Origin of the sequence: Actinomadura citrea (genome assembly GCF_013409045.1) — a bacterium.
Classification (GTDB): domain Bacteria; phylum Actinomycetota; class Actinomycetes; order Streptosporangiales; family Streptosporangiaceae; genus Spirillospora; species Spirillospora citrea.
The window spans coordinates 3,087,055-3,313,320 of sequence record NZ_JACCBT010000001.1 but is presented as its reverse complement, the minus strand read 5'-3'; the positions used below and the strand labels follow the sequence as shown (position 1 = coordinate 3,313,320).

Genomic DNA, 226,266 nt, shown 5'->3' with positions numbered 1-226,266 from the left:
CCGTTAGCGTCGGGCCCATGAACACCGAGGTCTGCGCACGGTTCGGCATCGAGTTCCCGCTGTTCGCCTTCAGCCACTGCCGCGACGTCGTCGCCGCCGTCACCAACGCCGGCGGGTTCGGCGTCCTCGGCGCCGTCGCGTACACGCCGGACCGGCTCGAAGAGGAGCTGCGCTGGATCGACGACCACGTGGGCGGCCGCCCCTACGGCGTCGACGTGCTCGTCCCCGGCAAGATCGACAAGGCGGCGGAGGGCGGCGGCGGCCTGGACGCCCTGCTCGCCGCCGTCCCCGAGGAGCACTGGAACTTCCTCGTCGGCCTGTTCGCCAAGTACGACGTCCCACTGCCCGACTTCGAGAAGGCCAGGCGGTCCAACGCGCGCGGCGGCGCGCAGGTCACCAAGGAGGGCGCGACCGAGCTGATCGACGTGTCGCTCGCCCACCCCATCGGCCTCATCGCCAGCGCCCTCGGCACCCCGCCGCCGCTGATGGTGGAGAAGGCCAAGGCCGCCGGGATCCCCGTCGCCGCACTGGTCGGGACGTCCGAGCACGCCCGCCGCCAGGTCTCCGCCGGCGTCGACCTGGTCGTCGCGCAGGGCGGGGAGGCGGGCGGGCACACCGGCGAGATCTCCACGATGGTGCTCGTCCCCGAGGTGGTCGACACGGTCGCCCCGGTGCCCGTCCTCGCCGCGGGCGGGATCGCCACCGGACGCCAGATGGCCGCGGCCCTGGCGCTCGGCGCGTCCGGCGTGTGGTGCGGCTCGGTGTGGCTGACCACCGAGGAGGCCGAGACGTCCCCGCCGGTGAAGGAGAAGCTGCTCGCCGCCACGTCCCGCGACACGATCCGGTCGCGGTCGCGGACCGGCAAGCCCGCCCGGCAGCTGCGCTCCGCATGGACGCAGGAATGGGAGGGCCCGGACAGCCCCGGCCCGCTCGGCATGCCGCTCCAGATGATCGTGGCGGAGGGGGCCATGCGGCAGATCACCAAGGTGGCCGAGTCCGGCAACCCGGGCGCCCTCGCCCTCGCGAACTACTTCGTCGGCCAGTGCGTCGGCCTGATGAACACCGTCAAGCCCGCCCGCCAGGTCGTCTACGACATGGTCGAGGACTTCGCCAACGCCGTGGACCGCCTCAACGCCGTCACCACCACGGACTGAACGACCGAAACCGGACATCGTTCCGGCAGGTGACACGGCGCTCACGGCGTGACGCCGCCGCGGCCCCGGCTTACGCTTCCCCGGGACAGGCATGATCCGCCCCCGCCGTCAGGGAAGGCCGCCGTGGGCAACCCCCGACCCGCCGACTCCGGGCGCGGGCTCTTCGCGCTCTTCGACTGGATGACCGGACGCCTGCCCTGGCGGCTGGACTCGCGCCCCTACCCGGTCACCGTCCTGGAGCCGGCCGGCGACCAGGACGACCCGGACGAGCACCTGGAGGAGCTGAAACGCCTCGCGGGCGAGATGGGGCTGTCGGCGATCGGCCCGGATCTCGCGGGCACCGGGGGCGAGGCCGCAGCGATCGCGCTCGTCGACACCATGTCCCAGCCCCTGACCTGGCGGCACACCCGGTCCCAGTTCGGCCTGCTGCGCTTCCCCCGCTCCGACCTCGTCCGGACGATCCAGGCAGCCGCCGCCGAACCGGGGCCGGACGGCTCCCTCGCCCCGCCCCCGTACCGCCGCTCCCCTGTCGCGACCGTCGACCGCTGGAACGAGCGTGCCGGTCTGTTCCGCTGGCAGGGCGCCCCGCTGCGCGCCCCCGCCTGGTGGCCCGGCATCGGCGCGTCCATCGTCGCCCTCATCGCGGTGCTCGCCGGCGGCATCGCCGAGCAGACGCCGAGCCGTATCCTCGCCACCGCCGCCGCCGTCCTCGCCGTCGTGCTGGTCACCGCCGCCGCGCTGTCCACGAGGCGGATCTGGCTGCCCGTCCTGTCGCGCACCGGCTTCGGCGGCCGCTACCGCTGGTTCGCCCGCACGTCGTTCTTCGCCGTCCTGGACGAGAGCGGCGACGACCTCGGCTTCGAGGGCCGCCTGCACCGGGTGTCCGAGCGGCTCACCAAGCCCGACGCGGCCCGGTTCCTCCTGCAGATCAAGACGTTCGCGCTGCTGGAGGACATCCGCGACCAGTACCGGCGGCTCGCGCCCAGCCTGCGCGGCTTCAAGCGCCCCGCGCCGCCCGTGGTGTTCCTGTCGCGTCCCGGGCGCCGCAACGGCGGCCTCGCCGTGCTGTCGGCGATCAGCGACATCCGGGCGCGCCGCAGCGAGTTCCACCCGCTGCTGGTCATCGCGTCCATCGATGCCGCCACCCGGGACGAGCTTGGCGGCCCGGCGCCCGCCGGCGGCGATGCCATGGACCGGTACGAGCACTGGCGGTCCTCGCTCGGCACCGCGCAGGGGCCGAGCGAGTCCGTCCGGCTGCCCTACCTGCTGCGCATCCCGGTCTCCGGCGACCCCGCCGGCCAGCGCCCCGCCGACGACTTCGCCGTCCGGCGCCGCCCCCGCTGGACGTGGCTGTGGTCGTGGCGCGCCCTCATCGCCGCCGTCCTGGTGTGCGTGTTCGCGGTGACCTACGCGCAGTTGGACCTGCGCTCCACCTACTGCAGCGTCGGGTTGCCCATGAGCTGGAACGGCGACACCAGGCTGCACACCAACACCGACGGCAGCCGCGAATGCGTCGGCGTGTCCACCCACGGCGTCCGGTTCGAGCGCGGCGCCGACAGCATCGGCATGGACGGCGACCGGCATCCCCCGTCCGCCGGCAACGCCGGGCCGCGGCTCACCCTCGCCGATCTCCAGCGCCGCATCGAGCAGGGGAACGAGGCCGTCGCGGCCTCGGGCGACCCCTACGTGACGCTCGTCTACGTGGGGATCTTCACCGCGAGCCCCGGCCAGAGCGAGGTCACCGTCAGCAGCGTCCACGAACTCGCCGGCGCCTACCTCGCGCAGCGGCGCAACAACGGGTCCGGCGGCCCCGGCGAGGTCGGCAACCCCCTCAAGATCCGCCTGTTACCCGCGAACACGGGACAGAACATGGCGTTCTCCGACGAGACCGCCGACCGGATCCTGGATCTCGCCCGCCGCGACCCGACCCTCGCCGGCGTCATCGGCTTCGGCCGCAACACCGAGCCGTCCAGGTCCGCGATCGAGCGGCTCAACGACGCCGGCCTGCCCGTCGTCGACACCGTCAACTCCTCCGACGAACTGCCCCGGCTGAAGCACTACCACAGCCTGGCCGCCACCGACTACGACGAGGCCGCCGCGACCCGCGCCGCCGTCCGCGCGGAGCTCGGCAACCGCCCGATCAGCCGCGCGATGATCGTCTACCGCGCCCCGGGCCCGTCCCGGGACGCCTACAGCCGCGAGATCGCCGACGACATCACCCGGGTCCTGCACCCGCGCAGGACCGACCGCGTGGAGTACACCGGCATCCAGGACGTCGCCCGCGCGGTGAAGGCCGCCTGCAAGGCCGCCTCGTACCGCCTCGTCTACTTCGCCGGACGCTCCGAGGACCTGCGCGGCCTGCGCGACGGGCTCATCCAGGGCGGCTGCACCCGCCACCGCCTCGTCCTGCTCGCGGGCGACGACGTGACCAAGTCCCGCTTCGGCACCGGCCCCCACGACGTCCCGCTGCCGGAGAACACCGTCGTCTACCACACCGCGTTCGTCCACCTGCCGTTCCTGATCGCCGGCGACCGCGACCAGACCAACGGCTTCTTCCTGCTGGCCCGCAACGTCCTGCACATCGGCGCCCCGCGCGTCCGCCCGGACGAGCCGTTGCTCGTGAACGGCCAGATGGCCCTTGCCTACGACGCCGCCCTCGCCCTCGGGGAGGCGGCCCAGAACGCCTACGACGCCCTCTCTCCCGTCCGGGACCCGGCGGGCGTGGTGGCCGGGAGCCGCACCGTCACCTCCGGTTCGGTGCTGCAGGAACTGCCCCACCTTTCCGGTCTGGAGGGCGCAACGGGAACCATCGCCTTCGAGGGCGAGGGCCACGAGCGGGGCGGCCCCGGCACCCGCGGCATCACCATGATCAGGGTGACGATGAGGGACGGCGAGCCGGTCTCCACGCCGATCTGCGGCCGCCTCAACGGCATGAGGCGCGTTCCGCGGCTGGATCCGTGCCCGCGCTGACGCCGGTTCGCGTCCCGGCTACGGCACGAGGGGGCTGCGGCGTTCGAGGAGGACGACGTCGCGCCACCGGCCGTGGAGGCGGCCGAGGCGTTCACGGACGCCCACGACGCGGAACCCGGCCTTGGCGTGCAGCCGCAGGCTGGAGGTGTTCTCGGGGAAGATGCCCGACTGGATGGTCCAGATGCCGTCGGCCTCGGTCGAGGCGATGAAGGCGGCCAGCAGCGCGGACCCGACACCCCGGCCCCGGGCACGAGGGCAGACGTACACGCTGTGCTCAACCACGCCGCTGTAGCAGCAGCGGTCCGACACGGGCCCGGCGGCGATCCAGCCGAGCACGTCGCCAGGCGGGGCCCCGGCCGCGTCGACGGCCACGTACCGGTGGCGGTCCAGCTTGGCGGCGTCGAACTTCTCCCAGGTGGGGGCGCCGGTCTCGAAGCTGGCCTGGCCCGTGTCCAGGCCTTCCTGGTAGATCGCCAGCACCCGCCCGGCGTCGTCCGGGCGCATGGCCCTGACGGCGATGCCGGAGGGCGCCTCTGGAGCGATCACGGCCGTCCCTCCGGGGCACCGGCGGGCAGGGCGGGGACGGGCCGGCCCATGACGACGTCGGCGGCGGACGGGAAGCAGCCGACGCAGGCGTCGTTGACGCGGTAGTAGGAGGCGGTGCCCCGCCGTTCGGCCAGCACGAACCGGACCCCGGCCAGCACCCTCAGGTGGGCCGACACGGTCGACTGGCCGACCTCCACCGCCTTCACGATCTCGCCGACGCTCAGGGGGCGATCCCTGCGAGCCAGCAGCGAGACGATCTGGATCCGGGTGGGATCGGCCAGGGCCCTGAACCAGGAGGCGTACTCGGCGGCGGTGGGCCGGTCCAGCGGCCCGCTCTCGACGTCCATCGTTCATCGACGATAGACGATGGAGCAGTAAAGATCCAGACGGGCCGTCCAGAGGACGGCCGGCGCCGCCGCGATGTCAGGCCCATCGGCCACACTTCTCTCCCATGAGCCTGCCAGAGAATTTGGACGAGTCGGCGCGGACCGTCATCGACGGGAACCGGTACATGACCCTGGGGACGAGCGAGGCCGATCACCGGCCTCGCGTCTCGCCGGTGTACTTCACGCACGCCGGCTACCGCACCTTCTACTGGGTGTCCTCCCCGGACGCGCGGCACTCGGGCAACATCGCCGCGCGCCCGGAGGTCGCCATCGTCATCTACGACTCGACCGTGGAGATCGGGCAGGGCCGCGCCGTCTACATCGACGCCGTGGCCTCCGTCGTGCCGGACGAGGATCTGCCGCGGCGCTGCGCCGAGGCGTTCCCCCAGGCCGATCCGGGCGCCGTGGCCTTCCGGCCGGACGAGCTCAGCGGCGACGCCGCGCTGCGCCTCTACCACGCGGACGCGACCGGATACGAGGTGCATCTTCCGGGCCGGGACCCGCGCAACGCCTCCGGCATCGACACCCGGCGCCGCGTGAACCCGGTGCCGCCGTCCTGACCAGACCGCCGACCCGGAAGGCCGTACTGCGTGTCACCCCTGACGGGTGCCGCGCGCCGCGGTGACGGCCACGGTGGCGTAGGACATGGTGAAGGCGCCCCCCAGGGCGTCGATGGCCTCGCCGACGCCTTCCAGCACCTGCGCCCGCTGGGCATCCGGGAGCCCGGTGAGCGTGCCGTGGGTGGGCATCTGGTCCAGCCATTCGTCGCGGGTGTAGGCGCGCTCCCAGTCGAAGCGCCACTGCTCCGGCTCACCGAAGGCGCCCGTGTCCTGGATCCCGTCGGCGGCCTTGGCGAACATCACCTGGTAGCCGTCCATGGCCGGCTTGTCCACGCGGATGGTGAACGGCGAGTCGGGCACGACCCGCCGGTAGACGGCGGCGAAGGCGTCCGCCACGGTGGGCGGGAGCTGGAACACGTGCCAGAACGCCGCCAGCCGGCCGCCGGGCCGCAGCACCCGCGCCGCCTTGGCCGCTCCGGCGACCGGGTCCACCCAGTGCCAGGCCGTCCCGGCGATCACGGCGTCGAAGACCCGGCCCGCGGGGTCCCAGGACTCGAACGTCGCCTCCTCGACCTCCAGCCCGCCGCGCCGCGCGAAGGCGGCCATCCGGGCGTCGGGCTCGACGCCGAGCACCCTGCAGCCGGCGGCCTGGAACTGGCGGGCCTCGATGCCGGTGCCGCAGCCGACGTCGAGGACGTCCGGTCCGGGGCCGGCGGCGACGATGCGCTTCACGAGGGCGTCGGGATAGCGGGGCCGGGCGCGGTCGTACCGCTCGGCGTCGGAGCCGAAGGACTCCGCCACCTCGCGGGCGCGATGCGGTTCGGGGGAAGGGTCTTTCGCTACAATGGGCATGCGCCCACTATGAATGGGCGCTTGCCCACTCGTCAAGGAGGATCCGCCGTGCCGACAGGTGTCGCCATGCGCGACGTGCGCGGCCGGCTGTTCGACGCCGCCGAGCGCGTCCTGCTGCGGGACGGGCCGAGCGCGCTGACCAGCCGGGCGGTCACCGAGGAGGCCGGCTGCGCCAAGGGCGTCCTGCACCGGCACTTCGCCGACTTCGACGCCTTCCTCGCCGAGTTCGTCCTGGACCGCGTGGACCGGATGGACGCCGAGGCCGCCGCCCTGCGCGACGCCGCCGGGACCGGCACCGTCGTCGGCAACCTCGCAGCGGCCCTGAGCGCCGTCTTCGCGTCGGTCGCCGTCGCGGTCGTCCCCCTCATCACCTTCAGGGACGAGCTGCGCGCCCGGCTGCGGCGGACCTGGCCGGCCGGCGTGCCGGTGCTGACCGAGGCCGTGGAGATGATCGCCTCCTACCTCGCCGCCGAGCGCGACCTCGGCCGCCTCGCGGCGGATGCCGAGGTCGACCTGCTCGCCCCCACCCTGGTCGGCGCCGGCCATCTGCTGTTCGCCGACCGTGCCGCCGCGCCCCCGGACGACGAGGCCGTGCGCAGGACGGTGACCGGGGTCGTCGCGGCCGTGCTGCGCTGAGCCCCTACGGCCGTTCGATGACGAGCCGGTCGTCCCGGACGGTCACCGGCGTGCCGAAGGCGGCACAGGCCTTGGCGAAACGGTCGATGATCCAGGCGCGGTCGGCGCCCCCGGCCAGGCGGGTGCGGCAGAAGTCCAGCCGGATCGGCACCGCCTCGATCCGGGACGGCCCGGCGGCGTCCAGCGTCACCAGGAACAGCAGACCGAGGTCGTTGCGCAGCAGGGCGTCGACCGCGTAGTCGTCGATGAAGTCGCCCATGTCGAAGACCACCGGCCGCGCCACGGCGTGGAAGACGTGCGCGGAGCTCCCGGCGACGAGCGTCGCGCCGGCGTCCACCAGCCTCCCCGCCGCGCGCCGCACGTAGGGCAGCGGCGCCGGGATCATGTTCGGGCCCCAGTGCGGCATGACCAGGACGGCGTCGTGCCCGCCGCGGAGCCGCCGGACCTCCTCCAGCAGGAAGTCGGGGACGCCGTCCTCCAGGTCGGCATGGGCGACGCCCGGACGGCTCGTCCCCGCGGCGAAGTCGGCCGGATGGTCGGTGGCGCCGAGGACCGCGACCCGCACTCCCCCGGCCTCCAGGACGGCGGGCTCCCACGCCCGCCCAAGGTCCTCGCCGGCACCGACGGTCCGGACGCCCGCCCGCCGGAGGGCGTCCAGCGTGTCCGCCAGCGCGTCCGGTCCGTAGTCCAGGGCGTGGTTGTTGGCGAGCGTCACGCAGTCCACGCCGAGGTCGGCGAGGGTTTCGGCCGCGGCCGGCGGCGCACGGAAGTGGAAGGGCTTGCCGGGCGCGTCCCACCGCCGCCCGCGCTCCGACACGCAGCACTCCAGGTTCACCAGGGCGAGGTCGGCCTCGTGGAAGACCTCGCGCACCCCCTCGGAGAACAGGCCGTACGGGCCGGATGCGGCGATCTCCTCCGCCACGCCGCGTCCCAGCATCGTGTCTCCGGCGAGCGCGATCGTGATGGCCATCGCAGAACCCCTGGGACAGTCGTGCCCTGTTCGGGGACGGCTCTCACCGGTCACGGCGAGATCAGGTGGCACGGTCAGGAGAGCGCGCGGCCCGGACCCTTCTTGATCTGGTCGATGAAGAGCCGGGCGAGCGCCTGCTGCCCGGCGACCGTCGGGTGGTAGCTGCGCGGCTCCGCTTCGAGCGCCGCGAGGTTCAGCGTCAGGCCGTTCATGTAGGCGTCGCGGCTGCCCACCCCGTGACCGGCGAACGCGCTGTAGGCGTCCACGAACTCGACGCTGCCGTGCCGGTGCCCGGCCAGCTTGCGCGCGTCGGCCTCCAGCACCGACTGCCGGATCACCCCGCCCAGCTCGTAGGCCCGCGCGTTCAGCCAGCGCTGGTCCGGCACCGTGATGTTGTCCCCGTCCACACCGGTGACCTCGGAGAACGCCTTGGGGTAGGACATCACGATCACCCGCGCGTACGGCGCCCGCGCGGTGATCTTGGCCAGCAGGGCGGGCAGGCTCTGCCGGAGCTCGGCCATCCGCCGGGCGATCTCCTCGCCCTGCGCGGAGCAGCCCCGGCCCCACGGAAGCTTGACCACGCAGCCGGCGAGCACCCGCGAGAACCCGACGTCGTTGCCGCCGATGCTGATGGTGATCAGGCTCGTGTCCTGCCCGATGCGGCCGATCTGCGGGGGTTCGCCGCCCCGTCCGTCCAGCACGTCGTCGGTGGTCGCGCCGGAGCACGCCCAGAACGCGGTGCCCTTCGCGAAGCGGAACGCCTGCGAGACCTCGTGGTAGTACGCCTTGGACGTCCGATGGCACCGGTCGAGCGGGTTCTGGTCGCCCACGGTCGCCTCCGCCCCGACGCCCGCCGAGTACGAGTCGCCCAGCGCGACATAGGCGCCCCGCGTCGCCACCTCGACCGGGGCGATCGTCCGGGCGGCCGCGGCGACCGGGTCCGCGCGCCGCCCGGGATCCGGGGTGCGGCACCCGCTCCCGAACACCTCGCACCGCGCCGCCGGCATCGCCACCAGCGGGACGACCGCCAGGGCCAGCAGCAGCGCCAGGAGCGCGAGCGCGGCGCCCCGCTCGCCGAGACGGTCCCGTACCCATGCGACCGGGCTGATCATCGTTCTCCTTCGTGCACGCGCCGGACGTCCATGGGCCAGACGTCCGCCGAGCGCCCCGGGTTCCCGCCTTTACATTGTAGATCTTTAACGGGGGTGCCCGAGCGGCGCCCACATGACGAGGCGCGGCCCCAGTTCGTGCAGGCCGGCCTCGATCTCGGCGTCCCAGTAGGACCTGATCCCCGGCCCCCACCGCTCCGGCGGCAGATCCGCGAATCCGTGCCGCGCGTACCAGGGGCCGTTCCACGGGACGTCCCGGAACGTCAGGAGGCTGACGCCGGGCGATCCGGCCGCGGCGGCCCGCGCCTTGACCTCCTCCAGCAGCAGGACGCCGATCCCCCGCCCCGCCAGGTCGCCGCGCACCGAGATCTGCTCCAGGTGCGCGGCCCCGTCGACCTCCTCGACGGCGGCGAACCCGACCGGCGGATCACCGGCCACCACGATCTCGGCACCCTTGCCGATCATCTGCTCGACCACGGTCGGACCGGGCGGGAACACGATCCCGATCTCGCCGAACATCGCTTCGCCCGAGTTCTCGATCTCCGCCAGCCCCGGCAGGTCCTCGCCCCGCGCCGTCCGGACCTCATGCTCCATGCCGCGATCGTAGGCGCTCCCCCGCGGCTCCTTCCTCCCATTAACCGGCCCCCCTTCAGGCGTGGAAGCCCAGGTGCCGGTCCGTCGGCGGCTCGCCGTAGGAGTCGGCGGGCGGGCTCGCCCGAATCCCGCGCCGCCGCCACGCCGAGGACGGCGACGGCGGGCCTCCGGGCCGGTGATTCCGCCGCCGACCTGTGAGGCTGCCCTCTGCCGGCGGGATGACCGTTCCCTCCCGGAGGGGAGCCGGATCACGCGCGGGAGGGAGGTCCCCCGTCGGGCGCAGGCCCTTCACTGGCCGTGCAGGCAGCCGCACGATCGAAAGGGCGAGCATGATGAAGAACACCATGGCGGTGGTCCGCCGGATTCACGGGCGTACCGTCGAGGACGCCCCGCGGTGGGCGGTCGTCTCCGCCTACGCCGCGAGCCTGGTGGTCCTGCCGTCCTGCCTCTGGCGGATCGCGCTCGGCCTCGGCGCTCCGATCGGCCCGCTCCGGGGGGACCTGAGCGACGCGCGCGGCGACCTGCCCGCCTGGGTCCCGATGTGGGGGTACACGATCTTCCTCAGCGTCCTGAGCGAGGCACTGGCCTTCCTCGCCGTCGGCCTGGTGGCCCGGTGGGGCGAGGTGGTCCCGCGCTGGATCCCCGGCCTCGCCGGGCGCAGGGTGCCGGTCCCGGCCGCCGCCGTCCCGGCGGGCGCGGGCGCCGCCGTCCTCACCATCGGGACGATCACGAGCCTGCCCGGCTTCAACGAGTTCAACGAGCCGGACGGGACCGCGGTGGCGCTCGAAGGCTGGAGGCTCGCCCTCTTCGTCGTGTCCTACGGTCCCCTCGTCTTCTGGGGCCCGCTCCTGGCCACCGCGACCGTCGCCTACTGCCTCCGGCGGAAGGGACGCCCGTCCCTGGCCACGGCCTGAGCGCACCGTAAATGGGCTGCGTCCGGGAGGCGGCCGTGGGCATGCTGGGGCATGGCGTGGAAGCTGACCGACGATGTCCAGGAGTTCCTAGCGCGCGCGGAAGGCTTCCTGCGCGCCGATCCCGTCGCGAACACCGTGCCGCTCACCGTGACCAAGGCCATCCGAACGCAGGGCCCCGGCCTCTACCCGAAGGCGCTCTTCGGCTGGTGGACGGCGGGCGGCGGCGTCGCGGGCACCTGCGTGTGGACGGGGGCGTATCCGGTCATGCTCAGCGCGATGCCGGGGCCCGCGGCGCCTGGACTGGCCGGGGCGTTGGCCGAGCGCGAGGCAAGGGTCCCGGGTGTCAACGGAACGCCGGAGGTCGCCGAGGGCTTCGCGGAGGCGTGGACCGGCCGGACCGGGAGCCCGGCCCGCGTCGCGCGGCGCGAGCGGCTCCACCGTCTGGCGGGGCTCGACATGCCGGACCCGCCGCCGGACGGCGCCGCGCGGGTCGCGGACGCCGTGGACCGGGATCTGGTGCACGAGTGGTATGCGGCGTTCCGCCGGGACGCCGGCGGCCACGGTGACCCGAACCCGGCGGTGGTCGACGGCCGGCTCGCGGAGGGCGGCATCGTCCTGTGGGAGACGGGCGGCCGCCCGGTGGCCATGGCGGGACGGACGCCGGCGGTGGCGGGAACGGTGCGGGTGGCGCCCGTGTACACCCCGGCCGAGCACCGCCGCCGCGGCTACGGGGCCGCGGTGACCGCCGCCGTCACCCGCGCAGCCCAGCACGCCGGCGCCGAGGACGTCGTCCTGTTCACCGACCTCGCCAACCCGACCAGCAACGGCGTCTACCACCGCCTCGGCTACCGCCCCGTCGAAGACCGACTGGTCCTCGCCTTCACCTGACCCGCCGCACGTCCAGGAAGCGCGGCCGCACACGTGCACGCAGGCACCTCCGGTCTTCCACACCGCGCCGGCCGCACCGTGTCTGGGGGTCGTTCGGGAGAGAGCGTCGCCGCCTGGGGGGCGGGGTTACTTGACGCCGGCCTCCTTCATGTCGCGGAGTTCGCGCTTGAGTTCCTTGATCTCGTCGCGGAGGCGGGCGGCGAGTTCGAACTGCAGGTCGGTGGCGGCCTGGTGCATCTGGTCGGTCATCTGCTCGATGAGGCCCTCCAGCTCCTCGCGGGGGCGCTCGCCGACCAGGTCGGCGGCGTGCCGCCCGACCTCCCGGGTGCGGGAGGCGAGGCCGGGGACGGGCGCCTTGCCGCGGCTCTGCTGGCGGCCCCCGCCGCCGATCAGGGTCTCGGTGTCGGCGTCCTCGCGGGCGAGGGAGTCGAGGATGTCGGCGATGCGCTTGCGCAGCGCCCGCGGCTCGATGCCGCGCTCCTCGTTGTAGGCGCGCTGCTTGGCGCGGCGCCGGCTGGTCTCGTCGATCGCCCGCTCCATGGACGGGGTGACGGTGTCGGCGTACATGTGGACCTGGCCCGACACGTTGCGGGCCGCGCGGCCGATCGTCTGGATGAGGGACGTCTCGGAGCGCAGGAAGCCCTCCTTGTCGGCGTCCAGGATCGCCACGAGGGAGACCTCGGGCAGGTCGAGGCCCTCGCGGAGCAGGTTGATGCCGACGAGGACGTCGAAATCGCCGGCGCGCAGCTCGCGCAGCAGCTCGATGCGGCGCAGGGTGTCGACCTCGCTGTGCAGGTAGCGGACCTGGATGCCGAGTTCGAGGAGGTAGTCGGTGAGGTCCTCGGACATCTTCTTGGTGAGGGTGGTGACGAGGACGCGCTCGTCGCGCTCGGTGCGCTCGCGGATCTCGTGGATGAGGTCGTCGATCTGGCCCTTGGTCGGCTTGACGACGATCTCCGGGTCGATCAGGCCGGTGGGGCGGATGACCTGCTCGACGACGTCGCCCTTGACGCGGTTCATCTCGTAGGGGCCGGGCGTCGCCGACAGGTAGACGGTCTGGCCGATCCGTTCGAGGAACTCCTCCCACTTCAGCGGGCGGTTGTCCATGGCGGACGGCAGCCGGAACCCGTGCTCGACCAGCATCCGCTTGCGGGACGCGTCGCCCTCGTACATGGCGCCGATCTGCGGGACCGTCTGGTGGGACTCGTCGACGACGAGGAGGAAGTCCTCGGGGAAGTAGTCCAGGAGGGTGTTGGGGGCGGTGCCGGGGCCGCGGCCGTCGATGTGCCGGGAGTAGTTCTCGATGCCGGAGCAGGTGCCGACCTGCCGCATCATCTCGATGTCGTAGGTGGTGCGCATGCGCAGGCGCTGCGCCTCCAGCATCTTGCCCTGCCGGTCCATCACGGCGAGGGTCTCCTCCAGCTCGGCCTCGATCTGGCCGATGGCCCGCTCCATGCGCTCGGGGCCGGCGACGTAGTGGGAGGCGGGGAAGACGTACAGCTCCTCGTCCTCGGTGATCAGCTCGCCGGTGAGCGGGTGCAGGGTGGCGAGCTTCTCGATCTCGTCGCCGAACATCTCGATCCGGACGGCGAGCTCCTCGTACTGCGGGATGATCTCGACGGTGTCGCCGCGGACGCGGAAGGTGCCGCGGGTGAAGGCGAGGTCGTTGCGGGTGTACTGCATGCCGACGAGCTGCCGGAGCAGATCGTCGCGGTCGATCTCCTGGCCGACGTGCAGCCGGACCATCCGGTCGACGTACTCCTGCGGGGTGCCGAGGCCGTAGATGCAGGACACGGACGCGACGACGACGGTGTCGCGGCGGGTGAGCAGCGAGTTGGTCGCCGAGTGCCGCAGCCGGTCGACCTCGTCGTTGATCGAGGAGTCCTTCTCGATGTAGGTGTCGGTCTGCGGGATGTACGCCTCGGGCTGGTAGTAGTCGTAGTACGACACGAAGTACTCGACGGCGTTGTTCGGCAGCATCTCGCGCAGCTCGTTGGCGAACTGGGCGGCGAGGGTCTTGTTCGGCTGCATGACGAGGACGGGCCGCTGCAGCTTCTCCACCAGCCATGCGATCGTGGCGGTCTTGCCGGTGCCGGTCGCGCCGAGCAGCACGGCGTCCTTCTCGCCGGCCGAGACACGGGCGGCGAGCTCGGCGATCGCCTGCGGCTGGTCGCCCGACGGCGTCATCTCGGTGACGACCTCGAACGGCGCCACGCGGCGCCGCAGGTCCGTGACTGGGCGCATCGACACTCCCCTGGATCCGGCGTTCTCCCTGCTCCCCCAACTGTATGCAGGGGCTCCGACATTCCGCGGCCGTGCGGGCGGCTGGCCGGGGGCTCAGGAGGCGGGCAGCGGGAGCCGGGCCCGGACGGCGTAGCCCCCGCCCCGGGGGCCCGCGTCGAAGCTGCCGCCGAGGGCGGTGACGCGCTCGCGCAGCCCGACCAGGCCGTTCCCGCCGGAGGGCAGCCGGTGCTCGGGCGCGGCGGTGGGCGGTTCGTTGGCGATCTCCACTTCGACCGCCTCCGGGAGGAGGCCGAGCTCCACGCGGGTGTCGGCGGCGCCGGCGTGCTTGTGGACGTTGGTGAGGGCCTCCTGCACGAGCCGGTAGACCGTCCGGCCGACGGCGGCGGGCATGGGGCGCTCCTCGCCGCGGATCGTCAGGTCGACGCGCAGGCCCGCGGCACCGGACTGGCCGACCAGCTCGCGGAGGTGGGCCAGCGTCACCACCTGCTGCGGGAGGGCCTCCTCCCCCTGCCGGAGCACCCCGACGACATGGCGGAGCTCCTCCAGCGCCTGCCGCCCCATGTCGCCGATGACCGAGGCGGTCTCGGCGGCCCGCGCCGGGTCTCGGACGGCGATCGCCTTCAGCGCGCCGGCGTGGACGACCATCACGCTGACGCGGTTGGCGACGACGTCGTGCATCTCCCGCGCGATGCGGGTGCGTTCCTCCCCCCGCGCGCGCTCCGCGAGCAGATGCTGCTCGCGTTCGAGTCTCGCCGCGCGTTCCTGGAGCGAGGCCAGGAGCTGCTTGCGCGCGCCCATGTAGAGGCCCAGCAGGACGGGGACCCCGACGAACGCGATCCCGAAGATCGACTGCGCGAGGAAGGACTCCGTCGCCGCGGTCGGGGCCGGGAAGACCAGGCTGGCGACGTAGCCGGTGACCGCGATGATCACCACCGTGCGGCGGGACGCCGTGTAGGCGGCGAGCGAGTACAGGACGATGAGGGTGCTGAACGCTCCGGCGCCCGTGACGGTGCCGAACACCACCGCGAACACGGTCAGCCCCACCGGGTGGGAGCGCCGCACGATCAGGGCCAGGCCGAGCACGACGCTGCAGGCGGACACGACGGGGGGCGGCAGCCAGAACTTCTGGTCCGCGAACCACAGGAACACGCCGTCGCCCACCGCGAAGGACAGGGCGATCGCGATGTCGAAGGCACGGGAACGCCGGGTGGGCCATGCCCCCGACCACCATCCCCGTACTCGCATGGCGATGAGCCTATAGCGACCGGAAGGCCGCCTGTCGCACACGTGAGCGAACCCCCTACCTGCAGGGCTTTTCCCGCGAATGGGCGCTGTGGTTACGATGACCGCGCCGGTCGTGCCGTTCGAGGGGGACGACCCTCAGCGCCCCCGAGCGCCCCGGCGCCGACTAGGACGGGGAAACCGCACCATGGCCCGATTCGCCGACTGGTTCGGGAAGAACGCCGACGCTGTGATCGCGCTGATTCTGGCGATCGTCGTGGCGGTGCTCGGCCTCGGGGTGAACCTGCCGAACGAGACCGAAATCACCAACAGCGGGATCCTCGCGGTGATCGGCCTGCTGGCGACGTCGGTGCTGCGCGACCGCGGACGGCGCATCCCGGTCGAGGCCGAGGTCCGCGACACGCTGCGCGCCTCGTCGGCCACGCTCAGTGAACTCGACGCCAAGCTGACCCACATCGAGGAGTTCGAAGGCGTCCTGGCCGACACCAAGCGCGCGCTGGACGAGACCACGGTCGTGCGGGTGATCAGCGGGGCGCAGGTGGCGCAGGTCCTGGCGGAGGCCCGCCGCGACACCGACCGGTGGTTCTTCAAGGGCGGGACGGGCACCTACATCCGCGCGCGCACGCTGCCCGAGTGCGTGGCGGCCGCGCGCCGGGAGCGGCGGACGCTGCTGTTCCGCCTGGAGATCCTCGACCCCACGAACGTGGAGGTGTGCGAGGCGTACGCGCGTCACCGCCGCTCGGTGTCGGAGGGCCCGGACGCCACGGGCGAGCCCTGGACGCTGGATCGCACCCGCAAGGAGGCGTACGCCACGATCCTGGCGGCGTGCTGGCACAAGCAGCGGTTCGCGATGCTCGACATCGACATCGGCCTCGCGCAGACGATGACGACGCTGCGCTACGACCTCGCCTCCTCGCGTGTGGTGGTCACCCGCGACGACCCGCGCGGCGAGGCCCTGGTCGTCGACAGCGCCAAGTTCTACTACAGCTGGGTGAGCGCGGAGCTGCAGACCAGCCTCGACCAGGCGCGGCGGGTCCCGGTCGAGCAGGCCAGGCTGGCGCCCCTGGACGACGAGCCGACCGTGGAGGAAGCGCGCAAGCTCTTCGAGGTCATCGGAATCGACCTCGCGCAGGGCTGTACCGACCGCGATGTCATCGAGATCATACGAAAGGCCCTGCGGGCCAAGGACCCCTACGAGTGACCCGGACGTGACGGAGCGTGCGCGGGAGACGGGCCGGGGAGCGAAGGTGTCGGCGAACAGTGAGGCCGCCGGAGTGAGGTACGAGGAGATCCGCGAGGAGATCCACGCCGGTACCGCGGCGCGGACGCTGCCGGCGTGGGCGGGGCGGATCCTCGGCGGCGTCCTGGAGGACGCCGCGGCGGGCCGCCCCTCCGTTCCCGCGGTGCGGCACCCGCTGGGCTTCCTGTGCCTTCCCCTGGAGCGCAGCGGTGACCTCGGGGTGTGCCTGCACATCTGGACGCCGGAGGTGCGCCCGGCGCCGTCCACCACATCGCCGGTCCACTGCCACAGCTGGGAACTTCTCAGCTTCGTCCTGTACGGGACGGTCCGGAACGTGCGGATGGACGTCAGCGAGGCTTCCGGCACCGGGACGCAGCAGGTCTTCGAGGTCGTGAGCCAGGGCGACCTGGACGAGCTGAGGGCGACGGGGCGCGCCGTCCACTGCTCCCCCGCCGGGTCCAGCACGCACCGGACCGGGGAGTCGTACACCCTGCCCGCCGGTGTCTTCCACAGCACGCTGATCGAGGACGGCCGGGACGCCGCCACGGTCGCCCTGGGCCGGCAGACGCCGGGCGGGGGCGACCTGTCGCTCGGCCCTCTGGACGTCGCCAGCCACAAGGTGCGCCGCTCGCGTTCCGACCACGCCGACACTCTGCGGGCCCTGCGGCGCTCGGCCCGCAGGATCGCCGCCGCCCACTGCTCACCGCGCCGGTAGCCGGACGCCGGATCCCACTGGAGAGGCCCGATGAGACCCACCACCCCGTCAGCGGCCCTTCCGGTCGATCTTTCCGAGGCCCGCCGCGTGGCGGTGGAGGCGGCGGAGGCGGCGGGCGCGCTGCTCAGCGCCCGCGTGGACGGCCCCCTCGGGGTGCGGCCGAAGGGCGCGGGCGGGGACGTGGTGACGGAGCTGGACACCGCCGCCGAGGACCTGATCGTCGGGCGGCTGCGGGCCGCGTACCCGGGGCACCGGATCATCGCCGAGGAGTCCGGGATCCTCGACGGCGCGCCCGGCGAGGACATGGTCTGGCTCGTCGACCCGCTGGACGGCACCAACAACGTGGCGATCGGCATGCCGGTGTACGCGGTCGGGCTGGCGTTGTGCGCGCGCGCCGAGCCGGTCCTGGGCGTCGTGCACGACCCGGTGAGCGGCCGGACGTGGTCGGCGGTGCGCGGGCGGGGCGCCCTGGGCCCGGACGGGAGGCCCCTGACGCTGGCCGACCGTCCCCGGCCGGGACGGGAGAGGAACCCGCTCCTGGCCTGGACGCAGGGCCACCAGGTCGGTGCGGGCGATCCGGTGGCGTTCGCCATGCGCTCGGCCCTGGAGCTGCGGTGCGCGCGCATGCTGCAACTGTGGGCGCCGCTGGTGGCGTGGACGATGCTGGCGCGCGGCGACATCGACGGCATCGTCGGCTACCTGCCCGAGATCGTGGACCTGCCCGCCGGGATGCTGGTGGCCGCCGAGGCGGGCGCGCAGCTGCGCCGCCTGGACGGCGCCCCGTACGAGCTGGGCATCGACCGACCGCCGTCCGAGCTGGGCTTCGTCGCGGCGCGTCCCGAACTGCTCGACCGGCTCCTGGAGACCACGGCGAAGATCGATCCGAGGGACGGGTGCGCCCCCGTCGCCCGGTGAGCCCTTCCCCGGCGGGGAGGGGGCTCAGCCGGTCAGCAGGAGGGCCCCTACGGCGGCGGCCGAGCCCGTCACGGCCAGGACCGTCCCCGCCAGGACGAACGTGCGCATCGGCACGCGCACGTCCCAGCGCCGGCACCATTCGAACCACAGCAGCGTCGCCAGCGACCCCCAGGGCGTGATGACGGGCCCCACGTTCGTCCCGACGAGCAGGGAGAGCAACTGGTCCTTGTTCGAGGCGGGCACGGCCGATTCCCCGGCGACGTAGGCGGGGAGATTGTTGAGGACGTTCGACAGCCCCGCCCCCGAGAACGCGGCCCGCACCGCCCCGGCCGTACCACCGTCGTCGCCGATCAGGGCGCGCATGGCGTCGTCCAGCCCGAATCGTTCCAGAGTGGGGACGACGAGGAACAGCCCGGTGACGAACACCATGAGCTGCCAGGGGATGAGCGCGGGGCGCAGCAGCGTCCGGTCGCGCACGGCGAAGGCGACCACGGCCACGACGGCGGCGGCGGTCGCGGCGAGGCCCAGCTGGATCCCGGTGTGCACGCCCGCGAGGATCGCCCCGATGAACAGCAGGCAGGCGGCGCCCGTGGCGGAGAACAGCACCCGGTCCTTGACGGGCACCGGGGCGGGCGGGTCGTAGGTCTCCTCGCCGCGCATCCGACGCCGCCAGTAGAAGACCCACAGCAGCACCATGGTCACGGCCAGGACCGCCAGTTGCGGCGCCCACATGCGCGCAGCGAACGCGCGGGTCTCCAGCGCCACGCGGTCGGCGGCGAGCAGGTTGGTCAGGTTGGACACCGGCAGCAGCAGGCTCGCGGTGTTGGCCAGCCACACCGTCGTCATGGCCAGCGGGAGAGTCGCGATCCGCGCGCGCGCCGCCAGAGCCAGCATGACCGGAGTCAGCAGCACCGCGGTCGTGTCCAAGTTGAGGAAGACTGTGGTGAGCGACGCGAACGCCACGCACAGCAGGAACAGCGCGACGTAGTTGCCGCGGCCGGCCTTGGCCATCCGCTGCGCGATCGCGTCGAAGACCCCCGCCTCCTTGGTCAGCTCCGCCAGGACGATGACGCTGAACAGGAAGAGCAGCAGGGGTGCGATCCGCCCGACGCTGGAGCGGGCCGTGTCGGCGGGCAGCAGGCCGGTGGCGACGAACACCAGGCCGAGCACCAGAACGGCGATGCGGATCCAGTCGAGAACGCCCAAGGAGCCGGCGGCACGGCGCAGGGCCTCGGTCGGAGGGGGCGGCACGCGCGTCATGATTCCATAGGCGCCCCGCCGCGCTTCCACGGGCTGCGCCGCCATGCCGCCAGGGGCTGCGCCTCGTGCCGCCACAGGCGGCCGGGGCGCTGCGTTCGGGCCGTGCTCCGCGCGATACTGGCGCCATGACACCCCCCGGCCACCCCCAGGAGCGCCCGACCGACTTCTTCATCAGCTACTCGCCGGCCGACGAACGGTGGGCGTCCTGGATCGCCTGGCAACTGGAGGCCGCCGGGCACCGCACGATGATGCAGGCGTGGGACTTCGTGCCCGGGACCAACTTCATCGACTACATGGACCGGGGCCTGTCGGAGGCCAAGGTCGTGGTGGCGGTGCTGTCGCGCAACTACCTGCGCTCGCGGTACGGGCGGCTGGAGTGGATGGCGGCGCTGCGGGCCGACCCGGACGACCCGGCGCGCAAGCTGGTCACGGTCCGCATCGAGGACTGCCCGATCGACGGCCTGCTCTCCACGATCACCTACGTGGACCTGGTGGGGGTGGACGACCCGGACGAGGCGCGCCGGCTGCTGATGCGGCGCATCCAGGAGGCCCTCGCCGGCCACGCGCGTCCCCTCAGCGGCCCTGGCTTCCCCGGAGCGGGGCAGAACCGCCCCGGGCCGCTTCCCGGTGGCCGGGAACCGCTGATGGGCCGCCTGGAGGAGACTGACGGGCCCGAGGGAGGGGGTAGGCGGCCCGAACCGACGGGAGAGCGGCCCGCCCGGCGGGCGCCCGTCGCCGCGCCGGCGTTCCCGGCGGCGGACGCCGGGCAGGAGCCGCGCGAGCACCTGACCGTCCTGCACGTCTCCGGCCCCCGGTTCGGCCGGACGCTGGCCGAGCCCGGCGAGCCGACGACCGCCACCGAGCTGCAGGACCGGATCTGGAGCGATGTGACACGGCTGGCCGACTCCGGCGTGCCGCGGCCCGACCTGCTCGTCGTCACCGGCAACATCACCCACTCGGGCAGCCGCAAGGAGTTCGCCGAGGCGCTGTCGTTCCTGACGAGCCTGCGCGCGCTGCTGGGCCTGGAGGCGCAGCGCGTCGTGGTGGTGCCCGGCACCCACGACGTCACCCGCGCGGCCTGCCAGGCGTACTTCTCCAGCTGCGAGGCCGACGACATCGAGCCCCAGCCGCCGTACTGGCCGAAATGGCGCCACTACGCGGGCCTGTTCAAGGAGTTCTACCAGGGCATCGACGCGCTCATCTTCGACAGCGCCCAGCCGTGGACGCTGTTCCCCGTCCCCGACCTGAAGATCGTGGTGGCCGGGCTCAACTCGACGCTGCCGCAGACCCACCGCGAGGAGGACCGCCACGGGCGCGTCGGCCAGGCGCAGGCCGCATGGTTCAACCAGCGGCTGCGGCACTTCGAGGACGAGGGCTGGCTGCGCCTCGGCGCGATCGAGCACACGCCCATCGCGGGCGAGCCCGGCGCGCTGCGCGACCCCGAGACGGTGGAGACGCTGCTCGCCGCCCACGTCAACCTGTTCTTCCAGGGGACGGAGTCGGAGTACGGCGCCGTCCCGCTGCTGGCGGGCGACGTCCCGTCCGTCCCGGCGCTCGGCCCCGGCCGGCACCAGCTCGTCGTCGTGCGCGGGGACGGGCTGGAGCGCTGGATCCCCGAGGACGCCGCGAGGCGCGGCCCGGAACGCCTCGAACGGTCCTGGACCGCCGTGGGCGGAACGTTCCCACCTCCGCTCGCGCAGACCCCTCCGGCCCCTCCCGCCCCGGAACTCGGCCCCGGCGGCGACGGCACCGCCGACCCCGTCCCCGATCCCACGGGACGCCTGCTCGACCGCCTGACGGAGGCGTGCGAGACGCGGTTCGAGCGCGCCACCATCCGGCGCGTCGTCCCGCCCGCGCGCGAGGACGGCCGCTCCGACCCGCCGCACCTGCTGCTCACCCACCTGGAGGACGGCTTCGTCCGCCAGTACCGCATCGGCGCCCACGTGGGGCGGGTGACCGAGGCGGACGTGGACGCGTTCGTCCGGCACGTGCACGCCGACGGCACCGACCACGGCTCGGAACTGGTGTACCTGGGGCCGGCCCCGGCGCGGTCCGTGCGCGACGACGCGCTGCGCCGCGGCATCCGGGTGCGCAGCCTCACCGAGTTCCAGGGGCTCGTCGACCTGTCGGAGTACGTGGCGGCCCAGTCGGGGCGGCTGTCCGCCGGCGGGGTCTACCCGCCGTCCCTGTACGTCCCGCAGCGCTACCGGGAGCTCGACCGGTTCCTCCCCGACGGCGAGCGCCGGTCGGGCGCGGACGTCCACGACGACGTGGTCGGCGAGATGCTGCGGCTGCTGGCCGCCGACCACGGGCGGTTCCTGCTGCTGCTCGGCGACTTCGGCCGCGGCAAGACCTTCGCCCTGCGGGAGCTGGCGCGCCGCATCCCGGAGGAGCTGCCGCACGTCGTCCCGATCCTCATCGAGCTGCGGGCGCTCGACAAGGCGCACTCGGTGGACGGCCTGGTCGCCGCGCACCTGGCCAATCACGGTGAGGAGCTCATCGACCTCAAGGCGTTCCACTACATGCTCCGCCAGGGCCGCATCGTCCTGCTCTTCGACGGGTTCGACGAGCTGGTGACGCGCATGACCTACGACCGGGCCGCCGACCACCTCGACACCCTGCTCCAGGCCGCCCAGGACAAGGCGAAGATCGTGGTGGCGAGCCGGACGCAGCACTTCAAGTCGCAGGCGCAGGTGCTGACCGCCCTCGGCGAGAAGGTCGGCGTGCTGCCGCACCGCCGCGTCCTCGCCCTGGAGGAGTTCACGCCCCCGCAGGTCCGCTCGTACCTGGTGAACCGGTACGGCGACGAGGGCGCGGCCGAGGACCGGTTGAGCCTGCTGGCGGGGATCGAGGAGCTGCTGGCGCTGACGTCCAACCCGCGGATGCTGTCGTTCATCGCCGACCTCTCCGAGGAGCGGCTGCGCGCGGTCGCGCAGGCGCGCCGCGCCGTCAGCCCCGCCGACCTCTACCAGGAGATCCTGTCGTCCTGGCTCGCGTACGAGGCCGAGCGGGTCGGCGGCGCGGGCGGCCCGTCCGGCCTGGAGGCCGACGACATGTGGCAGGCCGTGGGCACGCTCGCGCTGCGGCTGTGGGAGGGCAACGAGCAGTTCCTGCGGCTCGCCGAGCTGGCCGACGTCGCCGACGCCCTCACCGGGCTCGCCGGTGGGCGGATGTCGCCGCACCAGGTGACCCACGCCGTCGGCGCCGGGAGCCTGCTCGTGCGCACGCCCGAGGGGCTGTTCGGCTTCATCCACACGTCCGTCATGGAGTGGCTCGTCGCCCGGCACATCGCGGACGAGTTCGCCAAGGGCGAGGCACCGGCCGCCCTCGGCCGCCGTGCCCTGACCCAGCTCGCCGTCGACTTCCTCTGCGACCTCGCCGACACGCGCGCCTGCCAGGAGTGGACGGCCCGGGTGCTCGCCGACCCCGAGGCCGACGACATCGCCCGCGCCAACGCGATCCGCATCACGACGCGGCTGCGCACCCCCGCGCACACCGACCTGCGCGGCGCCCGCCTGCAGGGCGAGGACCTGTCCTACCGCGACCTCCAGGAGGTCGACCTCACCGGCGCCGACCTCAGCGACGCGCAGCTCGTGGGCGCGAACCTCTCCCGCGCCGTCCTGCGGGACGCCTCGCTCGCCGGGGCGCGCCTGGACGAGGCCACCCTGACCGGCGCCGACCTGCGCGGCGCCGACCTGTCCCGGGCCCGTCTGGCCCGCGCCGACCTGCGCGACGTCGCCGTGGAGGGCAGCCGCTGGACCCGCGCCGCCCTCGTGGACGCCGTGCTCCCGGGCCGCGTCGCGGCCGCCCCCGAACTGCGCGAGGCGGCCATCGCGCCGGGCCGCCCCATCGACATCCAGGTCGCGCCGGCCGCGGTGGGCGTCCCCTACGGCTTCCACTTCCAGACCAGCCGCCTCCCCCAGCCGCTCGCCTACAGCCCCGGGGGCTCCGTCCTGGCCGTCGGCAGCGAGGACGGCGGCGTCCTCATCTGCGACGCCGTCACGGGCACGCCGCTGCGCAGCCTCCAGGGCCACACCGACCGCGCCTACGCGGTCGCCTTCGACGGCGCCGGAAGCCTACTGGCGAGCGGGTCCGCCGACGGTTCCGTCCGGCTGTGGGACCTCGCCACCGGCCACACCACGCACACCTTCGCCGTCCACCCCGCCGGCGTGTGGCCCCTGGTGGTCGGGGGACGCTCCCCCGCGGGCAACGACCTCGTCGCCGCGGGCGCCGCCGACGGCACCGTCCGCGTGTGGGACACCCTGTCCGGCCTGCTCCTGCACGAGCTGCCCGGGCACACCGCCCCCGTCTACACCGCCGTGTTCGACCCCGCCGGGTCGCTCATGGTCACCGGCGACGCGGGCGGCACCCTGCGCGTCTGGGACCTCGCCACCGGCGCGCTGCGCCGCGAGCTGGCCGGCCACCACGGCGCGGTGTTCCGCGCCGTGTTCCACCCGGACGGCTCCCTGCTCGCCGCCGGGGACGAGGCGGGCGTCGTCCGGCTCTGGGACATCCGCACCGGCGAGATCCGCCAGGAGCTCCTCGGCCACACCGGCCGCGTCTACGCCATCGCGTTCCACCCGGACGGGGACCTCCTCGTCACCGGCGACACCGACGGGACCGTCCGCATCTGGGAGGAGGGCCGGCAGCGCAGCGTCCTCACCGGCCACGGCGGCGGCATCTACCAGGCCACCTTCAGCCCGGACGGCGGACGGCTCGCCACCGCCGACAGCGCCGGGTCCGTCCGCCTGTGGGACCCGCGCACCGGCCGTCAGCGCCTCGAACTGGCCGGGCACCGCGGCGCCGTGTGGCCGTTCGCGTTCCGCCCGGACGGCGCCCAGCTCGCCACCAGCAGCAACGACGGCACGGCCCGGATGTGGGACGCCGAGACCGGGCAGTGCCGCGTCGTGCTGCGCGGCCACGGCCGCCGCGTCACCGGCGTGGCGTTCAGCCCCGACGGCGGCATGCTGGCCGCCAGCGGCAACGACGGCCTCGTCCGGCTCTGGGACCCGCGCTCCGGCCGGATGATCCGCGAGCTGCGCGGCGTCGCCGACAACCTCACCTCCGCCGCGTTCAACACCCGCGACTCCCAGCTCGCCACCGCCACCAACGACGGCGGCGTCCACCTGTGGCAGGCCGGGACGGGCACGTTCGAACGCGAACTGAACGTCGAGACCGACCACGTCTGGGCGCAGGCGTTCGCGCCGTCCGGGGACGTCCTCGCCACCGCCAACGACGACGACTCCGTCCGGCTCTGGTACTGGACGACCGGCCGCGAGACCGTCAACCTGGCCGACCACCGCGGCCGCGTCCGCTCCATCGACTTCCAGCCCGGCGGCGCCCTGGTCGCGACCGGCTGCGACGACGGCGTCGTCCGGCTCTGGAGCCCCCGCACGGGCGAACTCGCCGCCGCGCTGCGCGGACACGGCGACCGCGTGTACCAGGTGTCGTTCTCACCGTCCGGGGAGACGCTCGCCAGCGCCAGCAACGACGGGACCGTCCGCCTCTGGGACCCGTCCACGGGCGATCTCCTGCACACCCTCACCGAGCACACCGGGCGCCTGTGGACCACCGCGTTCCACCCGTCCGGGGCGATGCTCGCCAGCGCGGGCGACGACATGGTCGTGCGCCTCTGGAACCCGTCCAACGGGCGGCTGCTGCACGCCCTCACCGGCCACACCCGCCGCGTCTGGTCCGCCGCGTTCAGCCCGGACGGCTCCCTGCTCGCCACCGCGGGCGACGACGGCGCCATCATCCTGTGGGACGTCACCGACCGCGCCGCCCCCGCGCGCCGCGCCACCCTCCTCGGCCTGGCCGAGGGCTGGGCCGCCCTGGCCCCTGACGGCCGCTACAAGTGGGAGGGCGACGCCACCGCCGAGTTCTGGTACGCCGTGGGCATGTGCCGCTTCGAACCGGGCGAGCTCGACGCCTACCTCCCCGAGGTCCACCGGCTCCCCCTCGACGCCCCGTTCTAGGACGCGGTGCGGCGGGTCAGGAAGTCCCAGAGGGCGTCGACCTGGGCTTTCAGGTCGGCGAGGGTGCCGGAGTTGTCGATGACGCGGGTGGCGACGGCGCGGCGGTCGGCGCGGGACGCCTGGTTGGCCATGCGGGCGCGGGCGTCCTCCTCGGTCATGCCGCGGCGGGCGACCAGGCGGTCCAGCTGCGTCTCCTCGGGGGCGTCCACGACGACGACCTCGTCGTACATGCCGGCCAGGCCGTTCTCCGCCAGGAGGGGGACGTCGTAGACGACGACCGCGTCCGCGGGGGCGGCGTCCATCAGCTCCTGCATCCGCTCCCCCACCAGCGGGTGGACGATCGCGTTCAGGGCGGCGAGCCGGTCGGGGTCGGCGAACACGATGCGGCCGACCTTCTCCCGGTCGAGGGCACCGGACGGCAACAGGACGTCCTCGCCGAACTCCGCCACCACGGCGGCGAGGCCCGGGGTGCCCGGCTCGACCACCTCGCGGGCGATCCCGTCGGCGTCGATGACGACCGCGCCGTGCTCGCGCAGCCGCTTCGCCACCTCGCTCTTGCCCGAACCGATCCCGCCGGTGAGTCCCACTTTCAGCACGGGACACACCCTAGCGGCGCGGCGGCTGGGCGGTTCCCGCGGGGACGAGGGTCTTGCGCATGTGCACGAGGGTGAGGTGCGCGGCGACGCGCTCCCGGTGCGTCTCGGAGTAGCCGAGCCCCCGGTACAGGCGCAGGTTCGCCTCGCTCAGGTGGCCGGTGAACAGCACGCACGCGTCGGCGCGCCCGGCGATCTCGCCCTCCAGCTCCGTCAGCAGGCGCCGCCCGATGCCGCGGCGCTGCAGGTCGGGGACGACGACGAGCCGCCCGACCAGGCACGTGCGGTCGCTGAACTGGGCCCGCACGGCGCCGACGAGGCGGCCGCCCATGACCGCCTTCAGCGCCACGGCGTCGCCCGCCAGCACCTTGCGCAGCTGCTCGGCCGACTCCACCAGCGGGGGGATGAACGGGTCGCCGTACAGCTGCGCCTCCGAGACGTAGGCGGCCCGCTGGACGGTCATCATCTCCCCCGCGTCCCCGGGGGCCGCCCGCTCGATCGCGACCGTCTCGGCGCTCATGGGCGGTCTCCTCGCGGGGGGCCGGCCCCCCGCACCCCCCGGCTCGCTTCGCTCATCTCATGACCCTAGCGGCGGGCGCCGCCGGCGTCCGCTCACCGCCCGATCCGGACGGTCACCGCGACGGGGTAGTGGTCGGAGGCGTCGGACTCGGGCACGTCGTAGTCGGTGACGAGGACCCCGTCCGATCCGAAGACCCAGTCGGTGCTGGTGCCGTCGGACCTGGTCGGGTACTGCTCGCCGCCGATCGCGGTGTTGCGCAGGTCGGTGCCGTCGGTCATCGCGATCAGCTCCGGGCTGCCCGGACCCGCGTTGAAGTCGCCGCCGATGATCGTGCGGGGCGCGCCGCCCCAGGCCCGCAGCAGCGCCGCGATCTCCCGGGCCCGCTCGCCGCCCCGGTCGCCGCCGCCCTCCAGGTGCGTCGACCACACGTCCATCGTGGTCTGGCCGACGGCGAGCCGCGCCCACACGTAGCCGCGGATCTGCGACCAGTCGCCCTTCGGCATCCGGCCCGTCCCGGAGCTGCGCACCGGCAGCGACGTCAGGATCGCGTTGCCGAACTGGCCGTCGGCGGCCGGGCCCCAGATCAGCTTCATGCCGAGGCGCCGCGACAGCCACACGGCGACGTCGGTGGTGCCGGACAGCAGCGACCCGCGCCCGGCCTCCTGCAGCAGGACGACCTGCGCGCGCTGCCCTTCGATGACGCGGGCGACGCCCTCGGGGTCGAGGCGCCCGGACTGGTTGACCGCGTCGTGGATGTTGTAGCTGAGCACCCGCACCTGGCCCCCGGCGGGCGCGGCCGGGGCCTCGCCGTCCGGCGCGGCCACGGTGAACACGAGGGTGCCGCCCAGCAGCACCAGCGCGGCGGCGCCCGCGGTGAGGGCCCGCAGCGGGACGCGCGCGGGCAGCGGGCCGCCGCGCGCCGCGGCGATCGCCGCGAGCGCGCCGAGCAGGATGCCGGCGAGCCCGGGCAGCAGGTTGTTGGGGACCGGCAGCGGCGAGACGGCGCTGACCTGGTACGGGATGAGGATCGCGGCGACGAGCAGGCCGCCGAGCGCGGCGCCGGCGTCCACCCGCCAGACGGGCCCGCCGGTCCCGGCCCGGCGCAGCGGCGCGCGGCACGCCACCGCCAGCAGCCACGCCGACAGCACCTGCCCGACGATCACGACGGGGACGACCTCGATGCCGGAGAGCGCGTACGTCCCGGCGACGGCGCCCGCGCCGACGCCGAGGAGCGTCCCGCCGAGCACGCACACGCCGCCCGGCACGGCCCGCACGGCGAGGCCGGAGGCGAGGAACGCCAGCGCGAGGCCCTGCCCGATGACGATCGCGACGTGCGCGCCGGTCAGCGACTGCCAACCCGACGAGGCGACGAACGCGGGGCTGGCGAGGACGAGGATCTGCAGAGCGAGGAACGGCCCGAACGCCGCGGCGCCGAGCGCGTCCCGCCAGGACACGCCTGGCGCGGAGACGGGGCCGGACGCCAGCTCGCGGTAGAGCGCGGCGGCGCCGACGCCGACGAACGCCAGGCAGGCCAGCCAGGGGCCGAAGCCGTCGCGCCACACCGGGTCCCAGGTGGCGAAGCACATCCGCACGGCGCCGTCGATGGACAGGCCCGCGACGGTGGCGGTGGCGAACCCGACCCCCGACAGGCCGCGGGCGCCCTCGTACAGCGCCGCGACGGCGATCATGCCGATGGCGGTGCCGGCGAACGCGAGCCAGGTGCGCGGGTCGAGCGCCTGCGCGAGGAGCCGGACGGCGAAAAGCCCGCCGACACCGGCGAGCAGCAGCCCGCGCGGGCCGGCGAAGCGCCGGATCAGGGGGGCGGCGAACCCTGCGAGGTAGACCACGAGCACCGCGCCTGCGGCGGACGCGGTCCCGGCCTCGTCGGCGAAGTGGTCGAGCTGCGGCAGCGAGAACCGCAGCGTCTGCGCGAGCACCGCGACGGTGACGGCGATCAGCGCGAGTCTGGCGGGGCCCTGCGGGACGATCGGGGGGCCGGCCGCGGCCGGGCCGCCGGTCCTGGTGCCTACGTCTGTGCTGGCCAATTGAACGACTGCTCCCGGGGGACGAGCGGACCTTCGGGACGTGCGGATGCTGCGGAGCGCCGCGGACCGGCGCGTGCCTTCACGGTCATGGTGGCGCAACCGCAGCACGGCCGGAGGCCGATCTCGAAAGATCGTTCTCCGGCCGTGTTCAGGGTCTCACCGGCCGCCGCGCGGGCCGCCGTGGCGGCCGCGCGCGGACGGCGCGTCAGCTGGGCGTCACTGCCCGCCGGAGAGCTTCTCCCGCAGCGCGGCGAGCGCCTCGTCGGTGGCCAGGGCGCCACCGCCGGACTCGCTCTCGCCGCCGCCGGAGTAGGAGGTCTCAGCACTGGCCGCGGGCTCGGCGCTGGCCTCCGCCTCGGCCTTGCGGGCCTCCTCGATCTGCTTGCGGTGGGCGTCGAAGCGCGTGCGGGCCTCGGCGTACTGCCGCTCCCAGGTCTCGCGCTGCTCGTCGAAGCCCTCCAGCCACTCGCCGGTGTCGGCGTCGAAGCCCTCGGGGTACTTGTAGTTCCCCTGGTCGTCGTACTCGGCCGGCATGCCGTACAGGGTCGGGTCGAAGTCCTCTTCCTCGATCCCCGCGGCGCCCTCGTTGGCCTGCTTGAGCGACAGGCTGATCCGGCGCCGGTCGAGGTCGATGTCGATGATCTTCACGAAGATCTCGTCGCCGACCTGGACGACCTGCTCGGGGATCTCCACGTGCCGCTCGGCCAGCTCGGAGATGTGCACCAGGCCCTCGATGCCCTCCTCGACGCGGACGAACGCGCCGAACGGGACCAGCTTGGTGACGCGGCCCGGGACGACCTGCCCGATCTGGTGGGTGCGGGCGAACTGCTGCCACGGGTCTTCCTGGGTCGCCTTGAGCGACAGGGAGACGCGCTCGCGCTCCATGTCGACGTCCAGGACCTCGACCGTGACCTCCTGGCCGACCTCGACCACCTCGGACGGGTGGTCGATGTGCTTCCAGGACAGCTCGGAGACGTGCACCAGACCGTCGACGCCGCCGAGGTCGACGAACGCGCCGAAGTTGACGATGGAGGACACGACGCCCTTGCGGACCTGGCCCTTCTGCAGGGTGTTGAGGAAGGTCTGGCGGACCTCGCTCTGCGTCTGCTCCAGCCAGGCGCGGCGGGACAGCACCACGTTGTTGCGGTTCTTGTCCAGCTCGATGATCTTGGCCTCGAGCTCGCGCCCGACGTAGGGCTGCAGGTCGCGGACCCGGCGCATCTCGACCAGCGAGGCGGGCAGGAAGCCGCGCAGCCCGATGTCGAGGATGAGACCGCCCTTGACGACCTCGATGACCGTGCCGGTGACGATGCCGTCCTCGTCCTTGATCTTCTCGATCGTGCCCCAGGCGCGCTCGTACTGGGCGCGCTTCTTGGACAGGATCAGCCGGCCCTCCTTGTCCTCCTTCTGGAGGACGAGGGCCTCGACGTGGTCTCCGGTGGAGACGACCTCGTTCGGGTCCACGTCGTGCTTGATGGACAGCTCGCGCGAGGGAATGACGCCCTCGGTCTTGTAGCCGATGTCGAGGAGGACCTCGTCACGATCGACCTTGACGACAGTGCCTTCGACAATGTCGCCGTCGTTGAAGTACTTGATGGTCTCATCGATCGCCGCGAGGAAGGCTTCCTCGGACCCGATGTCGTTGACCGCTACCTGCGGGGTGGTCGAGGTGGCCTCGGTGCTGCTCGTCATGTGTCGGCTGGCTCCGGTACGGACATGGAAGTCGTGATGGGCTTGTGCGCGGAGGGCCGTTATCCGCCCTGCCGAGAACCGGAAGGGAACGCGACCAAGAAACGTCGCGTCAGTGAACCGAACCGATGTCGCCGACCTGACCGAGCGCGAGCCTGCTCCGTCCGAAGCGCGCGCAGGCCCACAGCGCAGCGATCAGGATATGGGACCGAACCCCCGTGGTCAATCCACCGGTGACGTCGGCGATCAGTACATCCGCGCAAAGCCCCGGTACTGCTTGGCGATCCGGTCTTCGGCCGCCTTGGGAAACGTCACGGTGTTCGGGTCTCCGTCAGAGGTGTACCGCTCATCGGGGTTCTTGTCCAGGTACTCCAGCCACGCCGTGGAGCAGTACTTGGTGCAGTCGTTCTCCTTGATCTTGCCCTCGGAGCGCACCCGGTCGATGCTCCACCGGTCGAAGTCGGCGTCGAACGGTGAGATCGACGGGCGCCACCCGGCCAGGAAGATCCCCTGGAAGGCGTACCGGCCGTCCTGCTTCTCGGCCCACGCCTTCTTCTTCGGGACGGCCCCGAACGGGTACGCGAACGTCGTCGTGTGCGTCCCGGTGAGCCGGACGATCCGGTCCTCCATGTCGCCGATCTCCTTGTGCACGCCCTTCTCGGACATGCCGGACAGGCTCGGGTGGGACACGGTGTGGTTGCCGAGCTCGAACCCGTGCTGCCGGAGCCACCCCAACCCGGCGGCGGCCCGCGTGTCGTCCATCCCGAACAGCTCCTTGTTCAGGTAGAACGTCGCGACCGGCCGGAACCCCGGGTTCTCCCGCGCGACCTGCTCGATGACCGCCACGGCCGTGTCGGGCGCCGGGTTGCCCTGCGGGTCCAGCCCGAAGTGCCCCGGCGTGCTGTCGTCGAACGTCAGCACCACGGGATGCCGGCCGGCCGGCACGTCGATCCGCCCGCTGACGAACTCGGCCGCCGTGATCGGGTGGTAGCCGTCCTTGGCGAGCCCGGTCAGCTCGTCGTACAGCTCCTTGCTCGACCGGTCCAGCGACAGCTCCGGCTTCTTCATGATCCGGTGGTACATCAGCACCGGGATCTGCCCCAGCTCGTTCGCCTTGACCGCGACCGCCCCGGCCGCCGCCGCGGGAATGGGCGTGGACACCGTCACCGAAGGCGTCGCGCTCGCCGAAGCCCCGGGCGATGGCGCGATCCCCGCCTTGGCCGCCCGCGCGGTGGGCGTCGCCTCGGACGCGGCTCCAGCCCGCTCCGCCACATTCTCCCTGCGATGTTCCTTCCGCCCCCCGGGAAGCGTCAGCCCCAGGACCACGGCGCAGACGACCACAACTCCAGCGATCTTGTGAAGGAGAGGCACGGCACCCCCGCCGGTCGACCCGAACAGGACCAGGAGGACAGCGTACGACCCCCCGGACATCTACGGACACCAACCGGCGTACCCGAATGATCCCCACGCTCCACCCGCACCCCGCCCCACAACAGACCAAGTCCGGAAACCCCCGGTAAAACCCGCCCACCCCCGAAAAACAACGGCTCACCGCAAACCCCTGACTCGCCCACCCACAAAGGGCGTGTGAACGGAGCGGTCATCGTTAAAGGAACAGAACAACCCAAAGGTTGCAAATAAGGCGAAATCGCTGCGCTTCGCGAGAACCGGTCAGTGAAGGAAGGCCCGGCCTCCATCAGAGCTCGGTCCGCCGGACTCGCCGGGCGTCACACGACGGCGCCAGTCCCCCGCGATCCCCCAACGGCGTGACGCGCAGGAGGGCCGAGTCGAGCCGCGCACAGGTGTGCGGGCAGATCGGCCGCACCGCTCGGCGGGGCGCCGTCGCCACGGATCGAGGGCAAAGCGGCCGGTCGCATCACGTTAGGTTAGGCTTCCCTCATTTGATGGCCGATATCGGAGGAAAAGCGTGCTGACCGGGCTCGGCGGGCGCACATGAGCGCGGTCACGAGGAAGCCGTCCGCGGCCCGTCCCGGGGCCGGGGTCGCGGCGGCGCGCAGGCGGCGCGTCGCGGGGCTGGGCGTGCTCGTCGCGGTGCTCGCGGCCGCGGGCGCGGCGTCGCTGGCCGTCGGAGCGCGGGCGCTGAGCCCCGGCGAGGTCTGGGACGGGCTGTTCGCGGCGCCGGGCTCCGATCAGCGGCTCACCCAGATCAGGCTCATCGTGCAGACGGTGCGGGTGCCCCGGACGGTGCTCGCGATCGTGGCGGGCACCGCCCTGGGGGTCGGCGGGGCACTGATCCAGGGGTGCACGCGCAACCCGATCGCCGACACGGGCCTGCTGGGGGTGAACTCCGGCGCCTCGTTCGCCGTGGTGTCGGCGATCTCCCTCTTCGGGTTCACCAGCCCGCTCCAGTACGTCTGGTTCGCGTTCCTGGGCGCGGCGACGGCCGGGGCCGTGGTGTTCGGGCTGGCGAGCATCGGGCGGGGGGCCGGCAACCCGCTGACGCTGGCGCTGGCCGGGCAGGGGGTCACCGTGTTCCTGGCGGCGATGACCACGGCGGTCGCGCTGTCGGGCCGGCAGTCGCTGAACGCGCTGCGGTTCTGGAACGCGGGGTCGGTGGCCGGTGTGGGATTCCGCGTCATCTGGCCGGTGGCCGCGTTCGTCGTGGTCGGGCTCGTCCTGGCGCTGACCGTTCTGCCCGCCGTCAACCTCCTGAGCCTGGGTGACGACGTCGCCCGGGCGGTGGGGGTGAACATCGCGCGGAGCCGGACGGTCGGCATCGTCGCCGTCACCCTGCTGGCGGGCGCGGCGACCGCCGCGTGCGGCCCCATCGCGTTCCTCGGGCTCATGGTGGCCCATGTGGCGCGTCACCTGACCGGTCCGGACTACCGCTGGCTCGTTCCGTACGCGGGGCTGCTCGGCGCCGTCGTCCTCCTGGTCTGCGACATCGCGGGCCGCCTGGTCGCGCGGCCGGGCGAGTTGGACGCGGGCATCGTCGTCGCGCTCCTCGGCGCCCCGTTCTTCGCGGCCCTGGTGTGGCGCGGAAGGCTCAGGACCTCATGAGCGCGACGGACCTCAAGCGGCCGGTGGCGCCGGGCGTGCGGCTCGGCCGGGTGTCGTTCGTCTGGCGGCCCTGGCCCGTCCTGGTCACGCTGCTGCTGGCGGCGGCGACCTTCCTGGTGTTCTGCCTGTCCATCGGCGCCGGCGACTTCCCGATCGGCCTGCCCCGGGTGGTCGCCACGCTTCTCGGCCGCGGCGAGCGCTTCGACACATTCGTGATCATGGACCTGCGGCTGCCGCGCGCCCTGGCCGGGCTCGTCGTGGGGGTCGCGCTCGGGGTCTCGGGTGCGATCACCCAGTCCATCGCGCGCAACCCGCTGGCCAGCCCGGACGTCCTGGGGATCACCCAGGGCGCCGCCGCGGTCGCGGTGCTGCTGCTGACGGTGTCGGGCGGGGCCACCGCGGCGGTCACCGGATCCGTCGGGCTTCCCGCGGCGGCGCTCGCGGGCGGTCTCGGCACCGGTCTGCTGGTGTATCTCCTGGCGTGGCGCCGCGGGATCGACGGCTTCCGGCTCGTCCTCATCGGCGTCTCGGTGAGCGCGTTGATGCAGGCGGTCACGACCTGGCTGCTGGTCACGGCCGACATCACCGACGTGGCCCGCGCCCAGGTGTGGCTGGTCGGCTCGCTGGACGGCCGGTCGTGGAACCAGGCCTGGGCCGCGCTGGGCTGCACGCTCGTCCTCCTGGCCGTCGTGGCGGGCGCCGCGTTCCAGTTCAGGCCGATGCACTTCGGCGACGAGGTCGCCGCCGGCCTGGGCGTCAGGTACTCGGCGGTGCGGGCGGTCATGCTGCTGTGCGCGGTGCTGCTGGCGGGCGTGGCGGTGAGCGCGGCGGGCCCGGTCCCGTTCGTCGCGCTGGTGGCGCCGCAGGTGGCGATGCGGCTGGCGAGGTGCCCGACGCCGCCGCTGGCGGCCTCCGGCCTGGTGGGGGCGTCGCTGCTGACCGGCGCGGACCTGGTGGCGCGCACCGCGCTGCCGGCGGCTCTGCCGGTCGGCGTGGTGACCGCCGCGATCGGCGGCCCCTTCCTCGTCTATCTGCTGGTGCGGGCGAACCTGAGGAAGGCGGCATGATGGCGCGGCGCAGAAAAGGCGAACCGGATCTCGCGGCCGCCGGGCGGGCCGGATCCGGCGACGGCGCGGCGCGGCTCGCCGCCAGGGGCGTCGCCGTCGGCTACGGCGGGCGGACGGTCATCGACGGACTCGACGTGCAGATCCCGTCCGGGGTCATCACCACGATCATCGGGCCCAACGGCTGCGGGAAGTCGACCCTGCTGCGGACCCTGTCGCGCCTGCTCAGACCGGCCAGAGGCGCGGTCGTGCTGGACGGCGCCGACATCGCCGGGCTCCGGACGAGGGACGTGGCGAAGAAGCTCGGCCTGCTGCCGCAGGCGCCGGTCGCGCCGGAGGGACTGACGGTCGCCGACCTCGTCGCCAGGGGCCGCCATCCGCACCAGAGCTGGCTGCGGCAGTGGTCCTCGGACGACGCCGACGTCGTGGAGCGCGCGCTCGCCATGACCGAGGTGTCGGATCTGGCGGATCGTCCGGTCGACACGCTCTCCGGCGGGCAGCGCCAGCGTGTCTGGATCTCGATGATCCTGGCGCAGGGCACCGACCTCCTGCTGCTGGACGAGCCGACCACGTATCTGGACCTGGCCTACGCGATCGATGTCCTGGACCTCGTGGACGACCTGCACGAGTCGGGGCGCACCGTGGTCATGGTGCTCCACGATCTCAACCTGGCCGCGCGCTACAGCGACAACCTCGTCGTGATGCGGGCGGGGTCGATCCTGGCGCAGGGGCACCCGAGGGACGTGATCACCGCCGAGCTGCTGGGCGAGGCGTTCGGGCTGCGCGCCGAGGTGATCGACGACCCGGTGGGAGACCGGCCGCTCATCGTTCCGATCGGCCGCGCCCACGCCCGGGCGGGACGCGGCGGCCCATCGGAACGTTCCATGAGTTAGGTTAGCCTTCCCTTACCTACTACGTTACGACCGACCCCCAACACCAGGTCGTAGCGGACAGCGCACAAGCGAGGATCCTGCATGACCCCCCATCGAACGACACTCACGACATCCTGGCGGCGGTTGGCGGCGGCACTGTCCGCCGCGATCCTCGGCGCCGGCCTCCTCGCGGGATGCGGTTCCGGCTCGGCCGACGAGCCGGGCGGCGGCGCCCGTGCCGCCGCGGGCGGCGTGTTCCCGGTCACCGTGGAGCACGCGTTCGGCTCCACCACGATCAGCAAGGCCCCCGAGCGGGTCGTCTCCGTCGGCTACACCGACGACCAGACCATCCTGGACCTCGGCGTCAGGCCGGTCGGCATGGTCGACCAGTACCCGAACCCGCCGGGCCGGACTCCCGACATCAACACCCAGTGGCCCTGGGTGAAGGACAAGTGGGGCGACGCCCGGCCCGAGGTCGTCATGACCAACGGCGACTCCGGACCGAACTTCGAGAAGATCGCCGCCCTGCGGCCGGACCTGATCATCGCGGTCTACTCCGAGATCGACAAGGCCGCCTACGACAAGCTCTCCAAGATCGCCCCGACGGTGGGCCGGACCAAGGCCGAGAAGGAGCCGTTCAGCGCGCCGTGGCAGGACAACGCGGTGCAGATCGCCAAGGCCCTGGGCAAGGAGGCCGAGGGCAGGAAGAAGGTCGCCGACGTCCAGGCCAGGCTCGCCGCCGCCCGCAAGGCGCACCCGGAGTTCGGGAGCCAGACCGCCGTCGTGCTGTCCTGGTACAAGAACTCGGTCGCGCCCTTCACCACCACCGACGTTCGCGGACAGCTGGTGTCGGGCATCGGCTTCAAGGGCGCCACGGAGATCGACAAGATCGCGGGCGGCAAGTTCTTCACCGTGCTGTCCCCCGAGCGCATCGACCTCGTCGACGTGGACCGCGTCTTCGTCATCAACGACAGGGCCGACCAGGAGGCGCTGAAGAAGTTCGAGCTGTTCGCCAACCTCTCCGCCGTCAAGGGCGGGAAGGTGTCGTACCTGCTGGACAGCGAGGGGCCGGCGGTCGGCGCCGCCATCTCCCAGAGCACCCTGCCGTCCCTGCCGTACGCGATCGACGCGATCGTCGAGTCGGCCGGTTAGGTGCTGAGCGCCCCCGGCACGCGCCTCGCCCCGGCCGCCCTGCACACGGCGACCGGGCGCGAGGCCGCCCGATGGGTCGCGGCGCGCTGCCGCGAGACGCCGTGGACGACGTCCGCCGCCGTCCTCACCACCGTGGCCGGCGCGGCGCTCCAGGTGCTGCCCGTGCTGCTGCTCGGACGGGTGGTCGACGGCGTCGCCGACGGCGGACCGGAATCGATCCTGATCAAGATCGGGCTGCTCATGGCGGCCGGCGCGCCGCTCGCCGCGGCGGCCTCCGCGGCGTCGACGCACCTGGTCGGCCGGCTCGGCGCGGACCTGCTCGCGCGGCTGCGGGAGGGCGCCGTCCGGGCGGTGCTCGCCATGCCCAGCACGCGGATCGAGCAGGCCGGCCGGGGCGATGTGCTCTCCAGGGTCGGCGACGACGTCGCCGTCCTGTCGAAGGGCATCCGCACGGCCGTCCCCACGGTCTTCTCGGCCGGGGTGCTGGTCGCCATCGCCACCGCGGGAATGTTCGGCCTCGACTGGCGGCTCGGCCTGGCGGGCCTCGGCGCGCTGCCCGCGTACGCGCTGGCCCTGCGCTGGTACCTGCCGAGGTCGGCCCCGCTCTACGCGAAGCAGCGGACCGCCCAGGCCGACCGGGCGCAGGAGCTGATCAGCGGCCTGGACGGGATCGGCACGGTCCGGGCGTACCGCCTTGAGGACGCCTTCCAGGCGAAGGTCACCCGCGAGTCGTGGCGGGTGCGCGAGATCGGCATCGAGGTGTTCCGCCTCTTCGGCCGGTTCGTCGGCAGAGAGAACCGCGCCGAGTTCATCGGGCTGGTCCTGATCATCGCGGTGGGGTACGCCCTGTTGGAGGCCGGCGCCGCCAGCCTGGGCGAGGTGTCGGCCGCCCCGCTGCTGTTCCACCGCCTGTTCAACCCACTGGGCGCCATCTTGTTCACTTTCGACGAGGCCCAGAAGTCGGGTGCGAGCCTGACCCGGCTGGTCGGGGTGCTGGGGGAGGCCGCGGACGACCGGCTGGTGGGCGCCGCCGCCGCGCCGGCGGACACCGAGGCGTACCCGGTGACGGTCGAGGGGCTGACGTTCGCCTATCCCGGAGCCGACGAGCCCGTCCTCCGCGACGTCGACCTGACGATCCCGGCGGGCGGGTCGCTCGCGCTGGTGGGCGCGACCGGCGCGGGCAAGTCGACCCTGGCCGCGCTCATCGCGGGCATCGGCACCCCGCAGGCCGGATCGGTGCGCATCGGACCGACCGACCTCGCCGGACTGGACGAGGCCGGAGCGCGCGCGCTGGTGAGCATCCTGACGCAGGAGACGCACGTCTTCTCCGGCCCGCTCTCCGCCGACCTGCGGCTGGCCGCGCCGGAGGCGACCGACGCCGAACTGAGGGACGCGCTCCGCACGGTCGGCGCGGACGGATGGGTCGACGCGCTGCCCGCCGGGCTGGACACCCTGGTCGGCGAGGGCGGTGAGCGCCTCGACGCCACCCGGGTCACCCAGATCGCCCTGGCCCGCCTGGTGCTGACCCGGTCCCCGGTCGTGGTGCTGGACGAGTCGACCGCGGAGGCGGGCAGCCAGGGCGCCTCCGAGCTGGAGCGGGCCGTCCTCGCCGCGTGCCGGGACCGCACGACGCTGCTCGTGGCGCACCGGCTGACCCAGGCGAGGATGGCCGACCGGATCGCCGTGCTGGACGGCGGCCGCGTCGTGGAGCAGGGCGCGCACGAAGAACTGGTGGCCCTCGGCGGCAGGTACGCGCGGCTGTGGCGGGCCTGGCGGACGGGAGGCTGAGCCCACGATGACCACCCCGGACGGCCCGGGGCCCCGCACGGGAGCCGGCATCCTCCGGTCCGCGCTGCGCCGCAACGCCCGCGCCATGGCCTGGGGCACCGTCCTCATGGGCATGTACCAGGCGGGCGAGACCGCCTTCCCCATCGCGCTCGGCCTGATCGTCGAGCACGCGCTCCGGGACCGGAGCCTCGGTGCCCTCGGCCTGTCGTTCGCCGCTCTCGCCGCGATCATCACGACCGTGTCGTTCTCGTGGCGGTTCGGGATGCGCGTCCTGCAGAGGGCCAACACGACCGAGGCGCACCGCTGGCGGGTGCGGGTCGCGGCCTGCGGGCTCCAGCCGGTGGCCAGGGACGCCGACCTCAAGTCCGGCGAGGTACTGACGATCGCCACCGAGGACGCCGACCAGACCGCCGACATCATCGAGGTGGTGCCGCTGCTGGTCAGCTCGCTGGTCGCGGTGCTGATCGCGGCGGTCGCGCTCGGGACGGCCAGCGTGGGCCTCGGCCTGCTGGTGATCGCGGGTACCGTCGGGATCCTGTCGGTCCTGAGCGTGATGTCCAGGCGCATCGGCACCCGCACCGGCGAGCAGCAGGCCCGGGTGGCGCGGGCGGGCGCGAAGGTCGCCGACCTGATCACCGGCCTGCGCCCGCTGCACGGCTTCGGCGGCAACCACGCGGCGCTGCGGTCCTACCGCGGGGTCAGCGGGGAGGCGAGGGACCAGGCGATCGCCGTCGCCAGGGCGAACGGCGCGTACGCGGGCACGGCGGTGGCCCTCAACATGGTCCTCGCCACGGCCGTGACCCTGCTGGCCGGTCGGCTCGCGTTCCGGGACCAGATCACCACCGGGGAACTCGTCATGGCCGTCGGCCTGGCGCAGTTCATCATGGAGCCGCTCAAGCTCTTCTCGGAGATGCCGAAGTACGTCATGGTCGCTCGCGCGTCCGCCGAGCGGATGGCCCTGGTGCTGGCCGCGCCGCCGGTGGCGACCCCGGGCTCGGATCGTCCCGCCGCCGACGGCGGCCTCGAGGTCGACTGCGTCCAGTACGGGTCCCTGCGGAAGCTGAAGTTCCACGTGCCCCCCGGCCGGTTCGTCGCCGTCGCCGCCTACGGGCAGCGCTCGGTCACCGACCTGGTGTCGGTCCTGGCCGGCGACGTCCCGCCGAGCGCGTTCGAGGGCGCGGTGCGGGTCGGCGGGCGGGAGGCGGCGCACCTGGCGGTCGACGCGCTTCGCGAGCACCTGCTGGTGAACCCGTCCCACGCGGAGATCTTCGCGGGCACCCTCCGCACGAACATCGACCCGTCGGGCACCGCCCGGATGGTCTCCGAGGCCGTCGAGGCCTCCCTGCTGACCGACGTCGTCGCCCTCCACCGCGAAGGGCTCGACCGCCCCGTCCGCGACCGCGGCGCGGACCTCTCCGGCGGGCAGCGCCAGCGCCTGTCCCTTGCCCGGGCCCTGGCCGCCGATGCTCCCGTCCTCGTCCTGCACGACCCCACGACCGCCGTGGACGCGGTCACCGAACAGCTCGTCGCACGCAACATCGCCAGGCTGCGCCGGGGCCGCACCACTCTCGTGATCACCAGCAGCCCCGCCCTCCTGGACGCCGCCGACCAGGTCCTGGTCCTGGACGAGGGCGTCATCACCACGGAGGGCACGCACCGCGACCTCCTGGCCACCGACCAGGACTACCGCCAAGCACTGGCCCGCTGAAGCACCCCCGGACCCCGCCCCCCGCCACGACAGACCCCGCCCCCAAGGCGGCCAGCCCCTTCACTGCCAAGCGCTCAACCGCCCCCAGCACTCGCGACAGCGTCCAAAGCAGATGCGACCGAGCAAGAACCCGTCCACGCAGCAAAGCCGCAAGGCAAGCCCACCCACCAACCAGCACTCACCACCACCACAACCTCACAGGCCGCGATCGCGCGGAATGCCAGATTCGAGCGAAGCAAGAATCCGCCCACGCAGCGAGCCGCCAGGCAAGCCCCCCACACCAACCAGCACCCACTACCGCAACAACCTCAGCCCCCACCGCACCCCGCGACAACCTCAACAGCCGCGATCGCGTCCGAAGGCAGATTCAAGCGAAGCTTGAATCTGATCGCGCAGCGAGCCGCAAGGCGAGCCGGAGCGATGCCAGCGATCGCCCGCTTTTATCGACGATGGAGGGCCGCCAAGGCCCGAAGGAGGAGAAAAAAGCAAAAAACTAGTGAGCAGCGTCCTGCCAGGTGCGGCCGGTGCCCATGGAGACGCCCAGGGGGGCGCGGAGTTCGTAGGCGTCGGCCATCTGGGTGCTGACGAGGGCTTTCAGGTCGTCGAGTTCGCCGGGGGCGACTTCGAAGACGAGTTCGTCGTGGACCTGGAGGAGCATCCGGGAGGTGAGGCCGGCGTCGCGGAGGGCGCGGTCGACGTTGAGGCTGGCGACCTTGATGATGTCGGCGGCCGAGCCCTGGATGGGGGCGTTGAGGGCCATCCGTTCGGCCATCTCGCGGCGCTGGCGGTTGTCGGAGTTGAGGTCGGGCAGGTAGCGGCGGCGGCCGAGGATGGTCTCGGTGTAGCCCTCCTGGCGGGCCTTGGCGACGATGTCGCGCAGGTAGTCGCGGACGCCGCCGAACTGCTCGAAGTACTCCTCCATGAGGCCGCGCGCCTCGTCGGGGGAGATCCGCAGCTGCTGGGAGAGGCCGTAGGCGGACAGGCCGTAGGCGAGGCCGTAGTTCATGGCCTTGATGCGGGCGCGCAGCTCGGAGTCGATCTGCTCGGGCGGCAGGCCGAAGACGCGGGAGGCGGTGATGGTGTGGAAGTCGGCGCCGGAGCCGAAGGCCTCCAGCAGGGCGTCGTCCTCCGACAGGTGCGCCATGATGCGCAGCTCGATCTGGGAGTAGTCGGCGGTGAGGAGGGACTCGTAGCCGTCGCCGACGACGAAGGCCTCGCGGATCTGGCGGCCTTCGGCGGTGCGGATCGGGATGTTCTGCAGGTTGGGGTCGGTGGAGGAGAGCCGGCCGGTGGCGGCGATCATCTGGTTGAAGGTGGTGTGGATGCGGCCGGCGTCGTCGGCCATGGGGATGAGGGAGTCGACGATGCTCTTGAGCTTGGCGACCTCCCGCCACCGCAGGATGTGCTCCAGGACGGGTGGCCGTCCTTCTCCAGGAGGGTCGTGAGGGCCTCGGAGTCGGTGGTGTAGCCGGTCTTGGTGCGCTTGGTCTTGGGCAGGTTCAGCTCGTCGAACAGGACCTGCTGGACCTGCTTGGGCGAGCCGAGGTTGAACTCGCGGCCGACGGCGGCGTGGGCCAGCTGCTCCTGTTCCTTGACCTGGCCGCCCAGGGACGCCGACAGGCCCGCCAGGTGGTCGGCGTCGACGGCGATGCCCGCGCGTTCCATGGCGGCCAGGACGCCGACCAGCGGCAGCTCGACCTCGTGCAGGAGGCGGGTGGCGCCGCGCTTTTCGAGGTCCTTGTCGAGGACGTTGGCGAGTTCGGTGACGGCGCGCGCGCGGACGGCGAGGGCTTCGGCGGCCTCTTCCTCCCCGGAGCCGTCCAGGGTCAGCTGGCCGGAGTCCTCGGTTTCGCTGCGCAGCTCGCGGTGCAGGTAGCGCAGGGCGAGGTCGGCGAGGTCGAACGTGCGCTGGCCGGGGAGCGCGAGGTAGGCGGCGAGCGCGGTGTCGCTGGTGACGCCCTCCAGCCGCATGCCGCGCGCGGCGAGCGCCAGCATCGGGCCCTTGGCCTCGTGGATCGCCTTGGGGCGGGCGGGGTCGGCGAGGTAGGCGGCGAGGGCGCGCTCGTCGTCCTCGATCAGCTCGACCGGGTCGAGGTGGACGGCGGGGCCCTTCGTGGACGCCAGCGCCAGCGCGGTGATCTCGCCGGTGCCGCGGCCCCAGGTGCCGGTGACGGCGACGCCGATCCGCTCGGCGGTGTTGGCGTCGAGCCAGGCGCCGAGCGCGCCGGGTTCGAGCGCCTCCACCTCGACGTCGAAGCCCTCCTCGGCCTCGGGCTCGGCCGCCGAGATCGAGGAGTAGAGCCGTTCGCGCAGGACCCGGAACTGCAGCGAGTCGAACAGGGTGTGGATCTCGTCGCGGTCCCACTGGCCCATCGCCAGCTGCGGCGGCGCCAGCTCCAGGCCGACCTCGCAGTCGAGCTTGTTGATCTGGTGGTTGCGCAGCACGCCGGACAGGTGCTCGCGCAGGTTGTCGCCGGCCTTGCCCTTGATCTCGCCGACCCGGTTCACGAGGGTGTCGAGGTCGCCGTACTTGGTGAGCCACTTGGCGGCGGTCTTCGGGCCGACGCCGGGCACGCCGGGCAGGTTGTCGCTGCTCTCCCCCACGAGGGCGGCGAGCTCGCGGTAGCGCTCGGGCGGGACGCCGTACTTGGCCTCGACGGCGGCCGGGTCCATCCGGGCCAGCTCCGACACGCCGCGGATGGGGTAAAGGATCGTCACCGAGTCGTCGACCAGCTGGAACGCGTCGCGGTCGCCGGTGACGATGAGGGTCTGCATCCCGGCGCGGGTGGCCTGGACGGACAGCGTGGCGATGATGTCGTCCGCCTCGAACCCGGCGACCGACAGCCGCGGGATGCGCAGCGCGTCCAGCACCTCGAAGATCAGGCTGACCTGGCTGCGGAACTCGTCGGGCGTCTTCTGCCGGCCCGCCTTGTACTCCACGTACTGCTCGTGCCGGAACGTCGGCTCGGAGCGGTCGAACGCCACCGCGATGTGGGACGGCTGCTCGTCGCGCAGGACGTTGATGAGCATCGAGGTGAAGCCGTACACGGCGTTGGTCGGCTGCCCGTCGGTCGTGGAGAAGTTCTCCACGGGCAACGCGAAGAACGCCCGGTAGGCCAGGGAATGGCCGTCGAGCAGAAGAAGCCGGTCGCGCTTGTCAGGGGTCGTTGGTGAGGTCGCCACACCAGGACTCTAGTCTGCGCGTACGACAGTTTTGTGGAGGCGTAAGTGACTGACACCGACGGCGCGACCCCGGAGGACCTGGGCGCGAAGATCCTCGCGGGGGAGGAGTTCGGCGCGCACGGCGACCTGGCGAAGAACATGGGCGTCGAGTACCTGGAGGCCTCGGCCGAGCGCGTGGTGGGGCGCATGCCGGTCAAGGGCAACACCCAGCCGTACGGGCTGCTGCACGGCGGCGCCTCCTGCGTCCTGGCCGAGTCCCTGGGCTCGGTCGGCTCGGCGCTGCACGCGGGCCCGGACCGCATCGCCGTCGGGATCGAGATCAACGCCACCCACCACCGGTCCGCGACCGAGGGGTACGTCACGGGCGTGGCGACCCGCGCGCACGGGGGCCGCACCCTCGCCACCTACGACATCGTCATCACCGACGACCAGGACCGGAGGGTCTGCACCGCGCGTCTCACCTGCATGCTGCGCGACGCCCCGCCCGGCCGCTGACACGGCGTGATCCGCACTTTCTTTGCGATGCGCGGCCCCGGGTCTGTAGCGTGGATCGGAACGGCCCGGGGTCACCGAGTAGACAACGTACGCGCCCGGGGAAGGTTCGTACGGCCCCAAAGGTGACCCCGGGTCAACGCATGTCCGGGACGGTCATGCCCCCCGTCCGACACCGGCGTAGGTTCATCACCGGTTGCGGTTGCGTTGCGAAACGATCCCGCCCGTTCACCCGCCCCGGGCGCCGGACGTACCTTCCGAGGCATGCGCCACGCTGACCCGCGCACCCGCGGCCCGCGCCCACGGCACCGTGCGAGCACCGCTCTCGCGGGCGCCGCGCTCGCCCTCGCCGCGGCCCTCCCGCTCGCGGGATGCTCCGGCTCCGGCCACACCGCCTCGCTCCCCGACTACAAGATCCCGGCCGAGAAGGCGCGGGAGGGCGAGGCCGTCCCCGAGGGCAGGACCGGCAAGAGCGCCGACATGCGATTCACCGTCGTCGGCTTCCGCGAGGCCATGACCGACGTCATGGGCACCCACGCCTCCATGAACGCCAAGGGCGCCTTCACCCGCGTGCGCGTCCTCGCCGTCAACACCGGGCGCGACATCCAGGTCTTCGACACCTGGCGGCAGCGGCTCGTCACCACCGACGGCGCGACCCACTCCCCCGACGTCAACGCCACCATGATCAAACGGCAGCCGGAGCGGCTCTCCGTCGGGGCGTCCATGCGCGTCGAGTTCGACCTGTGGTTCGACGTCCCCCGCGGCGCCAGGACCAGGGCCGTCCGGCTGTACGGCTCACCGCCGGTCGGCGCCACGACCGACCCCGCCCCGGCCGAGATCAAGCTCCCCTGACCCCGGAACGCGCAAGGCCCGCCCGGCCCGGACGAACCGGGCCGAGCGGGCCTGACACGCTCGACGCGCCGCTACTTCGCGGTCTCCTCGCCGGAGCCGTCCGCGGACCCCTCGTCCTCCGGACCGGCCTCCCCGGCCTCCGGACCGGGCCCCCGGGCCGCCGGAGCGGCGCCGTCGCCCAGCTCGCCGCCCAGATAGGCGGCCCGGACCTCCGGGTCGTCCAGCAGCTCCGCCGCCGGCGCCGACTTGACCACCCGGCCGGTCTCCAGCACGTACGCCCGGTGCGCGATCTGCAGCGCCTGCTGCGCGTTCTGCTCCACCAGCAGCACCGTCGTGCCGCGCCGGTTGATCTCCTGGATGATCGAGAAGATCTGCTGGACGAGCATGGGCGCCAGACCCATCGACGGCTCGTCCAGCAGCAGCACCTTCGGCTTGGCCATGAGCGCGCGACCGATCGCGAGCATCTGCTGCTCGCCGCCGGACATCGTGCCGCCCATCTGCTTGCGGCGCTCGGCCAGCCGCGGGAACAGGTCGAACGCCTCGGCAAGCTCCTTGGCGGGGTCGTCCTTGCGGGCGTAGGCGCCCATCAGCAGGTTCTCCTCCACCGTCATGCCGGGGAAGATCCCCCGGCCCTCCGGCGCCTGCCCGATGCCGACCAGCACCCGCTTGTGCCCGGGCATCTTGCTGATGTCCTGGCCGTCGAACCGGATCGCGCCCGACGACAGCCCGCGCAGCCCCGAGACGGTCTTCAGGGTCGTCGTCTTCCCGGCGCCGTTCGCGCCGATCAGCGTGACGATCTCCCCCTGGTCGACCTCCGCGGTGATGCCCTTCAGCGCCGCGATCTTCCCGTAGTGGACGTGGATGTCACTGATCTCAAGAAGCATCGGCCGGAGCCCCCAGATACGCCTCGATGACCCGCGGGTCGTTCTGCACCTCGGCCGGCAGGCCGTCCGCGATCTTCTGACCGAAGTCCAGCACCGCGACCCGGTCGCTGATGCCCATGACCAGGCTCATGTCGTGCTCGATCAGCAGCACCGTCACGCCGGTGTCCCGGATGTCGCGGATCAGCTGCTGCAACGCCACCTTCTCGGCCGGGTTCATGCCCGCCGCGGGCTCGTCCAGCAGCAGCAGCTTCGGCTCGGTCGCCAGCGCCCGGGCGATCTCCAGCCGCCGCTGGTCCCCGTACGGCAGGTTCTTCGCCGCCTCCTCGCCGCGGTGCGGGATCCCCACCAGCTCCAGCAGCTCCCGCGCCCGCTCGCGCCCACGGCGCTCCTCGCGGTGATGCCACGGCAGCCCGAGCGCCGCCCCGACGAACCCCGTCCGGTGGTGCGCGTCCGCGCCCACCATGACGTTCTCCATCGCCGTCATGTTGTGGAACAGCCGCACGTTCTGGAACGTGCGCGCCACACCCAGCTTCGTCACGGCGTAGCGCTTCTTGCCGTCGATGCGCTTCCCGCGGAACACCACCTGCCCCTCGGTCGGCCGGTAGACGCCGGTGGTCACGTTGAACACCGTCGTCTTCCCCGCCCCGTTCGGGCCGATCAGCGCGAAGATCTCACCCTCGCGGATCGTGATGTCGACCTTGTTGAGCGCGACCACGCCGCCGAACCGCATGACGACGTCCCGCAACTCAAGGACGGGCGACGCGCCCTTCGCCTCGCTCACTTGCCCTCCTCCACGGCGGCCGCGCCGGGCTGGCCCGGACCGGCCACCTCGGCGCCCATGCTGCCCATGCCGCCGGTGCCCTCGGCCAGCTCCGCCTTCCGCTGCCGCGACGGCCACAGGCCCTCCGGACGGAAGATCATCATCATGACGAGCGCGGCACCGAAGATCAGCATCCGGTAGTCGTGCAGGAACCGGAACCGCTCGGGCAGCCACGCCAGCACCGCCGCGCCCAGCATCACGCCCGGAAGGTTGCCCGAACCGCCCAGCACCACCCCGGCCAGGATCAGCGCCGAGACCAGGAACTCGAAGTTCTGCGGGTTGATCGAGGTGATCTGCCCGGCGAACACCACGCCGCCGCTGCCGCCGATCGCCGCGCCGATCGCGAACGCCGCCAGCTTGAACTTGAACGTCGGCACGCCCATCAGCTCCGCCGCGTCCTCGTCCTCCCGGATCGACGCCCACGCACGGCCCACCCGCGACCGCTCCAGCCGCTTCACGAAGATGATCGCGACGATGATGAACAGCACCAGCAGGTAGTAGTACGGCCGCGCGTCCAGCAGCCCGTACTTCAGCGGCTGCACGCCCAGGATCTCGAACTCCGACAGCGACGGCGGGTGCGGGATCCCCTGCACGCCGCGCGGGCCGTTCACGTACGAGGCGTTGTTCGCCGTCCGCTTGACGATCTCACCGAAACCGAGCGTCACGATCGCCAGGTAGTCGCCGCGCAGCCGCAGTGTCGGCGCGCCGAGGATCACCCCCGCGAGCGCCGAGAACCCGATCGCCAGGCCCAGCGACTCCCAGAAGTTCCACCCGTAGCGCGTCGCGAAGATGGCCATCGTGTAGCCGCCGACCGCGTAGAACGCCACATATCCGAGGTCCAGGAGGCCGGCCATGCCGACCACCACGTTCAACCCGATCGCCAGCAGCACGTAGATCGCGATCTGGCTGCTCAGCATGGACGGCCAGTCGCTGCCGCTCGGCGCCATGAACGAGCCGATCGCCTCGCTCGGCAGCACCAGCGCGCCGACCACCAGCAGCAGGTACACCGCCCACCGCACCGCACCGGGGGCCGACGCCCACCAGTCGCGCAGCGGGTCCAGGGAGAACCGGTCGCGCGCCGAGCGGAGGCCGCCCGCGCCGCCGTTGCCGTTTGCGTTCTTCGTGAGGTTCATGCGCGCGCCTGCTGGAGGGACTCACCGAGAATGCCGGTGGGACGGAACATCAGGACCAAGATCAGCACGGAGAACGCGACCACGTCGCGCCACTGGGAACCGAAGAAGCTCGAACCGTACATCTCCAGCAACCCGAGGGTGAACCCGCCCACCAGGGCGCCCCGGATGTTGCCGATGCCGCCGAGCACCGCCGCCGTGAACGCCTTGATGCCGAGCAGGAAGCCGACGAAGTAGTTCGTGCTCTCGAAGCGCAGGAAGTACAGCGCCGCGGCCACGCCCGCCATCACCCCGCCGACCAGGAACGTCACCTGCACGACCCGGTCGATGTTCACGCCCATCAGCACGGCCGTCTCCGGATCCTGCGCCGTCGAGCGGATGCCGCGGCCGAGCTTCGTGCGGTTCACGAACTGGTCCAGCGCGACCATCATGAGCACCGCGCCCAGGAAAACGATCAACTGGTCGTTGCGGATGAGGATCGGCCCGACGTCCACGACGTCCGACAGCTTCTTGAAGTGCTCGTTGACGTCGAGCTTGCCGCCCTCCTTCGACGTCCCGAACACCCGGTGGATGATCACCGTGCCCATCAGCTGCTGGATGAAGATCGACGCGCCGATCGCCGAGATCAGCGCCGCCAGTCTCGACGCCCCCCGTTTGCGCAGCGGCCGATAGGCCGCCACCTCCAACAGCATCGCGCCGCCGCCCGCGACCGCGCCGCCGACGACGGCCATGAGCGCCACCACGCCGATCAGCGCGACGCCGCCCACCGCGGACACGTTCAGGGACCGCACCGTCCACAGCGCCGCGAACGTGCCGACCATGAAGATGTCGGCGTGCGCAAAGTTGATCAGCCGGAGCACGCCGTAGACCATCGTGTAGCCCAGCGCCAGCAGCGCGTAGATCGCGCCCAGCGCCAGCCCGTCGACGGTCGACGGCCAGAATTGATTGATGAAGTCGTCGAGCACCTTCGGTCGCCTTCGTCAAAAGGAGCGGGAGCGCTGTAGCGCTCCCGCTCCCGCGCCATCAGGGTCCCCCGGGACGGGGGCGGTCGGTCCGGGGCGTGGTACGCCTACGAGACCTTCGCTTCGTTGCTGTTGCCGAGCAGCGGCAGCTTGTTGTCCTTCACCTCGTAGATGAAGATGTCCTTGGCCGCCAGCTCACCGTTGTCGGCGAACTTGATCTGCTTCCCGACGCCCTGGATGTCCTCGGTCTTCAGGAAGGTGTTGATGTCCTCCGGCTCGGTCTTGCCGGCCTTGACCGCCTCGATGAACGCCGTCGCGGCGTCGAAGCCCTCGGTCGAGTAGATGGCGACCTCGGAGTTGAACTTGGCCTTGTAGTCGTCCGCGAACTTCTTGGCCTTCGGGTTCGTCTTGCCCTCGGCGTCGATCAGGCAGCCGCAGCTCAGCAGCGCGCCCTGCGCGTTCTCCTGGCCCGCGCCCTCGATCAGACCGGTCGCCAGCGAGCCGTCGCCGGACATCATCTTGCCCTTGTAGCCGGCCTCGCGCAGCTGCTTGAACAGCCGCCCCGCCACGGCGTAGTAGCCACCGAAGTAGACCGCGTCCGGCTTGAACTGGTTGATCTTGTTGACGGTGGAGGAGTAGTCCGTCGCCTTGTCGTCGACCGCGTCGGTCTGGGTCTGCACGCCCTTGGAGCCGGCGGCCTTGCCGATGGCGTCGGCGAGGCCCTTGCCGTAGTCCTGGTTGTCCGAAACCGTGAAGAGCTTCTTCGCCTTCACCGAGTTCACCAGGAAGTTCGCGGCGCCGTCGCTCTGCACGGCGTCGTCGGCCACCACCCGGTGCCAGAACTTCCAGCCCTTCTCGCCGAGCGTGATGTTGGTCGCCGACGGCGACACGCTCGGGACCTTGGCCTCTTCGAGGATCGGGGCGACGCTCTGCGACTCACCGGAGAACGCCGGGCCGATGAGACCGGCGATCTTGTCGTTCTTGATCGCGCCCTGCGCCAGCGTCGTCGCCTGCTCCGGCTTGCCCTGGCTGTCGTAGGTCTTGAACTTGATCTTGACCTTCGGGTTCGTGGCGTTGTACTGCTCGATGGCCAGCTGCGCGCCCTGCTTGGGCGGGATCACCAGGCCCGAGTTCTCACCGGTCAGGTCACCCATGAACCCGATCGTGACCTCGTTGCCACTGCCGGAGTCGCTATCGCCGTCACCGCACGCCACGGCGCTGAGCGCGAGCGCCGCGCTCACCGCAACCGCGCCGGTGATCCTCATCATGTTGCGCCGCAAGGTGCCCAACCTTTCCATCCGGATCCGGGAGGGGATCGGGTACGAGTGAAGCCCCGACGCCGACGCCCTCGGAGGGAGGAAACCGGTCACTCGGGGACCAGGTATGTCGTACACCGTCGACCCACCCCAGAACAGGACCCCCGGATCGAAGGGTTACTCGTTCGTTACGCCCCTGTGCCCATCCGATACCGGGCGTTGCCTGGGACGATTACGAAACGTGACGTCGACGGCCCGGTCCGGTACCTGCGCTTTGGACCTTGACAACCAGGGGTTCGACCACGCTGAGGAGTCAGCCCGCGGCGGGCTCGTCCCCGCCTCCGGAGGCGCCCGCCACGACCGCCTCGGCGACGGCCCGCATCGTGAGCCGCCGGTCCATCGAGGTCTTCTGGATCCACCGGAAGGCCTCGGCCTCGGACCACCCGTGGGCCTGCTGCAGCAGCCCCTTGGCCCGGTCGACCACCTTGCGCGTCTCCAGCCGCTCCTGCAGCCCCGCGACCTCGGCCTCCAGCGCGCGCATCTCGGTGTACCGGCTCACCGCCATCTCGATCGCCGGCGCGAGGTCGGTCTTGGAGAACGGCTTGACGAGATAGGCCATCGCGCCCGCGTCGGTCGCCCGCTGGACGAGTTCGCGCTGCGAGAACGCGGTGAGGATCACCACCGGCGCGATCCGCTCCGCGGAGATCCGCTCGGCCGCCGAGATGCCGTCCAGGACCGGCATCTTCACGTCGAGGATCACGAGGTCGGGCTTCAGCTCCCCGGCCAGCCGGACGGCCGTCTCACCGTCCCCGGCCTCCCCGACCACCTCGTAGCCGTCCTCCTGAAGCATCTCCTTCAGGTCCAGCCTGATCAGGGCCTCGTCTTCCGCGATCACAACTCGCCGAGCGCTCTCCACGCCCACGACCCTACCGAAACCCGCTACCCTGGTCCCCGTCGCCCCACACGGGGCGGCAAACCGGGCAAAAAAGGGACATGTCCGGATAAAAGCCGGGATGGTGGAACGGAAGACACGAATCCCTCAAAAGGATTTGTCCGAAAGGGCGTGCGGGTTCGAATCCCGCTCCCGGCACTTCTCGCCAGACGCTTACCTTCCCCTTCTGCCCTCCACGCCGCGGATCCCATAGCGAGGCAGGGCCTCTCTCGCAGGCGGCGCAACATTGTGCGCATGAATGACATCACCGCGCACCAGAGAAGATTCCGCTCCGTTTCCCCACACAGCTTCGGGAACAGCGACAGTGCCGTCGAGGCATGTCGCGAAGAGTGATCTCGCCAGGACTGTCAGTGGCGGGCGCGAGACTGCCGGCATGTACGATCCACGACAGCGCCCACTGGCGCTACGCCTGCTGGCGGCGGGGTTCACGATCGCTGAAGTCAACCGCCAGACCGGCATCCCCACATCCACATTGGGCAACTGGAAGAAGCATCCCGAAAAGGCCGCGAATCACACTCCCCCGTTATGTCCGCGTTGCCACGATCAGGCGATCGATCCCGCAGCCTACTCTTACCTCTTCGGGCTTTACCTCGGCGATGGCCACCCCGCCCGGCAGCGCAACGGCGTCCACCGCCTGGAGATCGCCTGTTCCGACACCTGGCCTGGCCTGATCGATGCCGCCGCCGAGGCGGTGGGCGCGGTCCTGACGTCCCGGGTCGGGCGCCGCCAGAAGCCCGGCTGCACGATGGTGGGGTCGTACTCCACTCACTGGCCCTGCCTGTTCCCCCAACACGGGCCGGGGATGAAGCACACCCGAAAGATCGAGTTGGCGGGCTGGCAGCGGGAGATCGTCGACGAGCGCACCGAGGAGTTCGTCCGCGGGCTGATCCACTCGGATGGGTGCCGGGTCACGAACCGCGTGCGCAAGCGCCTCGGAGGCGGGGACCGCTGGTACGAGTACCCCCGCTACAACTTCGCGAACGTGTCGCTGGACATCCAGGGGTTGTTCACCGATGCGCTGGATCGGCTCGGGATCGCGTGGAGGCAGATGAACGAGAAGAACATCTCGGTCGCGAAGAGGGAGGCGGTGGCGCGGCTGGACGAGTTCGTCGGACCGAAGTACTGAGGGGCGGGGTTCCCGGAGCGTCGCGGAAATGAGACCGGGCGGTGATGAGTGCGCTGCGCGCAGGGTCCGCGGGTCCGGTCGTGAAGGGTGCGGCGGGGAGGAGGCCGGGCACCGCGCGGGGTGCGGGTCGCGCGGTGCCCGGCAGGGGTGATGGTCAGTGGGGAACGGCGATGGCGTCGCCGAGGCTGTGCACGCGTAGGGCGTTCGTCGAGCCGGCGGTGCCGGGGGGCGAGCCGGCGACGACGACGACCTTGTCGCCCTTCTGGAACCGGCCGAGTTCGAGGAGGGCCTGCTCGACCTGGCGGACCATGGTGTCGGTGTGGTCGACCTGGGGGACGATGAAGGTCTCGACGCCCCAGACGTGGGCGAGCCTGCCGCGGACGGCGGGCACGGAGGTGAAGGCGAGCAGCGGGATCGGCGAGCGGTAGCGGGACAGGCGCCGGGCGGTCTCGCCGGACATGGTGAAGGCGGCGAGGGCCTCGGCGCCGACGATCGCGCCGACCTCGGCGGCGGCGCGGGCGATGGCGCCGCCGATGGTCTCGGGCATCCGCTCCAGGGTGTGGGTGGCCTGGAGGGCGGCCTGCTCGGCGGTCTGCACGATGCGGCTCATCGTGAGGACGGACTCGATGGGGTACTGGCCGACGCTGGTCTCGCCGGAGAGCATGACGGCGTCGGCGCCCTCGAAGACGGCGTTGGCGACGTCGGAGGTCTCGGCGCGGGTGGGGCGGGGCGCGGAGATCATGGATTCGAGCATCTGGGTGGCGACGATGACCGGGCGGGCCTTCTCGCGGCAGAGCTCGATGGCGCGCTTCTGGACGATCGGCACCTGTTCGAGGGGCATCTCGACGCCGAGGTCGCCGCGGGCCACCATGATGCCGTCGAAGGCGGCGACGATCTCGGGGAGCCGCTCGACGGCCTGCGGCTTCTCGATCTTGCCGATGAGGGGGACGCGGACGCCCTCCTCTTCCATGATCTGGTAGCAGATGTCGGCGTCGGCGGGGGTGCGGACAAAGGACAGCGCGACGAGGTCGACGCCGAGGCGCAGGGCCCAGCGCAGGTCCTGCTCGTCCTTCTCGGTGAGGGCGGGGACGCTGACCGGGACGCCGGGCAGGTTGAGGCCCTTGTTGTCGGACACCATGCCGCCGACGGTGACGGTGGTGTGGACGCGGGGGCCCTCGACCGAGGTGACCTTGAGGGCGACGCGGCCGTCGTCGATGAGGACGGTGTCGCCGGGGCTGACGTCGCCCGGCAGCCCCTGGTAGGTGGTGGACACCTCGCGGCGGGTGCCGGGGACGTCGTCGGTGGTGATGGTGAAGTCGTCGCCGAGGGTGAGCCGTACGGGGCCGTCGGGGAAGCGCCCGATGCGGATCTTGGGGCCCTGCAGGTCCGCCAGGATGCCGACGCCGCGTCCGGTGGCGTCGGCGGCGGCGCGGATCCGGTGGTAGACCTCCTCGTGGACGGCATGCTCGCCGTGGCTCATGTTGAGCCGGGCGACGTCGACGCCGGCTTCGACGAGGGCGTGGATCTGCTCGCTGCTGGAGCAGGCCGGACCGATGGTGCTGACGATCTTCGCTCGACGGGTCACGTCACAACCGTACTTAGTTACTTGCCGGTACGGATATTCGTGCAGGATATGGTCGCCCGGGGTTCACCGAGTGGTCTAGGTCAGAGGTCTAGACCACATGTGGCCGCGTCACCGCTTGAACACCTCCACGGCGGCCTGGCAGAACGCCTTGAGGTCGTCGGGCTTGCGGCTGCTGACCAGCACGTTGGGGCCGTTCTCGCAGATCTGGACCTCCTCGTCCACCCAGGTGGCCCCCGCGTTGCGCAGGTCGGTCCGCAGGCTCGGCCAGGACGTCACGGTGCGCCCCCGGACGACGCCGGCCTCGATGAGGGTCCACGGGCCGTGGCAGATGACGGCGACGGGCTTGCCCGCGTCGAAGAACGACCGGGCGAACGCGACGGCGTCGGGGTCGGTGCGCAGGAAGTCGGGGTTGGCGACGCCGCCGGGCAGGACGAGGGCGTCGAACTCGGTGTGGTCGGAGACGTCGACGGTGGTGTCGACGGGGAAGGTGTCGGCCTTGTCCAGGTGGTCGAACGCCTGGAGCCTGCCGGACTGCGTGGAGACCAGGCGCGGGGTGGCGCCGGCCTGCTCCACGGCCTTCCACGGCTCGGTCAGCTCGACCTGCTCGGTGCCCTCGGGTGCGCACAGGAAGGCGATGGTCCTGCCCTGAAGATCGTTGTTCGACATCGGTTGCCTCCGTTGGTCGGTGTTCTCTGGCCCCTGCCCGCGAACACGGGTGGTATGCAGGAAGGGTGAACCCCACGGGCTACCGCGAGTACCGGACGCCGGGGCTGGCCTGCTCGTGGACGGCGGCGCTGGCGCCGGACGCCGAGCCGTTCGTCCAGCGCGTGCTCCCGGACGCCTGCGTGGACCTCATCTGGGCGGCCGGCGGGCTTCTGGTGGCGGGGCCGGACACGGGTCCGATGCCGGCGGTCATGCGGCCCGGCGAGGAGATCGCGGCGGTGCGGTTCGCGCCGGGGACGGCGCCGCCGGTGCTGGGCGTCCCGGCGGACGCTCTGCGGGACGGGCGGGTGCCGTTGCGGGAGCTGTGGGGCGCGGAGGCCGACCGGCTGGCGGAGGTCGTGGCGGCGGCGGACGACCGCCGCGCGGCGCTGGTGGCGGCCGTGCGGGTGCGGATGGGCCCGGCGGATCCGCTCGTCGGGTCGGTGGTCGGGGGTCTGGCGGAGGGTTCGGTCCGTGATGTGGCGGACGGGCTCGGGATCGGTGAGCGGCAGTTGCGGCGGCGGTCGCTGGCGGTGTTCGGGTACGGGCCGAAGACGCTGCAGCGGGTGCTGCGGTTCCAGCGGGCGCTGGGCCTGGCGCGGGCGGGCGGGCCGCTGGCGGAGGTCGCGTTCGCGGCGGGTTACGCCGACCAGGCCCATTTCGCGCACGAGGTGCGGGACCTGGCCGGCGAGCCCGTGCGGAACCTGCTGTGACCGTCTCCGGACCGGTCAGGGCTTGAGGCGTCCGTAGGCGCGCAGGGTCGTGAGGCGTTCGACGGTGACGTGGCCGCGCCATTCGGGGCCGGTGACGGGTGTCCAGATGGGGAAGGCGACGTCCCAGCCGCCGTCGCCGCCCTGCTCGTCGATGAGGGCGTCGAGGCGGGCGTCGATGTCGCCGGCGTCGAAGAGCCGGCGCCCGTACCCGCCGGGCGCGGGCGCGAAGTCGAGCGGTCCCTGGTGGTCGCTGGCGGCGTGGGCGGCGAGGACGTCGCGGACGCGGGTGAAGGCCGCCTCGGCGCGGTCGCGGTCGGGGACGTGGTCGAGGAAGGTCAGGACGGCGAGGACGTCGTAGCCGCCGGGTTCGGCTCCGGGGGCCTCCAGGTAGCGCCAGCAGAAGTCGGTGGCGGGTCCGAGCCAGGGGTGGTGCGCGCCGGCCCTGTGGAGCATGCCGGCGAGGGTGGCGGTGGGGTTGATGGCGCCGGGCGGGTCGTCGGGTGTCTGCCACCAGGGGGCGTGCGGGGCGTCGCGGACGGTCGGCAGGACGAAGGGCACTCCCCCGCCGTCGACGGTGATGGAGGCCAGGTAGCCCGCGATGCGCGTGACGGCGGGGTCGGCGTCGGCGCCCGCCTCGTGCAGGAGCTGCAGGGCGTGCTGGGCGGGGACGGGTTGGCTGTCCTCGCCGCGCAGGTCCGGTTCGAGGGCGTGGCCGTATCCGCCGTCGGGGTTCTCGTAGGGCCTGAGGGCGGCGAGGACGGCCGCGGCGGGGCCGCCGCGGAAGTGGAGGGCGAAGCGGTGCCGGTCGATGAGGCGGCCGTTGAGGCGCATGAACTCCGCGGCGCGCGCGAGGCCGGTTCGGTGCAGGACCTTCATGCCTCTGACGCTAGGGCGGGCGGTGGCCGGGCGTCTTGTCGGAAACGGACGCGGGTCGCGGGAGGGGGCGCGGTGGGCCCGGCCACCCCAGCGGTGGGTGGCCGGGCCCCTGGGGTCCCGCGTCGCGGGGTGCGGGTGCGTGCTGCCCCCCGGTGGTGGCCGCGTGCGCGGCGGGAGCCGCTGACGCGCCGACCGCCGCGGGGCGAGCCCAGGCGGGACCGTAGCCGACCAGCACGAAGACCACAAGTTGCCCTCTTTCTCATGCTTCCCGACATTCCCGGTTGCACCGTGTCTGTGATCTCCTTGCGTCATGAGCGATCCGCTTGACGAACGTGACATCGCCGGTGCCCCGCTCGCCGTGGTGGCGCGGGCGGCGGAGCCGTACCTGGCGAGCCTGCCGGACCGTCCCGTCCACGACCGGTCGCAGGACCCGCTGCTGGACGAGCTGGACGGGCCGCTTCCGGACACGGGGGACGGCGCGGTGGCCGCGGTCGAGCGGCTGGTGCGGATCGGCACCCGGGCGGCGACGCACTCGTCCGGGCCGCGGTTCTTCCACTTCGTGGTGGGCGGGTCGACGCCCGCGGCCATGGCGGGCGACTGGGCGACGTCGCTGCTCGACCAGGCGGCCGGGCTGTGGCTGACGTCGCCGCTGGCGGCGCGGGCGGAGACGGTGGTCCTGCGCTGGCTCAAGGAGCTGTTCGGGCTGCCCGCGGCGTTCGGCGGCGTGCTGACGCCGAGCGCCACGCTCGCGCACGTGGCGGGCCTGGCGGCCGCGCGGCACTGGTGGGCGGCCGGGCACGGCGTGGACGTCGCGTCGCGGGGCCTGGCGGGGCTGCCGGCGATGCCGGTGTTCACCAGCGGCCTCGTGCACGTCAGCACCCGCAAGGCGCTGCAGATCCTCGGCTGCGGCCGGGACACCCTGCGGACGTTCGCCCGCGACGACGCGGGACGGGTCGATCTGAAGGCGATGGACGCCGCGCTCGCCGGGGCGGGCGGGCCCGCGGTGATCGTGGCGAACCTCGGCGAGGTGAACACGGGCGACAGCGACCCGATCGCCGAGATGGCGGATCTCGCGGAGCGGCACGGGGCCTGGCTGCACGTGGACGGCGCGTTCGGGCTGTTCGCGGCCCTCAGCCCCCGGACGGCCCATCTCGCGCAGGGCGTCGAGCGGGCGGACTCGGTGACGGCGGACGGCCACAAGTGGCTGAACGTGCCGTACGAGAGCGGGTTCTCCTTCGTGCGCGATCCGGCGTCGCTGAGCAGCGCCTTCGGGGCGTGGGGCGCGGCGTACCTGCCGGACGCCGACGAGGAGCGGGTCAACTACAACATGCTCGGCCCGGAGTCGTCCCGCCGGGCGCGGGCGCTGCCGATCTGGGCGACGCTGCGGGCGTACGGGCGGGACGGGTACCGGGAGATGGTGGAGCGGCACCTCGACGTGGCCGCCCATCTGGGCGGGCTCGTCGAGGCGGCGCCCGACCTGGAGCTGCTCGCTCCGGTGCGGCTCTGCATCGCGTGCTTCCGGTACCGCCCGGACGGCGTCCCGGAGGAGGACCTGAACGAGCTGAACGCGCGCCTGGGCGAGGCGCTGCTCGCGGACGGCCGCGTCTACGCGGGCACCAGCACCTACCGGGGCATGACAGTGTTCCGTCCAGCGCCGCTCAACTGGCGGACGACGACCTCCGACGTGGAGCTGCTGGTGGACGTGCTCCGTGAGCTGGGCGCCCGCCTCGCCCGCTGATCCGCTCCGCCGGTCCGCTCAGTCGTTCCAGGGCAGGGTCTCGTCGAGCTCGTCGAAGGGCTGAGTGAGGCTGTACCAGCAGCCGGAGTCGTCCCGGAAGATCGCCTCGATCCCGTACGGGCGCTTCTCGGGCGGGTGGACGAACTCGACGCCCCGGGCCGACAGCCGCTCGTACTCGGCCTGGCAGTCGTCGGTGTTGAAGGCGCCCGCGCCGAGGACGCCCTTGGCGATGAGCGCCCTCATCTGGGCGGCGGAGTCGGGGTCCATGGTGGGCGGGCCGGGGATCATGAGGGCGAGGCTCAGCTCGGGCTGGTTCTTCGCCCCGACGGTGACCCAGCGCATCCCGCCCTCGCCGAGGGTCATGTCGTCGCGGACCTCCAGGCCGAGCTTCTCGGTGAAGAACCGCTTGGCCGAGTCCTGGTCGAGCACCCAGACGGTGGCCAGCCCGAGATTGGTGATCATGCCGGTGTCTCCTTGGTGAACAGGGATGATGCGTTCACGCTAGGGCGTGGCGGGCCGCCCGGCCTTCTCGGTTATTGCTGCTCGCGGAAGCCGCCCGCCCAGAACAGCACGAAGCATCCGGGGATGGCGGAGGCGTTCCCGGCGCGGGCGCGCCTGCGGAACTCGGTGGGCGTCGTCCCGGTCCGCTGCTTGAAGCGGGTGCAGAATGTGCCGAGGCTGGTGAAGCCGACCTGCATGCAGATCTCGGTGACGGTCAGGTCGGCGGTGCGCAGCAGGTCCTGCGCGCGCTCGATGCGGCGGCGGGTGAGGTAGGCGCCGGGCGTCTCGCCGTAGACCTCGCGGAACAGCCGGACGAAGTGGTAGCGCGAGTACCCGGCGCGGGCGGCGACGGCGGAGACGTCCAGCGGTTCGGCCCACTCGCGGTCCATGGCGTCGCGGGCGAGCCTCATCCGGCGCAGGACGCCGGTGTCCAGGGTGGGCGGCGCACCCACCCGAACGTTTCCCATGCTCCGATGCTGGCACACCGCACCGACAGGAACGCGCGCGAAGGCGAGGCCCTGGAGGAGATCCTCCAGGGCCTCGCCGCTCGCTGTACGGGTCAGGCCATCGGGCGCGCCGTCGGCGGGATCGGGTACGGCAGGTCGGTCCGGCCGCCGAGGTGGGCGTCGACGCCGTGCGCGGCGGCGCGGCCCTCGGCGATGGCCCAGACGATCAGGGACTGGCCGCGGCCCATGTCGCCCGCGGCGAACACGCCGTCCACGGACGTCCGGTAGTCGCGGTCGCGGACCACGTTGCCGCGCTGGTCCAGCTCGACGCCGAGCTGTTCCAGCAGCCCCTCGCGCTGCGGGCCGAGGAAGCCCATGGCGAGCGTGACCAGCTCGGCGGGGATCTCCCGCTCGGTGCCCTCGACGGGCGCGAACCCGGCCTGCGGGCCGCCGACCTCCACCAGCCTCAGCGCGCGGACGTTGCCGTCCGCGTCGCCCAGGAACTCGGTGGTGGACACGGCGTACACGCGGTCGCCGCCCATGTCGGCGAGCTCCTCGTGGGCGCTCTCCACCTTGAACAGCATCGGGTACGTCGGCCACGGCTGGCCGTCGGGGCGCGCCTCCGGCGGCCGCGGCATGATCTCCAGCTGGGTGACCGACGCGGCGCCCTGCCGGATCGCGGTGCCGATGCAGTCGGCGCCGGTGTCGCCGCCGCCGATGACGACGACGTGCTTGCCCTCCGCCGAGATGGGCGACGTGTCGTAGTCGCCCTCCTGCACCTTGTTCGAGGGCGGCAGGTACTCCATCGCCTGGTAGACGCCCTTGAGCTCGCGTCCCGGGACGGGCAGGTCGCGCCACGCGGTGGCGCCGCCCGCCAGGACGACGGCGTCGTTGGACGCGCGCAGTTCGTCCGCGGTGACGTCGACGCCCACGTTCACCGAGGTCCGGAAGGCGGTGCCCTCGGCGCGCATCTGGGCGAGGCGCCGGTCGAGGTGCCGCTTCTCCATCTTGAACTCGGGGATGCCGTAGCGCAGCAGGCCGCCGATCCGGTCGGCGCGCTCGTACACCGTGACGTCGTGGCCGGCGCGGGTGAGCTGCTGCGCGGCGGCGAGGCCCGCGGGCCCCGAGCCGACCACCGCGACCCTCCTGCCGGTCTGGACGGCCGGCGGCTGCGGGCGCACCCAGCCCTCCGCGAACGCCCGGTCGATGATCTCGACCTCGACCCGCTTGATCGCCACCGGGTCCTGGTTGATGCCGAGGACGCAGGCGCTCTCGCACGGGGCCGGGCACAGCCTCCCGGTGAACTCCGGGAAGTTGTTGGTGGCGTGCAGCCGCTCCACGGCCTCCTGCCAGTCCTTGCGGTACACGAGGTCGTTCCACTCGGGGATGAGGTTGCCGAGCGGGCAGCCCTGGTGGCAGAACGGGATGCCGCAGTCCATGCAGCGGCTCGCCTGCTTCTCCAGCCTGTCCTTGCCGAAGTCCTCGTAGACCTCCGACCAGCTCCTGATCCGCACGTCGACCGGGCGGCGCTTCGGGAGCTCCCGCCGGACGGTGAGGAAACCCTTCGGGTCAGCCATGTTGGAAGTCCCCCTCTCTCAGCTCTGCGCCGCGGCCATGACGGCCTCGTCGACGTCGCGCCCCTCGGCCTCGGCCTTGGCCATCGCGTCCAGGACCCGCCGGTAGTCGCGCGGCATGATCTTGGTGAAGCGGGCGGCGGCACCGTCCCAGTCCTCCAGCAGCCGCCGGGCCACCACCGAGCCGGTCTCGGCCAGGTGCCGCTCCGTCAGCGCCCGGACGGTGTCCACGTCCGCGGCGTCCAGCGGCTCCAGGTCGACCATCTCGCCGTTGACCCGCTCGGGCACCAGGTCCAGGACGTAGGCGATGCCGCCGGACATGCCGGCCGCGAGGTTGCGGCCCGTCCGGCCGAGGATCACCGCGCGGCCCCCGGTCATGTACTCGCAGGCGTGGTCTCCGACGCCCTCGACCACGGCGGTGGCGCCGGAGTTGCGGACGCAGAACCGCTCGCCGACGACCCCGCGGGCGAACAGCTCGCCGGACGTGGCTCCGTACAGGATCACGTTGCCGCCGATGATCTGCTCCTCGGCGGCGAACGCGGCGTCCGCGGGGGGACGCAGCATGACGCGCCCGCCGGACAGGCCCTTGCCGACATAGTCGTTGGCGTCGCCGACCAGCCGCAGCGTGACGCCGCGCGGCACGAACGCGCCGAAGGAGTTGCCCGCCGAGCCGGTGAAGGTGACGTCGATGGTGTCGTCGGGCAGCCCGCCGCCGCCCCACTTCTTGGTCACCTCATGGCCGAGCATGGTCCCGACCGTCCGGTTGACGTTGCGGATCGGCAGCTCGAGCCGCACCTGGTCGCCGAACGAGATCGCACCCTCGGCGAGCTGGATCAGCGTGTTGTCCAGCGCCTTCTCCAGCCCGTGGTCCTGCTCGATCATCCGGTGCAGGGCCGCGCCCTCCGCCCGCGCCGGGACGTGCAGGATCGGGGCCAGGTCCAGTCCGGCGGCCTTCCAGTGCTCGACCGCCTCCCGGGTGTCGATCATCTCGACGTGGCCGATCGCCTCGGCCACGGAGCGGAACCCGAGGGCCGCCAGGTACTCGCGGACCTCCTCGGCCACGAACTCGAAGAAGTTCACCACGAACTCGGGCTTGCCGGAGAACCGCTGCCGCAGCACCGGGTTCTGGGTGGCGACGCCGACCGGGCAGGTGTCCAGGTGGCAGACCCGCATCATGATGCAGCCCGACACCACCAGCGGCGCGGTCGCGAAGCCGTACTCCTCGGCGCCGAGCAGCGCCGCGACGACGACGTCCCGTCCGGTCTTCATCTGCCCGTCGGTCTGCACGACGATGCGGTCGCGCAGCCCGTTCAGCAGCAGCGTCTGCTGGGTCTCGGCGAGGCCGAGCTCCCACGGCGCGCCGGCGTGCTTCAGCGACGTCAGCGGGGACGCGCCCGTGCCGCCGTCGTGCCCGGAGATGAGCACCACGTCGGCGTGCGCCTTGGACACCCCGGCCGCGACCGTGCCGACCCCGACCTCGGCGACGAGCTTGACGTGCACGCGCGCCGCCGGGTTGGCGTTCTTCAGGTCGTGGATGAGCTGCGCCAGGTCCTCGATCGAGTAGATGTCGTGGTGCGGCGGCGGCGAGATGAGGCCGACGCCGGGGGTGGAGTGCCGCGTCTTGGCGATCCACGGGTAGACCTTGTGGCCGGGCAGCTGGCCGCCCTCGCCGGGCTTGGCGCCCTGCGCCATCTTGATCTGGATGTCGTCGGCGTTGGTGAGGTACTCCGAGGTCACGCCGAACCGGCCGGAGGCCACCTGCTTGATCGCGCTGCGCCGCAGGTCGCCGTTCTCGTCCGGGGTGAAGCGCGCCGGGTCCTCGCCGCCCTCGCCGGTGTTGGACTTGCCGCCGAGGCGGTTCATCGCGATCGCGAGGGTCTCGTGCGCCTCCGCCGAGATGGAGCCGTAGGACATCGCGCCGGTGGAGAACCGCTTGACGATCTCCGATACCGGTTCGACCTCCTCGATCGGCACCGGCTCCCGGTCGCCCTCACGGAGCCGGAACAGCCCGCGGAGCGTCATCAGCTCCTCGGCCTGCGAGTCGACCTTGGAGGTGTACTCCTTGAAGATCTCGTAGCGGCGGGTGCGGGTGGCGTGCTGCAGCTTGAACACCGTGTCCGGGTTGAACAGGTGCGGCTCGCCCTCGCGGCGCCACTGGTACTCGCCGCCGACCTCCAGGGTCCGGTGCGCCAGGTCGTTGCCGCCCGGCGGGTAGGCGCGGGCGTGCCGCTCGGCGACCTCGCGGGCCAGCACGTCGAAGCCGACGCCGCCGAGCCGGGAGGTGGTGCCGGTGAAGCACCGCGCCACCACGTCCGCGCCGAGCCCGATCGCCTCGAAGATCTGCGCGCCGGTGTAGGACGCGACCGTGGACACGCCCATCTTCGACATGACCTTCAGGACGCCCTTGCCGTAGGCCTTCACCAGGTTCCGGGCGGCCTTGGCCGGGTCCGGCCCTTCGATCACTCCGCCGCGCACGAGGTCCTCGACGGTCTCGATCGCCAGGTACGGGTTGATCGCGGACGCGCCGTACCCGATGAGCAGCGCCATGTGGTGGCACTCGCGGGCCTCGCCCGTCTCGATCACCAGGCCGACCTGGGTGCGGGTCTTCTCCCGGATCAGGTGGTGGTGCACGGCGCCGGTCAGCAGCAGCGACGGGATCGCGGCGCGGGCGGAGTCGGCGCCGCGGTCCGACAGCACGATGATCCGCGCGCCGGCCTCGATGGCCCGGCTGACCTCGGAGTTGATCTCCTCCAGGCGGGCCTGCAGGGCCTCTCCCCCGCCGGCGACGTCGTACAGGCCGTGTACGACGTACGCGGCCAGGTGCGGCAGCGACCCCTCGTCGTCGATGTGCATGATCTTGGACAGCTCGTCGTTGTCCAGGATCGGGGTCGGCAGCACCAGGCGCCGGCACGAGTCCGGGCCGGGCTCCAGCAGGTTGCCCTCCGGGCCGAGCGTGGACTGCAGCGAGGTGACGAGCTCCTCGCGGATCGCGTCCAGCGGCGGGTTCGTGACCTGCGCGAACAGCTGCTTGAAGTAGTCGAACAGCAGCCGCGGCCGCTCGGAGAGCACCGCGATCGGGGTGTCGGTGCCCATCGACCCGATCGGCTCCGCGCCCGTCCGCGCCATCGGCGTCAGGATGATCCGCTGCTCTTCGAGGGTGTAGCCGAACGTCTGCTGCCGCCGGACGAGCGTCTCGTGGGTCGGGATCTCCCGCTCGCGCTGCGGCAGCTCCTCGAACCGGACCAGGCCCTCGTGCAGCCACCGCCCGTACGGGTGCTCGGCGGCCAGCTCGGCCTTGACCTCGTCGTCCTCGACGATCCGCCCGGCGGCGGTGTCGACAAGGAAGATCTTGCCGGGCTGCAGGCGGCCCTTGCGGACGACCTTGGCGGCGGGGATGTCGAGCACGCCGGCCTCGCTGGCCAGCACGACCAGGCCGTCGTCGGTCACCCAGTACCGGCCCGGGCGCAGTCCGTTGCGGTCCAGGACCGCTCCGACGACGGTGCCGTCGGTGAAGCTGACGCTGGCGGGGCCGTCCCACGCCTCCATCAGCGTGGAGTGGAACTCGTAGAACGCCCGGCGGTCGGCGTCCATCTCGGTGTGGTTCTCCCACGCCTCCGGGATCATCATCAGCACCGCGTGCGGCAGCGACCGGCCGCCGAGGTGCAGCAGCTCCAGGCACTCGTCGAAGGACGCGGTGTCGGACGCCTCGATGTCGATCACCGGGAAGATCCGGGAGAGGTCGCCGGGGAGGAGGTCGGACTTCAGCAGCGCCTCGCGGGCCCGCATCCAGTTCCGGTTGCCCTTCACGGTGTTGATCTCGCCGTTGTGGGCGATGAACCGGTACGGGTGCGCCAGTTCCCAGGCCGGGAAGGTGTTGGTCGAGAACCGCGAGTGGACCAGCGCGATCGCGCTGGTGAAGCGGCGGTCCGACAGGTCGGGGAAGAACGGCTCCAGCTGCGGGGTCGTCAGCATTCCCTTGTAGACGATCGTGCGGCTGGACAGGCTCGGGAAGTAGACCCGCACGTCCTGCTCGGCGCGCTCGCGCATGCAGAACACGGCGCGGTCCAGCTCCAGGCCGGTCCTGCCCTCGTGCGGGCCGCCGGCCGCGGGGGCGACGAACATCTGCGCGAAGTGCGGCATGACCCGGCGGGCGGCCGGGCCGGTGAAGTCGGGGTCGTGCGGGAGTTCGCGCCAGCCGAGGACCGTCAGGCCCTCCTCCACGCACAGCGTCTCGACGTGGGCGACCGCGGCGGCGCGCTCGTCGCCGTCCGCGGGAAGGAACGCGATGCCGGCCGCGTAGCCGCCGGCCTCGGGGAGCGGGAAGTCGCAGACCTCGCGGAAGAACGCGTCCGGGACCTGGACGAGGATGCCGACCCCGTCGCCGTCGTCCGGCTCCGCGCCGACGGCCCCACGGTGGTCGAGGTTCTTCAGGACGTCCAGTGCCTTCTGGACGATGTCGTGGCTCTTGCGTCCGTGCAGGTCGGCGACCATGCCGACGCCGCAGGCGTCATGCTCGTTGGCCGGGTCGTACAGGCCCTGCGGCTGGGGGCGGCCAGGTGCACGGCCATCAGGTGTGAGGGCAGCAGCAGCCATCAACCCTCCCGTCGTCGTGTCACTGCTTGATGTCAGTGCGGCACGGGACGACGTTGGCCCTGCTGCGGTGAGATGACATTACATCACTGCCGGGATCATGCCCGACTGCACCAGATCGCGAAACTTCTTCGGGGCGATCGGACGTGCGCCATCTCGGATTGGTTTAGACCAGGTTACCGGCTGGACCGGAACGCGGAACGCCCTGACCTCGGTGAGGATCATCACCGGTACGCGATGTTTACGGCGCCGCGCCGAAGACCTACCGAAAAGTGCCTTTCTCCAGACCCGGGGCGGACCTCGGCCGGACCGGGCCCGAGCGGACCGGATGCGGCCGGACGGAACTCAGCCGGTCCCGCGCGCCGCGCGGCCGAGCACCGCCGGGGCCTTGCCGCCCTCGATCAGCAGCGACAGCAGGTTCTCGTCCTTCTCGTCGCCCCTGCCGTCCAGGCGCTGCGTCCACGACACCACCGCGAAGTGCCCCATCGCGAGGCCCCGCGCCATGCCGAAGCCCCGCCCGAAACGGTCCAGCGGGGCGGGCGCCTCCAGGGGCCGGACGAAGCCCGCGCCGATCGTGGTCTCCAGCCTGGCGACGAACCGGTCGGCGTCCGCCGACCCGGCGAGGTTGAACACGGCCACGGCCAGCGCGTACCCGTGCTCGGTGTCGGAGTAGATCCCGCGCGCCGCCTGCGTGCAGCCGCCCTTCCCGAGCTCCTCGCCGACCGATCCGCCCCACACGGCGGCGGCGCAGTCGCCGTCCAGCCGCTTGGCGCGCAGCTTCACCGAGACCTTCCCCTCCGGAAGGGGCAGCTTCGCCGCCGAGGAAGGGAACACCTCGCCCGCCGTGAGGGGCTGGGGGTCCGCACTGCGGGCCGCGATCCCGGCGTAGGCGGCGCTGGACGGCGAACTGGAGTAGGAGGTCGGCGACGGGCCCGTCCCGGCGGGACGCCCGATCTTCGCGTCGGTGACGGCCCCGGGCTTCGGGGCGGGGTCGCCGCCGCTCAGGGCGACGGCGCCGACGCCGAGCAGCACCAGCACGCCCAGGACGGCCGCCGCGCCGAAGTACAGCTTCGGGCCCGGCCCGCCCGCGCGCCGGTCCGCGGCCGGCCGGCGTTCCGGCGCAGGGGGACGTCCCGAGGGCCTGCCCGCGCTCTTCGCCTTCCCACTCTTCGCCTTCCCGCGCTTGGCCTTGCCGCGCCTCTCCGTCCGCCCGGAACGGGCCTGGCCGCCCGCGGGGTCCTCGGGCGGGAGGGCGGCGCGGACGTCCTCGGGCGCGAACGCGTCGTCCTGGACGGCGTCCTCGTACGGGACGTCGTCGTAGGGCGTCCGCGGAGGCGGCGGGGCGGGGCGCTCCCGGCGCGACGCGGCGCGGCGGGGCGGCGGGGTCCGGCGCGGGCCGCCCGACCGGGACTGCGGCGTGCGGCGCGCGGCGGGCTGCCGACGGCCCGGACGGCTCACCGGAGGCCGCCCCGAGCCGCCGCGGCGGTGCTCATCGGGGTCCACGACCGCGCAGACTACTCGCCGCCGGCGGGCGACGCGCCCGCGCCAGGCCGGCTCACTGCCCGGCCTTCCCGCCGGAGACCAGGTCGAGGCGCCCGTACAGGAAGTCGGCCGCGTTCTCGATGACCAGGCTCACATCGATCATCTCGTTGAGCGAGGCGGGCTGCGCGCCGCCGGCCCGCGCCACCCAGGTGACCACGGCGTAGTGGCCGTAGGTCTTGGTGTAGGCGGCGGTGAACCCGGGCCCGAAGGCGGGGGTGTCCTTCGGCTGCAGTGGGGACACCCAGCCGGCGCCGGTCGCCGGCTCCAGGTCGCGGAGGATCTGCTTGACGCCCTCCTCGCTCGCAAGGTTGATCACGGCGAACTGGCCGACGTGCTTCTTGTCGGCGCTGACGTAGGCCGCGCGGGCGATCTGGCTGCACTGGTACTTGGCGAGGTCGCCCTGCAGCCGGCCGCCCCAGGTGGCGGCCTTGCAGTCGGTGCCCAGCTTGGACTCGGCCAGCGTGAACGTGTACTTGCCCGACTTCAGCGTCTTGGTGGAGAACGCCTCGCCCTCGGTGATCGGGCGGGCGTCCTTCGAGCGGGACGCGAGCTTGGCGAAGCCCTCGCCGAGGTAGTCCGGCGCGTAGGCGGTCGGCACCGCCCGCTGCTGCGGCTTCGCCTCGTCGCCCCCGCCGGTCAGCAGGACCACCGCGACCACCGCGACGATCACCGCGACCAGCGCGGCGGCCGCGCCCAGCAGCAGCTTCGGACTGGGGAGCTTGCGGCCGGACTTGTCCTCCGGCCAGAAGTCCCGCCGGCGGCCCTCTGCGGCCTCGGCGGAACCGGTGTCAGAAGCCTCGATCACAGCCCCGGAGCTTAGCGGTCCGGGTCCCCCTCGCGCGCCCAAAAGGGTGTTTCGCCCAGATTCCTTGGAGCTACAGCCCGTTACTGCCGATCAGCGCGCCGAACCCGTAGGTGATCAACGCCGCGGCGGCGCCGAACAGCAGCTGCCGCGACCCGCCGAACCACCACGCGCGAGCCGTGATCCTCGACACCACCGCCCCGGCGCAGAAGAGCCCGAGCGCCGCGATGCCCGCCGCGGGCCACAGGCTGGTCGCGCCCAGCAGGTACGGCAGCACCGGCAGCAGCGCGCCGACCGCGAACGACAGAAACGACGAGCCCGCCGCCAGGACGGGCGAGGGCAGGTCGCCGGGCGTCACCCCGAGCTCCTCCCGGGTGTGGACCTCCAGGGCCTCGTCGGGGTCGCGGGACAGCTGCCGCGCGACCTCGGCGGCCGTCTCGGGGTCGACGCCGCGCGCCTCGAAGACCTCGGCCAGCTCCCGCTGCTCGGCCACCGGGTGGCGGGCCAGCTCCAGCCGCTCCACCTCGATCTCCGCCTCCGCCAGCTCCGACTGGGAGGCGACCGAGATGTACTCCCCCGCCGCCATCGAGAACGCGCCCGCCGCCAGGCCCGCGAGGCCCGCCAGCAGCACGACCTTCTGGGTCGCCTGGCCGCCCGCGACCCCGGCGATCAGGGCGAAGTTGGAGACCAGCCCGTCCATCGCACCGAACACCGCGGGCCTCAGCCAGCCGCCGGTGACGTCCCGGTGCTGGTGGTGCTGCTCCGGCCGCACGCCTTGCTTTTCCCCTGTGTCGGACACCGTTCCCGATTCCTACTTCCCGTCCTTGACGGGCTCCCCCTTCTCCGCCCGGTCGTGGGCGGCGGCACCGTCAGCCTCATTCTTCCCGGCCTCCTCCGCCGCCTCCGCGGCGGGGGCCTCGGGCTCGGCCTCGGGCTCGGCCTCGGGCTCGGGTTCGGGCTCGGGTTCGGTCGCGCTCTCCGGCTCGGTCGCGCTCTCCGGCTCGACCGGCTCGTCGGCCTCGTCGGCCTTCGCGTCCGGCGCCGGAGCCTCCGCCGCGGTCTCGGCCACAGGCTCGGGCTCCTCGGCGGCGTTCGCCTCCGGCTCTCCGGACTCCGCGGCAGGCTCCCCGGTCTCCGGGGCCTGTGCCTCGGTCACCTCGTCCTCCGCCGCCTGGTCCTCGGCCGCCTCGTCCTCCGCCGCTTCGTCCCGCGCCGCCTCGACCTGCGTCGCGGGCTCCGCGGCCGGTTCCTCGTCCGCATGCTCCGCAGCGGCTTCGGCGGTGGTGTCGTCCGGCGCCCCGGTCTTCGCCGCGGGTTCCTCCGTGACGGGGACGCCGTCGGACGGGCCGGCGGCGGTGGCCGGGGTTCCGACGTTCTCCGGGCCGGTGCGGCCGCGGGCCAGGTACAGGTAGGCGACCGCGCCGACGAAGACGATGATGGACGTCCAGTCGTTGAGCCTCAGGCCGAGGACGTGGTGGGCGTCGTCGATGCGCAGCGCCTCGACCCAGCCGCGCCCGACCGTGTAGGCGGCGACATAAAGAGCGAACGCGCGGCCGTGCGTGAGCTTGTAGCGGCGGTCGGCCCAGATCACCAGGATCGCGACGCCGACGCACCAAAGCGACTCGTACAGGAACGTCGGGTGGTAGGTGGCGACGTCGGCGTACTTGGGGTCGAGGCCGGGCCCGCCGTCCAGCATCGGCCGGTGGTTCTCATCGATCTTCAGTGCCCAGAAGGTGTCCAGCGGGCGGCCGTACAGCTCCTGGTTCCAGTAGTTGCCCCAGCGGCCGATCGCCTGCGCGAGCGCGATGCCGGGGGCCACCGCGTCGCCGAGCGCCAGCACCGAGATCCCGCGCCGCCGGCAGCCGATGATCGCGCCGACCGCGCCGAGCGCGACGGCGCCCCAGATGCCGAGGCCGCCCTTCCAGATCTCCAGCGCCCGGACCGGGTCGCCGTCCTCCCCGAAGTAGCGCTGGTAGTCGGTGACCACGTGGTAGAGCCGCCCGCCGACCAGGCCGAACGGCACCGCCCACACGGCCACGTCGATGATCACGCCCGGGGTGCCGCCCTTGGCGGCCCAGCGGCGCTCGCCCAGCCAGACCGCGGCGACGATGCCAAGGATGATCATGATGGCGTAGGCGCGCAGCGGCACGGGGCCGAGGTGCCAGACGCCCTGCGAGGGACTCGGTATGTAGGCGACCGGGTGCATGACCGTTGACGTTACCGTCTCCGGGGCACAGCGCGCGCCTCCTCTAGGACCGCGACGAGATCGTCATCTTCGCCGCCCCCGCGCCGGCGCCGCCCGCCGTGCCGCTGGACTGCGTGCTCCCCGGGACGGGCGCGCCGCCGCCCGCGTCCGCGACGGCCTTCCTGAGGTCGTTCGGCGAGGCCAGCGCGTCGTTGCCGACCTTCTTGCCGTTCAGCGCGAGGTACGGGGTCGCGTCGACGCCCGCCCGGCCGGCCAGGGCGCTCGCCTGGTTCACCGTCTTGATCTTCTGGTCGCCGCGGACGCAGGCGGCGAAGGACGGGTCGCCGACCCCCAGCTGCCCGCCCCACGCGACGAGGTCCCGGGTGGAGAAGCCGGTGTCGCCCTCGGGCGGCTGCTCGGCATAGAGCTTGTCGTGGTAGGCGACCCAGTGGTCGGCGGGCATGCAGGCGGCCGCGTTCGCGGCCCGCCGGGAGTTGGACATCAGCGGGTCCTGCTGGAAGAGCTGGAACGGCCGGTAGACGACCTTGACCTTGCCCTGCGCGGCGAGCTCCTTCATCGTCGCGCCGACCCGGTCCTCCATCGCCTTGCAGGCGGGGCACTGGAAGTCCTCCCACACGTCCAGGACCGGCGCGGCGACTCCCGGCTGCGCCATGGCCACCGACCCGTCCTGCTGGTGGGCGGCGGGCGCCAGCGCCCCCTTGTAGGAGTTCCGCAGCGGCCCCCCGCCGTCGCGGGAGAGCGCGACGACGACCACCACGACCGCAACCGCCGCCACGGCGAGGGCGCCGACGACGACGAGCAGCGCCCGCCGGCGCCGCAACCGGGCCGCGGCCCGCGCCCGATCGCCTGCGAGCCGCTCGCGTGCGGACGGTTCCCTGCCCTGCTCGCTCATCGATCCCCCGATCGCCACGCTGCGTGTTGGTGAGCGTCTACGAGAGTAGCGGGCGCGGACCTGCCGGGCAGTGGAAAGCGCCACGCCGCGCCGTCCCGGCAGGGGGCGGCGCGGCGTGGCGCTTCGTCGTTCAGGCGTCCCGGACGCGGCCGGTCACTTGCTGGCGGCGGCCGCCGAGTCGATCGCGGCCCGCAGGCCGGCGGGGTTCATGAACTGCGACTGGTCGAGCTGCTTGCCGTTCAGGAAGACGCTCGGCGTGCCCTGGACGCCGCGGTCCTGCAGGGCGTACTTGGTCATCGCGTCGACCGTGGACTTCTTCTGCTCGTCCCGCACGCACTTCTCGAAGTTCGCGTCGGTGACGCCGACGTCCTTGCCCCACTTGACGAGGTCGTCGGGCGAGAAGCCCTCCTCGCCCTCGGGGGGCTGGAACTTGAAGAGCGCGTCGTGGTAGGAGACCCACTGGGCGGCGGGGACGCACAGCGCCGCCTCGGCCGAGCGCAGCGAGTTGATCCGGACGGGGTCCTTCTGCTGTCCGAACAGGTGGAACGGCCGGTAGACGACCTTGACCTTGCCCTGCTGGGCGAGCTGCTCGACGGTCTTGCCGGTGGCCGCCTCGAACTGCTTGCAGATCGGGCACTGGAAGTCCTCGAAGATCTCCAGCTCCGGCTTGCTCACCCCGGCCTGCGCCATCAGGACGGAGCCGTCGGCCTGCCGGCTGACGGGGGCGAGCGCGCCCTTGTGCACCTCGGCCCGGCCGTTCTTGTTCTTCTGGTCGATGACGAGGACGGTCGCGACCACGATCACCGCCACAGCCACCACCGACCCGAGGACGATGGCGAGCAGCCGCCGCTGCTTCTCCCGCGCCGCCTGCCGCTTGCGCTCGGCGGCCAGGCGCTCCCTCGCGGACCGCTCTCGTGCGGCCTTGCTCATTGGTTCTCCTCAGCGTGCGGACCCGCGCCGGCACCGTGCGGCGCGCTACGGCGAGACTAGTCGACCTGGCCGATTCGCCGGAATTCGTCGGCCAGAACAAGGAGGAACAGCAGGACGGTGACGGCGTGGACGCCGGTGCACCACAGGCAGATCTTGTGCAGGAGCGCCAGCTCCACGGTGACCAGGTACACCACGAACAGCACGCCCACCGCGACGGACGCGACCCGTCCCCAGCGCAGCGGCGGCCAGGTCGACCGCAGCGCCCACGGCGTCATCAGCGCGGCGAACGCCACGAAGAACGCGAGGCCGTACAGGGGCATCGGGATGCCCGCCAGGGTGGAGTACTCGCTGGTGGTGACGGCGTGGCAGTCCACCGTCCTGGACGCCGAGCACACCAGGGCGCCCTCGTCGTAGTGCGAGATCGTGAGGTACACGGAGATGCCGAACCCGGCGAGGGTCAGCACCCACGCCGTGATCTGGAGCCACGCGGGGGGCAGCGGCTGCCCCGCGGCCCCGGCCCGGCTCTTCACCGTCATCTCTTGCGTCATCGTGATCCTCCCGGGACCGCCTGTGCCGGCGACCACACCCTATTGGCTGTGGGCGGCCCCACAAGCCTTCAACTCGGGCGAGGGCGCGGTGAGTTCCCGCGACCTGCCGCGACGTCCGCGCGCGGCCGGGTTTCGCCGGTCCCGCGCGGACGCCCGGGGCTGTCCGGAATGATCAGCGGCCGTGCCGGACGCCGGCGGCGAGCTCCTCGGTGAGCGCCCGCACCCCGGCGAGGCCGGAGGCCAGGTCGGGGGCGTCCAGCAGGCGGCGGATGAACGCCGACCCGACGATCACGCCGTCGGCGAACCCGGCGACCTCGGCGGCCTGGGCGCCGGTGCCGACGCCGAGGCCGAGGCCGACCGGCAGGGCCGCGCCGGCCTTGTCCAGGACGGCGCGGGTCCGCTCGACCAGGCGCGTGGCGCCGGTGTCGAGGGCGGAGCGGGCGCCGGTGACGCCCATCAGCGAGGCCGCGTAGACGAACCCGCGGCACGCCCGGGTGATCGTCTCGATGCGCTCGTCGGTGGAGCTGAGCGCGACGAGGAAGACCCGGTCGAGGCCGTGGGCGTCGGAGGCCTCCAGCCACGGCCCGCCCTCCTCGGGCGTGAGGTCGGGCGTGATCAGGCCGGATCCGCCGGCGGAGGCGAGGTCGCGGGCGAACCGGTCGACGCCGTAGTGGTCGACGGGGTTCCAGTACGTCATGACGAGGACGGGGACGCCGGTGCCGGCGACGGCCTCGACCGTGCGGAACACGTCGGCGACGCGGACGCCGCCGACGAGCGCCCGGTGGACGGCGTCCTGGATGGTGGGGCCGTCCATCATCGGGTCGGTGTAGGGCAGGCCGATCTCGATGACGTCGCAGCCCGCGTCCACCATCGTCCTGGCCGCCTCCACGGCGCCCTCGTAGCTGGGGAACCCGGCGGGCAGGTACCCGACGAGAGCGGCGCGCCCGTCGGCCTTGGCCTTGTCGTAGGCGGTCTGGACGCTCACGCGTTCTCTCCCTCGGGCATCAGGCCGAAGAAGGTGGCGGCCGTGTGCATGTCCTTGTCGCCCCGTCCGGACAGGCAGACGACGATCGTGGCGTCCGGGCCGAGTTCCTTGCCGACCTTGAGCGCGCCGGCGAGCGCGTGCGCGGACTCGATCGCCGGGATGATGCCCTCGGTGCGGCACAGGAGCGCGAACGCCTCCATCGCCTCGGCGTCGGTGATCTCGCGGTACTCGGCGCGGCCGGTGTCGTGCAGCCACGAGTGCTCGGGGCCGACGCCGGGATAGTCGAGCCCGGCGGAGATCGAGTGGGTTTCGAGGGTCTGGCCGTCGTCGTCCTGCAGCAGGTAGGTCCGCATGCCGTGGATGACGCCGAGGGAGCCGCCGACGAGGGTCGCGGCGTGCCTGCCGGTGGCGACGCCGTCGCCGCCCGCCTCGAACCCGATCAGCCGGACGGACTCGTCGCCGACGAAGGCGTGGAAGGTGCCGATCGCGTTGGAGCCGCCGCCGACGCAGGCGACCACCGCGTCCGGGAGGGCGCCGGTCATCTCCACGCACTGCCGCCTGGCCTCGACGCCGATGACGCGCTGGAAGTCGCGGACCATCAGCGGGAACGGGTGCGGGCCCATCACGGAGCCGATGCAGTAGTGGGTGTCGTCGACGCTGGCGACCCAGTCGCGGAACGCCTCGTTGCAGGCGTCCTTCAGGGTGCGGCTGCCGGTCCGCACGGGGATCACCTCGGCGCCGAGCATCCGCATCCGGGCGACGTTGAGGGCCTGCCGCTCGGTGTCGACCTCGCCCATGTAGACGGTGCAGGTCAGGCCGAGCAGGGCCGCGGCGGTGGCGGTGGCGACGCCGTGCTGGCCGGCGCCGGTCTCGGCGATCACGCGGGTCTTGCCCATCCGCCGGGTGAGGAGTGCCTGGCCGAGCACATTGTTGATCTTGTGGGAGCCGGTGTGGTTGAGGTCCTCGCGCTTGAGCAGCACCCGGGCCCCCGCGTGCTCGGAGAAGCGCGCGGCCTCCGTCAGCAGGCTGGGACGGCCCGCGTAGTTGGCGAGGAGGTCCTCCAGCTCGGCGGTGAAGGCGGGGTCGTTCTTGGCGGTCTCGAACTCGCGGGCGAGCTCGTCCAGGGCCGCCATCAGGGCTTCGGGGGCGAACCGCCCGCCGAATCGGCCGAAGTGGCCCGTGGCGTCGGGCACGGCTCCAGCACCGCGCGCGGCGGTGTCCATGGTCATGAGAAAACGCGTCCTGTCGTGGAGAAGCTGATCCGGTCACTGGGGTCCTGGACTAGCCCCGCCATCGCTCCCGGAGCGGTTCGACCTGCATGCCCGTAACCCTATCCACTCGTCGCGGGAGTATCTCAGCCGCTCTGCCGCAGCGCCGGGTGGGCGCCGGCGGCGACGAGGTCGGCGACCGCGGCGCGCGGGTCCTTGCCGATCACGAGGCTCTCCCCGACCAGCACCGCGTCGGCGCCGCTGGAGGCGTAGGCGAGCAGGTCGTGCGGGCCCCGCACGCCGGACTCGGCGACCTTCACGACGTCCTTGGGGATGAGGGGCGCGACCCGGGCGAACACGCCGCGGTCGACCTGCAGCGTGCGCAGGTCGCGGGCGTTCACGCCGATGACCTTGGCGCCCGCGTCGACCGCGCGGGCGGCCTCCTCCTCGGTGTGCACCTCGACGAGCGGGAGGAGCCCGATCGACCCGGCGCGCTCGACCAGCGAGACCAGCGCGTCCTGCTCCAGCGCGGCGACGATCAGCAGCGCCATGTCGGCGCCCGCGGCCCGCGCCTCCCACAGCTGGTAGGAGGTGACGATGAAGTCCTTGCGCAGGAGGGCGACGTCGACGTTGGCGCGGACCTCGGCGAGGTCGGCCAGGCTGCCGCCGAACCGGCGCCGCTCGGTCAGCACGCTGATCACCTTGGCGCCGCCGGCCTCGTAGTCGCGGGCGAGCGCGGCGGGGTCGGCGATCGCGGCGAGCGCGCCCTTGGACGGGCTGCTGCGCTTGACCTCGGCGATGACCGAGACGCCCTGCCCGCGCAGCGCGCGGAGCGCGTCCCGGGGGGCCGGGGCCTTCGCCGCCCGCTCCTTGAGGGCGTCGAGCGGGACCTCGCGCTGCCTGTCGGCGAGATCGGCCCGGACGCCCTCGATGATCTCGTCCAAAACGCTCAAGGTCGCAGGCCCCCTATTTCAGGTCGTTCCGTGCACCGATCGTAGCCGCCCCCTCCGACGCGTCCCGCACCCGGGAGGGCCGTCCGGGCTCCAAGCCGGCCGGGCCGCGCGTGTCAGGGCGCGAGCACGTGCGCGAACGGCAGGTTGCGCGCGACCCAGTAGACGAAGAGAAGGCCGACGAACGAATACGCGACGGCCGGCTTGAACAGGGCCGACCCCATGGGCAGGCCCTGCGCGGTCCGGACCGTCCACCGCGCGTACAGGTACCCGAAGACCGGCAGCAGGACGAAGAGCAGCGGATTGAGGCCGAACGCGGTGCCCACCTGCCCGTGCGCCAGCGCGTAGACGAGCCGCGTCATCCCGCACCCGGGGCAGTAGAAACCGGTCAGCGCCAGGAAGGGGCACCCCGGGTAGTGCCCCGGCTCGTTGGGATCCGCCCGGAACGCGATCACCAGGACCCCGCCGACGACCCCGGCCAGCACCGCCGCGTGCGGCACGAACGCCCGCGAGCGCGCCCGATCGGCGACGGATACGCGAGTCACGCCGTCCACCCTAGGCGTCCAGGACGTAGCCGACGCCGCGCACCGTCCTGATGGGGCTGCCCTCGCCGAGTTTGGCCCGCAACTGGGCGACGTGGACGTCGACGGTGCGGCTCCCGGCGCCTGCTCCCGGCCCCCACGCGGCGTCGAGCAGCTGCTCGCGGGTGAAGACGCGGCCGGGGTTGGCCATCAGGAATTCGAGGAGGTCGAACTCGGTGACGGTGAGGGCGACGCGGCGGTCGCCGACGACGGCCGCCCGGTCGCGGGGCTGGAGGGCGATGCGGCCGGCGCGCAGCGGGCCGGGCGCCTGGGCGGGGCCGCCGTCGCGCAGGGCCTCGGCGACGGCGGCGACGAGGACGCGGGGCCCGAAGGGCCGCTCCACGCGGTGGTCGCCGAGGGCATGCGCGATCGCCTGGTCGAGGGGGCCGGTGACGGCGACGACGGGGGCGGGCCGGACGGCGTCGGCGACGCGCCGGTACAGGTCGACGGGCAGCGCGGAGGTGGACAGGTCCAGGACGACGACGTCGGGGCGCCGGCGCCGGGCGGCGGGCGCCCGCGCGGGGTCGGCCTCGATCTCGACGTCGAAGCCCTCCCTGGCGAGGTAGCGGCGCTCCAGCTCGGCGACGGCGGGGTCGTGCTCGATCACGAGCACGACCCCGCCACCGTCGCCGCTCACGACCGCTCGTGCGCGGTCGGGTCCTCGCCTCGGTCGAGCGACTTCCACAGCGCGGACGGGTCGTCCTCCGCCGCCTTGCGCGGGGCACTGCGCTCGTAGCGGGCCGACATGCCAGGCCAACGCGCCCCCCGCGCGGCGGTAAGGATCCCGCCCACAGCAAGGACGACCCCACCGGTGACCGAGACCAGCCACCAAAGGTTCACATCCAGCACGGGATGCGCGCCGAGCCTCAGCAAGGCGCTCTTGTCCCCGGCGGCCGCCAGCACACTGGACCGCTGAACAGCCGCGGTCGACGCATAGGCGATCCCGACGCCGAACAGCGCGATGAGGACGCCGACACCCGAACGCACCCGCCCACGGGTCGCCAGCAGCGCGGCAAGCCCGGCCAGCCCGGCCCACCCAAGCGCACCGGCCGCACCCCCGAGGTCGCCGCCGGTCAGCTGCTGGGTGAACGGCGTGATGGCGTCCTGCGCCCGAACGGTGGCCCAGGTACGTCCAGCCGCAAGCAGCGCAAGCCCCGCCCCCGCGGCACACAGCACCGCCGTCAACCCACGTTCACGCCCAGGCGTCACGAGACGGCCCGCGCAGCGATCAAAGGGGCCAATTCAGACGTTCCCACGGACATGCGCCCGAGTTTATTGCAGCACCCCCAACCCCCACCCCCGCCCCACCCCGCAAGCCCCAGGGCCGAAGGCCCAAAGGACGACCCCAGCCGCACAGACGCGCACCACCTCAACCGGCGGAGCAACCACGCAACAACCCGAAGGCCGACGACCGCACCAAGAGAGGTTCGAGCCTGCGAGAACCGAACCGCGAAGCGAGCCGCAAGGCGAGACGAAGCGAACCAGCACCCCCACCACACACAAGCCCCAGGGCCGAAGGCCCAAAGGGCGACCCCAGCCGCACAGGCACGCACCACCTCAACCGGCGGAGCAACCACGCAACAAGCTGAGGACCGGCGATCGCGTCCAAAGGCAGGTTCGAGCGAAGCAAGAACCTGATCGCGAAGCGAGCCGCAAGGCGAGACGAAGCGATGCCAGCGATCGCCCGCGTTCATCGACGATGGAGGGCCGCCAGGCCCGAAGAAGGAGAAGAACGCAATTAAACAGAGCCCGCCTCCCCCTGGCGGTGGGGGGCGGGCTCTGCCACGTACGGCTGGCGGGCGTTACAGGGGGACGACCTGGTCGGCCTGCGGGCCCCGGTTACCCTGCGTCACCTCGAACTGAACACGCTGGTTCTCGTCCAGGCTGCGGTAGCCGGAACTCTGGATGGCCGAGTAGTGCACGAAGACGTCCGGCCCGCCGCCGTCCACGGCGATGAAGCCGAAGCCCTTCTCGGCGTTGAACCACTTCACGGTGCCCTGCTGGGGCATGTCTTTCTCCTTGCGGCAAAACCTGGGCCCACACCTCGCGGGCCCGTGCGGTCGCTGCGGAACGCCCTCGCCCCCGGTACGGTCCCGGAAAAGCCAAAACGCCCGCTGCCATCAGTTCGCGGGCGCCTGAACGATCGAGAACCACGACTGCAACCGACCGCCCCACCGTATCACCGGTTCCGCGTAAAGCGGAGGAGCCGCAAGACTTGCGTTTCTCCTCTCGGCGAACCGTGCCGTTACCTGCCCGTTAAAGACTCCAACCCGTCTCGGTCAGGGTCTTGACAGCGTCCGTGGCACCGGTGAGGCGGACCTTCGCGACGTCCCGGCGGCCCAGTGCCCACAGGACGAGTTCGCCTACCGGGCCGTGCACGCGCACGGCTCCTCGACCGCCGCCGGACACCCGGGCGGCGCGGCCGTCGGGCCGGACGAAGGTGACCTCGACCTGAACTTTTCTTAGGACAAAGCGGGCAATTTTTATCCTTCGCCAGAGTAGTTCCTCTAGTTCCGGCGAGATGTCGCGGGGCTCCCAGTCGGGACGTGCCCGCCGGACGTCCTCGTGGTGAACAAAGAACTCGACGGCGTTCGCGTTTTTGTCGACTCCGGGAAGGGCGTAGGGGGAGAACTTCGGCGGACCCTGCGCAAACCGTTCCACCAGCCGTTCGAACGGAACGGCGCGGGCCGTCCGCCGCCGCACCCGCTCGGTGTAGAAGGCCAGCGGGGGCAGCAGGATCCCAGGGGCGGCGTCGGGGCGCCCCTCGCGGACGACCAGATGGGCGGCCAGGTCGCGGGCGTCCCAGCCCGCGCACTCGGTGGTCGCCTCCGGTCCGGCCTCCGCGAGGGCCGCGGCGAGCAGCAGCCGTTCGCGGCGGACCGGGCCGGGGTCCGCCGGGCCGGGGTCCGCCGGGCCGGAACCAGCCTGCTTCGGGGCGGACGGCGGGGGGCCGTCGTCGGGCGTGCTCATCGACCGATCGTAGGCCGCGGCGGGGCGGCCGGGAATAAGCGCTCCGGCCGGATGGTAGGCAATATCCAGCCCCACAAACCCCCAGCCGCGGTCGCAAGGGGGCATTTTCGGGGCGCCGCCGTGATCGAGGAGTCGCCGTGCCACCTGCGTCCAGACGCGTCAGCCCGCCTGTCCTGAGGGAGGGCATGGGCGTCCTGTGGGTGGCGGTGAAGGCCGAGCCGCGGGTGTTCGCGCTGTCGGTGCTGGCGAGCGCCCTGTACGCGGCGATGACCGTGGGGACCGCGCAGGTGCTGGGCTGGGCGACCGGCCACGTGGTGCTGCCGGCGTTCGAGTCCGGGCACACGACCGCCGGGGCGCTGGCGGGGGCAGCCGCCCTGATCATGGCGGTGGCGCTGCTGAAGGCGCTCGGCGTCGCGGGACGCCGGTTCTACGCGGGCCTCATGCAGTACCGGCTCCAGGCGTCCTACCGCCGCGCGGTGACCAGGCAGTACCTGCGGCTCCCGCTGGCGTGGCACCACCGGCACCCGACCGGGCAGCTGCTGTCGAACGCCAACGCCGACGTCGAGGCGGTGTGGGCGCCGATCGCGCCGCTGCCGATGGCGGTCGGCGTCGTGTTCATGCTGCTGATCGCGGCGGTGTCGATCCTGGTCACCGACGTGGTCGTGGCCGGGGTCGGGTTCCTGGTGTTCCCCGCCGTCGCCCTCATCAACGTGGTGTACCAGCGGCGGCTGTCGCCGGTGGCGACCCGCGCGCAGCAGCTGCGCGCGGAGGTCAGCGAGGTCGCGCACGAGAGCTTCGAGGGCGGCCTCGTGGTCAAGACCCTCGGCAGGGAGGCGGCGGAGACGGAGCGGTTCGCCGAGCGGGCGCGGGATCTGCGGGACGCCAACATCGCGGTCGGCCGCATCCGCGGGCTGTTCGACCCGGTGCTGGAGGCGCTGCCGAACCTCGGGGTGCTGGCCGTCCTGCTGATCGGGTCGATCCGGCTGGATTCGGGCGCGATGTCGCCGGGCGACCTGGTGAACGTCGCCTACCTGTTCACGCTGCTGTCGTGGCCGATCCGGGCGCTGGGCTGGGTGCTGGGCGAGGTGCCGCGCAGCGTCGTCGGGTGGAAGCGGGTCCGCGGCGTCCTGGACGCGACGGGGTCGCTGCCGTTCGGGGACGGCTCGCTGGACGGTTCCGGCGGCGCGGCGGCCGAGCTCCAGGTCCGGGAGGTCAGGTTCGCCTACGAGGCGGCGGGCGGCGGCGAGGGCGCGCGGCGCCGCGTCCTGCACGACGTCTCCTTCGCGGCGGCGCCCGGCCGGACGATCGCGGTCGTCGGTCCGACCGGTTCGGGCAAGTCCACGCTCACCTCGCTGCTCGTCCGGCTGGTCGACCCGGCCGACGGGTCCGTCCTGCTGGACGGCGTCGACCTGCGGGACGTGGAGCGCGGCGGGGTCGCGGCGACGGCGGCCCTGGTCCCGCAGCAGACGTTCCTGTTCGACGACACCGTGCGCGGCAACGTGACGCTCGGCCTCGACGTGCCGGACGAGCGGGTCTGGGAGGCGCTGCGGCTCGCCCAGGCCGAGGGGTTCGTCGCGGCCCTCGCCGACGGGCTCGACACGCGGGTGGGCGAGCGCGGGGCGACGCTGTCGGGCGGCCAGCGCCAGCGGCTCGCGCTGGCGCGGGCGCTGGTGCGGCGGCCCCGGCTGCTCGTCCTGGACGACGCGACGTCCAGCGTCGACCCGCAGGTCGAGGCGCGCATCCTGCAGAGCCTGCGGGAGTCGCAGGCGGAGCAGGCCGGCGGCGCGACCGTCGTGGTCGTCGCCTACCGCAAGGCCACGATCGCGCTCGCCGACGAGGTCGTCTACATGGAGCACGGCCGCGTCATCGCGCGCGGCACCCACGCCGGGCTGCTGGACGGCTCGGAGGGCTACCGCAACCTCGTCAACGCCTACGAGCGGGCCGAGGCGGAGCAGGAAGCGGTCGAGGGCGGCGAGGAGGCCATGGCATGACGACGGTGACCGACACGGCGGGCTCGAAGCAGAGAAGCGCGCCGGGACTGAGCGACACCGCGGCGGAGGGCGCGATCAGCACGCTGCGGCGCGGGCTGCGGCTGACCCCGGAGTTCCGGGCCGGCCTGGCCGGGACGCTGGCGCTCGCGCTGGTGTCGACGGCCGGGCGCGTGGTGGTGCCCGTCGCCGTCCAGCAGACGATCGACAAGGGCCTCGGCCGCCCGGACGGCCCCGACCTGGCCTTCATCCGGACGGCGGTGCTGCTGTGCGCGGGGGCCGTCCTGGTGACGGCCGTGTGCGCGTACCTGATGAACGTGCGGCTGTACAGGACGTCCGAGGGCGGCCTGGCGTCGCTGCGGGTGCGGGCGTTCCGGCATGTCCACGACCTGTCGATGCTCACCCAGAGCGGGGAGCGGCGGGGCGCGCTGGTGTCGCGGGTGACCGGCGACGTCGACCAGATCAGCCAGTTCATGCAGTCGGGCGGGCTGATGTTCATCGTGTCGATCGGGCAGCTGGTCGTGGCGAGCGTGCTGATGGTCGTCTACTCGTGGCCGCTGGCGCTTCTGGTGTGGGTGGCGTTCGTGCCGCTGGCGTTCGCGCTGCGCCGCTTCCAGCGGATCCTGTCGAGGGCGTACATGCGGGTGCGGGAGCGGATGGGCGACCTGCTGGCGGCGGTCAGCGAGTCGGTCGTGGGCGCCCCGGTGATCCGCGCCTACGCCTCGGAGGAGCGCACCGGCCGGCGGGTGGACGAGACGGTGGAGTCCTACCGGTCGGCGCAGACGCGGGCGCAGGCGATGGTCGCGCTCACGTTCCCGGTCAGCGAGCTGGTGGCGGCGCTCGCCACCGGCGCCGTCGTCATCGCCGGGACGCTGCTCGGCGTCGCCGGGGAGTTGTCGGCCGGACGGCTCGTGGCGTTCCTTTTCCTGGTCACGCTGTTCGTCAGCCCGATGCAGACCGCCACGGAGGTCCTGAACGAAGCGCAGAACGCGATCGCGGGGTGGCGCCGGGTGCTCGGCGTGCTGGACACCGTCCCCGACGTCGCCGACCCGGGCGAGGCCGGCGAGACGCTGCCGCGCGGCCCCATCGAGGTGCGGTTCGAGTCGGTGGGGTTCGCCTACCCGGGCGGCCCGCCCGTCCTGCACGAGGTGAGCGCCGGCATCGCGCCGCGCAGCCGCATCGCGATCGTCGGGCAGACCGGGTCGGGCAAGACGACGTTCGCCAAGCTCCTCACCCGGCTCATGGACCCGGTGTCGGGCCGCGTCCTCGTGGACGGCGTGCCGCTGGACCGCGTCCGGTTCTCGTCGCTGCGCGAGCGGATCGTCATGGTGCCGCAGGACGGATTCCTGTTCGACGCCTCGCTCGCCGACAACATCCGGTACGGGCGCCCGGACGCCTCCGACGAGGACCTCGTCCTCGCGCTGACCGAGCTGGGCCTCGCCGACTGGCTGGACGGCCTCCCCGAGGGCCTCGCCACCCCGGTCGGGCAGCGGGGCGAGTCGCTGTCGGCGGGCGAGCGGCAGCTCGTCGCGCTGGCCCGCGCCTACATCGCCGACCCGGACCTGCTCGTCCTGGACGAGGCGACCTCCGCCGTGGATCCCGCCACCGAGGTGCGGATCCAGCGGGCGCTGGACGGCGTGACGCGGGGCCGCACGGCGATCTCGATCGCGCACCGGCTGTCCACGGCCGAGGCGGCGGACGAGGTGATCGTCTTCGACGCGGGGCGGATCGTGCAGCGCGGCTCGCACGCCGAGCTCGTCGCCGAGCCGGGCGTGTACGCCGATCTGCACGCCTCCTGGGTGGCCCAGCGGAGCCTGTGACGGGTTCCACAGGGCTACTTCCTGGGTAAACGCAAGCTAAAGCACTTGCCCGATATCTGGTCCAGTGCGCATTCTGCTGGGGTGAGCAACGAGGTCGTGTTGGAATCGGCGAGCACGCTGCACGGTCAACTGCAGCGTGGACTCGGGAGGGCCGCGCGCCGCGCGGCGGACAAGCCCGGCGCGGGCGAGTACGTGTACGCCTGCGTCCGGAGGGATCCGCGCTGGGATCGGCAGTGCGAGTCGCGGCGGCTGTACTACGCCCGGTTGATGGTGGATCTGGAGCTGTCGGTCGGGCCGGTGGCGGAGCATCTGTTCGACCCGTCCGACCACACCGACCCCGACGAGTGGCGGGTGGACCTGGCGCTGGGCGTGCTGGCCGAGCTGGTGCGGCTGAGCCGGCGGGAGGCCGCCGGGCCGCTGCGCCGGTACGCCGAGGAGGGCGCGCAGTGGTTCGACGCGGTCGCCGAGCTCATCGATCTTGAGGACCCCTCGCTCGCGGTCGGACTGGACACCCTGGTCGCCGCGCGGTGCGACGACGCGGACCTCGCGCTGCTGGTCCCGGGCCGGTACAACCCGGTGATCGAGGCGTGGGCGGCGCGGCAGCCGCGGGTGGCCGAGGCGCTGGCGAGGCAGCGGGAGGCGGGCCGGGCGGCGCGCCGCGCGATGGTTCCCACTCCCGGGAAGGACGCGCAGAGCGAGGCCGAGTTGCTCGATCTGGCGCGGCGGCGCGGCGAGGGCTCCATAGCGGCGATATTCGAGCTGGGCCGCCGCCGGACGCTCGCCCTGCTGGACCTCGCGGAGGAGCTGCTGCCCCAGCGGCCGAGCAGGTTCGGCGGCGCGGTGTGCCGGGCGTTGCGGGAGTACGGGCCGGAGACGCTGCCGCGGGCGCGGATGTGGGCGGCGCAGCGCGGCGGCTGCGCGGACATGGGGCTGCGCATCCTCGCCCGCTACGGCACCCGCCAGGACATCCCCCTGCTGATGGACGAGCTGAACGCCGCCGTCGCCCGGCGCGACTGGGCCGACGCCGCGAGCCCGATCGAAGGGCTGGGACGGCTGCGCGCTGGCGAGGCCGTCCCGCTGTTGAAGACCGCTTGGACCGAATCCACCTATGCCTATCTGAGACCCCGCATCCTGACCGCGTTGACGAGAACCGCCCCGCACACCGCCGAGTCCTTCACCGTCGAAGGGCTGTGGGACTGCGAGGAGGGCGTGCGGGCCGAGGCCGCCCGGACCGCGCCGCTGACCGGCGAGACGTCGCTGCGGCTGCAGCGGCTCCACCACGACGACGCCGAGGAACCCGGCGTCCGCGCCGCCGCGGGCGCCCGCCTGATGCCCTGAGCCTCCGGTGACCTGAGCCTGGATGAACCCCTGCGGGGCGGGGCGCGTATTCCTTCCTCGAATCGCGCGTCTCACCCCGGAGAGGAAGAGCGATGGGTTCCCGACACCATCTCGGCTTGTTGAAGACGGTGCCGCTGTGCGCCGCCGCGCTGGCGATGCCGCTGGCGGCCGGCTGTTCCGCCGCGTCGGACGCGTCCGACGGCAAGGCCGCCAAGCCGGCGAGCCTGGCCGAGCTGGCGCAGCAGACGGACTGCTCCCTGACCGGGAAGCGCAAGGTCAAGGATCTGGAGCAGGGGAACTGCAAGACCGCGCGGGGACGCTACGTCCTGCTGAGCTTCACCTCCGACAACGGCATGAACGCCTGGCTGGAGGAGGCCAAGCCCTGGGGCGGGACGTATCTGGTCGGGGCGCGCTGGGTGGCGGTCAGCCAGCAGCAGACCCTGGAGTCGCTGCGCGGGGATCTCGGCGGCAAGATCGTCCAGGGGGACGGCCACGGTTCGGGGCACGGTTCGGGGCACGGCTGAGCGGCGGTCAGGCCCGGCCGGCCGGGCTCCCCTCGCTCGTGCCCTCCTCGCCCCGCACGAGCAGGACGCTCCAGCGTTCCAGGGCGGGGCCGACGCGGGCCAGCACGCGCCGTCCCGCCAGCCCGCGGCGGACGATGCCCGGGTGCCACAGCGGGTGCCGCGGGCCGTCGACGACGACGCGGACGGCCGCGACCGGAAGCGGTCCGGCGCGCTCGGCGACGAGCGCCGACTCCATGTCCGCCAGCCGAGCGCCCTGCGCCGCCAGCAGGGCGCGCTCCGCGCCCCGGACGACGCGGTCGGTGGTGACCAGGGGGCCGACCTGCACGCTCAGACCGTCTTGGATCATCTCCTCGGCGAGCAGGCGCGGCGCGGCGCACGGCACCGCCTTCCCGCCCGGGCCGGCGGCGCGGATCTCGTCGGCGACGAGGACGTCGCCGGGCCGCAGCCGCTCGTCGAGCGCGCCGCCGAACCCGGCGACGACGAGGGCGGCGCAGGCGGCCGGGAGCCGGTCGGCGCGCCGCGCCCGGTAGCCGACGACCACGACCGGCGTCCGGGTGAGGCCGCGCCGGATCGCGCGCGCCTCCATGCCGAGCGCGGCGCACACCACCGGGCCGAGCATCGGCGCGTCCACGGCATCGTCCCAGCTCACCCCGCCAGCTGCGTCCGCCCCTTCGGTGAAGTTCACCCGTCCAGCGAAACACGAGGTCATCCCGAGATCCAGCGCCATCACCGCGCAGTGCCGGATTCGCGTCCTGCGGATCCGCCTCGCGGAGGGCGCGGGAGGCCGCCGCGCCCGCCTAGACTCGCCGACATGACCTCGACCTCCTTTCCCCTTCGGCGGAAGCTGGCCGTCCTCCCGTTCGTCCTGCTGCCCCTCGGCGCCGCGGCCGCGTGCGGCGGCGAGAACAGCAAGACCTCCTGCAGCGTCAACTCGTGCACGGTGACCTTCGACCGCGGCGTCGACGCGAGCGCGTCCATCCTCGGCGTGAAGGCCGAGCTGGTGAAGGTGCAGGGCGAGATGGTCACCCTCAAGATCGGCGGGCAGACGGTGACGGTGCCGGTCGGGGACGGGCAGCAGGCCGAGGGCTTCGACGTCTCGGTGCAGTCCGTCACCAAGGACCAGGTGGTGGTGAAGATCTCCAACAGCGGCTGACCCGGTCTAGTATTCGCTCATGCGTTCGATGAACAGGGCGGAGCGCCGGGCCCGTCTCGCGCTCCGCCACCGGCTCTCCGCCCCGGCCAGGACCGACGACGTCCTCGACATCGCCCGGTCCGTGCTGGTGCTGCACGCCACGGATCCGGCCACCGTCTTCCTGTCGGTCGCGGCGCGCAGCGTCCACGCCGTCCCGGCGGCGGTGGAGAAGGCCCTGTACGGCGACCGCACGCTGCTGCGGATGCTCGCGATGCGCCGGACGATGTTCGTCGCGCCGACCGATCTGGTCCCGGTGCTGCAGGCGTCCACGGCGAACGGGCTGGCGGCCAGGCAGCGCGCCACCTACGCGCGGATGATCGGGCGCGGCAGCGACATCGCCGACGCTCCGGCCCTGTTCACCAGGGCCGAGGAGGCCGCCCACGCGGCGCTGCTGGCGCGCGGTGAGGCGACGGGGGCCCAGCTCAGCGCGGACGTGCCCCTGCTGCGGACGCAGGTCGATCCGGCACCCGGCAAGTCCTACTCGCGGCCCACGAACATCACCACCTGGGTCCTGGTCACGCTCGGCTGCGAGGGCCGCATCGTGCGGGGGCGGCCGAACGGGTCGTGGACGAGCAGCCAGTACATGTGGTCGCCCGTCGAGACGTGGCTGCCCGGCGGCATCGAGGACCTCCCGGCCGCCGAGGCCCGCGCCGACCTCGTCCGCCGCTGGCTGCGCGCGTTCGGGCCCGCGCCGGCCGCGGACCTGAAGTGGTGGACGGGCTGGACCGCCGGCGACGTCAAGAAGGCCCTCGCCCTGCTGGACGTCACCGAGGTCGACCTCGACGGCGCCACCGGCATCGTCCTGTCCGACGACCTGGAACCCGCGCCCGCTCCGGAGCCGTGGGCGGCGCTGCTGCCCGCGCTCGACCCGACCCCGATGGGCTGGCAGGAGCGCGGCTGGTTCCTCGGCGCCCACCGCCCGCGGCTGTTCGACCGCAACGGCAACATCGGGCCGTCGGTCTGGTGGGACGGCCGCATCGTCGGCGGATGGGCGCAGCGCAGAGACGGCGAGATCGCCGTCCGCCTCCTGGAGGACGTCGGCGCCGACGCCGAGTCCGCCGTCGAGCGGGAGGCGGCGCGCATGGCGGAGTGGTTCGGCGACGTCCGCGCGATCCCCCGGTTCCGCACCCCGCTGGAGCGCGAACTGACGGCATGAGCCGGAGCCCCGCTTCCCACTGGCCCGGCCAGGGTCAGGTGGTCAGAAGTAGGGGCCCGCGGTCGTCGCGGCCCGGCGCTTGGCCCCGCCGCGCCTGAGGATGGTCACGACGAAGGCGACGGCGGCGAGACCGCCGAGGCCGAGCGCGGTCAGCAGGGCGAGGCCGAGGTAGCCGTGGGCGGTGTCGTCCGGCGTCACGAGGATCGGCCCGTCGGCGCCCCGGCACGTCAGCCGGGCGTCGCCCGACACCGGCGCCGTGAACGTGGCGGTGTAGCGGTAGGACGTGTGGTCGGAGGCGCTCCAGGAGTTCTTCCGCGTGAGCTGGACGGGCCCGGACCGCTCCCCCGCCTCGACCCGGCACGCGTACGGGGACGGGCCGCCCTCCCGGACGTAGACGAAGTAGCCGTAGCCCTCCGAGAGCCGAAGGCTGACCCCGGTCGCCGGGTCGCCCACGGCCGCCGGGCCTTCAGCGGCCTCCGAGTCGTCCCAGAGGAGCGCCAGCACCGTGAAGAAACCGATGACGGCGACCAGGACCAGGACGATCGGCAGTGCGTACCATCCGGCGCTCGGACTGATGCGCTGCCGCCGCGGCGTCCAGCCCGGTTCCGGCTGGCCCTGTCCTACAGGCGGCGGTCCCATCGGCGGGTTGGACCCGGGCCACATATCTTCTCCCCCTGCGGAACGCCTGTGCAGGACGACACGATCCCAGAGAACCGTCCACCCCGCCAGGCGGCCTTGTGTAAGGGGCCGCTGACCGACGGGTTGGGGCACGTCTGTAACGTCCCCCTGGACAGAGGAGGCGCATGTGGCGGCACTGCCCGGCCTGACCCCCGGCACGCTCCCGCCCGAGGCCGCCGCGCTGCGGGCCCGGGTGCGGGAGTTCCTGGCCGAGACGCCCTTCACGGCCCGCTGCGACAGCTGGCTCACCGGCGCCGACCCCGCCTTCAGCCGCCTGCTGGGCGAGCGCGGCTGGCTGGGCATGACGCTCCCCGAGCGCTACGGCGGGCACGGGCGCTCACCGCTGGAGCGGTTCGTGGTGATCGAGGAACTGCTGGCCGCCGGCGCCCCGGTGGGCGCGCACTGGATCGCCGACCGGCAGACCGGCCCGTCCATCCTGGCCCACGGCACCGAGGAGCAGAAGAAGCGGTTCCTGCCGGCGATCGCGCGCGGCGAGTGCTTCTTCGCGATCGGGATGAGCGAGCCCGACTCCGGCTCCGACCTGGCATCGGTCCGGACCCGCGCCGAGCGCGACGGCGGCGGGTGGCGGCTGCGCGGCGCCAAGGTGTGGACGAGCGGCGCCCACCTCGCGCACGCGATCCTCGTCCTGGCCCGGAGCGCCCCCCGCTCGCAGGACCGGCACGCGGGCCTCGGCCAGTTCATCGTGCCCCTGCCGGACGACCGCGTGACGATCAGGCCGATCCGGGGGCTGTCCGGCGAGCACCACTTCAACGAGGTCGTGCTCGACGGCGTCTTCGTGCCGGACGCGCTCGTCCTCGGCCGCGCCGGGGACGGGTGGCGGCAGGTCACAGCCGAGCTGGCCCACGAGCGCAGCGGCCCCGAACGGCTGCTCAGCACGTTCATGCTCATCCGGCTCCTGCACGGCCGCGCCGCAGGTCCCGCGGCGCGGCGGGCGCTCGGCGGGCTGACCGCGCGCCTGTGGGCGCTGCGGCAGGCGTCGCTGGGCGTCGCGGGCGCCCTCGCCCGGGGCGAGACCCCCGACCTGGCCGCGGCCCTCGTCAAGGACCTCGGGACGCGGTTCGAGCGCGAGGTCATCGAGGCGGTGCGCGAGCACGCGGGCGTGGAGCCCGACCCCGGCTCCCCCGACCCGCTGGCGCGCGCGCTGGCGGAGTCGGTCGTCCAGGCGCCCGGGTTCACGCTGCGGGGCGGCACCAACGAGATCCTGCGCGGCATCGTCGCCCGCGGCCTGGGAGTGCGCTGATGGGGCTTCTGGAAGAGACCGCGAACGAGATCCTCGCCGGCGGCGACCCGTGGCGGGCGCTGGAGGAGTCCGGTCTGACGCTGGCCGGAGTGCCGGAGGAGGCGGGCGGGAGCGGCGGTGACCCCGCCGACGCCGCCGCCGTCCTGCGCGCGGCCGGGTATCACGCCGCGGGCGTGCCCCTGGCCGAGACCCTGCTGGCCGGGCGGCTGCTCGCCGATGCCGGGCAGCGGGCGGCCCCCGGCGCTCTCACCGTCATGTCCGGCGAGGTCGAGGCGGTGAGAGGCCGCGGCGGCCTCGTCCTGAGCGGGACGTTCCGCCGGGTCCCCTGGGCACGTTCGGCACAGTCGCTGGTCGTCCTCGGCGACGGCGTCGTCGCCGCCGTCGATCCGGCGCGGGCGCAGATCACCGAGGGCGCGAACGTCGCGGGCGAGCCGCGCGACGACGTCGTCCTGTCCGGCGTCCCGGCGGAGGAGGCGGCGCCGTGCGCGGTGGACGCGGCCGAACTGCGGCGGCGCGGCGCGCTGGCGCGGGCCGTCCAGCTGACGGGGGCGATGGCCCGGGCGCTGGACCTGTCCGTCCGGTACGCGGGCGAGCGGGAGCAGTTCGGGCGGCCGATCGGGCGGTTCCAGGCCGTGCAGCAGATGCTGGCGGAGCTGGCCGGGGAGGCGACGGTCGCGGACGTCGCGGTCCGCGCCGCCGTCCGCGCACCGGCAGACCCGTTCGCGGTGGCCGCCGCCAAGGCGAACGCGTCGCGGGCCGCGGGCGCGGTCGCCGCGATCGCCCACCAGGTGCACGGCGCGCTCGGCGTCACCGAGGAGCACCCCCTGCGCCGGGTCACCCTGCGGCTCTGGTCGTGGCGGGAGGAGTACGGAAACGAGACCGCCTGGGCCGACGATCTCGGCGCCGCGCTCGCCGCCGCGCCCGACCCGTGGACCCTCGTCACCGGTACCTGAACGCCCGGCCCGCGGAACGGGTCGGTAACCTCGCTAGGAGTAGCGGACCGCGTTCGGAGACAGCATGGCGCCTTGGGACCGACTGCCCGTCCCGCCGATCAGGCTGCCCCGGCTTCGGGGCCTCGTCCCCTACACCGTCGAGCGGGGCCTGCGGGTGACCATGCCGGACGGCGTCACACTCCTCGCCGACCGGTACGTCCCGGTGGGGGTCGAGCGGCCCCCCACCATCCTCGTCAGGACCCCCTACGGGCGGCGCGGGCCCGCCGCCCTCGCCAACGGCCTGCTGTTCGTCCCGTTCGGTTTCCAGCTCGTCGTGCAGAGCGCACGCGGGACCTCCGGGTCCGGCGGCGACTTCGATCCGCTCGGCAGCGAGCGCGCCGACGGGCTCGTCACCGTCGAGTGGCTGAAGCGCCAGCCCTGGTTCCACGGCACGTTCGCCACGTTCGGGCCGAGCTACCTCGGGTACGCGGCCTGGGCGATCGCCGCCGAGGCCGGGCCCGAGCTGAGGGCGATGTCCCTGCAGATCACCGCGTCCACGTTCCGGGACGCCGCCTACGTGGGCGGGTCGTTCGCGCTGGAGTCCACGCTCACCTGGACCGGTCTCACGCACCGGCAGCAGCGGCGGCTCGGCATGCTGACCGCGCCGCTGACGTCGCGGCGCCGCGCCCTGCGCGCCGCCCGCTCCGGCCGCCCGCTGTCCGAGCTGGACGTGCTCGCCGGCGGCGAGCCCATGCGCTTCTACCAGGACCTGCTCGCGGGCCACGGGACCGCGAACGGCTACTGGGACACCCGCGACTTCAGCGCCACCGTGGGCGAGGTCGCCGCGCCCGCCACCCTGCTCGGCGGTTGGTACGACGTGTTCCTGCCCTGGATGGTCAGGGACTACCTGGCGCTGCGCGCCGCCGGGCACGCCCCGTACCTGACGATCGGCCCCTGGTGGCACACCGACGCGCGCCACGGCCTGCCGGCGATCCGCGAGTCGCTCGCCTGGTTCCGCGCCCACCTGCAGGGCGACCCGTCCGGGCTGCGCCGCGACCCCGTCCGCGTCTACGTCACCGGGGCCCGCGAGTGGCGGCACTACCGCGACTGGCCGCCGCCGGGCACGCGGCGGGCGCGCTGGCACCTGCACGCCGGCGGCGGCCTCGGCGAGGACGGCCCCCGCGAGGCCCCGCCGAGCACCTACCGCTTCGACCCCGCCCGCCCGACGCCCGCGCTCGGCGGCCCCACCCTGCTCGGCAGTTCCCGCCCCGTCGACAACCGCCCCCTGGAGCGGCGCCCGGACGTGCTGGTCTTCACCTCACCGCCGCTCACCGCCGACCTGGACGTCATCGGCCCGGTCGGCGCCGACCTGTTCGTCCGCTCCGACCGCGAGCACACCGACTTCGTGGTCCGGCTGTGCGACGTCTCCCCGGACGGGACGTCCCGCAACGTCTGCGAGGGCGGCCTGCGCCTGCCCGCCGCCGCGGCCGGCCCCGTCGGGACCGGCGGCGTGCGGCGCCTGGCCGTCGACCTGTGGCCCGCGGGCCACCGGTTCGAGCGCGGCCACCGCGTCCGCGTCCACGTCACGAGCGGCGCCCATCCGAAGGTCGCCGTCAACCCCGGCACCGGCGAGCCCCTGGCCACCACCGCGACGGCGATGGTCACCGCCCGCCAGGAGGTCCTCCACGACCCCGACCACCCCTCCGCGATCATCCTTCCCCTGGCCGAACGCCCTCCCGAGGCCACGACCCCGCCCCGCGGCGAAGACGCCCCCTAACCGCGCCGGAGCCCTTCGCCGTCGGCGTGGCCGAAGGGCGCGGCGAGACGCCCCCGGCCTCGGCGGAATAAGCGGACGGCGGTCCGGTTATAGTGGGGCGTACGCGGCGCCCGGCCGCGAAGGGACGTCACCGACGCTGATCGGAAGGCAACACACGATGGATGCGAGCGATATCGGGATCGTGTTCGGCAGCCTGACCCCGCCGGAGCAGCTGACCGCCGGCGCCGCGCTGGCGGAGCGGCTCGGTTTCGGCGAGCTGTGGTTCTCCGAGGACTGCTTCTTCACCGGCGGCGTGTCCGGCATGACCCAGCTGCTGGCCGCCACGCGGACGGTCCCCGTCGGGCTCGGCCTGGCCAGCGTGATGACCCGGCACCCCGCGATCCTGGCCATGGAGCTGGCCGGGCTGGCTCGGATGTACCCGGGCCGCGGCCGGGCCGCCGTGGGACTCGGCAACACCCACTGGCTCGGGCAGATGGGCCTGCTGCCCGACCGCCCGCTGACGGCGGTCACCGAGACCTTCGACGTCCTGCGCGAGCTTCTGGGCGGCGGCACCGCCGACCGCCGGGCGGGCACGCACGACTTCGCCGGCGTCCGGCTGGAGTTCGCGCCCGAGCAGCCGCCCGAGCTGTGGATCGGCGCGGTCAACGGCCGCGCGCTGCGTGCCGGCGCCGGGCGAGCCGACGGGATCCTGCTGTCGGTCCTGGCCGGCGCCGCGTACGTGGCCTGGGCCAAGGAGCAGGCGACCGGGACCGGCCGGCAGGCTCCGCCGATCACGGCCTTCGTCCTGGCGTCGGTCGCCGACGACGAGCAGGCGGCGCGCGACGCCGTGCGCGACGCCGTCGGCTTCTTCCTCAGGGCCGAATCGCACACCGCCCTGGTCACCGAGTCCGAGCACGGCGCCCAGATCCGCGAGCGGATCGCCGGCCTGGCGGACGACGAGCCGCTGGTCGTCGAGGACGCATGGATCGACGAGTTCGCCGTCGCCGGGGACCCGCGCCAGGTCAGAGCCAAGCTTCAGGGACTGCTCGACGCCGGCGCCGACTCGCTCGGCCTCTGGCTGTTCCCGCCCGACCAGCTCACCGGCCAGCTCCAGCGCATAGCGCACGAGGTGCTCCCCGCGACGGACTGACCGGGCGCCGGGTGTCGACGACCTCCGGCGGTCGCAGGGCTAGCGCCTGACGCCGAGGTCGGCGCGGATGGCCCCGGCGAAGCGTTCGGCGCTGCCGGGGGCGTGGTGCAGGTAGAGGGCGGGCTCGGTCAGTTCCAGCTCGATGAGCATCGGGGCGCCGTCCGGGCCGGGGATCATGTCGACGCGGGCGTAGAGGAGATCGTCGCCGTGCGGGACGGCGGCCAGGGCGCGGCGGGCCACCTCCAGCTCGGCCTCCGTGGCCGTGGACGCGGTGACCTGGCCGCGCGTCGGGTCGTCCCGGACGTGGCCCTGGACGCCCGCGCCCGCGGCGAGGATCTGCGCCTTGCGGGCGGCGTGGCTGTACTCGCCGTCGCAGAAGATCAGCGCCGTCTCGCCGACCGTGTCGACGGCGGACAGGTACGGCTGGACCATCACCGTCCGGCCCGCCTCGCGGAGCGAGCGCAGGTGGGCGCGGGCCGCGGCCTCCTCGCCGGGGCCCCAGCGGGCGGTGTCGCCCGCGCCGATCGAGACGGCCGGCTTGATGACGTACTCGGGCCACTCGGAGGGGAGGTCGTCCGGGTCCCACAGCGTCGGGACGACGGGGACGCCCGCGTCGGCGAGGTCGCGCAGGTAGCGCTTGTCGGTGTTCCACCGCACGATCGCGGCGGGGTTGAGGACGCGGGGCAGGCTCTCCGCCCATGCCACGAACTCGTCCCGTCGGGCGGTGTAGTCCCAGGTGGAGCGGATGACGACCAGGTCGTACCGGGGCCAGTCGACGTCGGCGTCCCAGGCGACGGGCTCGGCGGCGACGCCCTCGGCCGCCAGGGCGCGGATCAGGTCCTGGACGTCGTCGCTTCCGTCGGGCAGCAGCGAGCAGGTCGCGAGAGCGATACTCATGCGGGGGGATTCCTCTTCAGCGAACGGGGTTGCCTGCGGCGCCCAGCGCGGCCTTGACGTCGGAGATCTTCAATTCCCCGAAGTGGAAGACGCTGGCGGCGAGGACGGCGTCCGCGCCCGCCTCCACGGCGGGGGCGAAGTGCCCGACCGCCCCCGCGCCTCCGCTGGCGATCACCGGGACGGTGACGGCCTCCCGGACGCGGCGCAGCATGTCCAGGTCGAAGCCGGCCTTGGTGCCGTCGGCGTCCATCGAGTTCAGCAGGATCTCCCCGACGCCGAGCTCCGCGCCGCGACGGGCCCACTCGATCGCGTCGATGCCGGTGCCCTTGCGGCCCCCGTGCGTGGTGACCTCGAACCCGGACGGCGTCCCCGCGGCGCGCCGGGCGTCCACCGACAGCACGACGCACTGCGACCCGAACCGGTGCGCGGCCTCCCGCAGGAACTCCGGCCGCGCGATCGCCGCGGTGTTGATCGAGACCTTGTCGGCGCCGGCGCGCAGCAGCCGGTCGACGTCCTCGACGGTGCGGATGCCGCCGCCGACCGTCAGCGGGATGAACACCTGCTCGGCGGTGCGCCGCACCACGTCGTAGGTCGTGGAGCGGTCGGCGCTGGAGGCGGTGATGTCCAGGAACGTCAGCTCGTCGGCGCCCTCGGCGTCGTAGCGGCGGGCCAGCTCCACCGGGTCGCCCGCGTCCCGCAGGTTCTGGAAGTTGACGCCCTTGACCACGCGCCCGGCGTCGACGTCCAGGCACGGGATCACCCGCACGGCGACGGTCACTTCACGGCCTCCAGGGCCTCTTCCAGCGTGAACGCCCCGGCGTAGAGCGCCTTGCCGACGATCGCGCCCTCGACGCCGTCCGGGACGAGCCCGGCCAGCGCCCGAAGGTCGTCCAGCGACGAGACGCCGCCGGAGGCGACGACGGGCCTGTCCGTCCGGGAGCAGACCTCGCGCAGCAGCCCGGTGTTGGGGCCGCGCAGCGTCCCGTCCTTGGTGACGTCGGTGACCACGTACCGGGGGCAGCCGTCGTCCTCCAGCCGCGCGAGGACCTCCCACAGGTCGCCGCCCTCCCGCGTCCACCCGCGCGCGGCCAGCGTCGTTCCCCGCACGTCCAGCCCCACCGCGATCCGGTCGCCGTGCGAGGCGATGATCTTGCGGCACCAGGCGGGGTCCTCCAGCGCGGCGGTGCCGATGTTGACCCGGGCGCACCCGGTGGCCAGGGCCGCCTCCAGCGACGCGTCGTCGCGGATGCCGCCCGACAGCTCCACCTTCACGTCCAGCTTCCCGGTCACCTCGGCGAGCAGTTCCCGGTTGGAGCCGCGCCCGAACGCGGCGTCGAGGTCCACCAGATGGATCCACTCCGCCCCCGCCCCCTGCCAGGCGAGCGCGGCCTCCAGCGGCGCGCCGTAGGAGGTCTCGGTGCCGGCCTCGCCCTGCACCAGCCGGACGGCCCGGCCGTCGGCGACGTCGACGGCGGGAAGGAGCGTCAAAGTCATGCGGAAACCCTATCGATGCAGATGGGACGGGTGCCTAGGCCAGGGTGGCGAGCCAGTTGCGCAGGAGGTGGGCGCCGGCGTCGCCGGACTTCTCCGGGTGGAACTGGGTGGCGCACAGGGGGCCGTTCTCGACCGCGGCGACGAAGCGGTCGCCGTGCTCGGACCAGGTGACCAGGGGCGCCGGGATGGTGCCGGTCGGGTCGGTCTCCAGGTCCCAGCTGCGGGCCGCGTAGGAGTGGACGAAGTAGAAGCGCTCGTCGCGCAGGCCCTCGAAGAGCACGGAGCCCTCGGGGACATCCACCGTGTTCCACCCCATGTGCGGGACGACCGGGGCGTTCAGGCGGTCGACCGTGCCCGGCCACTCGTCGCAGCCCTGGGTGGTGACGCCGTGCTCGATGCCCTTGGAGAACAGGATCTGCATGCCGACGCAGATGCCGAGGACGGGGCGGCCGCCCGCCAGGCGGCGGCCGATGATCTGGTCGCCGTGCACCGAGCGCAGGCCCGCCATGCAGGCGGCGAACGCGCCGACGCCCGGGACGACCAGGCCGTCGGCGGCGAGCGCGGCGTCCCGGTCGGCGGTGACGGTCACCTCCGCGCCGGCGCGGGCCACCGCGCGCTCGGCGGAGCGCAGGTTCCCCGAGCCGTAGTCCAGGATGACGATCTTCTTCACGGCCGGATCACCCTCACGACCACATCACTCCCCCGGCGACGGCCGCCCCGGCGAGCACCAGCAGGAGCAGCGCGGCGATCTTGAGACCCTGCTTGACGAAGCTGTACACGCCCGCCAGCAGGAACACGGCGACCGCGAAGATCGCCACGGTGCCGTAGGTGAGGTGCAGGCCACCGATGTCCACGGCTACAGGGCCCCCTTGGTGGAGGGGATGCCGTGCACCTTCGGGTCGAACGCCACGGCGTCGCGCAGCGCGCGGGCGAGGGCCTTGAACTGCGCCTCGACGATGTGGTGGGCGTTGCGGCCGTAGGGGACGTGGACGTGCAGCGCGACCCGCGCGTTCGACACGAACGACTCGAGGATGTGCCGGGTCATCGTGGTGTCGTACTCGGGGCCGATCATCGGCGCCATGCCGTCCGGCTCCACGTGCACCAGGTAGGGGCGCCCGGAGACGTCCACGGTGACCTGGGCGAGCGCCTCGTCGAGCGGAATGGAGGCGTCGGCGAAGCGGCGAATGCCGGACTTGTCGCCCAGCGCCTCGCGGAACGCCGCGCCGAGCGCGATCGCGGTGTCCTCGATGGTGTGGTGGCTGTCGATGTGCAGGTCGCCGGTGGTCTTGACGGTCAGGTCGAACGACCCGTGCTTGCCGAGCTGCGCCAGCATGTGGTCGAAGAACCCCACGCCGGTCGCGACGTCGACCTGCCCGGTGCCGTCGAGGTCGATCTCCACGAGGACCTGGGTCTCCCCGGTCCCGCGCTCGACTCGTCCCTTGCGCGTCACAGACTCTCCTCGCTGTTCTCGGTGCCGGCTCCGCGCGCCTGCCGGAGCGCGGTGCGGAAGGCGGCCATCTCCGCCGGGGTGCCGACGCTGACCCGCAGCCACTCGGGCGGGCCCACCTCCCGGATCAGCACGCCGCGTTCCAGCAGGTCCTCCCAGACGCGGCGGCGGTCGGGGAACGTCCCGAACAGGACGAAGTTGGCGTCGGAGTCGGCGACCCGGAGCCCCTCGGCGCGCAGCCACGCGACGAGGTCGTCGCGCTCGCGGCGCAGCGCGTCGACGCCGCCGAGCAGCTCCTCGCCGTGGGCGAGGGCGGTGCGCGCGACGGCCTGGGTGACGGCCGACAGGTGGTAGGGCAGCCGGACGAGCAGCAGCGCCTCGATCACGGCGGGGGCGGCGGCCAGGTAGCCGAGCCGGGCCCCGGCCATCGCGAACGCCTTGGACATCGTCCGGGTGACGATCAGCCGCGGGTGGCCGTCCAGCAGCGTCAGCGCGGAGGGGGTGCCCGCGCGGCGGAACTCGGCGTAGGCCTCGTCGACGACGACCATGCCGGGCGCGGCCGCGAGGACGGCCTCGATCGCGTCGAGGGGCAGCGCGGTGCCGGTCGGGTTGTTGGGCGAGGTCAGGAACACGACGTCGGGGCGGTGCTCCTCGACGGCCGCGACCGCGCGCTCGGGTTCGAGGCCGAAGTCCTCGTCGCGGAAGGCGTTCACCCAGCGGGTCCCGGACACCCCGGTGATGATCGGGTGCATCGAGTAGGACGGCTCGAAGCCGAGCGCGGTGCGGCCGGCCCCGCCGAACGCCTGCAGGATCTGCTGGATGATCTCGTTGGAGCCGTTCGCGGCCCACACCCGGGCCGCGGTGAGGCCCGCGCCGGGCGTGTCGGCGTTCAGGAAGGCGGCGAGGTCCTCGCGGAGCGCGACCGCGTCCCGGTCGGGGTAGCGGTTCAGCGACCCGGCGACGTCCATGACGGCCTCGCCGAGGGCCTTCACGAGCCGCTCGGACGGCGGGTAGGGGTTCTCGTTGGTGTTCAGCGCGTACGGGACGTCCAGCTGGGGCGCGCCGTAGGGCTCCCGGCCGCGCAGGTCGTCCCGCAGCGGCAGGTCGTTGAGCGAGGTCACGAAGGGATCTCCCAGTCGAAGCGGGCCTTGAGGGCGGCGCCGTGGGCGGGCAGGTCCTCGGCCTCGGCGAGCGCGACGACGCGCGCGGTGGCCTCGGCGAGGGCGTCGCGGTCGTACTCGACGACGTGCACTCCGCGCAGGAACGACTGGACCGACAGCCCGGAGGAGTGGCAGGCGCACCCGCCGGTCGGCAGGACGTGGTTGGACCCGGCCAGGTAGTCGCCGAGCGACACCGGCGCGTACCGGCCCACGAAGACCGCCCCGGCGTTGCGGACGCGCGCGGCGACCGCGGCGGCGTCGGCGGTCTGGATCTCCAGGTGCTCGGCGGCGTAGGCGTCCACGACCTTCAGTCCGTCGTCGACGTCGTCGACCAGGACGATGCCGGACTGCCGCCCGGCCAGCGCCTCGGTGATCCGCTCGTTGTGCCGGGCGCGGGCCACCTGCGCCTTCACCTCGGCCTCGACCTCGTCGGCGAGCCGCACCGAGTCGGTCACCAGGACGGCGGCCGCGAGCGTGTCGTGCTCGGCCTGGCTGATCAGGTCGGCGGCGACCTCCACCGGGTCGGCGGTGCCGTCGGCGAGGATCGCGATCTCCGTCGGGCCGGCCTCGGCGTCGATGCCGATCACGCCCTTGAGCAGCCGCTTGGCGGCGGCGACGTAGACGTTGCCGGGCCCGGTGACCAGATCGGCGCGCGGGCACTCGTCGGTGCCGTAGGCGAACATCGCGATCGCCTGCGCGCCGCCCGCGGCGTACACCTCGTCGACGCCGAGCAGCGCGCACGCGGCGAGGATCGAGGGGTGCGGCAGCCCGCCGAAGTCCTTCTGCGCGGGCGAGGTGACGGCGAGGGAGCCGACGCCCGCCTCCTGCGCGGGGACGACGTTCATGACCACGCTGGACGGGTAGACGGCGCGGCCGCCCGGCACGTACAGGCCGACGCGCCCGACCGGGATCCACCGCTCGGTGACGGTGCCGCCGGGCACGACCTGCGTGGTGACGTCCGTGCGGCGCTGGGCGCGGTGCACGGCGCGAGCCCGGCGGATGCTCTCCTCCAGCGCGTCCCGGACGGCCGGATCGAGGTCGGCGAGCGCCCGGTGCACGACCTCGACCGGGACCCGGACGCGCTCCAGCTCGACCCCGTCGAGCCGGCCGGTGTGCTCCCGTACCGCCGCCGAGCCGCGATGGCGCACGTCCTCGCAGATGGGCCGCACCTTGTCCAGGGCGGCCTCGACGTCGAGTTCGGCGCGGGGCAGCACGGAGCGCAGATCGCCGGGAAGCGAGCCGCGCAGGTCGATACGGGAAATCACCCGTCCAGTCTACGGAGTGCCCTCCGTCCCTCGCGCACCGTCTCACGTCCCGAGACGCCCGTGTCGGCCCGGTGCGGGGAGTCAGACCCGCAGGGCGCCGTCCAGGACGGTGACGGCCCGGCCGGCGAGGGTCACCCGGTCGCCGTGCAGGGCCACGCGGACGTACCCGCCGCGCGGCGACGCCTGGTAGCCGGTCAGGGCGTCGCGGCCGAGGCGCTCGGCCCAGTAGGGAGCGAGGGCGCAGTGGGCGGAGCCGGTCACCGGGTCCTCGGCGTCGCCGGGCAGGACGCGCGGCGCGAAGAACCGGGACACGAAGTCGTGGTCCCGGCCGGGGGCGGCGGCCGCCGTGACGATCACGCCGCGGGCGTCGATCCCGGCGAGCGCCCGGACGTCCGGGGCGAGGTCCCGCACGGAGGTCTCGTCCGGGACCTCGGCCAGCAGGTCGTTCTGGGCGTTGCGCCCGGTGTGCAGCACCTTGGCGCCGAGTGCCTCCGCGAGCCCCCCGGGCACCTCGACGGGGTCGGCGCGCATCACCGGGAAGTCCATCGCCAGCGCGCCGTCCTCCTCCGGGGTGACGGTGAGGACGCCGCTTCTGAGCGTGCGGAACCTGATCGGGCGCCCCGCCTCGGCCGTCCCCGTCTCGTAGAGGGCGTGGGCGGAACCGAGGGTGGCGTGCCCGCAGAGGGCGACCTCCGTCTTCGGGGTGAACCACCGCACCTCGAAGTCGGCGCCCCCGTCCTGGAGCGGACGGACGAACGCTGTCTCGGAATGCCGCATCTCCGCGGCGACGCGCTGCATCCATGCGGCGTCGGCGGCACCGGTGAGCAGGCACACCCCGGCGGGGTTGCCGGCGAACGCGCGGCCGGCGAAGGCGTCGACGACGAGCATCCTCATGGCGCCGACGTTACACCTGCTTCACCCTGTGAAAAATCACCCCTTACCAAGATCATCATTTGCGACGTACCCTGGCGGCACGGGCGTTTCCGGTTGCGCCCAGGAGCGCGGGAGAGAAGATGTGACCGAGCGGCTCGCCCTGTTCCCCCTCGGCACCGTGCTGTTCCCCGGCCTGGTGCTCCCCCTGCACCTGTTCGAGGACCGCTACCGCCGGCTGGTCGCCGACCTCCTCGAACTGCCCGAGCCCCGCGGTTTCGGCGTCGTCGGCATCGAACTCGGCCACGAGGTCGGCGAGGGCGCGGCGCACCGCCTCGCCGAGGTCGGCTGCGTCGCCGAGCTGCGCGAGGTGACGCCCCACCCGGACGGGCGGTACGACATCGTCGCCGTCGGCGCACGGCGGTTCCGGCTGAAGGAGCTGGACCGGTCCCGGCCCTACCTGCAGGGCGAGGTCGAGTTCCTGCCCGAGGAGCCCGGCGCCGACCCTGAGCCCGCCGCGGCTCGGGTCCGGCGGCTGTTCCGGAGCTACCGGCGGCGCCTCGGCGCGGCCGGCGCGGGCCCGCTGGAGGAGATCGACCCGGGCGACCCGGTCGCGCTGTCGTATGCGATCGCGGCGTCGCTCGTGCTGGACGGGCACGAGAAGCAGCGCCTGCTGGAGCACGAGGACGCGGCGCTGCGGCTGGCGGCGGAGGGCGAGCTGCTGGCCAGGGAGAACCGCATCCTGGACGTGCTCCCGATGATCCCCGCCGGGCAGTTCCTGGACGGGTCGTTCACGCCGAACTGAGCGATCACGGCAGACTGCCCCCATGAGCACTGCCAAGGCCAAGGGCGGCAAGGGCACCCCCGCGACGATCGCCGCGGCGAAGGCCGGCGTCGAGTTCACGCTGCACGCCTACGAGGTGGACCCGAACGCCGAGTCCTACGGGGAGGCCGCCGCCGACGCCCTCGGCGTCCCGCACGACCGGCTCTTCAAGACGCTGCTGGCCGAGATCGACGGGAACCTCGCGGTCGGTGTCGTCCCGGTGTCGTCCACCCTCGACCTGAAGGCGCTCGCGGCGGCGGCCGGCGGCAAGAAGGCCCGGATGGCCGACCCCCGCGACGCCGAGCGCGCCACCGGGTACGTCGTCGGCGGGATCAGCCCGCTCGGGCAGCGCAGGCGGCTGCCGACCGTGGTCGACGCGTCGGCGTCAGGACTCGCGACCGTCTACGTCTCGGCCGGCCGGCGCGGACTCCAGATCGAACTCGTCCCCGCCGACCTCGTCCGCCTCACCGGCGCCCGCGTCGCCGCCATCGCCCGCGGGTAGCCGCCGCACGACCAGTTCCAGCAGCCCGTAGGCGGCGACCGCCGGCAGCGCCCAGAACACCAGCACGCCCTTGGCGCGCAGGTCGGCGACGCCGGTGACGGTGGTGCCGTCGCGCCCGTGCCGGACCGCGTCCTCGAAGTGCCCGAGGCCGATCAGGTGGCCGGTCTGCCAGGCGAGGACGGCCGCGGCGGCGCCGCCCACGGCCAGCCCGAGCAGCAGCGCGGAGTCGTTGCCGCGCCCGCCCGCCAGGTAGGCGCCGACGCCGCACGCGATCCCGGCGACGAGCGCGATCAGGGCGAAGCGGGCGTCGATTCCGATCGGGCCCTGGCCTTCCGGGTCGGCCAGAAGGGCCTCACCCTGCACGACCACGTACGTCACCTCGGGGACGACCGCCGCCCACAGCAGGCCGGCGAGCGGCCCCAGCAACGTGACGACGGCGCTGGTGACCGCCCAGATCGCCAAGAGCCTCCCGGTGGGTCGCCGCACCTCGTACGCTCCTAGTTGCAAGTCGTCCGACAGCGAAAGCCTAGCCTGCCCCGGTCAGCCGATCGACTCTCGAAGGGTGTCCGATTCCCGCCCACGGCAGCCCCGATTACTGGGATAATGTGCCCGACATGTCCGGATTCAGCCCTGCGTTCGAACGCCTCGGCGCCGCACTGGCGGCCGTCGTCCTGCAGCAGCAGGAGACGCTCGCCGAGTTCCTGCCGCGCGAGGACTGGAGCGCCGACCTGACCGCCCGCAGCTACACCAGCGGCGGCGTCACGGTCCGCGTCTCGCTGCTCGGCAGCTACGCCGCCCGCGAGCGCACCTGGCTGTGGGGCTGGGCCAACCCCCAGTTCGGCGACGCGCACCCCGCCGTCGCCCCGACCCTGGTCATCCGGGCCATCGGCGAACGGCTCGGGATCACCGAGTTCACCACCCCCGAGATCGACCTGTCCTGGTACGAGGGCCCCGCCGGGCACGGCGGCGAACTGATCGCGATGGCCGCCGGCGGCGTCCTCGGCGGCGCCGGATACATCGGCGCGGGCTACGACGGCGGCTCCGCCTACCTGCACGTCGACGACCCCCAGGCGCCGCCCGCCCAGTGGGACCCCGTCCCCCTCCCCCGCCTGGTGGCCAACGCCGCCAGCCTCTTCCCCCACGAGCCGCGCCTCACCCTCGCCGGGCTCCTGTCGCACCACCGCGTCCCCTACCGGCAGAGCGACGTCCTCACCGAAGTGTCCCTCCCCGGCGGCGGCACCGCCCGCGCCCACTTCGACGGAATCGGCCGCTTCGTCGACTGGAGAGCCGAGCTCATTGCGGTTTCCTAGGTTCGGGCCTGGGGCCCGAACCCGAGAAACCGCGTGTGGTGCTCACTGCGCCGGACGTCGAACGCCTCCTCAGCCCAGGCAGGAGGGGCCCAGGAGTTGTTTCAGGTCGCCCATCAGGGCTGGGGACGGTGCCACGCGGAGCCTGTCGTCCAGGCGGACGACGGTCGTGCGCGGGCCGTTCTGGAGGTGGAGGTGCACCTCGGCGGTGCCGGGGTGGGTGATCAGCACCTCCTTGAGGCGGGAGACCGTGGGGGGCGTGCAGCGGCCGAGCGGCATCGTGACCGAGAGCGGGCCGGTCGCGTCGGTGACGCTGAGGTCGGGCTGGACGACCTCCATCGCGATGATCTTCGCGACGTCCTCGCGGCGGTCCAGGCGGCCCTTGACGACGAGGATGGCATCCTCGGCGAGGAGGGTCGAGCACAGCTGGTAGGACGACGGGAAGCACATCACCTCGATGGAGCCGCCGAGGTCCTCCAGCTGGAACATGGCCCAGGAGTTGCCCTGCTTGGTGACCTTGCGCTGGAGGCCGGAGAGCAGCCCGGCCACGATGACCACCTGGCCGTCGGGACGCTCGCCGCCGTTGAGGACGGCGATCGTGCAGTCGGCCTCCCGTTCGAGGATGTGCTCGACGCCGAGGAGCGGGTGGTCCGACACGTACAGGCCGAGCATCTCCCGCTCGAAGGCGAGAAGGGTGGTCTTGTCCCACTCCTCGGCCTCGGGGATCGCGACGGCGAAGGCGTCCTCGCCGCCGTCGTCCTCCAGGGCGCCGAACAGGGAGTCCTGGCCGACGGCCTCCTTGCGCTTGATGTCGATGACCGAGTCGATGGCCTGCTCGTGCACCATCAGCAGCGCCTTGCGCTGGTGGCCGAGCTCGTCGAACGCGCCCGCCTTGATCAGCGACTCCACCACCCGCTTGTTGCACACCGGCGGCGGGACCTTGTTGAGGAAGTCGTTGAAGTCGGTGTAGGCGCCCTTCTCGCGGCGGGCCGCGACGATCCCGTCCACGACGTTGGTGCCGACGTTGCGGACGGCCGACAGACCGAACCGGATCTCGGTGTCGCCGAGCGGGGTGAAGTCGGCCTCGGAGGTGTTGACGTCGGGCGGCAGCACCTTCAGGCCCATCCGGCGGCACTCCGACAGGTACAGGGCGCTCTTGTCCTTGTCGTCGCCGACGGAGGTGAGCACGCCCGCCATGTACTCGGCCGGGTAGTTCGCCTTGAGGTAGGCCGTCCAGTAGGAGACGAGGCCGTACGCGGCGGAGTGCGCCTTGTTGAAGGCGTAGTCGGAGAAGGGGACGAGGATGTCCCACAGCGTCTTCACGGCCTCCTTGGAGAAACCGTTGTCGATCATGCCCTGCTCGAACCCGACGAACTGGGCGTCCAGCTCGGCCTTCTTCTTCTTGCCCATGACGCGGCGCAGCAGGTCCGCCTTGCCGAGCGTGTAGCCCGCAACCTTCTGCGCGATCGCCATGACCTGCTCCTGGTAGACGATCAGGCCGTAGGTGGTGTCGAGGATCTCCCTGAGCGGCTCCTCCAGCTCCGGGTGGATCGGGGTGATCTCCTGCGCGCCGTTCTTGCGCAGCGCGTAGTTGGTGTGGGAGTTCGCGCCCATCGGGCCCGGCCGGTACAGGGCGCCCACGGCGGAGATGTCCTCGAAGTTGTCCGGCTTCATCAGCCGGAGCAGGGAGCGCATGGGGCCGCCGTCGAACTGGAAGACGCCGAGGGTGTCGCCGCGGGCGAGCAGGTCGTAGGTCTTCTGGTCGTCCAGCGAGAGGGCGAGCAGGTCGACCTCGACGCCCTTGTTCTTCCGGATGCCCTTGAGCGCGTCGTCGATGATCGTCAGGTTGCGCAGGCCGAGGAAGTCCATCTTCAGCAGGCCGAGCGACTCGCAGGTCGGGTAGTCGAACTGCGTGATGATCGCCCCGTCGGCGTCCCGGCGCATGATCGGGATGTGGTCGGTGATCGTCTCACCGGACATGATGACCCCGGCGGCGTGCACGCCGGTCTGGCGGATCAGCCCCTCCAGGCCCTGCGCCAGGTCCATGATCTGCTTGACGTCGGTCTCTTCCTCGTACAGCTTGCGCAGCTCGCCCGCCTCGCCGTAGCGCGGGTGCTTGTCGTCGAAGATGCCCGACAGCGGGATGTCCTTGCCCATGACGGCGGGCGGGAACGCCTTGGAGATGCGGTCGCCGAGCGCGTACGGGAAGCCGAGGACGCGGCCCGCGTCCTTGATGGCGGCCTTCGCCTTGATGGTGCCGAACGTGGCGATGAAGGAGACCTTGTCGGCCCCCCACTTCTCGGTCGTGTACCTGATGACCTCGGCCCGCCGGTCTTCAGGGAAGTCGATGTCGATGTCGGGCATGGACGCGCGCTCGGGGTTCAGGAACCGCTCGAAGATCAGCCCGTGCGGGATGGGGTCGAGGTCGGTGATGCCCATCGCGTAGGCGATCAGCGAGCCCGCGGCGCTGCCGCGGCCGGGGCCGACCAGGATGCCGTTCTCCTTGGCCCACATGATGAAGTCGGCGACGACGAGGAAGTAGGACGGGTACCCCTTGCCGAGGATGACGCCCATCTCGTACTCGGCCTGCTCCTTGTAGCCGTCCGGGAGGCCGTCCGGGAAGCGGCGCTCCAGGCCCTTCCAGACCTCCTTGCGGAACCAGCTCTCCTCGGTCTCGCCCTCCGGGACGGGGAACCGGGGGCTGAGGTCGCGGTACTCGAACATCCCGGCGGGGTCGACGCGCTCGGCGATCAGCAGGGTGTTCCTGCAGCCCTCGGCCCAGATGTCGGAGGAGTCGATGGCGCGCATCTCGTCGGCGGTCTTCAGGTAGTAGCCGCTGCCGTCGAACCGGAACCGGTCGGGGTCGGCGAGCTGCTTGCCCACCTGCACGCACAGCAGCGCGTCGTGGGCGGTGGCCTCGGACTCGTGCGTGTAGTGGGAGTCGTTGGTGACGACCGGCGGGATGTTCAGCCGCTTGCTGATCTCGATGAGGCCGTCGCGGACGCGGCGCTCGATGTCGAGGCCGTGGTCCATCAGCTCCAGGAAGTAGTTCTCCTTGCCGAGGATGTCCTGGAAGTTCGCGGCGGCCTTCAGCGCCTCGTCGAACTGGCCGAGCCGCAGCCGGGTCTGGACCTTGCCGGACGGGCAGCCGGTGGTGGCCATCAGGCCCTCGGAGTGCTCGGCGAGCAGCTCCTCGTCCATGCGCGCGTACTTGAAGACGAAGCCCTCGGTGTAGGCGCGGCTGGAGAGCTTGAAGAGGTTGTGCAGGCCGGCCCTGTTGCGCGCCCACAGCGTCATGTGGTTGATCAGGCCGCCGCCGGAGACGTCGTCGCGCTTCTGGCTCGGCTCGCCCCACTGGATCTTCTTCTTGTGGAACCGGGACTCCGGCGCCATGTAGGCCTCGATGCCGATGATCGGGGTGACGCCGGCCGCGGTCGCCTGCCTGTGGAAGTCGTAGGCGCCGTGCATGTTGCCGTGGTCGGTCATCGCGATCGCCGGCATCTTCTGCCGGCCGACCTCCTCGAACATCTGCTTCAACCGGGCGGCTCCGTCGAGCATGGAGTACTCGGTGTGAACGTGCAGGTGAACGAAAGAGTCGGCCATGCGTGCTGCGCCTCCTGCTCGTCGCATGCGACCGCCCACGTGCAGGATCGGCACGTGGTCGCGGCATCGGTACCGGGGGAAGGTCGTCGGGCCGGCGGGCGCCGGAACGACGCGGCTCTGAGAGCCTAACCCGCATCCCTGGTCACTCGCGCCCCGACGCGCCCAATCCCGGGAGACCCCTTCCGGTCGTCTCGAAGCCCGGGACGGGAGGTCCGGAGTTTGGCCGCCGGGGCGGCACGGAATACGATCGTCCCCGTGGAACGTCGCCATTTCAGGTTTACGCAGCCGGCTCCGGGTGAGCCGGTCGCCCCCGCGACCTAGCGACGACCCCGGAGCCGGCCGAGGCAGAGTCCAAGGGGACTCTGCCTTTCTGCTGGAGCTGCCTTTTCTGCTGATCAGGCGCGGCCCGGGGCACCTGCTCCCCTCGCCCGGACGGGCCGCACGAGAGGGGACCCGAGATGAACGACCAGGTGATCGATCCCGCCGCCGCGGACGCGGGCTGCCCGGCCTGCGGGCCGTCCGGCGAGGTGCGGGTCGCGCTGCCGTCGGCCGCCGCCATCACCACGCTCGCCGAGGCCCGCGAGGCGATCGACGGCCTCGACGCCGCCCTCGCGACGCTGCTGGAGCACCGCACCGCGGTCGCCGCCGTCGTCCAGCGGCTCAAGCCGGTCGGCGGCTTCGCCGGCCGCGACCCCGAGCGCGAGCGGCGGATCGTCGAGGCCATGGCGGCGCACGCCCCGTCCCTCGGCCCGGACCGGCTCGCTCCCATCGTGAACGCGATCATCGAGGCGGGGCTGGACGCGGCCGAGTCCGGCCGATGAGCGCGCACGGGTCCGCGCGGGCGGCCGGTGAGGGCGTCCCCGACGAGCCCGCTCGTGACGACGCCGCACCGGACCAGAGCGCTCCGGACGAGAACGCCCTGGAGGAGGGCGCTCCGGACGAGGCCGCGCGGGCCGCGGCGGTCCGCGACGGGCTCAGCGTGGGCGTCGCCGTCGGGGTGTCCGGCCTGGCGTTCGGCGCGGCGGCGGTGACGGCGGGGCTGACCGTCGCGCAGGCGTGCGCCCTGAGCCTGCTGGCGTTCACGGGCGCGTCCCAGTTCGCGCTGGCCGGGGTGATCGGCGGGGGCGGCGGGCTGGTCGCCGGGACGCTCGGCGCGGTCCTGCTCGGCGGGCGCAACGCCCTGTACGGGATGCGGCTCGCGGCGACGCTCGGCGTGCGCGGCCGGCGCAGGCTGGTCACCGCGCACGTCGTCATCGACGAGACGGCCGCCGTGGCGACCGCGCAGCGCGGCCGGGACGCCGCCCGCGCCGGGTTCTACACGACGGCGATCACCCTCTACCTGGTGTGGAACCTCACCACGCTGCTGGGCGGGGTGGGCGCGGCGCGGCTGGGCGACCCCGAGGCCGTGGGCCTGGACGTCCTCGGCCCGGCGGCGTTCCTCGCCCTGCTCTGGCCGCGGCTCACCGGCGGGCGGGCGGCGGTCCGCGTCGCCGTCGCCGCGGCGGTGATCGCGGTGGCGGCGACGCCGGTCCTGCCGCCGGGCGTGCCGGTCATGCTGGCCGCCGTCGCCGCGCTGCCCGCGCTGCTCGGCCGGAGGGCGGCGCCGTGAGCGTCTGGATCGCGGTGATCGCCACCGGGCTCGGCTGCTACGCGCTGAAGCTCGGCGGGCTCGTCACCCCGCGCCGGATGCTGGACGACCCGCGGGTGCGCCGGTTCACCGAACTGGTCCCGGTGGCGCTGCTCACAGCGCTGATCGCCGTCCAGGCGCTCGCCGACGGCCGGACCCTGGAGTTGGACGCCGCGCGGCTGGCGGGCCTGGGCGCCGCCGTCGCCGCGCTCCTGCTGCGCGCGCCGTTCCTGGTGGTGCTGGTCGCCGCGGCCGGTGTCGCTGCTGGGCTGCGCCTGCTCGGCCTCTGAGCTCAGGACTCCGCCGCGACGATCTCCAGGGCGCGGGCCAGGTCGTCCGGGTAGGGGCTCTCGAACTCCACCCACTCGCCCCTGGTGGGGTGCTCGAACCCGAGCCGGACGGCGTGCAGCCACTGCCGCCTGAGGCCGAGGCGCTCCGCCAGGGTCGGGTCGGCGCCGTAGGCCATGTCGCCCACGCACGGGTGCCGGATCGCGGACATGTGGACGCGGATCTGGTGCGTGCGGCCCGTCTCCAGGTCGATGTCGAGCAGCGAGGCGGCCCGGAACGCCTCGACGGTGTCGTAGTGGGTGACGGACGGCTTTCCGCCCGCGACGACCGCGAACCGGCCGTCCCCGGAGGGGTGCCGGTCGATGGGGGCGTCGACCGTCCCGCGGAACGGGTCGGGATGGCCCTGCACGAGCGCCTGGTAGCGCTTGTCGATGCGGCGCTCCTTGAACGCGCGCTTGAGCCGCGAGTAGGCGACCTCGCTCTTCGCCACGACCATGGCGCCGGTGGTGTTGGCGTCCAGCCGGTGCACGATCCCCTGCCGCTCGGACGCGCCGCTGGTGGCGATCGTGTGCCCGGCCCCGAGCAGCCCGCCGAGGACGGTGGGGCCCGTCCAGCCGGTGGTCGGGTGGGCGGCGACGCCGACCGGCTTGTTCACCACGACGATGTCGTCGTCCTCGAAAAGCACGCCCATCCCGGGGACGGGCTCGGCGACCGGGGCGGGCGGCGCGGGCGGCGGCGGGAGCGTGACCTCCAGCCAGGCGCCGGCGTGCAGCCGCTCGGACTTGGTGGCCACGGGCGCGCCGTCCAGCACGACGTCGCCCGCGGCGATGATGTCGGCGGCGCTGCCGCGCGACAGCCCGAACAGCCGCGCCAGCGCGGCGTCGATCCGCTCGCCCTCCAGTCCATCCGGGACGGGGAGGCTCCGCACGTCGCCCATCATGACTTCTCCTCCGGGGCCGGGACCTCGGCCCCGTCCTCGGGCTCACGGGCGGGTGCGTCCTCGGGGGCGTCTTTCGGGGGGTCCTTGGGGGCCTCGCCCTCGGCGGCGCCGCCCTTGCCGGGGGAGGTCCCCGCTTCCGGACTCTCGCCCGCGTTCGGAGCACCGTCCGTGCCGGGGGCATCGTCCTTGAGGCGCGTCCCGTCCACCTGGAGGCCGCGCGCCGCCAGCAGGACGGCCAGCACGCCGCCGCAGACGATCGCGGAGTCGGCCAGGTTGAACACCGGCCAGTGCGGCAGCTGGATCCAGTCGACGACGTGGCCCTTCAGCGGGGCCGGGGCCCGCAGCAGCCGGTCGATGAGGTTGCCGACCGCGCCGCCGAGCAGCAGCCCGAGGCAGACCGCCCACGGCGCGCTGCGCAGGTTCCGGGCGGTCCGCAGGATCGCCACGACCACCCCGCAGGCGATCAGCGTGAACACGATGGTGTAGCCGGTGCCGATCGAGAACGCGGCGCCGCTGTTGCGGGTCTCGCGCAGCGTCAGCAGCCCGCCGAGCAGCCGGACCGGCGCGCGGTCCTGCAGCGTCGACACCACGATGATCTTGGACACGATGTCGGCGGCGAGCGCGGCCAGGGCCACGGCGACCAGCACGCCGACGCGGCGCGGCCGGGGAGATCCCGCGGTCTCCCCGGCCTGCCGCTCTGGGTTCGTTGAGTCGCTCAGCGACGTTCCTCGCGTTGTTTGCATGTCACACACAGGGTCGCACGCGGAAAGGCCTGGAGGCGCGCCTTGCCGATCGGCCTGGCGCAGGACTCGCAGATCCCGTACGTGCCGGCGTCCATCCGCTGGACGGCCCGCTCGATCTGGGCGAGCAGGTCCTGTGAATTGTAGGCCAGAGCGAGCTCGTGCTCGCGCTCGTAGGTCTTGGCGCCCGCGTCGGCCTGGTCGTCGCCCGCCCCGTCGCTGGCGTCGCCCTCGGCGATCTGGCTGGCGGAGGCGGCGATCTCGCTGCGCAGCCCCTGGACCTGCTCCTCCAATCCAGCCCGCACCTCGGCCAGCTCACCCGGCGTCCACTGGTGCTCCCCCTCGCGGACCGGCAGCTCCGCGGCCGCCGTCCTCGCCGGTTCCCGCGCGTCCGGCGCCGCCGCCTCGCCGGTCTTCGCGGCCGTCCCGCCCTTGCCGCGCTTCGCGGGTCCGCGCCCGGCCCCCGGCCTGCCCGGCTTCACGGCAGGGCCCTTCGCGGGGTTCTTGGCGGCGCCCGGCTTGGCCGGGCCCTTTGCGGCTCTCCCCTTTCCGGCGGCGCCCTTTCCAGGAGCGTCTTTCTCAGCCGTCCCTTTTTCTGCCGCGCCTTTCCCAGCCGAACCCGTTCTCGCGCCGGGCGTCCTGGTCTGGGACGGCCGCGCCGCGCCCCGGCTCTTGCTTGCGGCGGGCGTCGCGCCCCTCATCGCGCCGGCCATGTCGGCCTCCCTCGCGCTGGTCGCCTCGACGGGCAGTGCGGGCAGCATTGGTCCCCTCTCTCGGACACGGTAAACAACCTGGGCCGCGTTACCGACCGCTTATGCCCGGTCGCCGAACGCATGGAAACTCCAGCACGGCGTACGAGATCGCAAAGGAACCGTGTCCCCCGGACGGGAAAAGGGGAAGAGCCGGGGTCCGGCGTGCGTTAAGGTCGGGACCAGCAGTCGCATGGCAGGCACTGATGGGGACACCTGCCGCCGCACGCAGCCATGAGCGACCCGGGGACGGTGCGAGCCCGGGGGCGAGCCCGGCGGTCTGATCACCCCGGAGCCGCCGGAAGAACCGCCCCGCCGAGGGGCCCAGTAGATCCGGCCGCCCAGACTGGAACGAAGCGGACCGCGCCGTACGGGCACGGTCAAGGAGGGTGGTACCGCGGGGCAGCCGCCTCGTCCCTCCGGTCAACGTGTTCGCGTCGATCCGGAGGTCCGCCATCGTGAGCCGAGGTTTTCGGCCGCTGCCCGCGCAGGTCGATCTGCCCGCCCTGGAGCGGGACATGCTGCGCCGCTGGCAGGAGAACAAGGTCTTCGAGCGGTCGCTCGAGCGCACCGCGTCCGGGACCCCGTGGGTGTTCTACGAGGGGCCTCCGACCGCCAACGGGATGCCCGGCGTCCACCACGTCGAGGCCCGCGTCTTCAAGGACGTCTTCCCGCGCTTCAAGACCATGAAGGGCCACCACGTCCCGCGCAAGGCCGGCTGGGACTGCCACGGCCTGCCCGTCGAGGTCGCCGTCGAGAAGGAGCTCGGCCTCACCGGCAAGAAGGACATCGAGGAGTACGGCGTCGCGGAGTTCAACGCCCGCTGCCGCGAATCGGTCCTGCGCCACGTGGACGCCTTCGAGGAGATGACCGAGCGGATGGGCTACTGGGTCAACACCGACCAGGCCTACCGCACGATGGACCCCGAGTACGTCGAGGCCGTCTGGTGGTCCCTGAAGCAGGTGTTCGACAAGGGCCTGCTGTTCCGCGACTTCCGCATCACGCCGTACTGCCCGCGCTGCGGGACGGGCCTGTCGGACCACGAGCTGGGCCAGCCGGGCGGGTACGAGACCGTGTCCAGCCCGTCGGTGTTCGTGCGGATGCCCGTCACGTCCGGCCCGCTGGCCGAGATGGACGCCGCGCTGCTGATCTGGACGACGACCCCCTGGACGCTGGTGTCGAACACCGCCGTGGCCGTCCACCCGGACGTCACGTACGTGGCCGCCCGGCCGCAGGGGTCCGACGAGGTGCTCGTGGTGGCCGAACCCCTGGTCGACCAGGTCCTCGGCGAGGGCGCCGAGCGGCTCGCCACGTTCCAGGGCACCGAGCTCGAGCGGACCCCCTACCGGCGGCCGTTCGACCTCGTCGACATCCCCGACGCGCACTACGTCGTCCTGGGCGACTACGTCACCGTGGAGGACGGCACCGGGCTCGTCCACCAGGCCCCCGCGTTCGGCGGCGACGACATGACCGTCTGCAAGAACTACGGCATGCCGATCGTCAACCCGATCGGGCCGGACGGGCGGTTCCTGCGTGAGGTGCCCCTGGTCGGCAACAAGTTCTTCAAGGACGCCGACGAGCCGCTCACCGAGGACCTGCGCGCGCGCGGGCTACTGTTCCGCGGCGGGCACTTCGACCACAGCTACCCCCACTGCTGGCGCTGCCACACGCCGCTGCTCTACTACGCGCTCCCGGCCTGGTACATCCGCACCACGCAGATCAAGGACCGGCTGCTGGAGGAGAACGAGAAGACCAACTGGTACCCCGAGACCGTCAAGCACGGCCGGTACGGGGAGTGGCTGCGCAACAACGTCGACTGGTCGCTGTCCCGCAGCCGCTACTGGGGCACGCCGCTCCCCCTGTGGGTCTGCGGCGAGGACGAGGAGCACGTCACCTGCGTCGGGTCGCTGAAGGAACTGGGCGAGCTGGCGGGAAGCGACCTGTCCGCGCTCGACCCGCACCGCCCGTACGTGGACGACGTCACGTTCCCCTGCCCGAAGTGCGGGACGGAGGCGCGCCGCGTCCCGGACGTCATCGACGCCTGGTACGACTCCGGGTCCATGCCGTTCGCGCAGTGGGGCGCCCCCCACCGCAACAACGAGGTCTTCGAGGACGCCTACCCGGCCCAGTACATCTGCGAGGCCCAGGACCAGACCCGCGGATGGTTCTACTCGCTCATGGCCGTCGGGACGCTGGTGTTCGACCAGTCGTCCTACGAGAACGTCGTGTGCCTCGGCCTGATCCTCGCCGAGGACGGCCGCAAGATGAGCAAGCACCTCGGCAACGTGCTGCGCCCCATCCCGCTGATGGACCAGCACGGCGCCGACGCGGTGCGCTGGTTCATGGCCGCGAGCGGGCTGCCGTGGGCGTCCCGCCGTGTCGGGCACGGCGCCCTTGAGGAGATCGTCCGCAAGGTCCTCCTCACCTACTGGAACACCGCGTCCTTCTTCGTCCTGTACGCCAACGCGGCGCAGGCGCAGGGGCGTGCGTGGACGCCCGACCGGCTTCCCGAGGCCCCCGCCCCCGCCGACCGCCCGCTCCTGGACCGCTGGGCGCTCGCCGAGCTGCACCGCACCGTCCGCGAGGTCGACGCCGCGCTGGAGGAGTTCGACACCGCCCGCGCGGGACGCCGGCTCTCGCAGTTCGTGGACGACCTGTCCAACTGGTACGTGCGGCGCTCCCGGCGGCGCTTCTGGGAGGGCCCGGAGACACCCGAGGGCTCGGCCGCGTTCGCGACGCTCTACGAGTGCCTGGAGACTCTCACCCGGTTGATGGCGCCGATCGTCCCGTTCATCACCGACCACGTCTGGGACGTGATCCGCCCCGAGGACGGCTCCGAGTCGGTGCACCTCACCGCCTGGCCCACCGTCGACGAGAGCCTCCTCGACGAGGAGCTGACCGAGCGGATGGCGCTCGTCCGCCGCCTGGTCGAGCTCGGCCGGTCCGCGCGGGCCGCCAGCGGCGTGCGGACCCGGCAGCCCCTCGGCCGCGCCCTGGTCGGCGCGCCCGGCTGGTCCGCGCTGCCCGAGCAGCTGCGCGCGCAGATCTCCGAGGAGCTGAACGTGCTCGGCTTCGAGGAGCTGTCCTCGATCGGCGGCGACCTGGTCGAGTACGAGGTCAAGCCCAACTTCCGCGAGCTGGGCAAGCGGTACGCCAAGGACACCCCGAAGGTCGCCAAGGCGATCACCTCCGCGGATCCGGCCGCCCTCGTCCAGGCGCTGCGGGCGGGCTCGGCGCAGGTCGAGGCCGACGGCGTCGGCGCGGTGCCGCTCGGCCCGGACGATGTGATCGTCACCGAGCGCCCGCGCAGCGGGTGGGCGGTCGAGAGCGCCGCCGGCGAGACGGTCGCGCTCGACCTCACCGTCACGCCCGAACTGCGCCGCGCGGGACTGGTGCGGGAGGCCGTCCGGCTCGTCCAGGAGGGCCGCAAGGCCGCCGGGCTGGAGGTGACCGACCGCATCGACCTGTGGTGGGAGGCCACCGGCACCGACCTCGCCGAGGCGCTGCGCGCCCACGGCGACGAGGTCGCCGCCGAGGTCCTCGCCGCCACGGTCGCCGAGGGCCGCCCCGAGGGCCTGACCGCCACCCGCGACGAGGACCTCGGCCTCACGTACTACCTCCGCAAGGCGTGACCCTCTCCGCCGCGGCCCCGCCCCCTCCGGGCCCGGCCGCGGCGGAGCCCCCGCACAACCGAAGACCCTTCACAACCGAGAACCGCCCACAACCGAGACCCCAACGCGACCAAGAACCCCACGCGACCGAGGCCCCTCGTGATGGAGAACCCCTCGCGACCAAGGCCCCCTCTTGCTGGAAGCCCCCTCGGGGGTGGGGTGACTGCCACGAGCAGGGACTCCGCGAGGAAGGACTCTGCGGCCGGGGCGCTCGGCGCGATTGGAGGCTTTCGCGGTTTCGGAGAAATTTCGGGATGGGGTTCTTCGCGACACATCGCGTTTGCGATGATGGACCCGTGAATCTTCCCGAGCAGCCGTCCGGTTCCGAGCCGCCCGCGCGCCCCTCCCCCGCGAGCATGCGCGCGTCGGACGCCGATCGTGACGAGGTCGCCGACCGCCTGCGCGAGGCCCTGGCCGAGGGACGCATCACGCCGGAGGAGCACGCCGAGCGCATCGACGTCGTCTACAACGCCAAGACCTACGCCGAGCTGGAGCCCGTGCTCAGCGACCTGCCCTCGCAGGACATGCCGCGACCGCGGGTCGACCTGCGCAAGGAGCAGGCGCCCGCCCCGCCCGCGCCGCAGTCGCCCCACCTCGTGGCGATCTTCAGCGGGGTGGAGCGCAAGGGGCGCTGGCTGGTCGAGCCGACCACCACCGTCACCTGCGTGTTCGGCGGCGCGGAGCTGGACCTCCGGCAGGCGGTCCTCAGCAGGAACGAGGTGACCCTCTCGGTCACCTGCCTGTTCGGCGGCGTGAACATCGTGGTGCCGCCGGGTGTGCGGGTCGTCGGCTCCAACTTCGCGGTCTTCGGCGGCACGGACCTGCCCGAGGACGACACCACGGATCCGGACGCGCCCGTCATCCGGCTGACCGGGGTGCTGCTGTTCGGCGGCATCTCGGTCGAGCGCAGGGCCGTGGGCGAGAAGCGCGGCCGCGCCCGGCACCGGGAGCGCCACCAGCTTCACCGTCACCACTCGGAACTGCACCTTCAGCACCAGGAACTGCACCGCGAGCATCGCGAGCACCGCGAGGAGAGGCGGCGGGCGCACCGAGAGCGGCGCGAGGAGCGGCGGGACGTGCGCCGGGACCGCCTCCGCGAACTGCGCGACGAACGGCACCAAGGCCGCTGACCCCGGACGGCTGCGGCCGCCCGGGGCTCAGCCGGACACGAGCCGGGCCTGTTCGAGCCGGGGCGGGGTCAGTCGCGGGCGTGCTCGCGGTCGGGCTGGCAGACCAGGCAGGGCGTGCAGCCCCGGGCCTTGGCCTCCGCGCGTGACAGCGACTCCAGGTCGTCGGCCTCGTCGCCGATGTCCTCGATGAGGGCGCAGTCGACGCGGTGGTAGCGCTTGGTGCCGCTCAGGATGCGGACCAGCGGGCCGTCGGCGCCGGACTCCTCCGCCGCGTCGCCGGCGGACGGCTCGGGCTCGCGCTCCCCGGCGAGCTCGGCGCCGGACGGCTCGTGCCCCGGCGCGGGGACGTCCTCGCCGCCGGCGTCGCCGAACGGTGCGGTGCCGAGGTCGGCGGTGACGTCCGGCGGCGCGGATTCGGTCGCAGCGCCCTGTTCCGCACTCCGCCGGTCCTCGGCCTCGGCGTCGGCGGATTCGGCCCTCTCCGGCGCCGTGGAGGCCTCCTCGGCGGTGTCGCCGGAAGCGAAGAGGCCCGCGACCGGCATGTCGGTGCGGGTGGGCCCGGCCTTGGTCCGCTTCGGGGCGCTCGCGTCCTCGGCGCTCCGGTCATCGGCCTCGTCGGCGGCGTGCTCGCCTGCCCGCGGAATCTCGGCCGTCTTGTCGAACCCGCCGGGCTTGTCGAAGGCACTGGGCTTGTCGAAGGAGCTGGGCTCGTCGAAGGAGCTGGGCTTGTCGAAGGAGCTGGGCTCGTCGAAAGCGCCTGGCTCGTCGAACGAGGTGGGCTTGTCGAAAGCGCCGGGCTCGTCGAACGAGGTGGGCGCTGGCTTGGCGAGGCCGGCGAGGCCGCTCTCGGATCGCTCGGCACCGGGCTTGCGGGCCGCGGGCGCGGTCCCCGCCGCCTTGCTCGCGTCGGAGGACGCGGGTGCCGACGCCGCGGCGCGCGCCGCCAGTGCGGTGTCGGGCAGGCAGGCGGTGCAGGGGCTGAACCCCTCCTCCTTGGCCTCGGCGTAGGTGAGCTCCTCGGTGTCACGGCCGGCGAGCTGCCGGCAGGTGTCGAGGTGGTAGCGCTTGCGGCCGCGGACGACGAAGACCAGCGTGTCGTCGGGGACGTCGACGGCGGGCGCGGGGATCTCGACCTCGTCGTCGGCCGGGTCGGCCGGGGGCTTGGCCTCCACGGCGCCCTGCGCGTCCTTGGCCGGAACGGACGCGGCCGGGGCGCTGTCCTTGCGCTTGGCCCGCTTGTCCTTCTTGGCCTTCTGCGCCTTCTTGCTCGGGCGGGCCGGGCCCGGCGACGCACCTGGGCCGAAAAGCTCCTTGCGCCGCAGGAACACCCCGATGGCCAGGCACACCGCGGAGACGATGCTGACGGCGATCGAGATGTAGATCACCACCAGGGCGTCCAGGCCGAAGACCTGGGCACTGTCTCCGTTGCCCGCGACGATTCCCGCTACCAGCAGGGCGATCGCCACCACCACGAGAACGCCACTCAGGATGATCACAGGGTCACTCCCACTCGTTCAGACCGCTAGGCTCCGGGCCGCGCGAAAAAGCCGGCGGCCGGCCCAGGGCACGACCACCCGGCGCCGCGGGGATGGCTGCGCGCCATCCCCGGCGCGGCGATCGGAACGACACTATCGCCTGAGGCGCCCGTGTCAGCGCCTGTCGTGCGGCGGGTTGTCGCCGCCGGAGTGGAAAGCGCCCGTCGCCGAGTGCTGGACCTGCTGGGCGTGCTCGGGCGCGGGGAAGGTGCCCGGCGCCGGCGCGCCACCGCCGTTGCGGTTCTCGGCGTGCGGCAGGGCGTTCTGCGGGCCCGTCTGCGGACCTGCCTGGGGCGAGTTCTGCTGCGTCTGCACGGGCGCCGCGCCCGGGACGGCGGCGAACGCGCCGGTCTCGGTGCTGCCCGCCTCCAGGTCGCGCAGCTGGCCCTCCAGGTAGACCTTCAGGCGGCTGCGGTACTCGCGCTCGAAGGCGCGCAGGTTGTCGACCTCGCGCTCGAGCTCCTCGCGCTGCTGCACGAGCGAGCCCATGACCTGGCGGTGCCGCTCCTGGGCGTCGCGGTCGAGGGCCTCGGCGCGGGAGCGGGCCTCGCTGACGATCTGGTCGGCCTGCCGGCGGGCCTTGCCGAGGATCTCCTCGGCCTCGCGGCGGGCGCGGCCGAGCGTCTCGTCGGCCTCGCGCCGGGCGTCGGCGATCGCCTGGTCGGCGGTCTGCTGCGCGAGCGCCAGCACGCGGGCCGCGGTGTCCATGTTGTCCTCACCGGTGGGAGCCGGGGACATGCCGAGGCCGCCGAGGACGGGCTCCGGCTCGGGCTGCGGCACCGGCTCGGGGCGGGGAGGCTCGGGGATCTTCTGGATGTCCGGCTTGGGCTCCACGATGGGAGCGGCCATGGCGGGAACCTTGCCGCGCAGGCACTCGGCCAGCTTGGCCCGCAGTTCCTCGTTCTCCTGGATGAGGCGGTCGAGCTCGGCCTCGACCTCGTCGAGGAAGGCGTCCACCTCCTCCTCGTCGTACCCCGGCCTCAGCCTGGTGGTACTGAACTGCTTGTTCCGCACATCGGCGGGTGTCAGCGGCATGTTCTCGTCTCCTTGGCGCGCTTGGAGTCTGTCCCCGAAGGACGGTATCCGATCGACCTAACCTCCGCCGAATATGGAACCGACGAAGACGATCAAGACCCAGACCACAAGGATGAGGACCGTGAAGCTGAGGTCCAGGGCAACGTTACCCAGCCGGATGGGCGGGATGAAACGCCTGAGGAGTTTCAGCGGCGGATCGGTGACCGTGTAGGTCACCTCGGCGATCACCAGCACCACCCCGGTCGGCTTCCACTGCCGGGCGAACGACTGCAGGACCTCCAGGACCAGCCTGCCGATCAGGAACAGCAGGAAGAGGTACAGAACCCCCTGCAGTACGGATCCAACGATGTTCACGGATACTCTCGCATGCGACTCTCAGCTCTGGTTGAAGAACCCACGTTCTGCCATCCGGGCCTTGTCCTCCGCCGTCACCTCGACGTTGACGGGCGACAGCAGGAACACCTTGTTGGTAACACGCTCGATGCTGCCGTGCAGCCCGAACACGAGACCCGCCGCGAAGTCGACCAGCCGCTTGGCGTCGCTGTCGACCATCTCGGTCAGATTCATGATCACCGGCGTGCCCTCCCGGAAGTGCTCCCCGATCGTCCTCGCCTCGTTGTAGGTCCTCGGATGCAGCGTAGTGATACGCGCAAGGTCGGTGGTACCGGACTCGTAGAGCGCCACGGACCGTCGCTCGATGGTCGACGTGGAGTGATGATCGCGATCGCGGTCCGGCGCCTCTTCGGCTCGGGTAAGCTGACCGCCGGATTCGTCATCGCGACGGCGGCCCTGCCCGGTGTCGGTCTCCTCGTCGTAGACCTCGTACTCGTCGTATTCGCCGTACTTGTCGTCGTAGCGGTCGTCCTCCACAAGGCCGAGGTAGACCGCCATCTTGCGCATCGCGCTGGCCATACGTCCCTCCGTGTCCTGTGGCCTCGGCGCCGGGCGCGTCCGGCCCCGCCGTTGGACTGATCCGTTGTGGCGTCCCGCGTTCAGGCAGGTACCACTGGGGGGACATTACCTGACGATTGCCCGTCGGCCGCCGAGCAACGCCGTACCGATCCGCAGGTGTGTCGCGCCGCACGCGATCGCCTGCTCCAGATCGCCGCTCATACCCGCACTGACGATCCGCGCGTCCGGATGGTTCCGCCTCATTTGCGCCGCCGTCTCCGCGAGCCGGGCGAAGGCGGGCAGCGGGTCCGCGCCGAGGGGCGCGACGGCCATCACGCCGCCGAGCTCCAGGCCGGGCGCGGCGGCGATCTCGTCCGCCAGCCCGGGGACGTCGCCGGGTACGGCCCCGCCCCTCTCCCCCACCTCGCCCTTCTTCCCCGCCTCGTCCAGCGAGACCTGCACCAGGCAGCGGAGCGGGCGTCCGGTGCGGGCGGCGCCCTCCGCGAGGGCCGTGACCAGCCGCGGACGGTCCACGGAGTGCACGACGTCGGCGTAGCCGGCCACGGCGCGCGCCTTGTTGGTCTGGAGTCGCCCGACGAAATGCCAGGTGAGCGGGAGGTCGGCGCAGTCGGCGGCCTTCGGGCGGGCCTCCTGGTCGCGGTTCTCCCCGACCTCGGCGACGCCCAGCCCGGCCAGCAGCCGCACGTCGGACGCGGGGAACGTCTTGGTCACCGCGATCAGCGTGATCTCGTCCTCGGCCCGGCCGGCGGCCGCGCACGCGGCGGCGATGCGCGCCCGGACGGCGGCCAGGCCCTCGGCGATCTCGGCGCACCGCTCGGCCGCGGCGCGGTCTCCTGCCGTGTCGTCTCCGGCGGCGCCGGTGTGGTCCCGGTCGGTCACGTGCCTTCCTTCAACCAGACATACCCAGCGAAACGGCCGGTGCGCCCCTCGCGGCGGTAGGAGTAGAGGTCCGGGTCCTCGATCGTGCAGCGGCCGTCGACGGTCACGCGGGTCACCCCCGCGGACGCGAGCTGCTCGGCGACGCCGGCGCGGATGTCGAGGCCCGGGGTGCCCTTGGACGTGGTGGCGCGCGCGGCGGGGACGACGGCGGCGACCTCGTCCCGCATCTCCGCGGGGACCTCGTAGCAGCGGCCGCACGCAGCGGGCCCGATGGCCGCGGCCATCCGGGCGGGGTCGGCACCCCGCTCGCACATCGCCTTCACCAGGGCCGGGACCACCCCGGCGGCCGTTCCGGGACGGCCGGAGTGGGCGGCGCCGACGACCCCGGCGGCCGGGTCGGCCAGCAGGACGGGCGCGCAGTCGGCGACGAGGACGGCGAGGGCGAGCCCGGGCACGGTCGTGACGACGGCGTCGACCGGTCCCGGCAGGTCGGTCGAGGTGACGAACGCGACGTCGGCGCCGTGCACCTGCCGCATGAAGACGGTGCGCTCGGGGTCGGCGCCGAGCTCGGCGGCGGCGCGCCGCCGGTTGTCAAGGACGGCGGCCGGGTCGTCGCCGACCGCGCCGCCGAGGTTCAGGGAGTCGAAGGGGGGCCCGCTCACGCCGCCGGCGCGGCCGGTGAAGCCGGCGCCGACGCCGTCGCCCAGGGCGACGGCGGTGATCACTTCAGGAAGTCGGGGACGTCGAGGTCGTCGTCCTCGTCGAAGACCACGGGACGGCGGCGCTGCCCGGAGGAGGGGCCGCCGTCGTTCTCCCCCGCGTGCACGCGGGGGGAGGGCTGGTCGGAGGGCGGGCGGGGCGCGGGTGCGCGGGAACCGCCGGACTCGCCGCCGGACGCGCCGGCGTCCCGGTCGGCCGGCGGGCCCGGCTGCCCGGACGCCGCCCCCTCGGACCGGGACTGCTCGCCGCGTCCGGCGGACCGGTCGTCCTGGGCCCGCGCGGGCACCGGCGCCCGGTCGGCCTCAGGCCGCTGCTGCGCGGGGGCCGGGGGCGGCGGCGCGGCGGCGGCCTGCGCCACCGACTGCTGCTGCGCGGTCGGCTGCGCCGCCGGGGGCTCGGACCGCCCGACCCGGCTGGGGATCGGGTTGGCCGGCGCGGGCGGGGCCGCCGGCGGCGGGACGGGACGCGGAGGCGGGGGCAGCCGCTTGCTCTCCGGTTCAGGGATGGGCTTGGCCGGACGCCCCTCGTCGAAACCCGCCGCTATCACCGTGACCCGCACCTCGTCGCCGAGCGCGTCGTCGATGACCGCGCCGAAGATGATGTTGGCGTCGGGGGCGGCGGCGTTGGACACCAGCTGCGCCGCCTCGTTGATCTCGAACAGCCCGAGGTCGGAGCCGCCGGAGATGGACAGCAGCACGCCGTGCGCGCCGTCGATGCTGGCCTCCAGCAGCGGGCTGGAGATCGCCATCTCGGCGGCGGCGACCGAGCGGTCGTCGCCGCGCGCCGAGCCGATGCCCATCAGCGCCGAGCCGGCGCCGGACATCACGGACTTGACGTCGGCGAAGTCCAGGTTGATCAGGCCCGGGGTGGTGATCAGGTCGGTGATGCCCTGGACACCGGACAGCAGCACCTGGTCGGCGGCCTTGAAGGCGTCCAGGACGCTGACCTGCCGGTCGGAGATCGTCAGCAGCCGGTCGTTCGGGATGACGATGAGGGTGTCGACCTCGTCGCGCAGGGTCTCGATGCCGGCCTCGGCCTGCATCGCGCGGCGCTTGCCCTCGAAGCTGAACGGGCGGGTGACCACGCCGATCGTCAGGGCGCCGAGCGTGCGGGCGATGTTGGCGACCACGGGCGCGCCGCCGGTACCGGTGCCGCCGCCTTCGCCTGCGGTGACGAACACCATGTCGGCGCCCTTGAGGACCTCCTCGATCTCCTCCCGGTGGTCCTCGGCGGCCTTGCGGCCGACGTCGGGGTTCGCCCCGGCGCCGAGGCCCCGGGTGAGCTCGCGGCCCACGTCCAGTTTCACGTCGGCGTCACTCATCAGCAGCGCCTGGGCGTCCGTGTTGATCGCGATGAACTCGACGCCCTTGAGGCCCTCTTCGATCATCCGGTTGACGGCGTTGACGCCGCCGCCGCCGATGCCGACGACCTTGATGACCGCGAGGTAGTTCTGCGGTGCTGCCACGACGAGGGGCCTTTCCGCTCTCTCTGACCGCCCTGCCCGATCTGCCGACCGTGCCGTCGCGGTGTTCCCGACCTGTATTCCGACTGTGTTCTTCGAGCCGTGTGCTCGAACTCGTTTGTGAAGCCTGTTGTGAAGCCCTGCGCGAGCGGGGTAAACCCTCACCCTCAACTTGAGGCTTACAGTTATGTCAACCTGAGGACTGATACGGACAGTAGGGCGGCCTTACCGCCAGGGTCAACTAACCTCCCCCGAACTCGACCGGCGTGTCGCGGACCGCCCGCCTCCGCAGGTCCTCCGCCCGGTCGCCCGAACGGCCTCATTCCGTCTTGAGGACCTCCGGCGAGCTGACGTCGACGGTGCGGACGGCGCGCCCCGCCGCCGTCCGCCGCACGGCGTCCAGCAACCTGATCTTCTCGTCCGCCCGTTCGGCGGCTCCCCACACCACCGTCTGACCGCCCGCCATGTAGAGGGTCACCGCCTCCGGCCCGCTCGCCTCCACCTCGGTGAGCTTGCCGCTCAGCCGTTCGGGCAGGGCGGACAGCACGCCGAGCGCCGCCAGGGTCGCCCGGTCGGACGGCCCGGGCGAGGCGACGGTGAGCATGGGAAGCCCCTCCGGGCGGGACTCCTCGTCGGCGACCGTCACGCCGTGCCGGTCGAGCAGGTGGTAGCCGCCTCCGCCACGGAACACCGCGACCGGCTCGCGCTCCCGGACGACGATGCGGACCGTCCCCGGCCAGCGCCGCTCGATCGCCGCCGACTCGACCTCGCGGAGCCGCTCGACGCGGTCGCGGACCGCGCCCGTCCTGAGCCGCACCATCGGCGTGCCGAGATCGATCCCGGCCGCCGCCACCACCCGGTCGGCGGACGCCAGGCGGGTGCCCGTCACCTCGACATGCCGCACCACCAGCAGCCTCGACCCGAGCAGGACCCAGGACACCGCGCCGAGCGCGCCGACCACCAGGAGGGTGACGAACACCACCTTCCAGCGGTTCGCGCGGGCGCGTCCGTCCGGCTCCGCGGCCTCCGGCTCGTGCTCCGGTTCCGGCGACGCGCGGCGGCCCGTCTGCGCCTCGGTCATGCCCCAAGCCTGACAGTGATCCCCGCGTCCGCGGCCGACCGCGCGGGCGGCGGCGTGTCACGCCCCGTCCCCCGGCAAGCCGTATGCTCCGGCAGGCCCGATCCTCTTGGCAAGCCCGATCCCCTGACGGGCCCTATCTCCCCGACGGGCCCGGCGCCCCGGCGAGACGCGCCAGGACGAGCGGGCCGAGCTGCGTCACGTCCCCGGCGCCCAGCGTGATGACGACGTCGCCGGGACGGGCGAGCGACGCGGCGATACCGGGCACCTCGTCCCGCTCGGGCGCGTAGACGGTCTCGGTGCCCGCCGGGACGGCGTCGGCGACCAGCGCGCCCGTGACGCCGGGCTCGGGGTCCTCGCGGGCGCCGTAGACGTCCAGGACGACCGCGACGTCGGCGAGGCCGAGCGCGGCGCCGAACTCGGCGGCGAAGAACCGGGTGCGGCTGTACAGGTGCGGCTGGAAGACGGCGACGATGCGGCCCTGCCCGCCCTTCTCCCCCAGGTAGTCGCGTGTGGCGTCCAGGTCGGCGGTCAGCTCGGTCGGGTGGTGGGCGTAGCTGTCGAACACCTCGACGCCGCCCGCCTCGCCCTTGCGCTCCAGCCGCCGCATCGCCCCGCCGAACGCGGCGAGGCCGTCGCGCACCGGCGCGTCGTCCAGGCCGAGGGAACGCGTGACCGCGATGACGGCGGCGGCGTTGAGCGCGTTGTGCCGCCCCGGCACGGCCAGCGCGAACTCCCCGTCGCCCTCGATCTCGAAGCGGGAGCCGAGGCCGCGCGGCGTGAACCCGGTCACGCGCAGGTCGGCGCCCTCGGCCTCCCCGTAGGTCAGCACGGTCAGGCCGCGGGCCCGCGCCCGCTCGACCAGCTCCATCGCGACCGGGTCGTCGGCGCCGACGACGAGTGTGCCGCCCGGCTCGATCCGGTCGACGAAACGGGCGAAGTTCTCCTTGACCATCTCGAAGCCGCCGTAGTTGTCGAGGTGGTCGGCCTCGACGTTGGTGACGACCGCGATGCGCGGGGTGTACATGAGGAACGAGCCGTCGCTCTCGTCGGCCTCCGCGACGAACACGTCGCCGGTGCCCTCGTCGGCGCCGAGGCCGGTGGTGACGAGCTGCCCGCCGATGCAGTAGGACGGGTCGGCGCCGGCGTGCTGGAGCGCCACCGTCAGCATCGAGGTGGTGGTGGTCTTGCCGTGGGTGCCGGCGACCGCGACGGCCCGGCGGTCCGCCATCAGCGAGGCGAGCGCGGCCGAGCGGTGCAGGACGCGCAGGCCGCGCGCGCGGGCGGCGACCAGCTCGGGGTTGGTGTCACGGATCGCCGTGGACACCACGACGGTGTCGGCGTCCCCCACGTGCGCGGCGTCGTGCCCGACGAAGACCTTGGCGCCGAGGTCGCCGAGCTGGGCGAGCAGCTCGGAGTCGCGCGCGTCGCTGCCGGACACGGCGATGCCGCGCCGCAGCATGATGCGCGCGACGCCGGACATCCCGGCGCCCCCGATCGCGATGAAGTGGACCCGGCCGAGCTCGGCGGCGGGCACCACCTCCCCCGGATCGATCAGGCTCATCGGGCCGCGCCCGCGGACCGGACCACTTCGTAGACCATCTGGGCGAGCGCGACGTCGGCGTCGCGGCGGCCCATCCGGCCGGCGGCCTCCGACATGTGCGCGACGCGGGCCGGGTCGGCCAGCACCGGCAGCAGGTGCCGGGCGATCCAGTCCGGCGACAGCTCGGCGTTGTCGACCAGCATGCCGCCGCCCGCCGCGACGATCGGCTCGGCGTTCAGCCGCTGCTCGCCGTTGCCGATCGGGAGCGGGACGTACACCGCCGGCAGCGCGACCGCGGCCAGCTCGGCGCAGGTCATCGCGCCCGCGCGGCACATCGCCATGTCGGCGGCGGCGTAGGCGAGGTCCATCCGGTCGCAGTAGGGGATCGTGACGTACTGCGGGCCGCCGGCCGCGGGCTCGGGCTCCTCGGTGTTCTTCGGCCCGACGATGTGCAGCACCTGGATGCCCGCCTGCCGGAAGTACGGCGCGGAGGCCACGGCGGCCTGGTTCAGCGAGCGGGCGCCCTGCGAGCCGCCGAAGATCAGCAGCGTGGGCAGGTCGGGGAGCAGCCCGAAGTAGGAGCGGGCCTTGTCCCCCATCGCGAGCCGGTCCAGCGTCGCGATCTCGCGGCGCAGCGGGATCCCCACGAACCGGGCGTTCGGCAGCGGCGAGTCGGCGTGCGAGACCGCGACGTGCTCGGTGAAGCGGGCGCCCAGCTTGTTGGCCAGGCCGGGCTTCGGGTTGGCCTCGTGGACGATGATCGGAACCTTGCGCTTGCGCGCCGCGAGGTAGCCCGGGGTGGCGACGTAGCCGCCGAAGCCGACCAGGATGTCGGCCTGGGCCTGGTCGAGGACGGAGGCGGCCGCGTTGATCGCCCCGCGCAGCCGGCCGGGCACCGACAGCAGCTGCGGGGTGAGCGTGCGCGGCAGCGGCACCGGCGGGATCAGGGCGAGCTCGTAGCCCCGCTGCGGGACGAGCCGGGTCTCCAGGCCCCGCTCGGTCCCCAGGCAGACGACCCCGGTGTTCGGGTCGTTGCGGCGCAGCGCGTCGGCGAGCGCCAGGGCGGGCTCGATGTGTCCGGCGGTGCCGCCGCCGGCCAGGACAACCCTCATGTCCGTTGACAACTCCTCAGCGTGGTTCGAAGGGGGGATTTCAACGCCGTGCCAGACCCAGCCAGCTTAGAGCCCTCACGACCGGTCCGGGACCCCGTGCGGAGAGTGCCTGCCGCGCGCCGGGCTCGCGCTTGGCGAACGCCAGGAGCATGCCGAGCGCGAACAGGGTCGGGATGAGCGCCGAGCCCCCGTAGGAGACGAGCGGGAGGGGGATCCCCGTGATGGGCAGGACGCCGATGACCGCGCCGATGTTCACGATCGCCTGGACCACCAGCCACGCCGTGGCACCCGCGGCGGCCAGCCGGGTGAACGGGTCCTTCACGCGCCTGGCGATGCGCAGGCCCGCGTAGGTGAGCAGGCCGAACAGGCCGAGCACGACGAGCGTCCCGACGAGGCCGAACTCCTCCCCCACGATCGCGAAGATGAAGTCGGTCTCGGCGTGCGGCAGGTAGTCCCACTTGGCGCGGCCCTCGCCGAGGCCCGTGCCGAACAGGCCGCCCGAGGCGACCGCGAACAGCCCCTGCGTGCCCTGGTAGTTGGTGGTGAGCTGGTTGCCGGACGGGTCGAGGAACCCGGTGAGGCGCTGCATCCGGTACGGCTCGACGATGATGAGGATCGACACGAGCAGGCACACGAGCCCCGCGATGCCGACGAACAGCCGGCCCGGGGCGCCGACGACCCACAGCAGCGCCAGGAAGATCGTGAGGAGCACCAGCGTGGTGCCGAGGTCGCTGCCCAGCATCACCAGCAGGACGAGCACCCCGGCGCCCGGCATCAGCGGCACCAGCAGCGGCCGCCACTCGGTGAGCTGGCCGAGCCGGTCCTTGCGGGCCAGCAGGTCGGCGCCCCACAGCACGAGCGCGAGCTTGGCCAGCTCGGACGGCTGGATCTGCACCGGGCCGAGGTCGACCCAGCGGGTCGCGCCGCCCGCGCTGCGCCCGAGCCCGGGGACCAGCACCAGCGCCAGCGCGACCACCGACAGCAGCAGCAGCGGGTAGGCGAGCGCGCGGAACGTCTTCACCGGCAGCCGGGACGCCAGCCACATGCCGGGCAGCCCGATCGCGACCCACACGGCCTGCTTCTGGAACAGCGTGTACGCCGAGCCCGTCGCCTGGAGCTGCTTCACGCTGGAGGCCGACAGCACCATCGTCAGGCCGAGCGCGAGCAGCATCACCGAGCAGCCCAGCACCAGGTAGTAGGAGGTGAGGGGGCGGTCGAGCAGCCCGACGGCGGCGACCACCTGCTCCCGTGGCCCCGGACGCCGGGCGGCGCCGTCCTCCCCGGCCGCGGTGGTCATCGCTACCGGGCGTCCCGGGAGAGGCGCTCGACCGCCGCTATGAAGGCGTCCCCGCGGGCCGGGTAGTTGGCGAACATGTCGAAGGAGGCCCCGACGGGCGCGAGCAGCACGGTGTCCCCGGGCCGGGCGAGGCCGGAGGCGCGGGCGACGACGCGGTCCATGGCCCCAGTGTCGGTGTCGGGGACGTCCACCACGGGGACATCCGGGGCGTGTCGCGCGAGTGCCTCGGCGATCCGGTGCCGGTCCCGTCCCATCAGCACGGCGCCGCGCAGCCGCCCGGCGCATGAGCGCACGAGGTCGTCGACGTCCAGGCCCTTGAGGAGGCCGCCGGCGATCCACACGACGCTGTCATAGGCGGCGAGGGACGCTGCGGCGGCGTGCGGCTGGGTCGCCTTGGAGTCGTTGACGTAGGCGACGCCCGCGACGTCGGCGACGTGCTGGATGCGGTGCGGGTCGGGGACGAACGCCCGCAGCCCCTCGCGGACGGCCTCGGGCGGCACGCCGAACGCGCGGGCCAGCCCGGCGGCGGCGAGCGCGTTGGCGACGTTGTGCGGCGCGAACGGCCGCACGTCGCCGAGCGCGGCCAGTTCGGCGGCCTCGCTCGCGGGGTCGTCGGTGAAGGCCCGGTCGACCAGCAGCTCCTCCACGACGCCGAGCTCCCCGGGGCGCGGCACCCGGAGGGTGAAGCCGATCCGCCGGGACACGCCCTCGGCGCGTTCGGCGAGTGCCGCGGAGGTGTCGTCGTCGGCGTTGTAGACGGCGACGCAGCCCGGGGCGAAGATCTTCGCCTTGGCGCCGACGTAGGCGTCCATCGAGCCGTGCCAGTCGAGGTGGTCGGGTGCGACATTCAGCACCGTGGCCGCGTACGGGGCGAGCGAGCGGGACCAGTGCAGCTGGTAGCTCGACAGCTCCACCGCCAGCACGTCGTGGGGCTCGCCGACGGCCTCCACGATCGGCGTCCCGACGTTCCCGACGGCGAGGGCCTTGCGGCCGGCGGCGGTGAGCATGCAGGCCAGCATCCGCACGACGGTGGTCTTGCCGTCCGTCCCGGTGATGGCCAGCCAGGGCGCCGCGCCCTCGGGGCGGAGCCGCCACGCCAGCTCCACCTCGCCGATGATCTCGATGCCGGCCGCGGCGGCCGCGGCGAGCAGCGGCGCGTCCGGCCGCCAGCCCGGCGAGGTCACGACGAGGCCGGTGCCCGCCGGGAGGGACTCGCCGTCGCCGAGCCGGACCACGACCCCGCAGGCCTCCAGCTCGGCGGCGTGCCCGCGCTGCTCCGCGCCGTCGCGGGCGTCCACGAGGGTGACGCGGGCACCGCGCGCGGCGAGGACGCGGGCGGCGGCGCGGCCGGACACGCCGAGCCCGGCCACGCACACGCTCGGGCCGTCCCAGGAACGGCCCTCCCAGGGGCTCTCGCTCACTTCTTCGGCATCCATTCCAGGTAGAACAGGCCGATGCCGATCGCCACGAAGAGCGCGGACATCAGCCAGAAGCGCACGACGATGGTGGTCTCGGCCCATCCCGACAGCTCGAAGTGGTGCTGCAGCGGCGCCATCTTGAACACGCGTTTCCCGGTCATCTTGAACCCGCCGACCTGGATGATCACCGACAGCGTGATCATCACGATCAGCCCGCACAGGATGGCGAGCAGGAACTGGGTGCGGGTGAGGATCGCCAGGCCGACCAGGACGCCGCCGAGGGCCAGCGAACCGGTGTCGCCCATGAAGATCTTCGCGGGCGGGGCGTTCCACCACAGGAACCCGAACACGCCGCCGAGCACGGCCGCGGCGACCACCGCGAGGTCCAGGGGGTCGCGGACGCTGTAGCAGTTGGGGGCGAGGGCGGCGGCGCAGCTGTTGCGCAGCTGCCAGTTGCCGATGATGACGTAGGCGGCCAGCACCATGCCGGCCGGGCCCGCCGCGAGACCGTCCAGCCCGTCGGTGAGGTTCACGCCGTTGGACATGGCCGCGATGAGCAGCAGCGCCCACACCACGAACAGGTACGGGCCGATCGAGGGGCCGAAGTCGCGCAGGAAGGACAGGTGGGGGTCGGCGGGGGTGACGTCGTAGCCGTTGGGGAAGTTCAGCGACCCCACCGCGAACACGACGCCGACGAGGACGATGCCGATCATCTTGGCGCCGCTGCGCAGGCCGAGGCTGCGCTGCTTGAACACCTTGATGTAGTCGTCCACGAACCCGACGAGGCCGAGGCCGGTCATCAGGAACAGCACGAGGATCCCCGAGATGGTGGGGACCTCCCCGGTGAACAGGTGCGCGGCCGCGTAGCCGACGAGCGAGCCGACGATGAAGACCGTCCCGCCCATCGTGGGGGTGCCGCGCTTGTTCAGGTGGGCCTCGGGGCCCTCGTCGCGGATCATCTGGCCGTAGCCGAGCCGGTTGACGATGCGGATCCACACCGGTGTGCCGACCCCGACGAAGATCAGCGCGATCCCCGCGGCGATGATGATGTTGGTCATCGGCCGTCCTCCGCGAGGATCGCCTCGGCCACCCGTTCCAGGCCGGCCACGCGGGAGCCCTTCACCAGCACGACGTCCCGCGGCGCGAGCCGCTCCCTGAGCACGGTCACCGCCGCGCCGACGTCATCCACCTGTACGCACTCTCCCGTCCATGACGCCACCTGCCCGGCCCCTTCGGCCATCGCCGCCGCGTTCGCGCCGACCACCACGAACCCGGCGATCCCGCTGCGCGCGACATGCTGCCCGATCCTGGCATGTTCCGCCACGGACGAGTCACCTAGTTCGGCCATCTCGCCCAGCACCGCGTAGGCGCGGCGGCCGCGGGCCAGATGCACGAGCACGTCGATCGCGGCGCGGGTCGAGTCGGGGTTGGCGTTGTAGGCGTCGTTCACCACGGTCACCCCGTCGGCCCGCTCGGTGACCTCCATCCGCCACCGGCTGACCGGCACGGCCGCCGAGAGCGCCTCGGCGATCGCTCCGGTCGCGAGCCCCGCCGCGCGCGCGGCGGCGGCCGCGGCCAGCGCGTTCGGGACGGCGTGCGAGCCGTGCAGGCGCAGCGCGACCGGCGCAGCGCCCTCCGGCGTGACCAGGGTGAAGCGCGCCCGGCCCTGGTCGTCGAGGGTCTCGCCCTCGGCGCGGACCGCGGCGCCCGGCGAGCGGCCGAACGTGACGACCTCGCCCTTCGTCCGGGATGCCATCGCGCCGACCAGCGGGTCGTCGGCGTTGAGGACGGCCGTGCCGCCCGGCGGGACCGCTTCCACGATCTCGCCCTTGGCCACGGCGATGTTCTCCCGGCTGCCGAACTCACCGACGTGCGCGGTGCCGACGTTCAGCACGACGCCGACGTCCGGGCGCGCGATCCCGGTCAGGTAGGCGATGTGGCCGATGCCGCGGGCGCCCATCTCCAGCACGAGGTGCCGGGTGGCGGGGTCGGCGCGCAGCACGGTGAGCGGCAGCCCGATCTCGTTGTTGAACGAGCCGGGCGGGTAGACCGTCGGGCCCGCGCCGCTCAGGACCTGCCCGATGAGGTCCTTGGTGGAGGTCTTGCCGGCCGAGCCGGTGACCGCGACGACGGTCACGTCCGGCAGCCGCTCCAGGACGGCCCTGGCGAGCCGTCCGAGCGCCTCCTGGACGTCGTCGACGACCACGCACGGCCCGTCCACCGGGTGTTGTGCGAGCACGCCCGCCGCCCCGGCCGCGAGGGCCCCGGCCGCGAAGTCGTGCCCGTCCGCGCGCTCGCCCTTCAGCGCCGCGAACAGCGCCCCGGGTTCCACCGCGCGGGAGTCGATCACCACCGGGCCGGTGACCACGGGGTCATCCAGTACGGGGTCGTCCACCACCGGGTCCGCCGGCCCGTGCCGGGTCCCTCCCGTGATCTCCGCGATCGTCGACAGCGGAAGTGGGATCACGCCTGCGTCCCGTCCCCTCTTGTCCCTTGTCCATGGCGCCGGAACGCGTCCGCACGGCGCCGGAGCGCGGCGCGCACGACCTCCCGGTCGTCGAACGGGTGTATCTCGCCCGCCACGTTCTGGCCCTGCTCGTGCCCCTTGCCCGCGACGACGACGACGTCGCCGCGGCGGGCGCGGCCGACGGCCAGGTCGATCGCTGCGGCGCGGTCGGGCTCCACGACGATGTGCGCGCGCTCCGGCTGCGGCACCTTGAGCCCGCCCTCGACCATAGCGGCAAGGATGGCCAGTGGATCTTCCGACCTCGGGTTGTCGTTGGTGAGGTACGCCATGTCGGCCAGCCGCGCGGCGGCCTCGCCCATGAGCGGCCGCTTGCCGCGGTCGCGGTCGCCGCCGCAGCCGATCACCACCGCGAGGTCGCCCTCGGTGACGGGCCGCAGCGCGTTCAGGACGGCCTCGACCGCGCCCGGCTTGTGCGAGTAGTCGACGAGGGTCACGAAGTCCTGCCCCTCGTCGACCCGCTCCAGCCGCCCGGGGACGCCCGGCAGCGAGGCCACCCCACGGACCGCCGCCTGCAGCGGAATGCCCGCCTCCACCAGCGCGACGATCGCGGCCAGGGCGTTGGCGACGTTGAACGGCCCGGCGAGGCGGACCTCGCCGTCGGCCTCGATGCCGAGGGGCCCGACGACGCGGAACACGCTGCCGTCGGCGCCGACGCGCACGTCCTCGGCCCGCCAGTCGGCCGCCGGGTCCCCGGTCGGGGAGAACGTCGTCGCCGGCACCGTGGCGATCTCCAGCAGCTCGCGGCCGTAGTGGTCGTCGAGGTTGATCACGCCGACCCGCGAGTACTCGGGCGTGAACAGCCGCGCCTTCGCGAGGAAGTAGTCCTGCATGGTCGGGTGGTAGTCGAGGTGGTCCTGGGACAGGTTGGTGAACACCGCGACCTCGTAGCGGGCGCCGCCGACCCGGCCCTGGACGAGCGCGTGGCTGGACACCTCCATCGCGGCGGCGCCGACGCCGCGCTCGCGCATCATCGCCAGCAGCGCGTGCAGGTCGGTCGCCTCCGGCGTGGTGAGCGCGCTCGGCACCCGGTCGCCGCCCACCCGGATCTCGACGCCGCCGACCAGGCCCGTCTCGATCCCGGCGGCGCGCAGGCCCGCCTCCAGCAGGAACACCGTGGTGGTCTTGCCGCTGGTGCCGGTCACGCCGATGAGGGTGATGTCGCTGCCGGGCTCGCCGTACACCCACGACGCCGCGTCGCCGAGCCGCGCCCGGACGTCCCTCGTCACCAGGACGGGCAGGCCCGTCGCCGCGGCCCGGTCGTGACCCTCGACGTCGGTGAGGATCGCCACGGCGCCGGCCTCCGCGGCCTGGGCGGAGAACTGGGCGCCGTGCGCGCGGGCGCCGGGCAGCGCCACGTAGACGTCGCCGGGCAGCACGGCGCGCGAGTCGTGTGTGATCCCCGTGACGGACACCGCGTCCCCCGCGGTCCCCCCGCCCTGCCCGTCCTGTCCGATTCCGAGAAGCGCCGCGAGTCCGCTCAGCGGACGAGCCGGGTTGGTGGTGGGACGCATGGCGTTTCTTTCGTTGCGGACGGTACGGGACTGGTGGGACACGGGTGGTGGACTCACAGGCGAGGAGGGTACTCGCTGCGCTCAGTCGCGGGCGCGGATCTCGATGATCGGCGGCCTGCTCCCCGTCGGCGGGATCTTCTCGGACTGAAGCGCGAAGCTCATCACGTCCTTGAAGACCGGTGCCGCCGCATCGCCACCATAGTGGCTCCCGCGCTTCGGATCCTGCAGGACGACCTGCACCACCAGGCGCGGGTCGTCCGCGGGCGCGAACCCGGCGAACGAGGCGGTGTAGCCGCCGCCGTCGTAGCAGCCGCAGCGCGGGTTGACGATCTCGGCGGTGCCGGTCTTGCCTGCGACGCGGTATCCCTTGATCTGGGCCTTCGGGGCGGTGCCCTCCTTCGTCGTGACGCCCTCCAGCATGTCGCTGATCTGCCGGGCCGTCTTCGCGCTGATGACCTGCTTGCGCTCCGGCGCGGGCGCCGGGGTGAACCTGTCGTGATCCCCGACGGTGCCCGCGACCAGGTTCGGCGCGACGCGGACGCCGCCGTTGGCGATCGTCGAGTACACGCTCGCCATCTGCACCGCGTTCACCGAGACCGTCTGCCCGAACGCGATCGGGTACCGGTCGGTGCCCGACCACCTGGTCGGCGGCTCCAGGAGGCCCGCCGTCTCGCCGGGCAGCGGCAGGCCGGTCCGCCGGCCGAACCCGAAGTCCCGCAGCGTCTGGTAGAGCCGCTGCGGGCCGATGCTCTCGCTGGCCATGATCGTGCCGACGTTGCTCGACTTGGCGAGCACGCCGGCGAACGTGAGCCGCTCGGGCGGGTGGGTGTGCGAGTCGTGGAACACCAGGTCGTACTTCTTGATCTTGTCGGGGACGGTGTAGGGCGTCTGCGGGGTGACGCCGCCGTGCTCCATGACGGCCGCGGCGGTGACGACCTTGCCGGTGCTGCCCGGCTCGTAGGCGTCCTGCACCAGGGGGCTGCCCCAGCGGGACCGGTCGGAGTCGGCGTAGTCGTTCGGGTCGAACCCCGGCGCGGAGGCCATCGCGAGGAGCCGGCCGGTGCGCGGGTCCATGACGATCACGGTGCCGCTCTTGGCCCTGCTCGCCCTGACCTGCTGCTCGATCGCCTGCTGCGCCTTGAACTGCAGGTCGCGTTGCAACGTCAGCCGGATCCCGCGGCCGGGCACCGACGGGCGCTTCTGGTCCTCGCCCATGGGGATGTGCTGGCCCTCGGGACTGATCTCGACCCGCTGCCAGCCCTCCTTGCCGGCGAGCACGCCGTTCAGCGAACTCTCCAGGCCGGCGGCCCCGCTCCCCGTGTCGTTCACGAAACCTATGACGCTGGCGGCCAGCGAATCGTTGGGATATTCCCGGCGATATTCCGGCAAAGTACCGATGCCGAGGAAGTTCCACGAGCTGACCAGCCGCGCCTGGTCGGGGCGGACCCCGTGCGCGAGGTACACGAACCGCGTCCCGGGCTTGCTGATCTGCTTCAGCAGCGTCGCCGGGTTCAGCCCGAGCGTCGGGGCCAGCGCGTTGACGATCGGCTGCCGCCGGTCCGCCTTGATGAGCGAGGGGTCCGCGAAGATCGCGCGGGCCTCCACCGTCATGGCGAGCGGGTTGCCCTGCGCGTCGGTGATGTCGCCGCGGACGGCGGGCAGCGTGAGCTCCCGCATCCGCTGCAGCATCGCCTGCTCGGTGTACTGCCCCGAGTCGATCGTCTGGAGCTGGACGAGCCGCCCGGCGAACAGCGACAGCACGAACGCGACGACGAGCAGACCGACGTTGAGCCGCTTGAGCGGGTCGCGCCGGTGGAAGGGGACCCGGGACCGCGGGGGGCGGCCGGGCGGGGGGCGCCGTCCGGAGCCGCCGGCGCGCGAGCCGCGGGGGGCCGCGCCGTCCGGCTTAGGCCGCGCGCTCTGGGCGTTGCGGGCCGTGCGGCCCTCCGCGGCCGTGCCCTTGGCGGGCGCCTTCTTCCGCGCGGATCGCTTGAGGGCCGTCGCCGCGCCGCCCGTCCGCCCGCTCGGCTTCTCCTTGCGTGCGGTGTCCTTGCGCGGGGGCTCCTTGGGCGGGGTCTCCTTGCGGGGGGCCGGAACCGTGCCGCCGCGCGCGGGACGGCGGGCACCGCCGCCCTTCGTGCCCGCCCGTCCCGCGCCGTCCGCCCGTCCCGCGGGCGGGCGCGGCGTGCTCCCTGTCTGACGCCCGGACGCGCGCGCCGCGCCCGGGCCGCTCTTGTCGTCCCGCCCGGCCGCGCCGCGCGGGCCGCGCCCGTCCGAGCCGCGTTTGCGCCCGGGGGGCGGCCCGGCGGGACCGCGTCCCGGGCCCTTCGTCACCGTTCCACCCGCTCCCCGCCGTACCCGCGCCCGCTCACGGTGCCCCGTGCCCGGTCTGTGTACCTGTGCCGTTCCGTGTTCCTGTGCCGTTCCGTGTGCCCGCGCCGGTCCCGTTCCGCGTTCCCGCGCCGGTGCCGTTCGTCCGGGCGTCGGCGGGCGGGACACCGTCGCCGGGGATCACGGTGCCGGGCACGCCGAGAACGCCCGCCGCGCCGGCCGACGCCGCCGCCGAGTGCGGGACCGGGCGGATGGTGCCGCCGGGGCGGCCGGGCTCGGTGGAGAAGAAGGCCGGGTCCTTGCCCTGCCTCATGCCGAGCCCCTCGGCCTTCTTCGACAGCTGCTGCGGGGCCCCCTCGCGGGCGATCTCCTCCTCGTAGGCCTGGCGCTGCTGTTCGAGCTGCTTGTTGCTCTGCTGCAGCCGCGTCAGCGTGAAGGCGTCCTTGGCGAGGACGGTGTTGAGCAGCAGCAGGCTGACCAGCGCGCCGCCGAGCAGCCCGACGATGAGCAGGACGAACGGGGCGCGCGGCGCGGTCTGCCCGCCGCGCGCCGACGCGGCGGCGCCCTGCGCACCACCGGTCGGGCTGCCGGCGCCCTTCGTGTTCTTCGCGACCTTCGTGCTCTTGGCCGGAGCCGCCTTGACCGGCGTCGCCTTCGCCGCCGTCGGCCTCGCGGGCGTCGGCTTCGCGGGGGGCGGCTTGACGGGAGCGGTCCCGGCGGACCGGCTCTTCGGCGGCGCGGGCCTGGCCGGGGCGGCGCCGTCCAGGCGCTCCGGGGTCCTCTTCTTGGGCGCCTTGGTCGGCGGCCGCCTGCTCGTCGTGGTCATGTCGCCTCCCGGACGCGCTCCGCGGCGCGCATCCGCACCGATCCGGCCCGTGGGTTGGTCGTGGTCTCCTCGTCGGACGCCAGCTCGGCCCCGCGTGTCAGGAGCCGGAACCTCGGCTCGTGCTCGGGCAGCGGGACCGGCAGCTCCGGCGGGGTCGTGTCGGCCGCCTGGGCGGCGAGGACCTGCTTGGTGATGCGGTCTTCGAGGGAGTGGTACGACAGGACGGCCACCCGGCCGCCGACCGGCAGCGCGGCGAGCGCGGCGGGCAGCGCCCGGCGCCAGGTGTCGAGCTCCGCGTTCACCTCGATGCGCAGCGCCTGGAAGGTGCGCTTGGCCGGGTTGCCGCCGGTGCGGCGGGTGGCGGCGGGGATGGAGGTGCGCACCAGGTCGGCGAGTCGCCGGGTGGAGTCCAGCGGGGCGCGCCCGCGCTCCCGGACGATCGCGGCGGCGATGCGCTGGGCGAACCGCTCCTCGCCGTACTCGCGCAGGATGCGGGCGAGCTCGGCGGGCGGGTAGCCGTTGACGACCTCGGCCGCGGTGAGGCTCTGGGTGCGGTCCATCCGCATGTCGAGAGGGGCGTCATAGGAATAGGCGAAGCCGCGGTCGGCCTCGTCGAGCTGCGGGGAGGACACGCCGAGGTCGAACAGGACGGCGTCGACCGCCCGGACGCGGAGCCGGCGCAGCACGGAGGGGATCTCGTCGTAGACGGCGTGTTCCAGCGTCACGCGGTCGCCGAACGGGGCGAGCCTGCGCGCGGACCGCTCCAGCGCCGTGGTGTCGCGGTCGAGGCCGATCAGGCGCAGCTCCGGGACGGCCCGCAGCATCGCCTCGGCGTGACCGCCCATGCCGAGCGTGGCGTCGAGGTACACGGGAGCGCGGCCGGCGACGGCCTCGGCGGCGGGGACGAGAAGTTCGAGAACGCGGCCGAGCATGACCGGGATGTGGCCGCCGTCGGGCCCCCGGTCCTGCGCCGCGTGGTTCCTTGCGCTGTTCCCCGCTCCGTTCTCCACGCCGTCCATGCCTCACCCCCTGTACTGCCACCTCGCTCGCGGACTGTGTGGCATCGCCGGACCGGACCGTCCCGCGCCCCCGGCGGCGGCCTCGCCCGGCCAGGTCCCCATCCGCTGCCCTGGAGGAAGATCACCGCGTTGCCCGCGGGGGGTCGCCGTCTGGCACCGGGGAAGCTGCGCCAGCTGGCTGGAGAGCGGCTGGAGACCTGGCCGAACGTGGGCCAGTGCCGGTCAACGGACCGACGAGTCGTATCTCAGAGAATCCCTGGCAACACCTCCTCCGAGACGTCGGAGAAGGTCTGCTCCTCCTGCTCCAGGTAGGTCTCCCATGCCTGGGTGTCCCAGATCTCCAGACGCGTGTTGGCCCCGATGACCGTGCAGTCGCGGGTGAGCCCCGCGTACTTGCGCAGCGGCGGGGGAATCGTGACGCGGCCCTGCTTGTCGGTTACCTCGTCGGAGGCGCTGGCGAAGAAGACCCGGCTGTAGCTCCGGACCGCCTTCTCGGTGACCGGCGCGGCACGCAGAGCCTCGGTTATCCGCTGGAACTCCGCCATGGGGAAGACGTACAGGCAGCGTTCCTGGCCCTTCGTGATCACCAATCCCCCCGACAGCTCCTCGCGGTACTTCGCCGGCAGGAACAGTCGTCCCTTGTCGTCGAGGCGCGGTGAGTGAGTGCCGAGAAACACCGGCCCCACCTCCCGCGCCGCATGGGGCGCTACCGCCCCCCACGGCGCCCCACTCTACTCCACTCTTCCCCACCGTCAACAAGAAAAACACCGTCCACGCGCCGTTTTCTGCGACGAAATCCCAGGTCAACGGGGGTGGTGTGGAGTGGGGCCCAGCGGCGCCCCCTCAGCGCGCCGCATCGGCACAAGCCGGTTCAGACCGCCCCCGCGCGGGGGCACGGCACGGTCCCGAGGGGCGGGGTGGAGTGAAGTGGTGCGTTGCGCGCGTCGTTTGTCGTCGTCCCCGTGGAGCACAATTGGCTCGCGTTCCACATGAACATCGCAGTGGGCGTTCCAAAGACGTACTGTCGTTTGGAACGGCTGAGGAGGGGTTTGGTGGCAGTAGGCACGCACGGCGAGTCGTTCATGGAGACCGACCCCCCGGCATCCCACCCGGCCCGGCGCGGCGGCCGTGACGCCGGCGGCGACGCGGGGGGCCGTGATGACGCGGGCCGTGGCGCGGGAGGCGGCGGGCTCGACGGGCTCGCCCACGTCGCGAACAAGATCCGCGACGCCGTGGAGTCGGTGATCGAGGGCAAGCCCTCGGTGGTGCGGCTCGCGCTGACGGTGCTGCTGGCGGAGGGGCACCTGCTCATCGAGGACGTGCCCGGGGTCGGCAAGACGATGCTCGCCAAGGCGCTCGCGCGCTCGGTCGACTGCTCGGTGCGGCGCGTGCAGTTCACGCCCGACCTGCTGCCGAGCGACATCACCGGGGTCAGCGCCTACAACCAGGAACGGCGCGAGTTCGAGTTCAAGCCGGGCCCGGTGTTCGCCAACATCGTGGTCGGCGACGAGATCAACCGGGCGTCCCCGAAGACGCAGTCCGCGCTGCTGGAGTGCATGGAGGAGCGCCAGGTCACGGTCGACGGCACCACCTACGCGCTGGAGCCGCCGTTCATGGTGATCTCCACGCAGAACCCGGTGGAGATGGAGGGGACCTACCCGCTGCCCGAGGCGCAGCGCGACCGGTTCACCGCCCGCATCTCGATGGGCTACCCGGACCCGGCCGCCGAGCTGGAGATGCTGGAGACGCACGGCGCGTCGTCCCCGCTCGACCGGCTCACCCCGGTCGCGCACGCCGCCGACGTCCGCGACCTCATCGAGGTGGTGCGGGCCCAGCACGTCGCTCCGGCGGTCCGGCAGTACGCGATCGACCTCGTCTCCGCCACCCGCAGGCACCCGGAGCTGCGGCTCGGCGCGTCCCCGCGGGCGACCCTGCACCTGGTGCGCGCCGCGCGGGCCTACGCCGCGCTCGACGACCGCGACTACGTCGTCCCCGACGACATCCAGGACCTCGCCGGCCCCGTCCTCGCGCACCGGCTGCTGCCGACCGCCGAGGCGCAGGTGGAGCGCCGCCGCCCCGAGCAGGTCGTCGCCGACCTGGTGAAGCGCCTGCCGGTGCCCTCCCCCGGCAGGTGACGGGTGCGACGGGCGCTGGCCGGCCTCACCACGCGCGGGCGGTCGTTCGTGGCCGCCGGGGCGACCGCGATCGTCTGCGCGGTGGCGCTCGGAGAGCGCGACCTGCTGCGCGCCGGCGTGCTCGTGCTGGCCCTGCCCCTGCTGTGCACGATCGCGGTGGCGCGGACGCGGTACCGGCTGGCCTGCGCGCGGCGGCTGGAGCCGTTGCGGCTGCCGGTCGGTCACGAGTCCCGCGTCGACCTGCGGCTGGAGAACGTGTCGCGGCTGCCGAGCGGGCTGCTGATGGTGGAGGACCGGGTCCCCTACGCGCTCGGCGGGCGGGCCCGGTTCGTGCTGGAGCGGATCGAGCCGCACGCGTTCCGTGAGCTCGGCTACCGGATCCGCTCGGACGTGCGCGGGCGTTTCCGGGTGGGGCCCCTGACCGTCCGGCTCGCCGACCCGTTCGGGATGGTGGAGCTCGTCCGCTCGTTCAGCCTGTCCGACACGCTCACGGTGACGCCGTCGGTCGTGCCGCTGCCGCCGAGCCGGCTGTCGGGCGCGTGGACGGGCGGCGGCGACAGCGTGGCCCGCGCGGTCTCCGCGGCGGGCGAGGACGACGTGGCCCCGCGCGAGTACCGGCACGGCGACGACCTGCGGCGCGTGCACTGGCGGTCCACCGCCCGGTACGGGGAGCTGATGGTGCGGCGCGAGGAGCAGCACTTCCAGAGCAGCGGCACGCTCTTCCTCGACACCCGCCGCTCCGCGCACTGGGGCGACGGGCCGGGCGGCTCGTTCGAGCAGGCCGTGTCGGCGACCGCGTCGATCGGCGTCCACCTCGTCCGGACCGGCATGAGCCTGCGTTACGTCACCGACGGCGGGGAGGCGCTGCCGGCCGGGCCCTCCGAGGGCGCGTTCGAGGGGCTGCTGCTCGACGCGCTCGCCGTCGCCCGCCGGTCCAAGGGCGGCTCGCTGTCGGCGGGACTGGCCGCACTGCGCGGGCGCGGCGCGGGCCGGGAGGGCGACGGCCTGGTCGTCGGGGTGTTCGGCGTCCTGTCGGACGAGGAGGCCCGCGCGGTCTCCGCGGCCCGGCGCGGCACCGGCACGTGCGTCGCGGTACTCCTCCGCAGCGGCCCCGAGGACGGCAGAGCGCAGGACGGCGGAACGGCCGCGGGGCTGCTGCGCGCGGGCGGCTGGCGCGTGGTGACCGTCCGATCCGCGGCGGAGCTGGCCGGGGCGTGGGCGCGGGCCGGCAAGGCCGGCGAGGACTTCGTGTCAGGGTCGGCGCATGACTGAGGGCAGTGCATGAACGAGGGCAGTGCATGAACGAGGGCGGCGCATGAGGGTCCGGATGACGGTGATGGCCGGGCTGGCGACGCTCGCCGGCTCGCTCGGGCTGTATCCGCTGTTCGAGAAGGCGAGCTGGTTCTGGGCGGGGTTCGGCGCGGTGCTGGCCGTGTCCGGCGGCGGCCTGCTGGCGCGGCGCCTGCGCACGCCCGCTCCGGTCGGCCTGATGTTCGGGCTGGCGGCGCTCCTTCTCTACCTCAACCTCGCGTTCGCCGGCGGCGAGGCGTGGCTCGGGGTCGTGCCGTCCCCGGAGTCGCTGCGGCACCTCGGCGAGCTGGCGGACGAGGGCTGGCGGGCGGCCAACCGGTACGCGGCGCCCGTCCCGCTCGTCCCCGGCATCGCGATGCTGGCCGCCGCGGGCATCGGCCTGGTCGCCGTCCTGGTGGACCTGCTGGCCGTGCGGTTGCGCCGCGCCGCGCCCGCCGGGCTGCCGCTGCTGGCCATGTACAGCGTGCCCGCGGCGATCCGCGAGGACGGCGTCAGCTGGCTGGCCTTCGGCATCGGCGCGTTCGGGTTCCTCGCCCTGCTCATGGCCGACGCCCGCGAGCAGGTCGGCGGCTGGGGCCGGACGGTGGCGACGCGCCGCCGCCCGCGGGAGGTGCCGCTGGCGGGCGCGCAGCCGCCGCCCGGAGACCCCGCCGACCGGCCCGACGCCTCGGCGCTGGCGGCCAGCGGCCGCCGGATCGCGGCCGGCACGGTCGCCGTCGCCGTGCTGCTGCCGGCCGCGGTGCCCGGCCTGCACCCGCGCGGCGTGTTCGGCGTGGGCGGCGGCTCCGGTCCGGGCACGCAGACCGTGACGACGCCCGACCCCCTGGTCAGCCTGAAGCGGGAGCTGACCCGGCTGGACGACTCGACCGTCCTGACCTACCGCAGCGACGCCCCGGAGAGCCCCGGCTACCTGCGCCTCTACGCCCTCGACCGGTTCGACGGGGACCGGTGGACCTACAGCCCGCTGAAGAGCAGCTCCAAGGACCGGCTGACCGGCGACCGCGCCCTCCCCTCCCCGCCGGGGCTGACCGTCGCGCCCTCGCGCGAGGTGACCACCGAGGTGCGGGTGCGGCCGGAGGTCAGGAACATGACGTTCCTGCCGGTGCCGTACGCCCCGGCCAAGGTGTCGATCAAGGGCGACTGGCGGGTGCACGGCCCGTCGCTGATGATCTACTCGCTGCGCGACTCGGCGGGCGGGCGCTCCTACACCGTCAAGAGCCTGATCCCGCAGCCGACCGCCGGGCAGCTGGCCGCCTCGGGGCCCTACCCGCCCGAGGTCGTCGCCCAGTACACGGCGGTGCCCAAGAACGTCCCGCCGCAGGTCAGGAAGCTCGCCGCGGACGTCACCGCCGGGTCGGCGACCGCGCTCACCCAGGCCGTGCGGCTGCAGCGCTGGTTCACCATTTCCGGCGGCTTCACCTACGACCTGTCCGCGCCCGCGCCGCAGCACGGCAGCGACCTCGTCGACTTCCTGCTGCACAGCAAGCGCGGCTACTGCGAGCAGTTCGCCGCCGCGATGGCGCTGATGGCGCGGATCCTCGGGATCCCGTCGCGGGTCGCGATGGGCTACACGCCGGGTAGCGAGGTCAAGCCCGGCGAGTGGGTGGTGCGGTCGCGCGACGCGCACGCCTGGCCCGAGCTGTACTTCGAGGGTTCGGGATGGGTGCGCTTCGAGCCCACGCCGAGCGGCGCCGCCGGGCAGGGCACCGCCGCCGCCCCCGCCTACAGCCAACCCGCGATCAGCACCGGCGGCGGGCCGGAGGAGCAGACCACGCAGGCGCCGGACCCCTCGTCCCCGGACGCGGGCTCGACCACCGCGCCCGCCGGCCCCCGGCACCGCAACGACGAGGGCGCGGGCGGCGCGACCGGCGCCCAGGAGGAGGACGACGGCGGGTTCCCCGCGGCGGGGTGGCTCGCCGGCATCCTGCTGGTGCTGATGCTGATGGCGGTGCCGATGACGATGCGAATCTTCACGCGGTGGCGCCGTTGGGCGGCCCTGGCCGCCTCAGCGGCCGGGACGCCGACGCCCGCGGGGACGTCCGCCCCCGATCCGGCCGGTGAGGCGGAGGCCGCGCGGCGGAAGCGGACACCGGATCCGGCCGGAACGGTGGAACCCGCGAACGGGACGCGGGCCCCCGATCCGGCCGGGGCGGCGCACGCCGCCTGGCAGGAGATGCGCGCGGACGCGCTCGACCACGGCCTGGAATGGCGGGCCAGCGACTCCCCGCGCGCCGCCGCGCGCCGGCTCGGCGAACTGCTGGAGATGGACGCGCCGAGCGTGCAGGCCCTCACCCGGATCGCCCGCGCCGAGGAACTGGCGCGCTACTCGCGGACCCGCGCCTTCGAGCCCGCCGAGCGGCTGCGCGCCGACGTGCGGACCGTCCGGGAGGCGTTCGCCGGGTCGGTGGGCCGCCGGACGCGGTGGCGCGCCCGCCTGCTGCCGCCGTCGACGATGGCGCAGACCCGCACCGCGCTCCGCACCGCCGGAGACCGCGCCCTCGACGTCACCGCCCGCGTGAACGACCTGCCGTCCCGCCTCCGCCGCAGGTAGGCGCGCGAGGGCCGGGGTCAGGCAGGGCGGGTCGCTCGCCGCTCGGTGAACGCGCGTGCCTTGGCGCGGTTGCCGCACACCCGCATCGAGCACCACCGCCGGGACGCGTTCTTGGAGGAGTCCCAGAAGACCCAGGCGCAGTCGTGCGCCGGGCAGCGTCGCACTCGCGACCAGTCGCCCCCGGCCGACGCGGCGAAGTAGGCGGCGGCGATCCGCCCCAGGGCCTTGGAGAACGACCCGCCGCTCGCGGCGAGGTCCGGTCCGTCCTTCGCCGCATCCGTGCCGGCCGGAAGGCGCAGGGTCAAGGGCAGGGCGGCCAGAACCTCCTGGGCGGCCCGTACGTCCTCGGGGTCGACCGGTTCGCCGGTGTTGGCGAGCGCCAGGCCGCGCAGCCCGCGCCTGAGGTCGATCGCCGCCTGGACGTCCGCCGCGGTGACGGACGGCCTGGAGTGGCACAGCCTCTTCTCGACAAGCCAGTTCGCCAGGGCCTCCGGACCGTCGCCGAACACGTCCGTGCCGTCCTCGACGTCGACGGTGTTGAGGAAGTCGACGACGGGTCGCACCGCCGGAGGAAGTTCTCGCATGCCCGCTCCTGATGGTTCTCGCTCTAACCAGCAAACCCCATCACTGGTTGACACGCAAACTTCTAACCATCTAACTTCTTCATCGGTTACACGCACAGCCGGGAGGTCGCATGGTGCCGTGGTCCGAAGACCTCAAGGGGGAGCTGCACGAACATGTCGTCACGAGCGAGGCACTGCGCGGCAATCCGCTGGGCGATCCGCACGAGCGGCCGCTGTGGGTCCACACCCCGCCCGGCTATGGCGATCACGCCCGTTATCCGACGATCTACATCATCCAGGGCTACTGCGGGACCATCTCCATGTGGCGCAACAGAACGCCGTTCCGCCGCACCCTTCCCGAGTTGGTCGACGCGCTCTTCGCCCGCGAGGACGTGGCGCCCGCGCTGGTCGTGTACGTGGACGCCTGGACCGGCTACGGCGGCAGCCAGTATCTCGACTCGCCGGCCATCGGCGCCTATCACACCTACCTGTGCGACGACGTGGTGGCGTGGGTCGACGAGCACTATCGCACCCTCGCCCACCGCGACGCGCGCGCGATCACCGGAAAGTCCAGCGGCGGGTACGGAGCGATGGTGACGGCCATGCTGCGTCCCGACCTGTTCGGCGCCTTCGCCACGCACGCGGGGGACGCGCTCTTCGACGCCTCGTACACGCCGTCCTTCCCCCGGCTGGCCAGGAGGCTGCGGGACGAGTTCGGCGGGTCGTACGACACGTTCCTGGAGTACTTCCGGAACTGCGAAGTCCCGCTCCTGCACGAGCTGGACGAACTGCTGATCGAAACCTACGGCTACGCGGCGGCGTACTCCTCGGACGCCGACGGCACGGTGCACGTGCCGTTCGATCCCGCGACCGGCAGGCTCATCCCCGAGATCTGGCAGCGGTGGCTGGCCTGGGACCCGGTGCGGATGGCGGCGGGCCACGCCGAGGCGCTCCGCTCGATGCGGGCCATCTGGATCGACGCCGGACGCCGGGACGAGTACTACCTCGACCTCGGTGCCTCCGCGTTCCACCAGGCGCTCACGGACGTCGGTGTGTCACCCGAGCGGATGTACTTCGAGCTGTTCGACGGCACCCACGCTCGCATCGAGTATCGCTACCCGCCCGCGATCGCATGGCTGACCGGGCATCTCACCACGGAGGACCACTGATGATCTCCATTCTCGCGGCTCCGACGAACCTCGGACTGCGGCCGCCGCAGGAGACCAGCGTCCCGGGGTGCGCCAAGGCGCCCGAGGCGTTGCGCGAGGCCGGACTGCACGCCCGCCTCCTGCGCGACGGCGCCGAGGACGCCGGTGTCGTCATCGCGGGGAGGTACGTCGACGACTGGGTCTCCGGCTCGGGCAGGGTGCGCAACCAGGACGCCCTCGTCGACCACGCGACCCGGCTGGCCGGCCGCATCGACGCGATCCTCGACCAGGGGCGCGCTCCGCTCGTCCTCGGGGGCGACTGCAGCGTCCTCGTCGGCACCGGAGTCGCACTCGCCCGCAGGGGCCGTTACGGCCTCGTTCACATCGACGGTCACACCGACTTCCGCCACCCCGGCAACTCGGACCGATGCGCGAGCGTGGCCGGTGAGGACCTCGCCGCCGCCGTCGGCCTGCACTGGACGGCGGTGTCCGACATCGAGGGCCTGTCCCCCTACTTCGCCCCGGAGCACGTCGTCCACGTCGGTTGCCGCGACGGCGACGAGGAACTCGACGAAGTACGGGAGGTCCTCGCCGGGGTCGTGCCGGCACGCCAGTGGATCACCGACCCGGCCGGCGCGCTCGACACGATCCGGAGGACCGTCGCCGCCGACGGCCTCGACGGCTACTGGTTGCACGTCGACATCGACGTCCTCGACCCGGCGTACATGCCCGCCGTCGACAGCCCCGACCCCGGCGGACTCGCGCCCCGCCAACTGACCGCGCTGCTCGGCGAGCTGGCCGCCGGCGCGGTCGGCGCCGATGTCTGCGTCTTCGACCCCGACCTCGACTCCGGCGGAGGGTACGCCCGGCTCGTGGCCGACACGATCGCCGACGGCCTCGGCGGCCTCGGCGCTCGTGAGGCATGATCCTCCCCGGGCATCGCGCCCGGACACGCGTTCGTCCCGGCCCCGCGGTCACCCCGCGTACGGCCGGGACGGGTCCCTCGTCAGCGCCCGGTGACTCTGGGGACGCCCCCAGACCCCGGGACGGGACCGAGCGTCGTCTCGCGCTCAGTCACCCTCGGTGCGGCGGCGCCAGCGTTCCTCCATGCGCTCCATGAAGCCCGCCTTGGCGGGACGCGCCTGCCGGCCGCCTCCGCGCGCGGACTCGTTGCCGATGCCCGTCATCCGCTTCCAACTCGTCAGCGCCCAGACGCAGCACACGACCATCAGCAGGAAACCCGTCACGCTGATGGCGATCGTGACCGTGCCCTCGTTGATCACGAGACCGGCCATCAGTGCGCACACGCCCACCACGAAGCCGAGGGCCGCCTTGACGATCCGGCGCTTGTAATGGACCTGGGGGTTGGTCGAGCGAACCGCGTGAGCGAACTTCGGATCCTCGGCGTACAACGCCGATTCGATCTGTTCGAGCATGCGCTGCTCGTGCTCAGAGAGCGGCACGGCACCTCCCAGCGACAGCTCCGCGACGGAGTATCCGATGCGGGACGCGAACGTCAACGGTGATATGCCCAGAATACGAGCACTCTCGAGCGTACGAAAGCGAACGGCCCGCCGAGGGCCCGGCGCCGGTCACCTCACAGCCTTTTTTCATTGTCTTCCGTCCCTGCCGTCCCGTGCGTCACCCTCCGCCGCACGCCGGACCAGCGCGGCGGGGCGCACCGCGCCGCGCCCGAACCGGTGCGCGACCTGATCCATGGCTCGCTCGGCCTCACGCCAGCCGCTGTCCGGCTCGTCGAAGGCGAGCTGACGGGGGGCCTCGCCGGCCGGACCCAGGTTCTCCACCCGTACCCCGACCAGACGGAGTCGTACCCGTTCCAGGCCGGACGCCTCGTACAGCTCGCGGGCTGTGACATAGATCACACGAGCCAGGTCGGTGGGCTCGGCCAGGGTGCGCGCCCGAGTGATCGTCTTGAAGTCGGCCATCCGCAGTTTGACGCTGACCGTCCGACCGGCGTTCCCGCTCTCGCGCAGCCGGGCGCCGACCCTCTCCGCCAGCCGCAGCAGCTCCCGCCGGATGATCTCGGGATCGTCGACGTCGGTGTCGAAGGTCTCCTCGGCGCCGATGCTCTTGTCGGGCGTGTGCGGGACGACCTCGCGCGGGTCGCGTCCCCACGCCAGCTCGTGGAGGTGCGCGCCGAGCGCGTTGCCGAGTTCGCGCTGCAGCGTGGCGAGGGGCACCTGGGCGAGCTGCCCGACGGTGCGCAGCCCGAGGCGGGTGAGCGCCTGCTCCGTCCGCTCGCCGACCCCCCAGAGGGCCGCGACGGGCAGCGGGTGCAGGAAGTCGACGACGCCGTCGGCCGGCACCACGAGCAGCCCGTCGGGCTTGCACCGGGTCGAGGCCAGCTTCGCGACGAACTTGGTGTTGGCGACGCCGACCGAGCAGGTGATGCCCTGCTGGTCGCGCACCTGGTCGCGGATGAGCTGCGCGATCGCGGCGGGACGGCCCAGCCGCCGCCGGGCGCCCGCCACGTCGAGGAACGCCTCGTCCAGCGACAGGCCCTCGACCAGCGGCGTGATGGAGCGAAAGATCTCGAAGACCGCGGCGGACACGCGGCCGTACTTGCCGTGACTCACCGGCAGCACGACGGCCTGGGGGCACATCCGCCGCGCCCGCGACATCGGCATCGCCGAGTGCACGCCGAACCTGCGGGCCTCGTAGGAGGCCGCGGACACCACGCCGCGCGGCCCGGTCCCGCCCACGACGACGGGACGCCCGCGCAGCTCGGGCCGCTCCAGCAGCTCGACGCTGACGAAGAAGGCGTCCATGTCGACGTGCAGGACGGCGCAGCCGGTGTCGTCGGCGGGCGGACCCGGCTGCGGTCCCGGCCGATGCAGCTGCTGCTTGCGGCTCACGGTGCTAGCCGGCCGGTTTGTCCGCCACCAGGTGGAGCTGGGTGGCGAGGTCCCGCAGGACGGGATGGACGGCCGCGACGGACTCCAGCGCGATCAGCGCGTCGGCGGAGTCGGCGTCGCCGTCCAGCAGGCCGCTCGGCACCAGGTCCGCGAAGATCCGGACGCCGTGCAGCTCGGCGACCCGCAGCCCGGCGTCGCGCACCAGCGCCGACAGCGACTCGCGGGTGAACCGGCGGGGCATCCGGTCGCCCTCGCCCCACCGCCCGGACGGGTCGGTCAGGACCCGCCGCGCGTCGTCGAAGTGCCCCGAGACGGCGCGGTGCAGCGCGGCCGCGATCTGCCCCGCCACCAGCACGCTGACCGAGCCGCCCGGGCGGACGGCGCCGGTCAGCGCCGCCATCGCCGCGTCCGGGTCGTCGACGTACTCCAGGACGCTGTGACACAGCACGAGGTCGGCGGCGTCCGGGCCGAGCAGGTCGGGCAGGTCGACGGCGTCGCCCTGCACGGCGCGCACCCGCACCCCGGACTCGGCGGCCCGGCGCTCCAGCGCGGCCAGCGCGTCCGGGTTGGCGTCGACCACGGTGACCCGGTGCCCCAGTTCGGCGAGCGGAACGGCGAACCCGCCGGTCCCGCCGCCGACGTCCACGACGTCGCTCAGGCCGGCCTCGGGAGTGATGCGGTCGAGGACCGCGCGCAGGGCGTCCCACAGGACGGCGCTGCGCACCCGGCTGCCGCCCCGCACCCGCTTCTGTTGCCGGCCGGTCACGGCCGCTCCCCTAACGTTCGTCATCAGAGCTCAGCTTATGGGTTTCTCTCCTCTTTCGGGCCGCCCGCCGCCATAGTCGAGAAACGCGGACGATCGCTGCATCGCTCCGGCTCGCCGACGCCACAACCGACACCCCAACGGTCGCGCGCGCCCGCAGGCGGATTCGAGCGAAGCAGAACCCCACCCGCCAAGCGAGCGGTGCAAGCCAACCCGCAACCCGCTGACGATCGCACCACCCCAGCCCGCCCCGCAACGCCGCGACAACCTGGAAAGCCGCGATCGCGTCCGAAGGCAGGTACGAGCGAAGCGAGAACCTGATCGCGCAGCGAGCCGCAAGGCGAGCCGGAGCGATGCCAGCGATCGCCCGCTTTATCGACGATGGAAGGCCGCCAGGCCTGAAGGAGGAGAAAAAGCAATCAAAGCGTCAGGGAGGGCTTCAGTTGTTGCAGGCGCGAGAGGAGGCCGTTGACGAAGCGGGGGGACTCGTCGGTGGACAGCTCGGTGGCCAGGCCCACCGCCTCGCTCACCGCGACGCCGTCGGGGACGTCGTCCACCCACAGGAGTTCGAACGTCCCCATCCGCAGGATGTTGCGGTCGACGACGGGCATGCGTTCGAGCGTCCAGCCGGTCGCGTAGGTGGCGAGCAGGTCGTCGATGCGCTCCCGGTTCTCCTGGACGCCCTCGATCAGCCGGACGGCGTGCGGGTACTCGGCGAGTTCGTCCTGGTTCGGACGGCCGCGGGCGGCGAGCACGGCCGTCGGCTCCTCCTCCCGGAGCTCCGCGGCGAACAGGATGTCCAGGGCGAGTTTCCTGGCCTTGGTGCGCGCGGCCATCTCAGGCGCGGCCGAGGTACTCGCCGGAGCGGGTGTCGACCTTGACCTTCTCGCCGGTGGTGATGAACAGCGGGACCTGGATCTGCGCGCCGGTCTCCAGGGTGGCGGGCTTGCTGCCGCCGGTGGAGCGGTCGCCCTGCAGGCCGGGCTCGGTCTCGGTGATCTCCAGCACGACGGCGGCGGGCAGCTCGACGTACAGCGGGTTCTCGTTGTTGAAGGCGATCACGGCGTTCTGCTCGGGGAGCAGGTAGTTCGCGGCGTCGCCGACGACGGCCGCGGGGATGTGCGGCTGGTCGTAGGTCTCGGTGTCCATGAAGACGAAGTCCTCGCCCTCGCGGTAGAGGTACTGCATCTCGCGCTTGTCGACGCTGGCCACCTCGACCTTGGTGCCGGCGTTGAAGGTCTTGTCGACGACCTTGCCCGACAGGACGTTCTTGAGCTTGGTGCGGACGAACGCGCCGCCCTTGCCGGGCTTGACGTGCTGGAACTCCTGGACGGTCCACAACTGGCCGTCGATGTTCAGCGTCATGCCGTTCTTCAGGTCGTTCGTCGTCGCCACTGCGTTGTTCTCCCGGTCGCGGGCCCGCGCGCCCTAAAGGACGAGCAGGTCCTTGGTCGTTGTGGTGAGGAGCTCCGGCCCGCCCGTGCGGACCACCAGCGTGTCCTCGATGCGGACCCCGCCCCGGCCCGTGAGGTAGACCCCCGGCTCCGCGGTGATCGGCACCCGATCCATCAGCTTACCGGTCTTGTCGTACCCCATGAGCGGCGCTTCGTGGATCTCCAGGCCGACGCCGTGCCCGAGGCCGTGGGTGAACGCCTCGCCGTGCCCGGCCTCCGCGATGACGTCGCGGGCGGCGGCGTCCACGTCCTTCGTGTCGGCGCCGGGCAGCGCGGCGGCGAGGGCGGCCGCCTGGGCGCGATGGACGAGGTCGTAGAGGTCCCGCTGCCAGGCGGCGGGCTCGCCGATCGCGACGGTGCGGGTCATGTCGGCGTGGTAGCCGCCGTAGAGGGCGCCGAAGTCCAGGGTGACGAGGTCGCCGCGCTGGAGCTCGCGGCCGCCCGGGTGGTGGTGCGGGACGGCGCCGTTGGGGCCGGACGCGATGATCGACTCGAACGCGGGGCCTTCGGCGCCGTGGTCCACCATGGCGCGTTCGAGGGCGATCGCGACGGCGCGCTCGGTGACCCCGGCGCGGATCTCGGGCAGGACGGCCTCGAAGGCGCGGTCGGTGACGGCGCACGCCTCGCGCAGCAGGCCGATCTCCTCCTCGTCCTTCACCATGCGCAGCTGTTCGACGAGACGGCCGAGCGGCACCAGTTCGGCCGCGGCGCCGTCAGGAAGATCGACGTCGAGGAGGGCCGTGTGGTGCTCGACGGTCAGGTCGTGGGCCTCGAAGCCGACGCGGCCGTGGCCGTCCTCGGCCGCCCGCGTCACCAGCGCCTCCGCCACCTGCCGGTCGACGACGACGGGCAGTTCCGGGCAGACCTGCGCGGCCATTCCGGCGTAGCGGCCGTCGGTCGCGAGCACGGCCGGCCCGTCGGCCGGGACGAGCAGCGCGGCCCGCGAGCTGTCCAGGCCGGTCAGGTAGCGGACGTTGACCAGGCGGGTCACCAGCAGCGCGGCGGCGCCCCGGTCGGCGACGAGCGCGGCCAGCCGGCGGCGCCGCGCGTAGTGAGTCTCCCCCATGGCCAGGACTCTAGATCATCGCGGGAGGGGCCGTCTCAACGCGGTCACGAACATGAAGAACCCTCGACTTCTGGCTGAGGGCTGGCCTAGCGTGACCGGGCGTGTGCTCCGTCCCCCGAATGTCCTTTCCCCTCATGGACTTCCCCCAGGAGTGATTCCCCTTGACCCGAGTCAGCCGTAGAAGACTGCTGGGCACAGGCGCGCTCACCGCCGCGGGAGCCGTCGTCTCCGCGGCCGCGGCCCCCTCCGCCGCCGCCCGGACGGCGCCGCTCACCGCCGACGTGGTGATCGTCGGCGCCGGGCTCTCCGGCCTCACCGCCGCCCGCGACCTCGTCGCGGCGGGCCGGTCCGTGGTCGTGCTGGAGGCGCGGGACCGTCCCGGCGGCCGCGTCTACGGGATGCCGCTCGGCGACGGCACCACCAACGAGGGCGGCGCCGAGTTCATCGGCCCGACGCAGGACCGCATCGCCGCGCTCGCCAAGGACATGGGCGTCGACACCTATGCCACCTACAACGAGGGCAAGAACGTCTACTACCGGGGCGGCAAGCGGTCGCTGTACGCGACCGACGGCCTGCTCGGCGCGGTCCCGCCTGACTGGGGCGTGGTCGACCTGGAGCTGGCGCTGCTCAAGCTCGGCGGCATGGTCAAGGAGGTGCCGGTCGGCGAGCCGTGGAAGGCGGCCAAGGCCGAGGAGTGGGACGCGCAGACCTTCCACACGTGGTCGCGGTCCAACTCGCTGAGCAGCGGCGCGCGGTTCCTGATGGACGCGTTCGCCTCCTCCACGCTGTCGGTGCGCTCGCAGGAGGTCTCGCTGCTCTACCTGCTGAACTACGCGGCCTCGGCGGGCAACGAGGCCAACCCGGGGACGATCGACCGGTTGATCAACACCAGGGGCGGGGCGCAGGAGTCGCGGTTCGTCGGCGGCTCGCAGGAGGTGCCGATCCGGCTTGCGGCACGGCTCGGCGACATCGTCCACTACAACGCGCCGGTCCGGTCGATCGTCACAGAAGCGGGCGGTGTGACGGTGACCGCCGACGGGATCACGGTGTCGGCCGAGCGGGTCGTGGTGGCGATGTCCCCGGCGATCGCCGGGAAGATCGACTTCTCGCCGGCGCTGCCCGCGAGCCGGGCGCAGCTCGTGCAGCGGTACCCGATGGGCTCGGTCGCCAAGTTCGTCGCCGTCTACGACACGCCGTTCTGGCGGGCGGACGGGCTGACCGGGCAGGCCGTGGCCGACAGCGGCGCCATCGACGCGACGTTCGACAACAGCCCGCCGGACGGGTCGCGGGGCATCCTGATGGGCTTCATGAACCAGGCCAACATCAGGAAGCTGGACGGCGCGCCCGCCGCGGACGTCCGGGCGGCGGGACTCGACTCGTTCACCAAGCTGTTCGGCGACAAGGCCGCGAACCCGACGCTGACGGCCTTCCAGCGCTGGGACAACGAGACCTGGAGCGGCGGCGGTCCCGTCGGCGTCGCCCCGCCCGGCGCGCTCACCGCGTTCGGCCCCGCGCTGCGCGAGCCCTGCGGCCGGGTCCACTGGGCGGGCACCGAGACGTCCGGCTACTGGACGGGCTACATGGACGGCGCCGTCCGCTCCGGCGAGCGCGTCGCCAAGGAGGTCGACGCGGCCCTGTGAGCCCGCCCCTCCCCGGCTTCTCCCCCTACGGTTCCGCCCGCCGCGAGAAGTAAGGATCAGGTGGCGATCCGGTCGGCGGATCCGCGCATCTCATCAGGGACACGGATCGACGACGGAACGGGTTCCGATGGCGGGGTACGGGAAGCGGCCGGACTGGGCCCTGGCGGCGCTGCTGGCGGTCGGCGCGCCCCTGACCGGGACGGCGCTGATCGTCGCGCAGGCCGCCCTGGTCGCCTACGGGCCGTCGACGCTGGCGGACAACTGGGCGGGCACGGCGCTGCTCTTCGTGATGATGATGGCCGGATACGCCCTGCTGGTCTTCACACAGCTGCGCTACGAGAACGTCCTGGTCTTCTTCGGCGCCTTCCTCCTGCTGGTCGTCGGAGCGTCCATGCTCGCGCACGCCGTGTCGGACCAGGCTCTGCACGAGCGCGGCCGGACCACGGCGTGCACGGTTCAGAAGGTCGACCGGCGCGAGGTCACCAGCACCGACAGCGACGGGAACACGACCACGGACGTCTACTACGACCACGACCTCGCCTGCGCCGAGCCGCGGGTGCGGACGATGACGACCGGGTCCAGGGTCGCGGACCGAGGCGAACGCATCCAGGTCGTGTACGACCCGCGCGGCCGCCTCGCCCCGCGTCCCGCCGGCTCGGTGGGAGATCCGGGCACCTCCCTGAAATGGGGGGCCGCCTTGTTCGGCGGCGGTGTCCTGCTCCGCGTGCTGTTCGAGCTGGACGTCCCGCCGTTCGGGCCCGGGACGGGCCTCCGGCTCGGGCGCCTCCGCCGCCGGCGGCGGCGGCGGCGGAGGCGGTCCGTCAGAGTCCGCCCGCCATCTCCTTGACCTTCTCGATCAGGGCGAGCCGGCTCTTGTGGTCGCCCGCGATCGGGGCCACGTTGAGCGTCGTGACGCCGGACTCCTTCATCGCGGCGAGCCGCTCCCGGACGTGGGCCTCGGGGCCGATGAGGGACATCTTCTCCAGCAGCTCCTGCGGGACCTTCGCGGCGGCCTCGTCCTTCTTGCCGTCGAGGTAGAGGTCCTGGATCTCCTCGGCCTCCTTCTCGTAGCCGTAGCGCCGGGCGAGGTCGTTGTAGAAGTTCTTGCCCTTGGCGCCCATGCCGCCGATGTAGAGGGCGGCCATCGGACGGCCGAACTCCAGGAAGCCCTTCACGTCGTCGCCGATGGCGAGCGGGGACTGCCCGACCACGTCGAGCTCGCCGAGCGCGGGGTCGCGCTTGGCCTTCCCGGCCGCGAGGGAGGCGCCCCACACGTCCGCGGCCTTCTCCGGCACGTAGAAGATCGGCTCCCAGCCGTTGGCGATCTCGGCGGTCAGCTCGACGTTCTTCGGGCCGATGGCGGCGACCATGATCGGGATGTCGGCGCGCACCGGGTGGTTGATGAGCTTGAGCGCCTTGCCGAGGCCGGTGCCCTGCCCCTCCGGCAGCGGCAGGTGGTAGTACCTGCCGTCGTGCTGCACCCGCTCGCGGCGCCACACCTTGCGGCAGATCTCGATGATCTCCCGGGTGCGGCCGAGCGGCGCGGTGTAGGGGACCCCGTGGAAGCCCTCGATGACCTGCGGGCCGGACGCGCCGATGCCGAGCGTGAACCGCCCGTCGGAGACGTAGTCCAGCCCCGCGGCGGTCTGGGCGATCGCGGTCGGGGTGCGCGAGTAGATGTTGAGGATGCCGGAGGCGATCTCCACCCGCTCGGTCCTGGCGGCGATGTAGCCCATCTGGCTCACCGCGTCGAAGCTGTAGGCCTCCGCGACGTAGACGATGTCGAGGCCGGCCTTCTCGTAGTCGGCGAGCTCCTCGACGGTCTCCTTGAAACCGCCCGAGTAGCTGAGCGCCATACCGATGCGCATGGTGTCCCGCGCCCCTTCCTAAACCGAATCCGATTCCAGTCGAACGTAACCTACTCCCGGCCCGCGTCCGAGAGGAGGGCTCACGGCAGCGCGGGGCCGTTCAGCGCGTCCAGCGCCCGCCGGTAGATCGCGGTGCGGATCGTCGCCACGCCCGGCCCGTTCTTGCTCGCCAGCGAGGCCGCCCACTCCACGGCGGCGGGAAGCACCTCCTCCTCGGGCGCGACGCGCTGCACGATCCCGGCCTCGCGCGCCTGCTCCGCGGCGTAGCGGCGGCCGGTGAGCATCGCCTCGTGCGCGGTGGCCGTCGACAGCCGCGCCGTGATCAGCGCGTTCATCCCCGGCGTGAAGCTCATCCCGAGATCGACCTCGGGCAGGCAGAAGTAGCCGCGGTCGGTGCGCATGACGGCGAAGTCGTGGGCGAGGGCGAGCATGCCCCCGCCCGCGAAGGCGTGGCCGTTCAGCGCCGCGACCGTCGGCATCGGCAGCGACAGGACGCGCGCGTACAGGGCGTGCACGCGCCGCAGGTACTCCTCGAACCTGTCCTGGTTGGCGCCGAGCCAGTCCAGGTCCAGGCCGTTGGAGTAGAACTTGCCGGTGCCGACGGTGACGAGCGCGCCCGGGCCGTCGTTCTTGGCCACCGAGTCGAGGGCCCCCTCGACCGCGTCGAGGAAGTCGGGGCCGAACCGGTTCTCACCCGCGTCGAACCGCAGGACGTACACGTCTCCGTCGCGCTGGAGGTCGATCACGAACGTCTCCTTCTTCCCGCCCGGCCCCGTCTCGGAGCACGTGCCCTCATCGCGTGCCTCAGCCGACCCTACTCGCGAGTACTAACTATGACGTACGGCATAGCCAAAGTTCTCCATGACGGTCGTCATAGTCAACGCGAGGACCGTATGATGAATGTCATAATCGTCGCATGGGGACGGACAGCAGGGAACGCATGGTGCGCAGCGCCGCCTACCTCTTCCGCGAGCGCGGCTACAGCGGCACCGGGTTCCGCGACGTCATCACGCACAGCGGCGCCCCGCGCGGGTCGATCTACCACCACTTCCCCGGCGGCAAGGCGCAGCTCGCCGAGGAGGCCGTCCGCTACGCCGGCGAGTTCCTCAACGCCGGCATCCTCGCCGCCACCGAGGGCGGCGACGCCGCGTCGGCCGTGGACGCCTTCGTGGGCTGGTGGCGGCAGGTCCTGATCAAGAGCGAGTTCCGCGCCGGCTGTCCCGTCGTCGCCGTCACCGTCGAGTCCCACGACGACGCCCCGCAGCTCGCCGCGGCCGCCGCGGCCGCGTTCGGGCGCTGGCAGGACACGCTCGCCACCGGGCTCGGCAACGCCGGCGTCCCCGACGACCGCGCGTCCCGCCTGGCCCGCCTCATCGTCGCGGCCGTCGAGGGCGCCACCATCCTGTGCCGCGCCCACCGCGACGTCGCCCCGCTGGACGATGTCGTCTCCGAGCTCAAGGCCATGGCCCGCAGCGCGGCCGAAGAGGGATAGGGGCCCCGCCGGAGGGCTAGGAGTTCTCGGCGACCAGCTCGGCCACGGCCTGGAGGGCCAGGACGTAGGACAGGGTGCCGAAGCCGGCGATGGTGCCGGTGGCGACGCCGGCGACGACGGAGTTGTGGCGGAACTCCTCGCGGGCGGCCGGGTTGGTGATGTGGACCTCGATGAGCGGGGCGGTGCGCTGGGCGGCCGCGTCCCGCAGCGCGTAGGAGTAGTGCGTGAACGCGGCCGGGTTCAGCACGACGGGGACGCGCTCGTCGGCGGCCTCGTGCAGCCAGCGCATCATCTCGGCCTCGTCGTCGGTCTGCCGGACCTCGACGTGCAGTTCGAGGCGGCGCCCGGCGTCGCGGCAGACGGCGACCAGGTCGTCGAAACTGGCCGTCCCGTAGGTGTCGGGCTCGCGGACGCCGAGGCGGCGCAGGTTGGGACCGTTCAGGACGAGGACGCGGGTCATCGGGCGATCTCCCGGTAGGCGGCGGCGAGCAGGTCCTCGTCGGGGCCTTCGAGGCGGCCCGGCTCGGCGATGCCGTCGAGGACGACGAACCGGAGCGTGGCGCCCCGCGACTTCTTGTCGATGGTCATGGTGGCGCGCAGGCCGGGCCAGTCGGCGGCGTAGGAGACCGGCAGGCCCACGGACTCCAGGACGTCCCGGTGCCGCCGGACGACGTCGGCGGGCAGCCGCCCGGCGAGGCGGGACAGTTCGGCGGCGAACACCATGCCGATCGCGACGGCGTGGCCGTGCCGGAACCGGTAGTCCTCGTTCTTCTCGATGGCGTGCGCGAGGGTGTGGCCGTAGTTCAGGATCTCGCGGAGACCGCCCTCCCTCAGGTCGGCCGACACGACGCCGGCCTTGACCCGCACGGCCCGTTCGACCAGTTCGCGGGTGTGCGGGCCGTCGGGGGCCGCGGCGCCCTTCGGGTCGGCCTCGACCAGGGCGAGGATCTCCGGGTCGGCGATGAACCCGGCCTTGATGATCTCGGCGAGGCCGCTGATGTAGTCCTCGCGCGGCATCGTCACCAGCGTGGCCAGGTCGCACAGGACGCCGGCGGGCGGGTGGAACGCGCCGACGAGGTTCTTGCCCTCGGGGACGTTGATGCCGGTCTTGCCGCCGACCGCCGCGTCCACCATGCCGAGCAGCGTCGTCGGGACGAGCACCGCCCGCACGCCGCGCAGCCACGAGGCCGCCGCGAACCCGGCGAGGTCGGTGGTGGCGCCGCCGCCGACGCCGACGACGACGTCCGTCCGGGTCATGCCGAGGCGGGCGAAGGACGACCAGAGCCCGGCGAGGACGCCGACCTCCTTGGCGGCCTCGCCGTCCGGGACGGGCAGCGCGTGCACGGCGTACCCGGCCTGTTCGAGCGCCCCGCACACGGGGCGGGCGATCTCCGGCAGCCCCTCGGCGTGGACGACGGCGACGGTCCGGGCCCGGTCTCCGATCATGGCGGGCAGTTCACCGAGGACGCCCGTCCCGATGACGACGTCGTAGGGATCGGCGCCGCCGACGTGCACCCGCGCCCGCGTCACGCTTCACCCTCCAGGGCCTTCACGACCTCTTCCACGATGTCGGCGGGCTCGCGGCCGTCGGTGTCGACGTGCACGCCGCCGAGCCGCTCGTAGATCGGGAGCCGCTCCTCCAGGAGCTTGCGCATCTGGCTGCGCGGGTTCAGCACGAGCAGCGGCCGCGCCGACGCCAGGCCGACCCGCTTGATCGCCTCCGACAGGCCCACCCGCAGGTAGATCACGGTGTGCCCGGCGAGCAGGTCCTGCGTCTCGGCCGCAAGGACGGCGCCGCCGCCGAGCGCGACGACGCCCTCGTGCCCGGCCAGCGCCTCGGCGACGGCGGCGCGCTCCAGCTCGCGGAAGCGCTCCTCGCCGTCGTCGATGAAGATCTCGCCGATCGGCTTGCCCGCCGCCCGCTCGATGTCGGCGTCGGTGTCGCGCAGCGTGACGCCGAGACGGCCGGCGAGCGCGGCGCCGATCGTGGACTTGCCCGAGCCGGGCGGCCCGATGATGACTGCCTTCGGTCGCATGGCACCGCTCACTTGATCGTCAGAGAGGACAGGTATCCGCGCAGGTTGCGGGCGGTCTCCTCGGCGGAGTCGCCGCCAAACTTCTCCAGCGCCGCGTCCGCGAGGACGAGCGCGACCATCGCCTCGGCGACCACCCCGGCGGCCGGGACGGCCGTCACGTCGCTGCGCTGGTTGATCGCCTTGGCGGGCTCGCCGGTCGTGACGTCGATCGTGTCGAGCCGCCGCGGGACGGTCGAGATCGGCTTCATCGCGGCCCGTACGCGCAGCACCTCGCCGGTGGTCATGCCGCCCTCGACGCCGCCGGCCCGGTTGGTGCGGCGGCGGATCCCGTCGGGGGTCGCGTCGATCTCGTCGTGCGCCCGCGAGCCGGGCCGCCGGGCGGTGGTGAACCCGTCGCCGAGCTCCACGCCCTTGATCGCCTGGATGCCCATGAGGATGCCGGCGAGCCGGGAGTCCAGGCGCCGGTCCCAGTGGACGTGGCTGCCGAGGCCGGGCGGGAGCCCGTAGGCGAGGACCTCCACCACGCCGCCGAGGGTGTCGCCGGCCTTCTTGGTCTCGTCGATGTGCGCGACCATCCGCGCCGACGCCTCGCCGTCGAAGCAGCGCACCGGGCTCTCGTCCACCCGCGCCAGGTCGCCGGGCTCCGGCAGGACGCCCTCGGGGGCCTCGACCTCGCCCAGCGCGATCACGTGGCTCAGGACGTCCACGCCGAGGGCCTGCTTGAGGAACGCCTTGGCGACGGTGCCGAGCGCGACCCGCGCGGCCGTCTCGCGGGCGCTCGCCCGCTCCAGGACGGGCCGGGCGTCGTCGAAGCCGTACTTCTGCATGCCGACCAGGTCGGCGTGGCCGGGCCTCGGCTGCGACAGCGGGGCGTTCCTGGCCTGGGCCGCGAGGACGTCGGCGTCCACGGGGTCGGCCGACATGACCGTCTCCCACTTGGGCCACTCGGTGTTGCCGACCTCGATCGCGACCGGCCCGCCGAGCGTCACCCCGTGCCGGACGCCGCCGATGATCGTGACCTGGTCCTGCTCGAACTTCATCCGGGCGCCCCGCCCGTGGCCGAGCCTCCGGCGGCGCAACTCCTCGGCGATGTCCCCCGAGGTCACGCGCACACCGGCCGGCAGCCCCTCCACGATCGCGGTCAGAGCCGGGCCATGGGACTCCCCCGCAGTCAACCATCGCAGCATGGGACGAATCCTATTGACTCCGCGCGCCCGCCCGTGACGGGGTCCAGCATCTGAGAGGCTCCTCGCGGAGGTGGCGATGAGGAGAGCCGGTTCGGAAGGGGCCGAGACCAGGCGGGCGCTGCTGGCCCAGGCGCGGGCATCCGCCCAGCTGGGGTCGCCGATGTACGCCGAACTGCTCACGCGGGCGGCGGACGATCCGGGCAAGGTCGTGACGGGTGTGCTCGGGGAGCGCACGGAGACCGGATACATCCTGGGCATGCTGGGGACGGTGCACCGGCTCGTCCTTGAGGGACGGGTGCCGGAACTGGCCGCGCACTACCCGACCGCCGGCGGGACGGAGGACCCGCTGCAGGCCTGGCCCGCGTTCCGGGACGTGCTGGCCGGGCACGCGGCCGAGATCCGCGACGGCCTCCTCGACCCGCCGCAGACCAACGAGGTCGGGCGGTCGGCGCCGCTCGTCGGCGGACTCCTCACGATCGCGGACGCCTGCCGTCCCACGCGCACCCCGGCGCCCTCCCTGCCGGTCAGGCTGCTGGAGATCGGGGCCAGCGCGGGCCTGAACCTGCGCGCCGACCGGTTCCGGTTCCTGCACGAGAGCGGTGCGTACGGGCCGGAGTCGCCGGTCGTCCTGCCGGACGCCTGGCGGGGCCTTCCCCCGGTGGGCGCGCCGCTCGCCATCGCCGAGCGGCGGGGATGCGACCCGAACCCGCTGGACACGACCTCGCCCGCCGGGCGGCAGCGGCTCCTGTCGTACGTGTGGCCCGACCAGGCGGCGCGGGTGGCGCGGCTGCGGGCGGCGTTCGAGGTCGCCGCGCGGGTACCCGCGACGGTCGTGAAGGCGGGCGCGGCGGACTTCCTGGACGGGCTGGCCCCCGAGCAGGGCGTCGCCACGGTCGTGTGGCACTCGACGATGCGCGCGTACATGTCGCGGGACGAGGCCGCGCGCGTCGACCGGAGCATCGAGCGGGCCGGGGCGGCGGCCACCCCCGACGCGCCCGTGGCGCACCTGTCGTTCGAGGGGCGCGACGCCTCACGGCTGAACGTCCTGCACGTCGTGACGCTGCGGCTGTGGCCGGGCGGGGAGCCGGTGATCCTCGGCGAGGGCCCGTCCCACGGCCTCCCCACCACCTGGTTCTAGGCTGTGTTTTCACAGTCCCGGCCCACTTCGCTCGCCTGGCGGCTCGCTACGTGACCGGACCTGGGCGAACGCGGCATCGCTTCGCGATCAGCCCGGTTTCGCTCGCCTCCGGCTTCGCCGCACCGGGCAGGTCACGCGTTCGCGCGCGTGCCCGAGGCCACTTCGAGACAGGCCCTGGCCGCTACGCCCTCGTCCCGGCGTCAGGACCGGCCGAGGGCTCGGTCGATCGCGACCCGCACGGGGGACGTCGGGGGAAGCGGCCCCGCCGGGTGCAGGGGCGGCTGTGCCATGAACCGGGGGACGGCGCCCCGGTGCGCCTGCGCGGCGTGCACCAGGAACGGGTGGCACAGGTACACGTCGCCCGCCTGCCCCGTGGCGAAGGCGAGCGGGCGGTGCTCGGTCGCGGGGACGGCCCTGCCCGCCAGGTCGATGAACGTGAGGCCCGCCTCCCCCGCGGGCTCCAGGATCGGCGGGACGTCCAGATGGGAGCCGACGCGGATGCGGGTCGGCCCGTCGTCCTCCCCCACGTCGGAGAACAGGAACAGCATCAGCAGCGCGCGGCCCTTCGACGCGGCGTTCACCCGGTAGGACATGAAGTCGGCCGGGTCGTCGCCGGGGAAGCTCGCGTCGATGTGCCAGCCGTCGTCGCCGGGCGGCTGGTCGCTGGGAAACCGCACCGGGAACGTGCCGAGGCCGCCGCGCGGCAGCCAGGCGCCCTTCCCGACGACGGCGTCGAACGCGGCACGCAGTGCGCCGGTGTTCACGGCGGCCCGGAACGGCTCCTCGGTGTGGTCGCCGAGCCGCACGACCGGACGCGTCCACGTCGCGGGGTCGTCGGGATCGCAGCCGGTGTCGCGCCACAGGATGTCGCGGCACTCGGCGGCCAGCTCCCGGGGGAACGCCTGCTCCACCCGGACGTAACCGTCAGTGAGGAAGGCGTCAACGTCGATCATGGCGCCAGCGTCGCAGAGCGGCCGCGGCGGACGCCAGCGGTTTACCGCGCCCCCGGGCCCGCCCGGGTGGAGGGCTACCTGCGCAGCACGTTCAGCTCGATGCCGCCGACGATCCGGCCGCGCAGCAGCTCGGCGAGGCGGTCGGAGACCCGCTGGACGGTGCCGCGCTCGTCGTGCCCGGGGACGACGGCGAACCGGACGGCGATCTCCGCGGAGGTGCCCTCGACGACGCGGACCCCGCTGACGGAGGGGTCGGAGCCGAACGCGGCCTCGACCGCGGCGAGGATGTCGGGGTCCTCGTGGGGCGGCGGGACGGCGCGGCCGTCGGCGAGCAGGTGCAGGCGCAACCCGTCCACGGCGAACGGGACCGGGCCCGCCACGTCCACGACCAGAGCGTCCGCGCCCTCGTCGAGGGCGGCACGGCAGGCGTCGCCGGCCCGCACCGCGACCGGGCGTGCGTCGGCGCGCCAGGCCTTCATCGTCTCGGTGCAGGTGAAGCCGAGCACGCCGCGCCGCCCGTCGTCGCCGATCAGGGTGGGCAGCGCCATGTCGCTCGACTTCTCCCGCCGCAGCTCGCCGGGGGCGGCGGGCTCCTCCTCGGTGAGGACGGCGACGATCGGCACCAGCAACCGCGCGCCCTGAAGCCGCCGCAGCACCGTGTGCACGCCGACGCGGCCGGACGCGTACCCGGCGAGCGCCTCGCACAACCGGGGATCGGCGCTTCCGTCGTCCCCGGGGAACTGTGGTTCGGGAATGGTCAGTCCGGACACGCCAGGAAGGCTATAACCTCCGGCGGCCACAAGGGGCTACTCCCTGGATACTCTCCGCGTCTCCGGCGCCCTCAGCCAAGGTCGGCGATGGCCGCGACGGTGCCGCCGCCGGACGGCCCCTGGTGCACCGCCGCGACCGACACGAACACCGCCGGGTCGCCGGTGACGGACGCGGCGACACCGCCGACGCACGCCTTGATCTGCCGGTGCCAGTGCACGTCGGAGTCGTCCAGCATGATGTTGCGGCGGCCCCGGACCGAGCCGCCCGGGTCGGCCTCGCACTTGATGAACACGTTGACGAGCCGGTCGCCGAGGTCGGACGTGCGGGGCCGTTCGGGCAGGTCCAGGCCCGTCGACCGGACGGCATCCCAGATCCCGTCGGCGTCGAGCGCGTCCTTCATCACACCGTGCCCGGCCCGGTACCGGCCGCCGACGCCGCGCACGTTGCCGACGACCACGATCTGCGCCCGGTCCAGCTCCACGCCGGACGAGCACGACGCCACCGACGAGTACAGCGCCAGGTCCTTGTGGATCTGCTCGGCCGACGGCGCCTCGATCTCGCCGAGCGCGACGGCGATGCCGAGCGCGGTCGTGGAGTTGGAGATGTCCATCGACTTGAGGGTGTCCTCGGTGACCACGTCGCGGCCGCGGGTCTTCGCGTCGTTGATCGTGTCGAGGGTGAGCAGCGGCGTCTTGGTCTGCACGTAGTGGACGTCGGCCGGATCGTCGATCCCGGCGGTCTTCATGGCCTCGCGTACGCCGGCGGCGACGGTCTCCACCATCGCGGGACGGCCGATGTCCTCGGGCAGGATGACCTCGCTCATCGCGACGCCGACCGACAGCCGCGGCTCGTCGGAGGCGGGTACGCGGGCGGGGTCGGCGGTCGCGAAGACGGTCGCGTGCGGGCTGAGCACCCCGTCCGTGCCGCCCGACCACACCAGCGGGACCCGCGCCACCTCGTCCGCCGTCCGGGTGCCCTTGGCGAGGAGCACCTCGCGGAACGCCCGGTCGGCCAGCAGCCGCGTGTAGTCGTTCACGCCGCCGTTGCCCTCGGTCTTGCCGACGACGGCCAGGACCCGGTCGGCCTCCAGGACGCCGTCGTCGATCAGCCGGGCCAGCCCGGACGCGTCGGTCACGCTCTCGATGGGGATCTTGCGGACTTCGATCGGATCGGGCACCGTCATCGCTCCTCACCTGCTGTGTTGATCCGTCCCTACCCGGGGTCAGCTCTCGACGACCGTCCCGGCCTTGCCGTGCGCGGCGTCGCCGAGCCGGGCCAGCGAGGCGATCGCCGCCCGCCGCCCGCCGCCCGCGACGAACCGCCGCACCGCCTCGACCTTCGGCCCCATGCTGCCGCCGGCGAAGTGCCCGGCGGCGGCCAGCCCGGTCAGCTCCGCGACCGTCGTGCGGTGCAGCGGGCGGGCCTGCGGCGTCCCGAACCCGGTCATCGCGTTCTCCACGTCCGTGACGATCACGAGGGTGGTCGCCTCCAGGCGGCGGGCCAGCAGCTGCGCGGCCAGGTCCTTGTCGACGACGGCCTCGACGCCGCGCAGCGCCCCGTCCGCCCGGACCACGGGCACTCCCCCGCCGCCCGCGGCGACCACGACGTGCCCGGCCTCCAGCAGCACGGCCGCCGCGTCGGCGTCCAGGATCTCCTGCGGCTCGGGTGAGGCGACGACGCGCCGCCAGCCCCGGTCACCGAACCGCTTCCACACCTGGCCGAGCGCCATCGATCGGCGGGCCTCGGCCTCGGGGAAGTAGCGGCCGATCGGCTTGGCGGGGGCCGCGAAGCCCGGGTCGGAGGCGTCCACGAGCGTCCGCGTCACCACCGTCGACACCGGGCGGGCGGCGCCCCGCGCGGCCAGCGCCCGCTCCAGCGCATTCATGATCATCACACCGACGGTGGCCTGGGTCTGCGCGCCGCACCAGTCCAGCGGGACGGGCGGCACCACGCCCGCCGCCAGCTGGTTCTTGATCAGCAGGTTGCCGACCTGCGGGCCGTTCCCGTGCGTGAGCGCGACCCGCGCGCCCGCCGCGGCCAGGTCCGCCACCCGCGCCATCGCGGCCTCGATCGCGGCCGCCTGCGCGTCCGGGGTGGCGCTGCCGTCCGGCGCGGTCATGGCGTTGCCGCCGAGGGCGATCAGGATCCGCTCGCCGCCGGGCGTCCCGCCGTGTCCTCCTGCATGGCCCCAGGTCACGGGACGGACGCTAACCCGCGCGGCGGTCGCCGCTCACGGGCGAATTCCGCCTAACGAACGCCGTTTCTTCGGCAAGTTCCGGCGGTTCTCCACGGCGCCCGCGCCGCGCGGATCCCTCAGCGCAGGCGCGCCAGGCGGCTCACGGCCTCGTCGATGACCTCGTCCCTCTTGCAGAACGCGAACCGGACGAAGTGGGCGCCCGCCTCGGCGTGGTCGTAGAACACCTGGCTCGGGATCGCCACGACGCCCGCCTTCTCCGGCAGGGCCCGGGCCAGCTCCCTTCCGTCGGTGAAGCCGAGCGGGCGGATGTCGGCCTGCACGAAGTAGGTGCCCTGCGGACGGCAGGTCGTGAAGCCGGCCGCCTCAAGGCCCGTGATGAGCCGGTCCCGCTTGGCCTGGAGCGACTTGCGCAGTTCCTCCACCCACGGGATCTCGTTGCGCAGCGCGTACGCGGCGGCGCGCTGGTAGGGGGCGCTGACCGCGTAGGTGAGGAACTGCTTCACGGTCTGGACGGCCCGGATGTAGGGGGCGGGCGCCGTCACCCACCCGGTCTTCCAGCCGGTGACGGAGAACGACTTGCCCGCGGACGACACCGACACCGTCCGCTCGCGCATGCCGTCGAGCGTCGCCAGCGGGATGTGCTCGGTCTCGTCGAACGTCAGGTACTCGTACACCTCGTCGGTGATCGCCACCAGGTCGCGCTCCCGGCAGACGTCCGCGATGGTCTCCAGCTCGTCCCGCGTGAACACGGTGCCGGCCGGGTTGTGCGGCGAGTTCACCAGGATCGCCCGGGTGCGCGGGCCGACGGCGGCGCGCAGCTCGCCCGGGTCGAAGGTGAAGCGCCCCTCCACCGGGCGCAGCGTGACGGGCCTGCGCACCGCCCCGGCGAGCGCGATCACGGCCGCGTAGGAGTCGTAGTACGGCTCGAACACGACGACCTCGTCGCCCGGCCCCGCCAGCGACAGCACGGACGCGGCGATCCCCTCGGTGGCCCCGACCGTCACGAACACCTCGGTCGCCGGATCGAACGACAGCCCGTACCGCTCCAGCCGCTGCGCCGCCACCGCCTCCCGGAGTTCGGGCAGTCCGGGACCGGGCGGGTACTGGTTGGCCCCCGACCGGATGGCCTCGATCGCGACGTCCAGCATGGGTTGCGGACCATGGGAATCGGGAAATCCCTGGCCGAGGTTGATCGATCCCGTCGAGACGGCCAGTGCGGACATCTCAGCAAAGATGGTCTCGCCGAATCCCCGCATGCGCTCGACCAATGGCTCACTCACACAGCAAGGTTAAACGCCCGCCATCCCCGCACACGCGGGGAGCATCCTGTCGAGGGATCCGACGGTGCTCGGAGCGCGGTCAGATCCAGCCCATGTCGATCGCGGCGCGGGCGGCGCGGATGCGGGTGGGTTCGCCCATCTTCGCCATGGCGGTGGACAGGTAGTTGCGGACGGTGCCCTCCGACAGGTGCAGGTCGGCCGCGATGCGGGCGGTCTCGGCGCCCGCCCCGGCGAGGCGGAGGACGTCGCGCTCCCGCTCGGAGAGGGGATTGTCCCCCGCGGCCATCGCGCTGGCGGCCAGCTCGGCGTCCAGGTACCGGCCGCCTCCGTGGATCTTGCGGATGGCGCTGGCGAGCTCGTCGGTGGGAGCGTCCTTGGCGACGAAGCCGCGGACCCCGGCGGACATGGCGCGGCGCAGGTAGCCCGGGCGGCCGAAGCTCGTGAGGATGCACACCGCGCAGCGGGCGCCGGAGGCGTGCAGCTCCTCGGCGACGGCGAGGCCGTCCGCGCCCGGCATCTCGATGTCGAGGACGGCCACGTCCGGCGCGTGCGCGGCGACCGCGGCGGCGACCTCGTCGCCGCGGCCGACCTCGGCGACGACCTTCAGGTCGGGCTCCAGCCCGAGGAGGGCGGCGACGGCGCCGCGGATGAGGTGCTCGTCGTCGGCGAGCAGGACGCGGATCACGCGGTGCTCCCGGCCGGGAGCACCTGACCGGCGTCCGTCCCGGTCCCGCCCTGACCGCTTCCCAGCGGGCCGCCGCCGACCGGCCCGTCCACGGGCGGGAGCGGGACGGCGGCGCGCAGCAGGAACCCGTCGCGGCCGTGCCGGCCCGCGGTGATCTCGCCGCCGAGCACGGCGACGCGTTCGGTGAGGCCGGTCAGGCCCGAGCCCGCGGCGGTCTCGGCGCCGCGGACGCCGTCGTTGCGCATCTCCAGGACCACGGAGTCACCGTAGAGTGCGTCGCCGGGAGCGGAGTCGCGGTACACGCCGAGGCTGATCGCGCAGTTCCTCGCCTCGCTGTGCTTGATGACGTTGGTGGCGCCCTCGCGGATCACCCAGGCGAGCACCGAGCGGACCTCCGGCGGCAGCCCGCCCGGCAGGCGGCCGATCTCGCAGCGCACCCCGGCGGCCTCCAGCACGGCCCGGACCCCGGCCAGTTCGGCGCCCAGCTCCACGGCCCGGTAGCCGCGGACGGCGGCGCGGACCTCCCGGAGGGCCTCCCTGGCGGCGCGCTGGACGTCGGCCATCTCGGCCCCCGCCCGGTCGGGGTCGTCGCGCACCGTCCGCCTGGCCAGCTCGCTCTTCACCGCGATGAGGGACAGGCTGTGGCCGAGCAGATCGTGCAGGTCCCGGGAGAAGCGGAGCCGCTCCTCGGTGACCGCGAGACGGGCGAGGGCGTCGCGGGCCTCGTACGCCTCCTGGTGCAGCTCCCACATGCGCCGCTGGTACCGGTTGACGAACACGACGAACCCGCAGACCGCGGTGTACAGCGCGCACAGCACCGGGAAGATCTCGTACCAGTGGGCGTCGCCCTCGGGGTACAGGCGCCCCGCGGCGACCGTGGCGACCACCCCGCAGTACGCCCCGGTGCCCGCGCACAGTGCGACGATCCGTCCCCGCCCCATCGGCGCCAGCACCACCGCCGAGACCCAGAAGACGGGGATGACGCTGAACCACGGGCCGGTGAGCATCATCAGGCTCAACGCGGCGGCGACGACGCCGCTGCCCACGACGTTGCGCCTGGACACGGCGCCTTCGAGGCCCGCCCGCACGAGACGCGCGTAGCACCAGGCGAGCACAGCGAGCCCCGCGACGACCGCGACGAGGACGGGCACGCCCACGTCGCCGTTGGTGTAGGCGTCTTCGAGCCCGTACAGGCCCGGCAGGACGAAGCCCACGGCGGCGAACATGAACGAGCGGTACGTCACCCGCCGATACCGCTCCAGCTTGCGGGCGGCCTGTTCCTCGATGTCCGCCGTGGTCGCGACCGCCATGTCCTTGTTCCTCCTCGCATCGCACTGTAACGCCGGGCCCGCGATGATTCAGGCGCGGCGCGGCTCCCACCGGAACCAGCGGGCGGCCAGCAGGCGGCCGAACGCGCCCCAGAAGGCCAGGACGAGGAACGGCCGCACGCAGGTGAGCCAGCCCTCGGCCAGGCCGACGGACGGGTGGCCGGGGCGGTGCACGAAGTCCTGGCCGAAGTACCCCGTCCGGACGATCTCCACGACCGGGCTGAGCGGCACCCAGCGGCAGGCCTCCTGGACCCAGCCGGGCAGGCCGTCCATCGGGAACATCACGCCGGCCCCGAGCATGCAGCCGAACATGATCGGCAGGACGGTGAGCTGCGCCAGCTCCGCGTTGGGGGTGATGCCCGAGACGGCGAACGCCAGCGTCGCGAACACGGCGGCGCCGCCCGCGAGCCCCGCCAGCACCAGGACGGGGTCGGCGGGGATCTTGCCGCCCATCGCGGCGCCGAGCAGGACCAGCAGCGCGAGGGCCTGCACCGCGTACAGCGCGGTCGCGGTGAGCACGCTGCCCGCGGTGATCTCCGCGTCCGACAGGGCGGTGCCGCGCAGCCGCTTGAGCGTGCGGTCCTCGCGGCGGGCGGTGAGCACGTTGACGAGGTTCATGAAGACGGCGAAGACCAGGAAGAACCCCAGGTGGCCGGTGCCCTGCAGGAGGGCGCCGTCCACGCCGTCGATCTTCTCGCCGCGGACCGGGACGAGCATGGCCGCGAACAGGACCGGCAGGCCGGCGGCGGTGAACAGGGCCGTCCGGTTGCGCCAGAGCAGAGTGAGGTCGAGCCGGGCGAGGCGCAGTACGGCGGCGGCGTTCACCGAGGGGACGTTCACCAGGGGGAGGCTCATCGGGAGGCTCCTTCGGCGGTGCGCAGGAAGACGTCTTCGAGGGAGGCGCTGCGCGCCCGCAGGCCGTCCAGGCGGACGCCCTCCTCGTCGGCCCAGCGCAGCAGCTCGTAGAGCCCCGCCTGAAGCCCGGGGTCCTCGCCGCCGCGGGAGGGCAGGGCGTAGGACGCGACGGCGCGCCCGCCCTCCAGGCGGACGTCGGCGCGGGCGCCCCGCAGAGGGGGCAGTTCGGCGACCTGGAGGCGCCGGGGCAGCCGGAAGTCGATGCGGTCGCCGTGCCCGGCGACGACGTCGGCGACCGTGCCGGACGCCTCGATCCGGCCGCGGTGCAGGATCGCGAGCCGGTCGGCGAGGTGCTCGGCCTCCTCCAGGTAGTGGGTGGTGAGGAGCACGGCCGTGCCGCCGGCCACCACCTCCCTGACGATGTCCCAGGTCGCGCGCCGGGCCTCGGGGTCCATGCCGCTCGTCGGCTCGTCCAGGAACAGGACGTCGGGCCTGCCGAGCAGGGCCAGCGCGAGGTCGAGGCGGCGCTTCTGGCCGCCGGACAGCTGCCGCACCCGCACGCCCGCCTTCTCGGCGAGGCCCGCCAGGGCGACGGCCTCGTCGCGGTCGCGCGCGGAGGGGGTGAAGCCGCGCCAGTGCTCGACGGTCTCGGCGACGGTGAGGTCGGCGAAGAAGCCGCCGTCCTGCAGCATGATGCCCATGCGCGGGCGGACCTTGCGGCGCTCCCGGTGCGGGTCGTGGCCGAGGACCCGGACCGTGCCCTCGTGAACGGTCCGGTGCCCCTCCAGCGTTTCGAGGGTGGTGGTCTTGCCCGCGCCGTTGGTGCCGAGCAGGGCGAACAGCTCCCCCGGCGCGACGTCGAACGAGATCCCGGCGACGGCCTCGAAGTCCCCGTACCGCTGCCGGAGGCCGTCGACGCGGATGGCTGGGTTGGTCTCCATGCCCCCAGCGTCGCGACCGCGGGGGCGCCCCGGTAGAAGCGCGTGTCACCGGTTCCGGCGGCGCGCCGTCAGGCGATCGGCGTGACAGGTGTCATGGCCTTCGCGGCGGCTCAGCCCGCGACGCTGACGACGTGCCCGATGGTGGACGGGTCGCCGGTGACGTCGAGGAGCGCGGTGGCCAGATCGGTGCGGGCGATGGACGCGCCGCCGAGGACATTGCGGTCCAGCGCCCTGCGGTAGCGGCCGTTGCCGGGGCCGTCGGTGAGGCGCGGCGGGCGGACGATCGTCCAGGCGAGGCCGCAGTCGCGGGTGAGGGCCTCGGCGGCGCGCATGTCGGCGAACGCGTGCTTGAGGAGCGGGCCCAGGACCAGCGGCTTGACCACGAACCGGGTGAGCGGGTCGTCGCCCGGCCCGGCGTGGAGCCCGGACGCGCTGGTCAGCACGAACCGCTCGGCCCCGGCCGCCCGCAGGGCCGCGATGATGCTGCCCGTGCTGGTCGAGCAGACGCTGGTCGGCCGGCGGCCGTCGCGGGTGCCGATCGCGGTGACGACGGCGTCGCGGCCCTTGACCGCCTCCTCGATCGCGGCCGGGTCCATGACGTCGGCCCGGACCACGTCGGCGCAGGCGCGGATCTCGCCGGGCAGGGCGGCCGGGTCGCGGACGACGGCGGTCACCTCGTGCCCGGCGTCCAGCGCGCGCCGGACGACCTGGACGCCGGTGCCGCCGGTCGCCCCGAACACCGTGAGCCTCATCGTGTCCTCCTGGAGATCGGTGGGGAGAAGGGGTGAGTGAGTACTTACTAACCCCTATCGTGGTGAGCGTTCACTCACCTGTCAAGGGGGCCTCATTGAGCGCGCGCGAACGGATCCTGGACGCCGCGGCGGACATCATGCGGCGCCACGGGGTCGCCCGCGCCACCACCAAGGAGATCGCGAAGGCGGCCGGCTACTCCGAGGCGCTGCTCTACAAGCACTTCCGCGACAAGGACGAGCTGATGCTGAGCGTCCTGAAGGAGCGCATGCCGCCGTTCACCTCGATGGGCGTCCCGGGCGAGGGCGCCGTCGAGTCGAACCTCGTCAAGATCGTGCACGGCGCGCTGGACTTCTACCGGCGGTCGTTCCCGATGATGGTGTCGATGGCGGCGCAGCCGCGGCTGCTGCACGCGACCCGCGAGTCGCTGCGCAGGTACGGCGCGGGCCCGCACGAGCCGGTGCGCGCCCTGGCCCGCTACCTGGACGCCGAACGCGACCTCGGCCGGGTCGCCCCGTCCGCCGACACGCAGGCCGCGGCGGCCCTGCTGATGGGCGCGTGCTTCCAGCAGGGCTTCCTGCTCTACTTCGCGGAAGGCGACGACGCTCCCGGCCATACCGAGCCGTTCGCCCGCGACCTGGTCCGGCCCGTCCTCGCCGAGCTCCTCCCCTAGAGCTCGCTCAGGCGGGTCTTGACGACCTTGCCCATGGCGTTGCGGGGCAGGGAGCCGACCAGGTGGACGACGCGGGGCCGCTTGTGCACCGACAGGCGCTCGGCCACGAAGTCGATGAGCGCCTTCTCGCCCACCCCTTCGGCGACGACGTAGGCGGTCACCTGCTCACCGAGGTCGTCGTGCGGCGTGCCGACGACGGCGGCCTCCCGCACGGCGGGGTGGGCGAGCAGCGCGTTCTCGATCTCGCCGGCGCCGATCCGGTAACCGCCGCTCTTGATGAGGTCGGTGGACGCCCGCCCGACGATCCGGTGCCAGCCGTCCGGGCCTATCGTGGCGATGTCGCCGGTGCGGAACCAGCCGTCCGGCGTGAACGACTTCGCGGTCGCCTCGGGCCGGTTGAGGTACCCCTTGAACAGCAGCGGCGCCCGGACGTGCAGCTCGCCGGGCGTCTCCCCGTCCGAGGGGACGGCCGAGCCGTCCTCGGCGGCGAGGCGGGTCCGGACGCCGTGCAGCGGCGTGCCGACGTGGCCGGGGCGCCGGTCGCCCTCCGCGCGGGCGCTGATCGTGATGAGGGTCTCGGTCATGCCGTACCGCTCGACCGGGCGGTGCCCGGTGAGGGCCGAGAGCCGCTCGAAGACGGGCACGGGCAGCGGCGCGCTGCCGGAGACGAGCAGCCGCGCGCCGCGCAGGGCCTCGGCGGTGGACGGGTCCGCCGCCGTCCTCGACCAGACGGTGGGAACGCCGAAGAACAGGCTGCCGCCGTCGTCCTGCGCCGCGGCCGCGTACAGCTCCGGCTTGGGGCGCCCGGTGTGGACGAGGGGCGAACCGACCCGCAGGGGTCCCAGCACGCCGAGGACGAGCCCGTGCACGTGGAACAGCGGAAGCCCGTGGACCAGGACGTCGCCGGGCGTCCAGGCCCATGCCTCGGCGAGGGCGTCGAGCCCGGCGGCGATGGCGCTCCGCGAGATCAGCACGCCCTTCGGCGCGCCCGTCGTCCCGCTCGTGTAGAGGATCAGGGCCGTCGCGTCGGCGGGCACCTCGCCGTTTCCGCCGTTCCCGCCGTCTCCATGGCGCGGCAGCCAGTCGACCGGGAGGAGGGGCGGCTCGCTCGGGGAGACCTTCGCCCCTCCGTCCGCGAGGAGCATGCTCGCGCCGGAGTCTCCGAGGATGTGCGCGCGTTCGGCGGGCCCGGAGTCGGGCGGCACCGGCACCACGGGGACGCCCGCGAGGAGGCCGCCCACGACCGCAACGACCGTCTCCAGGGACGCCGTGGCGATCACGGCGACCGCGTCCGCGCCCCGGATCTCCGCGGCGACGGCGGACGCCCAGCCGAACAGCTCGTCGCGTGGCAGCTCACGTCCGGCGATCCGCACCGGGCCGCCCGTCCCGCCGAGCAGGTCCATCACTCGCCCCTCTCCTCGTTCTCCCGTTCCTGGAGCCACGACATGACCGCGCCGGTGTGCTCGCCGAGCAGCGGCGGCGCGGTGTGCCCGCGCGGCGGCACGCCGTCGAAGCGCAGCGGCGGCCCCGGCAGCTCGATGGGACCGAGCTGCGGGTGGTCCACCTCGACGACCAGGCCCTGCGAGCGGGTCTGCTCCCACTCGTACACCTCGTCGATCGACCGGATCGTCCCGGCCGGGACGCCCGCCTCGCCGAACCGCGCGAGCCAGGCGTCGCGCGTGTCGGTTGCGAGGACCCGCTCGATGTCGGCGGTCAGCTCGGCACGCCGGCCCGCGCGGTCGGGGATCGTCGCGTAGCGGGCGTCGTCCGGGTCCAGGCCGACGATCGGCGCGAACCTGCGCCACAGGTTCTGGTTCGCGACGCCGATCTGGAGCTGCCCGTCCTTGCAGCGGAACGTCCCGTACGGGGCGATGGACGGGTGGTCGTTGCCGACCGACTCGGGGACCTCCCGGGCGACGGTCCAGCGCGTCCCCTGGAACATGTGGGCGCCGACCACCGACGCCAGCAGCGAGGTGCGCACGACGGTCCCGCGCCCGGTGCGGGTCCGCTCGTACAGGGCGGCCAGCACGCCCGCGACGCCGTTGCCCGCGGCGAGGATGTCGGCGATCGACAAACCGACCTTGCTCGGCGTTCCGGGCGGCCCCGTCACGCTCATGACGCCCGCCTCGCCCTGCATGATCGCGTCATAGCCGGGCCGTCCGCCCTCGGGCCCGTCATGCCCGAACCCGGTGATGGACAGGACGATCAGGGCCGGGTTCAGCTCGTGCAGCCGCTCCACCGGGAAGCCGAGCCGGTCGAGCACGCCGGCCCGGAAGTTCTCCACCAGCACGTCGGCGTGCCGGACGAGCCGGGTGAGGACGTCCCGGCCCTCGTCCGACTTCAGGTCGAGGGCGATCGACTCCTTGTTCCGGTTGATCGACAGGTAGTAGGTGCTGACCCGGTCCTCCCCCGCGAACGGCGGGCCCCAGCCCCGGGTCTCGTCGCCGGTGCCGGGCTGCTCGACCTTGATCACGCGGGCGCCGAGGTCGGCGAGGGCCATCGTGGCCTGCGGGCCCGCCACGACGCGGCTGAGGTCGACGATCACGACGCCTTCGAGCGGTCCGGGCAAAGGACGTTCTCCTTCTGGGGGCTCCTGGGGGACCGTCTGGAGGGGCGGCTCCTTCAGGGGGCCGGCACCTGGAAGTATGCCGTCCGTGCCGCAGTCTGCCGCGTCCTACCCCGGTGGGGCCCGCTCCAGCGTGACCTACCCCGCGCTCGCCGCGCGGCTGCTCGCGCTGCCGCCGTCCTGCGGCCCGGTGCGGATCGTCGCCGTGGACGGCCCGAGCGGCGCGGGCAAGTCCACGTTCGCGGGCCACCTGGCTGAGGTCCTGGTCGGCGCCCCGGTCGTCCGGTCGGACGACTTCCGGGTGCCGTGGGACGCGGACCCGCTCACCTGGTGGCGCCCCCTGCGGCAGGCGGTGCTCGGCCCGCTGCGGGACGGGCGCCCCGTCGTGCTGCGCCGCTACGACTGGCACCACGACCGCTACGGCCCCGAGGAGAGCGTCCCGCCCGCGCCCGTCCTGATCATCGAGGGCGTCGGCTCCGCCTGGGCGAAGGCGCCCGCCGCCTACCGGATCTGGATCGACGCACCGTACGACCTGCGCCGCGCCCGCGCCCTCGACAGGGACGGCCCCGAGTACGCCGGGGCCTGGGAGGACTGGGCCGTCCGCGAGCAGGCCCACTTCACCGCCGACGCCACCGTCGACCGCTGCGACCTCCTCGTGGACGGCACCACCTTCACCCCGTACCGCTTCAGGGTCCTCCCCGGAACGCCGGCCGACCGGTCCCCGGGGCCTAGAGGAAACGGCGGATGGGCGTGATCGACATTTCCTTGGCGCGCTGCCTCACCGAACGCCGGGCCCACCGCGCATGGTCGACCTGCCGGCTGCGGGCGAGGTCCTCGTCGAAATGGGCGTCCAGGGTCGCGGTCAGATCCTGGTCGATCACGGCGAGCATGACCTCCTCGTCATGATCCATCGACCGCCGGTTGAAGTTCGTGGACCCGATGAGCGAGACCATTCCGTCCATGGTGAGGATTTTCGTGTGCAGCATCGACGGCTGGAACTGGTGAATGCGCACACCGCACTTCAAAAGGTCCTCGTAATGGCGCTGACTCGCCAGGCGGCTCACGCGCTTGTCGGCGTGCGGGCCGGGGAGGAGCATTTCCACCTCGACACCGCGGGCGACGGTCTCGCAGAGCAGATCGACGAAGTAGTCGTCGGGGGCGAAATAGGCGGAGGCCACCCGTAGCCGCTGCTCGGCCAGCTGGAGGACGACGCGGAGGAGGGTCTGCATGTCCTGCCAGCCGACGCTGGCCGACCCTCGCACCACCTGCACCACGGCGTCACCGGCCGGTTCATGGCCGATGAAACGGTCGCGGTCGTCGAACAGCGTGTCGTGGCACTCGGCCCAGTTCTGCGCGAACGCGGCCGCGATCCCGTCCACCGCGGGCCCGCGGACCCGGAAATGGCTGTCGCGCCACTCGCTCTCGTCTCGGGCGTCACCGCCCCATTCCTCCGCGATGCCGACCCCGCCGGTGAAGGCCACCTGCTCGTCCACCACCAGCACCTTGCGGTGGCAACGGTGGTTCTGCTTGAACGGCGACACGTACACGGGCTTGCGGAACCAGGCGACCGTCACGCCCGCCCGCTCCATCCGCTCCACCAGGTCTTTCTCGATCTGCCAGGCGCCGATGCCGTCCAGGAGCAACCGGACCCGCACCCCGTCGCGGGCGCGCTCCGACAGCGCGTCGGCGAACCGGTGCGCGATGTCCCCGCGCCAGTACACGTAGGTCATCATGTCGATGGTGCTCCGCGCCCCGGCGATCTCCTCCAGCATCCGGGGGAAGATCTCATCCCCGTTGCGCAGGGGCGTCACCGAATTGCCCTCCGTCGCCGCCACGCCGATCAGCCGCTCCAGGGCGCGGCGGATCCGGTGCGCGCGGTCGTCGGACGGAGAGGAGAGCAGGTCGTCTCCTGGGGGCGTCGGCTCCTGCTGCGACACGGTCATCTGCCTTCTTCTCCTAACACCAGGCCGACGATCAGCGAACTCGCACTGTCACACCGAAAGCACGAAAGCGATCGCTGCTCGGCCGGGATCAGTCCCCCCGGATCCACGTTTCATGCCAAATCCATACAAGCTGAGAGCAAAGCGACATTTCTGCGCCCGCGTTCCCGCGCAGCCTTCATCGTTCCGTCGCCTCAAGGGGCCTCGGCCGTACGCTCCTCCGGCTGGCACACGGGCTGTCACAGGCGGCTGCGACACTCTCCGTCCGTGACGACACGACCACGCTGGACCGACGACCTGTTCCCGTTCCCCACCCCGCCCGCACTCGCCAAGGTGGTCGACATCGCCTGGGAGGAGGGGTTTCTCACGACGGACCTGTACGAGGAGGGCTTGTACGACGCTTCACGCGTACAGACCAGCTTTGCCCTGCCCTTCGACCTGTGCGAGGTGCCCCTCGCACCCCAGGGCTGGGAGTACTGCTACGCGGGGGAGGCGGCCCGCCGGCACCACGTTCCGTTCATGTCCGTGCCGGAACTCCTGCCCTTCGCGGACCTCGGCACCGGCACCTGCGTCGGATGGGTGGTCCCCGCACCGGAACTCGGGCGCACCGATCATCCCGTGGCCTCCTTCGGCCGCAAGGAGCTGGGCGTCATCGGCCGGAACACCCTGGACGGCCTCACCTTCCTGCTCTCCCTCGCCCTGCGCATCGGAGGAGAGCGCCGCCGCGCCCAGGTCGCACGCCTGTCGGCCGAGCTCGGCATCCGGCCCACTCCGGAATACGGGGTCAACCCTGAGGGCGGCGACGTGGAGGTCCCACTCGATCTCGCGCCGCCGGCCGGCTGGCGCCACGAACCCGATCCGTCCGGCATCGGCGTCGGCGTTCTCGCACCGGACGACGCATTCGGCGACGAGTACCCCTGCTTCACAGGGGAGACGGACAGCATCCTGGCCGACGCCTCCCGAATGCTCGACGCGGGCTACCCGGCGAGCGCTCTCCTGGGACTCACCGCCGCCTACCACGAGGACACACAGCGCCTCCCGGACCTCCACCCCTTGTGGGCCCGCGCGTACGACGAAATCGACCGCCCTCTGCTCCGCGAACGCCTCGACGTCATGCTGGAGGACCACCGGCGAGCGTTCTAGGTACCCGTGTTCCTACCGCTGATCCGTCTCTTGCGGCGGGCCCGGTCATCGGCGAAGTTGACCACGTGAGCCTCTCCTTCTCCCATGATCACGTCGGCATCAACCTCACCCCAGAGGACCTCGACGCCACCATCGCCTGGTACTCCCGGACGCTCGGCTTCACCGTCGACCGACGGTTCGACTCCCCCGGAATGACGTTCGTCTTCCTCGTCCACGGCGACGTCAAGATCGAATTGATGGCGGTCGCCTCCGTCCGCCAGGAGCCGATCGAGGACATCCTGTCGAGCATGGCCCCGGCGCGCCTGCACCACTTCTGCCTCGCCGTCACGGACCTCGACGCGGTCGTCACCGAACTGCGCGACCTGGGCGTGCGCCTGCTCGGCGGCCCCATGACGATCGAGGAGCTCGGTCAGCGCATCGCGTTCATCAGCGACAACCTCGGCAACATCATCGAGCTCGCCGAACCCGGCACCCGGCACCCGGGCGCTCGACCGAACTGACCGCCCCACCGCCCAGCCACCGTCACCGCTCCGGGCGCCCCTTGATCTGCTCGACCAGCCCCGCGAACTGCACCACGCTCAGCGCGAGGTGACCACCATCCGGATCCTTGGAATCACGCACGCCGACCCCGGCCCCTGACGCAAGACGCCTCAACTCAACGCAGTCTTCATCGTTGACACCGCTGCTACGAGTGCTCTTCCGCCATTGGACGTTCATGTGACCTGCTCCAAGTACCGCTCGACCAGGGCGCGCGAGGCATCCTCCGAAAGGGCCTTCGCACCGATACGGTCGAACCTAGCCCAAAGATCCCGTACCTCGCCTGGGGCTTCGATCAGCCGCCCGCCGTACTGGGCGCCCGCGAACGCGATATCCCGGCGCTCCAGACTGATGATCTGGAAGGGACCGTCGAACCCTTCGTGAGCACCTGCCACAGGTTGAACGAAGCGAACAATGACCTGGGGCAGGTCCATCATCCCTCGAAGGTGTGCGAGCTGAGCCTTCATAACCTGGGGACCTCCGACGGAGGTGCGAAGCACCTCCTCTTCCAGGATCAAGTAGAAGAACGGCGGCTTCTCCCGGTCGAGCAAGACCTGTTGACGAGCCAGACGCCTGGCGACGGTGTCGTCGGCATCACTGGGGGCGCCTGCCATGGCCAGGGCACGCATGTAGTCCTCGGTTTGAAACGGTCTGGGAATCGACTTTCCGTGGTAGGCCCTGAACGCAGTCGCCTGCTCCTCGTATGGAACTAGCTGACGTCCCCAGTGAGGATCGTGGGTATTTCGGGCATACCACAGCAAGAGTTGCAATAGCCTTCCAGTGCCATACCGTTCATCCAATCTCGCAAGCTGGTCCTCCTGAGGCCGTTGTCGCCCCGCCTCGATATTCGAAACAGTCGAGCGCGCAACATCGATGATCTTGCCGCACTGAGCGAGCGACATTCCCTCCCGCTCGCGCAGAAACCGCAGGTAGAAGGCCAGGAAGTGCCACAGGGAGATCTTCGGCTCAAGAGGGTCGCGGACGACGGTCATCGAGACTCCTGTTTTGTATGGGTTCGCTAACACAAAACAGTAGAGCGAGACAGTCATTCTTGTCCCAGGAAGTTCAAAGCTCAGGCGAGGGCGAGGCATCCATGGCGACGGCGGCCGGAGAAGTGATCATTCCCTTGATGGGGTCCGCGGCGGCGGTGGGGATGGCGCGGACGCTTGCGGGGGCGCGTTTTCATAAATGGGGTTATTCGCACGTTCTTGACGACGCGTTGCTCATCGTCTCGGAGCTCGTCACCAACGCGGCGCAGCGGACGCCGGGGGCGGAGTTGCGGCTCCAGGTCAGCCGGGACGTGCACGGGGTCATCATCGCCGTGTGGGACGGCGCGCCCGACCTTCCGCACGCCGAGCCGAAGGTCGAACCCACCCTCGATGATCTCGACCTGTCCGAGGAGGCGTTCGACGACAACGGCGGTTGGGGGCTGCACATCGTCCAGGTCCTGTCCGCAGCGTGCGGGGCGACGCGCGATCCAGGCGGCGGCAAGTGGGTCTGGGCCCGGATCATCCCGTAGGCCCTCGCCCGTGCCTCATGAGCGCGATGGAGGTCCGCGAAGCGGTGGGAGGGAGCGGTCTTCCTCAGTAGCGTGGGGGCGTGAGCGTTGACGAGAAGCTCGCCCGGGGGATCGGTCCCGCGGCGAGGATCGCGTTGCGGCACGCGGCGGCCGAGGACGACGCGGACGCCGCGTCCTTGTGGTGTGCGCGGCTGGCCGGGTTCGGGATGGTCGCGGAGGCCGAGGACTGCTTCCGTCCGGCCGCCGAAGGCGGGGATCTCGCCGCGGTCAAGTGCATGGTGTGGCTCGCTTGGGAGGAGCGCCGCGTCGGCGACGCCCGGAGCTGGCTTGAGCGCGCCGCCCGTACCGGCGACCTGTGGGCCATGTACGAGCTGGGGCGGTCCGCGCCGGGCCAGGACGAGGCCGAGCGGTGGTACCGCAGGGCCTCCGAGGCGGGCCACGCGCTGGCGATGAACGACCTGGGCGCCCTGCTCGGGCGTACGGGGCGCCGTGAAGAGGCGATGGACTGGTACCGGCGTGCGGCCAGCGCCGGTGTCGACATCGCGATGAACAATCTGGCGATCCAGTACGTCCTGCACGGGAACCTGGAGGACGCCGAGCACTGGTTCGGGCGGGCCGCCGACGCGGGCAACGCCGACGGGATGGCCAATCTCGGGCGCCTGAAGATGGAGGCGGGCGAGGTCCGGGACGCCGAGGTGTGGCTCACCGCCGCGGCCGGGAAGGGGCACCCGGGCGCCATGGAGCGGCTGGCCGCCCTGATGGAGGAGACGGGCCGCCCGGATGCGGCGCGGGCCTGGCGGGCCCGGTCGGCGGTCGAGCGTTGATCGTCGAGGTGGACCGCGGCAGCGTGGCCGCGGGCGACGACGTCCTGCCCCACGCCCGGCGGTTCGACGTGCCTCCCGAGACGTCCCTGGGCGATGTGGTCGCGGGCCTCCTGGAACGGCGCTTCCTCGCTTTGATCGCCGGGGGCCGGGCGACGTGGATTCTCGTGGCCGACCGTCCACTGGCGGTCGTGGCGCAGCAGTGGGACGAGCCGCGCTTCCTCGTGGACGCGTCCGGGCCGATCAGTTCGTTCGGCGACGACGGGGGCAGGGTCTCGCTCATGTTCCGGTACTGGATGCAGCACGACCCCGACCACGTCTTCGCCGAGCTCGCCGCCGGGCGCGAACCCAGGCGGTAGGGCCCTCTCAGGGGTCGAGGGCGTCGACGTCGGCGGAGGTCGCGCCGCCGGAGAGTCCGGGGAAGCCGGGGCCTCGGTCGAAGAACGGGACGGGGCCGCGTTCGGCGCGGAGGCGTGCGCGGAGGATCTCGGTCGCCTCGGCGTCCACGGAACGGCCGGCCGGCGCGTCCTCGGTGAGGACGACGCCGTAGTCGTCGCGGGCGCCGGTCGGGGAGACCTTGCCGTCGCGGACGTCGGCGGCCACGCGGGACGGGTCGCGGTTCAGCGGGTCGCCCCAGCCGCCCCCGCCGGTCGTGCGGATGCGGATGACCTGCCCGGCGCGGACGGGCCGGTCGTCGACGAGGCCGTCCATCTCCTCGCCGTCGATGTCGACGCGGAACGGACGTCCCGCGCGGCCGCCGTTGACGCCCCAGCACGACAGGATGGAGCGGTCGGCGATCGACATGTAGCGGGCGTCGCGGAGCATCCGGATGTGCTTGTCGTAGCCGAGGCCGCCGCGGTGCTCCCCCGGCCCGCCCGAGTCGACGGCGAGGCCGAGGCGTTCGACGACGAACGGCCAGCGGGCCTCGGCGAACTCGGCGGGGATGTTGCGGGAGTCGGGCACGACGTGGATGGTGTCCTCGCCGTCGGCGTAGTAGCGGCCGCCGGAGCCGCCGCCGAGCACCTCCCGCATCAGGTAGGGGCCGCGGTCGTCCTCGCCGTAGACGCCCGTGTAGCGGATCGTCTCCTGGTCGGCGGGCATCCGGCCGCCCGTCGCCTTGGCCAGCACGCCCGCGAGGACGCCGAGCAGCCGCAGGATGACGAACGTGCGGGCGTTCGTCGGGGCGGGGAACACGGGCGTGAGCAGGGTGCCCTTCTCCGGGAACCGCATCTCGATGAGCGGCACCACGCCCTCGTTGACGTCGAGTTCGGCGGCCCGCTCGGGGGTGTCGGCGAGGTTGCGCAGGACGGGCGCCAGCCACTTCTTCAGGAAGACCCCGCCCGAGTAGTCGCCGGCGTGGTTGATGGGCCCCTTGGCCTGCGGGGACGTCCCGGTGAAGTCGATGACGAGCGGGACGGCGGCGGCCTTGTCGACCGTCAGCGTGATGCGCTGGGCGTGCAGGCGGGGCGGGTCCACGCCGTCGTGCTCGGCGTAGTCCTCCCACACGAACGTCCCGTCCGGGATCTTGGCGAGCAGTTCGCGGCGGAACGTCTCGGTGGTCCGGTCGATGATCGCGTCGAAGCAGGCCTCGACGTCGGCGCGGCCGTAGCGGGCGAACAGCTCGCCGAGGCGGCGGGCGCCCATCAGGCACGCCGAGCACTCGGCGTCCAGGTCGCCGGCGAGCGAGTCGGGCATCCGCGAGTTGCGGGTCATGATGGTCAGCGCCGCGCGGTTCGGCACGCCCCGGTCCCACAACTTGATCGGGGGGACCATCAGGCCCTCCTCGAACGCGCTGCGGGCGTGGCTCGGCATCGATCCGGGGACGGCGCCGCCGATGTCGTCGTGGTGGCCGAACGCCTGGACGAACGCGACCACCTCGTCCTCGTGGAACACCGGGACCGTCACGCACAGGTCGGGCAGGTGCCCGATGCCGCCTTCGGACAGGTAGACGTCGTTGTGGAAGAACACGTCGCCGGGCCGCATCTCGTCCGGCGGGAAGTCGCGGGCGACCGGCTGGACGAGCGCCGAATAGGACCGTCCGGTCAGCTTGCGCAGGCGGCGGTCGTGGATCCCGGCGCGGAAGTCGTGCGCGTCGCGGATCATCGGCGAGCGGGCGGTGCGGGCGATGGCCGTCTCGACCTCGCGCTCCACCGACGCCAGCGTCCCCTCGACGATCTCCAGCAGGATCGGGTCGGTCGCCGGGCCGGGCGTGGGGCCGGTCATCGGGTCACCACCAGGTTGCCGTGGCCGTCCAGGGTCGCCGTGAAGCCGGGGTGCAGCGGGAGCGTCGAGCCGAACTCCTCGATGACGGCCGGGCCCTCGACGGTGTCCCCGGGCGCGAGTTTCTCGCGCCGGTAGACGGCCGCCTCCTCCCACGCGTCGAAGTAGACGGTCCGCGTTCCGGTGCGGGCCCGCGACGGGTCGCCGTCCCCGGGCGGACGCTCGGTCGGCCGCGGCCGTTCGATGGGTCCGATGCCGGAGACCCGCAGGTTGACCCATTCAACCGGATGGCGCGGGTCGTCCCGGTAGCAGTAGCCGTAGAGGGCCTCGTGCGCGTCGTGGAAGCGGCGGACGACCTCGGCGCGCAGCCCCTGGTCCGGCGGCCCGGCGGGGGCGGCGACCCGCACCTCGAACGCCTGGCCGTAGTAGCGCAGGTCGGCGGAGCGGGCGAAGCGGCGGCGGTCCTCGGGGAACCCCTCGCGGGCCAGGGCCTCGGCGGCCTCGGCTTCGAGGTCGGCGTAGACGCCGGCGAGGAGCGCGGGGTCGAGCTCGGCGTCGCGGACGACGCGGGTCCGGACGTAGTCGTTCTTCACGTCCACCGTGAGCAGCCCGAACGCCGACAGGTTGCCGGGGTTCTCCGGGACGACGGCGGCGGGCAGGGCGAGGACGTCGAGCAGCCGGCACGCCAGCAGGGGCCCGGAGCCGCCGAACGCGACGAGCGGATAGTCGCGCACGTCCAGGCCGCGCTTCACGGTGATCTGCCGGATGGCGTTGGCCTGGTTCCACGCGGAGATCTCCAGAATCCCGGCGGCGGCCCGCTCGACCGGCAGGCCGAGGTCCCCGGCGAGGGCCTCCAGGCCCCGGCGGGCGGCGTCCACGTCCAGGGGCACCTCGCCGCCCAGCAGATGCGGAGGGATGCGGCCGAGGACGGCGTGCGCGTCGGTCACCGTGGCCTCGGCGCCGCCGCGCCCGTAGCACAGCGGCCCGGGGTCGGCGCCGGCGCTGCGCGGCCCGACCTTCAGCGCGCCCTCCGGCGAGCGCCACGCGACCGACCCGCCGCCCGCGCCGACGGTGACGATGTCGATCATCGGGATCTTGACGGGGTGGCGGCCGATGGACCCCTCGGTGGTGAGGGTGGGCTCGCCGTCCAGGACGACCGCGACGTCGGTGGACGTCCCGCCGCCGTCCAGCGTCACCACCGAGCCGTGCCCGCTGCGCGCGACCACGAACGCCGCGCCGAGCGCCCCGGCCGCCGGGCCGGACAGCACGGTCGTGATCGGCTGCCGCGCCACCTCGTCCGCTGACAGGACGCCGCCGTTGCTCTTCATCACCAGCAGCCGGGACGCGACGCGCTCGGCGATCCGCGCGAGGTAGCCGTTCATCGCGGGCTTGACCGCGGCGTCGACAAGCGTCGTCACCGACCGCTCGTACTCGCGGTACTCGCGCAGCACCTCGCACGACAGGGACACGACAGCGTCCGGATGCTCGCGGGCCAGCACGTCCCGCATCGCCAGCTCGTGGGACGGGTCGGCGTAGGAGTGCAGGAAGCACACCCCGATCGCGAGAACGCCCTGGTCGCGGAACCAGCGGGCCGCCGCGACCGCCGACTCCTCGTCGAACGGGCGCAGCTCGGCGCCGGTGTGGTCGAGCCGCCCGCCGACCGCCCGCACCCGGTGCGCGGGGACGATCCGCGGCGGCTTCACCCAGAAGTAGCTGTTGCCGTAGCCGTCCGGGACGCTCTGCCTGGCGATCTCCAGGATCGACGCGAAGCCCTCGGTGGTGACGAATCCGAGGTCGTCGATCCGGTCCTCCAGGAGCCGGTTCGTCGCGACCGTCGTGCCGTGCGACAGCGCCGCGACGTCCCGCGGTCCCGCGCCGGTCAGCCGGAGGATCTTGGCGACGCCGTCGGCGAACCCCTCGGCCGGGTCGGCGGGCGTCGAGGGCGTCTTGGTGGTGACGAGGGTCCCGTCCCCGTCCAGCGCGACGACGTCGGTGAACGTCCCGCCCGTGTCGATGCCGATCCGCAGCCGCCTCACCATGAACAGAGGTCTACCGGACGCCGGCCACCTGCGAAACCGTCGCAATCTGCCAACGGGAGCCTCGTTCTTTCGTGACCCGCGTGCGGATAGGCTGAGCAGCTCTGTTCTGTCCTCACATCTGACGAGACGCTGGAGCCCGTTCATGGCGCTTGAACGCCCCGAGATCGACTTCCCCGAGGGCCAGCCGCCCGCCTACCTCGACATCACCGACATCACCGAGGGCGACGGCCCGGAGGCCGTCAAGGGCTCGCAGGTGTCGATGCACTACGTCGGCGTGTCGTGGTCGACCGGCGAAGAGTTCGACGCGTCCTGGAACCGCGGCGGCACGCTGGACTTCGAGCTCGGTTCCGGCCGCGTCATCAAGGGCTGGGACATGGGCATCGCCGGGATGAAGGTCGGCGGCCGCCGCAAGCTCGTCATCCCGCCGCACCTGGCCTACGGCGACCGCAGCCCGAGCCCCGCCATCAAGCCCGGCGAGACGCTCATCTTCGTCGTCGACCTGGTGGGCGTCAGCTAGCCGCCCCGAACGGCGGGTGCCCTGGGCGAAAGCGCCCGGGGCGCCCGCCGTCGCCGTTTCCGGGCTTGCGTGTCAGCGGCCGCGGCGGCCGACGAGGTAGCCGACCGCGACGCCTGCGAGGGCGACCGCGCCGCCGGTTCCGAACGCGACGGCCATCGGGAGCCAGGCCGGGGGCGGCGCCGCGGCCGCGGCGCGTCCCGGGTACACGGCCCCGGCGGCGGCCGGGGCCGCGGGCGCCGCTTCCGGGGCCGGGGCGCGGGCCGGGGCCGGGGCGGGCGCCGTGAGGTCGCGTTCGACGGCGGTGAAGAACTCGCCCGCGGTGCGCTTGGCGACGCTGCCGAGCATCCGCTGCCCGACGCCGCCGACCATCCCGCCGACGACCGCGTCCGCGTCGTAGTCGATCCGCGTCGTGCCGTCGCCGTCCGACAGCCGGACGCGCACCGTGGCGTCCACCGTGCCGGGCGCGCCCTGGCCGCGGGCGCGCAGCACGAACGAGCGCGGCGGGTCGGGGTCGGCCAGCTCGACCTGCCCCACGTAGGTGCCCTGGATCGACGCGACGCCCGCGGTGACCGTCATGCGGTAGGTGCCGTCCCCCGTCTCCTCCAGGGATCGGCATCCGGGGATCGTCCTCGCCAGCACGGCCGGGTCCTGGAGCGCGTCCCAGACGCGGTCGAGCGGTGCGGCGACGCTGGCACTGCCGGTGAGCTGCATGACCCGACTTTAGAGAACCCCGCCGCCTCCCCGAACGGCAACATCTGCCGAGTACACGCCGAGGATTGGGCAGATGCGCTCCCGGGGGCTCTGGGAATGGTCAGATATGTCCGCCAGGTTGTGCGCGGGCGCGAACCCCGATCGCCGCTCGCGCGTCAACCGATGCGGACCCTCAGCACGCGGAGAACCGCCCGCCCCTGAGAACTGCACCCCCCGAGCGAACGGAGTACGCGGCCGATGCCAGGGAAGACGCCCGTGATCGCCATGGTCGCCGCCGGAGTGTTCGGCGTGGCCGCGGGCGGCTGGCCCGTCGTGACCGCCGGGCTCGGCGGCGAGTCCGGCCCGTCCATGCGGACGCAGCTCGCCTCCGTGCTCGACGACCAGCGGTGGGCGACGCCCGAGCCCGGGTCCTGGACGATGCCGCGGCCCGCCGCCGACGGCCTGCCGCCCGTCGTCAAGCAGATCGAGACGCGGGAGCGCGTCGTCTTCCTGACCATCGACGACGGCTACACCTACGACTCGGAGTTCGTGAACCTCGTCCGCAAGGAGAAGGTCCCCATCCTGACGTTTCTGACCTCCACCTACATCAAGGGGCAGGGACAGTACTTCTGGGCCATGCGCAACGCGGGCTCGCAGATGGAGAACCACACCGTCACGCACCCCAACATGGCGACGCTGAGCGCCGAGGCGCAGAAGAAGCAGATCTGCGACTCATCGGACGCCATCCAGAAGCAGTACGGGCACCGGCCGCAGGTCTTCCGTCCTCCGTTCGGGAGCTACAACCAGACCACCCTGCAGGTCGCCAAGGAGTGCGGCATCAAGTCGGTGCTGCTGTGGTCGGCGGAGTTCTACAACGGCACCTCCGGGCCCGGCGTCGGCTACAACGGCTTCGCGCGCGCCGACGGCGGCAAGGGGTTCAAGCCCGGCGACATCATCCTCATGCACTACCGCAAGGGGCTCGCCCAGGAGTTCCAGATGATCCTCGGCTGGATCCGGCAGGCCGGCTTCCGGCCCGCCGCCGTGCAGAACTACCTGCCGCGGTCGCTCGGCGGAAATGCCCCTGACCAGCCGTCCCACGCCTGAAAGCGACCTTCCCGGAGGAAACCCGGTTGGGCCGGAGGCCCGGGCGGTCTGTGCCTAAGGTCAACACGCTGGCGGGGTCGAGGTCCCCTGCTTTCCCGAGCCGGCCCCGCCAGCCTCGAACAGGACCGCCCCCGGGGAACCGGCCCGGCCTCAGGTGACGTCGGCGCCTTCGCGGACGCGCAGCGACGGGTCGTCCGCGGCGCGCAGCCGGAGCGTGTACAGGTCGTCCGGGGACAGCGGCATCGCGTCCACCCGGATCCCCTCCGCGTCCTCGACCGCCGACGCGATCACCGCCGACACCGGGATGACGCCCGCCTCCCCCGCCCCCTTGATGCCGAGCGGGTTCAGCGGCGACGGCGTCTCCAGGTGGTCGGTCTCGATGCGCGGGACCTCCGTCGCGTACGGCATCAGGAAGTCCATGAACGAGGCGTTGAGCAGCTGCCCCGACTCGTCGTACACCATCCGCTCGTACAGCGCGCCGCCGATGCCCTGCGCGACGCCGCCGTGGATCTGGCCCTCCACCACCATCGGGTTGATGAGCCGCCCGCAGTCGTGCACCACCGCGTACCGAAGGATCGCGACCTCGGCCGTGTCCGGGTCGACCTCCACGATCGCCGCGTGCGCGCCGGAGGCGAACGTCGAGCGCACCGGCGAGTAGTAGTCGCGGCCCTCCAGGCCGGGCTCGTCCCCGGCCGCGACGGGCGGCTCGGTGACCGGCCGCCCCACCGCGAACTGCGTCGCCGCCGCGGCCTCCTCGTCGAACGCGTACCGCAGCGGGTTGGACAGCACCGCCACCGTCCGCAGCGGGACGGCCGCCGACCGGTCGCCGCGCACGTGCACGACCCCGTCGGTGATCTCCAGATCCTCCGGGTCGGCCTCCAGGGCCTCCCCCGCGATGCGCAGCGCCTTGCCGCGGACCTTCCGGCACGCCAGCGCGATCGCGTTGCCGCTCATCACGGCCGCGCGGGACGCGAACGTGCCGACCGCGTACCCGAACCGCCGGGTGTCGCCCGTCGTGACGTGCACGTCCTCGATGGGGACGCCCAGCTCGGCGGCGGCGATCTGCGCGAACACGGTCTCGTGGCCCTGGCCCTGCGAGGTGAGCCCGGTCGACACGTGCACCCGCCCCGCGGTGTCGATCTCGACGTGCCCGCCCTCGTAGGGGCCGACGCCCGTGCCCTCCACGTAGACGCCGAGGCCGATGCCGAGGCGGCGCCCGCGGGACGCGGCGGCGGCGCGCTCGGCCTCGAAGCCGTCCCAGCCGATCAGCTCGCGGGCCTTGCGGAGCAGCTCGGGGTAGTCCCCCGAGTCGTAGATCAGCGGGCGGCCGTCCTGGAACGTCAGGCCCTGGTCGTAGGGGAACTCGTCGGGCTGGATGACGTTGGCGGCGCGCACGTCGGCGCGGTCGAGGCCGAGGTGGCGCGCGATGCGGTCCATCGTCCGCTCCATGCAGAACACCCCCTGCGGGCGGCCCGCGCCCCTGTAGGGGGTGACGATGAGGGTGGTGGTGTAGAGGCTGACGACCTCCGCCCGGTAGGCGCCGATCTTGTAGGGGCCGAGGAGCTGGGTGGAGGTGACGATCGGGATGATGATCCCGTACGGGGTGTAGGCGCCGTGGTCGTGCAGGATCCGCACGTCCAGGCCGAGGACGCGGCCCTCATCGTCGAAGCCGACGCGCACGTCCTGCAGCTGCCCGCGCTCGTGCGCGGCGGAGACGAAGTGCTCGCGGCGGTCCTCCGTCCACTTGATCTCGCGGTCCAGCAGCCGCGCCGCCCACGGCACGAGGACCTCCTCCGGCCACGGGTGGACGATCTTCACGCCGAAGCCGCCGCCGACGTCCGGGGCGATCACCTCGACCTTGCCGCCCGGCAGCCCGAGCCGCGCCGCGATCGCCGCCCGCACGCTGGTGGACGTCTGCGTGGAGGAGTACACGCGCAGCGACCCGTCGTCGGCGTCCCACCGCGCGTAGACGCCGCGGCCCTCCAGCGGCATGGACGCGCTGCGCTCGATGGAGAGCCGGAACTCCAGCACGTGCGGCGCGGCGTCGATCGCGGCGGCGGCGTCGCCGTTCTCCTGGACCAGGACGGCGCCCACGTTGCCGGGCACGTCGTCGTGGACCAGGTGCTCGGCGCGCTCGGCCGTCTCGATGCCGACGACGGGGGGCAGCGGCTCGTACTCCACGCGGATGCGCTCGACGGCGTCCTCGGCCAGGTAGCGGTCGCGGGCCACGACCATCGCGACGGGCTCGCCGACGTGCCGGACGATGTCGCGGGCGAGCGGGTACCCGGTGCGGCCGTGGGTCAGCGCGGGGTGCGGGATGAGCAGCGGCAGCGGCTCCCCGACCTTCCCGGGCAGGTCCTCCCAGGTGTAGACGGCGACCAGCCCGTCCACGTCGAGCGCCTCCGACACGTCGATGTCGGCGATCCGGGCGTGCGCGTGCGGGGAGCGCACGAACGCCGCCGCGAGCGCGTCCCGCCCGAGGTCGTCGAGGTAGCGGCCGCGCCCGGTGAGGAGCCTGTCGTCCTCGCGCCGCTCGACCGGTTCACCGAAGACCCGGGTGCCCATTCACGACTCCTCAGCTGTCTCATTGCGGCGGGCCGACCCCCCGCACCCCCCGGACCCGCTCAGTTCATTGCGGGGGGACGACCCCCCGGACCCCCCGGACCCGCTGAGCAGGTCGGCGGCGCGGTGCACCGACTTGACGATGTTCTGGTAGCCGGTGCAGCGGCACAGGTTCCCCGAGATCCCCTCCAGGACCTGGTCCTCCGTCGGGCGCGGCGTCTCCCGCAGCAGCGCGGTGACGGTGCAGAGGAAGCCGGGCGTGCAGAACCCGCACTGCAGCCCGTGGCACTCGCGGAACGCGCGCTGCACCGGCGACGGCGTCCCGTCCGGTTCGGCGAGCCCCTCGACGGTCGTGACCTCGTGGCCCGCGGCGGTGACGGCGAACATCAGGCACGACCGCACCGGGTCCCCGTCCAGCAGGACGGTGCAGCAGCCGCAGACGCCGTGCTCGCAGCCGACGTGCGTGCCGGTGAGCCCGAGGTCGTGCCGGAGCAGGTCCGACAGCAGCCGCCGCGCGGGGACGCGGGCCGTGCGGGGCGTCCCGTTGACGGTCAGCGCGACCTCGAAGCTCTCGGCCATCAGTCCTCCGCCCTCCGCAGCGCCTCGGCCGCGGCCGCGTTCAGGGCGCGCTCGGCCAGCACGCCGGTCAGGTGGCGCCGGTAGTCGGCGCCCGCGTGGATGTCGGGTTCGGGGTCGATCCGCTCCCGGACGTGCGCGGCCGCCGCCGCCCAGTCGCCGCGGGGCCCGGCGGCGCCGGTCAGGTCGAGGACGAGCGGCGTCGGCGCGATGCCGAGGAACCCCGCCCGCGCGGAGGCGACCCGCAGGTCCTCGTCGAGGCCGACGACGGCGGCGACGCCGCTGAGCGCGTAGTCGCCGTGCCGCCGCGCCGTCTCGGCGAACGCGGTGCCGGTGCGGGGCGGCGCGGCCGGGAAGAACGCCGAGACGGCCAGCTCACCGGGCTCCAGCGCCGACTCCAGCGGCCCGCGGAAGAACGCGGCGGCCGGGATGGTGCGGCGGGCCCGCGCCGACGCCGCCTCGACCGTCCCGCCGAGGACGGCCAGTACCGCGGGCATCTCGGCGGCGGGGTCGGCGTGCGCGAGGCTGCCGACGACCGTGCCCCGGTTGCGGATCACCGGGTGCGCGACGTGCCGGAGCGCCCGGCCGAGCAGCGGCTGCACGGCCGCCGCCTCCGCCGAGCGCTCCACCCGCGCGTGCCGGGCGAGCGCGCCGATCCGCACGCCCTGGTCGCCGACGTGCAGCGTGTCCAGCTCCGCGACGCGGTTGATGTCGACGAGGTCGGACGGCGCGGCGAGCCGCATGTTCAGCAGCGGGATGAGGCTCTGCCCGCCCGCGAGGACCTTTCCGCCGGGCGCGGCCGCCAGCGCGTCCAGGGCCTCGCCGAGCGTGCCCGGCGCGTGGTACCCGAACGGAGGTGGTTTCACCGCGCCGCTCCGTCAGCTCGCATCGTTCCTCGGTGTACCCGTTTCGGGCGGCTCGTGCCCGGAGTGCCGGACGGGACCGCCGATCTCCTCCTCCGCCGGGGCGATGACGCCGCCGCCGGTGTCCTCCGGCCGGCGCAGCACGTTCAGGACGTGGTAACCGACCAGGACGGCGATGGTACCGAGCGCGATGCCCTGGAGCGGGAAGTCGTCGGTGATCTGGAGTGTCACGTTCCCGATCGCCAGAATGATCGCGGCCGCCACCGGGACGAGGTTGACCGGGTCGGCGAAGTCGACCCGGTTCTCGATCCAGATCTTCGCGCCGAGCAGCCCGATCATCCCGTAGAGGACGACGGTGATGCCGCCGAGGACGCCGCCCGGGGTCGAGGCGACGAGGGCCCCGAACTTCGGGCACAGACCGAACAGGATCGCCACGATGGCGGCGACGAGATAGGCGGCCGTCGAGTAGATGCGGGTCGCGGCCATGACGCCGATGTTCTCGGCGTAGGTGGTGGTCGGCGAGCCGCCCACGGCGGTGGCGAGGGCGGTGCCGACGCCGTCCGCGGCGATGGCCCGGCCGAGGACCGGGTCCAGGTCGTCGTGCGTCATCGCCGCGACGGCCTTGACGTGCCCGGTGTTCTCCGCGATCAGCGCGATGACGGCGGGCAGCGCCAGCAGGATCGCCGAGGTCTTGAAGTCCGGGGCGTGCAGGTCGGGGAACCCGAACCAGTCGGCGGCCTTGACGCTCGTGAAGTTCACCCGCTCGTGCGGGAACGCGGTGGCGATGCAGTAGGGGCCCTCGGCCGCGCACGGCTTGCCCGCGCCGTCCAGCAGGTTCTGGCCCGGCAGCACGGAGGTGATCTTGCCTGCGGTGGCGTCGAGGAGCCACGAGAGGACGAAGCCGAAGACCAGCGCCAGCAGGATCGTGATCCGCGCCCAGAACCCCCGCAGCAGCACCGCGCAGAGCACCGCGAACGCCAGCGTGGCCAGCGCCACCCACTGGTCCTGCGGCCAGTACACGGTGGCGACGACCGGGGCCAGGTTGAACCCGATCAGCATCACCACGGCGCCGGTGACCACCGGGGGGAACACCTTGTGGATGACCTCGCCGCCCACGACGTGGATGAGCACGCCGACCACCGCGAGCACCAGGCCCGCGACGAAGATCGCCCCGGTGACGGTGGCGCTGTCGCCGCCCGCCGCGCGGATCGCCGCGACCGCGCCGACGAACGAGGCGCTCGTCCCGAGGTAGCTCGGCACCCGGCCGCCCACGATCAGCAGGAACAGGATCGTCGCGATCCCGGACATCATGATCGCCAGGTTGGGGTCCAGGCCCATCACGACCGGGAACACGAAGGTCGCCCCGAACATCGCGACCACGTGCTGGGCGCCGATACCCGCGGTCCGCGGCCACGAGAGCCGCTCGTCCGGCCGCACGACCTCCCCGGGCGGCGGCGTCCGCCCGTCCCCGTGCAGCTTCCAGCCGATCACCATCGGGGGTCCTCCTGCTCAGCCGGCCGCGTTCCCGCGGGCCTGTCATGCGGGCAAGGTAGATCTACCCTGTTGGGCGGGCATCGGCGACATCTGCCAAACCCCGCGCCCAGGATTGGGAGGACCGGCCGGTGCGCCGGCGGGCCGGTCGGGGACGACCCGCCGGGCGCTCCGGTGCGGCGTCCCGGGACGACCGGGACGGCGGCGCTACCCTCAGATACCCCGCATGCGCAGGACGTGAAGGGCGAGGGTGAGGTTGAGTCGCAGATGGGCGTCCTCGGTGAACGCTCCGAGCATCCTTTCCAGCTTCCCTATGCGGTACCGCAGCGTGTTGTAGTGGAAGTGCAGCCGGCGCGCCGTCTCGGCGACGTTGAGGTTCGTCTCCAGCAGCACCTGGAGGGTGCGGCGCAGGTCCACCAGCTCCGGCTCGTCGTCGGTGGCGAGGTCGCCCAGCGTCTCGCGGACGAACGCGTGCAGTTCCTCGGGGTCGGAGACGAGGCTCAGCAGCCGGTACACGCCGAGCTGGTCGAAGTGCGCCCGCGCGCCCGCGCCGTTGAGCTGGCGCCCGACCCGCACGGCCTTCACCGCCTGCTCGTAGGCCTCGGGCAGCGCGGCCGGCGACGCCACCGTCCGGCTGATGCCGGTGGAGAACGTCCGCCGCACCGGCAGGTGCTCGGCGAAGATCGACGAAGCCTCCTTGACCATCGCCTGGACCGGGCCCGCCGTCCACTCGGCGGGGTCGTCGCCCTCGGCGCCGACGATCGCCACGACCTCGTGGGCGAAGCTCGCGACGGCCGCGCCCCGGTCGTGCCGCCGGACGGCCGTCGTCCACGCGGCGGCGAGCCGCTCCTGCGCGGCCCGTTCCTCGGCGCCGCGGACGCCGCGCGGGCCGCCGTCGGGCTCGGCCGCCCTGCCGCGGCCCTTCCCTTCGGCCTCCTGGGCGACGGCTCCGCGCGGGCGCCCGTCCAGTTCGGCGACGACCACCATCATCGGGCGGTCCAGGTCCCAGCCGAACCCGCCGCAGTGCGCGATGATCCGGTCGTCGCCGCCCGCGCGCCCCGCGAGGATGTCGCGCAGGAAGTCGGCGCGGTACTTGCTCTCCACGGCCGCGACGGCCTGCTGCTTGGTCACCACGAGCGCGGCGACGGTCGCGGCGCGCTCCAGGATGCCGAGGTCGGTGCCGCGCAGGGTGCCGCCGGGGCTGAACGCGACGATCCGGCCGTGGTCGAAGCCGCCCGCCATCACGGGCACGACCAGGTGGTCGCCGGTGCCGTGCGCGCCGATGATGCCGCAGCCGCCGCGGCCGCACGCCGCGTGCCGGCCCGCGTCGAAGGCCCGCATCGCCTGGACGTGCTCGTCGGGACCGGCGCCCGCGAGCGCCCGCTGCTCGCCGTCCAGCACCACGACCGCCACGTCCAGCAGCGTCGCGACCTCGTCCACGACCTCCTGGAGGCCGCCGCCGCACAGCACGATCTGCACGAGCGCCCGGTGCACCTCCTCGGTGCGGGCGAGGACGGCCGCCTGCCGGTTCAGGATGTCGGTCAGCACCTGGTTCAGGATGTCGTCGAAGCCGACGTCGTTCGGGAGCAGGATCAGGGGGAAGCCGCGCCGGTCCGCCTGCGCGATCATCTCGGCGGGCAGCGAGTCCAGGTAGCGGCCGAGCTTGATGGCCAGCGCGGCCAGGCCGCGCTCGTCCAGGTCGGACACCAGGTTGTCGAGCGACTGGGGGGTGTTGCGGAGGGGGTAGCCGGTGGTCAGCAGCAGTTCGTTCGGTTTGACCCACGACAGGATGTCGGGGACCTCCATCACGTTCAGCCGCTGGACGACGCGTTCGAGTCCGGCTCGTCCGGCGATGAGGCGGGCGCCGTTCAGGGTGCTGACGCCGAGGACCTCACCGACCGAAAGGCCGTAGGTCAGTGTTCCGGTACTCGCGAGCCTGAGGGCCGGTGGGCCCGGGTCCGCAGTGGTGTAACTCATGCCAGGGGTCACCTCGCCTTTTGGTGCGTACATCGCCCGTAACGGCGTGATCGCTACCGATTCCTGATCAACACTGACAACAAAGACGAACGATGACAACCATCCTTGGCAGAATTATCCATACGTCCGATGCCGGGCCCGTTCTACCGTCATGCCGGAGGCCGGGCCGCCCGCACGCCGTGCGGCCGCCGACACCGGCCTCGGGAGGATCCGTGACCGCACTCGTCCGCGACCCGATCCGGCTCCCGGCCCGTCCCACGGGACGGCCCCCCGCCGCCGGCGCCGCGAGCCTCACGCTGCGGCCGCTGCTCGACCCGCCGCGCCGCCCGGCCCGCGTCATCGCGGTGTTCCCGGCCGCGCTGTACCTGGAGATGCGGGGAGGCCCCGAGCCGCGCGTGCTCGCCGTCGTCACCTCCGACGCGGGACGCCTGCCGAACGCGATGGTGGTCGTCGCCACCCGCCGCGAGCACCCGTTCCGGTCCGTCCGCGAGGGCGCGGACGCGTTCGTCGGCGACGGCCGGATCGAGGCGGAGGGCCTCACCGTGCGCGTGCGCCGCTGGTGGGACCCCTCGCCCGCGCTCGGCGGGCTGCGGCCGGACGCGCTCGCCCGGGGCGTGCGCGCCCTGGAGGCCGAGCTGACGGCGGCGGGCGCGCTCACCGCCGCCGGGCCGTCGGGCGGCGGCCTCGCCGGGCATCCCGACCCGGACGCGCTCGCCGCCGCCTGCGCCGCCGGCGACCTCGCGGGCGCGGTGGAGGCGGCCGAGCGGATCGTGGGCCTCGGCCCCGGGCTGACGCCGACCGGCGACGACATCCTTTGCGGCCTGCTGGTCGCGCTGCGGCTGGTCGGGGGCGCCGTCCGGCACGGCGGGGCGGTGCGGCTGGCCGACTGGCTCGGCGCGGCCGTCACCGCCGACGCGGGCACCCGCACGACCGCGCTGTCCGCGACGCTGCTGCACTGCGCGGCGGCGGGCCAGGCGGGCGCCGAGGTGGCCGCCGTCCTGCGCGGCGTCGCGGGCCACGAGCCGCCGCAGGCCGCCGTCCGGCGTCTGCTGGCGGTGGGCCACACGTCGGGCACGGACCTGGCGCACGGCGTCCTCGCCGGGTGCCGCGCCGCTCTCGGAGTGCGCGTATGAGGGACTGGGTCGAGGTGCGGCGGGGGGGCTACCACGATTCGGTCACGCTGATGCGGGTGAGCCGGCAGCTGTCGGAGCGGCCGGACGTCGCCGGCGCCATGGTCGCGATGGGCACCGGGCTGAACCGCGAGATGTTCGGCCGCATGGGCTTCGCCGTGCCGGACGAGGCCGGGCCCGACGACCTCGTCGTGGCGATCCGGGTCGAAGGCGAAGGACCGGACGAAGCCGGGTTGGAAGAGGCCAGGAAGGCGGTGGACGGGCTGCTGCGCGAGGCGTCCCGCCCGCCCGCGCAGGCGGGGGTGCTGGGGGCGCCGGCACCGGCCAGGACGACCGGGTCCGCGGCGGCCCGCGGCGACGCGACCGTGGCGCTGCTGTCGGTGCCGGGGCCGCACGTCTTCCCCGAGGCGATGGACGCCCTGGACGCCGGCCTCAACGTGATGATCTTCAGCGACAACGTGCCGGTCGCGCAGGAGATCACGCTGAAGGAGGCGGCGGCGCGGCGCGGGCTGATCGTGATGGGACCGGACTGCGGGACGGCCGTGATCGGCGGCGCCGGCCTGGGGTTCGCCAACGCGGTGCGGCCCGGCCCGGTGGGCGTCGTCGCGGCGTCCGGGACGGGTGCGCAGCAGCTGATGTGCCTGCTGGACGCGGCGGGCGCCGGTGTCAGCCACGTGCTCGGCGTCGGCGGCCGGGACCTGTCGCCCGAGGTGAGCGGGCGGTCGGCGCTGGCGGCGCTGGCCGCGCTGGACGCCGACCCGGCCACCGAGCTGATCGTGCTGGTGTCCAAGCCGCCCGCGCCGCAGGTGCTGGACCTGATCCGGGAGGCGGCGCGGCGCCTGGACACCCCCGTGGTGTTCGCGCTGCCGCTGCCCGGCGAGGACGACCTGACGCGGGCGGCGGAGAAGGCGCTGAGGGCGCTCGGCCGGCCCGTCCCGGCATGGCCGCGCTGGACCTCGCCCCGCGGTGCCGCGTCCGCGTCCGGACGGGCGCTGCGCGGCCTGTTCGCGGGCGGGACGCTGCGCGACGAGGCCGAGATGATCGCGCGGGACGCGCTCGGCTGGGAGCTGGAGGCGCGCGGGCACCGGTTCACCGACTTCGGCGACGACGCCTACACGCGAGGCCGCGCGCACCCGATGATCGACCCGACGCTGCGCCTGGAGGCCCTGCGCGCCGAGGCCGCCGACGACGGCTGCGGCGTCCTGCTCCTGGACGTGGTGCTCGGGTACGGCGCCGAGCCCGATCCGGCCGCCGCGCTCGCCCCGGCGATCGCCGCCGCGCTGCGGGACCGTCCCGGCCTCGCCGTCGTGGTGTCGCTGTGCGGGACGCCGGCCGACCCGCAGGACCGCGACCGGCAGGCCGTCGCGCTGTGCGAGGCGGGCGCCGACGTGTTCGCCTCCAACGCGCAGGCGACCCGGCACGCCCTCACTCTGGTGGACGGGTCGATCGTCGAAGGGACGCCCCGATGAGCGACCACCGGGACACGCACCGCGGGCACCGGCTGGGCGGGCTGCTCTCCCGTGAGCCGAGCGTCGTCGCGACCGGGGTGGAGGTGCTCGCGAGCGCGCTCGCCGACCAGGCCGTCCCGGTGGAGGCCGTCGACTGGCGGCCGCCGCCCGCCGGGACGGAGTCCGCGCTGGCGGCGGTCCTCGGCGACCCCGGCCACGCCGAGGCCAACGCGCGCGCCGTCCGGAGGATGGTGACGGCGCGCCCGCACCTGGTGGACGTGCGCCCCGCGCGCGACGTGCTCGGCCTGGAGCCGGGGACGTTCCTGCACGCGGGCCCGCCGCTGGAGTGGGACCGCGCGTCCGGCCCGATGCGCGGCGCCCTCGTCGGCGCGATGCTCCTCGAAGGGCTCGCCGAGACGCCGCGCGGCGCCGAGCGCCGGCTGGAGCGCGGCTCCGCGGTGTTCGAGCCGTGCCACCACCACGCCGCGGTCGGCCCGATGGCGGGCGTCGTCAGCCCGTCCATGTGGATGCTCGTGGTCGAGGACGCCGAGCACGGCGGGACCTCCTACTGCTCGCTCAACGAGGGCCTCGGGAAGGTGCTGCGGTACGGGGCCTACGGGCCGGAGGTGATCGAGCGGCTGGCGTGGATGGGCGAGGTGCTCGGCCCGGCGCTGCGGGAGGCCGTGCGGCGGCACGGGCCGATCGACCTGATGGCGCTCATCGCGCAGGCCCTGCAGATGGGCGACGAGCTGCACAACCGCAACCGGGCGGCGACGTCGCTGCTGCTGCGCGAGCTCGCGCCCGCGCTCGCGGCGGCCGAGGAGGTGCCCCGCGCGAGGGCCGCCGAGGCGCTGCGGTTCGCCGCGGGGAACGACCATTTCTTCCTGAACGCGGGGATGGCGGCGGCGAAGGCGTGCGCGGACGCGGCCCGCGGCGTGCCGGGTTCCAGCCTCGTCGTGGCGATGGCCCGCAACGGCACCGACTTCGGCATCCAGGTCTCGGGGACGGGCGACCGCTGGTTCACCGGCCCCGCCGGCGTCCCGGACGGCCTCTACCTCGGCGGCTACGGCCCGGACGACGCCAACCCCGACATCGGCGACTCGGCGATCACCGAGACGGCCGGGATGGGCGGGTTCGCGCTCGCCGCCGCGCCCGCGATCGTCCGGTTCGTGGGCGGCGAGGTCCCGGACGCGGTCGCCGCGACCCAGCGCATGTACGAGATCACCCTCGCCGAGCACCCGGTGCTGCAGATCCCGCTGCTGTCGTTCCGCGGCACCCCCGTGGGCGTGGACGTCGCCCGCGTCGTCCGCACCGGGATCCTGCCCGTCATCGACACCGGCATCGCCGGGCGGGAGGCCGGCACGGGCCAGGTCGGCGCGGGCCTGGTCGAGCCGCCGGCGAACGTGTTCACCGACGCCCTGCACGCCCTCGCGGAGACCGCGTAGCGGTCGCGGCGGGGCGCGGCCGTCGCGGGTGAGGTGTAGCGGTCGCGGCGGGGGTAACGTCGCCCGCATGAGCGAGTCGATCACCAGGGAGCAGTCCGCCCTGACGGGCGAGCAGTACGCCCTGAGCGCGGGGCACTACCAGGCCGTCGTCACCGAGTCGGGCGCGAGCCTGCGCGAGCTGAGCCACCGGGGGCGCCCGCTGGTGCTGACGCACGGCGCCGACGAGCCGGCCCCCGCCGCGTTGGGGCACCTGCTGGTCCCGTGGCCGAACCGCATCGACCGCGGCCGCTACGAGTACGGCGGCGAGGCGCACCGGCTCGACGTGTCCGAGCCCGACCGGGACTGCGCGATCCACGGGCTCGTCCGCTGGGCGTCGTGGACGGCCGCCGAGCACGAGCCCGACCGCGTGCGGCTCACGCACCGGCTGCTCGGCACGGCCGGGTACCCGTTCCGCCTCGACCTGGAGGCCGAGTACACCCTCGACGCCGGTGCGGGACTGCGCGTGCGGATGACCGCGCGCAACGCCGGAACGAGGACGGCCCCCTACGGCCACGGGGCGCACCCGTACCTGACGGTCGGCGAACCCATCGACGGCTGCACGGTCACGCTGGGCGCCGACCGCTACCTTCCGGTGGACGACCGGATGATCCCGTCCGGGCCGTCCCTGGACGTCACCGGCACCCCGTACGACCTGCGCACCGGGCCCGTGTTCGGCGACCGGCGGATCGACAACGCGTTCACCGGGCTCAACCGCGACGGCCGCGGCCGCACCTGGGTGACCCTGTCCGGCGGCCGCACGGTCCGGCTCTGGGCCGACGAGGCGCACCCGTGGATGGAGATCTACACCGCCGACAACGCCGCGCGACCGCGCACGGGGCTCGGCGTCGAGCCCATGACGTGCCCGCCCAACGCCTTCGCGTCCGGGGAGGGCGTCGTGGACCTCGAACCGGGCGCGGTGTTCAGCGGAACCTGGGGGATCCAGGCGTCCTGATCACCCGGGACGGTTCCCTAGCCGGTGGCGGTTGGGGGATCATTGCAGGGTGAACCTCAGCGTCTCCTCGTACGACGATCTGTCCGCGCGCATCGCCACCGTCCGCGACGTCCACGGCGAGCGCTTCCCCGGCGGCGCGGAAGGCCGCCAACCGGTCCACACGGTCTACGTCCCGGCGGACCGGTTCTCCCGCTCGACGCCCGCCGACTTCGGCGCCGAGGCGCTGCGGCTGCTGAACACGCACACGCCGGGCGCCGGGTCGTTCGGCGCGGCGTTCGGGCTCGATCCGGAGCTCGCCGGGCCGGTGCGGGAGCGCGTCGCGGCGAAACTGGCCGCCGAGCCGGTGGAGGACGTCCGGATCGACTTCGAGGACGGCTACGGGGTGCGCGACGACCAGGAGGAGGACGCCCACGTCGAGCAGGTCGTCGAGGCGGTCGCCGCCGCGTACCAGGTGAAGGGCCTGCCGCACTACTGGGGGCTGCGGGTCAAGTCGTTCACCGACGGCGGCCACGAGCGCGCGATGCGGACGCTGGACGGCTTCCTCACCGCGCTGCGCGACCGGCTCGGCCGGCTGCCCGGCGGGTTCACCATCACCTTCCCCAAGGCGACCTCGATCGATCACGTCAAGCTGTTCGTGGAGTTCCTGGACCGGCTGGAGACCTCGCTCGGGCTGCCGCAGGGCATCCTGCGGTTCGAGATCCAGATCGAGACGCCGCAGGCGCTGATGGACAACGAGGAGGACCGGATCGGGCTCCAGTCCTTCGTCACCGAGGCGCAGGGCCGCATCACCGCCGCCCACTTCGGCGTGTTCGACTACACCGCCGCGCTCGGCCTGCCGCCGCACGAGCAGCGGCTCGACCACCCCGCCTGCGACTTCGCCCGGCACATCATGCAGGTGTCGCTCGCGGGCACCGGGGTGCGGCTGTCGGACGGCTCCACCAACATCATCCCCCGCAACGACGGGCCCGACGAGGTCAACGCCGCGTGGGCCGCGCACGCCGCGCACGTCCGGCACTCGCTGGCGCACGGCTTCTACCAGGGCTGGGACCTGCATCCCGCGCACCTGCCGAGCCGGTACGCGGCGGTGTACGCCTTCCATCTGAGCGGTGTCGACGACGTGATCGGACGGGTCCGCGCCTGGCACGAGCAGGCGGCGGGGCAGGCGAGCGGCGTCCTGGACGAGCCCGCCACCATCAAGGCGCTCACCGCCCGGCTGCGCCGTGCGGTCGACTGCGGGGCGCTGGACGAGAGCGTCCTGCCCGCGGGCGGTTGAGCGCGGCCAGGTCTTCCGGCGTGTCGATGTCGTCGGGTGCGGCGACGTCGTCGCACGGGACGGGCGTCACCAGCTCCGGACGGGCGCGCAGGTAGCCGCGCGCCCCCTGGTCGCCGACCGCCGCCTCGGCGACGCCCGCGAGATGCCCGGCGCCCAGCAGGACGGGGTTGCGCGGCGCTCCCCCGTAGGTGGCGACCGCGATGCCGGCGCCCTCCGCGAACGCGGCGATCAGCCGTTCGACGGCGGCGGGCGTCACCAGGGGCTGGTCGACCAGCGCGACGACCACGGCGGGGCAGCCGGGCGGCAGTGCGGCGAGCCCGGCGCGCAGGGACGAGCCCATGCCGTCGCGCCAGTCGGGGTTGGGGACGACGACGGCGCCGATGACCTCGATCTGCGCGGCGCCCGCCACCACCAGGACCGGGGAGCATCCCCCGTCCCGCAGCGTGCGGACGCCCCGGTCGACGAGCCGCTCGCCGTCCAGCTCGACCGTCGCCTTCGGGCGGCCGAGGCGGCGGCCCTCCCCCGCCGCGAGCAACAGGCCGGCCGGTGACTCCTCACTGCGCAACGTCATCCCGCGAGGGTAGTGCGGTCAGACCGACTCGGCGTGGATCCGGCCGCTGGTGTCGGAGAGCGGGCGGCCGGAACCGCCCCAGCGCAGCTGGACCAGCTCCGCCGCGATCGACACGGCCGTCTCCTCCGGGGTGCGGGCCCCGAGGTCCAGGCCGATCGGCGAGCGCAGCCGGGCCAGTTCGGCGTCGGACAGGCCCGCCTCGCGGAGCCGCGCAGTCCGGTCGTCGTGGGTGCGGCGCGAGCCCATCGCGCCGACGTAGCCGGCTTCGGTGCGCAGCGCCACCTCCAGCAGCGGCACGTCGAACTTGGGGTCGTGGGTGAGGACGCAGATCGCCGTCCGCCCGTCGATGGCGTCGCGCGCCTCCTCCAGGAACTTGTGCGGCCACTTCACCACGACCTCGTCGGCCTCGGGGAACCGCTTGGGCGTCGCGAACACCGGCCGCGCGTCGCACACCGTCACGTGGTAGCCGAGGAACTTCCCGACCCGGGCGACGGCCGCCGCGAAGTCGATCGCGCCGAACACCAGCAGCCGCGGCGGCGGCGCGAAGGAGTGCACGAAGACGGTGAGGTCGTCCAGCCGCCGCTCCCCCTCGGGCCCGTAGTGCCGCTGGCCGGTGAGGCCCTGGGCGAGCATGCCGCGCGCGTCGTCGTCCACCGCCGCGTCGAGCCGGGCCGCGTGCGGGGCGCCGGGCGCGAGGGACCCGGACGCGCGGTCGGTCCAGACCACGCGGCGGGCGCCGATCCGCCCGGGCCCGGCCACGACGGTGGCGACCGCGACCGGCTCGCGCGCCCCGATGGCGGCGGCGACGTCCGCGAACTCGGGGAAGGTGTCCGGGCCGACGGGCTCCACCAGCACGTCCAGGATCCCGCCGCAGGTCAGTCCGACGGCGAACGCGTCGTCGTCGCTCACCCCGTACCGCTGGACGACGGGTTCGCCGGTCTCCAGCACCGTCTGCCCGAGTTCGTACACGGCGCCCTCGACGCAGCCGCCGGACACGCTGCCCGCGACCTCCCCGTCCGGCGAGACGGCCATCGCGGCCCCCGGCGGGCGCGGGGCGCTGCGGAAGGTGTTCACGACGGTCGCGAGTGCGAACGTCCGCCCGGACCCGTACCAGCCGGCGATGTCGCCGAGCACGTCACGCATGAGCCCTCCCCTTTCCGGTGCCCGCGACGAGGCGGGCCAGCTCCTCCAGTGCCGCCAGGCTGTGCCCGGAGGTGAAGTCGTCCACGTGCGGGAGCGCCGCGGCCATACCCGCGGTGAGCGGCTCGTACCCGGGCCGCGCCTTGTGCGGGTTCGCCCACACCACCCGGTGCGCGAGGCGGTGCAGCCGCGCCATCTGCGCGCCGAGCAGGCCGGCGTCGCCGCGCTCCCACCCGTCCGAGGCGATCACCACGACCGCGCCCCGCGCCAGCCCCCGCTGCCCGAACCGGTCGAGGAACTCCTTCAGCTCCTCGCCGAGCCGCGTGCCGCCGCTCCAGTCCGGGATGGCCGCGGACGCCGCCGCCATCGCCGCGTCCGGGTCGCGGTGCCGCAGCTCCCGGGTGAGGCGGGTGAGACGCGTCCCGGCGCTGAACACCTCGACGTTCCTCCCGCCCGAGCGCGCGGCGGCGTGCGCGAACCGCAGCAGCGCGTCGGCGTAGGGGCTCATCGACCCGCTGACGTCCACGACCAGCACGACCCGGCGCGGCCGGGTGCGGTGGCTCCGGTGCCGGAGCAGGGACGTCTCGCCGCCGCGCCGCAGCGTCTCCCGGACGGTGCGCGCCGGGTCGAGCCGCCCGGTCGGCGTCGGCGCGAACCGCCGCGACCTGCGCCGCTCGGCCCCCGCGTCCAGCAGGGCGATGAGCCGCGCTACCTCGGCGCGCTCGGCGGCGCCGAGCCGTGCGACGTCGCGGTCGCGGAGCACCTCGACGTCGCTGGCCGTGGCCGCCTCCAGCTCCTCCGGCTCCTGCCCGCCGACGCGCCCGCCCGGCTCCGCCATCGGCACCCGGCGCACCACGGCGGGCGGCGTCCTGCGCCCGGGGCGGGCGGTCGCGCCGGAGAAGTAGGCGGCGAAGCAGCGGTCGTAGCGGGCGAGGTCGTCGGGGTCGGCACACAGGGTGAGCCGGCCCGCCCAGTACACGTCGCGGGCGTCGAGCACGTCGAGGTGGCCGAGCGCGGCGAGCATCGCCTGGACGCGCTCGGGATCGGCCGCCCCGCCCGCCGCCCGCACCGTCCGGGCGAAGCCGACCATCGTCTCGGTGACGTCCCGGTCCACGGCTAACCCCCGTTGAGCAGGGCCTCTAGCCCGGCCGCGCCACCGCCGCCGAGCACGCGCTGCTGGTCCTCGCGGTACTTCAGGACGGCGCCGAGCGTCACCGCCGCCGCCCCCGGGTCGAGGTCGCGGACGCCGAGGGCCACGAGCGCCTCCGTCCAGTCCAGGGACTCGGCGACGCCCGGCGGCTTCAGCAGGTCGGTCTCGCGCATCCGCTGCGCGGCTCGCGCCACCTGCCCGGCCAGCCGCTCCGCCGCGTCCGGCAGCCGGCGCCTGATGATCGCGACCTCGCGGTCGAAGGACGGATGTTCCAGCCAGTGGTACAGGCAGCGGCGCTTCAGCGCGTCGTGGACCTCGCGGGTGCGGTTGGACGTCACCACGACCACCGGCGGCCGCTCGGCCCGGATCGTGCCGAGCTCGGGGACGGTGATCGTGAAGTCGCTGAGGACTTCGAGCAGGAAGGCCTCGAACTCGTCGTCGGCACGGTCCAGCTCGTCGACGAGCAGCACGCTGGGGGACGTCTCCAGCGCCTGGAGCAGCGGCCGCGCCAGCAGGAAGCGCCGGTCGTAGAGCTCGCCCTCCAGCCGCGACACGTCGCTGACGCCCGCGGCCTCCGCGGCGCGCAGGTGCAGGAGCTGGCGGGGGAAGTCCCAGTCGTAGAGGGCCTGCGACGCGTCGAGCCCCTCGTAGCACTGCAACCGGATCAGCGGCGCGCCGAGGCCCCGCGCGAGCGTCTTGGCCAGCTCGGTCTTGCCGACGCCGGCCTCCCCCTCCAGGAACAGGGGCCGCCCCATCCGCAGGGCGAGGAAGCAGGCCGTGGCGAGCCCCTCGTCGCACAGGTAGCCATGCCTGTCGAGCAGGCCCGCGAGCTCCGCGGGCGATCCGACCTGATCCACGGTCATCGGCGCCGCCTCCCCCACGGATCACAGGCTACTCAGCCCGAGACCCGAGTCACACACCTGGTCCCGGCACGGATCCGGTTCGGCCGGTCGTCTGGCTTGTCCTGATCCACGAACCTCACCCCTCCGCAAAAACCTGTTAAAGCAGTAGGGAAAGTTGACTTTTGGACGCGGGCTGAGCAGCATCGGAACCATGCGAAGCGGTGATCCCGGTGACCTGCCCCATGGGGACGACCTGACCGACGAGGCGACCTACGAGCGCGTCCGATTCCCGTCCCGGAGGGGACTGCTGCGGCTGTCGGCGGGAGCAGGGCTGACGGCCGGCCTCTCCGCGGCCCTCGGCCCGAGGCCCGCGGGCGCCGCGACGGGGATCGTGAAGCCGCTGCCCCCGGAGCTGTTCATCCCGCAGGGCACGAACGCCGAGATGCGGTGGGAGGCCATGCGCGGGCAGGGGTACCTCACGCCCGCCGACCGGTTCTTCGTCCGCAACCACGTCGCCACGCCGCTCATCGACGCGCGCACCTGGCGCTTGAGGCTGTGGGGAACAGGCCTGCGCGGCGCGCCCGCCGAGGACCGTCCCGTCGAGTTCACCTACGAGGACCTCCTCCGGCTCCCGGCGGAGGAGCTCACCGCGTTCATCGAGTGCACGGGCAACGCGCGCGGGTTCTACACCTCCCAGCAGGGCCAGCAGGTGTCGGGGACGCCCTGGCGGCTGGGCGCGGCCGGCGTGGCCCGCTGGCGCGGCGTCCGCCTGGCGACCGTCCTGCGTCGCGCAGGTGTGACCCCTGAGGCGGTGGACATCATGCCGCGCGGGCTGGACGCTGAGTTCGTGGACAAGGGCGAGAACCTCGGCCGCGTGCGGCGTCCCCTGCCGATCGCGAAGGCCATGAAGGACGCGCTTCTCGCCTACGAGATGAACGGCGCTCCCCTGCCTCCCGACCACGGCCATCCGGTGCGCCTGGTCGTGCCCTCGTGGGCGGGCATCGCGTCCATCAAATGGCTGGGGGACATCCAGGTGGCCGACGAGCCGCTGTTCTCACCGTGGAACACCCGCTACTACCGGCTCTTCGGGCCCGGCTACCCCGAGGAGGGGTCACCGCCCCTGACCCGCATGAACGTCAAGTCCGCGTTCGAGCTGCCCTGGGATGCCTCCCTGCCCGCGCGTCCGCACGTCCTGCACGGCCGGTCCTGGTCGGGCAACGGCCGGATCCGGCACACCGAGGTCAGCGTGGACGGCGGACGGACGTGGCGCCGCGCCCGCCTGCGGGACCGCCACCCCAGTCCTCGCGGATGGGTCCGCTGGGAGCTGCCGTGGCGTCCCGAACGACCAGGCCGGTACGAGCTCCTGGCGCGCGCGACCGACGAGACCGGCACGACCCAGCCTGCGACCGCCCCCTACAACACGCTCGGCTATCTCTTCGGCGCCGTCGTCCGGCACCCGGTCACCATCACCTGAAAGGCCACCCATGCCACTGTGGAAGCCAGACCCGACGTTCTACGCGTCCCCGCGCGACGCCGCCTCCGCGCCTCCGGAGAAGCTCGCCTACGTCGCGGCGTTCGACCGGGCCGCGGAGAAGCCGGACGCGATCGCGGTGCTCGACGTGGACCCCGGCTCCGCCTCCTACGGCTCCGTGGTGGGGTGGACCGAGCTGCCCTATCTCGGGGACGAGCTGCACCACTTCGGATGGAACGCGTGCAGCAGCGCCCTGTGCCCCGGCTCCCCGCACCCGCACGTCGAGCGCCGCTACCTGATCGTCCCCGGGCTGCGGTCGTCGCGGATCTACGTCATCGACACCAAGGACGACCCGACCGCTCCGAAGATCGTCAAGACGCTGGAGCCGGACGAGCTGGCCAAGCGCGCCGGGTACTCGCGCCCGCACACCGTCCACTGCGGGCCGGAGGGCCTCTACCTGACGGCCCTCGGCGGGGCGAACGGCGAGGACGGCCCGGGCGGGATCGCACTGATCGACCACGCCTCGTTCGAGGTGCTCGGACGCTGGGAGGTCGACCGGGGCCCGCAGTACTTCGCCTACGACGCCTGGTGGCACATCGCGCACGACGTGCTCGTCGCGTCCGAGTGGGGCACGCCGTCCATGATCGAGGACGGCGTCGTCGGCGAACTGCTGCTGGGCCGCAAGTACGGTCACTCGCTGAACTTCTTCGACCTGCGCAAGCGCAAGCACGTCCAGACGGTCGACCTCGGGGACGAGCACCAGATGGTCCTGGAGCTGCGTCCCGCGCACGACCCGACGAAGCTGTACGGTTTCGCGGGCGTGGTCGTCAGCGTCGAGGACCTGTCGGCGTCGGTGTGGGTCTGGCACCGCGACGGCGACCGGTGGGCCGCGACGAAGGTGATCACGATCCCCGCCGAGCCGGCCGACCCGGACGCCCTGCCGCCCGTCATCCGGCCGTTCGGGGCCGTGCCCCCGCTCGTGACGGACATCGACCTGTCGGTGGACGACCAGTGGCTGTACGTCTCGTGCTGGGGCACCGGCGAGCTGAAGCGCTACGACGTCAGCGACCCGTTCCACCCGGTCGAGGCGGGCTCGGTGCGCATCGGCGGCATCGTCGGCCGGACCCCCCACCCCGCCGACCCCGGGCGCCCTCTCGCGGGCGGGCCGCAGATGGTGGAGGTCAGCCGCGACGGCGAGCGCGTCTACGTCACCAACTCGCTCTACGGCTCGTGGGACGACCAGTTCTATCCCGACGGCGTCGGCGCGTGGATGGCCAAGCTGGACTCCACCCCGGACGGTTTCTCGTTCGACGAGCGGTTCTTCCCCAACGGCGACGACTTCCGCGGCCGCCGCCCGCACCAGACGCGCCTCCAGGGCGGCGACGCCTCCTCGGACTCCTACTGTTACCCGTGAACGACGGGTCGCTCGCCGCACTCGTCGCGCTCGGCGCCTTCCACGGCCTCAACCCGGCCATGGGGTGGCTGTTCGCCGTGGCCCGCGGACTCCAGGAGCGCAGCCGTTCCCTCGTGCTGCAGTCGCTCCCGGCCATCGCCGCGGGCCACGCCGCCTCCGTCGGCGCCGTCGCCGTCCTGGTCGCCCTCACCCGCTCCGTCGTCGCGACCCGCGCGGTCGCGATCGGCGGCGGGGCCGTGCTCGTCGGCTTCGGCCTGTGGCGGCTGCTGTCGCGGCGCCACTTCCGGTGGGTCGGCATGCGGATCTCGCTGTGGCAGCTCGCCGGCTGGTCGTTCCTGATGTCGTCGGTGCACGGCGCGGGCCTGATGCTGCTGCCCGTGCTCACCGCGTCCGGAACGGCCCCGGCGGGCCACGACCACGGCCTGGCGTCGTCCTCCGGCAGCGCCCTGTCGACCGGGGTGTTCGTCACCGCCGTGCACACCCTGTCGATGTTCGCCGTGGCCGGCGTGATCGCCGTGCTCGTCTACGAGGTCGTCGGCCTGGCCGTCCTGCGCCGCGCCTGGTTCAACCTCGACCGCCTCTGGGCCGTCGCCCTCATAGGCGCGGGCACCATAACCGCCTTCACCGCCTGGTGACCCCAGGGAGCCGGTACGGGAGGGTCGGGCGACGGGGTCAGGTGGGGTCGGGGGCTTCGCCTCGGGTGTGGAGGAGGGCGCGGAGTTCGGCGAGCTGGTGGGCGGCGCGGGCCTTCTCGGCGCCGTTGATGCCCATGGCGGGGAGGGTGGTGCCGTCGGCCAGGTCGAGGGTGGGCCACGGGTCGCCCGTGGTCATGGAGACGTCGACGACCTCGGGCCATGCCAGGCGGCGGGTGCGGAAGGCGTTGACGACCGTGAGGCCGGACTCGTCGGCGCCGACGCGGCAGCGGGCCAGCATGTGCAGGACCCAGGCCACCACCGCGCCGAAGGCGACCATCAGGATCCGGTCGAACGTCTTGAACTGCGGCGCCACCACCACGGCGAGCACGATCATGCCGAGCACGATCACGCCCGCCGTGGTGTAGGCGACGAGCCGGGTGGTGCGGGGGCGCCACACCGCCGGCAGGGCCGGGACGTCAGTCAACGATCTTCGCGATGGGGATCTCGAGGATGTCGTGGGCGCCCGCCGCCTTCAGCGCCGGGATCAGCGTGTTGACGCCGCGCTTGGCGACCACCGACTCCACGGCGTTGGACTCGCCGCCGGCGAGCGAGGTGACCGTGGGCGAGGACATCGCGGGCATGATGTCCAGGACCTTCTGCAGGTCGCCGTGCGCCACGTTCAGCTTGAGCAGCACCTTGCCGCGGGCGCGGATCACGCCCTGCAGCAGCAGGGAGATGTCCTCCATCGCGGCGCGCTTCTCGGCGTCCTCGTAGGCCTCGCGGTTCGCGACCAGCTCGGTGTAGCTGGTCAGGAGCGTGTCGAGGATGCGCAGGCCGTTCTTGCGCAGCGACGAGCCGGTCTCGGTGAGGTCGACGATCGCGTCCACGATGTCGGGCACCTTCGCCTCGGTCGCGCCGTAGGACGGGACGACCGTGGCCTTGACGCCGTGCCTGTCGAGGTACCGCTTGGTCATCGCCGGGAACTCGGTGGAGATCCGCACGCCCTCCGGCAGGTCCGCCACCGACTGCCAGGGCGCGCCGTCCGGCACCGCCATGATCACGCGGACGGGGTTGGAGGTCGCCTTGGAGTACTTCAGCTCGCCGAGGCTGACGACGTCGGCGTCGGTCTCGGTGATCCAGTCGCGGCCGGTGATGCCGAGGTCGAACAGGCCCTGTTCGAGGTAGGTCGGGATCTCCTGCGGCCGCAGGACCCGGACGCGGTCGATGCGGGGATCGTCGATGGAGGCGCGGTAGTCGCGGTCCGAGGCGCGCTGGACGGTGAGGTCGGCGGCGTCGAACAGCTGCATGGTCGCCTTCTCCAGCGACCCCTTGGGCAGAACGAGTGACAGCACGGATCAGCCTTTCGATGAGGATGGGTACGGGATACCGGGACGTTCGGGAGCTCAGGCGCTCCTCGCCTAGAAGCCCAGATGCTCCAGGCCGTGCCCGGCGTGACCGTGATGCCGCAGACCTCGCAGGGTCAGTGCCGTGTCGAGTGCGGCCACAGTCGCCTCCCATCCCTTGTCCTCGGAGCTGCCCGGCAGCCCGCTGCGTTCCAGTGCCTGCTCAATGGTGTCACAGGTGAGCACCCCGTTGCCCACCGGAGTCGACTCGTCCAGCGCGACGCGGGTCACACCGGCGGTCACCGAGTCGCACACGTAGTCGAAATGGGCGGTTGCGCCCCGGACGACCGCGCCGAGGCAGACGACGGCGTCGAACTCGCGGGCCATCTGCTGGGCGATCACGGGCAGTTCGAGCGCGCCGGCGACGCGGGCCACGACCGGCTCGTCCACGCCGCACGCCTTCGCCGCGGCGAGCGCCCGCTCCAGCAGCCGGTCGGTGACCTGCTCGTGCCAGCGGGTGCACACGATGCCGAGCGTGAGCCCGGCCGCGTCGACCGTGATGTCCTCGGGGCGTCCCGCGCCGCTCATGAGAGTCCCTCGCTCTGGTGGTCCAGTTCGATCTGGTGTCCCAGACGGTCGCGCTTGACCGTCAGGTAGCGCCGGTTGTGCTCGGTGACGATGACGGGCATGGCCTCGCGCCCCCGCACCTCCACCCCGAAACCGCCCAGCCCCCTGAGCTTGTCCGGGTTGTTGGTGAGCACCCGGACCGAGCGTACGCCCAGCTCGCGCAGCATGTGGCCGGCGTTGGAGTACTCGCGCGCGTCGGCGGGCAGCCCCAGCTCCAGGTTGGCGTCGACGGTGTCGGAGCCGTTGTCCTGGAGGGCGTACGCCCGGAGCTTGGCGAGCAGGCCGATCCCGCGTCCCTCGTGCCCGCGCAGGTAGAGCACGATGCCGCGTCCCTCTTCGGCGATCCGCTCCATGGCGGCGTCGAGCTGGGTTCCGCAGTCGCAGCGCTCGGAGTGCAGGACATCGCCGGTGAGGCACTCGGAGTGGGCCCTGACCAGGACGTCCTCGCCGTCGCCGATGTCGCCCAGCACGAGCGCGATGTGCTCGCCGCCGTCGATGGCGCTGGAGAACCCGACCGCGCGCCACATCCCGAACCGGTTGGGCAGGCCGGTCTCGACGACGCGGGTCACCATCGCCTCGGTGCGCCTGCGGTGCTCGGCGAGCTGCTCGATGGAGATGAGCTTGAGGCCGTGCTCCTTCGCGAAGACCTGGAGCTCGGGCAGGCGCGCCATGGTGCCGTCCTCGTTCACCACCTCGGCGAGGACGCCGGCCGGGGAGAGCCCGGCGAGCCTGGCGAGGTCGACGGCGGCCTCGGTGTGGCCGCGCCGGCGCAGGACGCCGCCCTCGCGGTAGCGCAGCGGGAAGATGTGGCCGGGACGGACCAGGTCGCCGGGCTCGGACGCCGAGTCGCACAGCGTGCGGATCGTGCGCGCCCGGTCGGCGGCGGAGATCCCGGTGCTGACGCCGAGCCGGGCGTCCACGCTGACCGTGTACGCGGTGCGCATGCGCTCGGTGTTCTGCGCGGTCATCAGCGGGATCTGCAGCCGGTCGAGGTCGGCGCCCTCCATGGGGACGCAGATGACGCCGCTGGTGTAGCGGATGGTGAACGTCAGCAGCTCGGGCGTCGCCTTCGACGCCGCGAAGATGATGTCGCCCTCGTTCTCGCGGTCCTCGTCGTCGACGACCACGACGGGCAGTCCCGCGGCGAAGTCGGCGACCGCCGACTCGATGGAGTCGAAGATCCCCGTGTCGTCGGGCCCCGTGCCGTCGAGCCCCGTGCCGTCGAGCCTCGTGTTGTCGATCCCCGTGTCGTTGCCGCTCATGCGGTCACCGCCCTTTGCGTGGAGTTGCGCGCGCTCCGGGACTCCCGGAGCCAGTTCCTGAACCCGACCATCACCATCACGAAGAAGATCCCGTAGACCGCGCCGGAGACGTACAGCCCGGACTTGAGCGCCAGCGGCACCCCGACCAGGTCGACCAGCACCCAGACGATCCAGAAGTCGACGAGCGCGCGGCTCTGCGCGAACGTCGCGACCGCGCTGCCGACGAAGATGTAGGCGTTCGCCCACGGCGACCAGGCGACCTTCAGCCAGTCGAGGTGCACGAACAGTTCGGCGACCACGGCCGTGCCGACCACGAGGGCGCCGAGCAGCACGGCGCGCTCCCGGGCCGTCGCCTGCCGGACGGCCAGCCCGTCGGCCTCGCGCCGTCCGCGGGTCCACATGAACCACCCGTAGAGGGCGAGCCCGCAGAACAGGATCTGCTTGAGCGCGTTTCCCGGGACGTGCGCGTGCAGCGAGGCCGCGAGCAGCAGGAGGGCGCCGACCAGCTGCACCGGCCAGGTCCAGAGGGTCTTGCGCATGGCGAGCCAGACCACGGCGAGAGACAGGACGTTGCCGGCGAGATCGGTCCACAGGATGTGCTCGCCGAAGACCTCGAAACCGGCGCCGAGCCAGTTCATGACCGGGCTCCGAGCATGCGCTCGACGTACTTGGCGACGACGTCGACTTCGAGGTTCACCGGGGCGCCGGGCCCCTTGCGGCCGAGGGTGGTCAGCGCGAGCGTCGTCGGGATGAGGGCGACGCTGAACCGGTCGGCGCCCGCCTCGACGACCGTGAGGCTGATCCCGTCGACGGTGATCGAGCCCTTGTCGACCAGGTAGCGGCTCAGCCCGGCGGGCAGGGAGACCGTCACCACGTCCCACCGCTCCCCCGGCTCGCGGGAGATGATCGCGCCGACGCCGTCGACGTGGCCCTGGACGAGGTGGCCGCCGAGCCGGTCCGACAGCCGCACGGGACGTTCCAGGTTGACCTTGGAGCCCGGCTCCAGCACGCCCAGGCTGGACTTGTCGAGCGTCTCCTTGATGACGTCGGCGGTGAAGACCTCGCCTTTGACGTCCACCACGGTGAGACAGACGCCGTTGACGGCGATCGACGCGCCGTGCACGGCGTCCTGGACGACCAGCGGCCCGCGGACCGCGAGCGCGACCGAGTCCCCCTGGGGGTCGATCGCCACGATCTCGCCGAGCTCCTCGACGATGCCGGTGAACATCTCCCGGGCCTCCTAGATCAGTGGCTCCGGGGGACGTACGTGCGTCCGAATACACCCCTGGCCAGGGGCGTACCGCGCGCTGCCTCCCATCCGGACTTTCACCGTCGGTCCCGGAGTTCCACCGGGTCAACCGGCCGATGGCTTCGGCCGGGTCGCGGACTGTCACCGCCGGTTCGGAATTTCACCGACCCCGGAGCACGCGTTTCATGCTTTGCCAACCAGTGTGCCACGCATTCCCTTCCGCGCCCCTGTGACCATCGCCACGACACCGCCGCGCGGGGCCCGGCGCGTGCCATCGCCCCGCGGGCGCCGACGTCAGCTCTTGCCGTGGAGGGAGTGTGCGGTGCAAGTTGTTAACAAACCCCTGTCTTCATTTTCGGGAAGGCCCATGGCGAGGTTGAACCTGTCGCCCAAGATCCTTGACGTTCTCGACTTCGGCACGCCGTCCGCCGAGCGCGACATCTCGCGGGGGCTGGAGAAGTACTTCGTGGAGTCCTCGGCCTACCACCGCGTCCGGTCCGGGGCGAAGACGATCCTGATGGGCAACCGCGGGGCCGGGAAGAGCGCGATCTTCAAGGTGCTGGCCAAGCGGGAACGCTCCGAGGGCAGCCACGTGATCGAACTGTCGCCCGAGGACTACTCCTACGAGCTGCTCAGCTCCACGATGGCGGCGGAGAGCGCGGGCTCGTGGGCCAAGCAGGGCGCCTACGCCGCCGCGTGGAAGTACCTGATCTACGTGCTCGTCATGAAGGCGCTCGCGCGCAAGGGGATGCGGCTCACCAGGAACGGCGGCCGGCAGATCCACAACTACATCCGGGACATCCACGGCGCCCAGCAGCTCGGTCCCCTGTCGCTGCTGGTCTCCTACCTCAAGCGGCTGGAGGCCGTGAAGATCGGGCCGATCGAGGCCGGCCTGCGGACCCGCGAGCTGGACCGCCTCTACCAGCTGGAGGAGATCCAGAACCTGCTGCCGGCGCTGCGCAAGGTGCTGGACAACCAGCGGGTGGTGGTGCTCGTGGACGAGCTGGACCGCGGCTGGGACTCCTCCGAGGACGCCAAGGCGTTCGTGTCCGGGCTGTTCCAGGCGTGCGTGTCCATCAACGCGCTGCACCCGAACCTGCGCGTCTACATCTCGCTGCGGCAGGAGCTGTACGACGACATCCCCGCCCTGTACGACGACGCGCAGAAGCACCGGGACCTGCTGGAGAAGATCTCCTGGTCGGAGGACTCGCTGCTGGAACTGATCGCCAGGCGGATCCGGCACTCGGCCCACGAGAACGGCTTCGCCGTGGACGCCCTCGAACGCGCCGGGGACCGGGCCTGCTGGTCGGCGGTCTTCGCGCCGCCCCCGCCCGGCAAGGGGCGGGACGGGTCGTTCGGCTACATGGTCGACCGGACGCTGTACCGGCCGAGGGAGCTCATCCAGTTCTGCTCGGAGGCGCTGGAGCAGGCCAGGGCCCGGCGCTCCAGGCTCCCGGTGCCGTACTCGTCGATCGAGCGGTCGGAGTACGGCTACTCCGCCGAGCGCACGAAGGACATCGCCGCCGAGTACCGCTCCCAGTACCCGGGCCTGCTGAGCGTGTTCGAGGTGTTCCGCAGCCGTCCCCCGGCGTTCGGCCGCGACGAGCTCGAACTGCTGTGCCTGGAGCTGGCCTGCGGCGACGTCCCCACGCACGGGACCGGGTCGTGGCTTCCCTCGTGCGACCCGAACGAGCTGATCGAGATCCTGTGGCGGGCGGGCCTGCTGACGGCGCGGGCGTCCGCGGACGGGCCGTTCCTCGGCAGCCACCAGGTGCAGCACCTCAACCTCGCGGCCGTGCGCCGGTTCCGCGTCCACGCGATGTTCCACGCCTCGCTCGGCATCGACGGCGCGCAGGCCGGGAGCGCCAGGGGCTGACGCCCGGGTGTTCAGGCGATGGTGAGGCGCAGGCCGGTCGGGGTGGCCCGCACGCGGCTCAGGTCCTGGACGACGTGGTGGGCCGCGGCCAACGACTCCTCCGGATGGCTGGTGACCAGTGCGAGGACGGTGGCCCCGGCCGCGCGCCCCGCGGCGATCCCGGCGGGGGCGTCCTCGACGACCACGCAGGCGGACGGGTCCACGCCGAGGCGGCGGGCCGCCTGGAGGTAGCCGGACGGGTCGGGCTTGCCGTCCGCCACGTCCTCGGCGGTCACCACGACGGGCGGGGAGGGGACACCGGCCACTCCGGTGCGCACCTTGAGCTGCGCCCGGTCCATGGACGTGACGAAGGCGTGGGGCAGGCCGCCCAGATCCGCCAGCAGTTCCAGGGCACCCGGCAGGGCGATGATGCCGTCGGTGCTGGTCGCCTCCAGGGCGTCCAGGCGAGCGGTGGCCTCACGGACCCGTTCGGGTGGAAGGAACTCGGCCACACGGTCGCTCGTGCGGCGGCCGTGGGCGCCCGACATGAACGCGTCCGGGTCGATGCCGTACTCGGCGGCCCATTCACGGCCCGCGCGCTCGACGAGGGGCGTCGAGTCGACGAGCGTGCCGTCCACGTCGAACAGGACGGCCGCACAAGAGAGGATCACCAGTCCGCCTTGGCCGTCGCCTCTTCGGCCTGGGCGCGGAGCCCGCGGACGGCCTCGGCCGGGTCGTCGGCCCCGTAGACGGCGCTGCCCGCGACGAACACGTCCGCGCCCGCCTCCGCGCAGCGCTCGATCGTCTCGGCGCTGACGCCGCCGTCCACCTGGAGCCAGACGGGCAGGTCGCGGCCCTTGATGAGCTCCCGCGCGCGACGGACCTTCGGCAGGACGACGTCCAGGAACTTCTGGCCGCCGAAGCCGGGCTCGACCGTCATCAGCAGGAGCATGTCGATCTCGCCGAGGATGTCTTCGAAGCCGTCCACCGGGGTGGCCGGGTTGACGCCCAGCCCCGCGCGCGCGCCGGCGGCGCGGATGGCCCGCAGGGTGCGGACGGGCGCCTTCGCCGCCTCGGCGTGGATGGTCACGCTCCCGGCTCCCGCCTCGGCGTACTGCGGCGCCCAGCGGTCGGGGTCCTCGATCATCAGGTGGCAGTCGAGGGGCAGCGCGCTGTTCCTGAGCAGCGCCTCCACGATGGGCAGTCCCAGGGTGAGGTTCGGGACGAAGTGGTTGTCCATCACGTCGACGTGGACCCAGTCGGCGGAGTCGGCGACGCGCGCGACGTCCTCGGCCAGGCGGGCGAAGTCGGCGGACAGGATGCTGGGTGCGATCTGAGGAGCCATGATGCCCCGATTCTATTGGCGCAGCCCCGCCCGATCGTCACCCGCCCGGGTGAGGCCCGGGGTGGGACGGGCCGCCAGGCGCAGGCGGACGAAGACCTCCGGCGCGCCCGCCGTCACCCACAGCACGAGCAGCGCCTGGACGGCGAACGCCTGGACCAGGCCGGCCCCCTCGAAGAAGGCGATGACCGCCGCCCCCGCGAGGCCGACCGGGAGGCGCGCCAGGCGCTGCCAGGCCCTGCCGCCCGGCTCGAACCAGCCGCGCCACGCGACGAGGGACAGGCCCATCAGGAGGCCGCAGAGAGCGCCGGACGCCTGGGCCGAATCGGTCAGCGTGACGGGCTCGGCGACGCCTCCGGCCGCCCGGACGGCCTCGGCCCACGCCTGGGGCCACCGCCAGTCCCGGAGCGGCCGTGCGGCACCCCAGGACGCCGCGAGCATCAGCAAGGAGACCGCCAGGGAGAGCGCCAGTTGCACGGCCAGATGCTGCCGCCGCCACCACGGGACGGCGATGGGCTCAAGCCCGAGGGCGGCGACCAGGACGGCCAGGCCGACGCCCCAGCCCGCCAGTACCTGCCCTGTCGAGTGGACGCCCAGGTAGACGCGGGACACCCCGATCAGGAGGATGACGGCGACCGCGCCCGCCCACAGGTACCACCGCCTGGTCTGGGCCGCGAAGAAGCCCCAGCCCGCGATGCTGTTCTGCGCGTGGCCGGACGGCATCCCGAAGGACGTCAGCGACTGCCTGCCCTGGACGGACGGGTCCGTCCAGTAGGGGCGGGGCGCGTGGAAGACCAGCTTGAGGAGCGCGTTGAGGACCGCGCCGAACAGCAGGACGACGGCGGCCCTCGCGGCTTGCCGCGGCGCCACGCACCAGAACAGCGCCAGGAGCAGCGGGACGTAGAAGGCCGCGCTGCCCAGATACGACATGAAGATCATGAAGCCGGTCAGCAGAGGGCCTCCCCCAGAGGTCGGGTGCAGCGGTCAGGTCCGGCGGAGCAGCGCCAGGAACATCGCGTCCGTGCCGTGGCGGTGCGGCCAGAACTGGGCGTACGGGCCGTCCCCCAGCCCGGTGATGCCGGGAGCGATCGCCGCCAGGACGGCGGGTGCGTCGAGTCGCTCGACGTCCTCGCGCTTGCCCAGGACGTCGTCCACCACCACGCGGGTCTCCGCCAGGTGGGGCGAGCAGGTGACGTAGGCGACCACGCCGCCGGGCCGGACGGACTCCAGTGCCGTGGCGAGGAGCTTCCGCTGGAGCGGCCCGAGTTCGGCGACCGATTCGGGGCCCCGGCGCCAGCGGGCCTCGGGGCGGCGGCGGAGCGCGCCGAGGCCGGTGCAGGGAGCGTCCACCATGACGCGGTCGAACGAGGCCGGACGCCAGGCGGGCGCGGTGCCGTCGGCGGCGACCACACCCGTGCGGTCGTCGACCGCGCGCCGGACGAGTCCGGCGCGGTGCGGCTGGAGGTCCGCGGCGAGGAGCCGGGCATCGCGCTGGGCGGCGAGGGCCGACAGGAGCCCCGCCTTGCCTCCGGGGCCGGCGCAGAGGTCGGCCCAACGTGCGTCCAGGCCGTCCAGGGGGGCTTCGGCGAGCGCCAGGGCGACCATCTGGCTGGCCTCGTCCTGGACGGCGGCGCGCCCGTCGCGGACGGCGTCGATACCCGCCGGGTCGCCCTCGGTCAGAACGGCGCCGAAGGGCGAGTAGGGGGCGGGCTCCGCGCCCGCGCCGTACAGCTCTTCCAGTGTCGCCCGGCCTGGGCGTGCGACCAGCGTCACGCGGGGGCGGGCGTTGTCGGCCGCGAGGAGTTCGCCGATCTCGGCCGCCCCGACGGCGTCCCGCATGGCGGACACGATCCATTTCGGGTGGCTGTGGGCGACCGACAGGCGCGTCGTGGCGTCGGCGTCGGCGGGCGCCACGATCTGCAGCCAGGCGTCCATGTCGCGCATGGCGACCTTGCGGAGCACCGCGTTGGCGAACTTGGCCTGGCCCGGGCCGGAGACCGAGCGGGCCAGTTCCACCGTCGTCGCCACGGCGGCGTGCGGCGGGATGCGGGTGGCGAGGACCTGGTGGGCGCCGAGGCGCAGGACGTCCAGGAGAGGCGCGTCGACACGGCGCAGTTCACGGTCGCTGCACAGCGCGAGCACCGCGTCGTAGGTTCCCCTGCCGCGCAGGGTCCCGTACGTCAGCTCGGTGGCGAGGGCGGCGTCGCGTCCGGTCAGGCCGCGGTCGCGCAGGCGTGCGGGGAGCAGGAGGTTCGCGTAGGCGTCGCGGGTCTCCACCGCCCGGATCACGTCGAACGCGGTACGGCGGACGAGGTCCTGGGGGCGGCCCGTCTTGCGGGGACCGCCCGGTCGGCGGTTCGGGGCGCGTCGTCGGTCGCGGGCGGGAGGCATCAGTGCAGCGCGTCCTTGCCGATGAGGTTGAGGCCGCGGACCCAGTCGGCGGCGGCCATGCGGCGCTTGCCCTGCGGCTGCACCTCGCCCAGCGCGACGGGATGCGTGGCCGAGCCGACCAGCACCTCGTTCCTGCCCCCGCCGATCTCGCCGGGCGCCAGCCTGGCGGCGTCGGGCACCGGACGGACGGGGCCGAGCTTGACCCGCGTGTCGCGGAAGTTCGTCCACGCACCGGGCGCCGGGGTGCAGGCGCGGATCAGGCGGTCGATGTGCAGGGCCGGGCTCTTCCAGTCGACGTGGCCGTCCTCGGGCGTCAGCTTCGCCGCGTGGGACACCCCCTCGGTCGGCTGCGGCCGGGGCTCCAGGACGCCCGCCTCGATGCCGTTCATGGTGTCCAGCAGAAGGGCCGCACCGGCGACGGCCAGCCGTCCCAGCAGGTCACCGGTGGTGTCGTCCGGCCGGATCGGCTCGGTGAGCACGCCGTAGACCGGGCCGGTGTCCAGGCCCTCCTCGATCTGGAACGTGGCCGCGCCGGTCACGTCGTCCCCGTGCAGGATCGAGCGCTGCACCGGGGCGGCCCCGCGCCAGGCGGGCAGCAGCGAGAAGTGCAGGTTCACCCAGCCGTGCCGGGGGATGTCCAGGGCCTCGCGGGGCAGCAGCGCGCCGTAGGCGACCACCGGGCAGCAGTCCGGCGCGATCTCCCGGAGCCGGTCGAGGAACTCGGGGTCGCGGGCCTTCGCGGGCTTGAGCACCTCGACGCCGGCCTCGGCGGCGAGCGAGGCGACCGGGCTGGCGCTCAGATGCCTCCCCCGCCCCGAACGCCCGTCGGGCCGGGTCACGACCGCCGCGACCTCGTGCGAGGACCCCAGGAGGGCCGTCAGGGCCGGGAGCGCCGTCTCGGGCGTCCCGGCGAAGACCAGCCGCATCTAGATCGCCTTCCCGAAGGTGCGGTGCGGCGACTCCTTCACGACGGGGGCCGGGTCGCCGAACCACTCGGCCTCCCGGATCGCCTTCATCGCGGCCTTGCGCTGCTCGGCGTCCATCCGGTCGATGAAGATGATCCCGTCGAGGTGGTCGGTCTCGTGCTGGACGCAGCGGGCCAGCAGGTGGGTGCCCTCCAGCGTGATCGGCTCCCCGTGCATGTTGAAGCCCTTCGCCACCACCCCGAGGGAGCGGGGCGTGGGGAACGTGAGGCCGGGCAGGGAGAGGCAGCCCTCGTCGTCGGTCTCCTGCTCGTCCGACAGGTCGAGCGTCGGGTTGACCACGTGGCCGAGGCGGTCGTCGACGTAGTAGGTGAACACGCGCAGCCCGACGCCGAGCTGGGGGGCGGCCAGGCCGGCCCCGGGGGCGTCGATCATCGTGTCGGTGAGGTCCTTGACGAGCTGGCGCAGCTCCTTGTCGAAGTCCTTCACCGGCTCCGCGGGCGTGCGCAGCACGGGGTCGCCGAAGAGGCGGATGGGCTTGACGGCCAAGGGGACTCCGTTTCCTGCGAATGTCGCTGATCACTGCGAGTGCCACCCGGTCACTCCGGGTGCCACCGACTACGGGGACGCGCCCTCAAGTCTACGGAGGCGCGGGCCCTGAACATTCACGCCATGTTCACACACCGCGGTGCGCGCTCTGGCGCGCCGAACGCGCCTTGTAGGCGGCGGTACGGGCGGCCTTGGCCGTCGCCTTGTCGGGGTGGTGGGCGCCCAAGGCTTCCAGGACGTCGGCCACGCCGGGATGATGGGTGCGCCAGAGCTCGTCCACCATGGTCCTCATCTCCGCCCCGGGCGGCGCGTCGATGAGCGCCGCGTCGACCGCCTCCTCCGGCTCCGCGGTCTCCAGCATCCCGGCGACCGTGTCGACGAACACCCAGAGGTACTCCTCGCGGGCCAGTTCCCGCCCCGCCGGGTCGCCGGCGGCGTTCAGCCACATCGCGGCATAGGGCGCCACGAACGGGTGCTCCTGCGCGGCGCGGACCACGCCGGCGGCCTCGGGGCCGACGCGGTGCAGGACGGCGGCGGCGAGGTTGCGGGCGCCGGGGCCGCCGGTCCGCATGACGTCCAGCAGGTCGGCGGCGGCGTCCTTGGGGTCGTGGGACGCCAGCCAGCCGTCGATCTCCTCGTCGGCGGCGTCCGGCCGGTACCAGGTCAGACCCTCGACGAGCTCGGACGCGCGGGCGCCGGCCAGCTCGCCGACGACGGGGGCGGTGAACCCGTCCGCGAGGAGCAGCTCCCTGACGGCCCACACCCCGAGCGGCGTCAGCACGCGCCCCGCGCCGGATGCCTCGATGACGCCCCAGTCCCCGAGGGTCGCCAGTTCCAGCGCGAGGGCGTCGGCCACGAGCGCGTACATGGTGTCGGCGTCGGTGAGGTCGTAGGCCTCCTCGATGTGGCCCAGCAGCGCCTCGGCGAGGGTTTCGGGCCCGGCCGGCTCCTCCTGCTCGTACAGGTGGATGAGGACGCCGGTCAGCTCGTTCTGGACGAGCTCGACCGCGTCCAGGCCGTCGGCGTAGTCGTGGCCGGGGACGACGACGGCGTCGAACAGCGGCAGCCAGGCGGTGAGCAGCGCCGCGTCGTCGCCGGACTCCAGGCCCGGCAGCGCGGGGCCGGGGACGCCGCGGCCGTTCCCGGCGTCGATCACCTTCGCCTCGACGGCGGCCCACCACAGCCGCTCCAGCGCGCCGTCGTCCTCCATCTGCCCGTGGCGCCGCGGTGAGTCGAGGCCGAGGGCGAGCCGGGCCGCCTCGGCGTCGGGTTCGGTGAGCGCGCCGTGCTCGGTCAGCGGCCGCTCGCCCGTCCAGCGGGCCAGGGCCAGGACCGCCCCGGTGAGGCCGGACCGCCGCGCCGCGTCCGCGACCTCGGCCTGCGGCGCCAGCCGGACGGGCGGGACCACCAGCTCCCCGGCCTGCCGCAGGTACTCCTCGGTGCGGGCGAAGCGCTCCTCCTCCGGCTGCGCCTCGAAGTCGCGCACCCACGCGTCGACGGCGTCCTGGTCGTCCAGGTCGATCCCGTCGACCTGCATCAGCCCGGCGACGACCTCGGCGGCCGCCTGCCGCTCCTCGCTGTCGACGGCGGCGACGACCTCGGCGAACTCGGCGCCGGTCCGGTCGATCTCCGCCTCCAGCCCGCCGGCGGCCGCGGCGGGGACGGCGCCGGTGTCGCGCAGGTAGGCGACGACCCGGCGGAGGGCGTCCAGGATGGTCGGGACGTCGTCGCGCCCGGCGACCACGGACTCGGGGAATACCTCCAGGAGCAGCTCGCGGACGTGCCGCGGCTCCAGAGCCTCCGGGCCCGCGAGGCCCATCTCCTCCCGCGCCAGGTCGAGCAGGATGCGGACGCCCTGCTCGTCCAGCGCCTCGCCGCGTTCCTCCGACCAGCGCCGCAGGTCGCCCGCGGTGGTCTCCACCCAGTTGTCGGCCACCCCAGAACCCTATTGGTCAGTGGAGTTCCCCGGGGTCGGTTGAGTTCCACAGCCTCGGCCGACTTCCACGCGGTCGGTCGAGTTCCACGCGGTCAGATCAGTTCGGCACGGTCAGATCAGTTCCAGGGGGTCGATCTGGACGCGTACGGTCTCGGTCGCCTTGCGGGCGCTGCGTACGCCCTGGGCTTCCTTCAGCGCGCGCGCCAGGGCGTTGCCTGCGGCGCGCGGTACTCGTATCAGTGCGCGTTCCTTGTCCTGGGCCTCCGCGCCCGCCTGCGGGACGGGAACGGGCCCGAGGACCTCCGCGCCATCGGGCAACCGGGTGTCGGACAGCAGCTCCCGTATGGCGGCCGGGGACGCGGTCAGCGACGCCATGCGCGCGGCGGGCGGGAAGCCCACCTCCCTGCGCTCGGCCAGTTCCCGCTCCGCGTAGGTGACCGGATCCCAGCGGACGAGGGCCTGGACCTCCGGCAGCGCCCCCTCGGCCGCGACGATCACCGGCCCCTGCGGGCGGACGAGCGACGCCGCGTTCATCCAGCGCCTCAGCGTCTCCTCACCGGCGCGCAGGTCCGGCCGTCCGAGGAGGACCCAGCCGTCCAGCAGCAGCGCGGCAAGATATCCGCTCTCCGCCGGAGGCTCGGCCCCGGGCGTCGCCACCACGAGGGCCCTTTCCGGGCCGACCCGGTCGAGGACGGCCTCGCGGCCGGAGGTGCGGACGGGCACACCGGGGAACGCCCGGCCGAGCTCCTCCGCCGTGCGCTTGGCGCCCACCACGACGGCGCGCACCTGGAAGAAGCCGCATTCGGAGCAGTGCCAGTCGCCCGCGATGCGGCCGCACCAGCCGCAGTACGGGGCCGCGTGCGACGAGGCGAGCGCCAGCGGCCCCTGGCAGGTCTGGCAGCGCGCCGGCGTGCGGCACCTCCCGCAGGCGATGCCGGGGACGTAACCGCGCCTCGGCACCTGGACGAGAACGGGCCCGCTCTCCAGCGCCTGCCGGGCGGCCTCGAACGCGACGTTCGGCAGGCGCGCGGTGCGGGCGGCGCCGTCCCGGGCGAGCTGGGCGTCCTCCCCCACGTAGCGGACGCGGGGCATCCTCGCCCGGACGCGGTTCCTGTCGGCGGCGAGCGCATGGGCCCAGCCGGTCTCCACGAGCTGCGTCGCGTCGGTCGTCCGGGTGAACCCGCCGATCAGGGCGCCGGCCCCCGACCGGTGGGCGCGCAGGGCCAGCACGTCACGGGGATGCGGATACGGCGCGTGCGGCTCGGCGTGGACGTCGTCGCCGTCGTCCCACAGCACGACCAGCCCCAGGTCTGCGACGGGGGCGAACATGGCGGCGCGGGTGCCGACGACCACCCGCGCCTTGCCGCGCAGGACGGCGAGCCATCTCCGGTAGCGCTCCGCCGGGCCCAGCTCCGCCGTCAGGGCGACGTGCAGCCCCTCTCCCAGCTCCGCCTCCAGCGCCGCGTCGACGCGCGCCACGTCGCGTCCGTCGGCGACCACGATCAGCGCACCGCGCCCGCCGCTCAGCGTGGCGGTGACCGCGCGCGCGATGGCCGCCGTCCGGTCGGGGCCGGGCAGCGCCGTCCACACGGCCCGCGGCGCCCTCCCTCCGGCCAGCGCGCTCAGGAACGACTCCCCCGCCGGGTACTCCCGCCACACACCGGCGTCGGGCGCCTCGGGCAGGACGGGGGCGGTCTCCTCCACGGGCTCGGCCTCGACGCGGGCGTGCCGGGGCGGGACGGCGAGCCGCAGGACGTCCGCGAACGTGCCCGCGTAGCGGTCGGCCACCTCCCGCACCAGCGCGACGATCTCCGGGGCCAGGACGGGTTCGGGCGAGGTCACCCTCTCCAGGAACAGCAGCTTGCCGCCGTGGCCGCTCTCGGCGACCCGCTCCAGGAGGAAGCCGTCGACGAGTTGGCCCGCGAAGCGCACCCGCACGCGGCAGCCGGGGACCGCCCTGGCGTCCAGCTCGGCGGGGACGAGGTAGTCGAAGGGGCGGTCCAGGTGCGGGAGCGACATGTCGACCGCGATCCGCGCGACGGGCAGCTCCGCGGCCGGGCGGCGCGCCCCCTTCTTCCCCGATTTTGCGGGTCCTCCGGGCTTGTTCGGCTTGGCGGCGGCCGCGCCCGGAAGGGCGTCCAGCCCCGGGATCAGGTCCGTTCCCCCGCCGTCCTTCGTCACGTCCCCGTCCTACCAGATCGATCCGACAGCCGAACTCGCGCGCTAGGGTTGGTCCGTTTGAACGGGTGCGCGTCCTCCGGCCCATTGCCCGACGCCGTCCGCACCCTCGCCGTCCGACGAGCCCTGCAGGCGATGTGACCACAGCTCATGCCCATGAGCGGACGGACTCCCCGGACAGCAACGGGGCGTCACGCCGTTCCCCACGCCCCTCAGCCGCCTCCCGGTGGAAGAAGTGGGCACGCCACCCCGTGGTCGCCGCCACGCTGGCCGCCGCCGTCCTGCACCTGGTGTGGGGCCTGTTCCTCGCGACCGAGGGCGGCGACCTCGCGGCGCAGGCCGCGTGGACGGACTTCGCCTGGAAGCACCCGGGCGCGGCCTACAGCTTCGCCTGGTACGGCGGGATGCACCCCGCCTCCTACAGCCTCATGTCGCCGTACCTCATGGCGCTGTTCGGCATCCGCACGGTCGCGGTGATCACGGGCACGTTCTGCGCCACGCTCACCGCGTACCTGCTCAAGCAGTTCAGGGCCCCGGTCGCGCTGCCCGCCTCGCTCTGGGCCGCCTTCGCGCTGTCCTGCAACGCCGCCTCCGGCCGCGTCACGTTCGGCCTGGGGCTGATGTTCGCGCTGATGGCGGCCATCGTGGCGTTCACCCCGCGCGGGACGCCCGCCCTGCGCGCCGCCGCGATGGTCGTGCTGAGCGTGCTGGCCTCGCTCGCGAGCCCCGTCGCGGGCCTGTTCCTGCTGGTGCTGGCCGCGGCGCTCTTCCTCACCGGACGCCGCCGCGCCGGAGTCTGCGTCGCCGTGGGCCTCCCCGTCGTGGTCGGTACGACCAGCCTGCTCTTCCCGTTCAGCGGCGTCCAGCCGATCTCCCTGAACGCGATCGTGCTGCCCGCCGTCACCAGCGTCGCCGCGATCCTGTTCTGCGCGCCGAAGGGCTGGAGGTTCGTCCGGACCGGCGCCGCCGTCTACCTGGCCGGGATCGTGCTGACCTGGCTGATCCCCTCCCCCATCGGCAGCAACGTCGAACGCCTCTCGCTGCTGTTCGGCGGCATGTTCCTGCTGTCGGCCGTCGCACGCGCTCACGGGCGGCTCCGGATCGCCGTGCTGTCTTTGGCGTTCATCGTGACGGCGTCCTGGCAGGTCGTGAAGCCCGTCGACGACCTCATCCACACCGAGCCCGCGGCCACCGCCGCCGACCACGCCCGCGGCCTCGTCGCCGAGATGGGCGCCGTCGGCGCGGGCGACGCGCGCATCGAGGTCGTCCCGCTGCGCTCCCACTGGGAGTCCTCCGGCCTCAGCCGCCACTTCGCGCTCGCCCGCGGCTGGAACCGCCAGGTCGACGCCGAACGCCACGGGCTGTTCTACGAGAAGGGCGCGCTGACGCCCGCCTCGTACCGCGACTGGCTGCACAAGTGGGCCGTCCAGTACGTCGTCCTGCCCGAGCAGGAGGTCGACTGGTCGGCGCAGGAGGAGGCCGCCCTCGTCGAAGGCGGCCAGCCGTACCTGACGGAGATCTGGCGGGACGAGCACTGGCGGCTGTACCGCGTGGCGGCCCCCACGCCGCTCGTCGACAGGCCCGCGTTCGTCAGCACCCTCGACTCCGGCAAGCTCGTCGTCGACATGCCCTCGCCCGGGTCCGTCCTGGTGCGCGTCTCCTGGTCCCCCTGGCTGAGCGCGACGGGCGGGGACGCCTGCCTGAGGCGCGCGGGCGAGTTCGTCCGGCTGGAGGCGCACACCCCCGGCCGCTACACCATCGCCGCCCGCTACGGCCTGCACCGCGGCAACCACTGCGCCCGCTGACCCCTTCCGCCCGTCCGCACAGCAGCGGCCCGGCGTGGTCCGCACGACGCCCACCGCACGTACAGGGAGGGGTTCACGGGACAGCCCACCGCGGCGGGCGCAGGACAGGCAGACGCGCGAAGAAGGGCCCCGGGACACCCCGGGGCCCTTCTTCGCGGAAGACCGGTTACAGGCCGGCGGCGGAGGCCAGGGCCTTGGCGCGGTCGGTCGACTCCCAGGAGAAGTCGGGCTCCTCGCGGCCGAAGTGACCGTAGGCGGCCGTCTGCTGGTAGATCGGGCGGAGCAGGTCCAGGTCGCGGACGATCGCGGCCGGGCGCAGGTCGAAGACGTCCCCGATCGCCTTCTCGATCTTCTCGGGGGCGACCTTCTCGGTGCCGAACGTCTCCACGAACACCCCGACCGGGTGGGCCTTGCCGATCGCGTAGGCGACCTGCACCTCGGCGCGGTCGGCGAGCTGCGCGGCGACGATGTTCTTGGCGACCCAGCGCATCGCGTACGCGGCGGAGCGGTCGACCTTGGACGGGTCCTTGCCGGAGAACGCGCCACCGCCGTGCCGGGCCATGCCGCCGTAGGTGTCCACGATGATCTTGCGGCCGGTGAGGCCGGCGTCGCCCATCGGGCCGCCGATCTCGAAGCGGCCGGTGGGGTTCACCAGCAGCCGGTAGTTCTCGGTGTCGAGCTCGAACTCGGCGAGCACCGGGTCGACGACGTGCTCCTTGACGTCCGGGCCCAGCAGCTCCTTCAGGTCGATGTCGGGAGCGTGCTGGCTGGACACCACGACGGTGTCGAGGCGGACGCCGCGGTCGCCGTCGTACTCGATGGTGACCTGGGTCTTGCCGTCGGGGCGCAGGTACGGCACGTCGCCGCTCTTGCGGACCGCCGACAGCCGCCGGGCGAGCCGGTGCGCCAGCGTGATCGGCAGCGGCATCAGCTCGGGCGTCTCGTTGGTGGCGTAGCCGAACATCAGGCCCTGGTCGCCGGCGCCCTGCCGGTCCAGGTCGTCGACGCCCTCGCCCTCGCGGGTCTCGTAGGCGTCGTCGACGCCCTGCGCGATGTCGGGCGACTGCGCGCCGATGGACACCGACACGCCGCAGGAGTGGCCGTCGAAGCCCTTCTTGGACGAGTCGTAGCCGATCTCCAGGATCTTCTCCCGGATCACGCCCGGGATGTCCACATAGGTCTCGGTGGTGACCTCACCGGCCACATGCACCTGACCCGTCGTGATCATCGTCTCGACGGCGACCCGGCTTTTCGGGTCGTCCTTGAGCATCGAGTCGAGGATCGCGTCGCTGATCTGGTCCGCGATCTTGTCCGGGTGACCTTCGGTCACCGACTCGGAGGTGAACAGGCGGCGAGACACGTACGTGAACTCCTTGCAGCGGCTGCTGACTGACGTCGCAGAACGGATTCTTTGTCGAGTTCGGCGAGGGAGGCCGCCCCCCGCCATGGGTTCCCCACGATGTTAGGGCCAGAAGTCTAGCGGGCACGATGCCCTTCACCCTGACGTACGCCCGACGACGTGCGCTCCAGCCGCGCTGCGACGAGGTCCCACACGACTTCGGCGAGCGCCTCCTTGGCCCCGCGCGGCACCTCGGTGCGCGACCCGTCGGCGCCGAGGATGACCGCGGCGTTGTCGGGGCGGCCGAAGGTCAGGTTCTCGCCGACCTGGTTGACGACGAGAAGGTCGCTGCCCTTGCGGGCGAGCTTGGCCTGGCCGTTGGCGAGGACGTCGTCGGTCTCGGCCGCGAATCCCACGACGACCTGGCCCGGCCTCCGGATCCTGCCCAGCTCGGCCAGGATGTCGGGGTTCTTGACGAGCCGGATCGGCTCGGGCTCCGCCCCCTCGGTCTTCTTGATCTTGGAGCCGCGGTAGCCGGCCGGGCGGAAGTCGGCGACGGCGGCGGCCATGACGACCGCGTCGGCCGATCCGGCGGCCTCCACGACGGCCTTGCGCATCTCCTCGGCCGATCCGACGGCGACGATCTCGGCGCCCGCCGGGTCGGGCAGGGCGACGTTCGCCGAGACGAGCGTCACGCGGGCGCCGCGGGCCGCGGCCGTCCTGGCGAGGGCGTGGCCCTGCAGGCCGGACGAGCGGTTCCCGATGAAGCGGACGGGGTCGATGGCCTCCCGGGTGCCCCCGGCGGAGACGACCACGTGCCGTCCGGCGAGGTCGCGTCCGGCGGCGCCGCGGGCCAGCACGTGCCGGGCGACCTCGAACAGCTCGGCGGGGTCGGGCAGCCGGCCGGGCCCGGTGTCCTTGCCCGTGAGGCGCCCGGACGCGGGCTCGACGACGACGGCGCCGCGCTCCCGCAGGGTCGCCACGTTGGCCTGCGTGGCCGGATGCTGCCACATCTCGGTGTGCATCGCGGGCGCGAACACGACGGGGCAGCGGGCGGTGAGCAGGGTGTTGGTCAGCAGGTCGTCGGCGAGGCCGTGGGCCGCCTTGGCGAGCAGGTCGGCGGTGGCCGGGGCGACGAACACCAGGTCGGCCTGCTGACCGAGCCGGACGTGCGGGACCTCGGCGACGCCGTCCCAGACCCGCGGGGACACCGGCTTGCCGGACAGGGCGGCCCAGGTGGGCTCTCCGACGAAGCGGAGCGCGTCCGCGGTCGGCACGACGGTGACGTCGTGGCCCGACTCGGTGAGCCGCCGGAGCAGCTCGCACGCCTTGTACGCGGCGATGCCGGCGCTCACTCCGAGCACGACGCGCGGCTTGGGGGAGGTCATAGGGCCCACGATCCCATCAGGTGCCGCCCGCTCTCCCCCCGGGGTGCGCGTATCCGCTCCGGGGCCTGCGGACGGCCCCCGGAGAACGCTGCGGACGCGGCCATCGGCGCAGGCGGCGGGCCGACGAGCGGCACCGGCCGCCCCGGAAGCCTCAGCCCTCGATGGGCTCGGCGTTCAGCAGGCCCTCGCGCGTCTCGCGGAGCGCGATCGACAGCGGCTTCTCCTGGACCTGCGTCTCGACGAGCGGGCCGACGTACTCCAGCAGGCCCTCGCCCAGCTGGGCGTAGTAGGCGTTGATCTGCCGGGCGCGCTTGGCCGCGATGCTCACGAGGCCGTACTTGGTGTCGACGACCTCGAGGAGCTCGTCGATCGAAGGGTTGGTGATGCCCTCGTTGCTGGCTGCCACTCGGTGGCCTTCCGTAGATTGAACAGGCTACTGGTCAGCCATCAAGGCTAGCAGCTCGTCGCACACGTCCTGCACGGACGTGTTGACGAGCGTGACGTCGAACTCCTTCTCGGCGGCGAGTTCGACGCGCGCCGCGTCGAGGCGGCGCTCGATGACCTCGGGGGGCTCGGTGCCGCGTCCGGTGAGGCGGCGGACGAGCTCCTCCCAGCTGGGGGGGGCGAGGAACACCAGGCGCGCCTCGGACATGGACCGGCGGACCTGCCGGGCGCCCTGGAGGTCGATCTCCAGGAGCACCGGCTCGCCGCGGGCGAGGCGTTCCTCGACGGGCCGGCGGGGGGTGCCGTAGCGGTTGCCCGCGAACTCGGCCCATTCGAGGAGCTGCCCTTCGGCGACGAGCCGGTCGAAACCGGCGTCGTCGACGAAGAAGTACTGCACACCGTCGGTCTCACCCGGGCGGGGAGCCCGGGTGGTCACCGAGACCGACAGCCACACCCGGGGGTGTGAGCGCCGGATCTCGGCGACGACCGTGCTCTTGCCGACGCCCGACGGCCCGGACAGGACCGTCAGCCGCCGCGCGAGCGGGCCATGCGGCCTGGAGTCCTCCGGCGCAGCGATGGGTGCGCCGGAGCCGGGCGGGATGGTGCCGTCTACGGGTCGCCCCGAGCCGGCCGCGGCGGCCTGACCGCCGCGCCCGCCCGTGAGTCGCGCGTCAGCGGTTCGCACTTCCGCCGAACTCACGCTCCAGGGATGCGCGCTGGTTGGCGCCGAGGCCCCGCACACGGCGGGACTCGGCGATGCCCAGGCGC

The 226,266-nt window shown here is 73.2% G+C and carries 205 protein-coding genes, 1 tRNA gene, 1 pseudogene and 1 riboswitch (2 of these 208 cut by a window edge); of the genes and pseudogenes, 70 read left to right on the top strand and 137 right to left on the bottom strand.

Annotated features, from left to right (window positions below):
- From BJ999_RS15585 to BJ999_RS15575, 3 genes are all read left to right on the top strand, one after another.
- Window positions 1-7, top strand: the 3' end of a protein-coding gene (locus BJ999_RS15585; protein WP_179833972.1) for a Zn-ribbon domain-containing OB-fold protein. The gene continues 389 nt to the left of window position 1, outside the view; 7 of the gene's 396 nt are visible here — the last part of the coding sequence; its start codon lies beyond the left edge, outside the window; the stop codon is at window positions 5-7.
- Between the two features lie 10 nt (window positions 8-17).
- Entirely contained in the window at window positions 18-1,154 is a 1,137-nt protein-coding gene (locus tag BJ999_RS15580) for an NAD(P)H-dependent flavin oxidoreductase (protein WP_179833971.1), read from the top strand.
- A gap of 123 nt (window positions 1,155-1,277) precedes the next feature.
- Window positions 1,278-4,124: a hypothetical protein gene (locus BJ999_RS15575; protein WP_179833970.1), complete on the top strand. Its 2,847-nt coding sequence runs from the start codon at window positions 1,278-1,280 to the stop codon at window positions 4,122-4,124.
- Window positions 4,125-4,142: 18 nt separating this feature from the next.
- Here the strand turns inward: BJ999_RS15575 and BJ999_RS15570 are convergent, their stop codons facing one another.
- Complete coding sequence (locus tag BJ999_RS15570) at window positions 4,143-4,670, bottom strand: GNAT family N-acetyltransferase (protein WP_229809925.1); 528 nt, start codon at window positions 4,668-4,670, stop codon at window positions 4,143-4,145.
- Complete coding sequence (locus BJ999_RS15565; RefSeq protein WP_179833969.1) at window positions 4,667-5,017, bottom strand: ArsR/SmtB family transcription factor; 351 nt, start codon at window positions 5,015-5,017, stop codon at window positions 4,667-4,669. The genes BJ999_RS15570 and BJ999_RS15565 overlap by 4 nt, the downstream gene beginning before the upstream one ends.
- Before the next feature lie 104 nt (window positions 5,018-5,121).
- On the opposite strand from BJ999_RS15565, the gene BJ999_RS15560 reads away from it, so the two are divergent.
- Window positions 5,122-5,616 (top strand): pyridoxamine 5'-phosphate oxidase family protein, encoded by a 495-nt coding sequence (locus BJ999_RS15560; protein WP_179833968.1) that lies wholly within the window; start codon window positions 5,122-5,124, stop codon window positions 5,614-5,616.
- 33 nt (window positions 5,617-5,649) lie between these two features.
- Here BJ999_RS15560 and BJ999_RS15555 read toward each other — a convergent pair whose 3' ends face one another.
- A complete protein-coding gene (locus BJ999_RS15555) occupies window positions 5,650-6,468 on the bottom strand; it encodes a class I SAM-dependent methyltransferase (protein WP_179833967.1) in 819 nt (272 codons plus the stop codon).
- A gap of 48 nt (window positions 6,469-6,516) precedes the next feature.
- On the opposite strand from BJ999_RS15555, the gene BJ999_RS15550 reads away from it, so the two are divergent.
- Window positions 6,517-7,104: a TetR/AcrR family transcriptional regulator gene (locus BJ999_RS15550; RefSeq protein ID WP_179833966.1), complete on the top strand. Its 588-nt coding sequence runs from the start codon at window positions 6,517-6,519 to the stop codon at window positions 7,102-7,104.
- A gap of 4 nt (window positions 7,105-7,108) precedes the next feature.
- Here BJ999_RS15550 and BJ999_RS15545 read toward each other — a convergent pair whose 3' ends face one another.
- From BJ999_RS15545 to BJ999_RS15535, 3 genes are all read right to left on the bottom strand, one after another.
- The gene (locus BJ999_RS15545; RefSeq protein ID WP_179833965.1) at window positions 7,109-8,074 is read right to left on the bottom strand and encodes a CapA family protein; all 966 of its coding nucleotides are present in this window, start codon (window positions 8,072-8,074) and stop codon (window positions 7,109-7,111) included.
- A gap of 74 nt (window positions 8,075-8,148) precedes the next feature.
- Window positions 8,149-9,186, bottom strand: coding sequence for an SGNH/GDSL hydrolase family protein (locus BJ999_RS15540; protein ID WP_179833964.1), 1,038 nt, complete (start codon window positions 9,184-9,186; stop codon window positions 8,149-8,151).
- A gap of 84 nt (window positions 9,187-9,270) precedes the next feature.
- Complete coding sequence (locus tag BJ999_RS15535) at window positions 9,271-9,777, bottom strand: GNAT family N-acetyltransferase (protein WP_179833963.1); 507 nt, start codon at window positions 9,775-9,777, stop codon at window positions 9,271-9,273.
- A 329-nt stretch (window positions 9,778-10,106) separates the two neighbouring features.
- Here BJ999_RS15535 and BJ999_RS15530 point away from each other — a divergent pair, with 329 nt between their 5' ends.
- Both BJ999_RS15530 and BJ999_RS42045 read left to right on the top strand, forming a co-directional pair.
- Complete coding sequence (locus BJ999_RS15530) at window positions 10,107-10,691, top strand: hypothetical protein (RefSeq protein WP_229809924.1); 585 nt, start codon at window positions 10,107-10,109, stop codon at window positions 10,689-10,691.
- A 51-nt stretch (window positions 10,692-10,742) separates the two neighbouring features.
- Window positions 10,743-11,579, top strand: coding sequence for a GNAT family N-acetyltransferase (locus BJ999_RS42045; protein ID WP_179833962.1), 837 nt, complete (start codon window positions 10,743-10,745; stop codon window positions 11,577-11,579).
- 126 nt (window positions 11,580-11,705) lie between these two features.
- Here BJ999_RS42045 and uvrB read toward each other — a convergent pair whose 3' ends face one another.
- Together uvrB and BJ999_RS15515 are read right to left on the bottom strand one after the other, a co-directional pair.
- Window positions 11,706-13,823 carry an excinuclease ABC subunit UvrB gene (gene uvrB, locus BJ999_RS15520; protein WP_179833961.1) on the bottom strand — a complete coding sequence of 706 codons (2,118 nt, stop codon included), beginning with the start codon at window positions 13,821-13,823 and terminating at the stop codon, window positions 11,706-11,708.
- 93 nt (window positions 13,824-13,916) lie between these two features.
- Complete coding sequence (locus BJ999_RS15515) at window positions 13,917-15,068, bottom strand: sensor histidine kinase (RefSeq protein WP_179833960.1); 1,152 nt, start codon at window positions 15,066-15,068, stop codon at window positions 13,917-13,919.
- A 184-nt stretch (window positions 15,069-15,252) separates the two neighbouring features.
- Here BJ999_RS15515 and BJ999_RS15510 point away from each other — a divergent pair, with 184 nt between their 5' ends.
- The 3 genes from BJ999_RS15510 to BJ999_RS15500 are packed head-to-tail and all read left to right on the top strand — an operon-like array spanning window position 15,253 to window position 17,935.
- The gene (locus BJ999_RS15510; RefSeq protein WP_179833959.1) at window positions 15,253-16,266 is read left to right on the top strand and encodes a hypothetical protein; all 1,014 of its coding nucleotides are present in this window, start codon (window positions 15,253-15,255) and stop codon (window positions 16,264-16,266) included.
- Between the two features lie 46 nt (window positions 16,267-16,312).
- Window positions 16,313-17,020: a hypothetical protein gene (locus BJ999_RS15505; protein WP_229809923.1), complete on the top strand. Its 708-nt coding sequence runs from the start codon at window positions 16,313-16,315 to the stop codon at window positions 17,018-17,020.
- Window positions 17,021-17,050: 30 nt separating this feature from the next.
- Entirely contained in the window at window positions 17,051-17,935 is an 885-nt protein-coding gene (locus tag BJ999_RS15500; protein WP_179833958.1) for an inositol monophosphatase family protein, read from the top strand.
- A 24-nt stretch (window positions 17,936-17,959) separates the two neighbouring features.
- On the opposite strand, the gene BJ999_RS15495 is transcribed toward BJ999_RS15500, so the two are convergent.
- Window positions 17,960-19,186 (bottom strand): ArsB/NhaD family transporter, encoded by a 1,227-nt coding sequence (locus BJ999_RS15495; protein WP_229809922.1) that lies wholly within the window; start codon window positions 19,184-19,186, stop codon window positions 17,960-17,962.
- A gap of 134 nt (window positions 19,187-19,320) precedes the next feature.
- Here BJ999_RS15495 and BJ999_RS15490 point away from each other — a divergent pair, with 134 nt between their 5' ends.
- Entirely contained in the window at window positions 19,321-25,170 is a 5,850-nt protein-coding gene (locus BJ999_RS15490; protein ID WP_179833956.1) for a TIR domain-containing protein, read from the top strand.
- Here BJ999_RS15490 and coaE read toward each other — a convergent pair.
- The 5 genes from coaE to BJ999_RS15465 form a co-directional block, all read right to left on the bottom strand.
- The gene (gene coaE / locus BJ999_RS15485; RefSeq protein ID WP_179833955.1) at window positions 25,167-25,766 is read right to left on the bottom strand and encodes a dephospho-CoA kinase; all 600 of its coding nucleotides are present in this window, start codon (window positions 25,764-25,766) and stop codon (window positions 25,167-25,169) included. The two genes, BJ999_RS15490 and coaE, sit on opposite strands and share 4 nt — an antisense overlap.
- Window positions 25,767-25,776: 10 nt before the next feature.
- Entirely contained in the window at window positions 25,777-26,283 is a 507-nt protein-coding gene (locus tag BJ999_RS15480) for a GNAT family N-acetyltransferase (protein ID WP_179833954.1), read from the bottom strand.
- Between the two features lie 92 nt (window positions 26,284-26,375).
- Window positions 26,376-28,328 carry an endonuclease/exonuclease/phosphatase family protein gene (locus BJ999_RS15475; protein ID WP_179833953.1) on the bottom strand — a complete coding sequence of 651 codons (1,953 nt, stop codon included), beginning with the start codon at window positions 28,326-28,328 and terminating at the stop codon, window positions 26,376-26,378.
- A 216-nt stretch (window positions 28,329-28,544) separates the two neighbouring features.
- Entirely contained in the window at window positions 28,545-30,020 is a 1,476-nt protein-coding gene (rpsA, locus tag BJ999_RS15470; RefSeq protein ID WP_179833952.1) for a 30S ribosomal protein S1, read from the bottom strand.
- A gap of 243 nt (window positions 30,021-30,263) precedes the next feature.
- Entirely contained in the window at window positions 30,264-31,289 is a 1,026-nt protein-coding gene (locus BJ999_RS15465) for a polysaccharide deacetylase family protein (protein WP_229809921.1), read from the bottom strand.
- Between the two features lie 681 nt (window positions 31,290-31,970).
- On the opposite strand from BJ999_RS15465, the gene BJ999_RS15460 reads away from it, so the two are divergent.
- The 6 genes from BJ999_RS15460 to BJ999_RS15435 all read left to right on the top strand — a co-directional run bounded on the left by BJ999_RS15460 (window position 31,971) and on the right by BJ999_RS15435 (window position 39,622).
- The gene (locus tag BJ999_RS15460) at window positions 31,971-33,038 is read left to right on the top strand and encodes a FecCD family ABC transporter permease (protein WP_179833950.1); all 1,068 of its coding nucleotides are present in this window, start codon (window positions 31,971-31,973) and stop codon (window positions 33,036-33,038) included.
- Window positions 33,035-34,105 (top strand): FecCD family ABC transporter permease, encoded by a 1,071-nt coding sequence (locus BJ999_RS15455; RefSeq protein WP_179833949.1) that lies wholly within the window; start codon window positions 33,035-33,037, stop codon window positions 34,103-34,105. Before BJ999_RS15460 ends, BJ999_RS15455 begins: the two co-directional genes overlap by 4 nt.
- Entirely contained in the window at window positions 34,102-34,995 is an 894-nt protein-coding gene (locus BJ999_RS15450; protein WP_229809920.1) for an ABC transporter ATP-binding protein, read from the top strand. Before BJ999_RS15455 ends, BJ999_RS15450 begins: the two co-directional genes overlap by 4 nt.
- A gap of 81 nt (window positions 34,996-35,076) precedes the next feature.
- The gene (locus BJ999_RS15445; protein ID WP_179833948.1) at window positions 35,077-36,126 is read left to right on the top strand and encodes an iron-siderophore ABC transporter substrate-binding protein; all 1,050 of its coding nucleotides are present in this window, start codon (window positions 35,077-35,079) and stop codon (window positions 36,124-36,126) included.
- Window positions 36,127-37,914 (top strand): ABC transporter ATP-binding protein, encoded by a 1,788-nt coding sequence (locus BJ999_RS15440; RefSeq protein WP_229809919.1) that lies wholly within the window; start codon window positions 36,127-36,129, stop codon window positions 37,912-37,914.
- 7 nt (window positions 37,915-37,921) lie between these two features.
- Window positions 37,922-39,622, top strand: coding sequence for an ABC transporter ATP-binding protein (locus tag BJ999_RS15435; protein WP_179833947.1), 1,701 nt, complete (start codon window positions 37,922-37,924; stop codon window positions 39,620-39,622).
- Between the two features lie 493 nt (window positions 39,623-40,115).
- Here BJ999_RS15435 and polA read toward each other — a convergent pair.
- Window positions 40,116-42,805: pseudogene (gene polA, locus BJ999_RS15430) on the bottom strand (DNA polymerase I).
- 78 nt (window positions 42,806-42,883) lie between these two features.
- Here polA and BJ999_RS15425 point away from each other — a divergent pair.
- Both BJ999_RS15425 and BJ999_RS15420 read left to right on the top strand, forming a co-directional pair.
- Window positions 42,884-43,300 (top strand): PaaI family thioesterase, encoded by a 417-nt coding sequence (locus tag BJ999_RS15425; protein WP_179838564.1) that lies wholly within the window; start codon window positions 42,884-42,886, stop codon window positions 43,298-43,300.
- Between the two features lie 261 nt (window positions 43,301-43,561).
- Window positions 43,562-44,149 carry a DUF4352 domain-containing protein gene (locus tag BJ999_RS15420; protein ID WP_179833946.1) on the top strand — a complete coding sequence of 196 codons (588 nt, stop codon included), beginning with the start codon at window positions 43,562-43,564 and terminating at the stop codon, window positions 44,147-44,149.
- 71 nt (window positions 44,150-44,220) lie between these two features.
- Here BJ999_RS15420 and BJ999_RS15415 read toward each other — a convergent pair whose 3' ends face one another.
- The 5 genes from BJ999_RS15415 to BJ999_RS15395 form a co-directional block, all read right to left on the bottom strand.
- Window positions 44,221-45,033 carry an ABC transporter ATP-binding protein gene (locus tag BJ999_RS15415; RefSeq protein WP_179833945.1) on the bottom strand — a complete coding sequence of 271 codons (813 nt, stop codon included), beginning with the start codon at window positions 45,031-45,033 and terminating at the stop codon, window positions 44,221-44,223.
- On the bottom strand, window positions 45,023-45,763 hold the full coding sequence (locus tag BJ999_RS15410) for an ABC transporter ATP-binding protein (RefSeq protein ID WP_179838563.1): 741 nt from the start codon (window positions 45,761-45,763) through the stop codon (window positions 45,023-45,025). Before BJ999_RS15410 ends, BJ999_RS15415 begins: the two co-directional genes overlap by 11 nt.
- 47 nt (window positions 45,764-45,810) lie before the next feature.
- Complete coding sequence (locus tag BJ999_RS15405) at window positions 45,811-46,986, bottom strand: branched-chain amino acid ABC transporter permease (protein ID WP_179833944.1); 1,176 nt, start codon at window positions 46,984-46,986, stop codon at window positions 45,811-45,813.
- Window positions 46,983-47,948, bottom strand: a complete 966-nt coding sequence (locus BJ999_RS15400; protein WP_179833943.1) for a branched-chain amino acid ABC transporter permease — start codon at window positions 47,946-47,948, stop codon at window positions 46,983-46,985. The genes BJ999_RS15405 and BJ999_RS15400 overlap by 4 nt, the downstream gene beginning before the upstream one ends.
- Window positions 47,949-48,052: 104 nt before the next feature.
- Window positions 48,053-49,099, bottom strand: a complete 1,047-nt coding sequence (locus BJ999_RS15395; protein ID WP_229809918.1) for a branched-chain amino acid ABC transporter substrate-binding protein — start codon at window positions 49,097-49,099, stop codon at window positions 48,053-48,055.
- Between BJ999_RS15395 and BJ999_RS42040 the strand changes: the two genes are divergently transcribed.
- A complete protein-coding gene (locus tag BJ999_RS42040; RefSeq protein WP_229809917.1) occupies window positions 49,098-49,274 on the top strand; it encodes a hypothetical protein in 177 nt (58 codons plus the stop codon). The two genes, BJ999_RS15395 and BJ999_RS42040, sit on opposite strands and share 2 nt — an antisense overlap.
- Window positions 49,275-49,514: 240 nt before the next feature.
- Here BJ999_RS42040 and BJ999_RS15390 read toward each other — a convergent pair whose 3' ends face one another.
- Entirely contained in the window at window positions 49,515-50,117 is a 603-nt protein-coding gene (locus tag BJ999_RS15390) for an ANTAR domain-containing response regulator (protein WP_268247745.1), read from the bottom strand.
- Between the two features lie 91 nt (window positions 50,118-50,208).
- Between BJ999_RS15390 and BJ999_RS15385 the strand changes: the two genes are divergently transcribed.
- Window positions 50,209-50,291, top strand: a tRNA-Leu gene (locus tag BJ999_RS15385).
- Window positions 50,292-50,526: 235 nt separating this feature from the next.
- The gene (locus BJ999_RS15380) at window positions 50,527-51,279 is read left to right on the top strand and encodes a helix-turn-helix domain-containing protein (protein ID WP_179833942.1); all 753 of its coding nucleotides are present in this window, start codon (window positions 50,527-50,529) and stop codon (window positions 51,277-51,279) included.
- 154 nt (window positions 51,280-51,433) lie between these two features.
- Here BJ999_RS15380 and pyk read toward each other — a convergent pair whose 3' ends face one another.
- Together pyk and BJ999_RS15370 are read right to left on the bottom strand one after the other, a co-directional pair.
- Entirely contained in the window at window positions 51,434-52,864 is a 1,431-nt protein-coding gene (gene pyk / locus BJ999_RS15375; RefSeq protein ID WP_179833941.1) for a pyruvate kinase, read from the bottom strand.
- A gap of 108 nt (window positions 52,865-52,972) precedes the next feature.
- Window positions 52,973-53,530, bottom strand: coding sequence for a type 1 glutamine amidotransferase domain-containing protein (locus BJ999_RS15370; protein WP_179833940.1), 558 nt, complete (start codon window positions 53,528-53,530; stop codon window positions 52,973-52,975).
- 65 nt (window positions 53,531-53,595) lie between these two features.
- On the opposite strand from BJ999_RS15370, the gene BJ999_RS15365 reads away from it, so the two are divergent.
- A complete protein-coding gene (locus BJ999_RS15365; protein ID WP_229809916.1) occupies window positions 53,596-54,279 on the top strand; it encodes a helix-turn-helix transcriptional regulator in 684 nt (227 codons plus the stop codon).
- 15 nt (window positions 54,280-54,294) lie between these two features.
- Here the strand turns inward: BJ999_RS15365 and BJ999_RS15360 are convergent, their stop codons facing one another.
- Window positions 54,295-55,155: a hypothetical protein gene (locus BJ999_RS15360; protein ID WP_179833939.1), complete on the bottom strand. Its 861-nt coding sequence runs from the start codon at window positions 55,153-55,155 to the stop codon at window positions 54,295-54,297.
- Window positions 55,156-55,465: 310 nt separating this feature from the next.
- Between BJ999_RS15360 and BJ999_RS15355 the strand changes: the two genes are divergently transcribed.
- Window positions 55,466-56,893, top strand: coding sequence for a pyridoxal phosphate-dependent decarboxylase family protein (locus BJ999_RS15355; protein WP_179833938.1), 1,428 nt, complete (start codon window positions 55,466-55,468; stop codon window positions 56,891-56,893).
- An 18-nt stretch (window positions 56,894-56,911) separates the two neighbouring features.
- Here BJ999_RS15355 and BJ999_RS15350 read toward each other — a convergent pair whose 3' ends face one another.
- From BJ999_RS15350 to BJ999_RS15260, 19 genes are all read right to left on the bottom strand, one after another.
- The gene (locus BJ999_RS15350) at window positions 56,912-57,355 is read right to left on the bottom strand and encodes a VOC family protein (RefSeq protein WP_179833937.1); all 444 of its coding nucleotides are present in this window, start codon (window positions 57,353-57,355) and stop codon (window positions 56,912-56,914) included.
- Window positions 57,356-57,426: 71 nt separating this feature from the next.
- On the bottom strand, window positions 57,427-57,861 hold the full coding sequence (locus tag BJ999_RS15345; RefSeq protein WP_218935072.1) for a helix-turn-helix transcriptional regulator: 435 nt from the start codon (window positions 57,859-57,861) through the stop codon (window positions 57,427-57,429).
- Between the two features lie 92 nt (window positions 57,862-57,953).
- Window positions 57,954-59,417: a glutamate synthase subunit beta gene (locus BJ999_RS15340; protein ID WP_179833936.1), complete on the bottom strand. Its 1,464-nt coding sequence runs from the start codon at window positions 59,415-59,417 to the stop codon at window positions 57,954-57,956.
- Between the two features lie 18 nt (window positions 59,418-59,435).
- Entirely contained in the window at window positions 59,436-64,007 is a 4,572-nt protein-coding gene (gene gltB / locus BJ999_RS15335; RefSeq protein ID WP_179833935.1) for a glutamate synthase large subunit, read from the bottom strand.
- Between the two features lie 342 nt (window positions 64,008-64,349).
- On the bottom strand, window positions 64,350-65,507 hold the full coding sequence (locus BJ999_RS15330) for a hypothetical protein (protein ID WP_179833934.1): 1,158 nt from the start codon (window positions 65,505-65,507) through the stop codon (window positions 64,350-64,352).
- Between the two features lie 52 nt (window positions 65,508-65,559).
- A complete protein-coding gene (locus BJ999_RS15325) occupies window positions 65,560-66,351 on the bottom strand; it encodes a hypothetical protein (RefSeq protein WP_179833933.1) in 792 nt (263 codons plus the stop codon).
- 70 nt (window positions 66,352-66,421) lie between these two features.
- A complete protein-coding gene (locus BJ999_RS15320) occupies window positions 66,422-67,147 on the bottom strand; it encodes a VIT1/CCC1 transporter family protein (RefSeq protein ID WP_229809915.1) in 726 nt (241 codons plus the stop codon).
- A 12-nt stretch (window positions 67,148-67,159) separates the two neighbouring features.
- Window positions 67,160-68,554 (bottom strand): prolipoprotein diacylglyceryl transferase, encoded by a 1,395-nt coding sequence (gene lgt, locus BJ999_RS15315; RefSeq protein WP_179833932.1) that lies wholly within the window; start codon window positions 68,552-68,554, stop codon window positions 67,160-67,162.
- A 43-nt stretch (window positions 68,555-68,597) separates the two neighbouring features.
- Window positions 68,598-69,464, bottom strand: a complete 867-nt coding sequence (locus tag BJ999_RS15310; protein ID WP_229809914.1) for a DsbA family protein — start codon at window positions 69,462-69,464, stop codon at window positions 68,598-68,600.
- A 135-nt stretch (window positions 69,465-69,599) separates the two neighbouring features.
- Complete coding sequence (locus BJ999_RS15305) at window positions 69,600-70,376, bottom strand: DsbA family protein (RefSeq protein ID WP_179833931.1); 777 nt, start codon at window positions 70,374-70,376, stop codon at window positions 69,600-69,602.
- A 56-nt stretch (window positions 70,377-70,432) separates the two neighbouring features.
- A complete protein-coding gene (locus BJ999_RS15300; RefSeq protein WP_179833930.1) occupies window positions 70,433-70,924 on the bottom strand; it encodes a vitamin K epoxide reductase family protein in 492 nt (163 codons plus the stop codon).
- Window positions 70,925-71,096: 172 nt separating this feature from the next.
- On the bottom strand, window positions 71,097-71,909 hold the full coding sequence (trpA, locus tag BJ999_RS15295) for a tryptophan synthase subunit alpha (RefSeq protein ID WP_179833929.1): 813 nt from the start codon (window positions 71,907-71,909) through the stop codon (window positions 71,097-71,099).
- Entirely contained in the window at window positions 71,906-73,138 is a 1,233-nt protein-coding gene (trpB, locus tag BJ999_RS15290; protein ID WP_179833928.1) for a tryptophan synthase subunit beta, read from the bottom strand. Before trpB ends, trpA begins: the two co-directional genes overlap by 4 nt.
- 125 nt (window positions 73,139-73,263) lie before the next feature.
- Window positions 73,264-74,070 (bottom strand): indole-3-glycerol phosphate synthase TrpC, encoded by an 807-nt coding sequence (gene trpC, locus BJ999_RS15285; protein ID WP_179833927.1) that lies wholly within the window; start codon window positions 74,068-74,070, stop codon window positions 73,264-73,266.
- Between the two features lie 113 nt (window positions 74,071-74,183).
- Window positions 74,184-74,612 (bottom strand): DUF2752 domain-containing protein, encoded by a 429-nt coding sequence (locus BJ999_RS15280; protein WP_179833926.1) that lies wholly within the window; start codon window positions 74,610-74,612, stop codon window positions 74,184-74,186.
- Window positions 74,613-74,622: 10 nt separating this feature from the next.
- Entirely contained in the window at window positions 74,623-75,285 is a 663-nt protein-coding gene (locus BJ999_RS15275) for a winged helix-turn-helix transcriptional regulator (protein ID WP_179833925.1), read from the bottom strand.
- Window positions 75,282-75,824 (bottom strand): Trp biosynthesis-associated membrane protein, encoded by a 543-nt coding sequence (locus tag BJ999_RS15270; protein WP_229809945.1) that lies wholly within the window; start codon window positions 75,822-75,824, stop codon window positions 75,282-75,284. The genes BJ999_RS15275 and BJ999_RS15270 overlap by 4 nt, the downstream gene beginning before the upstream one ends.
- Before the next feature lie 626 nt (window positions 75,825-76,450).
- Entirely contained in the window at window positions 76,451-76,657 is a 207-nt protein-coding gene (locus tag BJ999_RS15265) for a cold-shock protein (protein ID WP_030144886.1), read from the bottom strand.
- A 247-nt stretch (window positions 76,658-76,904) separates the two neighbouring features.
- Window positions 76,905-77,618 (bottom strand): TIGR03085 family metal-binding protein, encoded by a 714-nt coding sequence (locus tag BJ999_RS15260; RefSeq protein WP_179833923.1) that lies wholly within the window; start codon window positions 77,616-77,618, stop codon window positions 76,905-76,907.
- 185 nt (window positions 77,619-77,803) lie between these two features.
- Between BJ999_RS15260 and BJ999_RS15255 the strand changes: the two genes are divergently transcribed.
- The 4 genes from BJ999_RS15255 to BJ999_RS15240 all read left to right on the top strand — a co-directional run bounded on the left by BJ999_RS15255 (window position 77,804) and on the right by BJ999_RS15240 (window position 83,288).
- On the top strand, window positions 77,804-79,609 hold the full coding sequence (locus BJ999_RS15255; protein ID WP_179833922.1) for an ABC transporter ATP-binding protein: 1,806 nt from the start codon (window positions 77,804-77,806) through the stop codon (window positions 79,607-79,609).
- A complete protein-coding gene (locus tag BJ999_RS15250; protein WP_179833921.1) occupies window positions 79,606-81,426 on the top strand; it encodes an ABC transporter ATP-binding protein in 1,821 nt (606 codons plus the stop codon). Before BJ999_RS15255 ends, BJ999_RS15250 begins: the two co-directional genes overlap by 4 nt.
- Before the next feature lie 81 nt (window positions 81,427-81,507).
- Window positions 81,508-82,764: a hypothetical protein gene (locus BJ999_RS15245; protein WP_229809913.1), complete on the top strand. Its 1,257-nt coding sequence runs from the start codon at window positions 81,508-81,510 to the stop codon at window positions 82,762-82,764.
- Between the two features lie 116 nt (window positions 82,765-82,880).
- Window positions 82,881-83,288: a hypothetical protein gene (locus BJ999_RS15240; RefSeq protein WP_229809912.1), complete on the top strand. Its 408-nt coding sequence runs from the start codon at window positions 82,881-82,883 to the stop codon at window positions 83,286-83,288.
- Between the two features lie 7 nt (window positions 83,289-83,295).
- On the opposite strand, the gene BJ999_RS15235 is transcribed toward BJ999_RS15240, so the two are convergent.
- Complete coding sequence (locus tag BJ999_RS15235) at window positions 83,296-83,973, bottom strand: phosphorylase family protein (protein WP_179833919.1); 678 nt, start codon at window positions 83,971-83,973, stop codon at window positions 83,296-83,298.
- Window positions 83,974-84,099: 126 nt separating this feature from the next.
- Here BJ999_RS15235 and BJ999_RS15230 point away from each other — a divergent pair, with 126 nt between their 5' ends.
- Window positions 84,100-84,441, top strand: a complete 342-nt coding sequence (locus BJ999_RS15230) for a hypothetical protein (protein WP_179833918.1) — start codon at window positions 84,100-84,102, stop codon at window positions 84,439-84,441.
- A 19-nt stretch (window positions 84,442-84,460) separates the two neighbouring features.
- Complete coding sequence (locus BJ999_RS15225) at window positions 84,461-85,636, top strand: winged helix DNA-binding domain-containing protein (RefSeq protein ID WP_179833917.1); 1,176 nt, start codon at window positions 84,461-84,463, stop codon at window positions 85,634-85,636.
- Window positions 85,637-85,678: 42 nt separating this feature from the next.
- Here the strand turns inward: BJ999_RS15225 and BJ999_RS15220 are convergent, their stop codons facing one another.
- Window positions 85,679-86,299: a hypothetical protein gene (locus BJ999_RS15220; protein ID WP_179833916.1), complete on the bottom strand. Its 621-nt coding sequence runs from the start codon at window positions 86,297-86,299 to the stop codon at window positions 85,679-85,681.
- A 142-nt stretch (window positions 86,300-86,441) separates the two neighbouring features.
- On the opposite strand from BJ999_RS15220, the gene BJ999_RS15215 reads away from it, so the two are divergent.
- The 4 genes from BJ999_RS15215 (at window position 86,442) to BJ999_RS15200 (ending at window position 91,413) form a co-directional block, all read left to right on the top strand.
- Entirely contained in the window at window positions 86,442-87,575 is a 1,134-nt protein-coding gene (locus BJ999_RS15215) for an acyl-CoA dehydrogenase family protein (protein WP_179833915.1), read from the top strand.
- On the top strand, window positions 87,575-88,528 hold the full coding sequence (locus BJ999_RS15210; protein ID WP_179833914.1) for an acyl-CoA dehydrogenase family protein: 954 nt from the start codon (window positions 87,575-87,577) through the stop codon (window positions 88,526-88,528). The genes BJ999_RS15215 and BJ999_RS15210 overlap by 1 nt, the downstream gene beginning before the upstream one ends.
- A gap of 64 nt (window positions 88,529-88,592) precedes the next feature.
- The gene (locus BJ999_RS15205; protein ID WP_179833913.1) at window positions 88,593-90,284 is read left to right on the top strand and encodes a CocE/NonD family hydrolase; all 1,692 of its coding nucleotides are present in this window, start codon (window positions 88,593-88,595) and stop codon (window positions 90,282-90,284) included.
- Between the two features lie 157 nt (window positions 90,285-90,441).
- Entirely contained in the window at window positions 90,442-91,413 is a 972-nt protein-coding gene (locus BJ999_RS15200; protein ID WP_179833912.1) for an LLM class flavin-dependent oxidoreductase, read from the top strand.
- A gap of 39 nt (window positions 91,414-91,452) precedes the next feature.
- On the opposite strand, the gene BJ999_RS15195 is transcribed toward BJ999_RS15200, so the two are convergent.
- The 9 genes from BJ999_RS15195 to BJ999_RS15155 form a co-directional block, all read right to left on the bottom strand.
- Window positions 91,453-92,310, bottom strand: coding sequence for an ATP-grasp domain-containing protein (locus BJ999_RS15195; RefSeq protein ID WP_179833911.1), 858 nt, complete (start codon window positions 92,308-92,310; stop codon window positions 91,453-91,455).
- A gap of 16 nt (window positions 92,311-92,326) precedes the next feature.
- The gene (hisF, locus tag BJ999_RS15190) at window positions 92,327-93,088 is read right to left on the bottom strand and encodes an imidazole glycerol phosphate synthase subunit HisF (protein ID WP_179833910.1); all 762 of its coding nucleotides are present in this window, start codon (window positions 93,086-93,088) and stop codon (window positions 92,327-92,329) included.
- Complete coding sequence (priA, locus tag BJ999_RS15185) at window positions 93,085-93,804, bottom strand: bifunctional 1-(5-phosphoribosyl)-5-((5-phosphoribosylamino)methylideneamino)imidazole-4-carboxamide isomerase/phosphoribosylanthranilate isomerase PriA (protein WP_179833909.1); 720 nt, start codon at window positions 93,802-93,804, stop codon at window positions 93,085-93,087. Before priA ends, hisF begins: the two co-directional genes overlap by 4 nt.
- Window positions 93,805-93,838: 34 nt before the next feature.
- Window positions 93,839-94,474, bottom strand: a complete 636-nt coding sequence (gene hisH / locus BJ999_RS15180; protein ID WP_179833908.1) for an imidazole glycerol phosphate synthase subunit HisH — start codon at window positions 94,472-94,474, stop codon at window positions 93,839-93,841.
- Between the two features lie 13 nt (window positions 94,475-94,487).
- Entirely contained in the window at window positions 94,488-94,658 is a 171-nt protein-coding gene (locus tag BJ999_RS15175) for a hypothetical protein (protein ID WP_179833907.1), read from the bottom strand.
- Window positions 94,659-94,660: 2 nt separating this feature from the next.
- Window positions 94,661-95,254, bottom strand: a complete 594-nt coding sequence (gene hisB, locus BJ999_RS15170) for an imidazoleglycerol-phosphate dehydratase HisB (RefSeq protein ID WP_179833906.1) — start codon at window positions 95,252-95,254, stop codon at window positions 94,661-94,663.
- Complete coding sequence (locus BJ999_RS15165) at window positions 95,251-96,372, bottom strand: histidinol-phosphate transaminase (protein ID WP_179833905.1); 1,122 nt, start codon at window positions 96,370-96,372, stop codon at window positions 95,251-95,253. The genes hisB and BJ999_RS15165 overlap by 4 nt, the downstream gene beginning before the upstream one ends.
- The gene (gene hisD / locus BJ999_RS15160; RefSeq protein WP_179833904.1) at window positions 96,369-97,676 is read right to left on the bottom strand and encodes a histidinol dehydrogenase; all 1,308 of its coding nucleotides are present in this window, start codon (window positions 97,674-97,676) and stop codon (window positions 96,369-96,371) included. The genes BJ999_RS15165 and hisD overlap by 4 nt, the downstream gene beginning before the upstream one ends.
- 81 nt (window positions 97,677-97,757) lie before the next feature.
- The gene (locus tag BJ999_RS15155) at window positions 97,758-98,570 is read right to left on the bottom strand and encodes a PhzF family phenazine biosynthesis protein (RefSeq protein WP_179833903.1); all 813 of its coding nucleotides are present in this window, start codon (window positions 98,568-98,570) and stop codon (window positions 97,758-97,760) included.
- 121 nt (window positions 98,571-98,691) lie between these two features.
- On the opposite strand from BJ999_RS15155, the gene BJ999_RS15150 reads away from it, so the two are divergent.
- Together BJ999_RS15150 and ybaK are read left to right on the top strand one after the other, a co-directional pair.
- A complete protein-coding gene (locus BJ999_RS15150) occupies window positions 98,692-99,351 on the top strand; it encodes an LON peptidase substrate-binding domain-containing protein (protein ID WP_179833902.1) in 660 nt (219 codons plus the stop codon).
- 22 nt (window positions 99,352-99,373) lie between these two features.
- On the top strand, window positions 99,374-99,871 hold the full coding sequence (gene ybaK, locus BJ999_RS15145) for a Cys-tRNA(Pro) deacylase (RefSeq protein ID WP_179833901.1): 498 nt from the start codon (window positions 99,374-99,376) through the stop codon (window positions 99,869-99,871).
- On the opposite strand, the gene BJ999_RS15140 is transcribed toward ybaK, so the two are convergent.
- A complete protein-coding gene (locus BJ999_RS15140) occupies window positions 99,755-100,357 on the bottom strand; it encodes a hypothetical protein (RefSeq protein ID WP_229809911.1) in 603 nt (200 codons plus the stop codon). The two genes, ybaK and BJ999_RS15140, sit on opposite strands and share 117 nt — an antisense overlap.
- A 128-nt stretch (window positions 100,358-100,485) precedes the next feature.
- Here BJ999_RS15140 and BJ999_RS15135 point away from each other — a divergent pair, with 128 nt between their 5' ends.
- Window positions 100,486-101,181 carry a DUF6882 domain-containing protein gene (locus BJ999_RS15135; protein WP_179833900.1) on the top strand — a complete coding sequence of 232 codons (696 nt, stop codon included), beginning with the start codon at window positions 100,486-100,488 and terminating at the stop codon, window positions 101,179-101,181.
- Window positions 101,182-101,250: 69 nt separating this feature from the next.
- Here the strand turns inward: BJ999_RS15135 and dnaE are convergent, their stop codons facing one another.
- A complete protein-coding gene (dnaE, locus tag BJ999_RS15130; protein WP_179833899.1) occupies window positions 101,251-104,781 on the bottom strand; it encodes a DNA polymerase III subunit alpha in 3,531 nt (1,176 codons plus the stop codon).
- Window positions 104,782-105,239: 458 nt separating this feature from the next.
- Here dnaE and BJ999_RS15125 point away from each other — a divergent pair, with 458 nt between their 5' ends.
- Genes BJ999_RS15125 through BJ999_RS15115 form a run of 3 tightly spaced genes read left to right on the top strand, consistent with a single transcriptional unit; the run spans window position 105,240 to window position 106,698 of the window.
- Window positions 105,240-105,602: a chorismate mutase gene (locus tag BJ999_RS15125; RefSeq protein WP_179833898.1), complete on the top strand. Its 363-nt coding sequence runs from the start codon at window positions 105,240-105,242 to the stop codon at window positions 105,600-105,602.
- A complete protein-coding gene (locus BJ999_RS15120) occupies window positions 105,599-106,390 on the top strand; it encodes an AzlC family ABC transporter permease (protein WP_179833897.1) in 792 nt (263 codons plus the stop codon). The genes BJ999_RS15125 and BJ999_RS15120 overlap by 4 nt, the downstream gene beginning before the upstream one ends.
- A complete protein-coding gene (locus BJ999_RS15115; RefSeq protein ID WP_179833896.1) occupies window positions 106,387-106,698 on the top strand; it encodes an AzlD domain-containing protein in 312 nt (103 codons plus the stop codon). Before BJ999_RS15120 ends, BJ999_RS15115 begins: the two co-directional genes overlap by 4 nt.
- Window positions 106,699-106,700: 2 nt before the next feature.
- Here the strand turns inward: BJ999_RS15115 and BJ999_RS15110 are convergent, their stop codons facing one another.
- Genes BJ999_RS15110 through BJ999_RS42035 form a run of 3 tightly spaced genes read right to left on the bottom strand, consistent with a single transcriptional unit; the run spans window position 106,701 to window position 108,732 of the window.
- Window positions 106,701-107,633 (bottom strand): RluA family pseudouridine synthase, encoded by a 933-nt coding sequence (locus BJ999_RS15110; protein ID WP_179838554.1) that lies wholly within the window; start codon window positions 107,631-107,633, stop codon window positions 106,701-106,703.
- Entirely contained in the window at window positions 107,633-108,379 is a 747-nt protein-coding gene (gene lspA, locus BJ999_RS15105) for a signal peptidase II (protein ID WP_179833895.1), read from the bottom strand. Before lspA ends, BJ999_RS15110 begins: the two co-directional genes overlap by 1 nt.
- A complete protein-coding gene (locus BJ999_RS42035; RefSeq protein ID WP_229809944.1) occupies window positions 108,352-108,732 on the bottom strand; it encodes a TraR/DksA family transcriptional regulator in 381 nt (126 codons plus the stop codon). The genes lspA and BJ999_RS42035 overlap by 28 nt, the downstream gene beginning before the upstream one ends.
- Before the next feature lie 851 nt (window positions 108,733-109,583).
- Between BJ999_RS42035 and ileS the strand changes: the two genes are divergently transcribed.
- Complete coding sequence (gene ileS / locus BJ999_RS15095) at window positions 109,584-112,757, top strand: isoleucine--tRNA ligase (protein ID WP_179833893.1); 3,174 nt, start codon at window positions 109,584-109,586, stop codon at window positions 112,755-112,757.
- Window positions 112,758-113,092: 335 nt separating this feature from the next.
- Window positions 113,093-113,926, top strand: coding sequence for a DUF1707 SHOCT-like domain-containing protein (locus BJ999_RS15090; RefSeq protein ID WP_308427161.1), 834 nt, complete (start codon window positions 113,093-113,095; stop codon window positions 113,924-113,926).
- A 68-nt stretch (window positions 113,927-113,994) separates the two neighbouring features.
- On the opposite strand, the gene BJ999_RS15085 is transcribed toward BJ999_RS15090, so the two are convergent.
- The 19 genes from BJ999_RS15085 to mraZ all read right to left on the bottom strand — a co-directional run bounded on the left by BJ999_RS15085 (window position 113,995) and on the right by mraZ (window position 135,808).
- Complete coding sequence (locus BJ999_RS15085; protein ID WP_179833892.1) at window positions 113,995-115,422, bottom strand: hypothetical protein; 1,428 nt, start codon at window positions 115,420-115,422, stop codon at window positions 113,995-113,997.
- Between the two features lie 153 nt (window positions 115,423-115,575).
- A complete protein-coding gene (locus tag BJ999_RS15080; protein WP_179833891.1) occupies window positions 115,576-116,496 on the bottom strand; it encodes a DivIVA domain-containing protein in 921 nt (306 codons plus the stop codon).
- Between the two features lie 57 nt (window positions 116,497-116,553).
- Window positions 116,554-116,850, bottom strand: coding sequence for a YggT family protein (locus tag BJ999_RS15075; RefSeq protein WP_173397743.1), 297 nt, complete (start codon window positions 116,848-116,850; stop codon window positions 116,554-116,556).
- A gap of 21 nt (window positions 116,851-116,871) precedes the next feature.
- Window positions 116,872-117,408, bottom strand: coding sequence for a cell division protein SepF (locus BJ999_RS15070; RefSeq protein WP_179833890.1), 537 nt, complete (start codon window positions 117,406-117,408; stop codon window positions 116,872-116,874).
- 105 nt (window positions 117,409-117,513) lie between these two features.
- Window positions 117,514-118,209, bottom strand: a complete 696-nt coding sequence (locus tag BJ999_RS15065) for a YggS family pyridoxal phosphate-dependent enzyme (RefSeq protein ID WP_179838552.1) — start codon at window positions 118,207-118,209, stop codon at window positions 117,514-117,516.
- Between the two features lie 74 nt (window positions 118,210-118,283).
- Complete coding sequence (gene pgeF, locus BJ999_RS15060; protein ID WP_179833889.1) at window positions 118,284-119,012, bottom strand: peptidoglycan editing factor PgeF; 729 nt, start codon at window positions 119,010-119,012, stop codon at window positions 118,284-118,286.
- A complete protein-coding gene (gene ftsZ / locus BJ999_RS15055) occupies window positions 119,009-120,472 on the bottom strand; it encodes a cell division protein FtsZ (RefSeq protein WP_179833888.1) in 1,464 nt (487 codons plus the stop codon). Before ftsZ ends, pgeF begins: the two co-directional genes overlap by 4 nt.
- A 316-nt stretch (window positions 120,473-120,788) precedes the next feature.
- Window positions 120,789-121,550: a cell division protein FtsQ/DivIB gene (locus BJ999_RS15050; protein ID WP_179833887.1), complete on the bottom strand. Its 762-nt coding sequence runs from the start codon at window positions 121,548-121,550 to the stop codon at window positions 120,789-120,791.
- Between the two features lie 133 nt (window positions 121,551-121,683).
- Window positions 121,684-123,111 (bottom strand): UDP-N-acetylmuramate--L-alanine ligase, encoded by a 1,428-nt coding sequence (gene murC / locus BJ999_RS15045; protein ID WP_179833886.1) that lies wholly within the window; start codon window positions 123,109-123,111, stop codon window positions 121,684-121,686.
- On the bottom strand, window positions 123,108-124,202 hold the full coding sequence (gene murG, locus BJ999_RS15040; RefSeq protein ID WP_089312300.1) for an undecaprenyldiphospho-muramoylpentapeptide beta-N-acetylglucosaminyltransferase: 1,095 nt from the start codon (window positions 124,200-124,202) through the stop codon (window positions 123,108-123,110). Before murG ends, murC begins: the two co-directional genes overlap by 4 nt.
- A 40-nt stretch (window positions 124,203-124,242) precedes the next feature.
- Complete coding sequence (gene ftsW / locus BJ999_RS15035) at window positions 124,243-125,499, bottom strand: putative lipid II flippase FtsW (RefSeq protein WP_179833885.1); 1,257 nt, start codon at window positions 125,497-125,499, stop codon at window positions 124,243-124,245.
- A 2-nt stretch (window positions 125,500-125,501) separates the two neighbouring features.
- On the bottom strand, window positions 125,502-126,920 hold the full coding sequence (gene murD, locus BJ999_RS15030; protein WP_229809910.1) for a UDP-N-acetylmuramoyl-L-alanine--D-glutamate ligase: 1,419 nt from the start codon (window positions 126,918-126,920) through the stop codon (window positions 125,502-125,504).
- A complete protein-coding gene (gene mraY / locus BJ999_RS15025) occupies window positions 126,917-127,975 on the bottom strand; it encodes a phospho-N-acetylmuramoyl-pentapeptide-transferase (RefSeq protein WP_179833883.1) in 1,059 nt (352 codons plus the stop codon). Before mraY ends, murD begins: the two co-directional genes overlap by 4 nt.
- A complete protein-coding gene (locus tag BJ999_RS15020) occupies window positions 127,972-129,384 on the bottom strand; it encodes a UDP-N-acetylmuramoyl-tripeptide--D-alanyl-D-alanine ligase (RefSeq protein WP_179833882.1) in 1,413 nt (470 codons plus the stop codon). The genes mraY and BJ999_RS15020 overlap by 4 nt, the downstream gene beginning before the upstream one ends.
- Window positions 129,381-130,955: a UDP-N-acetylmuramoyl-L-alanyl-D-glutamate--2,6-diaminopimelate ligase gene (locus BJ999_RS15015; protein ID WP_179833881.1), complete on the bottom strand. Its 1,575-nt coding sequence runs from the start codon at window positions 130,953-130,955 to the stop codon at window positions 129,381-129,383. Before BJ999_RS15015 ends, BJ999_RS15020 begins: the two co-directional genes overlap by 4 nt.
- 81 nt (window positions 130,956-131,036) lie before the next feature.
- Window positions 131,037-132,734: a peptidoglycan D,D-transpeptidase FtsI family protein gene (locus BJ999_RS15010; protein WP_218935830.1), complete on the bottom strand. Its 1,698-nt coding sequence runs from the start codon at window positions 132,732-132,734 to the stop codon at window positions 131,037-131,039.
- 589 nt (window positions 132,735-133,323) lie between these two features.
- Window positions 133,324-134,112: a cell division protein FtsL gene (gene ftsL / locus BJ999_RS15005; RefSeq protein ID WP_179833879.1), complete on the bottom strand. Its 789-nt coding sequence runs from the start codon at window positions 134,110-134,112 to the stop codon at window positions 133,324-133,326.
- Window positions 134,109-135,131: a 16S rRNA (cytosine(1402)-N(4))-methyltransferase RsmH gene (rsmH, locus tag BJ999_RS15000; protein ID WP_179833878.1), complete on the bottom strand. Its 1,023-nt coding sequence runs from the start codon at window positions 135,129-135,131 to the stop codon at window positions 134,109-134,111. Before rsmH ends, ftsL begins: the two co-directional genes overlap by 4 nt.
- Before the next feature lie 245 nt (window positions 135,132-135,376).
- The gene (gene mraZ, locus BJ999_RS14995) at window positions 135,377-135,808 is read right to left on the bottom strand and encodes a division/cell wall cluster transcriptional repressor MraZ (RefSeq protein WP_179833877.1); all 432 of its coding nucleotides are present in this window, start codon (window positions 135,806-135,808) and stop codon (window positions 135,377-135,379) included.
- A gap of 375 nt (window positions 135,809-136,183) precedes the next feature.
- Here mraZ and BJ999_RS14990 point away from each other — a divergent pair, with 375 nt between their 5' ends.
- Genes BJ999_RS14990 through BJ999_RS14980 form a run of 3 tightly spaced genes read left to right on the top strand, consistent with a single transcriptional unit; the run spans window position 136,184 to window position 141,128 of the window.
- Window positions 136,184-137,266 (top strand): AAA family ATPase, encoded by a 1,083-nt coding sequence (locus tag BJ999_RS14990; RefSeq protein ID WP_229809909.1) that lies wholly within the window; start codon window positions 136,184-136,186, stop codon window positions 137,264-137,266.
- 3 nt (window positions 137,267-137,269) lie between these two features.
- Window positions 137,270-138,538: a DUF58 domain-containing protein gene (locus BJ999_RS14985; protein WP_179833876.1), complete on the top strand. Its 1,269-nt coding sequence runs from the start codon at window positions 137,270-137,272 to the stop codon at window positions 138,536-138,538.
- A 43-nt stretch (window positions 138,539-138,581) separates the two neighbouring features.
- Window positions 138,582-141,128: a transglutaminase TgpA family protein gene (locus BJ999_RS14980; RefSeq protein ID WP_229809908.1), complete on the top strand. Its 2,547-nt coding sequence runs from the start codon at window positions 138,582-138,584 to the stop codon at window positions 141,126-141,128.
- 17 nt (window positions 141,129-141,145) lie between these two features.
- On the opposite strand, the gene BJ999_RS14975 is transcribed toward BJ999_RS14980, so the two are convergent.
- Window positions 141,146-141,712, bottom strand: coding sequence for a CGNR zinc finger domain-containing protein (locus BJ999_RS14975; protein ID WP_179833875.1), 567 nt, complete (start codon window positions 141,710-141,712; stop codon window positions 141,146-141,148).
- A gap of 110 nt (window positions 141,713-141,822) precedes the next feature.
- Between BJ999_RS14975 and BJ999_RS14970 the strand changes: the two genes are divergently transcribed.
- Together BJ999_RS14970 and BJ999_RS14965 are read left to right on the top strand one after the other, a co-directional pair.
- Window positions 141,823-142,860: an alpha/beta hydrolase gene (locus BJ999_RS14970; protein ID WP_179833874.1), complete on the top strand. Its 1,038-nt coding sequence runs from the start codon at window positions 141,823-141,825 to the stop codon at window positions 142,858-142,860.
- Entirely contained in the window at window positions 142,860-143,765 is a 906-nt protein-coding gene (locus BJ999_RS14965; protein ID WP_179833873.1) for an arginase family protein, read from the top strand. The genes BJ999_RS14970 and BJ999_RS14965 overlap by 1 nt, the downstream gene beginning before the upstream one ends.
- Window positions 143,766-143,909: 144 nt before the next feature.
- Here BJ999_RS14965 and BJ999_RS14960 read toward each other — a convergent pair whose 3' ends face one another.
- The 6 genes from BJ999_RS14960 to BJ999_RS14935 form a co-directional block, all read right to left on the bottom strand.
- Complete coding sequence (locus BJ999_RS14960) at window positions 143,910-144,302, bottom strand: DUF3040 domain-containing protein (protein WP_179838549.1); 393 nt, start codon at window positions 144,300-144,302, stop codon at window positions 143,910-143,912.
- Window positions 144,303-144,449: 147 nt separating this feature from the next.
- Entirely contained in the window at window positions 144,450-145,715 is a 1,266-nt protein-coding gene (locus BJ999_RS14955; protein WP_179833872.1) for a DNA polymerase IV, read from the bottom strand.
- A gap of 4 nt (window positions 145,716-145,719) precedes the next feature.
- Window positions 145,720-146,505 (bottom strand): methyltransferase domain-containing protein, encoded by a 786-nt coding sequence (locus BJ999_RS14950; RefSeq protein ID WP_179833871.1) that lies wholly within the window; start codon window positions 146,503-146,505, stop codon window positions 145,720-145,722.
- A gap of 392 nt (window positions 146,506-146,897) precedes the next feature.
- Window positions 146,898-147,314 (bottom strand): transcription antitermination factor NusB, encoded by a 417-nt coding sequence (nusB, locus tag BJ999_RS14945; protein ID WP_179833870.1) that lies wholly within the window; start codon window positions 147,312-147,314, stop codon window positions 146,898-146,900.
- Window position 147,315: 1 nt separating this feature from the next.
- Window positions 147,316-147,873, bottom strand: coding sequence for an elongation factor P (gene efp / locus BJ999_RS14940; protein ID WP_179833869.1), 558 nt, complete (start codon window positions 147,871-147,873; stop codon window positions 147,316-147,318).
- Window positions 147,874-147,906: 33 nt separating this feature from the next.
- Window positions 147,907-148,998: a M24 family metallopeptidase gene (locus BJ999_RS14935; protein WP_179833868.1), complete on the bottom strand. Its 1,092-nt coding sequence runs from the start codon at window positions 148,996-148,998 to the stop codon at window positions 147,907-147,909.
- A gap of 161 nt (window positions 148,999-149,159) precedes the next feature.
- On the opposite strand from BJ999_RS14935, the gene BJ999_RS14930 reads away from it, so the two are divergent.
- Together BJ999_RS14930 and BJ999_RS14925 are read left to right on the top strand one after the other, a co-directional pair.
- The gene (locus BJ999_RS14930; protein ID WP_179833867.1) at window positions 149,160-150,638 is read left to right on the top strand and encodes a flavin monoamine oxidase family protein; all 1,479 of its coding nucleotides are present in this window, start codon (window positions 149,160-149,162) and stop codon (window positions 150,636-150,638) included.
- 127 nt (window positions 150,639-150,765) lie between these two features.
- Window positions 150,766-151,485, top strand: coding sequence for a hypothetical protein (locus tag BJ999_RS14925; protein ID WP_179833866.1), 720 nt, complete (start codon window positions 150,766-150,768; stop codon window positions 151,483-151,485).
- On the opposite strand, the gene BJ999_RS14920 is transcribed toward BJ999_RS14925, so the two are convergent.
- On the bottom strand, window positions 151,460-152,506 hold the full coding sequence (locus BJ999_RS14920) for an LLM class F420-dependent oxidoreductase (protein WP_179833865.1): 1,047 nt from the start codon (window positions 152,504-152,506) through the stop codon (window positions 151,460-151,462). The genes BJ999_RS14925 and BJ999_RS14920 overlap by 26 nt on opposite strands.
- 80 nt (window positions 152,507-152,586) lie before the next feature.
- Window positions 152,587-153,252 carry an enoyl-CoA hydratase-related protein gene (locus BJ999_RS14915; protein WP_179833864.1) on the bottom strand — a complete coding sequence of 222 codons (666 nt, stop codon included), beginning with the start codon at window positions 153,250-153,252 and terminating at the stop codon, window positions 152,587-152,589.
- A gap of 170 nt (window positions 153,253-153,422) precedes the next feature.
- On the opposite strand from BJ999_RS14915, the gene BJ999_RS14910 reads away from it, so the two are divergent.
- On the top strand, window positions 153,423-153,998 hold the full coding sequence (locus BJ999_RS14910; RefSeq protein WP_179833863.1) for a TetR/AcrR family transcriptional regulator: 576 nt from the start codon (window positions 153,423-153,425) through the stop codon (window positions 153,996-153,998).
- A 16-nt stretch (window positions 153,999-154,014) separates the two neighbouring features.
- Here the strand turns inward: BJ999_RS14910 and aroQ are convergent, their stop codons facing one another.
- The 4 genes from aroQ to aroC are packed head-to-tail and all read right to left on the bottom strand — an operon-like array spanning window position 154,015 to window position 157,221.
- Complete coding sequence (aroQ, locus tag BJ999_RS14905) at window positions 154,015-154,458, bottom strand: type II 3-dehydroquinate dehydratase (protein WP_179833862.1); 444 nt, start codon at window positions 154,456-154,458, stop codon at window positions 154,015-154,017.
- Window positions 154,455-155,528, bottom strand: a complete 1,074-nt coding sequence (gene aroB, locus BJ999_RS14900; RefSeq protein WP_179833861.1) for a 3-dehydroquinate synthase — start codon at window positions 155,526-155,528, stop codon at window positions 154,455-154,457. Before aroB ends, aroQ begins: the two co-directional genes overlap by 4 nt.
- Window positions 155,525-156,034: a shikimate kinase gene (locus BJ999_RS14895; protein WP_179833860.1), complete on the bottom strand. Its 510-nt coding sequence runs from the start codon at window positions 156,032-156,034 to the stop codon at window positions 155,525-155,527. Before BJ999_RS14895 ends, aroB begins: the two co-directional genes overlap by 4 nt.
- An 8-nt stretch (window positions 156,035-156,042) precedes the next feature.
- Window positions 156,043-157,221 (bottom strand): chorismate synthase, encoded by a 1,179-nt coding sequence (aroC, locus tag BJ999_RS14890; RefSeq protein WP_179833859.1) that lies wholly within the window; start codon window positions 157,219-157,221, stop codon window positions 156,043-156,045.
- Between the two features lie 76 nt (window positions 157,222-157,297).
- Between aroC and BJ999_RS14885 the strand changes: the two genes are divergently transcribed.
- Window positions 157,298-158,359: a DUF2332 domain-containing protein gene (locus tag BJ999_RS14885; protein WP_179833858.1), complete on the top strand. Its 1,062-nt coding sequence runs from the start codon at window positions 157,298-157,300 to the stop codon at window positions 158,357-158,359.
- Window positions 158,360-158,559: 200 nt separating this feature from the next.
- Here the strand turns inward: BJ999_RS14885 and BJ999_RS14880 are convergent, their stop codons facing one another.
- The 10 genes from BJ999_RS14880 to BJ999_RS14835 form a co-directional block, all read right to left on the bottom strand.
- Window positions 158,560-159,312, bottom strand: coding sequence for a phytanoyl-CoA dioxygenase family protein (locus BJ999_RS14880; RefSeq protein ID WP_179833857.1), 753 nt, complete (start codon window positions 159,310-159,312; stop codon window positions 158,560-158,562).
- Window positions 159,313-159,386: 74 nt separating this feature from the next.
- Entirely contained in the window at window positions 159,387-160,082 is a 696-nt protein-coding gene (locus BJ999_RS14875; protein ID WP_179833856.1) for an SseB family protein, read from the bottom strand.
- A gap of 71 nt (window positions 160,083-160,153) precedes the next feature.
- Window positions 160,154-161,266 carry a barbiturase gene (bar, locus tag BJ999_RS14870; RefSeq protein WP_218935067.1) on the bottom strand — a complete coding sequence of 371 codons (1,113 nt, stop codon included), beginning with the start codon at window positions 161,264-161,266 and terminating at the stop codon, window positions 160,154-160,156.
- 39 nt (window positions 161,267-161,305) lie between these two features.
- The gene (locus BJ999_RS14865; protein ID WP_229809907.1) at window positions 161,306-162,280 is read right to left on the bottom strand and encodes a carbamate kinase; all 975 of its coding nucleotides are present in this window, start codon (window positions 162,278-162,280) and stop codon (window positions 161,306-161,308) included.
- A gap of 116 nt (window positions 162,281-162,396) precedes the next feature.
- Entirely contained in the window at window positions 162,397-163,560 is a 1,164-nt protein-coding gene (locus tag BJ999_RS14860) for a pyridoxal phosphate-dependent aminotransferase (RefSeq protein ID WP_179833855.1), read from the bottom strand.
- A gap of 79 nt (window positions 163,561-163,639) precedes the next feature.
- On the bottom strand, window positions 163,640-164,245 hold the full coding sequence (locus BJ999_RS14855) for a response regulator transcription factor (protein WP_179833854.1): 606 nt from the start codon (window positions 164,243-164,245) through the stop codon (window positions 163,640-163,642).
- Window positions 164,242-165,555 carry a sensor histidine kinase gene (locus BJ999_RS14850; protein WP_229809906.1) on the bottom strand — a complete coding sequence of 438 codons (1,314 nt, stop codon included), beginning with the start codon at window positions 165,553-165,555 and terminating at the stop codon, window positions 164,242-164,244. The genes BJ999_RS14855 and BJ999_RS14850 overlap by 4 nt, the downstream gene beginning before the upstream one ends.
- 48 nt (window positions 165,556-165,603) lie before the next feature.
- Entirely contained in the window at window positions 165,604-166,428 is an 825-nt protein-coding gene (locus BJ999_RS14845; RefSeq protein WP_179833853.1) for an ABC transporter permease, read from the bottom strand.
- The gene (locus BJ999_RS14840; protein WP_179833852.1) at window positions 166,425-167,369 is read right to left on the bottom strand and encodes an ABC transporter ATP-binding protein; all 945 of its coding nucleotides are present in this window, start codon (window positions 167,367-167,369) and stop codon (window positions 166,425-166,427) included. Before BJ999_RS14840 ends, BJ999_RS14845 begins: the two co-directional genes overlap by 4 nt.
- 110 nt (window positions 167,370-167,479) lie before the next feature.
- Window positions 167,480-168,121 (bottom strand): NAD(P)-dependent oxidoreductase, encoded by a 642-nt coding sequence (locus tag BJ999_RS14835; RefSeq protein WP_179833851.1) that lies wholly within the window; start codon window positions 168,119-168,121, stop codon window positions 167,480-167,482.
- Window positions 168,122-168,216: 95 nt separating this feature from the next.
- On the opposite strand from BJ999_RS14835, the gene BJ999_RS14830 reads away from it, so the two are divergent.
- Window positions 168,217-168,792, top strand: a complete 576-nt coding sequence (locus BJ999_RS14830; protein ID WP_179833850.1) for a TetR/AcrR family transcriptional regulator — start codon at window positions 168,217-168,219, stop codon at window positions 168,790-168,792.
- Here BJ999_RS14830 and BJ999_RS14825 read toward each other — a convergent pair.
- Both BJ999_RS14825 and BJ999_RS14820 read right to left on the bottom strand, forming a co-directional pair.
- Window positions 168,789-170,195, bottom strand: coding sequence for an acyl-CoA synthetase (locus BJ999_RS14825; RefSeq protein WP_179838545.1), 1,407 nt, complete (start codon window positions 170,193-170,195; stop codon window positions 168,789-168,791). The two genes, BJ999_RS14830 and BJ999_RS14825, sit on opposite strands and share 4 nt — an antisense overlap.
- Entirely contained in the window at window positions 170,195-171,361 is a 1,167-nt protein-coding gene (locus BJ999_RS14820) for a CaiB/BaiF CoA transferase family protein (protein ID WP_179833849.1), read from the bottom strand. Before BJ999_RS14820 ends, BJ999_RS14825 begins: the two co-directional genes overlap by 1 nt.
- Window positions 171,362-171,446: 85 nt before the next feature.
- Here BJ999_RS14820 and BJ999_RS14815 point away from each other — a divergent pair, with 85 nt between their 5' ends.
- Window positions 171,447-172,112: a uridine kinase family protein gene (locus BJ999_RS14815; protein WP_179833848.1), complete on the top strand. Its 666-nt coding sequence runs from the start codon at window positions 171,447-171,449 to the stop codon at window positions 172,110-172,112.
- Here BJ999_RS14815 and BJ999_RS14810 read toward each other — a convergent pair.
- The gene (locus BJ999_RS14810; RefSeq protein ID WP_179833847.1) at window positions 172,087-173,301 is read right to left on the bottom strand and encodes a phospholipase D-like domain-containing protein; all 1,215 of its coding nucleotides are present in this window, start codon (window positions 173,299-173,301) and stop codon (window positions 172,087-172,089) included. The two genes, BJ999_RS14815 and BJ999_RS14810, sit on opposite strands and share 26 nt — an antisense overlap.
- Before the next feature lie 264 nt (window positions 173,302-173,565).
- Between BJ999_RS14810 and BJ999_RS43535 the strand changes: the two genes are divergently transcribed.
- Both BJ999_RS43535 and BJ999_RS43530 read left to right on the top strand, forming a co-directional pair.
- On the top strand, window positions 173,566-174,441 hold the full coding sequence (locus tag BJ999_RS43535) for a hypothetical protein (protein ID WP_179833846.1): 876 nt from the start codon (window positions 173,566-173,568) through the stop codon (window positions 174,439-174,441).
- A gap of 65 nt (window positions 174,442-174,506) precedes the next feature.
- The gene (locus BJ999_RS43530; RefSeq protein ID WP_179833845.1) at window positions 174,507-174,941 is read left to right on the top strand and encodes a VOC family protein; all 435 of its coding nucleotides are present in this window, start codon (window positions 174,507-174,509) and stop codon (window positions 174,939-174,941) included.
- Window positions 174,942-174,963: 22 nt separating this feature from the next.
- Here BJ999_RS43530 and BJ999_RS14795 read toward each other — a convergent pair whose 3' ends face one another.
- Both BJ999_RS14795 and BJ999_RS14790 read right to left on the bottom strand, forming a co-directional pair.
- A complete protein-coding gene (locus tag BJ999_RS14795; protein ID WP_179833844.1) occupies window positions 174,964-175,158 on the bottom strand; it encodes a DUF397 domain-containing protein in 195 nt (64 codons plus the stop codon).
- Window positions 175,155-175,970, bottom strand: a complete 816-nt coding sequence (locus BJ999_RS14790; protein WP_179833843.1) for a helix-turn-helix domain-containing protein — start codon at window positions 175,968-175,970, stop codon at window positions 175,155-175,157. Before BJ999_RS14790 ends, BJ999_RS14795 begins: the two co-directional genes overlap by 4 nt.
- A 137-nt stretch (window positions 175,971-176,107) precedes the next feature.
- Here BJ999_RS14790 and BJ999_RS14785 point away from each other — a divergent pair, with 137 nt between their 5' ends.
- The 3 genes from BJ999_RS14785 to BJ999_RS14775 all read left to right on the top strand — a co-directional run bounded on the left by BJ999_RS14785 (window position 176,108) and on the right by BJ999_RS14775 (window position 177,677).
- A complete protein-coding gene (locus BJ999_RS14785; RefSeq protein ID WP_179833842.1) occupies window positions 176,108-176,497 on the top strand; it encodes an ATP-binding protein in 390 nt (129 codons plus the stop codon).
- A gap of 80 nt (window positions 176,498-176,577) precedes the next feature.
- Window positions 176,578-177,321: a tetratricopeptide repeat protein gene (locus BJ999_RS43525; RefSeq protein ID WP_179833841.1), complete on the top strand. Its 744-nt coding sequence runs from the start codon at window positions 176,578-176,580 to the stop codon at window positions 177,319-177,321.
- Entirely contained in the window at window positions 177,318-177,677 is a 360-nt protein-coding gene (locus BJ999_RS14775; protein ID WP_179833840.1) for a hypothetical protein, read from the top strand. The genes BJ999_RS43525 and BJ999_RS14775 overlap by 4 nt, the downstream gene beginning before the upstream one ends.
- 7 nt (window positions 177,678-177,684) lie before the next feature.
- On the opposite strand, the gene BJ999_RS14770 is transcribed toward BJ999_RS14775, so the two are convergent.
- A complete protein-coding gene (locus BJ999_RS14770; RefSeq protein WP_179833839.1) occupies window positions 177,685-179,541 on the bottom strand; it encodes a hydantoinase B/oxoprolinase family protein in 1,857 nt (618 codons plus the stop codon).
- Window positions 179,538-181,577 (bottom strand): hydantoinase/oxoprolinase family protein, encoded by a 2,040-nt coding sequence (locus BJ999_RS14765; protein ID WP_179833838.1) that lies wholly within the window; start codon window positions 181,575-181,577, stop codon window positions 179,538-179,540. Before BJ999_RS14765 ends, BJ999_RS14770 begins: the two co-directional genes overlap by 4 nt.
- A 142-nt stretch (window positions 181,578-181,719) precedes the next feature.
- On the opposite strand from BJ999_RS14765, the gene BJ999_RS14760 reads away from it, so the two are divergent.
- Window positions 181,720-182,094, top strand: coding sequence for an FKBP-type peptidyl-prolyl cis-trans isomerase (locus BJ999_RS14760; RefSeq protein WP_179833837.1), 375 nt, complete (start codon window positions 181,720-181,722; stop codon window positions 182,092-182,094).
- A gap of 72 nt (window positions 182,095-182,166) precedes the next feature.
- Here the strand turns inward: BJ999_RS14760 and BJ999_RS14755 are convergent, their stop codons facing one another.
- A complete protein-coding gene (locus tag BJ999_RS14755; RefSeq protein ID WP_179833836.1) occupies window positions 182,167-182,805 on the bottom strand; it encodes an SRPBCC family protein in 639 nt (212 codons plus the stop codon).
- A gap of 237 nt (window positions 182,806-183,042) precedes the next feature.
- On the opposite strand from BJ999_RS14755, the gene BJ999_RS14750 reads away from it, so the two are divergent.
- Window positions 183,043-183,888 (top strand): polysaccharide deacetylase family protein, encoded by an 846-nt coding sequence (locus tag BJ999_RS14750; RefSeq protein WP_179833835.1) that lies wholly within the window; start codon window positions 183,043-183,045, stop codon window positions 183,886-183,888.
- 150 nt (window positions 183,889-184,038) lie between these two features.
- Here the strand turns inward: BJ999_RS14750 and cutA are convergent, their stop codons facing one another.
- From cutA to BJ999_RS14725, 5 genes are all read right to left on the bottom strand, one after another.
- On the bottom strand, window positions 184,039-186,453 hold the full coding sequence (gene cutA, locus BJ999_RS14745) for an aerobic carbon-monoxide dehydrogenase large subunit (RefSeq protein WP_179833834.1): 2,415 nt from the start codon (window positions 186,451-186,453) through the stop codon (window positions 184,039-184,041).
- Window positions 186,454-187,029, bottom strand: coding sequence for a (2Fe-2S)-binding protein (locus tag BJ999_RS14740; RefSeq protein WP_179833833.1), 576 nt, complete (start codon window positions 187,027-187,029; stop codon window positions 186,454-186,456).
- Window positions 187,029-187,892: an FAD binding domain-containing protein gene (locus BJ999_RS43520; RefSeq protein ID WP_179833832.1), complete on the bottom strand. Its 864-nt coding sequence runs from the start codon at window positions 187,890-187,892 to the stop codon at window positions 187,029-187,031. The genes BJ999_RS14740 and BJ999_RS43520 overlap by 1 nt, the downstream gene beginning before the upstream one ends.
- 12 nt (window positions 187,893-187,904) lie before the next feature.
- Window positions 187,905-189,383 (bottom strand): uracil-xanthine permease family protein, encoded by a 1,479-nt coding sequence (locus tag BJ999_RS14730; RefSeq protein WP_179833831.1) that lies wholly within the window; start codon window positions 189,381-189,383, stop codon window positions 187,905-187,907.
- A 210-nt stretch (window positions 189,384-189,593) separates the two neighbouring features.
- A complete protein-coding gene (locus BJ999_RS14725; protein ID WP_179833830.1) occupies window positions 189,594-191,357 on the bottom strand; it encodes a PucR family transcriptional regulator in 1,764 nt (587 codons plus the stop codon).
- A 212-nt stretch (window positions 191,358-191,569) separates the two neighbouring features.
- Here BJ999_RS14725 and BJ999_RS14720 point away from each other — a divergent pair, with 212 nt between their 5' ends.
- The 5 genes from BJ999_RS14720 (at window position 191,570) to BJ999_RS14700 (ending at window position 197,644) form a co-directional block, all read left to right on the top strand.
- Entirely contained in the window at window positions 191,570-192,490 is a 921-nt protein-coding gene (locus BJ999_RS14720; RefSeq protein WP_229809905.1) for an oxamate carbamoyltransferase subunit AllH family protein, read from the top strand.
- Window positions 192,487-193,956, top strand: a complete 1,470-nt coding sequence (locus BJ999_RS14715) for an FdrA family protein (RefSeq protein ID WP_179833828.1) — start codon at window positions 192,487-192,489, stop codon at window positions 193,954-193,956. The genes BJ999_RS14720 and BJ999_RS14715 overlap by 4 nt, the downstream gene beginning before the upstream one ends.
- Window positions 193,953-195,380, top strand: coding sequence for a YlbE family protein (locus tag BJ999_RS14710; RefSeq protein WP_179833827.1), 1,428 nt, complete (start codon window positions 193,953-193,955; stop codon window positions 195,378-195,380). Before BJ999_RS14715 ends, BJ999_RS14710 begins: the two co-directional genes overlap by 4 nt.
- A 67-nt stretch (window positions 195,381-195,447) precedes the next feature.
- The gene (locus BJ999_RS14705; protein WP_179833826.1) at window positions 195,448-196,371 is read left to right on the top strand and encodes an aldose 1-epimerase family protein; all 924 of its coding nucleotides are present in this window, start codon (window positions 195,448-195,450) and stop codon (window positions 196,369-196,371) included.
- A gap of 49 nt (window positions 196,372-196,420) precedes the next feature.
- The gene (locus BJ999_RS14700) at window positions 196,421-197,644 is read left to right on the top strand and encodes a DUF6986 family protein (RefSeq protein ID WP_179833825.1); all 1,224 of its coding nucleotides are present in this window, start codon (window positions 196,421-196,423) and stop codon (window positions 197,642-197,644) included.
- Here the strand turns inward: BJ999_RS14700 and BJ999_RS14695 are convergent.
- The 4 genes from BJ999_RS14695 to BJ999_RS14680 are packed head-to-tail and all read right to left on the bottom strand — an operon-like array spanning window position 197,574 to window position 201,368.
- Window positions 197,574-198,215, bottom strand: a complete 642-nt coding sequence (locus BJ999_RS14695; protein WP_179833824.1) for a nucleotidyltransferase family protein — start codon at window positions 198,213-198,215, stop codon at window positions 197,574-197,576. The genes BJ999_RS14700 and BJ999_RS14695 overlap by 71 nt on opposite strands.
- Before the next feature lie 18 nt (window positions 198,216-198,233).
- The gene (locus tag BJ999_RS14690; RefSeq protein WP_179833823.1) at window positions 198,234-199,358 is read right to left on the bottom strand and encodes an XdhC family protein; all 1,125 of its coding nucleotides are present in this window, start codon (window positions 199,356-199,358) and stop codon (window positions 198,234-198,236) included.
- Complete coding sequence (locus BJ999_RS14685; protein WP_308427159.1) at window positions 199,351-200,469, bottom strand: vWA domain-containing protein; 1,119 nt, start codon at window positions 200,467-200,469, stop codon at window positions 199,351-199,353. The genes BJ999_RS14690 and BJ999_RS14685 overlap by 8 nt, the downstream gene beginning before the upstream one ends.
- 2 nt (window positions 200,470-200,471) lie before the next feature.
- Window positions 200,472-201,368 carry an AAA family ATPase gene (locus BJ999_RS14680; RefSeq protein ID WP_179833822.1) on the bottom strand — a complete coding sequence of 299 codons (897 nt, stop codon included), beginning with the start codon at window positions 201,366-201,368 and terminating at the stop codon, window positions 200,472-200,474.
- A 190-nt stretch (window positions 201,369-201,558) separates the two neighbouring features.
- On the opposite strand from BJ999_RS14680, the gene BJ999_RS14675 reads away from it, so the two are divergent.
- From BJ999_RS14675 to BJ999_RS14665, 3 genes are read left to right on the top strand one after another with little or no spacing between them, the layout of a single operon-like run.
- Entirely contained in the window at window positions 201,559-202,821 is a 1,263-nt protein-coding gene (locus tag BJ999_RS14675) for a sulfite oxidase (RefSeq protein ID WP_179833821.1), read from the top strand.
- Window positions 202,822-202,831: 10 nt separating this feature from the next.
- The gene (locus tag BJ999_RS14670; protein WP_179833820.1) at window positions 202,832-204,232 is read left to right on the top strand and encodes a selenium-binding family protein; all 1,401 of its coding nucleotides are present in this window, start codon (window positions 202,832-202,834) and stop codon (window positions 204,230-204,232) included.
- The gene (locus BJ999_RS14665) at window positions 204,229-204,867 is read left to right on the top strand and encodes a hypothetical protein (RefSeq protein WP_179833819.1); all 639 of its coding nucleotides are present in this window, start codon (window positions 204,229-204,231) and stop codon (window positions 204,865-204,867) included. Before BJ999_RS14670 ends, BJ999_RS14665 begins: the two co-directional genes overlap by 4 nt.
- A gap of 37 nt (window positions 204,868-204,904) precedes the next feature.
- On the opposite strand, the gene BJ999_RS14660 is transcribed toward BJ999_RS14665, so the two are convergent.
- The 6 genes from BJ999_RS14660 to BJ999_RS14635 all read right to left on the bottom strand — a co-directional run bounded on the left by BJ999_RS14660 (window position 204,905) and on the right by BJ999_RS14635 (window position 209,327).
- On the bottom strand, window positions 204,905-205,351 hold the full coding sequence (locus BJ999_RS14660) for a PH domain-containing protein (protein WP_229809904.1): 447 nt from the start codon (window positions 205,349-205,351) through the stop codon (window positions 204,905-204,907).
- Window positions 205,344-206,219: an ATP phosphoribosyltransferase gene (gene hisG, locus BJ999_RS14655; protein WP_179833818.1), complete on the bottom strand. Its 876-nt coding sequence runs from the start codon at window positions 206,217-206,219 to the stop codon at window positions 205,344-205,346. The genes BJ999_RS14660 and hisG overlap by 8 nt, the downstream gene beginning before the upstream one ends.
- A 66-nt stretch (window positions 206,220-206,285) precedes the next feature.
- Window positions 206,286-206,798, bottom strand: coding sequence for a 6,7-dimethyl-8-ribityllumazine synthase (gene ribH / locus BJ999_RS14650; RefSeq protein WP_179833817.1), 513 nt, complete (start codon window positions 206,796-206,798; stop codon window positions 206,286-206,288).
- A complete protein-coding gene (locus BJ999_RS14645; protein ID WP_179833816.1) occupies window positions 206,795-208,099 on the bottom strand; it encodes a bifunctional 3,4-dihydroxy-2-butanone-4-phosphate synthase/GTP cyclohydrolase II in 1,305 nt (434 codons plus the stop codon). The genes ribH and BJ999_RS14645 overlap by 4 nt, the downstream gene beginning before the upstream one ends.
- Window positions 208,096-208,737, bottom strand: coding sequence for a nicotinamide riboside transporter PnuC (gene pnuC, locus BJ999_RS14640; protein WP_179833815.1), 642 nt, complete (start codon window positions 208,735-208,737; stop codon window positions 208,096-208,098). The genes BJ999_RS14645 and pnuC overlap by 4 nt, the downstream gene beginning before the upstream one ends.
- Entirely contained in the window at window positions 208,734-209,327 is a 594-nt protein-coding gene (locus BJ999_RS14635) for a riboflavin synthase (RefSeq protein ID WP_179833814.1), read from the bottom strand. The genes pnuC and BJ999_RS14635 overlap by 4 nt, the downstream gene beginning before the upstream one ends.
- 72 nt (window positions 209,328-209,399) lie before the next feature.
- Window positions 209,400-209,530: riboswitch (FMN riboswitch) on the bottom strand.
- Window positions 209,531-209,715: 185 nt separating this feature from the next.
- Between BJ999_RS14635 and BJ999_RS14630 the strand changes: the two genes are divergently transcribed.
- Window positions 209,716-211,224, top strand: coding sequence for a P-loop ATPase, Sll1717 family (locus BJ999_RS14630; protein ID WP_179833813.1), 1,509 nt, complete (start codon window positions 209,716-209,718; stop codon window positions 211,222-211,224).
- Between the two features lie 11 nt (window positions 211,225-211,235).
- On the opposite strand, the gene BJ999_RS14625 is transcribed toward BJ999_RS14630, so the two are convergent.
- The 8 genes from BJ999_RS14625 to BJ999_RS14590 all read right to left on the bottom strand — a co-directional run bounded on the left by BJ999_RS14625 (window position 211,236) and on the right by BJ999_RS14590 (window position 220,525).
- Window positions 211,236-211,874: an HAD-IA family hydrolase gene (locus tag BJ999_RS14625; RefSeq protein WP_179833812.1), complete on the bottom strand. Its 639-nt coding sequence runs from the start codon at window positions 211,872-211,874 to the stop codon at window positions 211,236-211,238.
- Complete coding sequence (gene rpe / locus BJ999_RS14620) at window positions 211,871-212,548, bottom strand: ribulose-phosphate 3-epimerase (protein ID WP_179833811.1); 678 nt, start codon at window positions 212,546-212,548, stop codon at window positions 211,871-211,873. The genes BJ999_RS14625 and rpe overlap by 4 nt, the downstream gene beginning before the upstream one ends.
- Window positions 212,549-212,560: 12 nt before the next feature.
- Window positions 212,561-213,475 carry a phosphatase PAP2 family protein gene (locus tag BJ999_RS14615; RefSeq protein WP_179833810.1) on the bottom strand — a complete coding sequence of 305 codons (915 nt, stop codon included), beginning with the start codon at window positions 213,473-213,475 and terminating at the stop codon, window positions 212,561-212,563.
- Window positions 213,476-213,529: 54 nt separating this feature from the next.
- Window positions 213,530-214,936: an RsmB/NOP family class I SAM-dependent RNA methyltransferase gene (locus BJ999_RS14610; RefSeq protein WP_179833809.1), complete on the bottom strand. Its 1,407-nt coding sequence runs from the start codon at window positions 214,934-214,936 to the stop codon at window positions 213,530-213,532.
- Window positions 214,936-215,862, bottom strand: coding sequence for a methionyl-tRNA formyltransferase (fmt, locus tag BJ999_RS14605; RefSeq protein WP_179833808.1), 927 nt, complete (start codon window positions 215,860-215,862; stop codon window positions 214,936-214,938). Before fmt ends, BJ999_RS14610 begins: the two co-directional genes overlap by 1 nt.
- Window positions 215,863-216,408 carry a peptide deformylase gene (gene def, locus BJ999_RS14600; RefSeq protein WP_179833807.1) on the bottom strand — a complete coding sequence of 182 codons (546 nt, stop codon included), beginning with the start codon at window positions 216,406-216,408 and terminating at the stop codon, window positions 215,863-215,865.
- A 127-nt stretch (window positions 216,409-216,535) separates the two neighbouring features.
- Window positions 216,536-218,344 (bottom strand): hypothetical protein, encoded by a 1,809-nt coding sequence (locus BJ999_RS14595; RefSeq protein ID WP_179833806.1) that lies wholly within the window; start codon window positions 218,342-218,344, stop codon window positions 216,536-216,538.
- A gap of 111 nt (window positions 218,345-218,455) precedes the next feature.
- Window positions 218,456-220,525, bottom strand: a complete 2,070-nt coding sequence (locus BJ999_RS14590) for a primosomal protein N' (RefSeq protein WP_179833805.1) — start codon at window positions 220,523-220,525, stop codon at window positions 218,456-218,458.
- A gap of 248 nt (window positions 220,526-220,773) precedes the next feature.
- Here BJ999_RS14590 and BJ999_RS14585 point away from each other — a divergent pair, with 248 nt between their 5' ends.
- Window positions 220,774-222,327 carry an MFS transporter gene (locus BJ999_RS14585; RefSeq protein ID WP_179833804.1) on the top strand — a complete coding sequence of 518 codons (1,554 nt, stop codon included), beginning with the start codon at window positions 220,774-220,776 and terminating at the stop codon, window positions 222,325-222,327.
- Window positions 222,328-222,493: 166 nt separating this feature from the next.
- Here the strand turns inward: BJ999_RS14585 and metK are convergent, their stop codons facing one another.
- From metK to mihF, 5 genes are all read right to left on the bottom strand, one after another.
- Complete coding sequence (gene metK / locus BJ999_RS14580) at window positions 222,494-223,687, bottom strand: methionine adenosyltransferase (RefSeq protein WP_179833803.1); 1,194 nt, start codon at window positions 223,685-223,687, stop codon at window positions 222,494-222,496.
- 116 nt (window positions 223,688-223,803) lie between these two features.
- Window positions 223,804-225,054 (bottom strand): bifunctional phosphopantothenoylcysteine decarboxylase/phosphopantothenate--cysteine ligase CoaBC, encoded by a 1,251-nt coding sequence (coaBC, locus tag BJ999_RS14575; protein ID WP_179833802.1) that lies wholly within the window; start codon window positions 225,052-225,054, stop codon window positions 223,804-223,806.
- Between the two features lie 151 nt (window positions 225,055-225,205).
- Complete coding sequence (gene rpoZ, locus BJ999_RS14570) at window positions 225,206-225,460, bottom strand: DNA-directed RNA polymerase subunit omega (RefSeq protein ID WP_021597645.1); 255 nt, start codon at window positions 225,458-225,460, stop codon at window positions 225,206-225,208.
- A gap of 27 nt (window positions 225,461-225,487) precedes the next feature.
- Window positions 225,488-226,075: a guanylate kinase gene (gene gmk, locus BJ999_RS14565; protein WP_179838542.1), complete on the bottom strand. Its 588-nt coding sequence runs from the start codon at window positions 226,073-226,075 to the stop codon at window positions 225,488-225,490.
- Between the two features lie 94 nt (window positions 226,076-226,169).
- Window positions 226,170-226,266, bottom strand: partial view of an integration host factor, actinobacterial type gene (gene mihF / locus BJ999_RS14560; RefSeq protein WP_021597647.1) — the 3' portion only. Its footprint extends 230 nt past the window's final position; 97 of the gene's 327 nt are visible here — the last part of the coding sequence; its start codon lies off the right edge, out of view; it ends in the stop codon at window positions 226,170-226,172.

Excerpts from the sequence above, each read along its gene's own strand:
- BJ999_RS15370 (WP_179833940.1), bottom strand. The coding sequence starts at position 53,530 with ATGTCGAACAACGATCTTCAGGGCAGGACCATCGCCTTCCTGTGCGCA.
- bar (WP_218935067.1), bottom strand. The coding sequence starts at position 161,266 with ATGACGGTGCCCGATCCGATCGAAGTCCGCAAGATCCCCATCGAGAGC.
- BJ999_RS14670 (WP_179833820.1), top strand. The coding sequence starts at position 202,832 with ATGCCACTGTGGAAGCCAGACCCGACGTTCTACGCGTCCCCGCGCGAC.
- BJ999_RS14880 (WP_179833857.1), bottom strand. The coding sequence starts at position 159,312 with ATGATCGACGTTGACGCCTTCCTCACTGACGGTTACGTCCGGGTGGAG.
- BJ999_RS15220 (WP_179833916.1), bottom strand. The coding sequence starts at position 86,299 with ATGTGGCCCGGGTCCAACCCGCCGATGGGACCGCCGCCTGTAGGACAG.
- BJ999_RS14965 (WP_179833873.1), top strand. The coding sequence starts at position 142,860 with ATGATCTCCATTCTCGCGGCTCCGACGAACCTCGGACTGCGGCCGCCG.
- dnaE (WP_179833899.1), bottom strand. The coding sequence starts at position 104,781 with ATGGCCGACTCTTTCGTTCACCTGCACGTTCACACCGAGTACTCCATG.
- BJ999_RS14975 (WP_179833875.1), bottom strand. The coding sequence starts at position 141,712 with ATGCGAGAACTTCCTCCGGCGGTGCGACCCGTCGTCGACTTCCTCAAC.
- BJ999_RS15480 (WP_179833954.1), bottom strand. The coding sequence starts at position 26,283 with ATGAGCGCCGAGACGGTCGCGATCGAGCGGGCGGCCCCCGGGGACGCG.
- BJ999_RS14740 (WP_179833833.1), bottom strand. The coding sequence starts at position 187,029 with ATGGCCGAGAGCTTCGAGGTCGCGCTGACCGTCAACGGGACGCCCCGC.
- BJ999_RS15120 (WP_179833897.1), top strand. The coding sequence starts at position 105,599 with ATGAGCGCGCACGGGTCCGCGCGGGCGGCCGGTGAGGGCGTCCCCGAC.
- BJ999_RS15435 (WP_179833947.1), top strand. The coding sequence starts at position 37,922 with ATGACCACCCCGGACGGCCCGGGGCCCCGCACGGGAGCCGGCATCCTC.
- BJ999_RS15265 (WP_030144886.1), bottom strand. The coding sequence starts at position 76,657 with ATGCCCCAGCAGGGCACCGTGAAGTGGTTCAACGCCGAGAAGGGCTTC.
- BJ999_RS14910 (WP_179833863.1), top strand. The coding sequence starts at position 153,423 with ATGGGGACGGACAGCAGGGAACGCATGGTGCGCAGCGCCGCCTACCTC.
- BJ999_RS15345 (WP_218935072.1), bottom strand. The coding sequence starts at position 57,861 with ATGGGAAACGTTCGGGTGGGTGCGCCGCCCACCCTGGACACCGGCGTC.
- BJ999_RS15450 (WP_229809920.1), top strand. The coding sequence starts at position 34,102 with ATGATGGCGCGGCGCAGAAAAGGCGAACCGGATCTCGCGGCCGCCGGG.
- BJ999_RS15350 (WP_179833937.1), bottom strand. The coding sequence starts at position 57,355 with ATGATCACCAATCTCGGGCTGGCCACCGTCTGGGTGCTCGACCAGGAC.
- BJ999_RS15360 (WP_179833939.1), bottom strand. The coding sequence starts at position 55,155 with ATGAAGGTCCTGCACCGAACCGGCCTCGCGCGCGCCGCGGAGTTCATG.
- BJ999_RS14810 (WP_179833847.1), bottom strand. The coding sequence starts at position 173,301 with ATGACCGTGTCGCAGCAGGAGCCGACGCCCCCAGGAGACGACCTGCTC.
- BJ999_RS14610 (WP_179833809.1), bottom strand. The coding sequence starts at position 214,936 with ATGCCTCCCGCCCGCGACCGACGACGCGCCCCGAACCGCCGACCGGGC.
- BJ999_RS15355 (WP_179833938.1), top strand. The coding sequence starts at position 55,466 with ATGAGCGATCCGCTTGACGAACGTGACATCGCCGGTGCCCCGCTCGCC.
- BJ999_RS15155 (WP_179833903.1), bottom strand. The coding sequence starts at position 98,570 with ATGAGGATGCTCGTCGTCGACGCCTTCGCCGGCCGCGCGTTCGCCGGC.
- BJ999_RS14750 (WP_179833835.1), top strand. The coding sequence starts at position 183,043 with ATGCCAGGGAAGACGCCCGTGATCGCCATGGTCGCCGCCGGAGTGTTC.
- BJ999_RS14785 (WP_179833842.1), top strand. The coding sequence starts at position 176,108 with ATGGGGTCCGCGGCGGCGGTGGGGATGGCGCGGACGCTTGCGGGGGCG.
- BJ999_RS15540 (WP_179833964.1), bottom strand. The coding sequence starts at position 9,186 with ATGATCAGCCCGGTCGCATGGGTACGGGACCGTCTCGGCGAGCGGGGC.
- BJ999_RS15380 (WP_179833942.1), top strand. The coding sequence starts at position 50,527 with ATGTACGATCCACGACAGCGCCCACTGGCGCTACGCCTGCTGGCGGCG.
- BJ999_RS15210 (WP_179833914.1), top strand. The coding sequence starts at position 87,575 with ATGGGGCTTCTGGAAGAGACCGCGAACGAGATCCTCGCCGGCGGCGAC.
- BJ999_RS14755 (WP_179833836.1), bottom strand. The coding sequence starts at position 182,805 with ATGCAGCTCACCGGCAGTGCCAGCGTCGCCGCACCGCTCGACCGCGTC.
- BJ999_RS15015 (WP_179833881.1), bottom strand. The coding sequence starts at position 130,955 with ATGCGTCCCACCACCAACCCGGCTCGTCCGCTGAGCGGACTCGCGGCG.
- BJ999_RS14850 (WP_229809906.1), bottom strand. The coding sequence starts at position 165,555 with ATGGCGGTCGCGACCACGGCGGACATCGAGGAACAGGCCGCCCGCAAG.
- BJ999_RS15420 (WP_179833946.1), top strand. The coding sequence starts at position 43,562 with ATGCGCCACGCTGACCCGCGCACCCGCGGCCCGCGCCCACGGCACCGT.
- BJ999_RS15395 (WP_229809918.1), bottom strand. The coding sequence starts at position 49,099 with ATGGGTGACCTGACCGGTGAGAACTCGGGCCTGGTGATCCCGCCCAAG.
- BJ999_RS15195 (WP_179833911.1), bottom strand. The coding sequence starts at position 92,310 with ATGAGTATCGCTCTCGCGACCTGCTCGCTGCTGCCCGACGGAAGCGAC.
- BJ999_RS15460 (WP_179833950.1), top strand. The coding sequence starts at position 31,971 with ATGAGCGCGGTCACGAGGAAGCCGTCCGCGGCCCGTCCCGGGGCCGGG.
- BJ999_RS15135 (WP_179833900.1), top strand. The coding sequence starts at position 100,486 with ATGTCCGGATTCAGCCCTGCGTTCGAACGCCTCGGCGCCGCACTGGCG.
- BJ999_RS14795 (WP_179833844.1), bottom strand. The coding sequence starts at position 175,158 with ATGAACGTCCAATGGCGGAAGAGCACTCGTAGCAGCGGTGTCAACGAT.
- BJ999_RS14705 (WP_179833826.1), top strand. The coding sequence starts at position 195,448 with ATGAGCGAGTCGATCACCAGGGAGCAGTCCGCCCTGACGGGCGAGCAG.
- BJ999_RS14710 (WP_179833827.1), top strand. The coding sequence starts at position 193,953 with ATGAGCGACCACCGGGACACGCACCGCGGGCACCGGCTGGGCGGGCTG.
- BJ999_RS14845 (WP_179833853.1), bottom strand. The coding sequence starts at position 166,428 with ATGAGCCTCCCCCTGGTGAACGTCCCCTCGGTGAACGCCGCCGCCGTA.
- BJ999_RS15455 (WP_179833949.1), top strand. The coding sequence starts at position 33,035 with ATGAGCGCGACGGACCTCAAGCGGCCGGTGGCGCCGGGCGTGCGGCTC.
- BJ999_RS14970 (WP_179833874.1), top strand. The coding sequence starts at position 141,823 with ATGGTGCCGTGGTCCGAAGACCTCAAGGGGGAGCTGCACGAACATGTC.
- ftsL (WP_179833879.1), bottom strand. The coding sequence starts at position 134,112 with ATGACCACGACGAGCAGGCGGCCGCCGACCAAGGCGCCCAAGAAGAGG.
- BJ999_RS15080 (WP_179833891.1), bottom strand. The coding sequence starts at position 116,496 with ATGCCGCTGACACCCGCCGATGTGCGGAACAAGCAGTTCAGTACCACC.
- BJ999_RS14760 (WP_179833837.1), top strand. The coding sequence starts at position 181,720 with ATGGCGCTTGAACGCCCCGAGATCGACTTCCCCGAGGGCCAGCCGCCC.
- BJ999_RS14645 (WP_179833816.1), bottom strand. The coding sequence starts at position 208,099 with ATGAGCGGCAACGACACGGGGATCGACAACACGAGGCTCGACGGCACG.
- BJ999_RS14950 (WP_179833871.1), bottom strand. The coding sequence starts at position 146,505 with ATGACGAACGTTAGGGGAGCGGCCGTGACCGGCCGGCAACAGAAGCGG.
- priA (WP_179833909.1), bottom strand. The coding sequence starts at position 93,804 with ATGACTTTGACGCTCCTTCCCGCCGTCGACGTCGCCGACGGCCGGGCC.
- rpe (WP_179833811.1), bottom strand. The coding sequence starts at position 212,548 with ATGGCTCCTCAGATCGCACCCAGCATCCTGTCCGCCGACTTCGCCCGC.
- BJ999_RS14770 (WP_179833839.1), bottom strand. The coding sequence starts at position 179,541 with ATGACCGGCCCCACGCCCGGCCCGGCGACCGACCCGATCCTGCTGGAG.
- BJ999_RS14840 (WP_179833852.1), bottom strand. The coding sequence starts at position 167,369 with ATGGAGACCAACCCAGCCATCCGCGTCGACGGCCTCCGGCAGCGGTAC.
- BJ999_RS14725 (WP_179833830.1), bottom strand. The coding sequence starts at position 191,357 with ATGAGTTACACCACTGCGGACCCGGGCCCACCGGCCCTCAGGCTCGCG.
- murG (WP_089312300.1), bottom strand. The coding sequence starts at position 124,202 with ATGAGGGTTGTCCTGGCCGGCGGCGGCACCGCCGGACACATCGAGCCC.
- ribH (WP_179833817.1), bottom strand. The coding sequence starts at position 206,798 with ATGAGCGGCGCGGGACGCCCCGAGGACATCACGGTCGACGCGGCCGGG.
- BJ999_RS15230 (WP_179833918.1), top strand. The coding sequence starts at position 84,100 with ATGACCTCGACCTCCTTTCCCCTTCGGCGGAAGCTGGCCGTCCTCCCG.
- ybaK (WP_179833901.1), top strand. The coding sequence starts at position 99,374 with ATGAGCACTGCCAAGGCCAAGGGCGGCAAGGGCACCCCCGCGACGATC.
- BJ999_RS14980 (WP_229809908.1), top strand. The coding sequence starts at position 138,582 with ATGAGGGTCCGGATGACGGTGATGGCCGGGCTGGCGACGCTCGCCGGC.
- BJ999_RS14635 (WP_179833814.1), bottom strand. The coding sequence starts at position 209,327 with ATGTTCACCGGCATCGTCGAGGAGCTCGGCGAGATCGTGGCGATCGAC.
- aroC (WP_179833859.1), bottom strand. The coding sequence starts at position 157,221 with ATGCTGCGATGGTTGACTGCGGGGGAGTCCCATGGCCCGGCTCTGACC.
- BJ999_RS15415 (WP_179833945.1), bottom strand. The coding sequence starts at position 45,033 with ATGCTTCTTGAGATCAGTGACATCCACGTCCACTACGGGAAGATCGCG.
- BJ999_RS14765 (WP_179833838.1), bottom strand. The coding sequence starts at position 181,577 with ATGGTGAGGCGGCTGCGGATCGGCATCGACACGGGCGGGACGTTCACC.
- ftsW (WP_179833885.1), bottom strand. The coding sequence starts at position 125,499 with ATGACCACCGCGGCCGGGGAGGACGGCGCCGCCCGGCGTCCGGGGCCA.
- murC (WP_179833886.1), bottom strand. The coding sequence starts at position 123,111 with ATGAGCCTGATCGATCCGGGGGAGGTGGTGCCCGCCGCCGAGCTCGGC.
- rpsA (WP_179833952.1), bottom strand. The coding sequence starts at position 30,020 with ATGACGAGCAGCACCGAGGCCACCTCGACCACCCCGCAGGTAGCGGTC.
- BJ999_RS14935 (WP_179833868.1), bottom strand. The coding sequence starts at position 148,998 with ATGGGGGAGACTCACTACGCGCGGCGCCGCCGGCTGGCCGCGCTCGTC.
- BJ999_RS15200 (WP_179833912.1), top strand. The coding sequence starts at position 90,442 with ATGGATGCGAGCGATATCGGGATCGTGTTCGGCAGCCTGACCCCGCCG.
- BJ999_RS14920 (WP_179833865.1), bottom strand. The coding sequence starts at position 152,506 with ATGCGCATCGGTATGGCGCTCAGCTACTCGGGCGGTTTCAAGGAGACC.
- BJ999_RS15580 (WP_179833971.1), top strand. The coding sequence starts at position 18 with ATGAACACCGAGGTCTGCGCACGGTTCGGCATCGAGTTCCCGCTGTTC.
- pnuC (WP_179833815.1), bottom strand. The coding sequence starts at position 208,737 with ATGAACTGGCTCGGCGCCGGTTTCGAGGTCTTCGGCGAGCACATCCTG.
- BJ999_RS14675 (WP_179833821.1), top strand. The coding sequence starts at position 201,559 with ATGCGAAGCGGTGATCCCGGTGACCTGCCCCATGGGGACGACCTGACC.
- BJ999_RS15050 (WP_179833887.1), bottom strand. The coding sequence starts at position 121,550 with ATGACCGAGGCGCAGACGGGCCGCCGCGCGTCGCCGGAACCGGAGCAC.
- BJ999_RS15500 (WP_179833958.1), top strand. The coding sequence starts at position 17,051 with ATGAGACCCACCACCCCGTCAGCGGCCCTTCCGGTCGATCTTTCCGAG.
- cutA (WP_179833834.1), bottom strand. The coding sequence starts at position 186,453 with ATGGGCACCCGGGTCTTCGGTGAACCGGTCGAGCGGCGCGAGGACGAC.
- aroQ (WP_179833862.1), bottom strand. The coding sequence starts at position 154,458 with ATGACCCGCGTCCTCGTCCTGAACGGTCCCAACCTGCGCCGCCTCGGC.
- BJ999_RS15405 (WP_179833944.1), bottom strand. The coding sequence starts at position 46,986 with ATGAACCTCACGAAGAACGCAAACGGCAACGGCGGCGCGGGCGGCCTC.
- BJ999_RS15555 (WP_179833967.1), bottom strand. The coding sequence starts at position 6,468 with ATGCCCATTGTAGCGAAAGACCCTTCCCCCGAACCGCATCGCGCCCGC.
- BJ999_RS14925 (WP_179833866.1), top strand. The coding sequence starts at position 150,766 with ATGGCGGGGTACGGGAAGCGGCCGGACTGGGCCCTGGCGGCGCTGCTG.
- BJ999_RS15340 (WP_179833936.1), bottom strand. The coding sequence starts at position 59,417 with ATGGCTGACCCGAAGGGTTTCCTCACCGTCCGGCGGGAGCTCCCGAAG.
- BJ999_RS15070 (WP_179833890.1), bottom strand. The coding sequence starts at position 117,408 with ATGGCCAGCGCGATGCGCAAGATGGCGGTCTACCTCGGCCTTGTGGAG.
- BJ999_RS15535 (WP_179833963.1), bottom strand. The coding sequence starts at position 9,777 with ATGGAGCATGAGGTCCGGACGGCGCGGGGCGAGGACCTGCCGGGGCTG.
- rsmH (WP_179833878.1), bottom strand. The coding sequence starts at position 135,131 with ATGGACGGCGTGGAGAACGGAGCGGGGAACAGCGCAAGGAACCACGCG.
- gltB (WP_179833935.1), bottom strand. The coding sequence starts at position 64,007 with ATGGCTGCTGCTGCCCTCACACCTGATGGCCGTGCACCTGGCCGCCCC.
- mraY (WP_179833883.1), bottom strand. The coding sequence starts at position 127,975 with ATGACCAACATCATCATCGCCGCGGGGATCGCGCTGATCTTCGTCGGG.
- BJ999_RS14690 (WP_179833823.1), bottom strand. The coding sequence starts at position 199,358 with ATGCGTGACGTGCTCGGCGACATCGCCGGCTGGTACGGGTCCGGGCGG.
- BJ999_RS15490 (WP_179833956.1), top strand. The coding sequence starts at position 19,321 with ATGACACCCCCCGGCCACCCCCAGGAGCGCCCGACCGACTTCTTCATC.
- BJ999_RS14835 (WP_179833851.1), bottom strand. The coding sequence starts at position 168,121 with ATGAGGCTCACGGTGTTCGGGGCGACCGGCGGCACCGGCGTCCAGGTC.
- BJ999_RS15545 (WP_179833965.1), bottom strand. The coding sequence starts at position 8,074 with ATGGCCATCACGATCGCGCTCGCCGGAGACACGATGCTGGGACGCGGC.
- BJ999_RS14730 (WP_179833831.1), bottom strand. The coding sequence starts at position 189,383 with ATGGTGATCGGCTGGAAGCTGCACGGGGACGGGCGGACGCCGCCGCCC.
- BJ999_RS14695 (WP_179833824.1), bottom strand. The coding sequence starts at position 198,215 with ATGACGTTGCGCAGTGAGGAGTCACCGGCCGGCCTGTTGCTCGCGGCG.
- BJ999_RS14885 (WP_179833858.1), top strand. The coding sequence starts at position 157,298 with ATGAGGAGAGCCGGTTCGGAAGGGGCCGAGACCAGGCGGGCGCTGCTG.
- BJ999_RS15300 (WP_179833930.1), bottom strand. The coding sequence starts at position 70,924 with ATGACGCAAGAGATGACGGTGAAGAGCCGGGCCGGGGCCGCGGGGCAG.
- BJ999_RS15125 (WP_179833898.1), top strand. The coding sequence starts at position 105,240 with ATGAACGACCAGGTGATCGATCCCGCCGCCGCGGACGCGGGCTGCCCG.
- BJ999_RS15445 (WP_179833948.1), top strand. The coding sequence starts at position 35,077 with ATGACCCCCCATCGAACGACACTCACGACATCCTGGCGGCGGTTGGCG.
- lgt (WP_179833932.1), bottom strand. The coding sequence starts at position 68,554 with ATGCACCCGGTCGCCTACATACCGAGTCCCTCGCAGGGCGTCTGGCAC.
- BJ999_RS14630 (WP_179833813.1), top strand. The coding sequence starts at position 209,716 with ATGGCGAGGTTGAACCTGTCGCCCAAGATCCTTGACGTTCTCGACTTC.
- BJ999_RS15260 (WP_179833923.1), bottom strand. The coding sequence starts at position 77,618 with ATGAGCACGCCCGACGACGGCCCCCCGCCGTCCGCCCCGAAGCAGGCT.
- BJ999_RS14895 (WP_179833860.1), bottom strand. The coding sequence starts at position 156,034 with ATGCGACCGAAGGCAGTCATCATCGGGCCGCCCGGCTCGGGCAAGTCC.
- BJ999_RS15560 (WP_179833968.1), top strand. The coding sequence starts at position 5,122 with ATGAGCCTGCCAGAGAATTTGGACGAGTCGGCGCGGACCGTCATCGAC.
- BJ999_RS15410 (WP_179838563.1), bottom strand. The coding sequence starts at position 45,763 with ATGCGGTTCGGCGGCGTGGTCGCGCTCAACAAGGTCGACATCACGATC.
- trpB (WP_179833928.1), bottom strand. The coding sequence starts at position 73,138 with ATGACCATGGACACCGCCGCGCGCGGTGCTGGAGCCGTGCCCGACGCC.
- BJ999_RS15225 (WP_179833917.1), top strand. The coding sequence starts at position 84,461 with ATGCGTTCGATGAACAGGGCGGAGCGCCGGGCCCGTCTCGCGCTCCGC.
- BJ999_RS14715 (WP_179833828.1), top strand. The coding sequence starts at position 192,487 with ATGAGGGACTGGGTCGAGGTGCGGCGGGGGGGCTACCACGATTCGGTC.
- BJ999_RS15510 (WP_179833959.1), top strand. The coding sequence starts at position 15,253 with ATGGCCCGATTCGCCGACTGGTTCGGGAAGAACGCCGACGCTGTGATC.
- lspA (WP_179833895.1), bottom strand. The coding sequence starts at position 108,379 with ATGCAAACAACGCGAGGAACGTCGCTGAGCGACTCAACGAACCCAGAG.
- BJ999_RS15530 (WP_229809924.1), top strand. The coding sequence starts at position 10,107 with ATGATGAAGAACACCATGGCGGTGGTCCGCCGGATTCACGGGCGTACC.
- BJ999_RS42040 (WP_229809917.1), top strand. The coding sequence starts at position 49,098 with ATGAACCCGATCGTGACCTCGTTGCCACTGCCGGAGTCGCTATCGCCG.
- BJ999_RS15565 (WP_179833969.1), bottom strand. The coding sequence starts at position 5,017 with ATGGACGTCGAGAGCGGGCCGCTGGACCGGCCCACCGCCGCCGAGTAC.
- BJ999_RS14790 (WP_179833843.1), bottom strand. The coding sequence starts at position 175,970 with ATGACCGTCGTCCGCGACCCTCTTGAGCCGAAGATCTCCCTGTGGCAC.
- fmt (WP_179833808.1), bottom strand. The coding sequence starts at position 215,862 with ATGCGGCTGGTCTTCGCCGGGACGCCCGAGACGGCGCTCCCGGCCCTG.
- nusB (WP_179833870.1), bottom strand. The coding sequence starts at position 147,314 with ATGGCCGCGCGCACCAAGGCCAGGAAACTCGCCCTGGACATCCTGTTC.
- BJ999_RS42045 (WP_179833962.1), top strand. The coding sequence starts at position 10,743 with ATGGCGTGGAAGCTGACCGACGATGTCCAGGAGTTCCTAGCGCGCGCG.
- BJ999_RS14825 (WP_179838545.1), bottom strand. The coding sequence starts at position 170,195 with ATGGACCTGCTCGGCGGGACGGGCGGCCCGGTGCGGATCGCCGGACGT.
- BJ999_RS15515 (WP_179833960.1), bottom strand. The coding sequence starts at position 15,068 with ATGCGAGTACGGGGATGGTGGTCGGGGGCATGGCCCACCCGGCGTTCC.
- uvrB (WP_179833961.1), bottom strand. The coding sequence starts at position 13,823 with ATGCGCCCAGTCACGGACCTGCGGCGCCGCGTGGCGCCGTTCGAGGTC.
- BJ999_RS14680 (WP_179833822.1), bottom strand. The coding sequence starts at position 201,368 with ATGACCGTGGATCAGGTCGGATCGCCCGCGGAGCTCGCGGGCCTGCTC.
- BJ999_RS15110 (WP_179838554.1), bottom strand. The coding sequence starts at position 107,633 with ATGGGCGACGTGCGGAGCCTCCCCGTCCCGGATGGACTGGAGGGCGAG.
- BJ999_RS15305 (WP_179833931.1), bottom strand. The coding sequence starts at position 70,376 with ATGAGCAAGGCCGCACGAGAGCGGTCCGCGAGGGAGCGCCTGGCCGCC.
- BJ999_RS15205 (WP_179833913.1), top strand. The coding sequence starts at position 88,593 with ATGGCGCCTTGGGACCGACTGCCCGTCCCGCCGATCAGGCTGCCCCGG.
- BJ999_RS15255 (WP_179833922.1), top strand. The coding sequence starts at position 77,804 with ATGGGCGTCCTGTGGGTGGCGGTGAAGGCCGAGCCGCGGGTGTTCGCG.
- BJ999_RS14615 (WP_179833810.1), bottom strand. The coding sequence starts at position 213,475 with ATGTCGTATCTGGGCAGCGCGGCCTTCTACGTCCCGCTGCTCCTGGCG.
- BJ999_RS15250 (WP_179833921.1), top strand. The coding sequence starts at position 79,606 with ATGACGACGGTGACCGACACGGCGGGCTCGAAGCAGAGAAGCGCGCCG.
- coaBC (WP_179833802.1), bottom strand. The coding sequence starts at position 225,054 with ATGACCTCCCCCAAGCCGCGCGTCGTGCTCGGAGTGAGCGCCGGCATC.